The sequence below is a fragment of the Caballeronia sp. LZ029 genome, from assembly GCF_031451275.1.
In the GTDB taxonomy this organism is placed as follows: Bacteria; Pseudomonadota; Gammaproteobacteria; order Burkholderiales; family Burkholderiaceae; genus Caballeronia; species Caballeronia jiangsuensis.
Genome location: NZ_JARUXO010000093.1, coordinates 115,122 through 345,807, shown reverse-complemented (window position 1 = coordinate 345,807; position 230,686 = coordinate 115,122). Strand labels below are relative to the sequence as shown.

The following is a 230,686-nucleotide window of genomic DNA, read 5'->3' as shown; positions in this document are numbered from 1 at the left end:
CCGCGCTGATCTTCAAGTACGTTTTCTTCGAGCCGCAAGCGAAATTCAGGCCGTATATCGGCGTGGGCGTCACGCGCACCTCCTTCAGCGACGCGGAAATCACCAACACCGCGTTCGAAATGCGTGCGCTCGGCGGCACGACGACCGCCGACGCGGACTCGACCTGGGCGCCCATCTTCAACATCGGCTTCACCTACGCCGTCAACGAGCACTGGTTCGGCGTGATGTCGCTGTCCTACATTCCGCTGCATACGACCGGTCACTTCACGACCACGAGTCAAACGCCTCTCGGGCCCGTCACCCGGCGCTCCGAGGCCAAGCTCACGCTCGATCCCATCGTTTTCTCGCTGCGCGTCGGCTATCGGTTCTGACGCGAAAAGGCAGCCCCGCTTTTCAATCCGGGCACGCTCGCTTCGTCTTGTCGCCATGATCCGCCCGAAATAGCACGGACGGATGGCGTAGCATTCCTAACGTCTGTCGGGAGGACATGCTGCGTCTGTCACATAGTGAATCGGCGCGAGACACCGTGACACGTGTGCCTGCCCAATCGACGGGAGCTCGGCGATGACCAGTATCGTGGTACTTTCTGACGGCACCGGAAACAGCTCCGCCAAAGCGCAGAAGACCAACGTGTGGCGCATGTTCCAGGCGCTCGATCAATCGGCGAGCGATCAGATCGCGTTCTACGACGACGGCGTCGGCACATCGGCCAACAAGTATCTCGCGCTCGTCGGCGGTGCGTTCGGCTGGGGCCTCAAGCGCAACGTCATCGATCTCTACAAGTTCGTCTGCCGCAACTATCGGCCGGGCGACGACATCAGCGGTTTCGGCTTCAGCCGCGGCGCCTTCACGATCCGCGTGCTCGTCGGCCTGATCGACTCCGAAGGTCTGCTCGAAGCGGCCTCCGAGGAAGATCTCGATCGCGATGCCCGCAGGGCTTATCGTCACTACCGCTCCGCGCGCTTTCCGTCGAAGAGTCCGCTGGTCTGGGGACTGCGCGCATTGCGCGACGGTTTGCTGTGGGCATCGGACCGGGTGCGGCGGCGGCCGCTCTATGCAGAGGTCAATAAGCGGAAAGAGATACCGATTCGTTTCCTCGGTCTGTGGGACACGGTCTCCGCATACGGCGTGCCGATCCTGCCGCTCAAGCGCGCGATCGACGCAACCATCTGGCCGATGATGTTCGGCGATCTCAAGCTGTCGCCGCATGTGAAACGCGCGTGCCACGCGCTGTCGCTCGACGACGAGCGCTCGACCTTCCATCCGCTGCCGTGGGATGAAACCGGCGAACCGCAGACCGGCGACGCGCACGGCGGCATCGAGCCGGGACGCATCACGCAGGTCTGGTTTCCCGGCGTGCACTGCAACGTCGGCGGAGGCTATCCCGAAGATCAGCTTTCGCTCGTCTCGCTGCACTGGATCCTGAACGAGGCGATCGCCGTGGGGATTCGCGTGCTGCCTTCGGCGCTCTCCGATATCGTCGCGACACAGTCGCCCTTCGCGCGCGTCTACGATTCGCGCAAGGGGCTCGCGGGCGGCTATCCCTATCTGCCGAGGCTGGCGTTGCCCTGCGTGACGAAGGATGGAAAGCCGTTCTGGCCGATCGTGCACTGGAGCGTGCCGGTGCGCGTCGCATTCGGCACCGACCGCTATGCGCCCGTCGCGCTGCGCGAGAGCTTTCAGGTGCTCAAGCCCGATGGCACGCTCGAAGCGGTTCCCGCGAATCCGGGCATCGCCGCGCCGCCGTTGCTGCGTCCGGCGCAGGCCGCGACGCCGCCCGCAGGCGAAGCCGCCGCCAGGCTGAAGGAGAACGAAACGACGCTCCGTCAGGCTCTCGACTTGCTCAGTAAGCGTGACACAGCGGCGATGGGCCTCGCCTGGGACACGGTGTTCTGGCGCCGCGCCGCGTATCTCGCGACGCTCATCATATCGGCGCTGCTGATCCTCTTCCCTTGGTTCACGATCGGCATCGAATGGCTGGAGAAGTGGCACGGCGGCGCGCTGAGCGCTTCGAAGCCCGCGCAACTCGAAGACGACATGTTCAACACGGCGCTGACCTTCATCAAGGGCATGCTTCCGTCGTGGAGTTCTCCGTGGACGAGCGCATTCGGCGCGCATTCGAGCGTCTTCGTGCTGACGCTACTCGTGTGGCTGTGCTCGCTCCAGTTCGGCAGCGTGCTGAGAAAGCGCGTGCATGACCGCGCCTATCTCGCCTGGCACCCGGACCTTTGCCTCACCTATCTCGAATGGCGCCGGCTGTCCGAGGCAGGCAGCCGCAACATGACGCTGGCGGGCGCGGCGTTGTTCGCACTGCTCGCGGCCTTCGCGTGGGGCACGCTGAAGAACCAGCGCACCAGTTGGGAACTGACGGGGGCCGCCGTCGCGCTATGCGGCCTCGCGTTGTGGCGACAAGTGCGCGTGAGGCGGCTCGACCGGAACCATAGGGCCGTGAACCAGCGCGATGCCACGCCAGCGGCGATAGCGCAGGCCATGAAAGGCGGATTCGCGCTGAGTCTCGCGCGCAGGCTGCGTGACAACGGCGCATTCGGGTATGTCTGCAAGAAGATCGAATGCGTGATTCTGCCGGGCGTGTGCCTCGCGATTGTCGGGCTGCTCGGCATCGCCGTGGCGAACCGCGCGCTCTTCGACGGGCTGAGCGCGGTCGGCAAGGTTTGCGCAATCCAGAAGACCGTCGATTCGGCACCCGATCCAGCGAAGCCGGCCGGCGTCGCGTTCCACACGAAGGATCTGTGCTGGGATTCGGGCGTGACGCTTGCGAAGGACGCGCGCTACGAAATCAGGCTCGTGACCGACGGCGACTGGCTCGACCGGACCGAGCGCGCGGACGTGGGCGGTTTTCCGACCGACACGGTCGCTCACTTCGCCGCGGCCGGCCTCAAGCGCTGGTGGTTCGAAGACTGGTTCAAGCCGATCGCGCGGATCGGCGAAGGAGGGCACGACGAATATGTGCTCGAACCCGAAGCGCCGTTCGCATCGTATCGATATGCGAACAATCATCGCGCGAGCGGCGTGATTGCCGCGGGCTCGAAGCCGCCGCTGTGCGATGTCGGCGGCGGACATCTCGAACCGCTCGGCGCGCAGCAGGCCGCGTGCGTCGTGGGCGGCGATCCGACGCCCGCAGGCCGCAAGGTGCTCGTGTCGCAGATCACCGCGAAGACGGGCGGGCGGCTCTTTCTGTATGTCAACGACGCAGTCGCCCCGATAGTCTTCGACAAGGGCCGTTTCTACCCCAACAACCTCGGCTGCGCACAGGTGATCGTCTCGCAGGTGATGGACGACCGCGTCCGTAAGCTCGTCGGGCAGAGCCTGCCGTGCACGGCGGCGTTGCCGGCCGCGAACGCCATCGTGCAGAACACGCCGGTGTCGCGATAACGCGCGACGGCGTCTAGTCCGGCGTCGCGCATGTCGACAGCAACTGCCGCGCTTCTGTCACGAGCGCGCAGTCCTGCTCTTCGGCGAAGCTGGCGACGAGCGCTTCGAGACACTCGCTCGCTTCGTTGCCGCGCCCTTCGATGCGCAGCACGCCCGCAATCTCGATGCTGGCACGCAGTTCGAGCAGCCGCAGGTTCTGCGCGCGTGCGTCGGCCGCCGCCGCGCGCAGCAGCGTGAGCGCGAGACCCGGGTCGGCGCGCGGATCGGCTTTCTCGACGACACCCGCCGCGTAAGAGAGATCGACGAGGCCGGTGCGCTGGCCCGTGCGCAGGCAATCGGCGCGCGCGGCGGCGATGCACTGCCGCGCGTCGTCGTGGCGTCCGAGGTGCGTGAGCGCCTGCGCGCGCCACGCGTGCACATAGGCGAGGTCGTTGCGCCCGCCGTTGCCCGCGAGATGCTCGACCGCTTCCTCCAGCCGTGCGAGCGCGTTCGCGTGCTGTCCTTCGCGTGCCGATGCGACGCCCTCATATACCATCGCCCAGCCTTTCCAGAAAGGCAGACGCTGCGTATCGCACAGGTCGATGCAGCGGCGGCACAGCTCGCGCGCCGCGCCGATATCGCCGATCTCGACGAACGGCCGCGCGCCGACGGCCAGCGCCTGCGACAGCACGAACGGCTGCGCGAGCGCGTCGGCGTGATCGATCGCCATGCGCGCGAGCCAGCGGGCGCGTCCGAAGCGTCCCGCCGACAGCTCGCAATAGCCGAGCCAGCAGCACGCGGTCACCTTCGCGTCGTTGAAGCGCCCGTAGCCGGTGGAATGCGCGAGGTCGTAAGTATCGATCACATATTGCAAGAGCGTCGCGCAGCGCTCGAACTGGGCTTGTTGATAGAGAATCGGCCCGACCGCTGCATAGGCCACGATCTTGCTGTCGGTATCCTGCGTGCCGGACGCAAGCTCGATCAGCCGTTCCGAGGTCGCGACGCACTTGGGCGAATCCGCGGCGGCATAGGCGAAATTGTTGATGCCGACGAGCGCCAGCACGCGCAGCCGTTCCCGCGTCACGCCGTCGAGCAGCGCTTCGGCGCGGGTCCAAAGCGCGGCGCATTCCTCGCACGCGTAACCCTTGAGCGCCCAATGGCACGCCGCGCCCATCACCAGCAGCGCGACCTCGCAGTCGGCGCGCCGGGCCGGATTCGAATGCGCGACGAGCGCGAGCCCCGAATCGACATGCGCGAGCGCCTCGCGATGACGATACCGCGCCATCGCGACCCGCGTGGCCGCGATCCATTGGGCGAGCGCTTCGTCGGTCAGGCCCGCGCGCGTCAGGTGCAGCGCGAGCAGTTCGGGACTCACCTTGACGCGATCGGTGAACACGTCCGCGAGCGCCTTCGCAATGCGCGCATGGATGCGCACGCGCTGGCTCTTCAACAAGCTGTCGTAGGCGACATCGCCGACGAGCGCGTGCTTGAAGCGGTAGATCGCATCGTCGCCGCCGCCGCGCCGGAAGACCAGCCCGCTCGCTTCGAGCGACGCGAGCGCCTCGGCGAGCCGTGCATCGTCGACGGGCGCGATCGCGGCCAGAAGCGCGTGATCGAACTCGCGTCCGATGCACGCGCCGATCTGCGCGATGGTCTTGACCGGCGCGAGGTGATCGAGCCGCGCCATCAGCGAGTCGTGCAGCGTGAACGGAATCGCGAGCGGCGCGGCGGGCCCGTTCGTTTCCCAGTGATCGCCGGCGTCGCGCAGCAGCCCGGCTTCGAGCACGGTTTGCGTCAGTTCCTCGACGAAGAGCGGCACGCCGTCGGCGCGTTCGAGAATCTGTTCCAGGACGTCGGGCGGAAGCGGCTTGACGGCGGTCAGCTCCGCCGCGATCTGCGCACCCTGGCGCTTCGCGAGACGGTTCAGATGCAGGAGCGTCACATTGCCGTGCGCGGTCCACGCGGGCGTGAACTCGGGGCGGCAGGTGATCAGCATCAGGATCGGCCAGTGGCGGATTCGTTCGATGAAGCGCGCGATGGTTTCGAGCGTGTCGGCGTCGGCCCACTGCGCATCCTCGAAAATGATCAGGAGCGGCTGACCGCTCGACAGCCGGATAGGCTGCTCGACGAGCGCTTCGATGGTCACTTCGCGCAGACGCTGCGGGGAATCCATGCGCGGCGGATAGCGGTCGGTCGGCAGCGAGAGCAGCGCGGCGAACAGCGGCGCGACCTCGGCGCGCTCGCCGGGTTCGAGCCGCAGCGCCGCTTCCAGCTTGTCGAGGCGCGTATCGGGCGAGTCCTGGCGCTGGAAGCCGCTCGTTTCCGACAGATGCCCGATGATCGGATGAAACGACGAGCTGGTCTGAAACGGCGAGCACTGGTAGAGCAGGGTCAGATGCTGCTCGCCGCTCAGCCGTTCGCGCAGCACATGGGCGATGCGGCTCTTGCCGATGCCAGGCTCTCCCATGAGCAGCACGGCCTGGCCTTCGCCGTCGCGCGCGGTGCGCCAGCGCGAGACGAGCAGATTGACTTCGTGCTCCCGGCCGACGAACGGCGTCGCGCGATTCGGGCGGAACGCGCTGTAGCGGCTTTCGCGGTGCGCGAGGCTCGCGACGCGCGACAGGTTGACGGGCACGCTGATGCCCTTGAGTTCGTGCTCGCCGAGTTCTTCGAGTTCGAACGTGCTGCCGAGCAGGCGGCGCGTGCTGGGGGCGATCACGATTTCGTCGGGGCCGGCGTGGGCGCACAGGCGCGCGGCGAGGTTCGGCGTCGCGCCGACGGCGGTATCGAAAGGCGAGGATTCGTGGCCTTCCAGCTCGCCGACGACGACCGCACCCGTCGCCACGCCGATATGCACGCGCAGCGGCGCGCTGGCCGAAAGCCGCCCGACTTCGGCGACGATTTCGAGCGCGGCGCGCACCGCGCGCTCGGCGGCATCTTCGCGCGCCTGCGGGAATCCGAAATAAACGAGAACGCCGTCGCCGAGATATTGCGCGACGTGTCCCTCGTAGCGCGTGACGACCCGTGCGCAGGTCTCCTGATAGATCCGCATCACTTCGTGCAGTTCTTCGGCGTCCAGACGCTGCGCGAGTTCGGTCGAGCCGGCGAGATCGCAGAAAAGCACCGTGAGCTGACGCCGCTCGCCCGGCGCGCGATGACCACGGGAGGGCAACGGCGCCTGCCGCGCGGCTTCGCGCTGGGGTTGAGGGTGCGACAAGGCATCGAGCAGACGCCGGCGATGACCGAGCAGCATGCCCAGTTCGGCGAGATCGCGATCGGTCAGGAGCGGCAGCGATTCCAGGTCCACGCCATTGGCCTCGAAGACCGTCGCGTAACGTTCGAGGCCAAGTTCGCCAAGCCATGTCGAAAGCGGATCCATCGAGCGACTCCTCTGTGCCGACGTGCGCGCGCAACATCGGCACGCTGCGACTCGCGCGTGAACCGGCGACGGGTCGAATCGGCAGGACTACGTGAGGCCAGCGTTCCTCTGGCCTATTAGATTATCGTGGATATGGGCGCATTTAATTAGCCCTAAGTGGGCTGTATCGAAATGATTTGCGCAGGCGCGACAGACGACGATGAAGCGGACGCTACAAATGCGCCGATTGACGGTCCGACGACGCACCCTTCACGCGCGCGGCGAACGATCGGTCACGTCAGGGAGACGACGCGTGGGGCGTGTGCCGCGATCATCCGCGCCGCGCGTCTTCGAGGATCGCGTCGCTGGCTTTCTCGCTGATCATGTACACGGGCGTGACGATGAAGAATCCCGGAATGCGCGGAAACACGGACGCGTCCACCACTCTCAGGCCGGTCGTGCCGAACACGCGAAAGCGCGAATCGACGACCGCGGCCGGGTTGCCCGGCGCGCCCATTTTGTTCGTGCATGACGCATGATGGCCCCAGGTCTCGTTCATTACGAAGTCCCTGACATCGCTCTGCGACTGCACCGCGTCGCCCGGTTTCATTTCGCGGCGCACGACCGCGCGCGAGCGATGCATCACGCGGCGCGCGAACTCCACGCCTCTCACCACCGCATCGAGATCGGCTGCGCCGCCTGCGCCGTCGTCGAAGTATCGGAAGTTGATGTCCGGCGTGTCGCGCGGATTCGCCGATCGCAACTTCACGCTGCCGGTCGCGTTGGACGTGTGCGCCTTCAGAATCGCCCACGTGAAATAGTTCTTCTGGATCGCGAGGTCTTTCGAGTAGCCGGGGAAGTAGCCCGTGAAATAGCCCGGCAGGCCGAAAATGAAAAGGTCGGGGTCCGGCAGATCCGGACTGGAGCGCTTGATGATGCCGAGCACGACGCCGTTGGTCGCATAGATGCCCTGACGGTCGCGCTGCCATTCCTGATACGCGCGGTCGCCGGCGCCGGCGGAAAACGTCGCCGGCTTGAGCACACGGAGCGGACCCTGTAGTTCGTTGATGACGCCGACCTCGTACCGGTCCTGAAGGTTCTCGCCCACGCCCGCGAGTTCGACGCGCACATCGATGCCGAAGCGGCGCAGTTCATCGCCCGGACCGATGCCGGACAGTTTCAGAAGCTGCGGACTATTGAATGCACCGCCCGCGAGAACGACCTCGCGCCGGGCCCGCGCGAGCTTCGTTTGTTGCGCGCCGCCGTTGGTCGCGCCAGGGTCGGCGGCATACAGATGAGCGCCATGCAGATATTCGACCCCGGTCGCACGGTTCGACGCATCGAGGACGACGCGCGTCGCGAGGGCATCGGTCAGGATCGTGAGATTGCCGGGGCACTTCGACTGCGCATCCTGCAGACGCTCGCGCACGCCGTTGCGCTGGCCATCCCGGATCGCGACCGGCACCAGAAACAGTCCTTCGGGATTCTGCTGGCTGAAGCCCGCGTCGTTGGGATCGAAGCGGCGCAGCGCGACGCCGAGCGGATCGCCCACGCGCTCCCCCAGCGTTTCCTTCAACGCCGACAGCGCGATGCGTCTCAGTTGTCCGTCGCCGAGCGCGTCAGGCAGCGGAATCTGCTGATCGATTCTGCTGGTCGTGAGCCAGCCATCGAATCCATGTCCGTGCGCGTTGCCGCCCTCGACCGGCCGATGAACGTAGGTGCAGCGTTCGAGCCGCTGAAAGTAGCCGCGCATTTGTGGCGCGCGGAATGACGGATCGCCGGTGATATCGGCGATGTGGTTCCAGTCGCTATCGTGCGGCAGGATCGTGATCATCGCGTTGTGCGCCGTGCAGCCGCCGAGCGTGCCGGCCCGCGGATACCAGATGCCGCCTTGATCCGTCACATACTTCGGATCGCGACGCGCGCGCGATGCCGACGAATAGTGGCTCACGAAAAAGTCCCAGCGATAGTCGCGGTCTTCCGTCGAGAGCGGATGGAAAGCGGGGACGCGATAGTTGTCGTTCTCCTTGTCGCTGCCCGCTTCGAGAACGAGCACACGGTAACCCGCCTCGGCGAGATTGGCGGCGAGCGGTCCGCCGCCCGCGCCCGAGCCGACGACGACATAGTCGAACTCGTCGCCGCTCTCGACCGTCGTCCTTGCGCAGACGTTGCTCGTGCTCGTGCTTGCGTTCGCATTCGCGGCGGCCTCGTCGCTCTTGCCCGGCTCGGCGTTCATGCAGCCCGCGAGCGACATCGTCGCGGCGGAAGACATCTTCAGGAACGAACGGCGTCGTTGGTCCATGACATCTCTCCAGTTGTGCCTTAGAAAGCCGGCCGCTTTCGCTAGGGAAGACGAAGCAGCTCTTACAATTTGGAAGCGCTCTCGTGCTGTCGTGACGAACGTCGAAACATCGGGCATGGCTGCGCGAGTCGGTATAGCATGGATCGCATGTACCTACTGCTTATCGGACCGGCGGGACTGTTTCGCGACGGCGTTGCGGCGCTCCTGCGCGCGTTCGTGCCGGATGCCGACGTGCAGGGATGCGAGCGTCTCGGCGCCGAATGGCCGGGCGGTCGCAAGCCCGATTGCATCGTGATGGACGGCGACCTCATGAGCGAGTCGGGCGAGGCGCTCGATGTCGTGCGCGGCCATGCACGCACCACGCCCGTGATCGTGCTGCTCGCCCGGGCGAAGCGTGAACTTGTCGATGAACTGATCGCGGCGGGCGTCGCGGGATGCGTCGAGAAATCCGCGTCGGCGGAGCTGCTTACCGGTGCGCTGAGTCTCGTGCTCGCGGGCGGCGTGTCGCTGCCGCGTTCGCTTCTCGCGGCGGGGCGCGACGCGCCGCCCACGTCATCGGAAAGGACCGCGCCGCGCGCGGCGGCCGAGCCCGGTCCGGACCTGCATCTGACGCCGCGCCAGATCGAAGTGCTCGCGCTTCTCGCGCGCGGGCGCTCCAACAAGATGATCGCGCGCGAACTCGATTGCGCCGAAGCTACCGTCAAGACGCATCTGACGACGATCTTCAAGGCGCTGAACGTATCGAGTCGCGGCGAAGCGAGCGCGGTCGCGGCGCGCATGGAAAAGATCCGCGATACGCAGGTCAATCATGCGGTCAACGGCCTCTTGCCGGTCGCGCGGCTGCTCGGAAGGATGGAGAGCCAGCGGTTTCGCGCCGGCGAAGTGCTGTTTCGCAAAGGCGACCCGAGCGGCCAGATGTTCTATGTCGAGACGGGCGTCGTGCGGCTCTCGGAGCTCGGCATCGAACTGGGCGCGGGCACCGTGCTCGGCGAGATCGGGCTCTTCTCGCCGGAGCGCCGTCGCACGTCCACGGTGATCTGCAAGACCGACTGCGAAATGCGCACCGTTTCGGCCGCCGACGCGATTCGGCTCTACTATCAGGAGCCCGAATTCGCGCTCTATCTCGTGCAGCTCATCGCGGGCCGCCTGCAAGCCGACAAGGAACGCGGCGCATAGGCGTTTCGTGACCCGAAGCATCGCCGCGCTTCGTTCATTCGTGCGCTTCGAGTGCGAGCAGATTCAGCACGATCAGGATTGCGTCGCGATTTTCCGGCGTGATCTCGATGCCGAGCGTCTGCACCATCCATCGGCCGATTTTCGTCGCGGCGAAGCACGCTGGCGTCGCGTCCTTCTTCATCGTCACGCCGAGCTTGCGCGCGCGATAGTGATACGAAGGCACGTCGTATTGCTCGGCGACGCCCTTGAGGCCGCCCTTGCGTTCGCTGCTCGCGCCGAGGCTGCCCGCGAGGATCAGCCGATCCGGCGGGTCGCACATCGCGATGAACACCCGTGCGAATGCCCGCACACGCGCCTCGTTCAGCCCGAAGTCGGCGAGCGTGGCTTCGACTGGATCGTCGGGTGCATGTGCGCGGGAGTCGACTTCGTCCTGCACGCCATCGACTTCCAGCGACAGATTGCGCTGCAGGCTCGCGCTGCGCAGGCAATCGATCAGAAAGCGGCGAAAGTACGCGCACAGCGCATACGCGGTGGACGGCGCGCTCTCCGCCGACGCGTGCGACGGGCGCTGCTCCGAGTCGAGCCGCAACACGCGCGAGAAGAAGAACTGCGAGATCAGTTCTTCCTTGTCCTCGTGCAGGCCGCGCAGTTCGGGCGGGTAGTAGGACCGGAGCGTCGACAGCACCAGCCGGTAGATATGCCCGATCTCGATGTCCGAGAGGCTCGCGCGGCGATGCCAGAGGTCGGCGAGCGAATAACTCTCCCGCGCGAAGGCGCCGGCGTCCTGATGGGTCAGTGCGTCCATGACGGCACCGCATCGTGTGGAACCGGGGCGCGGCGCGCCGTGTGCATCGCCGTGAAGTCGAGTTTCTTGAACATGGCCCCTCCTGGGGAGACCGGTTCGCTGCCAGGCGAGTGGCCCGAGGCGCTTCGGCTTTGCAGCCGTGCCTGCGAGTCGGCGCTTACAAACTTAGTGGCAGGAGGGGGGACGCGAAATCAACCGGACGACCTACATCGAAAGTCGTAGAGGGGGCAATGCGGCTGCTGTAAGACCGGCCGGTTTCATCGGAGCAGGAGCGTGATGGCGACATCAACGCTCGTCACAGATAAGGACGATGGTGAACGCGGTATTTCGAACGCTTCACGACGCGTCGTCGGAGGATGCACGCCCTAGCGAAGCTGTTCGTCCCGCTTTTGCTTGCACAGCTCGATGAATCGCTGTACCGGAGCGGTCGCCGTGGCCCCGCGACGCGTCGCGATTCCATACGGCGCGCCGCGCCGCTCTATGCGGATCGGCAACACCGCCATCATTCCGTGCACCTGAAAGTACTGGGCGACTTTCAACGGCATCAGTGCGACGGTCCCATCGCTTGCTCGCAGCAGCGACAACGTGGCGAACGTCGAAGACGTTTCGATGGCGTAACGCGGAAAGGGCACCTCGGCGTCGTCGAAAAGCTGTTCGAGCAGGGAGCGCATCGGCAGGGCTGCCTGCGGCACGATCCAGGGATTGTCGGCAAGCTCCGCGAGCGTCATGCGCTGCACGCTCGCCAGCGGATCGGCGCCGTCCACCACCAGACACACTTCCTCCACTTCGAGCGGAATGAAGTCGTAAGCTTCCGGATGCACGCTGATGCTCGGCCGCCCGATCACGAGGTCCAGGAGACGCTGATCGAGCATCGATAACAAACGCGCGCTGTTGTCCTCCCAGACCTCGACGGACACGTCCGGCTGCACTTCGCGCAGCGAGCGCAGTATGGGCGCCAGCCATTCGGGCATCGAGCCCATCACGGCGCCGATGGCGAGCATGCCGCCGCCGCCGCGCATGATGGCCGCAAGCTCGTCGCGCAGCGCACCGATCTCGGATCGCACGGCGCGCGCATGACGGATCACGCAGCGTCCGAGTTCGTTCGGCACGATGCCGCGCGGCGAACGCGCGAACAGCTCCGTGCCGAACATCGACTCGATTTCGCGCAGCGACTTGGTCGTCGCGGGCTGCGAGAGCGACACCTGCTGCGCCGCCTTGCGCAACGAGCCGTGGTCGTCCAGCGCGATCAGCAGCGCGACATGATTGCCGCGCAGCCGCCTCAATATCGCATCGATACTGGTTATCACCGATATAACTCCAACGTCTCACCTGATCGGAAGGTTTCATTATCTGGCCGCGTCGATGCCTCTTTAAACTGGCCCGGTCGATGTTCGTCACGGCGCGGCGCCCGGCGGCGCGGCTCGATCATGCCGGAACACACGCGGCATGAGCAAGCGAACCAGAAATCACGCATCCACAGGAGAGAAGCAAATTGAAAAGAATCGGACTCGATGTCGGCGGCACCTTCACCGATGTCGTGATGGTGGACGATGAGACGGGGCGCATCTGGTCGACCAAGGTGCCGACGACGCCGAAGGATCGCGTCATCGGCACCATCGAAGGCTTCCGCAGGATTCTCGAACTGTCGGGCACCGACAGCGCGGACGTCTCGTTCCTCGGCCACGGCACGACGATGGCGACCAACATGGTCGTCGAAGGCACCGGCGCAAAGACCGCGCTCGTCACCACGCGCGGCTTTCGCGACATCCTCGAATTGAGGCGCGTGTCGCGTCACGATCGCGCCGATCTGTACGATCTGCTGTTCGACAACCCGCGTCCGCTCGTCGAGCGCCGCTGGCGGCTCGAAGTGAACGAGCGTCTGCGCCATGACGGCAGCATCGAAACGCCGCTCGATCACGCGCAGCTCGAAGCGCTCGCCGATCAGATCCGGGCGTCGGATATCGAAGCCGTCGCCGTGTGCTTTCTGCACGCGCATGTCAATCCGCGCCATGAACGCGAAGCCGCCGACACGCTGCGTCGCCTCTTGCCGGATCACTTCATCTGCGCATCGCACGAAGTGAATCCCGAATCGATGGAATACGAGCGCGCAAGCTCGACCGTCATCAACGCGATGCTCGGGCCGGTGTGCGGACGCTACATCGGCCGGCTCATCAGCGCGCTGGCGCAACACGGCTTCGCGGGCAAGTTCCTCTTCATGCAGTCGAACGGCGGTCTCGCGAGTCCGGCGATGGTCGCGGACAAGCCCATCGTGCTGCTCGAATCGGGGCCGGCGGGCGGCGTCTCGGCGGCGATCCGCAACTGCGAGAAGAGCGAACTCAGGAACGCGATCCTCGGCGACATGGGCGGCACGACCTTCGACGTCTCGCTGATCCGCGACTTCCGGCCCGAACTGCGCAACAAGAGCCTGCTGCATACCTATACCGTGCGCTCGCCCAGCATCGACATCGATTCGGTCGGCGCGGGCGGCGGCTCGATCGTGTGGATCGACGCGGGCGGCGGCGTGCGCATCGGGCCGGAGAGCGCGGGCGCCGATCCCGGTCCCGCGTGCTACGGACGCGGCGGCACGCGTCCGACCGTCACCGACTGCAATCTGGTGCTCGGCTATATCGATCCCGACAGCTTTCTCGGCGGCGAATTCAAGCTCGATGCGCAAGCGGCGTGGCGCGTCGTCGAAGAAGTCATCGCGAGGCCGCTCGGCGTCTCCGTGCCCGAAGCCGCGCAAGTCGTGCGCTCGGTCGCCAACGCGTTGATGGCTCAGGCCATCCGCATCATGACGGTCGAGCGCGGCTACGATCCGCGCGAGTTCTCCTACATCTGCTACGGCGGCGCGGGGCCGGTGCACGCGGTCGATCTGGCGCACGAAATGGGCATCCGCCGCGTGGTGATCCCGCCGCTGCCGGGTCTCTTCAGCGCGTTCGGCATGACGGTCGCGGACCAGCAATACGACTATCAGCGCCCGCTCGAAAGCGATCTCGCAAGAATCGACGACGCAACCCTGCACGCCGCGCTCGACGAACTGACCGCGCAAGGCATGGACGAGTTGCGGCGGCACGGCGTCGAAGCGCAGGGCGTGAAAGCCGTGCGCCTCGCCGATTGCCGCTACGCGGGCCAGCCCGACGTCATCACCGTCGAAGTGCAGGGCGAGGCGCAGGGCATCCGCGAGGCGCTCGTGCGCGCCTTCGAAGACGCACATCTGCGGCAATGGAATTTCATCAGCAAGGACAAGCCGGTGGTGGTCGCCAACGTGCGTCTGCAACTCGTGACGACGACCGGCTGGCGCGGCGGCGTCGCGAGCGCCGATGGCGGCGAACCGCCGAAGCCGGTACGCACCCGCGAGGTGTATTTCGATGGCGGCGTGCGCACATTGCCGGTGTTCGCGCGCACGCAGATTCCGGTCGGCGCGACCATCGAAGGGCCGGCGGTCATCGAGGAGCACAGCAGTTGCGCGGTGCTGAAGGCGTCGCATGTCGCGCGCGTCGATCCCGATCTCAATCTCGTCATCGAACTGGCAGCCTGAATAATGGACATCGTCACTTACGAAATCATCCGCAGCAGTCTCTTCGCGGTCGCGCGTGAAATGAAGATCGCGATGATGCGCACCGCCGGCAGCCCGCTCATGCACGCGAGCGGCGATTCGTCGGCCGCCATCTTCGACGCCGACATGCAACTCGTCGCGCAAGGCAACGACATTCCGACGATGCTCGGCTCGGCCGTCATCTCGACGCGCGTGTCGGTCGAAGCGGTCGGGCGCGAGAACCTGCGCCCCGGCGACGTCATCGTCAGCAACGACGCCTACGTGGGCGGCGGCAATCATCAGCCGGACGTGCAGTTCACGCGGCCCGTGTTCGCGGGCGGCAGGATCGTCGCGTTCGTGATGACGCGCGGCCACTGGACCGACATCGGCGGGCAGTCGCCGGGCAGCTACACCGTTACGACCTGGGACGTGTTCGCCGAAGGCATCCGCATTCCGCCGGTGTTTCTCTATCGCAACGACGAGCCGGTGCAGGACATGCTCAACCTGCTCACGCGCAACAGCCGCAACGCGCACGAACTGCTGCTCGACATTCAGGCGCAATACGCGGGCACCTTCGTGGGCGACCGCCGCATCGGGGAACTGGTGGCGAAGTACGGCGCCGATGCGCTGCGCGACGTGATGAGCCAGAGCCTCGATCACTCGGAAAAGCTGATCCGCGCGGAGATCGCGCGCATTCCCGATGGCGTCTATGAAGCGCAGGAGTATCTCGATCCGATCGAAGCGCCGGGCTGGAAACAGGAGCGCCCGCTGCTCAAGGTGAAGATCACCAAGACCGGCGACCAGATCACTTTCGATTACACCGGCACCGGCCCGCAGGCGCGCGGCGGCATCAACTGCCCGCTTTCGGTGACGTGCAACAGCACGTGGTTCACCGTGAAGGCGCTGACCGATCCCGGCATCCCGATCAACCAGGGCTGCTATCGGCCGGTGACGATCATCGCGCCCGAAGGCAGCGTGCTGAACTGCCGCTATCCCGCATCGGTCGTGTCGGGCAACACGGAAACCTCGCCGCGCGTGATCGACCTGCTGCTCAAGGCGCTCGCGCCGGCGGTGCCGGAGCGCATCACGGGACAAAGCAACTGCGCGTCGTGCGCGGGGATTTTCAGCGGACGCGATACCGATGTGGCGCGCGTCGCCCGCACCGGCCAGGAATTCGTCACCATGCACGATGTCCACGCGGGCGGCATGGGCGCGCGCGCGGGCAAGGACGGCGTGAGCGGCGTGCGCGTCTACGTGGGCAACGCGGGCAGTCAGTCGGTCGAGATGATCGAAGCGACTTCGCCGCTGCTGGTCGAGGAATGGTCGCTCGTCACCGACAGCGGCGGCGCGGGCCGCCGGCGTGGCGGGCTGACCTCGCGGCGCGTGTATCGCGTCGAGTATGACGAAGCCACCTTCACGGTCTCCGGCGAGCGCGGACGATCGGCGCCCGAAGGCCACTTCGGCGGCCAGCCCGGCACGCGTTTTCAGTGCGTTGTCGAGCGCGCGGACGGCAGCGAGCACAAGGTCGCGGCGAAGGGCGGGCAGACGGTCGTGTATCGCGGCGATCGCGTGACGGTGCAGCCTGCGGGCAGCGGTGGCTACGGCGATCCGGGCGAACGCGAGCAGACGCGTATCGACGCCGATGTCGCCGATGGCTACATCAGCGCGGACGCGGCGGCGCAACTCTACGGGCAGCGTCATCATGCGGCGCCGGAGCAGGCGGCCGACGCGCCGTTGGAAGTGGCGGCGCCATGAGCACGCACGAAACCATGGACCAGACACTGCCGCTCGCGGGCGTGTGCGTGATCGAGATCGGCCACAGTCTCGCCGCGCCGTACGCGGGCATGATCCTCGGTTCGCTGGGCGCGGAAGTGATCAAGATCGAGAGCGCGGAGCACGGCGACTACGCGCGCGACTGGGGCCCGCCCTTCGTCGATGGCGCGGCCGCGCTGTTTCATGCGGTGAACCACGGCAAGCAGAGCATCGCGATGTCGCTGTCGAATCCGGATGAAGCGCAGGCGTTGCGCGAACTGATCGCGCGTCGCGCCGATGTCGTCCTGCAGAACCTGAAGGCGGGCGGCACGGAGAAATACGGTCTCGGCGGCGAACAGATGGTGCGCATGAAGCCGTCGCTCGTCTATTGCAACCTCGGCGCGTTCGGCACGGCGGGGCCGCTGCGCGACAAACCCGGCTACGATCCGCTCGTGCAGGCGTTGTCCGGCCTGATGAGCTTTCTCGGCCAGCCGGGCGAACCGCTGTCGCGCATTCCGGTGTCGGTGAACGACATGGGCACGGGGCTGTGGGCCGCGATCGGCGTGCTCGCCGCGCTGTTCAGACGCCAGGCGACGGGCGCGGGCGAAGTCGTGTCGGTGTCGCTGTACGAGACCGCGATCAGTTGGGCGGGCATCCAGATCGCCGACTATCTCGCCTCGGGCGTGTTGCCCGGACGCTGGGGCTCGGGGACGGCCGCGATCGTGCCGCATCAGGCCTTCGAATGCGCGGACGGCACCATCATGGTCGCCGCCGGCAACGACCGCCTGTTCCGCCGCCTGTGCGACGTGCTCGCGATTCCCGCGATCGCCGACGACGCGCGCTTCGTCACCAACGGCGCGCGCGTGAGCAACCGCGTCGAGCTGATCGATCTGCTGCATGTCGAATTCCGTAAGCGCGGCACTGCGCACTGGCTCGATGCGCTCGATCGAGCCGGCATTCCGTGCGGACCGATCCAGACCATCGATCAGGTGGTGCAGCACGAGCAGACCAAGGCGCTCGACCTGCTGCGCACCACCGACGACGGCGCGGCCACGGTCGTCGGCGTGCCGATCTCGTTCGGCGGCGCGCGGCCCGCGCACACGGGCGTCACGCCGAAGCTCGGCGAACACAATCATCTGCTGGCGAAGACGCCACTGGAGACATCTTGAAACTTGCATCGCAACTGGCGGGCGCGCTCGACGCGCTGACGCTCGAAGAAATCGACGAACAGATTCTCATCGTCAAGCTGAACCGTCCGGAAGTCTCGAACGCGATCAGCACGGCGATGGGCGAGGAAATCATCCGCGTATTCGGTGCGCTCGAAGCGAACCCGGCGCTGTATCGCTGCGTGATCCTGACGGGCGCGGGCGAGCGCGCGTTCTGCGGCGGCGCGGACCTCAAGCAACGCGAAGGCATGACCGACGAGCAATTCAGCGTGCAGCACTATCTGTTCGAGCGCATGAACCGCGCGATCACGTATTGCCCGGTACCGATCATCTGCGCGGCCAACGGTTCGGCGGTCGCGGGCGGGCTGGAACTGCTGCTCGCCTGCGACTTCGCCTATGCAACGGCGAACGCGGCGTTCGGGTTCACCGAAGTGAAGCGCGGCATCATGCCGGGCGGCGGCGGCACGCAGCAATTGCCGCGGACCATCGGCGTGCGGCGAGCGAAGGAGCTGATCCTGCGCGGCGCGAAGTTCACGGCGCAGGAAGCGCTCGCGTGGGGCGTCGTCAACCGGCTGTGCGAACCGGGACGTGTGCTGGCCGATGCCATCGACGCGGCGCGCGACATCTGCACGAGCGCGCCGCTGTCGGTCGCGCAGGCGAAGAAGGCGATCGACCTCGGCATGCAGGGCGACCTGCGCACCGGGCTGTATCTGGAAATCGAAGCGTACAACCGGCTGATTCCGACCGAGGATCGTCTCGAAGGCATCAGCGCCTACAACGAGAAACGCTCAGCCCGATTCAAAGGCCGCTAGACCACAACGGCACGGCCGACCCGAAACCCGGATTCACCGGAGGAGACAGACATGACACCCGACATCGGCAGCTTCGAGAGGCCGGACGCCGAAGCGACCTACAGCAAGATCACGCGCAGGCTCATACCGTTCCTGTTCCTGTGCTACGTGTTCGCGTTTCTCGATCGCATCAATATCGGCATCGCGCAGCTCGACATGAAGCACGACGTGGGCTTCAGCGATCTCACCTACAGCATCGGCGCGGGCATCTTCTTTCTCGGCTACGTGCTGATGGAAGTGCCCAGCAATCTGCTGCTCGCGCGCATAGGCGTGAAGCGCACGTTCTCGCGCATCATGATCCTGTGGGGCTTGATCGCGGCGGGCACGGCGTTCGTCACGCTGCCTTCGCATCTCTACACCGTGCGCTTCTTTCTCGGGCTCGCGGAGGCGGGGCTTTATCCCGGCGTGATTTTCTATCTCACGCGCTGGTATCCGGTCGAGCGGCGCGCCAAGGTGATCGCCATCTTCACCTGCGCGACAGGCATCGCGGGTCTCTTCGGCGGGCCGCTGTCGGGCGCGCTGATGACCTACTTCAACGGCTACTTCGGCCTGCATGGCTGGCAGTGGATGTTCATCGTGCAGGGGTTGCCTGCGAGCGTGCTCGGCGTGGTCGCGTTCTTCTTTCTCGATGACGGTCCGCAGCAGGCGAAGTGGCTCACCGAGCGCGAGAAGGCCGTCGTGCTTCACGACATTCGCCGGAGTTCGAGCGTTTCGACGACCCACACGGAGCACACCTTCGGCCGCGCGCTTCGGGACTTTCGCGTCTACGTGATGGGCTTCGTGTGGTTCACGCAGATCGCCGGCGTGTTCGCGATCGGCTTCTGGCTGCCGACGCTCATCAAGAGCGCGGGCGTGTCGAGCGCATTGCAGATCGGCTGCTATTCGGCGATCCCGTATTTCGTGAGCTGGATCGCGCTCATCATGCTGAACCGTCATTCCGACCGCACCATGGAGCGGCGCTGGCATTGCGCCATCGCGATGGTGTTCGGCGCGGCAGGCCTCGTCGTCGCGGCGTTCACGACGGGCAACCTCGCGCTGTCGCTGGCTGCGCTGTCGGTGGCGACGGCGGGCATCCTCGCGCCCAATCCGCTCATCTGGGCGATCTCGACCGATTACATTCGCGGCAGCGGCGCGGCGGGCGGCGTCGCGGTGATCAATTGCGTCGGCCTGCTCGGCGGCTTCGTCAGTCCGATGATCATCGGCTCGATCAAGACCATGACCAACAGCATGGCGGGCGGTCTCGGCGCGATCGCGCTGCTGATGGTGCTCGGCGCGATCGCCGCCGTGGTGCTCGCGCCTGCGACATCGGCCGCTGCGGCTACCGCCGGACATACCGATGAAGGCAGCGATGCCGTCGCCGATGCGACGATCTGAACCGGAGCTCACATGAACGATAGAGAAGTGCAGATTCGCGAAGTCGGCTTGCGCGACGGCTTGCAGATGGTGCGCACCATCCTCACGAGCGAGCAGAAGCTCGAATGGTGCGCGCGCCTGGTCGATGCGGGCGTGACCGATATCGAAGTGACGTCCTTCGTGCCGCCGAAAGTCGTGCCGCAGTTCGCGGACGCGGTCGAGGTCGCGGCGGGCGCGCTTGCCATCGACGGCCTTCATGCCGCGGCGCTGGTGCCGAACCTGAAGGGCGCGCAGCGCGCATTCGACGTGGGCCTCGCCAAAGTGCACTACGTGCTGTCCGCGAGCAACGAGCACAATCTGAAGAACGTGCGGCGCAGCACGGCGGAGTCGGTGGACGACTTCGTGCGCATCGCGGCGGCGCGCGACGAGCTTAGCCGCGACATCGTGCTCGGCGCGGGCGTGGCGACCGCGTTCGGCTGCACGATCGCGGGCAAGGTGGACGAAAGCATCGTGCTGGGACTCGTCGAAACGCTCATCGAAGCCGGCGCGCAGGAGATCACCATCGCCGACACCGTCGGCTATGCGAATCCCGCGCAGGTGCGCGGGCTCATGCAGCGGGTGCTGGCGCTTGCGGGGCAGGTGCCCGTCGCCTGTCATTTTCACGACACGCGCGGTCTGGGCCTCGCCAACGTCATGGCCGCGCTCGATGCCGGCGTGCGTGCGTTCGATGCGTCGCTCGGCGGGCTGGGCGGCTGTCCGTTCGCGCCCAACGCGACGGGCAACATCAACACAGAAGACACGGTGTTCATGCTCGAAGCGCAAGGTCTGCGCACGGGCATTGATATAGACGAACTGCTGGCGATTCGCGAGACGATCGCAGCATGGCTGCCGGGCGAGCCGTTCACGGGCGCGATCGCCCGCGCGGGATTGCCGAAGACCTTCGTGCATCGGCAGGCGATCGCCGCGTGAGTCGCTCGAAGGCTTAGGACGCCGCCGCGAGCCGTTCGAGCAGATCGGCCAGCAGGACGGGCGCGAGTACCATCGCATCGTGGCCTGTGTCGATGCTCTCCCAGCCCCAGTCCGGCTGCCGCGACCGAACGTGTTCGCGCACGTGCGCCAGCGTGTCGTACGAAGGATTCGCGCAATGCACATAGGTGCAAGGCAGCGCATTGCCGGGCGGATGTTCGAGCAGAAGCGGCGTGGTATAGGTCGCGAGCGGATGCGGCGTGAGCCGCCGGAGAACCCAGCCGGCAAGCGGATGATCGTCCGGAATGCCGGTGCCCTTCAATCCGCTGACCGGCATGGCGAGTGACTGGCCGCTTGCCCTCACCGATTCACGACGCTCGTCGACGACGCTTGCGGGCAAAACATCGAACGCGCACTGTCCGCTTTCCACGAGCAGGCTGTCGAGGAATACGATGGTGCGCAGCGCGTGGGGAATACGATCGGCGACGCCCGATGCAACGAGACCGCCATAGCTATGACCCACGAGCACGACATCGTTCAGTTCTTCTGCTTCGATGACGTTGACGATATCGGCGATGTTCACATCGAGCGACGTTGCCGACGCGATCAAGTGATGGCGCTCGCCGAGACCGGTCATGGTCGGCGCCATCACGCGATGGCCGCGCCCGGTGAGTTCGTCCATGACGGATCGCCAGACCCAGCCGCCGTGCCAGGCGCCGTGGACCAGTACGAAGTTGAAGCGAGGCGGGGTATCGGGCGAGTCGTTCCGTGGGGTGTCGTTCAAGCCGGTCTCCTGATCGATGCATGCGTGCATGAAAGCACGGTGAATCGTCGCAGAGATAGAGCCGCTACGCAACCGATCGACCGGTGCTTCGAGCGTAGCCGGTTACTGGTTATCACCGATATAACCCGGGCGTCTCACCTGATCGGTACTTTTCATTATCTTCGCGCATCGATGTTTCTTAGACTGACCTGATTGCCGGATTCTCGAGCCGATCACATTAGCCCTAGCCGCAAGACATGGAGACAGCGAGTGAACCAGTCCGTTCTAGAGTCCGATCCGACATCAGCCGATTCTCTCGAGTCCGGCTCGAGCGCAAGCGCGCGTGAGCGCGCGCTCTATCTGCGAGTCACGCTTCGCATCGTGCCGCTGCTCTTCGTGTGTTACGTCGTCGCCTTCCTGGATCGCATCAATGTCGGCTTTGCGAAGCTGCAGATGCAGGACGCGCTCGGCTTCAGCGATAGCGTCTACGGCCTGGGCGCCGGCATCTTCTTTCTCTCGTACTGCCTGCTGGAAGTGCCGAGCGCAATGCTGCTCAGGCGCATGGGCGCGAAGAAGACCATCGCGCGCATCATGATCTGCTGGGGAATCGTCGGCGCGTGCTCCGCGTTCGTGACGAACGTCCCTCAGTTCTATGCCGTGCGTCTGCTCCTGGGCGTCTTCGAAGCGGGCTTCTTCCCCGGCGTGATCTTCTACCTGAGCTCATGGTTTCCGGAGAGAAGGCGCGGCGTGATCATCGCCTGCTTCATGGTCGGCTTCCCGGTCGCGGGGCTCGTCGGCGGACCGGTGTCGGGATGGGCGATGACGAGTCTCGCGCACGTCGCCAACCTCGCCGGATGGCAATGGCTCTACATCGTCGAGGCGTTGCCCGCGGTCGTGCTGGGTCTCGTCACGCTGTTCCTGCTGGACGACAACATCGACAAGGCAAGATGGCTCACCGAAGCGGAGAAGAGCGTGCTTCGTCAGGGCTTCGAAGTGGAGATGGAGCGAAAGCGCAGTGCCGGGCAGCATGGTCATGCGAAGCTCGCCGAGGCGCTTTCGGATCCGAAAGTCTATATGCTGGCGTTCATCGATTTCGCCTTTGTCTGCGGAACCTATTCGGTGACGTTCTGGCTCCCGACCGTCATGAAAGACGCGGGCATTTCGAACCTTTCCCTGCTCGGATGGCTTTCCGTCATACCGTACGGCATGGGCGCGATCGGCATGGTCGCGATAAGCCGAAGCTCGGACCGGATGCTCGAACGCCGGTGGCATGCGGCCATCGCGGGCTTCATAGGCGCCGTCGCGTTATTGCTCGTGTCGCATCCGACGAATTCCGCCGCGCTGACGGTCGGGCTGTTGACGGTTGCCTGCGTCGGCATCTTCGCCACGAACGTGCTCATCTGGTCGCTCGCGGCGGACTATCTGAATGGCTCGCCGGCAGCAGCGACGAGCATCGCTTTCGTCAACTGCATCGGCTTGCTCAGCGGCTTTTGCAGTCCTTTCGTCATCGGATGGCTCAAGACCGCGACGGGCACGCTGGTCAGCGGCCTTTACGTGATGACGGCAATACTCGTGGCGGGCATTCTCGTCATGTTGCTCGGCTTCAGAGGTCGGGGCGAAGCGCAGGCATGATCTGCAACGAGAGGACCGATGCGCAGGATGACGGACGTATCGGCCGAATTCGATTCGACAGGAACAGACTGAGACATATGCACAACATTGCCATTCTCGATGACTTCCAGAACACCGCGCTTCGATTCGGCGACTGGGACAGCTTGCGCGAACACGCCGACATCACCGTTTTCACGAACACGATCAGTGACGAGAACGATCTGGTCGAGCGTCTGCAACCCTACGACATTCTTTGCGTGATGCGCGAGCGCACCTGGTTCACGCAACGCATCCTGTCCAGGTTGCCGAATCTGAAGCTGCTGGCAAGCACGGGGCCGTGGAACGCAGCCATCGATATCGAAGCCGCGCATGAACTCGGCATCACGGTTTGCGGGACCGCATCGTCGCCGACGGCTGCGGCGGAACTCGCCTGGGCGCTCATCCTCGCGGCGACGCGGCACATCCCGAGCGAAGTCGCTTCGTTCAGGAACGGCGGCTGGCAAGTATCGGTGGGCGGCGACCTGCATGGCAGAACGATCGGACTCCTGGGCCTCGGCTACACCGGCGGCGCGACCGCGCGCGTGGCGCAGGCTTTCGGGATGCGCACGATCGCATGGAGCCAGAACATGACCCGGGAGTCGGCCGCGAAGCATGGCGCGCTTTACGTGCCGAAGGAGGAGTTGTTCGCCTCCAGCGATATCCTCTCGGTTCACGTTCGGCTATCGGACCGAACGCGGGATCTGATCGGCGCAGCCGAACTGGCCGCGATGCAAGCGCACGCCTTGCTGGTGAACACCGCACGCGGACCGATCGTCAACGAGCGAGCCCTGATCGATGCCTTGCGAGCGAAACGCATCGCGGGCGCGGCGCTCGACGTTTTCGATCAGGAGCCCTTGCCGGCAACGCACCCGTTCCGCTCTCTTGACAATGTGATAGCGACGTCGCACATCGGTTACGTCACCGATGAGTCTTATCGCATCTACTATGGCGAGTCGGTTGAAAACATTCGAGCCTGGATAGGCGGTACGCCCGTCCGCGTGCTTACGCCTGCGCAGCGCGAGATCAGCTACATCGCACAGAGTGCATAGACGCGCGTTTGCAGCCGACATGGCCGTTACCGGCTAGGCGGCGCCCGCTTCGCCGTTTCGCCGCCGCGCGGCTTTCGTTTTCCGTTGCAGCGACGGAGACCGTTCGGTCAGGCTGGTCGCCGTGTCCTTCTCCGCGATGCCCGCAGCCAGAAACCGACGCCGATACTCCGCCGGCGTCGTCTGCTTCGCGGCCTTGAACTGCCGATTGAAATTGGCGACATTCGCAAAGCCCGAGCGGGCAGCGATGACGGAAATGGGCAAGGACGTGTCGCCCAGCATCCGGCACGCATGGCCGATGCGAACGCGGGCGATATACCGTCCGACGCTCTCGCCGATATGCTGCACGAAATAGCGGGTCAGCGTGCGTTCCGACAGGCTGGCCGCTGCGCAAAGCTCCGCAAGCCGCAGCGGTTCGGCGAAGCGGGCATCGATCATCGAAAGGACGCGATTGATCCTCTCCGGTTCGTGACCAGACGGGCCCGCGTTCGTCTGATTGAAGGCGCTCGGCGACGCGAGCGGATGGCCGGGCGCTTCGCCGAGCGTGCACAGAATATCGAGCGCCGCGCTCAGGCGTTCGCGTGGCGCGTTCGAGAGCAAGGGCCCGAGGCGGCCGCGCATCCATTCCCCTACAGCCGGCTCGAAAGCGAGTCCGCACGCCGCACGCCGCAAGAGCTTGCGAAGCGGCTCGTATTCGCGGCAGCAATCCGCCATGCGTCGCGCCCACTCGCCATCGAACCAGATGACGATGGCGACTTGCGGCAAGCCGGAATCGATCGACCGGTTCGATGACCACGTATGCGGCAAATCAGGCGGCACGAGCACGAGATCCTCGGCCTGATAGTCGTTGACCGAATCGCCGATGTAGCGCTTGCCCTGGCTGTTCATCGTCAGCGTCAGCTCGTATTCCGGGTGGTGGTGCCACTCAAACGGAATGCGCGCAAGCCGCCGATGGTAAACCCGCACCGAACAATCCTTGCCGAACTCGACATGTTCGTACGCTGGTTTCATGGCCGAAAGTGCGAATGAATTGCCTGAATAGTATCACCCGCGCCTGCGCCGGCGTCATATGCTTTTCGCACAGAAATTTACGTGGAGACGATCATGGCGCTGAAAATCGATGACTTGTCGAGCGCGATCCGGCAGGCGAAAAAGGAACTGCGCGCGGAGCTGCCGAACTACCGGGAAGTGTTCGCCGAAGTCGAAGCATCGATCGGTGAAGAAGCGAAACGAATCGCCGCGCAACGCGATCGCGGAGAGAACGTCATTCCCGAGATCCGGTTCTCCGACATCGCCGGACAAAGTGTCAGCGCGGATGAAATCGCGCTCGTCAAATCGCGCGGCGCGTGCGTGATCCGCAATGTCTTTCCTCGCGAGCAGGTGCAAAGCTGGGACGACGATATCGCGCAGTATGTCGAGCGTAACCATCTCGACAAGCGCCTCGAGAACCGCGCCGAAGACAAATACTTCGGACAACTGGCATCGAGCAAGCCGCAGATTTACGGCGTGTACTGGTCGAAGCCGCAAGTGCTGGCGCGTCAGTCGGAGTCGCTCACGGCCGCGCGCGTCTTTCTCAACAAGCTCTGGCGCAACGAAAGCGAAGGACGCGTTCACTTCGATCCGGAACGCGTGCCCGTCTATGCGGACCGTCTGCGCCGCCGGCCGCCCGGTTCGGCGTCGCTCGGCCTGTCGGCGCATTGCGATGGCGGCTCGGTCGAACGCTGGATCGAAGGCAATTTCCGCAAGGTGTATCGGCATGTGTTCGCGGGCGACTGGCGCGATTACGATCCGTTCGATGCCGCCTTCCGCCCCGATGTCGAAGAGATCGCATCGCCTGCCGTCTGCTCGATGTTCCGCACGTTCCAGGGTTGGACCGCCTTGACGCCGCAAGGCCCCGGCGACGGCACGCTGCAACTCGTGCCCATCGCCAACGCGATGGTGTACATCCTCCTGCGCGCCCTTCAGGACGATGTCGCCGACGACGACCTGTGCGGCGCGATGCCGGGACGCGCGCTCTCGATCAAGCCGGAATTTCACGCGCCGCTGTTCGAAGCGCTGTCGTCCATTCCGAAGATGGAAGCGGGCGATACGGTGTTCTGGCACAGCGACGTTATCCATGCGGTCGAAGACGAGCACAAGGGCGCGGGTTACAGCAACGTGATGTATATCGCTTCCGCGCCTGCCTGCGCCAAGAACGATGCCTATCTCAAACGTCAGTCGCCGAGTTTCCTGAAAGGCGAAAGTCCGCCCGACTTCCCGGCCGATCATTTCGAAACCGATTTCACGGGCCGCGCAACCGTCGACGATCTGTCGCCGCTCGGACGTGCGCAGCTCGGGCTCGATCTGTAGCCGGCAAGGGAACGCGTCGCATCACTCATAAAGACAAAATCGGAGACTGCAATGAAATACTCACTGACGTCGGCGGCAGCGGCCGTCGCGCTCGTCATCGCCGGTACTCACGCGGCACGCGCAGCCGAACAGATTTCGGTCCTGCACTGGTGGACGTCCGGCGGTGAATCGAAAGCCATCCGCGTGCTCAAGGACGATATGAGCAAACAGGGCTACGAGTGGAAGGACTTCGCTGTCGCCGGTGGCTCGGGCACGGCAGCGATGACGGCGCTCAAGACGCAGGTCATTTCGGGCAACGCGCCATCGGCTGCGCAGATCAAGGGGCCGCTGATTCAGGACTGGGCCGACCAGGGCGTGCTGGTCACGATCGATCAGGCGGCATCGGACTGGAAAAGCCATACGCCCGAGCAGATCGACAAGGACGTGAAGGCGGGCGGGCACTATGTGGCGGCGCCTTTTTCGGTGCATCGGATCAACTGGCTATGGATCAACAAGGCGGACCTCGACAAGGTGGGCGGTGCGCCGCCCACGACGTGGCCGGAGTTCTTCGCGCTCGCGGACAAGTTTCGCGCGGCGGGCATCACGCCTGTCGCGCACGGCGGTCAGCCCTGGCAGGACATGACGATCTGGGAGACGGTCGTGTTGTCGCAGGGCACGGACTTCTATCGCAAGGCGCTCGTCGATCTCGATCAGAAAACGCTGACGTCGCCGCAGATGGTGCAGGTCTTCGAGACCGTGCAGAAGATCCGGACTTACTTCGACAAGGCCTATCACGGCCGCGACTGGAATCTCGCCACCGCGATGGTCATTTCCGGAACGGGCGGCATGCAGTTCATGGGCGATTGGGCAAAAGGAGAGTTCGCCAACGCGAACAAGAAGGCCGATGTCGATTTCATCTGCGCGCCCGCGCCGGGCACATCGAACGCCTACACGTACACGGCGGATGCATTCGTGTTCTTTCAGCAGAACGGCAAGAAGGACGCGACGCCGGGACAACTCGCGATGGCCAAGACAATCATGTCCCCCGAGTTTCAGGAGCAGTTCAGTCTCAACAAGGGTTCGATTCCCGTCAGGCTCGATGTGCCGATGGACAAGTTCGATAGCTGCGCGAAGAAATCGCGTGCGGACGAACAGGCGACGATCAAGTCGGGCGGGTTCTTTCCTTCACTGGCCTTCGGTGAACTTCAATCCCCGGTGACAGCCGGCGCAATCACCGATGTCGTGACGAATTTCATGAACTCGAACGAGGACGCGAAAGAGGGCGTGCGCAAGCTCGCGGCCGCGGCGAAGGTCAAGTAAAGAAATTCGATCAGAACCCGTACAGCGCCGCCGGATTTTCGACGAGTATCTTGCGGCGAGTCTCGTCCGTTTCCACGAGCCGCATCGCCCAGTCGATCATGCGCGCGTCGTCGGGGACGGGCTTGACGTTGGGGTGCGGCCAGTTCGATGCCCACACGCCGCGCTCGGGAAATCGTGTCGATAGCGTGCGAACGAGCCACGACACATCATCGAAAGCGGGCGCGCCGTCGCGCGAACTTTCATACGGCGCGGACAGCTTGATCCAGCAACGCGGCCCGTCGAGCAGGCGGCACAACGACGCGAACCCAGCGCTCTCCGGCGTGACCGGCGCGAGAAACTTGCCGAGATGATCGATCACGAGCTTCGACGGCAAGCGCGCGAGCATCGCTTCGTGCTGCGGCAGCGTGTGGCCGTCGAGCTGAAGATTCACGTTCCAGCCGAGCGGCGCGATGCGCGCCGACATATCCGCGAGCGCGTCCCATGGCAGAACGCCGCCCGGAAGCATCATGAATCGCACGCCGCGTATGCCCGCATCGTGCAGACGCTGGAGTTCGTCATCGCCGACATCGGGCGGCACGACCGCGATGCCGCGCGCGCCGTCGCCGAGCTGCGCGATGGCCGCGAGCGTGCAGCGGTTATCGAAACCGTATCCCGTCGGCTGCACGACGATCGCGCGCGAGAAGCCCAGCGCACGCTGCACGTCCCGATAGGCCGAGGCAGGCGCGGGCGGCGGCGTGAATGTCGCGCTCGCGGCCAGCGGATAAGCCTTCTCGTAGACGTGGATGTGGCAATCGCACGCGCCTTCGATGTTCATCGCGCGTCCGCCTGCAAGTGGAAACCCGAAAGGCGGAACGCGTGCGCCGCATTCACCGCGCCGGCCGGCACGCGGCCCTGAAACAGGGATTCGGTCTGCGCGACCGTTTCCATCGACTGATGCTCGATCGCGCCCGGCGTCAGTCCGCCGATATGCGGCGCGGCGATCACGCGCGGATGCGCCGCAAGCTTCGGCGCGGGCATCTGATCGGCGGCGCGGCCCACATCGAGCGCGCAGCCCGCCAGATGACCCCGCTCCAGCGCGGCGAGCAACGCGTCATCGTCGACGAGCTCGCCTCGCGCGGCATTGATGAAGTACGCGCCGGGTTTCATCGCGGCGAAGCTTTGCGCGTTCATGAGATTCGCGGTCTGCGCATTGGCGGGCGCGAGGCACACGACGAAGTCGGACTGCGCGAGCAAGTCGTCGAAACGCACGTGTTGCACGCGGGCATCATCGACTTTCGCGTACGGATCGGACACGAGCACGCGCATGCCGAATGCCAGCGCGAGATCGCACAGATAGCGCGCAATCTGCCCGTAACCGATCACGCCGAACGTGCTGCCGCGCAACTCGCGGCCCATCTTCGGCACGGGCGCTTCGTGACGGTGATACGCCTCGGCATAGGCGGTCGTGCCGCGTGCGAGATCGAGCATCGCGCCGATCACCCATTCGGATACGGACGGCACGAAGCCCGCGCTCGCCTGCGTGACGAGTACGCCCATTTCGCTGGCGGCATCGACATCGACGGTGCGGATATCCACCGCGCAGCGCACGAAGGCGGCGAGCTTCGGCAGCGCCTCGAACAATGCGCGCGGCGCGGGCGTTTGCCGGTACGCGATGATGACATCGGCATCGCGCGCGGCGTCGGCGAGTTCTTCGGTCGTCAGTTCGCGGTCTTCGGCGTTGTACGCGACGTCCGCAATCCGCGCGAGCGCAGCCGATGCGCGCGCGCCGAAGTAATGGTCCAGCATGTGCCGGGGATGACTCACGAAAACCTTGTTCATATCCTCGTCCTGAATTGCTTCGCGGGCCGCGCGACCGACTCGCGCTCGACCAGCGTGATATCCGTGAAAAGCGCCTGTTCCGATGCGGGCATCGGTTCGTCGTGCGGACGCATCGCGCGCTCGACCATCGCGGCGGCCATCGCGGGCACCGGAAGCTGGACGGTGGTCAGCGCCGGGTTCGAGATCGCCGCGAGGAAATGCCCGTCCATGCCGACGATCGACACGTCTTCGGGCACGCGCAGGCCGCATTCGCGCAGGCCCGCCATCAGGCCGAGCGCCATCAGATCGTTGACGGCGACGACGCCGGTCGGACGCGCATCGTCTTTGGCGAGCAGACGCGCGAGCGCGCGGCCGTTCTCGGCGATCATCGAATCGCCGTATTCGTTCACCGGGCCGCTGTCGAGCACGCGCGCTTCTTTCGACAGGCCCGCATCCGCCGCCGCCGAGAGAAAGCCGTCGATCTTGTCGCGGCGGCTCATCGTCATGCCGGTCAGCGTGGCGAAGGCAAGCCGCGTGTGACCGTGCGCGATCAGATGCCGCGTCGCGATTCTCGCCGCCTCGAAGTTGTCCGGCGTGACGTGCTCGACGCGCGTGGTCTCGCCTTCGGTCGCGCGGCGGTCGTAGCTGACGACGACCATGCCGCGCTCGACGGCGGTTTCCAGATGGCGCTCGTTCGCGAGCGACGAGATCACGATCACGCGCCGCACGCCTTGCGACAGCAGGTCTTCGAAGAACGACGCTTCCTTCGCCGGATCGCGATACGTATTGCCGATCATCACGCGATAGCCGTAGCGCTCCTGCGCGCAGGTTTCGACTTCGCGCGCGATATAGCCGTACATCGGATTGGCGATCGACGGCACCAGAAGTCCGATCAGCGGCGTCTGCCCCGTCTTCAACTGACGCGCGAGCGTGCTCGGCCGGTATTGCAGCGCGCTCATCGCGGCCTGCACGCGCGCGAGCGTTTCCTGGCGCATCTGGTCGGTGCGGCCGTTGAGCACGTTGGATACCGTGCTGACGGACACACCGGCCTCGCGGGCGACATCCTGAATGGTGCTCATAAGGTTTTGCTTCTGCCGGCTACAGGCCGAGCCGGGTCGGCAACCACAACGAAAACGACGGCACCAGAATCAGCACCACCAGTGCGACGCACAGCACCAGCAGGTATTTGAGCATAGGACGCGCCACCGCTTTCATTTCCGTGCCCGTGATCGCGCAGGTCGCGAACAGGCCGAGACCGACCGGCGGCGCGAAGAGGCCGAGGCCCATCGCGACGACGATCACCGTGCCGAAATGCAGCGGGTTGATGCCGAGCTGCGTCGCGATCGGCGTGAGCAGCGGCCCGAAGATGATGAGCGCGGGCGCGCCTTCCAGCACCGCGCCGAACACGATCATGATCAGCACGGACAGCAGCAGGAACATCGTCGGGCCGTATTGATGCGCGAAGGCGATCATCGAATCGGACACGAGCGCGGGAATCTGCTCGATGGTCAGCGCGAACGACACGCTCGACGCCGCCGCCACGATGAACAGAATGCTGCTCGCCATCGACGCCGAGCGCACGAACACGCGCGCGACCGATTTCGGCGTGAGTTCGCGAAACGCCAGCCAGCCGACGACGAGCGCATAGACCACGGCGAACGCGGACACTTCCGTCGATGTCGCGATGCCCGAGGTCACGCCCTTGCCGATCATCGTGATCATCACGAGCGCGACCAGCGCGCCGCCGGCGAGCGGCATCCACGCGCGTGGGTTGGTGAGTGCATCGGCGAGATTGATGCGGCGCCCGAAGATCACCGCGACGATCGCCAGCGCCACCGCCAGCACCGCAGCCGGCACGACGCCCGCGAGGAACAGCCCGGCGATGGAAATGTTCGCGACGAAGCCCATGATGATCATGTTCACGCACGGCGGAATGGTTTCCGCCATCACGGCGCTGCAGGCGAGCAACGCGGCGGCTTCGTTCGGGTCTTCCTTGCTCTGGCGCACGGCCGGCATCACGACACCGCCGACCGCCGCGATATCCGCGAGCTTCGAACCGGACACGCCCGAGAAGAACGCGGTCGCCATGATCGTGATGAGGCCGAGGCCGCCGCGCACGCGCCCGAACATCCGCAGCAGGAGTTCGATCAGGCGCGAGGACATGCCGTTGGTTTCCATCAGCAGGCCGGCCAGCACGAAGAACGGAATCGCGAGCAGCACGAAGTGGTCGGTGCCGGCCATCACCTGCTGCGAATAGACGAGCATCGGCAGGGACGGCTCCGCGAGGAAGTACAGCAGCGCCGAAAACGCGAGCACGAAGCCGATCGGCACGCCGAGCACCAGTCCGCCTATGAAGCCGGCCATCAGCAAGAAGCCGGGCCTGAGCGCGTGATCGGGCACGAACGCGTTCCACGCGAACACGGCTGCCGCGAGCAGCACGCAGCCGATCAGCGTGCCGAGCACGGTCTTGCGCGCGCCGTTGACGGCATTGGCGAGCGCGAACACCGTCATGAAGACGCTGCCGATCACGAGCGGATAGACGTTGATCCACGCGGGCAGGCCGCTCGGCGTCATCTGTCCGTAGGAATCGATCAGCAGCAGGCACGACGACACGCACAGATTTCCCGCGACGCCCGCGATCACCCAGTGTCCGACATGCACGAGCGGGTTCTGCCAGCGCCGGGGCAGCATGCCGCGAAACAGATCGACGCCGACGTGCTGGCTGCGCCCCAGCACCGTGGCGGCGCCGAAGAACACCAGCACGATCATCAGCGCGCCGGCGACTTCCTCGGCCCAGTCGAACGGATCGTGCAGAAAATAGCGGTAGATCACGGAGAGGAACACGACGATCACGTCGGCCGCCAGCACGGCCGCGCACAGATATTCGATCCAGTGCATGAGGCGCACGAGGCCGCGTGCGAGCACGGTCTCATGGCCGAAGCCCGGCGCGGCGAGTTGCGCTTCCGGTCCGGGCGTCGCGGAAAAAGTGGTCATGGTGTGCCTGCCTCGTTAGCCGCGCGTGGCGGCGATGGCGGTGAAGAGCGGCGCGGTCGCGGGATACTGCTTCGAGAAGCTCGCATACAACTGCGACTGCATCTCGCCGCGTGCGGTGTCGCGGTCGGCCTTCGACATCGGATAGAACGTCATGCCGCGCTTCTTCAGCTCCTGCTCGGCGCTGGCAGCCGTCTGGATGGCCGCGACGCGCTGTTTCGCGGTCGCGTCCTGCGCCGCCTTCTGAAACGCGGGGCGCAGGTTCTCGGGAATCTTCGCGAGCGCGCGGCGGCCCATCGCGACGACGAGCGGGCTGAAGACGTGCTGCGTCTGCCAGCACGACTTCACGACTTCGTCGTACTTGCTCGCGAGCACGGTCGCGCAGTCGTGCTCGAAGCCATCGACGACACCTGTTTGCGCCGCCATATACAGCTCGCCGATGGGAATCGGCGTCGGCACCGCGCCCATCAGCTTGAAGGTTTCCATGAAGGCGGGCGTGGGTAGCACGCGCAGCTTCACGCCCTTGATATCGGCGAGCGATTGCGTGGGCTTCTTCGTGAACACGTTGCGCGCGCCGAACGAATAGCCCCACGTGAGCACCGAGCAGCCCGCGCGCTGTTGCAGCATGGTGTCGAACGACTTGCCGACGGTGCCATCCATCGCGCGGCCGACATGGTCGAAATTGTCGAACACATAGCCGAGATCGAGCATGCCGAGTTCAGGCAGCACGGTCGCCCAGATCGACGAGCCGGTGACCATCATGTCGACCGCGCCGACCTTCACCTGCTGGACGACGTCGCTTTCCTTGCCGAGCTGGTTGTTCGGGAAATAGTCGATGCGAATCTGGTCGCCGACGCTCGCCTTCAGATTCGCGGCGAGGTTCTGATACCACACGTAGTGCGCGGCGTTTTCGTTCGGCGGCATCGATGACGAGAGCCGCAACGTGGCAGCGGGCTGGGCGCGCACGATCGCGGGAAAACCCACTCCCGCCGCCGCGAGCGAGGCCGCCGAGGCCGTTTGAAGGAATCGTCGCCGGGAAATCGAATGCATGGTGTTGTCTCCTGGATGCCGCTCCGAGCGCGGGCGGACGGGTTCAGTGCGACACCCCGGGGCGGCGCGACTGTATCGATTTAGTGTATCGATACAGTAAGTCATCGGATCGGGCGGTCAAATGGGCGTTTACCCGCAACCGGGGTTCATCGTCCGTTGTGACAAAACGAGGGAGCGTCGGTAGTAAAGTGAGCGCGTGTAGGAAAATCCGCTGGTGCGGATTTCGTGTCATGAAGATTCACAGCACGTACGGAGATATGAATGACCAAGGTAAAAGTGGCCGGCTTCAGCGTTTCACTCGATGGCTTCGCAGCGGGCACCGATCAGAGTCTGGACAATCCGCTGGGTGTGCGAGGCGCGGAGCTCTTTCAGTGGTTTTTCCCGACGCGGACGTTTCGCCAGATGCAGGGAAAAGACGATGGCGACACGGGCCTGGATGACAGCTTCGCGCGACGCGCAATGGATGGCTTCGGAGCGTTCATCCTCGGCCGCAACATGTTCGGACCCGTTCGCGGCGAATGGCCGGACGAGGAATGGAAAGGATGGTGGGGCGACAATCCGCCTTATCATGCGCCGACCTTCGTGCTGACTCATTACCCGCGTCCGCCGATCGAGATGCTGGGCGGCACGACATTTCATTTCGTCTCGGAAGGCATCGAGGTTGCGCTGCAAAAGGCGCGCGAAGCGGCGGGCGAAAAGGACATCAAGATTGGCGGCGGCGCCGAAACGGTGAGGCAATACATTCAGGCCGGCCACGTGGATGAAATTCACCTCGCGTTTGCGCCGGTGGCGCTCGGCCAGGGGGAATCGCTTTTCAGCGGGCTCGATCTACGCGCGCTGGGATATCGGACGATCGAGCATGTTCCGACTGAACGGGCCACGCACATCGTTCTCGCGAAGTAGGGCGTCGGACCGGACGGTTCTCGTTCGAGAACCGTCTCTTGTCCAGCAGGTTAAAGAATGCTGTCCAGCGCCTTGGCAAGCCTGTTCACGCTGCCTTCGACGTCATGCAGTTTGTCCAGCCCGAACAGTCCGATGCGGAAGGTCTTGAAATCCGCGGGCTCGTCGCATTGAAGGGGAACGCCGGCCGCGATCTGCAAGCCGGCATCCGCGAACTTCTTGCCGGACCGGATGCCGTCATCGTCCGTGTAGCAGACCACCACGCCCGGCGCCTCGAAGCCATCGGCTGCCACGCTCTTGAAACCTTTCTCGGCCAGCAGCGAGCGAACGCGCTTGCCGAGTTCGAGCTGCTCCGCTCTCACTTTGTCGAAGCCGTATGCTTCCGTCTCCTTCATGACGTCACGCAGAATCGTGAGGCCGTCCGTGGGCATCGTGGCGTGATAGGCGAACCCGTTGTTCTCGTAGGCTTCCATGATTTGGAGCCACTTGCGAAGGTCGCAAGCGAAGCTGGTGCTGGTCGTCGAATCGATTCTCTCGCGGGCGAGCGGGCCGAGCATGACCAGTGCGCAGCACGGTGACGCGCTCCATCCCTTTTGCGGCGCGCTGATCAGGATATCGACGCCACTCGCCTGCATATCGACCCATACCGTGCCGGAAGCGATGCAATCCAGCACGAACATTCCGCCGACTTCATGAACCGCGTCGGCCACCGCGCGCAGGTAGGCATCGGGCAGCATCATCCCGGATGCGGTTTCGACATGCGGCGCGAAGACCAGATCCGGCTTGTTTTCCCTGATCGCCGCGACCACTTCTTCGACCGGCGGCGGTGCATAAGCGGCCTGCCTCCCTTCCGCGACCGGACGCGCTTTCAGAACGATCGACTCCGCCGGAATGCCGCCCATGTCGAAAATCTGCGACCAGCGGAAACTGAACCAGCCATTGCGGATGACCAGACACTTCTTGTTCGTCGCGAACTGCCGGGCAACGGCTTCCATGCCAAAGGTCCCGCTGCCCGGCACGACAACGGCCGACTTCGCGTTGTAGACTTTTTTCAGGGCAGCGGAGATGTCGCGCATGACGCCTTGAAAGAGCTGCGACATGTGATTGATTGATCGGTCGGTGTAGACGACCGAATATTCGAGGAGCCCCTCGCGGTCCACATCGGGAAGTAACCCTGGCACGTTTGCCTCCTGTGATCGACGAATTCGACGTTCAGAAACAGATTCTAACGAAAGCGATCCGCGGCTGACGTGAGGAGCATTGTGCTGCCAAATCGTGGGCCGACGCTTGAGCGCTGCCACTTCGATGGGCACGCCCGTCAGCATGATGCAAAATACGCGCACGTCAATTGCGGGGGATGGTTTGTGGGCGTCAACTTCGACCTGAACGATTTGCAGGCGTTTCGAGCCGTCGTGGAGATGGGTAGCTTCCGCAAGGCAGCGGAGGCGGTCAACATCTCTCAACCGGCGCTCAGCCGGCGCATCGAGAAGCTCGAGGCGGCGCTCGGCGTGCGGCTCTTCGAGCGGACCACGCGCAGCGTGATGCTCACCACCGTGGGCCGCGTGTTCGCCCCCAGCGCGGAACAGCTTCTCGACGATCTCGATGTCGCGTTGCTCGGCATCCGCGACGTCTCCAGCAGCCGGCTCGGTCACGTGACCATCGCATGCGTGCCATCGGTTGCCTACTATTTTCTGCCGAGCGTCGTGGCCGCTTATCACAGCCGCTATCCGCGCATCCGGGTCAAGCTGCTCGATTCGAGCGCCAACGAAGTGCTCGGCTCCGTCATCAGCGGCGAAGCCGATTTCGGCGTCAGCTTCATGGGCAGCCAGGAAACCGAGGTCGAGTTCAAGGTCCTGCTGCAGGAAAGGTTCGTCGCCGCGTGCCGCCGCGATCATCCGCTGGCAAGAAAGACGCGCGTGTCCTGGAGCGAGCTTTATGAACACGAATACGTTTCCGTCGACAAGACTTCCGGCAATCGCCTGCTGCTGGATCAGGCGTTGACCAGCGTGTCGCCGGCCGCGCCGAGCGTGTGCGAGACTCGCCATGTCACCACCATGCTCGGCCTGATCGAAGCGGGACTGGGTGTGGCGGCCGTGCCTTCGATGGCGATGCCCATGCGCGACCATCCGATCCTCACGAGCGTGCCGCTGGTCGATCCGGTCGTGACGCGGCGAGTGGGCATCGTCAGGCGGCGGGGACGCCCGCTCGCGCCGGCCGCGCAACAGTTCTATCAGATGATCCTCGAAACGAAACGCAGCGGCGTGGCCCGTGCGGCGAAGAAGACTGCGAAGTGAACCTGCCAAGGCCCTTCAATCTGCTGTACGTTCAGGTTCTGCTCGGCATGGCGCTCGGCATGACCGTCGGGCACTTCTGGCCACAGTCCGGTGCGGCGCTCAAACCGCTCAGCGATGCATTCGTCGCGCTGGTGCGCATGATGATCGCGCCGATCGTCTTTTGCACGATCGTCACCGGTATCACGTCGCTGTCGAGCGGCTCGAAAATCGGCCGGACCATCCTGAAAGCGCTGGCGTTGTTCTACGTCCTCACCATCGCCGCGCTCCTTCTGGGCCTCGCGACGGCGTTCGCGCTGCAACCCGGCGCCGGACTGCATATCGACCCACGCCATCTCGACACGGCCGTTCTCGCGCAGTATTCGCCGCGCACGCAGCCGCGCGGGCTCGTCGAATTCGCGCTGCATGTGATTCCGGAGACGTTCGTCGGCGCTTTCGAGAAAGGCGAAGTGCTGCCGGTCCTGTTGCTCGCGCTTCTGTTCGGCTTCGCGTTGAACGCGAGCCAAAGCGCCGGCCAACGGGTACAGGCATTCATCGATGCCATCGCGCACGTGCTGTTTCGTATCCTCGCGCTGATCATGCGGCTCGCGCCCGCCGGCGCATTCGGCGCGATGGCGTTCACGGTAGGCCGCTTCGGCATCCGGTCGATAGGCTCGCTCGGCTTGCTGATGGTGTCGTTCTATGCGGCGTGCCTGGTGTTCGTCGTCTGCGTGCTCGGGCTGCTCGCGCGCCTGCATGGCTTCTCGCTCTGGCGGCTGCTGCGCTACATTCGCGAGGAACTCATCATCGTGCTCGCGACGTCATCGACGGAACCGGTGTTGCCGCGCCTTATCGTCAAGCTGGAAGCGCTCGGCTGCGACAAAGGGATCGTCGGTCTCGTGCTGCCCGCCGGCTACTCGTTCAACCTCGACGGCACGGCGATCTATCTGACGCTCGCTTCGATGTTCATCGCCCAAGCGTGCGACATCCACCTCTCGGTCGGCCAGATCGCGACGATGCTCGCGGTCATGCTGCTGACGTCGAAGGGCGCGGCGGGCGTATCGGGCAGCGGGCTGGTCGCGCTCGTCGCGACGCTCGCCGTCATCCCCGATCTGCCGCTCGCGGGTGTCGCGCTAATCGTCGGCATCGATCGCTTCATGTCCGAGGCGCGCGCCCTGACGAGCGTGATCAGCAACGCCTGCGCGGTGATCTTCGTATCGATGTGGGAGCGCGCCTGTGACCGGGCGCGCCTGAAAGAAGCGTTGAGCGTCGCGCGCGAGCCGCAAGAACCGCTCGATCAGCCCGCCGATCTGCCGGGCTGAATCGTTGCCGTCGTCTCAATGCGTGGCGACGGAATCGAGCCCGGTCGATGTCACCTCGGGCTGCACGGCGGGCGACGCGAGATAGTCGAGCAGCGCTTTCGCTTCCTTCGGATGCTGTGCGCCGACCGGTATGCCCGCCGCAAAGCGCGTGACGGATTGCACCGACTCCGGAATCTTGCCGACGTAGGCCGCGCCCTTCACCGGCAGCAACTCGCTCACCTGCTGGAAGCCGACTTCATAGTCGCCGGTCGCAACCACCGACGCCACCGGAATCTTCGGGATCATTTTCGCCTTGGTCTTCACCTGGTCCTCGATGCCGAGCCGCCTGAACAACTCGCGCTCGATATAGACGCCGCTCGCGCTGTCCGAATAGACGATCGACCGGGCATGCAGCAAAGTCTCCCTGAGCGCCGCCTCGGACCCGATGTCGGGCTTGGGCGCCCCGTCGCGCACGACCATGCCGATGCGCGAATCCGCGAGTTCGACGCGCGAGCCGGGAATGACCTTGCCCTGCTTGATCAGGTCGTCGAGCGCGTAGCCGACCATGATCACGACATCGGCGGGCTCGCCGCGTTGTAGACGATTCGGAATGGCTTCCGGCGACTTGCCCATCGACGGGCCGAGCGCGGTGTCGAGCGTATTGCCCGTCGATGCCGCGAATTTCGGGCCGAGCAATTTGTACGCCGCGGTGAAGCCGCCGGAGCTCATCACATGAAGATCGGCGGCCTGTACGTTTGCCGCCGCGACGGCACAGCCGAGCAGCGCGGCGGTGCAGCATTTCAGAAGGATGGATTTCATGTTCGAACCCAGGCGAAAGGTCAGGACGCCGCAGGCAGCGGAACCGGACGGCGCCGATACAGCGCCAGCGTCGCAACGAGCCCGCACACGGCGGCGAAGCTCATCCAGTAGCCGGGCGCGGCCTTGTCGCCGGTCATGTGGATCAGCGCCGTCGAGATGACGGGCGTGAAACCGCCGAAGATCGCCGTCGCGAGGCTGTAGGCGAGCGAGAATCCGGCGACGCGCACTTCGACCGGCATCACTTCGGTGAGCGCGACGACCATCGCGCCGTTGTACATGCCGTACATGAACGAGAGCCACAACAGCACGAGCAGCATGTTGACGAAGCTCGGCGCGTGGGCCAGCAGCGACAGCGCGGGATAGGCGGTCGCGATCGCCAGGATCGTCATCGCGAGGAGAAGCGGGCGGCGTCCGATACGGTCCGACAGCGCGCCGCCGATCGGCAGCCAGATGAAGTTGGAGATGCCCACGCACAGCGTGACGAGCAGGCTGTCGGCGGTGCTCAGATGCAGGACCGTCTTGCCGAAGGTCGGGGCGTACACCGTGATCAGATAGAAGCTCGTGGTCGTCATCGCGACGAGCAGGACGCCGGCGATCACGACGGTCCAGTTTTGCCCAAGCGTGGCGAAGACTTCCTTCATTGTCGGACGATGTTGGCGCTGCTTGAATTCCCGCGTTTCCTCGAGATTGCGCCGCAGAATGAAAATGAACGGCACGATCATGCAGCCGACGAAGAACGGCACGCGCCATCCCCATGCGGCGATCGTCGCGGTGTCGAGCCATTGGTTGAGCGCGAAGCCGAGGGCCGCCGCGACCACGATCGCCACTTGCTGGCTGGCGGATTGCCAGCTCGTGAAGAAGCCCTTGCGTCCGGGCGTCGCCATCTCGGCGAGATAGACCGATACGCCGCCGAGTTCCGCGCCCGCCGAGAAGCCTTGCAGCAGGCGGCCGATCAGGACCAGCGCCGGCGCGAAGAGTCCGATCGACGCGTAACCGGGGACGAAGGCGATCAGGATGGTGCCGGCCGCCATGATCGACAGGGTGACGATCAGCCCCTTGCGCCTGCCGACATCGTCGATATACGCGCCGAGGATGATCGCGCCCAGCGGCCGCATCAGAAAGCCGGCACCGAACACCGCGAAGGTCATCATCAGCGAAGCGAACTCGCTTCCCGCCGGGAAAAAGACGGTGGCTATCTGCGTGGCGTAGAAGCCGAACAGGAAGAAGTCGAACTGTTCGAGGAAGTTGCCTGCCGTCACGCGCAGCACGGCGGATGCCTTCGATTGCGCGGAAGCGAGGGGCGTAGGGGAAGCGTGCATCGAGGTGTCTCCAGATATTCTTGGCTTGCGGTGTTCGGGCGATTTATTGTTTGCCGAATACTCGCCCGAACACCGCGACACGATAAGTGCTATTTTTGGAACGATTGATGTGCGCCGGTTATCAATGCCGATCTGGCCTTCGTGCCTCAGTGCCCGCGAGGATGCGCAAGGAAAAAGCGCACCATCTCCGCGCTGGCGTTCGGTCCGGTGGGGTCCGTATAACTGCCGTTCGAGGAACCGCCCGACCACGCATGAGGCGCGCCGTGAATGATCCACAATTCCGCGGGTGTGCCTTCAGGCGATTTCATGCGCTGGACCGCGTGCTTGCGTGCTCCGGTATCGGTGGATGAGCGGTGTCCCGCTTCGGCTCCATTCGGCGTGAATCCGCGCAATAGTTCAGTCGCGTTGACGTGATGCACGGTCGCGTCGGCATCGCCGTGAAAGACGATCAGCGGGCAGCGGGATGTTGTCGTTGCGGCCTTCGGCATGGTCTTGCCCCCGCGCATGGCCGCGAGCGCGGACGGCAGATCGTGCGCGCATCCGACGGGCAGGCCCGAGTGGACGCCTGCCGCCGCGTACAGGTCGGGGTAGCGCTGCGCCATGACCGCCGCCATCGCGCCGCCGGCCGAAAGGCCCGCCACATACACACGCTTAGGGTCCACGTTGTGTTGCGTCATGATCTCGCGCGTGATGCCCGCTATCAGCGACGGCTCGCCCTGATCGCGTTGCTGATCCGACGGCTTGAACCAGTTCCAGCACCTGGACGGATTCGCGCCTTGCGGCTGAATCGGATACGCGACCATGAAGCCGTGGGTTTCGGCGAGCGCGTTCATCTGCGTGCCTGCCGCGAAATCGTCGGCGTCCTGCGTGCATCCGTGCAGCATGACGACGAGCGGCAGCGGCTCATCGCGATAGCTGCTCGGCACGTAAAGCTTGTAGCTGCGTTGACCCGCGCCGTTCGCATAGCGTCGGGTGCTGAAGTGCCCGCGATCCTGCACGTCGGCGTCTGTCCGAGCGGGCTGCGAGGGGCGCCGGGCGCGAAAGACATCGGTGAAGCGCGTTCGCGTCTTTTCGATACCGATATCGGCATCGTTGTGCGTGCGTGCGACGTTCGTCTGCTCGCCGTGCATGGCGCGCTTCACGATTTCAGCCGCCGCGGCGGGATCGTTCTTGCGAAAGAGGGCAAACGCCTCTTTCATCGAGTCGAGAAAGCCTTCGTTGAGTTTCATGTTTTCCATTGCCGAATATAGGGTGAGGCCGCTATCGGATGCGATCCGCCAGCGCAGCCTTGACTGCCGGTGATGCGTGCAACGCGCCGCGAACCAGGATCGAGTCGATGGTCGCCAGCGCGAGTTCGGGCGATACGTCGCTGGCGATGCTGGCGAGACCCAGCACCTGAATCTTGAGCCGCTGATTGGCCGCGCGCGCCGCTTCGAGGTCCAGCTTCGAAAAGTACTGGAGGCCCAGCACCAGTTCGCGTCGCGTCACGGTGTCCTTGACCACCGGCGCGTGAATGGACAACTGGTTGCGGATCGCCGTCCGGATGAGGTCCGTGCGGTTCGAGTAAAAACCTTCCTCCACGAGCAGATCGATCTGGCCCAGGTCGATCGGGCCCAGGTTGATCGTGATTTTTTCGGTATCGCTGCCTCGCGAGCGATCGACCGGTTCTTTTGCCATATAGTCCTCTTGCCTTCCGGATACCATCCATATGGATGGTTATAGGCTGATTTCAAGGAAGAGGCAACGAAGAATTTCGAATCGGCCCGTTTCCGGCGGAACAGGCCGCGCGCAGGTGTTCGGCCCGGAAGGATCGTGAGATGATTGATGAACGCGCGCCATCATCCATCGCTCGAACAGACCCGCTTTACAGCAAAGAGACGCGTGCACGTTCGAGCAGATCCAACCTTGCCACCAAACGACCATGAATAAGGGAAAGACGAAACTGACCCGTCAGGATGCCGAGCGCCTTTTCGAGGGGCTGCCCCCGTCGAATGCGAAAGTGTCGAGCCGGCCCGAGAATCCTTTCGGACCGGCGGCGTCCGACGTCGTCAAACGCGTCGAGGACGAATCCGCACTCTGGAAGGACAGCCTGATCACGCTCCCGATAGCCATCGAGTTGCCTGCGGGCTACGCGTCGGTGGCTCGCCTGCGCGAAGCGGTCACGCGAGCGTGGCGCGTGAAGTGGGTGAGGGAGACCAAAGACGAAGTCATCGCCGATTTTCCCGACGGATGGACCGCCGTTCGCCCGAAAAGCGGCCCCATCGAGTTGCGGGATCCGTCCGGCGTGGTCCGCGGCGTATTCGGCTGGGCCAAGGACGCCGAGCTCAGAATCCTGCCGCGCTATCTCATCGAGTCACAGGCAAATGGCTCGAACGGACTCGGCAGCGTGCTGATTCGCGATCGCGGGAACGGCCGGATTCTCGAACGCTCTTCGACCTGGTCGGCGCGTACGGGCGTCAACCATCCGGACTGGCACAAACTCGAAGCGTGGCTCGACCAACGCTATCCGGACCATCGTGACCCGCTTCGATACTGGGACGATTGCGAGGAAAATCTTCGAGGCTGAGCGCGTCCGGATTCAGGCATCCGCGACTATTTCCCGCCGCGCGTTTCTGCGCAGCACATCGGCGGGCACACCGTAGGTTCGAACGAACGCGCGACGCATACGCTCCCGGTCCGCGAAGCCCGTCTCCTGAGCCACGACGTTGATCGTATGCCGGCCTTGCTCGATCATGAATCTCGCCGCTTCCAGCCGAAGCTGTTCGACCGCCTTCGCCGGCGATTGACCGGTTTCGGCCAGAAACGCGCGGCTGAACTGCCGGGGGCTGAGGTTGGCCACATCGGCGAGTTCGTCGATGGTGAGCGGATTGCGCAGGTTGCGCCGTATGTGCGCCAGGACCAGTTCGATCCGATCTGACTTCGGTGTCATGTCGAGCAAAGCCGAGTGTTGCATCTGCCCGCCCAGCCGGCGCTGATTCATGACGAGGAGCCTCGCGACGAGCTTCGCGGCATCGGGACCGAGGTCGTTATCGAGCAGGGCCAGCGCAAGGTCGATACCGGCCGTCATGCCCGCCGAGGTCCAGATCGGACCATCGTTGATGAAGATGCGATCTTCTTCCGTGACGACATCGGGGAACCGTGCCCTGAACTCGGACGCATGAGCCCAGTGCATCGTCGCGCGCCGGCCGTTCAGAAGTCCCGCCTCCGCAAGCACGAATGCGCCGCTACAGATCGAGGCTATGCGTCTTGACGCCTTCGCGGCCTCCTTCACGAACGCGATCACGGCCGGATCGAATGGCGGAATCCGCATCTCGGTGATCGAGCCAACGATGACCGTATCGAATGCCGTCTCTTCGAATGCCGTGGTTTGCAGCGTCATTCCGCCGGACGATACGACGGGTCCGCCGTGTTCGGACAGCAGGCGAATGTCATAGCACGGCCCTCGCGGCGGCATGTTCGCAAGCTCGAACGTGGTGAGCGCGGCGAGACTCATCAGCTGGAATCTTGGCGGCACGATGAAGCCGATCCGATGCATATCCACTCCTGCATTTCGTGATCCGGACGCGGTTGCCAGCGAGCCCGATCGCGACTCGCGCCCACGCGACGGATGGCACGAATGGTGGCAACAACGACATACATGCTAATGGCTCGCGGCGCTAAGGTATAGGCACTTCTTCTACCGCCAAGGAACGACGTCATGTCGAAAATCATCCGGGCCGCAGCCGTGCAGATCGCCCCCGTCCTTTATAGCCGCGAAGGCACTGTCGCCAAGGTCGTCCAGAAAATTCTGGAACTCGGCCGGCAGGGCGTCCAGTTCGCGACCTTCCCCGAAACTGTCATCCCCTACTACCCGTATTTCTCGTTTATCGAATCTCCCTTCGCCATGGGCGCCGAGCATTACAAGCTGCTCGATCAGGCCGTGACGGTTCCGTCGGAGACGACCCGCGCGATCGGCGAAGCGGCGCGACAGGCGGGGATGGTGGTGTCGATCGGCGTCAACGAGCGCGACGGTCGCACGCTCTACAACACCCAGTTGCTGTTCGATGCCGATGGCACGCTGGTGCAGCGCCGTCGAAAGCTCTCGCCGACTTATCACGAGCGAATGGTCTGGGGGATGGGGGACGGTTCCGGCTTGCGCGCGGTCGATACCGCCGTCGGCCGCGTAGGCCAGCTCGCCTGCTGGGAACACTACAACCCGCTCGCGCGTTACTCGTTGATGGCGGATGGCGAGGAAATCCATTCGGCCATGTATCCCGGCTCATTCGCCGGCGATCTGTTCTCGGAGCAGATCTCCGTCAACATTCGCCAGCACGCGCTCGAAGCAGGCGCGTTCGTGGTCAACGCGACGGCATGGCTGACGCCCGAACAGCAACAGCAGATTCTGCTCGATACGAACACGTCGCAGATCGGCCCGATATCGAGCGGCTGTTTCACCGCGATCGTGTCGCCGGACGGCGAGTTCATGGGCGGCGCGCCGCTGCGCGAGGGAGAGGGCGAGATCGTCGCGGATCTGGACTTCTGGCAGATCGACAAGCGCAAACGCATGATGGATTCGCGCGGTCATTACAGCCGCCCCGACGTGCTCGGACTCGTGATCGACCGGGCGCCGAAGACGCACGTCATCGAACGTTCATTGCACGCGCCGGCAGAGGCGTCGCCCGTGGATCTGGAAGTCTCCGCCTGATGCGATACGCGCCCATGCGGGCGCGTATCGATGGCCGAAACGAAACCGACCGGGCGGCTTCGCCCGAACAACTAGGAGTGAGCAGAATGGACTTCAACGATGTCATGCTGGAGCGCAACGCCGAGTTCGCCGATACGGCTTTTTCGGCCGAACTCAAGATGATGCCGTCGACCGGAACCGTGATCGTCGGTTGCGTCGATCCTCGCGTCGATCCGGTGCACGTGCTGGGTTTGAAGCAGGGCGAAGCGGCGGTGATCCGCAATGTCGGTGGCCGGGTCAACAAGCCGTTGCTCGAAACGCTGGCCGTGCTCGCCGTCGTCGCGAAAGCGGCCGGACGTCCTGACGGCGCCCGCAATCTGGTGCTGCTCCAGCATACGGACTGCGGGATCATCGGTTGTCACAGGCATGCGCCGGCATTGCTTGCGAAGCATCTCGGCGTCGAAACGGACGCGCTCGACGCGCTTGCCATTACTCAGCCCTACGAAGCAGTCGCGCTCGACGTCGCAGCGCTCAGGGCGAACAAGGACTTGCCGGACAGCCTCATCGTGTCGGGGTTGGTCTACGATGTCAAGACCGGCCGTATCGAGACAGTCGTTCCTGCCGCGCCCTTGCGTGCGCCCGCAGCGTGAAGGGCTACGCCGGATCGGTCAGCGCGTGAACTCTTGCGCCGACATCAACTTCGCATACCCGAAACGCAGCGCCGCCATGAACGCCGCATGCACGTGCGCTGCCGGGACATGCACGCCATCGAATTCGAGATCGTGCGTCGCGCAGGCATCGTGGATCACGGTGGTCGCATAGCCGAGGTCCACCGAATGACGCGTGACCGCGTCGATGCACATGTGGCTCATGTTCCCGACGACGACAACGGTTTCGATACCATTCGCCTTCAACACGTGCTGAAGGTCGGTCTCGCGAAACGGATTCATGTGGTGTTTCAGGATCACTTGCTCGCCCGGAAGACTCGCCGCCTTCGGATGAAGCTGCGCGCCTTCGGTATCCGGCACGAAGAACGGCGCGTCCTTCGCCAGAGTCTCATGTCGGATATGAACGACGAGGTCGCCGTTCTTTCGCGCCTGCGCGAGCACGGCGGCTGCATTGTCGGCGGCAGCATCGACTCCGTTGAGAATCCACTTGCCTCCCGGAAAGTAGTCGTTCTGAATATCGACCGCGATAAGCGCCTGCTTTGTCATGCTTCCTTCTCCGCGTATGGGGATTGACGTCGCGCACCGCATGCTGCGACGCGATAGAAGGATCATGACCAATCCGACGGGATAGGGGAATAGCCCGATGGCGCAAACCACAATTCTCGCATCGAGAACAATGTGAAGGCGACAGCGCATGCGCGGTGCGATACATCGTCATCGCGATCGGCGATGGTGCCTTTCCAAAAGACCACGAACAACCGCGCTCGCCTGGTCCATGATGCTCGCAAACCACAACCGATTGCGAAAGCGCATACCCGCGCTTGCCGCAGCCGGCAGATCGATGGAGCGAGACGAAGCAATGCAACTCGACCAGGAAAAGCACGGTCCGCGAACGCTTTACGACAAGATCTGGGACAGTCACCGCGTGATGTCCCGCGACGATGGACAGGATCTGCTATTCATCGACCGGCATTTCATACACGACGTCACCGCGCAGTCGTTCGACCTGATGCGCCAGCGCGGGCTCAAACCTCGCTCGCCCGAGCGCATCTTCGGCACCGCCGACCACTACGTTTCGAGCACGGCAAACGACATCGCGGCCGTGGCCGATCCCGAACGGCGCGCCATGATCGAAGCGCTGCAGCGCGACTCGGCCGAGTCGCGCATCACCCTGTTCGATATGAACGATCCGCGACGCGGCATCGTGCATGTCGTCGGACCCGAGCAGGGGCTGAGCCTGCCGGGCATGACCGTCGTCTGCGCCGATAGCCACACGTCGACACACGGAGCAATGGGCGCGCTCGCGTTCGGCATCGGTGCGACGGAAGTGGCCCACGTGCTCGCCACGCAATGCCTGTGGCAGCGCAAGTCGCGGAACATGCGCGTCACGCTCGACGGCGAGCCGGGTCCGGGCGTCACCGCGAAAGACATGATCCTGGCCGTGATCGCGCGGATCGGCGTGGCCGGGGCGGTGGGACACGTGATCGAATATGCCGGCTCCGCGATCGCGGGCTTGTCGATGGAAGGGCGGCTCACGCTGTGCAACATGACCATCGAGGCCGGCGGTCGCGCGGGCATGATCGCGCCGGACGAGACCACGTTCGCCTATCTCGACGGGCGTCCCTACGCGCCTTCGGGCGACGAGTGGAACCGGGCAATGGCGCACTGGCGCAGCTTGTTCACCGACCCCGGCGCGACGTTCGATCGCGAGGTGCACATCGACGTGGGCGGCATCGCCCCGATGGTGACCTGGGGCACGACGCCCGAATATGCCTGCGCCATCGACCGCCGCGTGCCCGATCCCGCGATGCAGCCCGATCCCGATCTCCGCGCCGCGATGTCGCGGGCGCTCGACTACATGGGACTGGCCCCGGACGAAGCGCTGGAAGGCGTGGCGATCGACAGGGTGTTCATCGGCTCATGCACCAACGGGCGCATCGAGGATATGCGCAGCGCGGCGGCGGTCGCGCGTGGCCGCCACATCGCGCCCGGCGTCGAGGCGTGGGTGGTGCCGGGCTCGCACGAGGTGCGCACGCAGGCGGAGGCCGAAGGGCTCGACCGCGTGTTCAAGGACGCGGGCTTTCAGTGGCGCTTCCCCGGCTGTTCGATGTGCCTCGCGACCAACGGCGATATCGCCGCGCCCGGGCAGCGCTGCGCTTCCACGTCGAACCGCAATTTCGTGGGCCGTCAGGGGCCCGGCGTGCGCACGCATCTGATGAGCCCGGCGATGGCGGCTGCGGCCGCCGTGACCGGCCGCCTGACCGATGTGCGCCGCCTCCTGGGAGCCTGACATGGAAAGCCTCACGCACCTCGACGCAGTGGCGGCGCCGATCGTCGCCATCAACTGCGATACCGATCAGATCCTGCCCGCACGCTACCTGCAAAAACCCCGCTCCGACGATTTCGGCCAGTTCCTGTTTCGCGCGCTGCGCTTCGGCCCGGATGGCGCGGAACAGCCGGACTTCGTGCTCAACAGGACACCTTTTCGCGAGTCGCGCATCGTGGTCGCCAACCATAACTTCGGTTGCGGCTCGTCGCGCGAACACGCGGTGTGGGCGCTCTACGACTACGGTTTCCGCGCGGCGATCGCTCCGAGCTTCGGCGACATCTTTTTTATCAACTGCCTGAAGAACGGACTGCTGCCCATCGTGTTGCCGGAGGCCGTGGTCCTGCCGCTCTTGGAGACGCTGTCGGCCAGTCCCGGCAGCCGCATCGCCATCGATCTGCCCGCGCAGACCGCGACCTTGCCCGACGGTTCGTCCCATGCCTTCGACATGGAGCCCTTCGCAAAGGAGTGTCTGCTGCGCGGGATGGACGAGATCGACTACACGCTTTCGCATCGGGATCGCATCGATGCTTTCGAGCGCAATCGTGCCGGAGACTTTTGAAGGCGCGCGCTTCCTGAAATCGACCAAGGAGAAGTACAGATGAAGATTGCAGTCATGCCCGGTGATGGTATCGGTCCCGAAGTGGTGGCGCAGGCGCTCAAGGTGCTGCGGGTCGTGGCGCCTCAGGCCGAGACTCAGGAGGCGCCCATCGGCGAGGCGGGCATTCAGGCGCACGGCGTGCCGCTGCCCGAGCCCACGCTCGCGCTGGCGCGCAAGGCCGACGCCATCCTGTTCGGCGCGGTAGGCGTGGCCGATGAAGCCGCGATCGAGCGCGAACGCCGTCCCGGCACCGGCTTGCTGCAATTGCGCGAAGCGTTGACCCTTTACGCCAACTTCCGCCCGGCCTACATGTTCCCGGAGCTCATCGGCGCTTCGACCTTGCGGCCCGAAGTGGTCGACGGGTTGGACATCGTGATCGTGCGCGAGTTGAACGGCGACGCCTATTTCGGCCAGCCGCGCGGCTTCGAGATCAATAAGGCGGGCGAGCGGGTGGGTTTCAACACGATGCGCTATTCCGAATCGGAGGTCGAGCGGGTCGCGCATGCCGCGTTCCGGGCGGCGCGCCGTCGTCATCACAAGCTGTGCTCGGTGGACAAGGCGAACGTGCTGGAGGCGAGCCAGTTGTGGCGCGAGGTCGTCACGCGCGTCGGGCAGGATTACCCGGACGTCGAACTGAGCCATCTCTTCGTGGACGCCGCCGCGATGATGCTGATGCGCCGGCCCAAACAGTTCGACGTGATCGTCACGGGCAACCTGTTCGGCGATATTCTTTCGGACGCCGCCGCCATGCTGACCGGTTCGATCGGCATGCTGCCTTCGGCCTCGCTGGGTTACGAGCGCAAGGGGCTGTACGAGCCGGTGCACGGTTCGGCGCCGGACATCGCCGGCAAGGACGTGGCCAATCCGCTCGCCGCCATCCTATCGCTCGCGATGATGTTGCGCGAGAGCTTCGAGATGGATGATGCGGCGAGCCGCGTCGAACAGGCTGTACGCGCGGTGCTGGCCGCAGGCTACCGCACCGCCGATATCCGTCAGGACGGCACGCAATGCGTCGGCACCCGCGACATGGGCGATGCGGTGGTCGAGGCGCTTCACAGGCAGGCGGCCTAGTTCGGAAGCGCGTCAGGCGGACCGGGTTCGGCATGAGGCCCGGTCATCCCAGGCAGTTCGTTGCACCAGAAAATCCCGCGAAAGGGAGGAGACGATCATGAAGCTGAAACTTGGCATTGCGCTGTGCGCAGCGTTCGGGCTTGCCTTCGGTTCCGCCACGGCCGTGGCCAAGGATGTGCCCGAGAAGCCCGACCTGCACATCGCGGCGGCTTCGACAGGCATCACCTATCTGCCCATGCTCGTCGCCAAGACGCGCGGCTACTTCAAGGACGAAGGACTCGATGTGACCATCGCCGCCTTCTCCGGCGGCTCGAAGACGCTGGAGGCGCTTCTCGGCGGCAGCTCCGACATGGTGGCGGGCGCCTATTCGAACACCATCACGATGGCGACCAAGGGCCAGCATCTGGTGGTGGTGGCGGCGCAGGTCATCTGTCCCGGCTGGATCTTCGGCGTGTCCCAGAAACGGCAGGCCGAAGTCAAATCGCCGAAGGATCTGAAGGGCATGCGCATCGGTGTGAGCGCGCCAGGTTCTAGCACGCACATGGCGGTCAACTACATTCTGCACAAGGCGGGACTTCAGTCTTCGGACGTGTCGATCATCGGCGTGGGGCAGGCGGCGGGAGCGGTGGCGGCGGTGCGGGCGGGGCAGATCGATGCGCTGATCGTCAATGATCCGAGCGCCACGATCTTAGTCAAGGACGGCAGCCTCAAGCCCCTGGAGAACATGCGCACGGCGGACGGCAACATCAAGGTGTTCGGCTCCGACTACCCCGAATCGAGCCTGTTCGCGACGCAGGACTTCGTCAACAAGAACCCGAAGACGGTGCAGGCCGTCGCCAATGCGATCGTGCGGGCCGAGAAGTGGATCGCCAAGGCCACGCCGGAGCAGGTCGCGGACAACGTGCCTCCCGAGTTCCTGGGCGACAACAAGGCGCTCTATGCCGAGGCCTTCACGAACAGCCGCCGCTGTATCGCGCAGAACGGGGAGATCACGGCCAAGGGCGCGCAAACCGTGCGCGACGTGCTGGCGGCGTTCGATCCGACCGTGGCGTCGGCCAAGATCGACCTCGCCTCGACCTATGACAACCGGTTCGTCAGAAAGGCCGCGGAGATCCAGCCATGAGCACCGCGACCTGCACCATCCCGCTCGATAGCGGACAAGCCGCGCGGCGCGAAGCCCTGCGCTTCGACAACGTGACATGCACCTTCGCGGGCAATGGCAAGAACGCGCAGACCTACACCGCCATTGCCGGGGGGAATCTCACGATCGGCGATGGAGAGTTCGTCTCGATCGTCGGGCCCACGGGCTGCGGCAAGTCCACGCTGCTGAATGTGGCGGCCGGACTGACCCGGCCTTCGTCGGGCAGCCTGAGCGTGTTCGGCGAGAAATTGACGAACGGCCTGAACCGGCAGGCCGCCTATCTGTTCCAGGTGGACGCGCTCATGCCGTGGAAGACGGCGGAAGAAAACATCGCGATGGGTTTGATCTTTCGCGGCACGCCACGCGAAGAGGCGCTGAGCGTGGCGCACGACTGGCTGAAGCGCGTGGGCCTGCACGGGCACGGCAAGAAGTACCCGCACCAGCTCTCCGGGGGCATGCGCAAGCGTGCGGGCCTCGCGCAGGCGCTGGCGCTGAATCCTCGCATCATCCTGATGGACGAGCCATTCAGCGCACTCGATATCCAGACCCGGCATCTGATGGAAAACGAGCTGCTGCAACTGTGGTCCTACGATCGCAAGTCGGTGATGTTCGTGACGCACGATCTGGAAGAGGCGATCTCGTTGTCGGACCGCGTCATCGTGCTGTCGGCGGGGCCCGGTACGCGGCCTATCGCCGAGTTCGAGATCGATCTCGAACGTCCGCGCGAAATGTCGGAGATCCGCATGACGCAGCGTTTCCTGCAACTGCACACCCAGATCTGGGACGTGCTTCGAGGCGAGGTACTGAAAAGCTATGCGCGCAACCGTGTTTGACCCCAACAATCGATTCACGGTGTTGATCGCCCGGCTGGCCATCCTGTTCGGCGTCCTGTTCCTGTGGTGGCTCGGCACCGGTCAGAAATGGCTGTCGCCGTTTTTCTTCGGGGATCCGGTCGGCGTGGCGCTGCGCATCGTCGACTGGTTCGTGACGGGTTCGGTGTTTCGCCATCTCTACACGACGCTCGTCGAAACCATGCTGGCGTTCGCGATCGGCACGGCGTTCGGCCTGGCGTTCGGTCTGTGGCTGGCGCTCAACCCGTTTCTCGCGGTGGTGTTCGATCCGTTCATCAAGGCCATGAATTCGATGCCGCGCCTGATCTTCGCGCCGATCTTCGCGCTCTGGTTCGGCCTCGGCATCTGGTCGAAGGTGGCGCTCGGCGTCACGCTGGTGTTCTTCGTGGTGTTCTTCAACGTCTATCAGGGCGTGCGCGAGGTCAGCCCGACGGTGTTGTCCAACACCCGCATGCTGGGCGCCAATTCGCGCCAGCTATTGCGGCATGTGTATCTGCCTTCGGCGACGAGCTGGGTCTTTTCCAGCCTGCATAACGCGATCGGCATCGCCTTCGTGGGCAGCGCGGTCGGCGAGTACCTGGGATCGGAGAAGGGCGTCGGCTATCTGATTCTGCTGGCCGAAGGCGTCTTCGATATCAACTCGGTGATCGCGGGCATTCTGGTGCTGACCGTGTTCGCCCTTCTGCTCGATACGGCGGTGTCGATGGTCGAGGACCATCTGCTGCGCTGGCGCCCCGTCGCCGGTCAGACCGTGGCCGCGGGCGCCTGAACTTCGAGGACAACCATCTTGCAGACCAACGCGATCAATCTGAAGGACCGCGTCGCCGTCGTGACCGGCGGCGCACAAGGCATCGGCCTCGCGGTCGGCCAGCGGCTGCTGGCCTCCGGCGCGTGGCTCGCGATCTGGGACATCAATCCCGCGGGCATGGAGCAGGCCCGTGCCGAACTCGGCGGGCACGATGTCCACTTCGAGTGTGTCGATATCGCCGATTACGAGAGCGTGCAAGCCGCGGTCGCGGGGACGCTGAAAGCCTGCGGGCGTATCGATATCCTGATCAACAACGCGGCGATCGTCGGTCCGAATGCCACGTTGATCGACTATCCGATCGACGTGTGGAAGCAGGTGATCGATATCGACGTCAACGGCACGTTCCACTGCTGCCGCGCGGTGGTGCCTAGCATGATCGGCCAGAACTACGGCCGCATCGTCAATCTCGCCTCGGTCGCGGGCAAGGAGGGCAACCCGAATGCGGCGGCCTACAGTTCGGCCAAGGCTGCGGTCATCGCGATGACCAAGTCGCTCGGCAAGGAGCTGGCGAGCCACGATATCGCCGTCAACTGCGTCACGCCCGCCGTGGCGCGCACGCCCGGCGCGATGGAGCAGTCGCCCGAGCATATCCGCTACATGCTGGGCAAGATTCCGCGCGGCCGTTTCCTCGAACTCGACGAAGCGGCCGCGATGATCGCCTGGCTTGCCAGCGAAGAAAACTCGTTCACCACCGGCGCGGTCTTCGACCTGTCCGGCGGACGCGCGACCTACTGAGACGAGCCTCTGCATGAGGCCGGGAGACAAACCATCGTGAAAGCGCTTTGGCGTCTGGTGTTGCCGGTGCTGGCCACCTGCGCGGTCGTCGTGAATGCGTCGGCCGCCGGCGCCGCGCCTGTGCCGGAGAAACCGAAACTTCATCTGGCCGCAGCGGGCGTGGGATTCCCGTATCTGCCTTTCGTCATCGCGGACAGCCGCGGGTATTTCAAACAGGCGGGGCTGGACGTCGAGATCGGCGTGTTCAGCGGCGGCGCGAAGGCATTGCAGGCGTTGATGGGCGGCAGCGCCGATATCGTGGCGGGCGCCTATTCCAACACGATCACGATGGCCGCCAAAGGCCAGCAACTGGTTTCGTTCGTCACGCTGGCCTCCTGTCCCGGCTGGGTGTTCGGCGTGACTCGCGCGAGCCACGGCAAGGTCAAGACGTATGCCGATCTCAAGGGCATGCGCATCGGCGTGAGCTCGCCCGGATCGAGCTTTCACATGGGCGTGAACTATCTGCTGAGCAAGTCGGGCGTGAAGCCGGGCGATGTGTCGATCATCGGCGTGGGTTCGTCCGCCGGCGCGATTGCAGCGGCACGCAGCGGGCAGATCGATGCGTTGATGAGCAACGATCCGGTCGCGACCGTGCTTCAAAGTAGCGGCGATCTCTTCCCGCTGGCCGTGATGCGTGATCCGGCGGGCACCCGCGCCACGCTGGGCGGCGATTATCCGGAAGCGGCCATCTACACGACGAAAGCATTCGCCGCCAAAAATCCGAATACCGTGCAGGCGGTCACCGACGCGATACTCGAAGCCGAACGCTGGATGGCGCAGGCGACGCCCGAGCAGGTCGCGGCAGCCGTGCCGTCGCAATACGCACTGGCCGACAAGGATGTCTTCGCCCGGGCCTACGGCAACATGCGAAGCTGCATCTCGCGCGACGGCCTGATGACGGACGCCGCCGCGCATACCGTACACGATGTGCTGGCCGCCTTCGATCCCGACATCGGCAAGGCGTCGATCGATCTGAAGGCCACGTACGACAATCGCTTTGTCGAGAATGCCGGCAAGCACTGACTGGCGAGGGAGCGACGATGGAGAGCGGCATCCGCATTCTGGCTGAAGGCCTGAAATTTCCCGAGGGACCGGTGGCGATGCCCGACGGCTCCGTCGTGCTGGTCGAGATCGAACGCGAGACCATCAGCCGCGTGGCCGCCGACGGCACGGTGAGCGTCATCGCGCAGGTGAGCGGCGGGCCCAACGGTCTCGCGCTGGGACCGGAAGGCGTCTTCTACATCTGCAACAACGGAGGCTTTCTGTTTCGCACCGTCGCCGGGCTGAATCGCACGAGGGCGGGCGTGCATCCGGGTTATACCAGCGGACGCATCGAGCGTTTCGATCCGCGCACGGGCGCGCTGACGACGCTGTACGACCGCTGCGGCGACCATCCTCTATGCGGTCCCAACGACATCGTCTTCGATCACGACGGCGGCTTCTACTTCACCGACTTCGGCAAGAACCGGCTGCGCGATCGCGATCATGCGGGTCTCTATTACGGACGAGCGGATGGATCGATGATCGTCGAAGTCGCGTATCCGCTGACGACGGCCAACGGCGTGGGCCTGTCGCCGGACGACAGTGTCGTCTATGTGGCGGAGACCGAAACCGCGCGTCTGTGGGCGTTCGATCTGGAGGCGCCCGGCCGCGCGCGCAAGCATCCATATCCGTCGCCGCACGGCGGGCGTCTGGTGTGCGGCTTGCCGGGTTATCAGCGCTTCGACAGCCTGGCCGTGGACGCGGAGGGCAACATCTGCGTGGCGACGCTCGTCACCGGCTGCATCACGGTGGTCGCGCCCACGGGCGAGGTGCTGCGGCAGGTGATGGTGCCGGACGGCATGGTGACCAACATCTGCTTCGGCGGCGCCGACATGAAGACGGCGTATGTCACGCTCTCGGGCACGGGGCGGCTCGGAACGCTGCCCTGGCCGCAGGCCGGACTGAAGCTGGCTTACTCGTGATCGCCGGGCGTTGGGTGCGCATTCTGACTCGCGAGCAGATGCTTGAGAAAGAGCTGAACCGGCGCGGGAAGCGACTCCGCCTCGCGCACGCAGATCTTCCAGTGCCGCTCGGCCCAGGGTTCGTCGAGCGTCACGGCGACCAATGGCGCCGAGCTGACATAGCGCTCGGCATGATGCTCGGGCACGAGGCCGATACCGAGGCGCGCTTCCACCATGCTGCGCACCGGCTCGAAGCCGTTGACCCGGATCGACAGCTTGAGCGGATGATCGAGGTCCGCCGCCGCGCGCAACACCAGCGAGTTCAGATAGCTGCCTGCTTGCGGCCCCACCAGCGGGTACTTTGCCACTTCGCGGAACTTCACCCGACCGGCATGGCTGAGCGGATGGTCGGGCGGCATGATGACCACCAGCCGGTCGCTGCGATAGGGAAATACCTGTAGTCCGGTGGTCACGGTCGTGCCGCCGAACACGCCGATATCGGCCGTGTTTTCCGCCACCGCGCGGACCACAGCAGGGCTGAGACTCTCCTGAAGATCGATGCGCAGCCCCGGGTGCAGTTCGAGGAACTCGCGGATGTCGTTGGCGATGTACTGCACGATCGTCGAGAGGCTGGCATGCAGCCGGATCTGGCCGCGCACGCCTTCGGCATGATCGAGCAGTTCGCTTTCCATCTGCTGGATATCGCGCAGGAGCACGCGGGCATGTTGCAAGAGGGCGGCCGCCGCCGCGGTCAGTTCCAGCCCCTTGTTGCTGCGCACGAAGAGGGCGGTCTTGAGCGTGTCTTCGAGATGCGACATGCGCTTGCTGAGAGCCGAAGGCGCGATATTCTCGGCCTCCGCCGCGCGGGCAATGCTGCCCTGCTCGCAGACCGCGACGAACAATTTCAGCGATTGCAGATCGAAACGCATCGACTCTCCGGGAAGCCGTCTCCCAACGGCAGTGTTGCTTCGGTGCAGAGAGTATGCACGTGGGCAGTTGCAAGTGCAAAGCCACGGCAGCGGCACGACCGATACGCCGTTCCGCCTCGCGCGAGTGTCAGTCCTCGTCCTCGTCGATATCGTTGTCGCCCACGCCGATGGGATCTTCCTTCGCGGCTTCGGTGAACATCGTCGTGAACTGATCGAGGGTGGCGAGCGTGTCGCGGCCGGTTCGCGTGATGCGATAGAACGACAGCGGCACCTCGGGGCGCAACGCGTCGACGCGCACGTTGTAGCGGTAGCAGATATGTTCGCTGAAGGACGGCATGACCGCCGTGCCGAGCCCTTCCTGCGCCATCGCGATGGCCGTCTGAAGATGACCCACGACGATGCGGCGGCTGACCGTCACTTCCTCTTTCGAGAGCGTGGCCTCGATCAGCCTTTGCAGCGGATTGTCCTTCGGCAAGGTGATGAGCGGCTGATTCTCGAGCGCCGTCCAGCGGATGCCGGGCCCGCGCAGCGGCGTGCCGGCCTGCGCGGGCGACACCGCGACGAGACGCGTCGGGAAGATCGGCGTGCGGTCGATGCCGGAAAGCTGCGAGAAGAACACGCCGAACGCCGCATCGAGATGACCTTCCTCGACCATCTGCACGAGCTCGGTCGGATTGCGGTCGACGAGTTCGATCTGCGCATTCGGATACACGCTCGAAAAGCGCGCGAGCACCGAGGGCATCAGGCTCGCGGCGATCATCGGCGTGCAGCCGAGCAGCAGCGACGATTGCTTCTGACGCCCCAGCTCATTGAGCTCGATGACCGACTTCTCCAGCGACTCGACGATCGCCATTGCGGTGGGATAGAAAAGGCGGCCCGCTTCGGTCAGCGAGACCGTGCGCGTGGTGCGTTCCAGCAGCCGGCAATCGAGCTGCGTTTCCAGTTCCCGAATGATCGCGGAGAGCGCCGCCTGGCTCAGATGCATGCTCTGCGCGGTCTTCGTGAAGCTCGACGCGTTCGCGACACCAAGAAAAACCTTGAGTTGTTTGAGGGACAGGTTCATTGACGACAGCCGTTTCTTTTTCGCGCGTGGAGCCCGATTCTATCCCGTCCGTTGCAGCGGCTGCCGTACCCTGGAACTGCGGTGCGGCAGCCGCCGGGGCGTTACGCGAGGACGTAGCGGCCTTCTTCGTCCCGCGCGATCGCACGGCGTTGCGCCGTGTCTTCGAGCCAGCGCACGACTTCGCGGCCGTCGCGCGTGCCGGTCGCGGCCATCAGCTCGGAAAAGCGCTTCGGTCCGTCTTCGAGCGCCGCATCGAGCGAGTCGAAGCGCGCGCCGCGATACGCAGGCGGCGTCGGCACGCGATGTTCGAGATCGCGCTCCGCGCCCGGCGCGAGCAGCGGCAGCGTGAGATCGAAGCCGGCCTTCGCGGTTTTCGTCGCGCCAAGCAGCGACGGGTCGAGCGGCATCGCACGCAGGCTGTCCTGAAGCACCAGATCGCGGTCGGCCTGGAAGCGGGTGGCGAGCGCCCAGTCCATCTGCTCGTCGGAGAACACGTCGATGTCCGGATCGACCACGAACACGTGCTTCACGTTCGCGAGCGACGCGAACACCGCCGCAATCGCGTTGCGCGCCTCGCCCGGCACGCGCTGCTGCATGGCGACGCGCACGTTGAACATGCCGCCGGTGGCCGGGTTCGCATAGACGGCCTTCACTTCGCGCACGGCGGTTTCGAGCGCGCGCCACACCGTCACTTCGGTGCGCAGCGCGGCGAGCTGCGCGGTGTCGGTGCGTGCCATCGAGCGCCCGCCGATCGTGCAGGTCTGAAACACCGCGTCGCGCCGATGCGTGATCGCGGTCAGATGAAACAGCGGATTCGTCTTCACGCCGCCGTAGTAGCCGAGGAATTCGCCATACGGGCCTTCGGGTTCCGCGTGGCCGCGTTCGTCGAGATAGCCTTCGAGGATGAACTCGGCGTCGGCGGGCACGAGCAGGTCGTTCGTCACGCACTTCACCACGCCCATCGGCGCGCCGCGCAGTGCGGCGACGAGTTCGAGTTCATCGGCGGGAATGCGCATGGTCGCGCCGACGTGATCGATCGGATGCGTGCCCACCGCGAACGCGATCGGCGTGCGCTCGCCGCGCTTCGCATGGCCGATGGCGATCGCGCGCAGATCCGATGGCGCGACGAGATCGATACCGGCCGTGCGACGTCCGCGCAGCATCAGCCTGCGAATGCCGACGTTGGTCCAGCCCATGTCGGGATCGACCGCGAAGTCGATCGATGCCGAGATGTACGGCGCGCCATCCAGTTCGTGCTGGAGATGCACGGGCAGGGCGGTGAAATCGCAATCGTCGCCGGTCAGCACGACCTGCTGCACGGGCGCTTCCTCGCGGCTCACTTCGACGAGCCGGCCCTTCGCGCGCAGGCGTTCGCGCACGGTGTCGAGCAGGCGTTCAGGCGTCGTGTCGAAGGCTTTCGCGAGGCGCGAGCGGCTCGCGGCGACGCTGCCCGCGAGCGAGATCGCGCCGCCGGACGGACGGCTGAACCACACGGCGCGCGGATTGCCTTCCATGATGCCGGCGATGTCGGCGAGATCGACGCTCGCGTCATGGCGTTCGAGTTCGGTCTCGTCGAGCGATTCGAGAAAGCGCCGCAGGCGGAAGCGTTCGAGGTCGGGCGCGGGCGTACCGTCGAAGGTCGAGGGAATGGCGGTCTTGGGTCTCAATCTGGGTTCCTTGATGCGTGTCTTAGAAGCGCGCGGAAAGTGCTGTCGCCGCGAGATGGGCGGCGAAGCCGCTCGCGCCGCTCGCCGGCATTTCAGGCGCGAGATGCAGGAACTGCTTCACCGCGCGCAGCGTGACGGCGCTGCAGCCGAGCAGGGTTTCGACGAGCGCGTCCGCTTCGGCGTCGAGGCTCGCGGCCGGCACGACGCGGCTGACCAGACCCGCCTGGAGCGCTTCGCTCGCGGACAGCCGCACGCGGCTCAGCACCATATGCGCGACGGTCTTCACCGGCACGCGGCCGATCAGCGCCGACATCACGAGCGTCGGCGGAATGTCGCGTTCCATTTCGGGAATCTGGAACACGGCGTCGTCGGAGGCGAGCGCGATGTCGCACACGCCCGCGAGCGCGCAGCCGACGCCGAGCGCATCGCCGCGCACCACCGACAACACCGGCACACGCACCGCCTTGAGCGCGTCGTACAACGCGAGCGGCGGCGCGGCGACCACGCGGCGCAGCGTTTCGGCGGACGGCTTTGCATCCTTCGGCGGCATCGGCGAGAGGCGGCCCTTGCAGAAGTCCGGGCCGCTCGAAAGGATGCGCACGAGCTTCACTTCGTCGTCGAGCGTCGTGACGGCTTCGATGATCGTTTCGCTCATCGATGCATCGATCAGATTGCCGTTGCCGGGATGGTCGAGCACCACGTCCACGAGCGGGCCGTTGCGTCGAATCGCAACGTGAGGGCTGGTCATGCAGGTCTCCTTGTTGAGCGTATTCATGCGTCGCGGTGGATGAATTCCCACACGACTTTCGGCGTGGCGGGCATCGCGAGTTCGTCGGTGCCGTATTCCTTCAGGGCGTCGGCGAGCGCGTTGAAGATCGTCGCCGTGGCGGGCGTGATGCCGCTCTCGCCGCCGCCCTTCACGCGCAGCGGGTTGCCGTGCGTCGGGTCTTCGGTGAGTTCGAGATTGAGTCGTGGAATCACGCCGGCGCGCGGCATGCCGTAGTCCATGTACGAGCCGGTCAGCACCTGTCCCGTCTCGCGATCGAGATAGCAGGTCTCCGACAGCGCCTGCCCGATGCCCTGCGCGAGACCGCCATGCACCTGACCTTCGACGATCAGCGGATTGATCGGCTGGCCGACATCGTCGACGGACGTGTAGTTGACGAGCTTCACGACGCCCGTGTCCGGGTCCACTTCGAGCTCGCAGACGGCCGCGCCCGTGGGATGCGCCGGGACGCGCGTGTTCACTTCGGCTTCCGCGTAGAGCTTGCGCGTGGCGCGCTCGCCGGGCATGCCGTCGCGGGCGATGTGCGCGGCCACGTCGAAGAGGCCGATTTCGCGCGACGAAGCCGCATCGGCGAACACGCCGTTCGCGAAGCTCACGCGTTCCGGCGAGACATCGAACAACTCGGCGGCCACGCGCTTGCCCTGCGCGACGATCTGCGCGGCGGTATCGACGAGCAGCATGCCGCCGAGACGCATCGAGCGGTCCGAATGGCTGCCGCCGCCTACGCTCACGAAGGCCGTGTCGCCGGTGCGCAGCGCGATCGATGCGATCGGCACGCCCAGATGCTGCGCGATGACCTGCGCGAAGGTCGTTTCGTGGCCCTGACCGGTGGACTGCGTGCCGGACACGATATCGATGCGGCCTTCCGGCAGCACTGTCAGTTCGATGCGCTCGCGCGGCGCGCCCACCGGCGACTCGATGTAGTTGGCAAGCCCGATGCCGCGCAGCATGCCGTTCGCACGCGAAGCCGCGCGACGCGCCTCGAAACCGTCCCATTCGGCGAGTTCCAGCGCGCGCGCCATGTTGCGTGCGAATTCGCCGCTGTCGTAGGTGAGGCCCATCGGGCTGCGATACGGCAGCTTCTCGTGAGCGACCAGGTTGCGGCGGCGAATCTCCGCGCGCTCGATGCCCAGTTCTGCCGCCGCGAGATCGAGCATGCGTTCGATCACGTGCGTCGCTTCGGGCCGGCCCGCGCCGCGATACGGCGCGGTCGGCACCGTGTTGGTCAGCACGGCGCTGATGTGCACGGCGGCGAGCGGCACATCGTAGACGGTCGTCATGATGCGCGTGCCGTTCGACATCGGCACATAGGACACCGTATGCGCGCCGACATTGCCGATCCACGCGTTGTCGATGGCGAGAATGCGCCCGTCGCGCGAGAAGCCGAACGTGGCGCGCACGATCTGGTCACGGCCCTGATAGTCGGAGAGGAATGCTTCGCTGCGATCGCTCGTCCATTTCACCGGCCGGCCGATGCGCCGCGCGGCCCACACCACGGCAAGCTGCTCGACATAGATGAACGAACGCGGACCGAAGCCGCCGCCGGTATCGGGGCAGACCACGCGCACCTGCGCGGGCGGCACTTTCAGCGCGACGGCGAGGCAGAGCTTCTGCCGCACCGCGCCCTGGCTGCCCGAGATCAGCGTGTAGACGCCGCTTGCGCCGTCGAACACGCCGATCGCGCCGCGCGGCTCCATCTGGCAGTTCACGACGCGGCTGTGATGGAATTCGCGCGTGAGCACGAACGGCGCGTCGGCGATGATGCGGCGCGCTTCCTCGCGATCGCCGATCTGCGTCTGAAAGCACAGATTGTTCGCCGCGCCGTCCCACAGTTGCGGCGCGCCGTCCTGCATCGCGTCCGCCGCGTTGACGACGGCGTCGAGCTCGTCGTAGTCGACATCGATCATCTCCGTCGCGTTGCGCGCGGCGAGCGCGGTCTCGGCGATCACCATCGCGATCGGCTCACCGACGTATCGCACGCGGTCGATCGGCAGCGGAACATGCGGCTGGTTGAAGATCTCGCCGGTCAGCGAGCCAAGGAAGGCTTTCTTCGTGGCATCGACGGCGTCGATGGGATTCGGCACGTGATCGACGCCCTGAAAGCCGTCATCGAGATAATCCTGGCCGACGAGCACCGCGATCACGCCGGGCGCTTCGCGCGCAGCCGATACGTCGACCGAGCGCAGCGCGGCATGCGCGTGCGGCGAGCGGAGGAACGCGGCATGCACCTGGCCTTCGACGCGCAGATCGTCGGTGTACTGGCCGTTGCCGGTGACGAAGCGCCGGTCTTCGAGGCGCGGGAGGGGTTGGCCGATCATCGCGTGGCTTCCTCCGTCGCGGCGTCGCCGGGTGACGGATACATCTCGCGCGCCGCATGACGCACGGCCTCGATGATGTTCACGTAGCCCGTGCAACGGCAGATGTTGCCTTCGAGCGCGTGGCAGATGCTTTCTTCGTCGAGCGACGGCTGCTGGCGCAGATAGTAGCTCGACGCCATGATCATGCCCGGCGTGCAGAAGCCGCACTGCAAACCGTGACACTGCACGAACGCGTTCTGCACCGGATGCAGCGGCGCGTTGTCGTTTTCGCGCAGTCCTTCGACCGTCGTGACCGTGCCGCCGCTCGCCTGCGCGGCGAGCACCGTGCACGACTTCACCGATGCGTCGTCGAGATGCACCGTGCACGCGCCGCACTGGCTCGTGTCGCAGCCGACGTGCGTGCCCGTCAGGCGCAGCGTTTCGCGCAGGAACTCGACCAGCAGCGTCTGGTCCGGCACCTCGCGCTTCACGTCGACGCCGTTCACCCGTAGTTGGATTTCAGCCATGATTCACCTCGTTCGTCTTCCTGCGTGCTTACTGCGCGGCGGCGGCGCTGGCTTCCGCGCTCATCGTCGCGTTGAAGCGCGTGAAGAATTCCGCCGCGAGCTTGTTTGCGACCGACGTGACGAGGCGCGAGCCGATCTGCGCGAGCTTGCCGCCCACTTGCGCATCGGCGACGTAGGTGAGGAGCGTGCCGCCCTCGTCGGCGTCGGCGAGCGTGACCTTCGCGTTCATCTTGCCGAAGCCCGCGATGCCGCCTTCGCCCTGGCCCAGAATCCGGTAGCCGTTCGGGCCATCGCGATCCGAAATCACGAGCGTGCCTTTGAAGCGCGCCTTCACGGGGCCGACCTTGGCGACTACCACGGCCTTGTATTCGTCGTCGCTTTCGCCGATGAACTCCTCGCAGCCTGGCACGCATGCCTGCAGCACTGCGGCATCGTTCAAGCCTTTCCATACCTGTTCGCGCGTGGCGGCGATGGTCTGCGATCCGGTGAATTCCATTCTTTGTCTCCTGAAAACGGTTTAGGCAGGCTGGCGCAGCGGCTGCGTCAGCAGCGCCCGCAATGCGCGGCGCGTGTAGGTTTCGATCAGATGGGCGCGATAGGCGGACGAACCGTTGGCGTCGTCGGGCAGCGCGGCGGCGTCCATCTTCAGCGGGGCGAGCGCGGCTTCGGACAGATCGGCGGCCAGCGCGGCTTCGGCATCGAGCCAGCGGAACACCGACGCGCCCGCGCCCGTCACCGCGACGCGAATCGCATCTTCGAATTGCGCGATGAACACGCCGACGACGGCATAGCCCGACGCCGGCTGGCGGAACTTCGCATAGGCGGCGCGCAAGGGAAGCGGATACTCGAATCCCGTCACGAGTTCGCCGGGTTCGAGCGCGGTCTCGAAGGTATCGACGAAGAAATCATCCGCGCCGATGCGGCGTTGTGAAGTGAGCACGTGCGCGTTCAGCGCGAGCACCGCGCTCGGATAATCGGCGGCGGGATCGTTGTTCGCGACCGAGCCGCCCATCGTGCCGCGATTGCGCACCTGCGGATCGGCGATCACGTTCGCAAGCTGCGCGAGCGCGGGGATCGCCGTGGCGACCATCTTCGATGCGGCCACTTCCGCGTGTTTCGTCAGCGCGCCGACGCGCAGCACGCGGCCTTCGACGCTCACGCCGCGCATCGCCTCGATGCGCGTGAGGTCGATCAGATGCGACGGCGCGGCGAGCCGCTGCTTGAGCGTCGGAATCAGCGTCATGCCGCCCGAGAGCGGCCGGGCCTCCTCGTGTTCGCGCAGCAGGCCGAGCGCTTCGTCGAGCGAGGACGGGCGCAGGTATATGGTTTCGTACATGAAGTCTCCCGCGGCCAGTGGCCGTCAGGCCTGTTTCAGCCAGTTTTCGAGTGCTGTCGCGAGCGCGACCGGCACTTCGTACATCGGGTAATGTCCCGCGTTCGCGATCGTTTCGACGCTCGCGTGCGGATACCACGCGAGCCAGGTGCGTTTCATCACGTCGGCGGTGAGCGTCGGATCGTGTTCGCCGATGAAAAGCTTCACCGGCGTCGCGTTGCCCATCACCTCGGACGAGAAATCGCTCGCGGCCCAGTGCGGCAGATAGCCCGCGAAGGCATCGGCGCGCGCTTGCCGCTGCGATTCGCGCGCGAGATGCGCGGTGAAGCGCGGCGCGAGGCGATTGCCGGTCGAGAACGCGATGATCGCCGCGCGCCGCTCGATGTCGTCCACCGCCGCGCGAAATCCGGCGAGGCGCGTTTCATCCATGCGCGAACCGCACGCGGGCACGGCGCACACGCCCGCCATGCGATCGATGCGCCCGTGCGCGGCAAGCAGCACACGCTGGATCGCGACGCCGCCCATCGAATGGCCGATCAGACTGAAGGTGTCCCAGCCGAGATGATCGGCGAGCGCGAGCACGTCGCCGGCGGCTTCGTCGAAGGTGAAGGCGCCGTCGCGCTCGCGTGAGCGGCCGTATCCCCGATAGTCGAAGAACACGTAGGTGAAGGCATCGGTGTCGAGTGCGGGGACGAGCGGCTGCCAGTCGGCGGCGCTGCCGAACCAGCCGCTCATCGCGAGCACCTTGCGCGGACCGTGGCCGACCTGCACGTAGCCATTGAGCGTCTGCGTCATGCCGCCACTCCCGCTTCGCGCGACGCGAATGCGAACGCCGGCGCGATGCGGCCGCGGCATTCGCCGAAGCCGATCGATACCGCGCCCGCCTTCGACGCCCGCGCGCTCAGCACGATCTCGTCGCCGTCTTCGAGCGCGGTGCGGGTTTCGCCGTTCGGCAGGCGCAGCGGATCGCGGCCCGCATTCGTCAGCTCGGTGAGGCAGGCGCGCGCCGCGTCGTTCGCGCCGGAAATCGTGCCGCTGCCGAGCAGATCGCCGCTGCGCAGATTGCAGCCGTTGCTCGTGTGATGCGCGACCATCTGCGCGAAGGTCCAGTACAGGTTGTCCAGATGCGTGTGCGTGATGCGCACGGCGTCATGTCCGGCTTCGCGCAGTTGCCGCGTCGACAGATCGGCGTGCAGTTCCAGATGCAGCCCGCCTTCTTGCCGGTCGCGCGCGCCATGCAGATGCGCCATGAGCGGCGGATCGTCCGCGGCGCGCGCAACGGGCGCCTTGCGGAACGGCGCGAGCGCCTCGGACGTGACGATCCACGGCGACAGGCTCGAATGAAAGCTCTTGCCGAGAAACGGGCCGAGCACCTGTTCGAACCACTGAATGCTTTTCGCGGACCAGTCGTTGAGCAGCGAATAGCCGAAGATGTGCGTGTGCGCATCGTCGACGGAAATCGGTTGCGTGAGCGCATTGCCTTCGCCGATCCACGCCGCCAGTTCGAGCTCGAAATCGAGCGCGGGCGCGGGGCCGAACACGATCTGTCCGTTCGTATCGCGATACTGGCCGTGCGGACGACGCACGTTGCCGCCGCTCACGCGCAACGACGAAGCGCGGCCGTGATAGGCGATAGGCAGCGACTTGAACGCGGGCGGAAGCGGATCGGCGAGACCCTTGTAGCGCCCGTGCCGCTCGGTGTGATGCAGCGACGTGAGGAAATCCGTGTAGTCGCCGACTTCGCAGGGCAGGCGCAGTTCGAGCGTATCGATGCGCGGCAGCAGCGCGTCGGCTTGCGCCTCCATGCGCGCGCGCTGCGGCGCATCGCTCATCAGCAGATCGGACAGCGCGGCGCGCAGGGCGCTCGCATGGCGAGGCGGCATCCCCATCAGGCGGTTCAGCGTGCCGCCACGGGTGGCTTCGCAGGCGATCGCCGCATCGCTGCCCGCGTCGAGCAGGCCGCTGTCCGCGAGCGCGTGCAGGTCCACGGCATGTTCGCCGATGGCCACGACGGCGCGAGCGACGCCGTCGCGCACGAACGCGCCCAACGGCAGGTTCTGGATCGGGAACTCTGCTTCAGGCAGATTCGCCGAGTCGATCCAGCTACGCCGGGCCGGATCGTGAGTGGAGTTGAGCGCGCTCATGCGTGAGGCGTCTCCGCGATGGCGCTCTTGCCTTCGCCCGCCCACGCGTCGAGCGCGGGCCGCGCCTGTCGTCGATAGGCAGCGAGCGTTTCGAGCGACGCGACGGGCACGGTCAGTTCGAGCCGCAGGCCGTTCGGATCGAAGAAATAGATCGAGCGCACGAAGTGATGATCGACGACGCCCAGCACGTCGATGCCGTGATCGACGAGACGCTGCTTCATCGTTTCGAGCTCGTCGAGCGTGCCGAGCCGCAGCGCGATGTGGTTCACCCACGGCGGCGTGTTGGGCGAGGGTTCGGCGGCCGTGTCGTCGCCGAGATCGAAAAACGCGATGTTCGAGCCGTCCGCCATCTCGAAGAACAGATGCACGTAGGGGCAATGCTCGCCGGTGCTCGGCACGCGGTCGAGGCGGATCAGGTGAACCAGCGGCAGGCCGAGAATGTCCTCGTAGAAATGACGCGTTTCTTCGGCATTGCGGCAGCGCCAGGCGAAGTGATGCAGGCCGCGCACGGGCGGCAGATGGTCGGACATGCTGTGTCTCCTTGATGCGGCTTGATGAAGCGAGCTTTGCGCGCTCAGACTTCGATGGCGTCGACGTCGTATTCGAACAGCCAGTTGTAGCGTTCCTTCACGCGCTCTTCGCTCCACTCGCGATCGACGTATTCCGCCGCGCCTTCAGCATGCGCGAGCGCGGGGTTGTGAAAGCGCTGCGTGTTCGCCGCCGAGCCGCGCACGATGCGCGCCGTGCGTTCTACGCGCAGCGCCTCGTAACGTTCGAGCGCGCGCGGCAGATCGTTCGCGTGGCGCGCGAGGCAGCGCGCGATCAGATAACCGTCTTCGAGCGCCATGCCCGCGCCTTGCGCGAGGAACGGCAGCGTGGGGTGACAGGCGTCGCCGAGCAGCGTGGCGTTGCCCGACGTCCAGCGCGTCATGGGCTCGCGGATCATCAGCGCCCACTTGTACGGGATGTCGATGGCCGAGATCATCGTGCGCACATCTTCATGCCAGCCGTCGAAATCGGCGAGACATTCGTCGATGGTGCCGCGCTCCGACCACGATTCGACCTGCCAGCCATCGCGCTCCACCGCGCCGACGAAGTTGATGAGCTTGTGGCCGCGCAGCGGATAGTGGATCACGTGTGCGCCCGGACCGACCCAGTTGGTGCCGTAGGGCGTGCGCAGATGCTCGGGCAGCTTGGTGGCGTCGATCACGCCGCGCCAGGCCATCACGCCCGAATAGACCGGCTCGTCCGCGCCGAAGAGCGCACGGCGCACGCGCGAATGCACGCCATCCGCGCCGATCAGCAGGTCCGCTTCGAACGTCGCGCCCGAGACGGTCTGCACTTCGACGTGGTCATCGTGCTGAACGATCGACTCGACCTTGTGATCGAGCCTGATCGCATCGGGGCTGAACGCACGCACCGCATCGACGAGCGCTTCGTGGAGATCCGCGCGGTGCATGGTCAGATAGGGGAAGCCGTACACTTCGCGCGATGCCGCGCCGAGATCGAAGAGCGGCCAGGTCTGCCCCGTGTTCCAGAGGCGCACGCGCTTGCCGGGCGGTTCGCACGCGAGGCTTTCGAGGCGCTCGCCGACGCCGATTCCGTAAAGCACGCGCGTCGCGTTCGGACTCAGTTGCACGCCCGCGCCGATTTCCCCGAGGGCCTTGGCCTGTTCGAGAATGGTGACGTGAAAGCCCGCTTTCAATAATGCGGCTCCCGCCGTCAGGCCGCCGATACCGGCCCCTGCAATGACGATCTTCATTCGACCTCTTTCGTATTAACGCTGTCTCTTATCGAGAAGATTTATGATTCGATCGATAAATCTTTTAAATGGGGTTTCGTTCTGAAACAAAACCACTTTAAATGAACGGCAGCCGCTAAAGAAGCAAAAGAATTCGAACGAGTTATCAGTGAAAATTGATAATGCGAGAGAGCGCGCGCGTGAAACTCACATGCCCCAGCGATGCACCACGGAGGATTCGATGCCGAAGAGATCGAGCACGCGCCCGATGGTGTGATCGACCATTTCGTCGAGCGATTCGGGGTTCGCGTAGAATGCCGGCACCGGCGGATAGACGATTGCTCCGGCCTCGGTCACGCTCGTCATGCTGCGCAAGTGGCCCAGATGCAGCGGCGTTTCCCGAACCATCAGCACGAGCCGGCGGCGCTCCTTGAGCGTGACGTCGGCGGCGCGCGTGAGCAGCCCGCTCGTCACGCCCGTGGCGACTTCCGAGAGCGTGCGGATCGAGCACGGCGCGACGATCATGCCCATCACGGGAAACGAGCCGCTCGAAATCGCCGCGCCGATGTCCGTGTTCGGATACGTGACCGTGGCGAGCGCGCGAACGTCGGCCACGCTGTAGGGCGACTCGTGCGCGAGCGTGACCTGCGCGGAGCGGCTCATCACCAGATGCGATTCGATGTCGAGTTGCCTGAGCAATTGCAACAGGCGGACACCGTAGACGACGCCCGATGCGCCGCTGATGCCCACGATCATGCGTCTGGGCTGTACTGCGCTGAAATGCATCTGTGCTCTCCGTTTTATCGGTGATGAATTAAACGTCGCGGATGTTAGCACGGCGATTCAATCTGTCGATGAGGTTATCGGCATTTTTGGAATCGATGAGTAAATACCCTGAGCGAGTATTCGGGATGTTCGATTGATTGATAAATAACTCGTGATTCAAAAGCCGAATTGAAGTAGTTAAACTCGGTTCCGCATCGGGCAGAGCAGCACTGCGCGATGCAAGAAGCCGGCGCCGACGAGCGACCGGCCAACGATAAAAACATTGGAGACTTCGGTTGAGAACTTGTCTGCTGGTCGGCGGTTGCGCCGCGATCCTGGCTGGCCCCGCGTGGGCGCAGTCGTCTGTGACGCTGTATGGGAGCGTCGATGTTGGCGTCGATTTCGTATCGAACTCCCAGGGCAAGCGTCTGTATCAGGAATCGTCCGGTAAGCGCACGCCGGATCGCTGGGGCCTTTTGATCAAGGAAGATCTGGGCGGCGGCAATTCCGCGTTCGCGCGGCTGGAATCGGGCTTCCTGACCAACACCGGCGCGCAGATCAACCCGACGAGCTTCTTCAACCGAAATGCCTACGTCGGGCTCTCGAACGATACCTGGGGCTCGCTGAGCTTCGGCAACATCAACGACTACATCTACCAGTACGTCGGGCGGCTGAACAACTCGGTGCCGGGCATCTCGTCGTACTACACGCCCGGCAATCTCGACGGCCTCGCGAACACCCATGCGCTGAACAACGCCGTCAAGTACGAGACGATCAACTTCCACGGCTTCCAGGCCGGCGCGATGAACGCGTTCGGCAATCAGGCGGGCGACTTCAGCGCGGGACGCCAGTACAGCGTCGGCGCGCAGTATTCGAGCGACACCGTGAATTTCGGCGTCGCGTACACGATGTCGCATAACCGCACCGCCGACATCTTCGGCACCTTCAGCCTCAACTCGCTGCTCGGCCAGCCGTTGAGAGCGGGCACGATGTTCAATGCGAGCCGTTACAGCACGCTCGCCGCCGGGGCGTCGGTGAAATTCGGCATCTTCACGCCGCACGTGACCTACACCGGCGTGAAACTCCAGAACGCGCAGGGCTCGACCACGCTCAACAACTATCAGGCCGGCGTGAATACGGAACTGGTCGGCAATCTGGGCTTTTTCGTTCTCGGTCTGTCCGCGGATCACTCCCTGTTTCAGGGACTCACGATCAACCAGTACAACCTGTTCCTGACCGATTATCTGTCGAAGCGCACGCAGGTCTACGCCGGCGTGGGCCTGCAGCGCGCTTCGGGTCCCGGCGCACGCGCCGCGCAGTTCGGCTATCAGCCTTCGTCGAGCGGCAGCCAGACGGTCGCGCGCATCGGCGTCAACCATATGTTCTGAGGACACGGAGGGCAGCCATCGTGCGGTGAAACATAGTGCAAACGGGGTGCGAATGAGCGCGCGAGGCGGATTCATCACTTATTTCGATCGCATCATCGTTTCTTTTTGATTGAGCCGCGCGGGGCCGACTCTTATATTGTGGCTCGGGCCACGGCGCCGTCATGAGAGACATTCAGCAGCAGTGCAAGCGGGCGCGCCTTTGCGGTGCGTCCCTTGGCACGAGGTAAATGGGACATACATGCAAGCAGACCGGACTTTCAACATCGCGACATTGATAGAAGAGCAGAAGACGGGACGCTTCGCCGCCGGTCTGCTCTTCTGGTGTTTCCTGATCATGCTGATGGACGGCTACGACCAGACGGCCGTGTCGTTCGCGGCACCGGCCATCATCAAGGACTGGCACGTCGCGCGCGGCGGATTCGGCCCCGTCTTCGGCGCGGGCCTGTTCGGCACGCTGATCGGCTCGTTCATCTTCGGCTACCTGGGCGACCGGCTCGGCCGCAAGCGGGCGATCATCATCGGCAGTCTTTTCTTCGGCGCGCTGACCTACGCGTCGGTCTGGGTGACCTCGCTGCAGGAACTGATGCTGCTGCGCTTCCTGGCTGGCATCGGCATGGGCGGCGTGGTGCCGAACTCGGTCGCGCTGGTCGCGGAATATGCGCCGAAGCGTCTGCGCGCTACATGGGTCACGCTGATGTTTTCTGGCTTCTCGATCGGCGCGGGCTCGGGCGGTCTGGTGTCGTCGTCGCTGATTCACCGGTTCGGCTGGCCTGTCATGTTCGCGGTCGGCGGCGTCGGCTCCTTGCTCGTCGCGCTGCTGCTGATCTTCACGCTGCCCGAATCCGCGAAGCTGCTCGCCATCCGGCAACGCGATCCGCAGATGCTGCGCAAGCTCATCACCCGCCTGCGTCCCGATCTGAAGATTCCCGCCGATGCGCAGTTCGTCGCCGGCGAAGTGCGCGAAAAGCAGCGCTTCGTGCTCAAGCTGATTTTCTCCGACGGCCTCGCCGCGATCACGCCCTTGCTGTGGATCGTGTTCATCGCGAACTCGATGGCGCTCTATTTCCTTCAGAACTGGCTGCCGATCCTGATGGAAGGCATGGGCATCGATCCGCGCGGCGCGGGTCTCATCACGATGATGTTCTCAGTCGGCGGCGTGATCGGCGGACTCGTGCTGTGCCGCTTCGTCGATCGTCACGGCGTCGCGGCGATCATCTCGCTGCCCGTGATCGGGCTTCCCGTCGTGGCGGCGCTCGGTCACGGCTCATCGCAGGGCTGGCTCATGCTTGCTGTCTTCGCCACCGGCTTTTGCGTGGTGGGCGCGCAGTACGGCCTGTATGCCGTGGCGGGCATGATCTATCCGACGTCGTTCCGCTCGGCCGGCGTCGGCAGCGCGATCTCGGTGGGCAAGATCGGCTCGGTGTCGGGGCCGGTGATCGGCGGTCTTCTGCTTTCGATGCACCTGCCGATCACGCAGCTTTTCTACGCGGCGTCGGTGCTGTTCCTCATTGCCGCCGTGTTCTCGACGATCCTCGCGCTGCTGTATCGCAAGCGCTTCGGCGAAACGCCGGGCGTCGGGGCGGGCGCAGACGCGGGCCGGGGTTCGCTGGTGCAGGACGCGTAATTTCCACAGCGAGGCATGTCGTATCGATGCCGCGCTTTGAAAATCGATTCGGATACCGAAACATAAATGCATCGGCGAAAAAAATAAAGGAGACACGGATGGACCGAGACGGCGAGTTGCCGCGACACGAACCCCGCGGAGGATCACGATGATGAGCAACGTCGCCGCCCCGGAGACCACCATCAACGTTTCGGCGCTGATCGAGCGCCAGAAGCTCGGCGGCTTCGCGCTTTTCCTGATCATGTGGTGCTTCCTGATCGTGTTGATCGACGGTTACGATCAGGTCGCCGCCGCCTTCGCCGCGCCCGCGCTGATGCACGCCTGGCACACGAATGCAGCCGGCTTCGGACGCGTGTTCGGCGTGGGACTGTTCGGCGTGCTCGTCGGCTCGCTGTTGCTCGGCTTCAGCGGCGACCGCTACGGACGCCGCCTCACGATCATCTACGGCTCGCTCTGGTTCGGCATTCTGACCTTCATGTGCGGCTATGCGGACTCGCTCGGGCAACTCACGCTGCTGCGCTTTCTCGCGGGCATCGGCATGGGCGGGGTCGTGCCGAACACCGTCGCGCTCGTTTCCGAGTACGCCCCGAAAGCGCGCCGCGCGACATGGATCACGCTGATGTTTTCCGGTTTCTCGATCGGCGCGGGCGGTGGCGGAGCAGTCGCCTCGTGGCTGCTGCCGCGCTTCGGCTGGCCCGTGCTGTTCACGCTGGGCGGCGTTGCGGCGGTCGTGGTGGCGCTGGCGTCGTTCGCGCTGTTGCCCGAATCGATCCGCTTTCTCATCATGAACGGGCGCGACGTTCGCAGGATTCGACGCATCGCGGCGCGTCTCGGCGCAACCGCCGAGGGCGAAGGCGTGCGCTATGTCGTGGATGACGAAACCCGCGTGCGTGTGCGGCCGGCCGCGCTGTTCCAGCATGGCCTCGCCAAGGTGACGCCATTGCTCTGGGCGATCTTCATCCTCAATTCGCTGGCGCTGCACTTCCTCCAGAACTGGCTGCCGATCCTGTTCAGCATGAGCACGCTCGCGCCCGCCCGCGCGGCTCAGGCGGCGATGATGTTTCCGGTCGGCGGCACCGTCGGCGCTCTTGCGCTGAGCCGCTGCGTGGATCGCTATGGCGTGCGCGTGATTCTGCTGCTTGCGCTGGCCGGTTGTCCCATCGCCGCATTGCTCGGCATGCCGATGCCGACGGCGTGGCTCTTCGCGGCCGTGTTCGCGAGCGGCGTGTGCGTGATCGGCAGCCAGTTCGCGCTCTATGCGGTGTCGGGCATGGTGTATCCGACCACGCTGCGCTCGACCGGCGTCGGCACGGCGATCGGTATCGGCAAGCTCGGCTCGGTCGCGGGGTCGATGCTCGGCGGCGTGCTGTTGTCGATGCATCTGCCGGTCGCGCAACTGTTCTTCAATCTCGCCGCGGTGTTCGTGGTGATCGTGTTGCTGTCGGCGTGGCTCGGCGGCGTGCGGCGATACGAGCGTCGTATCGCAACGGAGCCATGCTGAGCCCGGGCATCGTCGCGTCGAAAAGTGTCTTTGATTCGGGCGTCGTGAGTGGCGCCCGTTTCTTCGTCGGCGATCTCGCGTGATCGGATAATTTGTCTAGACAAGACTCGACGATTCATAGAATTCGCAAGAATAGAACCGGCCGCGCACGCTCCGCGCGACCGTCGAGCATCGGTCCAGATACGCTTCTTCTCCATCCCGAACCGCTACCCGACGCGATAAAACCGGCCTAGGTGTTTGCCCGCATGGCTGTCACATCTTCTTGATGGAAAAGTCGAGCGGGTTTAGATTGCAAATCTTGTATATACAAGCGTGCGATCTGCCTAAGGCGCGCATTCGCTGGCGCGTCGCGGCATGCATCGAGCCCAAGGTCCCAAATCACTGGAGCGCAAATGTCTTCCGCCGAATATCTGCAAGGTGCGTGTGTGTGGAATGGCGTCGAAATGCGGGAGAATCAGCGATGGATCAAACAGATTCCTTCTGCCGTGCTCGACGAGATCGATGCTGCGGTCGCCAGAACAGCCGATACCGGCTGGCGTGACATCACGCGCGAGAACTTCCCGCTGCCCGGCGCCGCTGCATTCTTCGACGACGTGCGCGCAGAACTGGAAGACGGCTCCGGAATGGTCAAGATCCGTGGCCTCGATGTCAGCCGCTACGACGCGGAACAACTGCGCCGCATCTGGTACGCATTGGGCCGTCATCTCGGCACGCCGATGTTCCAGAACCGCCGCGGCGAACTGATGCGCGAGATCAGGGACGAAGGCGCGGGCGTCGGTGCGAAGCTCTATGGCTCGACGGTGGACGCATCGGGGAAGGAGTTTCTATCGTCGGGTGCGCGGACACTGTCGCCGGGCGAGTTGCGCTTCCATACGGACCGTTGCGATGTCGTCGGCTTGCTTTGTGTGCGGCAGGCGTCGGAGGGCGGCGTGAGCAAGCTCGCGAGCAGCGCGACGATCTACAACGAAATGCTCAGACGCCGCCCGGACCTGCATGCGCTGCTTTGCAGGCCCATTCCGCGAAGCCGCTTCGGCGAGGAAGCGGGCGGCGAGCACGTCGCCTACGATCTGCCGGTGTTCGGCGTACGCGACGGCAAGCTGACGAGCCACTTTTCGCTGACGTATATCGAGAACGCGCAACTGCTGCCCGGCGTGCGCAAACTGACCGATGCCGAGCACGAAGCGATTCGCCTGCTGCTGGAACTCGCACAGGAGCACTGCTTCGAGATGCGTTTCGCCCCCGGCGATATCCAGCTTCTCAACAACCACGTCATCTATCACGGACGCACGGCGTTCAAGGACGACGTGAGCACCGGCCAGGACAGGATGCTGATGCGTCTCTGGCTTTCGGTACCCAACTCGCGCGCGCTGCCTGAAGATCATGCGATCCTCTGGGGCGATGTGTCGGGCGGCATGCCTCATGGCGGCATCGCGCAACCGGCGACGCCGTGCATGAACTGAGCGTGTTGCCGGTAGAAGGCGTGCTTCATTCCACCAAGAGGAGACTAACGTGATGCAAAGCAGTATGCCTCGCGCAACAACAGGTGCACTCCGGCTTCAACGAGCGATCGTTTCCATCGCGATGAGCGCGTTCGCTATCGCGGCGAGCGCCGCGACGGACTATGGGAATTGCGAAGTCACCGGCGACAAGGGCTCCGTCAAACTGACGACCGTCACACCCGGCGCGCTTTCGGTGCGGCCGGTGCTCGGCGTGCCCGGCTGGTGGAACGGCGACTCGCTGGAGACCATCAAGGATGGCTTCGAGTACTGCATGGCCGCCAACATGGCTTATCGTGCGGGGCTCGATCGCGTCGTCCTGGTGAGCCGATCGTTTCAGCAGGTCCTCACGGGACAATCGCAGGGATTCGATATCGCGCTGAGCGAGATCACCATCACCGACGCGCGCAAGAAGGTGGTCAACTTCACCGAGCCTTACTTCAGTTCCGATCAGGGCGTGCTCGTGAAGGCGGGCACCAAGGTCGACAAGAGCAACCTGAGCAGCCTTCGCTATGCCGTCGAGCGCGGCACGACGGCCTACGATTACATCATGGAGAAGATCAAGCCCGCGGAGCAGCCCAAGGTGTTCAACGATCCTCCGTCGATGTACACCGCGCTCGCAGCCGGACAGGTGGACGCCGTGATCTACGACACGCCGAACGTGCTGTTGCGCGCGAAGAACTCGAACGGCGCACTGCAAGTGGTCGGACGCTTCGATACGGGCGAGAAGTGGGGCGGTGTGGTCAACAAGGACTCGCCGAATCTTGCGGCTTTCAACCAGTTGATCGAAGGTCTCAAGAAGGACGGCACGCTCGAACGGCTGAGCGCGAAATATCTGACGCCGGAGCTCGGCACCGATCCGACCAAAGTGCCCGTGCTGAACCCCTGAGCGAGCCCGAACCATGAGCAACGCAACGCGACACACGAGCGAGGTGGCGCCGTCACCGGCGCAGGCTCCGGTGACGAACGGCCGCCGCCTGAAGACGGGCGGCATGCCGTGCGTGCCGACGTCCCTGCTGAGCACATCGATCGTGACGGTGGTGGCCGTCGTCCTGGCAAGCTGGTACACGATTGCCTTGATGCGAAGCTCCCTGCTGGCCGCGCAGCTCGACAGCGCGGCGGTCAATGCGCTCGCTGTCGTGCTGGCGTTGCTCTCGCTTGCGATCGTCGTGCCGCTCGTCAGGGCGCTGCGTTTCGGCAATGCCATCCGCGATGCCGCCGCGCGCCGCGATCTGGCGAAGGCGCGCGGGGCCCGCTCGGCCACGAGGGATCAGTGCTTCATCGCGCTGGGTTATGCGCTCGCGCAACTGGTTCTGGTCATCGTATTGCAGTTCTTCCTGATCAATCATCAGGCGGTGGCCAAGACGTTCTTCGCGGTGCCATTGATGATCAAGACGTTTCCGCTGGTGCTCGCCGCCTTCTGGATGAACGTCAAGATTGCCGTCATCACGGAGATACTCGTCTTGATCTGGGGCTTGATCGTGGCCCTCGCGATGTTCGCGCCGGGCGCGGCGGGCAAGCCCGTGCGTCTCATCGCGACCGCTTATGTCGACATCTTCCGCGCCGTGCCCGCGGTGCTCGTGATCTATCTGGTCGGCTTCGGCATTCCGCTGACCGGCATCCCCGTGCTCAAGGACCTTTCGCTGACGATCTTCGTCATCGTCGCGCTGACGTTGACGGTGGGCGCGTACGTCGCGGAAATCTACCGCGCCGGGATTCTGAGCATCCACTGGAGTCAGAGCGCGGCCGCGCGCTCGCTCGGCCTGTCGCACTTCCAGACCCTGCGATTCGTGATCGTGCCGCAAGGCGTGCGGCAGATCATTCCGCCGCTGCTCAATTCGTTCATCTCCTTGCAGAAAGATACCGCGCTGGTGTCGGTGGTCGGCGTGATCGATTCGTTCAATCAGTCCATGCTGATCGCGTCGAACTACTACAACCTGTCCGCGGTCAGCACCGTGGCGCTGCTGTTCATCGTGATATCGATTCCGCAGACGCGCTTCGTCGAGCGGATGATGCGACGCGACCGGGCGCGCATGCGTGCCGGCGAAGCCTGAGGAGACGAGCCCATGTCGTTCATCGACATCCGAGACATATCGAAGTCGTATGGCAAGGTGCCCGTCATCCAGCGTCTCGCGATGACGGTCGAAGAGCACGAGGTCGTGTGCCTGATCGGGCCGTCCGGTTCGGGCAAATCGACGCTGCTGCGTTGTATCAACGGTCTGGAACTGATCGACGACGGCGAGATTCTGGTCCACGGCGATCCGATCACCGGCCCCGGCGTGGACGTGGATGCATTGCGCCGGGACATCGGCATCGTGTTTCAGGGCTATAACCTGTTCCCGCATATGAGCGTGCTGGAGAACGTGACGCTCGCGCCGATCCGCGTGCTCAGGCAATCCAGGGCCGAGGCCGAGGACCGTGCGATGGCGCTGCTCGGGCGCGTCGGTCTCGCGCACAAGGCGAAGGAATATCCCGACCGGCTCTCGGGCGGGCAGCAGCAGCGCGTGGCGATCGTCCGCGCGCTGGCGATGGACCCGATGGTGCTCCTGCTCGACGAAATCACTTCAGCACTGGACCCCGAGCTCGTCTCGGAAGTGCTCAACATCGTGCGCGATCTCGCGAGCGAAGGCATGACGATGCTGCTCGCCACACACGAAATGGGCTTCGCGCGGGAAGTATCGTCGAAGGTCTGTTTTCTGTGCGACGGCGCGGTGTATGAAGAGGGACCGCCGGAGCAGATTTTCGGCGACCCCGTGCGCGACAGAACCCGCGCGTTTCTCAGAAGCATTCGGGAAGCGAAGCGCATCTAGACGACGGCTTCCCGGCGATCACATCAACGCGGCGTCAATGCTTCCGCTGCGGCTTCGGACTTTGCATCGCGCGAGGCCGTCGCGGGGCCGGGATCGTTCGGTTCCTGCGCGCTCGTATCGTACAGGCGGTCGGGAATGAAGAACGCGCAGACGCCGCTCAGGAAGAACACCGCGCCGACCATCAGAAAGCTCACGCCGAACGTGAATTGCGTGGCGACATAGCCGATCACGACCGGCGCCGCGCCGGAACAGAAGCGGCCGACGTTATACGAACCGCCGACAGCCGTGCCGCGAATGCGCGTGGCGAAGCTCTCGGACATGAACGCGCCCATCGTTCCGAGCGGCACGCCATAGAGAAAGCCGAAGAACAGCATCAACCAGACGATGTTCTCGCGCGTGTGAAGAAACACGATGACCGGCAGAAACAAGGCCGCGCCGATGCAGCCGAGCACATACACGCCGCGCCGGCTCCACAGATCGCCGACCCAGCCCGCGACGATCTTGCCGACGAACGCAACGACGTACGTGCCGATCATATAGCCCGCCATCGAGCCGAAGCGCACGTGCAGTTCCTTCTCCAGATAGGTCGGCAGCCAGTTGTTCAGCCCATAGAAGCCCGACAGCGCAAACACGGATGCGAGCGCCCACAGGATGAATATCTTGCGCGCCTCGCGATCCGAGAAGATCAGGTAATAGCGGTTCTCGCGCCACGGTCGGCGCACGCGCGGCGCGCCTTGCCGCGTCGCCACGCTGGCGCGCCAGCCGGGCGGCTCGGGCACGAACCAGTGAATCGCCAGCGCCAGCACGACGGGAATCGTCGCGACGTAGAAGAGCATGCGCCAGCCGTAGAGCGGCAGAATCCAGTTGGCGAGCGAGATCACGACGATATAGCCCGCCGACACACCCGTCTGCAACATGCCGAGAATCAGCGAGCGCCGTTCGGTCGGAACATATTCGGCGACGAGCGTGCTCACGAGCACCATGCAGCCGATCCCGAGCGAACTGATGAAGCGCACGAGCGCGAATTGCGCGAAGGTGTGCGTGAGTCCGAGCAGGCCCGCGCCGAGCGAGAACAGCGCGAGCGCCCATACGACGACGCGCACGCGCCCGAGCGCATCGCTCGCCCAGCCGCCGAGGATGCCGCCCACCGCCATCCCGACGAGCGTGAGGCTACCCAGCGCGCCGGCCTCGACATTGGTGAGGCCGAATTCGCTTTTGATGCGGGTGAGCGTGAGGCCGTACATCATCACGTCGGCGCCATCGACGAGCAGCGCGAGATAGCCGAGCGCGAACACCATCAGCCAGCGCCCGGCTTCGGGAGAAGCGCGATTCATGAGCGCGGTTCCTCGTCGGCGAAGAGCGGCATGCGGGCGACCAGCGCGGGCGCGAGAAACGAGCCGAGCAGCACGCCTGTGTCTTCGTGCTCGCGCTTGTACCAGTGCTCGACGTGCGTGAGATTCATCGTGCCGATGCATTCGCCGTCATAGGCGATCGGGATGTTGAGGATCGAGCCGAGGCCCATGTTCGCCATCGTCATGTGATCGTCGAACGCGCGGCGGATGTCGTGCGCGGTCTCGCCGCGAAACGGCCGCAAATCATGGAGGATTTGCGTCGCCCACGCGGTGCCGCGCTTCTTCTTGCGGCCGCCGGTCGGATAGACCTCGGGCATGTTGGTGAAGACGCGCTCCACTTCGTGATTGCGCGCATCGTAGGCCATGATGGTGAATAGCCTGAAGCCGATGGTCTCGGCGGCGACCGCCGCGACCGCGTCGAAGAGCGTCGCGGGCTGGGCTCGCTCGCGCATCGCGTGTGCGAGCCGTTGCAGGTCGTTCAGTTGCAACGGGCGCGTGGTGTGTGCTTCTGTGTCGCGCATGATGTCGTTATCGGTGTAGGCGCTCAGCCGCGCAGATGAGTGGAGGCGAGACGGTCGCGCGCATCGTCCTCGATCGCGCCGTTGATCTCGATGTCTTCGAGCGAGCGATTGCGCGTCTCGATGCCGAGGAAGAACACGACGCACGCGCCCGCGAGCAGCACGGCGGTCGTCATCGCGAAGACGCCGAAGAAGCCGAACGACGGATACACGATGCCGACGAGAATCGGCGCGCTCACCGAGCCGATGCGCCCGAACGAGGACGACGATCCGGTGCCTGTGGTGCGCACGGCGGTCGGGAAAATTTCCGGCGTGTACGCATAGACGCCCGCGAACGCGCCGTTCATGAAGAACGACAGGCAGATGCCCGCCGCCATGATCTGCACGCCGGTATGCGAGAGCGACAGCATGATCGCCGCGATGCCGCCGAGCGTCATGTACGACGCCACCACGCCCTTGCGGCCGATCTTCTCGTTGAGCCACGCCGCCGAGAAATAGCCCGGAATCTGCGCGCCGTAGATGGCGATGGAAAAGCCGAAGCTCTTCGTGATCGTGAGCCCTTCCTTGACGAGCAGGCTCGGGATCCACGAGAAGAACGAGTAGTACGCGAAGGCCACGGCGAACCACATCAGCCAGCTGACGGCCGTCGTGCCCGCGAGGCGCTTCGACCACAGCGTCTTCACGTTCTGCCAGGCGCTGCCGCTGCTCTTCGCGGCCGACGGAATCGCGCCCACGGCGGACAGCGGCGCGAGCGCGATGCCGCGTTGCGCGTACCACGCCTCGATATCGTCTACGATGCTGCCTGCCTCGGCGACGCGGCCCTGGCTTTCCATCCAGCGCGGCGACTCGGGCAGCGTGCGCCGCCACCACAGCAGCATGACGACGGGCAGGGCGGTGATGACCGCGAGATAGCGCCAGCCGTCCGGAAAATTGCGCACGACGGTATAGCCGAGAATCGACGAGCTCAGATAGCCGAACGACATGAAGCCGACCAATGCGCCGCAGAACATGCCGCGATAGCGGCGCGGCACGAATTCGGCGAGAAACGGCGCGATCACGACGGTTTCCGCGCCCGAACCGAAGCCCGCGACGATGCGCAACGCGAAGAACGTATGCCAGTCGTTGGCGGTGGCGCTCGCGAGCGACGCGACGCAATAGATCGCGAGCGCGCTCATCATGATGCGGCGCCGGCCGATGATGTCCGCCAGCACGCCCGACAGGAACGCGCCGAAGAAATAGCCGATATACGTGCTGCTCGCGACGAGTCCTGTCTGCGCGCTCGTCAGGTTCCACAGCTTGCTGACGACCGGAAGCAGGAACGCGAGCGACGACGAATCGAGGCCGTCGAACATATAGCCCATTCCGCCGATGATCAGCAGCTTGCGATGAAAGCCGGATAGCGGCAGCCGTTCGAGGCGGGCGGCGACAGCGGACATGATCGATGTTCTCCGATGGATGCTGCGTCAGCGCCCGATGGCGTAAGCCTGCATCTGGCGCGGCGTGGCGGCGCCGCGCATCAGGCCGTGGCGGATGCCTACGGCGCACACGCGCCCGAGCGACCAGGGTTCGGCGACCGTGAGTTCGTGGCCGCGTGCGCGCAGTTCGTCGAGCGTGGCTTGCGGAAAGGTGCCTTCCGCCGACATCTTGCCGAGCTGAATGTCGCGCGGATAAAACGAGCCGGGGAAATGCGCGGTCTGGAACGAGGGCGAATCCACGGCGGCTTGCAGATTCAGGCCGAAGTGCACGTGCCGCAACAGCAGTTGCAGCGACCATTGATCCTGTTGATCGCCGCCCGGCGTGCCGAGCGCGGCATACGGCTTGCCGTCGCGCGTGACGAGCGTCGGCGAGAGTGTGGTGCGCGGACGGCGTCCCGGCCCGAGCGACGAGGGCAGTCCTTCTTCCATCCAGAACATCTGGCCGCGCGTGGTCACGTTGAAGCCCAGTCCGGGCACCGCGGGCGATGCCTGCAGCCAGCCGCCCGACGGCGTCGCCGACACCATGTTGCCCCAGCGATCGACGACATCTAGATGCACGGTGTCGCCGCGCAACTCGGGCAGCGGCGCGAAGGTGGGCTCGCCCTGACCGAAGCCGCCCGGTTGCTGGCGGCCCGCGTTGGCCAGAATCTTCGCGGCGCGCGCCTCGCTGTCGAGCAGATTGCCCGGACGGAATTCGAACGACGCGCGGCGCGGATCGATCTGCTGGCGGCGCGCGTCGTTGTAGGCGTCGCTCAGGAGCGTGTCCATCGGCACGTCGGAGAAGTTCGGGTCGCCGTAGAAGACATCGCGGTCCGCGAACGCGAGCTTCGCGCATTCGATGACCGTGTGAACGAAGTCCGGTCCCAGCGGGTCCATGCCCGCGAGATCGAAGCCCTTGAGCAAAGCCAGTTGCTGCAGGAACATCGGGCCCTGGCCCCACGGTCCCGTCTTGTGGACCATGAAGCCTTCGTATTCGTAGGAGACGGCGTCTTCGTAGGTCGCTTCCCAGCGCGCGAGATCGGATGCATCCAGCAGCCCGCGATTACGCTGGCCCGACGTATCGAGCACGTCGGTCGAGCGGAAGTACTGATCGATCGCATCCGCGACGAAGCCGCGATAGAACGCCAGGCGCGCGCGCTCGCACTGCTCCGCGCGGTCGCCGCGCGTGTTCGCTTCGCGCAGGATGCGCTTGTAGGTTTCCGCGATGGCCGGATTCGCGAACAGACGATTGGGACGCGGCGCTTCGCCGTCGCGCAGCCATTGCTCGGCGGACGTGCGCCATTCGCGCTTGAAGAAATCCTGGATCGCAAGGATCGACGACGCCATGCGCGGCAGCACCGGATAACCATGTTCCGCATAGCCGATGGCATAGCTCAGCACGTCTTCCAGCGGCAACTGCCCGTAGTCGCGCAGCAAGGTCATCCAGCCGCCGAACGCGCCCGGCACGACGGCGGGCAAGAGGCCCGTGCCGGGCATCACGGTGAGGCCCAGCTCCTTCATGCGTTCGATGGTCATGGCGGCGGGCGTCACGCCCTGGCCGCACAACACGCGCACGCGGTCTTCCTTCGCGCTGTAGAACACGGCGGGCAACTCGCCGCCCGGCCCGTTCAGATGCGGCTCGACGATCTGCAGCACGAAGCCGGCTGCCGCCGCCGCGTCGAACGCGTTGCCGCCTTTTTCGAGGACCGCCATCGCGGACGCGCTCGCCAGCCAGTGCGTCGACGCCACCATGCCGAAAGTGCCGATCAGTTCGGGTCGTGTCGTGAAGCTCATTACCGTTGTCCGTTGATTGAACCATTGTCGAGTGGTTCGCTTTTCCAGTATCGATGCGCGTATCGTGATGCGAAATGGAAAGCGCTTCGCGTAGCGTAAATCATCATAAAAAGTAAAGCAATCCGTGCGATTAGGTCGGCGATCTGCTAATCTGAACCAATGCACATTGGTTTAAATCAAGATCATGGAAAAGTCCACGCTCGACAGACTGCTCGACTACGTTGCGCAGCACAATCTGAAGGACGGCGACGCGTTGCCGTCGGAACGCAGCCTCGCCGAGGCGCTCGGCCTGAGCCGGCGCGAATTGCGCGGGGCGCTGGCATCGCTGGAAGCAGCGGGACGCGTGTGGCGCGGCGTCGGACGCGGCACGTATCTGGGCACGCGTCCGCTGAAGTTTTCGGCGTCGCTAAGCAGTCTGCGCGCGGGGTCGAGCCCGGCGGATATCGCGGAAATGCGGCTGGTGCTCGAACCGGCGTTCGTCGAACTGGCGACGAGCAAGGCGAGCCCGGACGATCTCGCGGAACTGGAGAAATGCGCGCGGCGCAACGCCACGGCGAAGGACGATGACGAGTGGCAGCAGTGGGATCACCGCTTTCACTTGCTGATCGCGCAGGCCACGCGCAATCCGGCGATCATCGCACTGATGGAAGTGGTGAACGGCATGCGCATGAAGCCCACCGCACGCGAAAAAACCGCCGATCAGGACACGCGGCGGCATTTCGCGGAGCAGCATCAGGCTGTCGTGAAGGCGATGATCAAGCGCGACGGCGCGACGGCCGCCGCGCGCATGCGCGACCATCTACTGAACGTGCAATGGCGGATACCGTCGCAAAAAGGATGAGTGCGCCCGGCAGCCTCAGAACGCGTGCCGCACGGCCACGCGCGCGATGAACTGCTCCGCATTCGACGACACGCCCTGCGCGCCCGGAATGTATGCCTGATCGAGCACCGAACCGGTCGATGCGCCGGCGATCTTCTGATAGGCGCCTTGCAGGTACACGTCGGTGCGTTTGGACAGGAAGTAATCCGCCATCAGACCGGCCGAATGGATACGCGGCTTTACGGTGCCGGCGGTCGAGTCGTAGGTTTCGATCGAATAGACATACTGCGCGCCGATGAAGAACGACGGCGTGAACTGATACTTGCCGTTCACTTCGAAGTTCTGATAGCGGAGATTCTTGAGCGTGTTGCCCGCCGACGCGAGCGGCACGCCGATATAGCCGTTCGTGACCGGATCGCGATAGCTGGAATTCGTGTACGCGAAGCCGACCGTGGTCTTGTCGAAGGTGTAGTTCACGCCCGCGCCGAAAATCTGCATGCGTTGCGCGATGAAGCTCGCATCGTTCGTCGCGATCGCGCCATTGGCGTTGAGGCCCGTGCCGTCGGCGCGCAGATAGGCGGCGCCGAGCAGCAGGCCGGCGTTCGCATACGACGCGCCGAAGCTGTACTGGCGGTTGTTGGCGAAGTTCGTGTCGTTGCTGAAGCTGTACGTGCCGCCGAACCGGAAGCCGCCGAGCGCAGGGCTCGTGTACTTCACCGTGTTGTTCACGCGAAACGAGTTGTCCGTGTTGTCGTTGTCGAACGGATGCGCGAACAGGTAGCCCGCGAAGTTGCCGTTGGCGGTGGTGGGCGCGAGATAGTCGACCACGGAATCGTACTGACGGCCGAGCTTGACCGAACCCAGGCGATCGTTCGCCACGCCGACATAGGCCTGCCGTCCGAACATGCGGCCGCCTTGTCCGGCCGCACCATTGCTGATGTTGACGCCGCTCTCCAACTGAAACACGGCCTGCGTTCCGCCGCCCAGATCTTCGACGCCGCGCAAGCCCCAGCGGCTGCCCGACGCATAGCCGCTGGTCAGTTCGTAGGCCCGGTTCGAGCCGACATTGCTGGTGAAATCGAATCCTTCGTCGAGGATGCCGTAGAGCGTGACGCTGCTTTGAGCATGCGCTGAAGTTGCGATGCACGCGAGTGCGGCCAACGAGATGGCTGTGATTCTCATGAAAGTCTCAAGTCTTTTAATTTTCGTGAAAAGTCCCGGCCACCAAGCGTCGCCGGGACCGCGAGGGACCGATTGTGCGGCACGCGAGCAAGCGCTGCCAAAGGATTAAGTTGAAGGCCAAACGTGAGTTTTTCGAATGTTTCGCCCGCGAATTCTTCGCTTGTCGCTGCACTGCGAAGCGCGAAAGAATGGGCCGCAAATACTCACGGGACACCGCTGCCAATGAAGCCAGAACGCAATTTTGTGAACGGGCGTTTCATCGCCCCTTTAAGCGATGACGTCGTCGCGATCCTGAATCCCGCGACCGAAGCGATCGCGGGTCACGTCCACAACGCGTCGCGCGATCAGGCGCTGCTGGCCGTCGAACAGGCCGCCGCCGCGCAACGCCTGTGGCGCGCGCTGCCCGCCGTCGAACGCGGCGCGCATATGCAGCGTCTCGCGGATGAGATCACCAGCGCGTCCGCCGAAATCGGCGCCGCGCTCGCGATGGAATCCGGCAAGAGCGTCGCCGATGCGAGTAACGAAGCCGTCTACGCCGCGCAGATCACGCGCTATCACGCGGAATGGGCGCGCCGCATCGAAGGCGAAGTCATTCCGAGCGACACGCCCGACGAGAACCTCGTGCTGCATCGCGAGCCGATCGGCGTGGTCGCGTGCCTGATCCCGTTCAACTTTCCGATCTACACGCTGATGCGCAAGATCGCGCCCGCGCTGATCGCGGGCAACACCGTGGTCGTGCGGCCGAGCAACAACACGCCGCTGTCGGCCTTCGCACTCGCACGCGCGGTCGAGCGCGCGCAGTTGCCCGCGGGCGTCGTCAATATCCTGGCGATGGATCACGCCACCGCCGAAGCCGTCTGCACGCATCCGAAGGTCGGCATGATCACGCTGACGGGCAGCGTCAACGCGGGCCGCAAGGTGCTGGACTATTGCAAGGCGAATATCGCGAAACCGTCGCTCGAACTCGGCGGCAAGACGCCCGCCATCGTCGAGCCGGACGCCGATTTGCAGAAGGCGGCGCGCGAACTGGTCGCGTCGAAGCTCACGCATTGCGGGCAGCTCTGCACGGCGATCGAGCGCGTCTATGTGCACGAAAGCATTCACGACGCGTTCGTCGGCATGCTGCGCGACGAGATGCGGGCGAAGCGCATCGGCGATCGCAGCGACGATGCGGGCTTCATGGGACCGCTCGTCAATGCGGCATCGCGCGACGGCATCCACGCGATGGTGCGCCGTGCGATCGAAGGCGGCGCCCGGCTCGAAACCGGCGGCGAAGTGCCGGATCGCAAGGGCTTTTTCTATCCGCCGACGCTGCTGTCGAACTGTCGTCAGGACATGGAGATCGTGCAGGAAGAGACCTTCGGTCCGGTGCTCGCGGTGCTGAAATACACGACGCTCGATGAAGCCATCGGGATGGCGAACGATCATCAGTTCGGTCTTTCCTCGGTGCTGTACACCGAGAACTATCGCAACGCGATGAAGGTCGCCAATTCGATCGAAGCGGGCGAGCTCTATATCAATCGCACGCCTGCCGATCCGTATCAGGGCTTTCACGCCGGCTGGAAGCGCTCCGGCATCGGCGGCGACGACGGCAAGCACGGCATGCTGGAGTTCACGCAGACGCGTCTCGTCGTCATGAAGTACTGAGTTTCGCGGCCGGTTGTCAAAACGCGACCGGCCGTTTCGCAGCAATCCATCCATCAATAAAAACATATCGAAGGCCAGCCGCGCGGCGTTCACATGCCGTGCGCCGCTGTCCTTCCAGGAGCACACCCGTGTCATCGAATCCCGCTCAATCCAGCCGGAGCGTCGCCGCGTCGCGCGAAGGCTCGCGCGCCGACCGCTATATCCAGCTCACTTTGCTCGTTCTGGCCGCCGGCGCCATTTATCCGATTCTGTATCTGCGGCAGGTTTATCAGCCGACGATGCTCGAAGTCTTTCACATCACCGAATCGCAACTCGGTTATCTGTATTCCGCACTCGGCACGATCTTTCTCGTCTGCTATCTGCCGAGCGGCTGGCTCGCGGACCGCATCGCGCCGCGCGTGCTCATCAGCTTCTCGCTGATCGCGACGGGCGCGCTCGGCCTGTGGTACTCCACCGCGCCGGCGTTCGGCTCGCTGATCGTGATCTTCGGCTGCTGGGGCCTGACGACGGGCCTCACGTTCTGGGCCGCGATCATCAAGCGCGTGCAGATGATCGCAGGCACCGACGAACAAGGCCGCTTCTTCGGCTTTCTCGATGGCGGGCGCGGTCTGATCGAAGCGCTGCTCGCGACCATCGCGATATCGCTGTTCGCGTGGGCCACGCAGACGCACGGCGAATCGACGGCGGCGGGCTTCCGGCTCGTCGTCTACATGTACGCGTTCCTGTGCATCGGGCTCGGCGTCGTGCTCGGTCTCGTGCGCGATCCGGCCGCTGTCGAGGCGAAGGAAACGAAGCGCCGCGACAGCAACGTCATGCGCGATCTCGCCGTGCTGCTGAAGAACCCGCAACTGTGGCTGCTCGCCGCGATCGTGTTCTGCGGCTATCAGGTGTTCTGGGCGACCTACAGCTTCTCCGCGTATCTGCATGAACAGGAAATCGGCTTGTCGGTGGTGGCGGCCGGCTTCATCACGACGCTCAAGCTGTGGATGCGCCCGATCGGCGGCATCGGCGGCGGCTTTCTCGGCGACCGCTTCTCGAAGACCTCGGTGCTCGTGTTCGCGCTGTTCGCGGCGGCCGCCGCGCTGCTCGTGCTGATGGCCGCGCCGTCCATCGGCAGCCATGCGGTCATCGCCGTGGTCGTGCTGTTCATCGGCGTGATGACTTACGCGATTCGCGGGCTCTACTGGTCGCTGCTCGATCAGTGCAAGGTGCCGCCCGAAACCACGGGCCTCGCCATCGGCCTCGTCTCCGTGATCGGCTATTCGCCGGATGCGGTGCTGCCGCTCATCAACGGCTATCTCACGCAGAACTATCCGGGCGTGCATGGCTATCAACTCTACTTCGGCTATATCGCCTGCATGTCCGTGCTGGGTGGTGTCGCCGGTCTCGTCTTCAAGCATCGTCTCGACAAGCAGGAAGCTCAAGCATGAAAATCGCCGCGCTGGAAACTCATATCGTCGCCGTGCCGCCGCCGCATGTGGGCGGCATGTACTGGATCTTCGTCAAGCTGCGTACCGATTGCGGCATCGAGGGCGTGGGCGAAATCTATTCCGCGACGTTCCATCCGAAAGCGATGACGCCGATCATCGAGGACGTGTTCGAACGCTATCTGCTCGGACACGATCCGCATCATGTCGAGCGCTTCTATCGCGAGTGCTATTCGAGCGGCTTCACGCAACGCCCCGATCTCACGATGATGGGCGTCGTCAGCGGCCTGGAAATGGCGTGCTGGGACATCATCGGCAAGGCGGCGAACAAGCCGGTGTACGAACTGCTCGGCGGCCGCGTGCATGAGCGTCTGCGTTCGTACACGTATCTCTATCCGAAGAACGCGCGCGGCGAATACGACTACGACGATCCCGATCTCGCCGCCGAATGCGCCGCGCATAACGTCGAGTTGGGCTTCACGGCCGTCAAGTTCGATCCTGCCGGCCCGTACACCGCGTATTCCGGACATCAGGTGTCGCTCGACGTGATGGACCGTTGCGAACTGTTCTGCCGCAAGGTGCGCGAGGCGGTCGGCAGCAAGGCCGATCTGCTGTTCGGCACTCACGGCCAGATGGTGCCGTCGTCGGCGATCCGTCTCGCGCAGCGTCTGGAGAAATTCGATCCGCTGTGGTTCGAAGAGCCGGTGCCGCCGGGACAGGAAGACGCGATGGCACAGGTCGCCGCGAAGACCAGCATCCCGATCGCGGCGGGCGAGCGGCTCACGACCAAGTACGAGTTCTTCAAGCTGCTCGAAGCGCGCGCGGCGTCGATTCTGCAGTTCAACGTCGGACGCGTGGGCGGTCTGCTCGAAGCGAAGAAGATCGCGAGTCTCGCCGAAGTCCATTACGCGCAGATCGCGCCGCACCTCTACAACGGCCCGGTCGGCGCGGCGGCGAGCATCCAGATCGCGGCGTGTTCGCCGAATTTCCTGATCCAGGAAAGCATCGGCACATGGGACGGCTTCCACGCCGACGTGCTCAAGTCGGGCATTCGCTGGGAAGACGGCTACATCATTCCGTCGAACGAGCCGGGTCTCGGCGTGGAACTGAACATGGACGTCGTGCGCGCGCACACGCCGTACACCGGCGAGCGGCTGCATCTGCAGATGGCTGCGAGGCCGTTCGACGTGAAGGACCTCGCGCCCGCAAGGGGCTGAACCGAAGGCACTGAAGGCGACAGAATCATGGAATTCGATTACATCATCGTGGGCGCCGGATCGGCGGGCTGCATTCTCGCGGACCGGCTCTCGGCGTCGGGACAGCATTCGGTTTTGCTGCTGGAAGCGGGCGGCGCGGACAGTTCATTCTGGTTCAGGGTTCCGGTCGGGTTCACCAAGACCTACTACAACCCGGAATACAACTGGATGTACTACAGCGAGCCGGAAGCGCAGCTCAACGGCCGTCAGCTTTATTGTCCGCGCGGCAAGGTGCAGGGCGGCTCCGGCTCGATCAACGCGATGATCTACGTGCGCGGCCAGCCCCACGACTTCGACGACTGGGCGCGCGCGGGCAACCCCGGCTGGAGCTTTCGCGACGTGCTGCCGTACTTCCGGCGCGTCGAATCGCACTGGGCGGGCAACACCGAATATCACGGCGCGGACGGCAAGATCGCCATTACGTCGATGAAGGAAGGCGCGCATGCGATCTGCGGCACGTTTCTGGAAGGCGCGCGTCAGGCGGGCTATCCGATTACCGGCGACATCAACGGCCCGGACTACGAAGGCGCCGCCATTTACGACATCAACGCGCGCAACGGCGAGCGCTCGTCGAGCAGCTTCGAGTATCTGCATCCCGCGTTGTCGCGCAAGAACCTGCGCGTCGAGCGCAATGTCACCGTGCGCCGCGTGATGTTCGACGGCAAGCGCGCGACGGGCATCGAGGCATCGCGCAAGGGCGAGCCGCTGACGTTCCGTGCGAAGCGGGAAGTCATTCTCGCGGCGGGCGCGGTCGATACGCCGAAGCTGTTGCAACTGTCCGGCGTCGGCGAACCGGCGCTGCTCGCGAAGCATGGCATTGCCGTGCAGCACGCGTTGCCTGCGGTGGGCCGGAATCTACAGGATCATTTGTGCGTGAGCTTCTACTATCGCGCGACGGTCAAGACGCTGAACGACGAACTCCGCTCGCTGGCGGGCAAGGCGAAGGCGGCGCTGCGCTATCTGATCTCGCGCAAGGGACCGCTGTCGATGAGCGTGAATCAGTCGGGCGGCTTCTTCAAGGGCGATGCGCAGGAAGCGGAACCGAACCTTCAGCTTTACTTCAATCCGCTGTCGTACCGCATTCCGAAGAGCAGCAAGGCGCAGCTCGAACCGGAACCGTATTCGGGCTTCCTGCTGTGCTTCAATCCGTGCCGTCCGACGAGCCGGGGAAGCATCGAAATCACGTCGAACCGCGTCGAAGATGCCGCGGCGATCCGCATCAACGCGCTGACGACCGAAAAGGATTTGCATGAAGCCGTGCAGGGCAGCAAGCTGATCCGCAAGATCATGAATTCGAAGGCGCTGCGCGGCATCACGGCCGAGGAGATTTCGCCGGGACCGGACGTGCAAAGCGAGGAAGCGCTGCTCCATTATTTTCGCGATCAGTCCGGCTCGATCTACCATCTGTGCGGATCGTGCGCGATGGGCGCGGATGCGGCCACATCCGTCGTCGATGCGCGGCTGCGCGTGCATGGCATCGACGGGCTGCGGATCGTCGATGCATCGGTGTTCCCGAATATCACGTCGGGCAACCTCAACGCCCCGACGATGATGGTCGCCGAAAAAGGCGCCGACATGATCCTCGAAGACGCGCACGCCGACCCGGCTCAGGCGTCCACGCCGGCGGAACTCGTGCCGGTCTGAACTTCACGGCGCGAGCAGGCGCGCCGAAGCTGCATAATTTGCCTCGATTCGTAAAATGCCGCTAAAGAACGGCATGCTCCGGTGCACTTGCGTATCGAATGCGCGTCGCGCGCCGGAGCCGCCTCCGGCGGCGAAAAGGAGATGGTCTTGAAGCGAAAGATGCCCGCCCTCAATGCGCTGAGGGCTTTCGAGGTGGCCGGACACACCGGCAACTTCACACGCGCCGCCGAAGTGCTGCACGTCACGCAAAGCGCGGTGAGCCGGCAGGTCCGCCAGCTCGAAACGCAACTCGGCGAGACGCTGCTGGTGCGCCGCCATCATCATCTCGAACTCTCCGCGACGGGGCGCCTGTTGTTGCAGGCGCTCAAGTTGTCGTTCGACCGCATCGAACTGACGGTACGCAGCATTCAGGAGAAGACGCACCTGAAGCGCCTGCGCGTCAATGTTCCGCCCACTTTTTGCAGCCGCTGGCTGATGCCGCGGCTGCAATCGCTGCGCGCGGCGGCGCCCGAGCTCGAATTCACCGTGACATCCAGCGTGAAGGACGATCTCGTCGAATCGGGCTCGCTCGACTGCGCGGTGCGTTTCGGCGACGGCGAGTGGGACGGCCTCGACAATCAGTTGCTGATGAACGAGCGGCATCTCGCCGTGTGTGCGCCGTCGCTGCTTGGCGGACGCACGGGCGCGGCGGAGAATTTCGGCGCGTTCACGCTGCTGCACGTTCTGGCGAGCAGCGATCAGCGTTATCTGACGTGGCAGCACTGGCTGAAGGCCGCGCGTATCGACGATGTCGATCTCGGCGGCGGCCACGAATTCGATCTGCTCGATCACGCGATCCGCGCGGCGGTGGACGGGCTCGGCGTCACGATGGCCGACCGTCACATGATTTCGTCCGAGTTGCGGCAGGGCACGCTGGTGCCGCTGAGCGACGTCGAAGTGGACGGACACCAGTCCTACTGGCTCGTGACGCGCACCGGCCAGGACGACGCGCCGCCGGTCGCCGCGTTCCGCGACTGGCTGCGTCGGGAGATCGAAGAGCAGGAGCGCGGCTGGCCGTTGCGCGCGAGAGAATAGGACAGGCGGCCGGAGCGCCGCCGCCAATAAAAGAACCAGGAGACAACCGTGCGCCGTCTGCCATCCCTGACCGCATTGCGCTTCTTCGAAGAAAGCGCGCGGCATATGAGCTTCAACAAATCGGCGGCCGCGCTGTGCGTGACGCCGGGCGCGGTCAGCCGGCAGATTCGCCTGCTCGAGGATGCGCTCGGCACGAAGCTGTTCGACCGCGATCACAAAGGCATTCGCCTGACGCGGCAAGGCGAGGAACTGCTTCAGTGCCTGGCGCAAGCGTTCGATTCGATCGAGCGCGTGACGCGATCGCTGTCCAGCGCGAAACCCGGCGAACGCAAGCGGCTGACCGTGACCGCGCCGCCGACCTTCGCGTCGCGCTGGCTGTCGCCGCGGCTCGGCGCGCTGATGGACGCCGTGCCCGATATCGACCTTTCCGTGCGCACCGATGCCACCGACGATCGTCATTGCAGCATTCGTTTTGGATACGAGGCGCGCGCGGATCATCGCTCGGAGTTGCTGTTCATCGAACGGCATGTGCTCGTCGGTGCGAAGAAGTATGTTGGGCAGCCGGTCGAAACGCTGCTCGAACGCACGCCGACGCTGCATGTGCTGCACAACGACGTGCGCTTGACGCTCTGGCCCAACTGGCTCGATGCGGCCGGTTTGCCGCGTGCTTATGCGGAGAACGGCATCGAATTTTCCACGCTCGATCAGGCGATCCATGCCGCGCGCGCGGGCTCGGGCCTCGCGGTGGTGGACCGCAACATGATCGTCGATGATTTGCATGACGGCGCGCTCGTGCAGTTGTCGCCGGTGGAATCGAGCGGGCCTTATGGCTACTGGCTGGATATCGCGCCGTCGCATGCGGGACTGGACAGCGTGCAGGCGTTTGCGGAATGGCTGCGCGGCGAGGGGGCGAAGGCCGCGCAGCTCTGAGCGGGCGATCAGGTGCCGCTTGCCTGATTCAAGCTCAGATGCGCGGAGCGGTCTTTAAGGCGTGACTGAGGCGAAGGCGCCTTGAAACAGGATGTATTCGCCCGAAACGTTCTTTACTTGCACGGACGATACCTGAGCCTCGATCGAGAGACAGATCGAGTGCGCATGATGCCAGGTATCCGGCTTGGCTATCGCAAGTGACTCGATATCCACCTCGGCATACGGCTGACCATTCACCGAGATTTCGGCGCGGCCCTTCTGGCCTGTGAACAGGAAGGTGAGATCTTTAACGTAGCATCCGGGCTCACATGCCCATTGCGCGAGCGACACACCGACCGGATACCAGAATGACGGCGGTTCGTCGAACGATGCCCACTTCGGCCAGAAAGGCGAGAAAAACCGGCGCTCGACTTTCTCGCTTCTTTCGCCGATGACGAAATCGAGCCACGATCGCGAGAACGGGAACGGCGGTACATCGGGAACGTTCGCCTGCATATATCCGAGCAGCGAGAACTCCTGATAACCGAAAGGTTCCATGTTGAGCATCTCGACATCGAATCCGTCCGCCACGAACGAATAATTACGCAGCGGCCTGCGCAACTGGCCATCGAAGTCATGAAAGCTGACGCCGCGCCCGGCCCGCGCAAGCATCGTTGTCGCGTCTGGAGCTTCCCAATCCCGGAGCATCGTACGGATCTTCGCATTGACCGAGCGTTGCCTTCCGATCGAATTGGCCATCGCGTCCGGCAGCCAGTTGTAGAACTGAAGTCCCGAAGTGTGCGAGTCGTAGGGAATCAGCCTGTTCGGCGACTCCATGACGAGCACCGATCCTCCGGTCGATACAACCCGGTTCACCACTCTCATAATGCTCGAGCGCTCGTCAAGTGTCAGGTGTTCGAGCACCGCGTAGAGAATGAGAACGTCGATGTGATCGGGGATGCCGTATGCCTTGCGGTTGTCCAGCACATCGGTGGCATTACCGGCAATGAACCGGATCGAATCCGAACCGTAGCGCCGGTTGCGTAATTCGGCCTGCGTGACTTGCTTGACGTTGATCTCGATCCCGATGTAAGTGCCGAATAATCCGCACAGCGAGATAGCCTTCGCGCCGGCACCGCTCCCGATTTCTACGGCTGTGAGTTCCTTTCCCGCGAGACCCTTTCTTTGAATGAGGGATCGTAGATAGAAACTCGCTGATGCGATGCGGTCCAGATCATAATCGTTTGCGCCGTCCTCACGCATGCCTGCGTAAAACTTGCGGAATCGCTCGGTAATGCCCTCGGCGTGGTCCGATCCCGACCACCGTACTCCTTGATAGATCGCGCTCGCGTCGAGCATTTCGATCTTGCTGTCTCTCATCGCCATGCCCGGTTCCCTTCTCCCCGTGGGAGGGATGCAGAACGATTTTCTTTTTTAATACGGATTCAATGTGAATCTTACCGTATCTTTCGAGCGGCCCAGGAGGTGTTCAGACATGACGTGCGTCGCAGCCGAGCGGCGTTGATGGTCTGACGGTCTGAGACATCGGTTTCCCGTCTGATAATCGCGGATCGACAGGCGGCAAACCCGCTTGGTTTGCCGTCCGTTTCTTAAACCCCTGCTGTTTAACGCGTTACGTCGCCTTGACCGCACTGATTCAACGTCAGATGCTTCGTCTCCGGCGCCCAGGCGATCGACACGATCATGCCGACCAGCAGCACCGCGGCCAGCGCGAGCATCGTCATCTGAATGCCGGCCTGCGCAATGCCGACAGGCAGCAGAAACGTCCCGACCGCCGATCCCAGCCGGCTGCACGCAATCGACAGCCCCACGCCGCAAGCACGCGCCTCGGTCGGAAAGCACTCCGGCGGAAACACGCCGACGAGATTCGAGAACGCCGACATCGTCAGCGTGAAGATGCCGAACGCGACGATCATCCCGAGATTCGCCGAAGCCGGCAGCATCGCCAGCGCAAGCAGCGACGCGCAGCACACCGCGAACGAACCGATCAAAAACGAGCGGCGCGACAGCCTGATGGTCAGCCAGATGCCGAGTAGCGCGCCGAGCACGAGAAACGCATTCAGCAAGAGATCGGCGCCCGAGCCTTCGGGCACGCGGATCGCCGTGAGAATGCTCGGCAGGAACGTGTAGATCGCGAAATACGGAATCACGAGACACACGAAGAATGCGCAGTTGAAGATCGTGCGACGGATCAGATCCGGTTTGAAGAGCCGCGCGAAACCGCCCGCAGGCGCGTCGTGCCCGCCGGTATTCGCGCCGAGCGTGACGTTCGGACCGAAGTGCTTGCGCACGATGCGCAACGCTTCGTCCTTGCGTCCCTGGCCGAGCAGCCAGCGCGGCGACTCCGGCGTGCCGATGCGCAGGATCAGCACGAGAAACGCCGGCACGCCAGCCGACGCGAGCAGCCAGCGCCACGCGTCCGGCGAGGCGTCGGCGTAATGCATGCCGAGCACGTTCGCGATCACATAGCCGATCGTCCAGATCACGCTGAACGATCCCAGCAACGTGCCGCGATGCTTGCGCGGCGAAAACTCCGCGAGAATCGCATGTCCGACCGCGAAGTCGCCGCCCATGCCGAAGCCGATCAACACGCGCAGGCCGACGAGCATCGCGGGCGTCGTCGCGTAGAACTGCGCGAAGGCGGCCGCCGTGATGATGACGAAGCTCAGCAGGAAGATCTTTTGCCGTCCGAGCTTGTCGGAAAGCCAGCCGAACACGAGACTGCCGATGAAAATGCCGATCAGCGCGGACGAGCCGAGCAGGCCCATCCAGAATGCATCGAGCGGAATCTGCCTGTTCAGCGATGTCAGCGCATAGCCGATCGTGCCGAGCGCATAGCCTTCCGTGAAGTGCGCGCCGAAGGTCAGACCCGCGATCTTGACGTGAAAGCGGTTCAGCGGAACATCGTCGAGCGCGACGCGATCGGGGGTGCCGGCGAAAGGCGCGGCGGCATGCGCAGCGAGCGCATCCGCGCTCATGCTTCGAGTATCCAAGAGTATCTCCTCCATTCGGAGTGCAGCGGCGCGGATCGCACCGCATGAAAACCGCGCACGCGATGGTTTTGTCGTTCGTGCGTGCGCGGCGGTTGATGCCTCAGCGACCGAGGCCGGCCATCATCATGTACTTGAGCTCCATGTATTCATCGAGCCCGTACTTCGATCCTTCGCGGCCCAGTCCCGACTCTTTCACGCCGCCGAAGGGCGCGACTTCCGTCGAGATGATGCCTTCGTTGATGCCGACCATGCCGCTCTCCAGCGCCTCGCCGACGCGCCATGCGCGGCCCAGATCGCGCGTGTAGAAATACGCGGACAGGCCGTAAGGCGTGTCGTTCGCCGCGGCGATGACTTCTTCTTCTGTGCTGAAGCGGAAGCACGCGGCCACCGGACCGAAAGTCTCTTCACCGGCGATCAGCATCGACGGCTTCGCGTCCGCGAGCACCGTCGGTTCGTAGAAAGTGCCGCCGAGCGCGTGCGGCTTGCCGCCGGTGAGAATCTTCGCGCCGTGGCTCACGGCATCGGCGACATGTGTCTGCACCTTCGCGAGCGCCGCTTCGTTGATGAGCGGACCCTGATCGAACTCGCCTGCCAGGCCGTTGCCGACGCGCAAGGCATGCACGGCGCGCGTGAGCGCCTGCGTGAACGCGTCGTAGACGCCGTCCTGCACGTAGAAGCGGTTCACGCAGACGCACGTCTGTCCGGTGTTGCGGAACTTCGACGCGATCGCGCCCTGCACGGCGGCGTCGATATCGGCGTCGTCGAAAACGATGAAGGGCGCATTGCCGCCGAGTTCCAGCGACAGCTTCTTGAGCGTATCCGACGACTGCTTCGCCAGCAGCTTGCCGACGCGCGTCGAGCCCGTGAACGACAGCTTGCGCACATCGCGAGATTCCGTCAGCGTCTGACCGATGGCGACGGCATCGCCCGACACGATATTGAACACGCCCGGCGGAATGCCCGCTTCCTCTGCGAGCACGCCGAGCGCGAACGCGGACAGCGGCGTCTCCTCCGACGGCTTCAGCACCATCGTGCAGCCCGCCGCGAGCGCCGGGCCGGCCTTGCGGGTGATCATCGCGAGCGGAAAATTCCACGGCGTGATCGCCGCGACGACGCCGACCGGCTCGCGCGTCACGATGATCTTCGAATTCGGCTTCGGGCTCGGAATCACGTCGCCGTAGCTGCGCTTGGCTTCTTCCGCGAACCATTCGAAGAAGCTCGCGGCATACGCGACTTCACCGAGCGCTTCGGCAAGCGGCTTGCCCTGCTCGCGCGTCAGCAGTTCGGCGAGCGTGTCGCGATTGGCGAGCATTAGTTCGCCCCAGCGCTTCACGCGCGCGCCGCGTTCCTTCGCGGTCAGCGCGCGCCAGGCCGGGAAGGCGCGCCGGGCGGCGTCGATCGCCTGGCGGGTTTCCGCGCTGCCGCCGCGCGCGACGTTCGCGATGACGTCGCCCGTCGCCGGATTGCGCACGGCATAGGTGCTCGCGCTCTCGCGCCACTGGCCGTCGATGTAGTGATTCGTCTGCAACAGGGTCTTCATGCTGCGCGCTCCAGTGTGTCGTCGAACACGCCTTGCGCGGCACGCGACTCGCGCGCGATGCGCCGTCCCGCCGTGTAGTCGTTGATGAGATCGCACGGCGTGTAGTTGCGCTCCAGCTCGTGCAGTTCGTCGGCGTCGAGGCGCGTGTCGAGCGCGGCGAGCGCGCTGTCGAACTGCGCAGCCGAGTCCGCTCCGACCAGCATGCTCGCGATGCCCGGACGGCTCAGCACCCACGCCTGCGCGATCTGCGCCGCCGATACGCCGCGCCGCGCCGCCACGCGCGCCACCGACGCCGAGACTTCCTGCGAGGCACGGTCGCCGTACATTTGCGCGGTGAAGAAGTCGGTCTGATTGCGGTTGGACTTCGCATCGCAGGTCAAAAGACCACGCGCGAGCGGGCTGAACACCGAGACGCCGACGCCCTGATCGATGCAGTACGGAATCATCTCGCGCTCTTCCTCGCGATACGCGAGATTGAGCTGCAACTGCATGTTGACCGGCTTGTGCCAGCCGTGGCGCTCACATGCCTGCATGATCTTGGCGAACTGCCAGGTGTACATCGTCGATACGCCGATGTAACGCGCCTTGCCCGCGCGCACGATGTCGTCGAGCGCGCACATGGTTTCCTCGACGGGCGTGTTCACGTCGAAGAAATGCAGCATGTAGACATCGACGTAATCCATGTCGAGACGTCTGAGCGACGCGTCGATGCCGTCCATGATGTGCTTGCGCGAATGGCCGCCCGCGTTCGCGTGGCTCGCCATGTCGTAGCCGACCTTCGTCGTGACGACGATTTCGTCGCGCTTCACGAGACGCTTCAGAATGCGGCCGACGACTTCTTCGCCGACGCCCGTCGAATAGAAATCGGCCAGATCGATGAAGTTCACGCCGTGATCGAGCGCGTGCTTCACGATCGGCTCGCTTTGCGCTTCATCGAAAATCCAGGGCTTCCATTGCGGCGTGCCCATGTTCATCGTGCCGAGGCACAGACGCGAAACCTTGAGGCCGGACTGGCCGAGACGCACGTATTCCATTTGCGATAACTCCTCAGCGCTTCTTCGGCGTATAGAACGGGTTCGACACTTCGCGCGCGGCCTTGAACACCGCTTCCTTGCGCGGCAGACCTTCCATCGCGGCGATGATCGCGTTCTTGCACGCGCGATAGTTGTTCTCGTAGACGGCGTCGAGATCGTCGGTCTTCGGGTTGACCCAGTTCGCCGACACGACGACCCAGTCGTTCTCCGCTTCCGGCGGCAGCGTGCCGTTTTCCAGCGATTCCGCGACCGCCTTCGCGATGCCCGCCTGCGATGCGCCCCACGTCGCGTTGCCGTGGAAATCGCCGTCGATCTGCGCCTTGTTGACATACAGCGTGAGCGGCTTGGTCGGCACGCCCGGCTGCGCGATCACGACGAACGGCGCGTGACCGGCCGAAGGTGTCGCGAGCGCGGTCGAGAATGCCTGACCGGCCGGGCCGTTGCGCGGTCCGACCAGCACGTTGATGTGGGCGAGGTTCACGCCCGGTCCTTCGAAGCCTTCGCCGATGAAGAGAGTCTTTTCCATTGTCTCGTTCCTGTTTTTCCGTCAGAGAGAATCGGTTGCGCCACCGCCGCGGTGGATGAAGGGCATTCTGCGGCGGCGCTCGCGCGAGCAGGAACCGACGATTTTTCAGGCCGGCGTTGAGGAAAGCTCAACTCGGGGTTGACCCGTAGGCACTGGGGCAACGGCATGAGTCGCGGGTCTCGAGTGAAAGAATCTGTAACTACGTGAATCTCGGCTGGCCCCGGCTCCGTATGCGCAGTGAGCGCGAGCATCCTGGAACCCCGGAGTCACGTCGAGGAGCAATACTCTGATGGTTAGAACTTCCGACCGTATCGTCGTACTGGGCCTTTCGGTGATCGGCGTATCGATCATCGGCTTGGTCGCGTTGCTTCAACATCATGAGCCGCATGCGGTCGAACCCGCCTGGTCGTCTCGGCAACAGCCATCCGTGGTGACGGGCGCCGTTGGTTATCGCGCGCCCACGGCGGTCGTCGATTCGGGTGAACAGGAAAATACCGACGCAGGTAAGTCGCCCACGCCTGAATCGGCGTCGAGCATCGTCGGGCCCGACGCCGGCGACGAGCTGGACGAACGCCCGCAGACATCGAGTGTCGAGAAGAGGGTGCTACCGCCGGCTACGACGCGCGCCGTGCCTGCGATCACGCAACAGCCGGGACGACATGCCGAGCGCAAGCGCGCAGCGCCGCAGAGCGATGTGCGCGCGACGAGCACACATGACACTTCCGTTTCTTCGGAGCCTCATGAAGGAGAGACCGGTCAAGCGGAAAGCCCGAGTCGTGACGCCATCGTTCCTGCGCAGCCTCCAATGTCGAATTCGGCGCCGTCGGCGTTGACGGAGGTTGGAACGATGCAAAGCCTGCCGGGTCCGCTCGACGCACTGCCTCTGGCGCCCGCGACGCCGCGACCGAAATCCCGGCAGGACGTGCAAGACGAACTTCGCAAGGCGCGGTCGAACGGGTCGCTTCCTCGATTCGGCAATCCGGACCCCTATGGTCCGGGCGGATCACCGAGCGCGGCTGACAGGTAGCGGGCAATTGCGCCAGGTTAAATGGGCGAAGTCGGACCAAATGTTGGGAATCCGCCTTTCGTTAATACGCGTGATGAGAACGGAAACGTTCGGCCAGATATCATTTTGACGGGGTTTCGTAAATTCGAAGGACAAATCGGTAATTCCGATTACGGGATAGACGCCATTGCGTTCGGACTCTCTTTTCATCAGCGTGAAAATCTCGGCGATCAGTTCGGTATTGCCAAAGCGCAATCGATCGAATGAATCCGCATAAAGCTCGACCTCATTAGGCACAACAGCGTAAGCGGTAAGGCTTGCGGAAACCGAGCCGGGAAGCTTTCAGACGGCGCCTCTAACCCTGCGCGCTCAGGGAATGTTTTCTTGAAAGACATGGCGATCTATCAAAAAAGCACTTCTCATAAATTTAATCGACTACCCAAAGCAGCGATTTATATTATCGGTCTAAGCGACGACTCTTCGCCAACGCGACTTGTCGGAAGTTTCTCTATTAGCGGCTGAGTTATCCGTTTGGGATTCAAAGCAATCCATACAATGCGGCGCAATTTCCGGGGATGCGTAGATGATTGCCGAATTGTTCAGGTCTCAGCCAGAGATTGCGTTGTTCGCGAGCCTTGCATTCGGCTATCTCATCGGTTCCTTCAAAATTGGCCCGATCCAGCTAGGCGGCGTGTGCGGCACGCTGATCGTTTCGCTGCTGCTCGGCCAGACAGGCGCGCGTCTGTCGCCCGATCTCAAGAACATCGCGTTCGCGCTCTTCATCTTCGCGCTCGGTTTCACCGGCGGCCCGCAGTTCTTCGCCAATGTCGGGCGCGGCTGGCGTTACGGGGTGCTGTCGATCGTCGAGATCGTCTCGGTGCTCACGCTCGTGATGATCGCCGTCGCCGTGCTGCATCTCGATCCCGGCACGGCAGCGGGACTGCTGGCGGGCGCGGCGACCGAATCGGCGGTGATCGGCACGGCGTCGGAAGCCGTCGCGAAGCTCGGCTTGCCCGACGCGGACACCTTGCGCCTGCAGGCGAATATCGTCACCGCGTACAGCGTCAGCTATCTGTTCGGACTTATCACCATCGTGCTCTTCACGAGTCAGTTCGCGGCGCTGCTATTGCGCGTGAATCTGCGTGAAGAAGCCGAGCGCCTGTGGCGCAAGCTCGGCGGCGGCGATTCGCTGGGCGAAGGCGAACGGCTCGCCGCGCCCGCGCTGGTGGGACGCGCGTTTCGCGTCGGCCGGGCGGCGGGCCTGAGCGTCGGCGCTTTCGAAGCGCAATACGGCCATAACCTGACCATCGAGCAGATCGAGCGTGGCGGCGCGGCGCTCGCCGTCGCGCCCGGCCTGACGCTCGCCGCGGACGATCTCGTGCTGGTCGGCGGGCGGCGCGAGGCGTTGATCGAGGCCGCGCCGGCGCTCGGCGAGGAGGTCGCGTCGGGCCATCATTTTTCGACGGCGCTCGCCGACATGGTCGATGTCGTGCTCACGCGCAAGGACGCGCACGGCGCGACGATCCGTCAACTGCGCGAGCGTGCGGACCCCGAGCAGGGACGCGGCATCTACATCGCGGCCGTGACGCGGCTGGAGAACCGCATACCCGCGCTTCCGGGCACCGAACTCAATCGCGGCGACGTGCTGACGCTGGTCGGCGCAAAGGCCGACGTGCTGCGCGGCGCGAAGCGGCTCGGCTACCTGCTGCCGGCCACCCTGAAAACCGACTTCGTGTATCTCGGGCTGGGCGTGCTCGTCGGCATGGCGATCGGCCGGCTGTCGGGCACGTTCGGCGGCGTCACGCTCGCGCTCGGCACGGGCGGCGGCTGTCTGCTGTCGGGGCTGCTGTTCGGCTGGCTGCGTTCGTTCCATCCGATCGTCGGTTCGCTGCCGCCAGCGGCGGCGCAAATTCTCAAGGACTTCGGACTCGCGACGTTCATCGCGGCCGTCGGGCTGTCGGCGGGGCCGGACGCGATCAAGCTCGTGCATCAGTACGGTCTCGCGCTGCCCGTCGCCGGGATTCTTCTGGTGCTGGTGCCGGGGCTGTTGTCGCTGTGGATCGGCCGGGCGTTTCTCAAGCTCGATCCGCCGATGCTGCTCGGCGCGATCGCCGGCCAGCAGTGCAGCACGCCCGCGATCAGCGCGCTCGTCGGCGTGACGGGCAACTCGACGCCCGTCATCGGCTACACGATCACCTACGCGCTGTCGAACATTCTGCTGCCGCTGATGGGGCCCGTGGTGGTCGGCCTCGCCGCGCAGTTCAAGGGCTGAAGAGCGCCATGAAGGCGCCGATTTGCGATCGGGCAAGGGAAGGTAGTGCCATGTCGTCCGCCGCGTTTCGTAGCGGACCCCAAGCGCGTTTTCAATGAGAGGGCACGATGGACTGGATACACAACATCTTTCACAAGTCACCCGAGATAGCGTTGTTCCTGTCGCTGGCCGTGGGGTATTTCATCGGCCAGATCAACTTCGGCAAGTTCCAGCTCGGGGGCGTCGGCGGCTCGCTGCTGGCGGCCGTCGTGATCAGCCAGGCGGGCGTGTCGATCGACAACGGCGTGAAAGCCGTGATGTTCGCCGTGTTCATCTACGCGGTCGGCTACGACTCGGGGCCGGGCTTCTTCAACTCGCTGAACCGCAAGACGCTGCGTGAAATCGCGATGGCGGTGTTTCTCGCGGTGTCGGCGCTCGTCACCGTCATCATCTGCGCGAAGATCTTCCATTTGAACAAGGGCCTGGCCGCCGGGCTCGCGGGCGGCGCGCTCACGCAATCGGCGATCATCGGCACGGCGGGCGATGCGATCGCGCGGCTCGGCCTGCCAGCCGAAGAAGTGAAGTCGCTGCAGTCGGACGTGGCCATTGCGTACGCGGTGACGTACGTGTTCGGCTCGCTCGGCGCGATCATCGTGTGCGTGAACATTTTGCCGAAGTTCATGGGACGCGATCTGCGCTCGGCCGCGCTCGACGCCGAAGCGAAGCTCGCGGGCGGCACGCCGTCGCGCGCGCCGGGGCAACTGGCGGCGCTGCCCGAACTGGTCGGGCGGGCGTTCAGGGTCGGGGCGGCGGCGGGGCGCAAGGTCTCCGAGATCGAAATGGCGGCGCAGGACTTCGTGTCGGTCGAGAAGATACGGCGCGCGGGCAAGGAGGTCGAGCCGGGGCCCGATGTCGTGCTCGCGGCCGATGACGTCGTGCTCGTGGTCGGACGACGCGAAGGCATGGTGCCCATCGCGCCGAAGATCGGCATCGAAGTGTCGGACGTGACGGATGTCAGCGCGGTCATGCAGACGCGCCAGGCCGTATTCACGGCGAAGGGCCTGAACCATACGACGATCCAGAAAGTGCGCGAGACCGTCGACCGCGACTTGCGTCACGGCGTCTTCCTCGAAAGCATCACGCGCGTCGGGCAGCCGGTGCCGATCCTGCCCGAAACCAAGCTCGAACACGGCGACGTGCTCACCTACTTCGGCTCCGCGAAAGACACGAAGCGCGCGGTGGCGGCGACAGGCTACGAGCTGCCTTACTCGATCAAGACCGACTTCATCTATATGGGCGTCGGCATGGTCGTGGGCCTGTTGATAGGGCTTGTCGTGGTCAACATTGGCGGCGTGCCGCTCACGCTCGGGTCGGGGGGCGGCTGCCTGCTCGCGGGCCTCGTGTTCGGCTGGATGCGCGGCAAGCATCCGATGTACGGCGTGATGCCGCCCGCCGCATCGCGCCTGTTGCAGGACTTCGGGCTGGCGGCGTTCGTCTCGGTGGTCGGTCTGAACTCGGGATTGCAGGCGGTGACGACGATCAAGGAACTCGGCGTCACGATCTTCCTGCTCGGCGTGGTCGTGACGATGCTGCCGCTGCTGCTCACGATGCTGTTCGGCCGCTACGTGCTGAAGTACGACAACGCGGCGATCCTGGCGGGCGCGCTGTCCGGCTCGCGCAGCGCGAACCCCGCGTTCGGCGGCGTGCTGGACAAGGCCGAAAGCGCCGTGCCGACCGTGCCGTTCGCGATCACCTATGCGATCGCGAACGTGCTGCTCACATTACTGGGGCCGCTCGTCGTCGGCCTGGTTTGAATCTTTCACTGGAGAACGCATCATGGCAAAGGCCAACAAGAGCAAGGATCAGGCAGCGCTGCAGGCATTGAGTCCGTTCGAACTGAAAGACGAGCTGATCAAGGCGGCGGGCGGCGGAGCAGTCGAACGTCCGGCCAACATCTCGATGCTCAACGCCGGGCGCGGCAATCCGAACTTTCTCGCGACGATCCCGCGCCACGGCTTCTGGCAACTCGGACTCTTCGCGATGCGCGAGTCGGAGCGCTCGTTCGCGTACATGCCCGAGGGCGTCGGCGGCTTTCCGAAGCGCGAAGGCCTGTCCGAGCGCTTCGAATTGTTCCTGCGCGAAAACAAGGGCGTGCCGGGCATCGCCTTTCTCGCGGGCGCCGTGTCGTATGTGCGCGATCAGCTCGGCCTGTCGGGCAACGATTTCCTCTATGAGATGTGCGAAGGCATTCTCGCGTCGAACTATCCGGTGCCGGACCGGATGCTGAAGCTCTCGGAGACCATCGTCGGGCAATATCTGCGGCGCGAGATGATCGGCAAGTATCCGTTCGTCGGCGAATTCGACATCTTCGCCGTCGAAGGCGGCACCGCCGCGATGACGTACATCTTCAACACGATGAAGCAGAACCATCTGATCAAGGCGGGCGACACCATCGCGCTCGGCCGTCCGATCTTCACGCCGTACATCGAGATTCCGACGCTCGGCGAGTACGACCTGAATGTCGTGAATCTGGATGCCGACGTCGAGAACAACTGGCAATACTCGAAGGCCGAACTCGACAAGCTGCGCGATCCGAAGGTGAAGGCGTTCTTCCTCGTGAATCCGAGCAATCCGCCTTCCGTGAGGATCAGCGACGAGAGCCTCGAATACATCGCGCAGATCGTCAAGGAACGCCCCGATCTGATCCTGCTGACGGACGACGTGTACGGCACCTTCGCCGACGACTTCGTGTCGCTGTTCGCGCTCGCGCCGAAGAACACGATTCTCGTGTACTCGTACTCGAAGTATTTCGGCGCGACGGGCTGGCGTCTGGGCACGATCGCGACGCACAAGGACAACATCCTCGACAAGCTGATTTCCGAGTTGCCGAAGGACACGAAGAAGATCCTGCATCATCGCTACGAGTCGATCACGACCGAGCCGGACAAGCTGAAATTCATCGACCGGCTGGTTGCGGACAGCCGCACCGTCGCGCTGAATCACACGGCGGGCCTGTCGACGCCTCAGCAAGTGCAGATGGTGCTGTTCTCGCTGTTCTCGCTGATGGACACGCCGGATGCCTACAAGGATGCGCTCAAGCGCCTGATCCGCAGCCGCAAGCGCGCGCTCTACGAAGAGATCGGCATTGCGTTCGACGAGAAGGACGCGAACCAGGTCGATTACTACTCGATCATCGACATGGAATATTTCGGGGAGCGCGCGTACGGGCGCGAGTTCGTCGACTGGCTGCTCAAGCACACGGAGGCGTCGGAGTTGCTGTTCCGTCTCGCCACCGATGCGCGTGTCGTGCTGCTGCCGGGCATGGGCTTCGGCACGAAGCATCCGTCGGGGCGCGTGTCGCTCGCGAATCTCAACGAGTCCGACTATCGGAAGATCGGACGCGCGATCCGCAAGCTCACCGACGAGTATGTCGAGCGCTACAACAAGGAGACCGGCAAGAACATCGAGAGAAAAGAAGTCAAGTGAGGGCCTCGCGGCCGCGTTAGTGACCCAAAGGACCGCTCGCCGCTCGCATCGCGCGAAGCGAGCGGGGTTTCCCTTACGTACAAACCCCTGAAGTCTCGGGCCTGAGCGGGCTGTATCACGGCACGCTCCCCCGTTCAGGGGATGGTTCCGAATTCCGTTCCCTTCGATCATTCACTTACCGGAAACGACACCGCCGCCAGCCGGCGATGTCCGCCCCTCTAACAGAATGAGACAAGGAGACACAGATGCGGGACGACCTCCAGGCCGCCGCGCCCTCGGCGTACGCCTATCCGTTGCTGATCAAGCAACTGCTGCACACGCCGTTCGTTCAGGCGCCCGACCAGGAGATCGTCTACCGGGGCCGGACGCGCATGACCTATACGGGCCTGCGCGAGCGCATCGCGCGACTCGCCGATGGCCTAAGCCGGCTCGGCGTACAGCACGGCAGCACCGTCGCCGTGATGGACTGGGACAGCCACCGCTATCTGGAATGCTACTTCGCGGTGCCGATGATGGGCGCCATCCTGCAGACCGTCAACGTGCGTCTCTCGAATGCGGAGATCGCGTACACGATCAATCACGCGGGCGCGGAAGTTCTGCTCGTCCATACCGATTTCCTCCCGGTGCTGGCGGCGATCGAGGATCAGCTCGAAACCGTGCGCACCTTCGTTCTGATCGACGAGCGGGACGGCGAGACCTGCGAGCACGCCCTGTCGTTCGCGACCGAATACGAGGCGATGCTCGCCGCCGCCGCCGATCACTACGATTTCCCCGACTTCGACGAAAACACGCGCGCCACGACCTTCTACACGACCGGCACGACGGGCCTGCCCAAGGGCGTCTACTTCTCGCATCGTCAGATCGTGTTGCACACCATCACCGTGATGGCCGCGCTGGCGAGCCCCGAATCGGGTCAGCGCTTTCATCGTGGCGACGTCTATATGCCGCTCACGCCGATGTTCCATGTGCACGCGTGGGGCATGCCCTACATCGCCACCATGCTGGGCGTGAAGCAGGTCTATCCGGGACGTTACGTGCCGGACCGGCTGGTGCGGCTGCTGCACGACGAAGGCGTGACGTTCTCGCATTGCGTCGGCACGATCCTGCATATGCTGCTCACCTGCGGCGAAGCGAAATCGGCCGACTTCAGCCGATGGAAGGTGGTCATCGGCGGCGGCGCGCTGACGCACGGGCTGGCGCGCGCCGCGCTCGATCGCGGCATCGATGTCTTCACGGGCTACGGCATGTCGGAGACGTGCCCGGTGCTGAGCCTCGCGCAACTGAAACCCGGCGACGAATCCCTCGATCTCGACGAGCAAGTGCGCCTGCGCTGCCGCAGCGGTTCGCCGATTCCGCTCGTCGATCTGCGCATCGTCGACGCGAACATGGGAGACGTCGCGCACGACGGCAAGGCGAACGGCGAAATCGTTGCCCGCGCGCCCTGGCTCACGCAAGGCTATCTGAACAACCCCGAGGCATCCGAACAGCTCTGGGACGGCGGCTATCTGCATACGCAGGACATCGCGAGCATCGGCGCGAACGGCAGCCTGCTGATCACGGATCGCATGAAGGATGTGATCAAGTCGGGTGGCGAATGGATCTCGTCGCTCGAAGTCGAGAGCCTGATCTCGATGCATCCCGGCGTCGCCGAAGTCGCCGTGATCGGCGTCAGCGACGAGAAGTGGGGCGAGCGGCCGGTCGCGCTCGTCGTGACCCGCGCGGACGCGGTCATCACCGAGGACGAGATCAAGCGTCACGTGCTGACGTTCAGCGCATCGGGACGCATCTCGAAGTACGCCGTGCCGCAAATCGTCAGGTTCGTCGATGGACTGGAGAAGACGAGCGTCGGCAAGGTGAACAAGAAGTGGCTGCGCGCCCAGTTCGTCTGATCGGTCATAAGGAGCCAGGCAATGTCGAGCATCAAGGAATACCGCGTCGCGTCGATCGAGGATTTCGTCGGTCGGGAGCTGGGCGTGTCGGACTGGACGGTCGTGGATCAGGCGCGCATCGATGACTTCGCGCGCTGCACCGGCGACACGCAGTGGATCCACGTCGATGTGGAACGCGCGAAGCGCGAGAGTCCGTTCGGCGGAACCATCGCGCATGGCTATCTGACGCTGTCGCTGTTGGCGCCGCTCGCGATGGATATCGGCGTCATTCCCGAGGACGCGTCCGCCGGTCTCAACTACGGACTCGACAAGGTGCGCTTCATGACGCCGGTGAAGGCCGGTGCGCGCGTGCGCAACCGCGTGAGCTTGTTGTCAGTGGAGCGAAAGAGCGGCGGCCGGGTCATCGTCAAGACGAAGAACGAGCTGGAGATAGAAGGTGAGGACAAGCCCGCGCTCATCGCGGAGACGCTGGCGATGCTGATCGCGTAAGCAAACATAACGAAGAACCTGAGAGCAAGTCGGAGGAGCATCAAAATGGCGGTAAGCACTAAAAGACTGGCGCGCGAAGCGGCAGCGAACGATCTCGTGCATTCGGCGACGGAAGGCATGTCGGGCCCGAATCCGTTCGTGGGATTGCGTCCTTGCGATGTCGTCGCGACCGCGCACCACATCGGCGCGCAGGCGTGGCGGCAACCCGCGCTGATCGTCGAACAGGAAGCCGCGCTGATCCGCGATCTGATCGCCGCGCTGAGCGGCGACGCGCCGGGCGCGCCGCAGAGCGACAAGCGTTTCGCCGATGTCGCGTGGCGCGACAACGCGCTCTATCGCATGACGATGCAGGGCTATTTCGCATGGCGCGACGCGCTCTCCGGCTTCGTCGATCGCTCCGCGCTCGACCCGAAGAGCAAGGAGCGCGCGCAGTTCGTGATGTCCCTCTTCACCGACGCGATGTCGCCGACCAATACCCTGCTCGGCAACCCGGCCGCGCTCAAGAAAGCCGTCGATTCGGGCGGCGCGAGCCTGATCGGCGGACTGAAGAACGCCGTGACGGACATGGTGAAGAATCAGGGCATGCCCGCCCAGGTCGACCGGACCGCATTCGAGGTCGGCAAGAATCTCGGCACGTCGAAGGGCGCTGTCGTGTTTCGCAACGAAGTGCTGGAGCTGATCCAGTACGCGCCGGCGACCGCGAACGTGCACAGCCGGCCGCAACTGATCGTGCCGCCGCAGATCAACAAGTTCTACGTGTTCGATCTTTCGCCGGGCAAGAGCATCGTCGAGCATCTGCTGAAGAGCGAGTTTCAGGTGTTCGTCGTGAGCTGGCGCAATCCGACCGCGGCGCAATCCCGCTGGGATCTCGACACCTACGTGACGGCGCTCCTCGAAGCGATCGCGGCGGTGCGCGACATCACCGGCAGCGACGATGTCAACCTGCACGGCGCGTGCTCGGGCGCCATGACCATCTCGGCTTTGCTCGGGCTTCTGGCAAGCCGTGGCGATAAATCCGTTCATGCCGCGACGCTGATGGTGGCCGTGCTCGACAACACGGCGGACTCGCAACTCGGTCTGTTCGCGACGCCCGAGGCCATCGCGGCGGCGAAGCATGCGAGCACATCGCGCGGGGTGCTCGCCGGCGAGGAGATGGGACGCGTGTTCGCATGGATGCGGCCCAACGATCTCGTCTGGAATTACTGGGTCAACAACTATCTGATGGGCAACACGCCGCCCGCGTTCGACATCCTTTACTGGAACAACGACACGACGCGTCTGCCGGCGAAGCTGCACGGCCAGTTGCTCGACATCTTCACGGACAACCTGTTCACGAAGCCCGGCGCGCTGAGCGTGCTGGGCACGTCGATCGACCTGAACGACGTGGCCTGCGACAAATACGTGGTGGCGGGCATCACGGACCACATCACGCCGTGGAAGGGCGTCTACGACACGGCGCGTCTCTTCGGCGGCGAGACGCGCTTCGTGCTGAGTTCGAGCGGTCACATTCAGAGCCTGATCAATCCTCCGGGCAACCCCAAGGCGAAGTTCTATCTCAACCCCGCTCTGTCCGCGAGCGCCGACGCATGGCTCGACGCCGCCGAGCCGACAACGGATTCGTGGTGGAACGACTGGAGCGTGTGGCTCGCCGCGCGCTCCGGCAAACGCCGCGCGGCGCCTGCCGCGCTAGGCAACGAACGGCATCCGTCGCTCGCGGCCGCGCCGGGCACTTACGTTCTGCAGGACTGACTTCGATGCGCCAGCCGCGTCGCGGCTGGCATCGACTTATTTTCATCGAAAGGAAAACGGATCATGGAATCGACCCAACAAAGCAGTTTCCTCGGCGGATGCCTCAAGTTCATCGAGCCTTTGCGCTTGCCCGGCTTCGATGCGAACGCCATTCTGGATTCGCGCCGCAAGGACATCGAGGCGCTCGCGACCGCCGGCGCCACCGCGCTGACGGGCATCCAGTCGCTCGGCCAGAAGCAGATGGAAATCCTCACCGGAACGATGACGCGGGTCCGCGCGCTGTCCGGCAAGCAGCCCGGCCAGGACGCGAGGCCGGCCGGCGCGAGCGAAGCGGTGCAGCAGGCGTTCTACACGACGCTTTCCGATGTGCGTGAACTCTTCGGCACGGCGTATCGCGCCCAGTCCGACAGCTACGCGGTGATTTCGAAGCGCGTCGCGGAGAACGTCGAGGAGTTGAGGACGCTGCTGCAACCGCGCAAGTAATGCGTCCCGCGCGTCGCATCAACGAGATCAGGTCTGGATGAGAGCAATGAATAACACTTCCGAGTCTGTCGGCATCATGGAAACCCAGACCGTCGATCTCGACGGTCAGCTCGTGCGCGTAGGCGTGCGGCATGGAAGCGACGCATCGCCGCCGCTTCTGATCTTCAACGGCATCGGCGCGAATCTGGAACTCGTCGAGCCGTTCGTCGAGGCGCTGGGGGATGTCGGCGTCATCATTTTCGATGTGCCCGGCGTCGGCGGTTCGCCCGTGCCGTTCGCGCCTTATCGCTTCTCCACGCTCTGCGTGTTGACCGACAAGCTCCTCGAGCGGCTGGGACACGACGGGCCCGTCGACGTGCTCGGCGTATCGTGGGGCGGCGCGCTCGCGCAGCAGTTCGCGCGGCAATATCCCGAGCGCTGCCGCCGACTGATTCTCGCATCGACATCGGCGGGCGTGCTCATGATACCGGCGCGGCTTTCCGTTCTGTCGAAGCTGATCGGGCCGCGCCGTTACACCGATCCGGCGTATCTTCAGCAAGTCGGCCCGGAAATCTACGGCGGCGCTTATCGGCGCGATCCGGAGCTTCTCAAGGAGCACAGCCGCCATATCCAGCCGCCGCGCGGCCGCGGATATCTCTATCAACTGATGGCCGCCTGGGGATGGACCAGCCTGCACTGGCTGTGCACGCTGCCGCAGACGACGCTCGTCATGCACGGCAACGACGATCCGATCGTGCCGCTATCCAACGCGAAGATTCTGGCTGCGCGCATCCGCCAGGCGGTGCTGTATGTGATCGACGATGGTCATCTGTTCCTGATCACGCGCGCGAAGGACGTCGCGCCGGTCGTGCGCAGGTTTCTGCGTCAGGAGCCGGGTTGAGCTTGCCGTTTCGCGGCGGACGAGGTGCGGCCGCGAACGCGTCCGCCGCGCCTCAAAGCGAGAATGAACGCCGGATGGCTCGTATGCGACGCGCGGCGACCGGTCTGCTCGGATGCATGGCCGTGCTGCTGTTCGTCTGCGTCGTTCTTGAGGAGCGGTATCCGTGGCTCGCGTGGCTGCGATCGTTCGCCGAAGCGGGAACCGTCGGCGCGATCGCGGACTGGTATGCGGTGGTCGCGCTCTTCCGGCATCCGTTCGCGTGGCCGTTGCCGCACACGGCGATCATCGCGCGGAATCAGCCGCGCATCGCGGAGAGTCTCGGCAGGTTCGTCGAAGAGAATTTTCTGACGCCCGAACTGATCGTCGCGAAGCTCGGCAGTCACAATGCCGCGAAAGCGCTGGCGCAATCGCTGTCGGATCGCGCGAACAGCGAGATCGTCGCGGCGGCGCTCGTCGAATCGCTCCCCGGCGTGCTGGACACCATCGACGAGAACGAAGCCGCGCGCTTCATCGAATGGATGCTGCTGCCGCGTCTGCGCAGCTTCGACGTGTCGCGTGCGGCCGGGCGCGTGCTGGGCATGCTCGCCGAGGGCGACCGGCATCGGCCGCTCGTGGAACACGGACTTCGCGCGCTCGAACGCTGGCTCGTGCGTCATGCGGGCCTGCTGAACGCGAAGTTCAGCGAGGCGTCGCGATACACGCCCGCGCGCTTCGACGCCTATGTCGTCGATCGTTTCGTTGCGGGCATCGTCGCACTGGTGCAGGAAGTGGCCGCCACGCCGGACCATGCGCTGCGCCGCGAGATCGACCGCGCCTTCCTGACTTTCATCGAGCAGTTGCAGACATCGGATACGCACCGCCGCTTCGGCAAGTCGTTGCTGCGCGACTGCATTCGTGAGGTGAGGCGAGTGGGTCATGCCCGCATCGTGCTGAGTACCATACGCCGCCATATCGCCGACGATGCCGCCCGCGAACGGTCCGTCACGCGCGCCATCGCGACATCCATGCTGGTCTCGCTCGGCGACGGCGTGTCGCGCTCGCCCGCGCTTCAGCACACGCTCAACGCGTGGTGGCTCGAAGTGGCGCGCACACTCGTCGTGCGCTATCGCAGCCGGTTGACGGAACTGATCACCGAGGTCGTCAAGGGCTGGGACGCGACCGAGGTCAGCCGGAAGATCGAAGCGGAAATCGGCCGCGATCTGCAGTTCGTGCGCGTCAACGGCACGCTGGTCGGCGGCATCGCGGGCGTGCTGCTTCACGCGGGCACGCTCGCCGTGGCGCATTACGCGATCTAGTCAGCCGTGGCGCACGAGCCCCAGAGCCTGCGCGCGCGCGACGGCGTGTGCGCGCTTGTCGACCGCCAGCTTCACGAAGATGTTCTTGACGTGGGACTTGATCGTCTCGGGCGTGACGCCGAGGTCGCGCGCAATCTCCTTGTTCGACAATCCCTGCGCGATCAGCTCGACGATGTTGCGCTCCCTCGCGCTCAGCGGTTCGCGTCCGGCGTCGCGGCGCGATGTGCCGTCGGGCTGGTACTGCGCGCGCCAGCCGTCGAGCAGACGGTCGATATAGCTCAGCGCCTCGCGCGTCTGCGCCGAGTTGCGCGCGTCGTCCCGAAGCGCCTGCAGCAACGGTCCGATCTGCTCGCCCTGATCGAGCAGCGACTGATGCAGCCCGGCGGGCGCGGCCATCCTCACGACTTCGCCGATGACCTCGACCGCATCGCCGCGCATGCCTGCGCTCATCCACGCGAGCGCCTGCATGGTGCGCAAGCGCAAGCCCAGGTAATGGTTGTGTCGGCGTTCGGCGCTTTGCCGCGCCTCGTCCAGCAGATCGACGGCTTCGCGGGTGCGGTTCTGGCTCACCGCGACGCAGGCCGCCGCGAGCGCGCGATAGTTGTCGATCTCCGCCGACGCCGGCGCGCCCGACTCGCCGCCGTGCGCGGCGAGCGCATCGAGCTGGGCCACGCATGCCGACGCTTCCATCGTTCTGCCTTCCCGCAGATGCAGCCGCGTGCGTTCGACGAGTCCCGCGGCCAGCAGACGCCGCCAGCCGCGCTTGTGCCCGAGCGTCTGCGCACGGTCGAGCAGCGCGTAGGCATGCGCCGGGTTCGAACGGGCGATCGCGATCCGGATCAGCACGCGATAGGCGATCAGCACGCTGTCCAGCATGTCCGCCAGATCGACGACGGGCATCAGGTCGAGGAGCAGCGCTTCGGCTTCGTCGAGGCGTCCCTGTTCGTAGCGCAACTGCGCGATCATCGGCACGCACAACGCCGCGGAGACGGACTGCGGGCCGGCGTAGCGCTGGGCCATGTGCATCGCCTCCGTGAAGTACTGCTCGGCCAGCGGGAAGTGCAATTGCTGCATTTCCGTATGGCCGAGCAGGCACAGCCGATAGACCGGCGTCACCACGTTGCGCTGATCGTCCTCGATGGCGCAGGGAATCCAGGGCGTCGCATAGAGCGCTTCGAGATTGCCGGCTCGCCAGTGCGCGAAACGCACGACGTTGGAGACGACGTTGACCGTCCAGAGATCGCTCGACGGCCGTTCGATACAGGTCTGCGCGAGTTCGAGCGCGCGCTGCGGGTCGTCCTGCAGGCCCGCCAGCACGGAGCGGATCGCCAGGCATTCCCGGCGCAGTTGCTCCGCCTCGGCGGCGACGGCGACGCCGCCGGCATCGCGCTCCAGGGCGTCGATCATCGCGAGGGCATCGTCGAAACGCAGCGCGAGCGCCATGCCCCACGCGATCGCCAGCCTCACCTGCAACTGCGCCTGCATCAGATTCGCCGGGAACTCGCGCTGCCAGCCGAGCAGCGTGAGCAGATCGCCTTTCATCACGAGCGTCATCGCGCAACGGCTCATCAGCGCGAGCGCCTCGTCGGTCGCACCCGCGGCGAGCGCGTGCCTGACGGCGTCGGTCCATTGCGTTTCGCGTGCGTACCATCGGCATGCGCGCAGATGCAGGTCGGCCACCTGATGGCGATACAGCGTGTCGAGCCGCTGGCGCAGGTAGTCGCGCATCAGATGGTGATAACGGAACGAGCGTCCTTCGAGGTCCATCGGTTCCAGCAGGAGCTGGCGCGCGGCGATCGTCTCCAGCATGCCCTGGCTGTCCGCGACGCCGGTGATCGCCTCGCACAGCGACGCGTTCAGCCCCTCGACGATCGACGTGCGCAACATGAACTCGACCACCTCGGCGGGCAGGCGCTTGAGCATCTCCTGAAGATAGGCCGCGAACGGCCGGGACGCGCCGGACGGCATGGGCGATTCCGCGTCCGTCCGGGATTCCTCCCGCGCCAGCACCGCCGCGGAAATGCGCAGCGCGGCGGCCCAGCCCTCGGTGTTGGCGAAGAGCGAGCGGAGCGTGGACGCGCTCAGCTTGCCCGGACATTCGCGCTCGACGAAGGAACGCGTTTCGTCGAAGTTGAAGCGCAATGCCGATGCGTCGATTTCCATCAGCTCGTTGCGCGCCCGCAGGCGTGCGAGCGGAAGCGTTGCGTCGTCGCGGGTGCAGATCACGACGTGGACATGCGACGGCGCATGCTCGATGAAAAACGCGACGACCTCGCGCACGACCGGCAGACCGATCAGATGATAGTCATCGAGAAAGAGATAAAGCTCGTCCTCGACTTCGATCAGCTCGTTGATCAGCGTCGCGACGATCGATTGCGCGGGCACGAGCGAGGCATCGGCGGTCAGCGCGATCGCGGACGCGCCGATGTTGCCGCACGCCTGCCGCAACGCCTGCGCGAGATGGTGAAGGAAGCGGGCGGGTTCGTCGTCGTCCGCGTCGATGGAAATCCACGCGACCAGCGCGCCGCGCTCCCGCAGCCAGCCGAGCCACGTGAGCGCAAGCGAAGTCTTGCCGAAGCCCGCGGGCGCCTTGATGACGGTGAGACGCCTGTTTTCGGCCTGCGCGGCCAGATCGACGAGCCGCGGCCGATCGATCAGCCCGGCGGGAAGGCGCGGCGGAAGGAGCTTCGTGGCGAGCAGAAGGGTGGGCCTGATCGGCTCGATGACTTCGGTCATATGCGTCGGCGGCTGCGGTCCTCGGGTGACGCCCGGCTGCCATCTCCCGCCTATGCGAATCGCGCTCCCCTGTACGGGGGATATCGCGCGGCACCACGCTGGGAGACCATGGATTCCCATAGGGGAGATCGGCGTGCAGCCTGGCAACGGCGCAGTGCGAGGCACTGCTCACCCGATGATACGCGAGTCTCGATCGCGTGCATCGCATTGCAACGCACAAAACGGTCTCCCCGGACGATACGACGCGATCCGCGTCCGCCGTATGTACCGAACTCATAACCGACAAACTTAGAGACAACCGATGAGCACTTACATTGCACCCGTGCGCGACATGCGCTTCGTGATGACCGAACTTGCGGACCTCGACGCGCTGTCGTCGCTGCCGGGCTTCGAAGAAGCCACACCAGAACTGGCCGACGCGGTACTCGAAGAAGCCGCGAGATTCGCCACCGAAGTGCTCGCGCCGCTCAACAAGACGGGCGATGCACAGGGCGCGCGTCTCACCGACGGCGGTGTGATCGCCGCCGATGGTTTTGCGCAGGCTTACCGGCAATTCGCGGAGGGTGGATGGACCGGCCTCGGCGGCGATCCCGAGTTCGGCGGACAGGGATTGCCGGAGCTGTTGCACGCGGCGGCGGTGGAGATGTGGAATTCGTCGAACATGGCCTTCGCGCTGTGTCCGCTGTTGAACGCGGGCGCCACCGAGGCATTGCGGCACCACGGTTCGGACGATCTCAAACAACGCTATCTGCCGAGGCTCGTCAGCGGCGCGTGGACCGGCACGATGAATCTCACCGAGCCGCAGGCCGGTTCCGACCTCGCCGCCGTGCGCACGAAGGCCGTGCCCGAGGGCGATCACTATCGGCTGCACGGTCAGAAGATCTTCATCACGTGGGGCGATCACGACATGACCGACAACGTGATCCATCTCGTGCTCGCGCGCACGCCGGATGCGCCCGAAGGCGTGCGCGGCATCTCGCTCTTTCTCGTGCCGAAGTTCCTGCCGAACGCCGATGGATCGCCGGGGCAACGCAACGACGTGCATTGCGTGTCGCTCGAACACAAGCTCGGCATTCACGCGAGCCCGACCTGCGTGATGAGCTTCGGCGACAAGGAAGGGGCGATCGGCTATCTCGTCGGACAGGAGAACAAGGGCCTCGCCCATATGTTCACGATGATGAACGAAGCGCGGCAGAAAGTCGGCATTCAGGGTCTCGCGATCGCGGAGCGCGCGTATCAGCAGGCCCGCGACTATGCGAAGGAGCGCGTGCAGGGACGACTTGCTGCGAGCCGCACGGGCGGAGCGGTCGCAATCATTCAGCATCCGGACGTGCGCCGCATGTTGCTGACGATGAAATCGCAGATCGAAGCGATGCGCGCGTTCGCCTACGTGATGGCCGCCGACATGGACCGCGCGCATCGGCATCCTGACGCCGCCGAACGCGCGCTGCGTCAGGCGCGGGTCGATCTGCTGATTCCGGTGGTGAAGGGATGGTGCACCGAACTGGGTGTCGACATCGCATCGCTGGGCGTGCAGGTGCATGGCGGGATGGGTTTTATCGAGGAAACCGGCGCGTGCCAGTATCTGCGGGATGCGCGCATCGCTCCGATCTACGAGGGCACGACGGGCATTCAGGCGGCGGATCTGGTGGGACGCAAGCTCGCATCGGACGGCGGCGCCGCCATGTCCGCGCTGCTCGCCGAGATGCGAAGCGTCGCGCAGGAACTGGAGCGCAACGCCGATGCGCGGCTCGCGCCGATGGCGCCCGCTTTCGCCGCGAGCGTGCAGGCGCTCGAAGACGTCACGAAGTGGATGTGCAGCGCCGCGAGCACGCACGTCGATGAAGCGCTCGCGAGTTCCGTCGACTTTCTGATGATGACGGGCTATGTCTGCGGCGGATGGCAGATGGCGCGCGCTGCGCTGGTTGCGTCGGCGCGCGAGGAAGCGGGAGAGGATCAGGCGTTTCACCGGACCAAGGTCGCTACCGCGCGTTTTTATATGGAGAAGATCCTGCCGAAGACGCACGCGCTTCGGGAGATGATTCTGCGTGGAGCAGCCGGAGCTATGGACATCGGGATCGAGCAGTTCTGAAAGCAGGCGCCACTGGTTGTGGCGCCGTTTTTGTTTAGTTAGACATACGTATCGATATCGCTTTGCCGATCTTCTCTCAATGTGCGTTTGCGTCTGGGCCCGGCATCACGGCGCTACTGCCGGTGCGTTCGTTGGCTTCTGTCCAGCCGCCTTCTGCTGGGCGTTCTGGAGATTCTGCGGATAGTTGGTCTGGTTTCCTCCCGGGTTGTACCCATTCTTTTCCAGCGTGCTCAGCTCGGCGTTCTTCTTTGCGCGCCGCGCTTTGCTTTCCGCTTTCTTTTGCGCCTTGAGTTCCTGCTTCGACATCGTAGCGCCGGACGTGTCCGCGTCGCTGGCGGCGGCGTGCGCCTGAAGCGCCGGGGTCAGGACGAGGCTCAACGCCATACCTGCCGAGCCAGCAAAAACGGACAGTTTCTTGAGGTTCATACGTATCTCCGCATAGGGTAGGTTGGCGACGGAAGACTGCTTCAACGCTAACTGGCTGGTTCCTGATTGGAACGCCCGAACCGTAAACGATGAGGCGTCGAAAGGGATACGGGGGTTAACCGCGAGGATAAACACAGCATACCGCTGAAGTGCTTTTGCGCGCGAGCTTAAAGCGGCACTTTCCCTGATTCCGCGAAAGAGATTCCCCCTTCTGCTCTTTGTTCGAGTGAATAGGGAAGATAGACTCGCCAAAAATACACAAGAGCAGTGCAGGAGACGACGACATACGGAAGTATCGTCGCCCACGCTCGATGAACGATAGACGGATGCGAAGGAAGCGAGCGTCAGCAGTTCACGCGTAAATGGCGGCACAAGTTAGCCCGTGATAACAAAGTATGTACGTAGCATAACTAAATGAATGGAGACGGATAATGAAGAAGATCTTGTTCAGCGTGTTCGCGTTGTCAGCCACGGCGACGGCCACGGCTCAGAGCAGCGTCACGCTATACGGCATCGTGGATAACGGTATCGTCTACGAGACAAATCAGCCGAAGGGTCATGTATTCGGAGCGCAGAGCGGAGGCTGGGCGCAATCCAGATTTGGCCTCAAGGGCGCAGAGGATCTCGGCGGCGGCACGCATGCGATCTTCCAGCTCGAGTCCCGGCTGAACACGATGAACGGCAGCGTTGCGAACGGGAGCTTCTTCGAAGGACAGGCGACTGTCGGCCTGCAAAACGACACGTGGGGGCAAATCAAGTTCGGAAACATGGGCTCGGCGGAGATTAGCCAGTATTCGGGCGATGTCGATCCGCAGCAGACGAAGAAGTACGCGATCGGAACACTGGTTCGCGGGCGCATCTTCTCGCAGGCAGCGAATGGCGTCGAGTATCTCTCACCGACAATCGCGGGCTTTACCTTGCAAGGCCAGTATGACCTGACCAACGCACCGACGTGGAATGCTGGCAATCCGGGCAGCGCGCCCGGTCAACTGGGCACGTCCACCGGGCTCGGAAGCGCTCAGGGACGTTCCGATGGCATCAAACTGTCGTACGCGAATCGCGGTCTCTTCTGGCAAGCGACCTACGACGAAGTCCGCGACCCGAATGGCCAGTTCAGCAACGTGTATCTGACGTCGCGCTCGATTCTCACGGGCTTGACCTATGCATTCGGTCCTGTGACGGCGTATCTCGGCTACCAGCACCTGAGTGCTCCCGATGCATCCAACGCGGGGTATTTCGGTGCGGCGGCGCCGTCGGCATTGCCATCGGGTACCGGTCTCCCGACGACGGTCAATCACGAATGGATCGGCGCGATATGGCAGACGACGCCTGCGCTGGCTATCACCGGTGCGGTGTATCACGCCAACGCGAACAAGGGGAACGGGAACGCAACGCTGTACACGCTGGGCGCAAACTACTCGCTCTCGAAACGAACGCTCCTCTACACTGAACTCGCCTACGTACGCAACAGCTCGACGTCCAACCTGGGCCTCGACGGCAGCCTGTACGGTGCGAATACCAATGACGATCCGGTCAACGGAAACCCGTCGAGCACTAACCCCAACTATGGGAAGAGCCAGTTCGGCGTGATTGCGGGGCTGGCGACGAGGTTCTGATGGCACGCTGACGAAGCGAGTTGCGAGCGGTCGAGTCAGTCGCGAAAGCGGCTGGCAATGTAATCCGGGATATTTTCCGGAGTGACGACAACGACCGAAGAAGAAGTCGCGACGGAGGATGCCGGCAGAAGCTTGTGATAGTGCATGATGTGATGACAGGCGGAACGCATGTCCTGTCGCAGGTCGTGATGCAGAATCGCCTGTATCCGTCCATCGCGCAGCAACTGCACGTTATCTCTGTCGAGGTCGTGACCGATGAAGAAGACCGGCGCTTGCTGTTGCGCCTCCAGCGCGCGAAGAATGGCGATGTTGCCGCCGCCCATCGAATAGACGGCTGTGACATGGGTATCGTCGCCGAGCGCGCTGCGGACTCGATCCGCTGTCGGCATATCGAGGCCATGTCCGCCGCTCGCATCGACCAGCTTCAGACGCGGATGATGTTTGCGCAATGCTCGACGAAAGCTTATTTCGCGCTCTTCCTCGCCCCGGAAGTGCTCGTCACTCATCGTTATCAACACGTTGGCGGGCTGCGTTCCCAGCAACAGGCCGAGAAGATACGCGGCCGTGGCCCCGGCGACGCGATTATCGAGCCCCGCATAAGCGATGCGCCCCGACATCGGTATGTCGGTGACGATCGTGACGACCGGAATGCCGTGGCGCTGAAGCTCCGCCACCGCCTCTGCAATCTCGGGAACGTCCCGGGCCTTCAGGAAAACACCGTGACTTCCGCGTCGAATGATCGACCGAAGCGCCTCCACGACTTCCGAGGTCGTCATCGTCTCCTGCAACATAAAGCGTGGTCGAACGACCGCGGGGTGCATCAGAGCGAGTTCGCCTTCGAGGGCATGCTTGATTTCATCGCTGAACCGCAAAGGCGCCTCGACTACAACGTCGACAATGAGTTTTCGTCCTGTGTTCGCGAGATTCAACTCCTGCTTCTCGAGCTCCTTGATGGCTTGCTCGACCCGTCGGCGAGTGTGCTCGCGGACATTGGCGCGACCGTTCAATACCCGGTCGACGGTCGCCACGCCAAGCCCCGCCTGAAGGGCGATTTCCTTGATCAAAAACCGGTGAGCCACTGCGACCCTCCACTGCAGATAGATTTTTGATGTACTTCCGAGACTTCAGAAAGGCCATCCCGGCCTATCCTACATCGAAAAAAGAAGGCATTGCGGTGTCTGAAATCACGGGTATTCCCTCATGCAACCGAGATAACCTTGCATCTGAACTGATAGATTATTGATGTGTTTTTGTAGCATCAAGATAGATTCGCCGCACTATGATGATGCATGCGCGATACCCAAATAATGATTCGACGAGATCGCGCGTGATCCCTCGTTCCATCGGAATGCGGGCGGAAACAAAAGGCGTGATGGCGCAAGGGCATGGACCAGTTCAAGGAACTTCAGTTATTCGTGGAAGTAGCCGAGTCGGGCAGCATCAGTCGCGCTGCCGAATCAGTCGACCTGTCCATTTCGGCGGCGAGCCGGTATCTGATCTCGCTGGAGGCGAGACTCGGAGTCCAACTGGTTCGCCGGACGACGCGTAACCTCTATCTGACCGAGGCGGGCGCCGAATTTCATCGACGTTGCAAATCCATACTGTCCGACCTCGGCGAAGCCGAAGCCGTCATCAAGGAAGCGGTCGTGCGTCCGAGCGGCGTGCTTCGAGTCACCGCTTCATTGTCCTTCTGCATGCTGCATATCGCGCCGATGCTTCCCGAGTTCACCGCGCGTTATCCGGACATCGCTGTCGATGTGGTCGCGGCCAACCGCTACTACGACATCATCGAGAACGGCATCGACGTCGCGATTCGAACCAAAGTGCTCGAACCGGATAGCAACATCACGATCAGACGGCTCGCATCGACACGCCGGATTCTCGCCGCTTCGCCCGGCTACATCGAGGCGAACGGGCGTCCCCGGTTCCCGGCTGAACTCGTGAAGCACAGGTTGCTGAACTATCAACTCGCCGACAATGCACGCGAGCTCTCATTCACCCGCGGCGGCGAAAACGTGGTGGTCAAAGTGAAGCCATTGGTCGAGTCGAACGACGGTCAGATACTCCGCGTCGCCGCACTCGACAACATGGGCATCCTTGTGCAGCCGAAGTACATCGTCTACGACGACCTCAAGGCCGGTCGTCTGGTCCCGGTGCTGGACGATTGGGACCTTCCCCGGTTGACGATGAACATCGCGTTTCAGACTCGCGCGCATCTGCCCGTGAAAGTGCGACTGTTCATCGATGCGCTTCTGGAGCGCTTCCAGCAGAACGACTACGAACGTCACTGGACGGCGTGAGCCCGGTTCGCGCTGCCCTCGAGGCGTATTCCCACTCAGCGCGAAAGACTTTCCCTTTCTAGCTCTGTTTTGCCAGCCAGGGCGAATATAGACTGGTCTCAAAGCTACACAAGAGATCGATGGAGACAAGTAATGCAAAGCGCATTCCCCGCAGTTCAGTCCACCTCGCCGTATTTCGATGAAGCACGCTCGGCAGACGTGGTCAACGCTCGCACGAGCGACGACGCCGACCCTCGTCTGAAGCAAGTGATGTCGGTATTGGTCAGGCATCTGCATGCTGCCATCAAAGAGATCGAACCGACTCACGAGGAATGGTTCGCTGCCATCCGCTTCCTGACCGAGACCGGTCAAATGTGCACCGACTGGCGGCAAGAGTACATCCTGCTTTCGGACATCCTCGGGGTTTCGATGCTGGTTGACGCGATCAATCACCGTCGTCCGAGCGGCGCCACGCCCAACACGATTCTCGGTCCCTTCTACGTCGCCGATGCACCCGAATATTCGAACGGCACGAACATCTGCCTTGATGGAAAGGGTGAGCCGATGGTCGTTGAAGGCCGCGTGACAGACATCGAGGGCAATCCGATTCCGAACGCGAAGCTCGAAGTGTGGCAGACCAACGATGACGGCTTCTACGATGTGCAGCAAAAGGGCGTGCAACCTGACTCGAATATGCGCGGCGTTTTCACGTCGGATGCAGAAGGCCGCTACTGGTTCAAGTCCGTCAAGCCGCGCCACTATCCGATTCCCTCGGATGGTCCGGTCGGCAAGCTCCTCGGCGCGATGGGTCGGCACCCCAACCGGGCCGCGCACCTGCACTTCATCGTGACTGCGCCCGGATTCGACCCGGTCATCACTCACATCTTTACGCCGGACTGCCCGTACTTGTCCGAGGATGCGGTCTTCGGCGTCAAGCGTGAGCTTATCGCTGAATTCAACAAGATCGACGACGCGGATGCGGCGAAGCGAGTCGGGTTCTCGTCGCCTTTCTGGTCTGTGTCGTGGGACTTCACGCTCGCGACATCCGGCAAGCCGCATCTGCAAAACACGTAATCGCTTGGCACGTCGGCACGTGCTGCATGAACACAGACGATATCGAGAGACATAGGAGTGCTACACATGAAAGCGAAGAAAGAATTGCTGGCAGCGTACTGGACCCTCGCAGGTGATGTCTATCCATGCGCAGCAAATGAAATCAGTCCGTTCCCGCTGCGCGACCGCTGCGAAGCGGCGATGCGCGCGGGCTGGAGCGGCGTCGGCCTCATCCTCGATGACCTCGAATACAGCATCGAGAAGTACGGCCTGTCGGGCGTCAAGAACATTCTGGAAGACACGGGCATGAAGTACTTCGAGCTCGAAATTCTGATGGACTGGTACTTCGACGGTGAGGCGCGTGCGAAGTCGGACCATTGTCGCCGCCGCTTCATCGAATTGGGCGCCGAACTCGGGATGCGCAATCTGAAAATCGGTGCGAGCCCGTTCGACAAGAATCCGCCCGACTTCCCCCGTATGACCGACGAGTTCGCAAAGCTTTGCCAGGACGTGGCGACGGTCGGCGCGACGGTCGCAATCGAGTTCATGCCTTTCTCTCCTATCCGAAACGTCGCAGAGGCGCTGAAGGTCGCGGAAGGGGCCGATCAACCCAACGGTGGACTGATGGTCGATCACTGGCACGTGGCCCGCGCCAATACGCCGTATAGCGAGGTCGCGCAAATCCCGGCGCGCTTCATCAAAGGCGTCGAGATGGACGACGTTGCCGCACACGTCAAGAGTTCGCTCTTCGACGACTCGACCTTCAACCGCCAGCTCTGCGGCGAAGGCGCCGGCGACTGCGTTGCGTTCGTCGATGCACTAGAGCAGGCAGGCTGCACTTTGCCTTACTACGGCGTCGAACTGATCTCCGAAGTTCATCGGAAATTCCCGCTCGACGAGATGGCGAAGCGCGCCTACGACACCACCGTCGCGCAGTTCTCGGCGAAGCCCGCCACTACCGCATAAGCGCTTCCAACCCTAAACGACAAAGTATTCTGGAGACTCACATGATTCGAATCGCCGTACTCGGTGCAGGCCGCATTGGCCGCATTCACGCTGGCAACGTCGCCGCGAGCCCCAACGCGAAACTCGTCGTGGTCGCGGACCCGATCGAAAGCGCGGCACAGTCGCTGGCGACCAAGCTCGGCTGCGAAGCGTCGACGGACCCGGCAGGCGTGCTTGAGCGCAACGACATCGACGCCGTGGTCATCGGCACGCCCACGGACACGCACATCACGTTCATGCTCGAAGCCGTGAAGCGCGGCAAGGCTGTGCTTTGCGAAAAACCCATCGACCTCGACATGGCAAAGTCGCTGGCCGCCGCGAACGAAGTCGAACGCCAGGGCGGCCGCGTCATGCTCGCTTTCAATCGCCGTTTCGATCCGACGTCCCAGGCGTTCCGCAAGGCGATCGATGCGGGTGATGTCGGCGAAGTGCGTCAGGTCATCATCTCGAGCCGCGACCCCGGCATGCCGCCGCGCGATTACGTCGAGCACTCGGGCGGCATCTTCCGCGACATGGTGATCCACGACCTGGACATGGCTCGCTGGCTGCTGGGCGAAGAACCGGTCGAAGTGATGGCCATGGCCAGCCGCCTCATCGACGAGTCGCTGGAAAAGCTGACCGACTTCGATACGGTGATGGTTCAGTTGCGCACCGCTTCGGGCAAGCAATGTCACATCAACTGCTGTCGTGAGGCTGTCTACGGATACGACCAGCGCATGGAAGTGTCCGGTTCCAAAGGCATGCTTCTGCAAGAGAATCTCCGGCCGTCGACGGTTCGTCGCTGGTCGAAGGATGTCACGGATGCACGCGAGCCGCTCCTCAACTTCTTCCTCGAACGCTACGTTGAAGCGTACAAGGCAGAACTCGAAGCCTTCGTCGATGCGCTGAACACGAAGTCCCCGTTGCCGACGTCGGTTCAGGACGGGCTGAAGGCGCTGCGCCTGGCGGATGCCGCACTCGAGTCCGCGCTGACGGGCAAAGCCGTCAAGGTGTAACCGAGAATCCGGAGGAGATACGTCATGACACGAAAGATTGGTCCCAACGAAACGCTCGGTGTGGCATGTCTTGGCATCACTCACCCGCATACGTCCGGGCGAGTCAAGGCGATTGCCCGCCGTTCCGACGCGAAGATGCTCGGCGCGTGGGATACGAGCCCGCTGCTCACGCCGTTCGTCGATGCGCTCGGCCTCGAAGCCCGCTCGAAGGAAGACATCCTGGCGGACAAGAATGTTCATGTCGTGCTGGTTCATTCGAAGAGCGAGAAGATGGCCGACCTGACCATCGAAGCACTCGAAGCCGGCAAGGCTGTGTTGTGCGAAAAGCCGGCCGGACGCAGCTCGGCGGATGCGAAGCGCATCGTCGACGCGGTCGAGCGTACCGGCGGTCTCGTGCAGGTCGGCTATTGCTGGCGCTTCGCGCCTTCCGTGGACGCCATGCAGGCGGCGCTCAAGAGCGGCCGCCTCGGGAAAGTCGTTCAGGTGCGCGCTCACGGCGGATGCTCGCACGACGAGGCGGGCACGCCGCATATGACCCAGCCCGGCGACATCGGCGGTGCCGTGTTCGTTATCGGTTGCCACCTCATCGACCGCATTCTTCTGCACTTCGGTTTGCCGCGCTCGGTGAACGCGCGCATCACGAAGTTCCCGAACTTCCACGGCGATGAATCGCGCGAAGACGCGGCAGGCGCGGTGCTGAACTACGAAGACAAGATCGTCAGCGTCGACTTCATGTCCTGGGACGTTCTGCCGTGGACGGAAAGCTGGGACATCACGGCCTACGGCACCGAAGGCATCATGTCGTCCCGCTCGCTGCCCTCTAGCTACAAGATTTACGACGCGGGCAAAGGCGACTATCCGGAAGGATGGACCGAATGGCAGGAGACGAGTTTCCCGGAAATCTGGGCGACCAAGAAAACGGAGTATTCGCCGGACATCGCTGAAATCGGCAATCCGGTGTACTTCGACCGCGAGTCGAACGCATTCGTCGATGCATTGCGCAATGGCACGCCTTCGGTCGTGCCGGCGACGCAGGCATACAACATCAGCCGAGTTATCGAGGCCATGTTCGCTTCCTCGAAAGAAGCCGGCGCAGAGGTCTTTATCCGATAACCGCTTGCAAGACTGACGCTCAATAGCGTCAGTCGAAGAATCCGTAGATCATAAATCGGGAACGTAAATTCGTATTCCTAATCAGGAGACAGTGTCATGAAAATTTTGAAGAGCGTCGTGGTGGTTCTTGCAGCATCCGCTGCTTTCGCAGCAGCCTCGGGCGCCGCTTTTGCAGAAGATAAGGGCGTCGTCGGCATCTCGCTGCCGGACAAGACGGAATCCCGCTGGATTACCGATGGGAAGAGCATGGTCGACGCGCTGAAGGCAAAGGGCTACGCGTCGGACCTTCAGTACGCGAATTACGATGTTCCGACGCAGGTCAACCAGGTCGAGAACATGCTCGCGAAGGGCGTCAAGGCGCTGGTCATCGCGCCCATCGACGGAAAGACGTTCTCTGATGCGTTGGCTCTCGCCCAGAAGAAGGGCATCAAGGTTATCTCCTACGACCGTCTGATCAGCCAGACGAAGGACGTCGATTATTATGCGACCTTCGACAACTATGGCGTGGGCGTTCTGCAGGCGCAGAGCATCGTCAGCGCATGGCAGAAAGCCGGCAGCAAGACGCCGTTCAACATCGAAGTGTTCGGCGGCTCAAGCGATGACAACAACGCTCATATGGTCTACGCGGGCGGCATGTCGGTTCTCAAGCCGTACATCGACAGCGGCAAGTTCGTGATTCGCAGCAAGCAGGTTGCCTTCGAGAAAGTCGCGACGCGCAACTGGGATGGTGCGACCGCGCAGTCCCGCATGGACAACCTGCTGAGCGCGTTTTACGGCAAGGACCATCTGGATGCGGTCTGGGCGCCGAACGACGCGCTGGCGATCGGCATCATCTCGTCTCTCAAAGGCGTGGGATACGGTTCGGCCCAGCAAGCAATGCCGATCATCACGGGACAGGATGCGGATGTTCAGAACGTGAAGAACATCGTTCGCGGCGACCAGACTTCGACGGTGTTCAAAGACACGCGCAAGCTCGCCGGCGTCGCAGCCGATATGGTCAACGACGCGCTCGCCGGCAAGCAGGTGCCCGTCAACGATACGAAGAGCTACAACAACGGCGCGAAGGTTGTTCCCACTTATCTCGTGAAGCCCGTTCTGGTCGACAAGGCCAACTATCAGTCGGAGCTGGTCACGAGCGGCTACTACACGCAGGCCCAGATCAAGTAAGGCGCCTGAACGTCAGCGTGGCGCGGAGTGTGGCAAGTCCCCGCCACGCGGGTACGCCTCGGAGCGTGACCAATCGGAGAAAGTTTGACCATGGATACCATTCTGGAGATGCGCGGCATTCAGAAAAGCTTTGGCCCCGTCAAAGCGCTGAATAACGTGAATATGAGGGTGCGCCAGGGCGAGATTCACGCCATTTGTGGAGAGAATGGCGCTGGAAAATCGACCCTGATGAAAATTCTCAGTGGCGTCTATCCGCACGGCTCGTACGGTGGCGACGTCCTTTACGACGGCCAGGAGCGAGCCTTCGCCGATATATCCGATAGCGAGGCGGTCGGCATCATCATCATTCATCAGGAACTCGCCCTCGTACCGATGCTATCGATTACCGAGAACATCTTTCTTGGTAACGAACAATCCAGGCGCGGGGTTATCGACTGGCAGATCTCGCGTGCGAAAGCCAGAGAACTGCTGGCGAAAGTGGGCCTCACGGATTCTCCCGACGCCGCAGTTGGCACGCTCGGGATCGGCAAGCAACAGCTTGTGGAAATCGCAAAGGCGCTTTCTAAAGAAGTCCGTCTGCTCATCCTCGACGAACCGACAGCGAGCTTGAACGAGAAAGACAGCGACACGCTTCTTACGCTGCTGCTCGAATTGAAGGCGAACGGCGTAACGTCGATCATCATCTCGCACAAGCTGAACGAAATCTCGCGTGTCGCGGACGGCATCACCGTGATTCGCGACGGATCGACGGTCGATGTTCTCGACTGCAGTACTGAAGCCGTGAGTGAAGACCGCATCATCAAAGCGATGGTAGGGCGCGAGATGTCCGACCGCTATCCGCCGCGTACGCCGGACATCGGCGACGTGATTTTTGAAGTGAAGGACTGGCGTGTAAAGCATCCCACGCAGCGAGACCGCGCCGTCCTCAAGGGCGTGAATCTGACGGCACGCAAGGGCGAAATCGTTGGTATCGCCGGCCTGATGGGTTCCGGGCGCACCGAGCTTGCCATGAGCGTTTTCGGCGGCACGTATGGTCAGGACATCACAGGCCAGGTGCTGATGCACGGAAAGCAGGTCGATACCTCGTCGGTGAAGAAGGCCATCAATGCGGGCATTGCCTACGTCACCGAGGACCGTAAAGGCAATGGCCTTTTGCTCGACGACAACATCAAGCGAAACATTACGCTGGCGAACCTTTCCGGTGTTTCAAAGCTCGGCGTCGTCGATGAGCATGAGGAGATCAAGGTCGCGACCGAGTTTCTCAAGAAGCTTCGAATTCGTGCGCAAGGCGTGACGCACGTCGTAGGAAACCTGTCAGGCGGAAATCAGCAGAAAGTCGTCATCAGCAAGTGGCTGTTTTCCGAACCCGAAGTGCTGATTCTCGACGAGCCCACGCGAGGCATCGACGTGGGCGCTAAGTACGAGATCTACAACATCATCAATCAGGCGGTTGCAGCGGGCAAATGCGTGGTCATGATTTCTTCGGAAATGCCCGAGCTACTCGGAATGTGCGACCGCATCTATGTCATGAACGAAGGCCGGTTCGTCGGCGAATTAACCGCGGAAGAAGCCTCGCAGGAAAGCATCATGCGAGCAATCATGCGAAATGGAGACATTCAAAATGCGTAAGGCACTCTCTCCGGTAGCCGCCGAAGGCGCCGAGGTCAAGCAAAGCGAAGTATTCGGAATGATCAAGCGTATCGGTAGCGAGTATGGGCTGCTGCTGTCGCTCGTCATCATCATGGTGTTTTTCCAGGTTGCGACGAACGGCGTGCTGATGCAGCCGCTCAATCTGACCAACCTTGTGCTGCAGAACAGCTATATCGTCATCATGGCGCTCGGCATGCTGATGGTGATCGTTTCGGGTCATATCGACCTCTCAGTCGGTTCGACGGCGGGGCTCGTGGGCGCGTTGGCCGCCGTATTGATGGTGCAGTATGAAGTGAACTACGTGTGGGCGACCATCATCTGTATCGCCGCCGGCGCACTTATTGGCGCTATGCAAGGCTACTGGATCGCTTTCTGGCGGATGCCCTCGTTCATCGTAACGCTGGCCGGCATGCTGGTGTTCCGCGGCATGACGAATCTCGTGCTCCAGGGACAGTCCATTGGGCCGTTCCCCGAAGGCTTTGGCACGGTGAGTTCGGGCTTTATCCCGGACGTCTTTCACGGTCAGGCGCTTCACATCACCTCGATCCTTCTCGGCGTGTTCGTCGGCGTGCTGTTCTTCGTGATCGAGCTTCGGCATCGCGCTGGTGCGGCGAAACATGGCGTCGAGAGCGGCTCGTTCGCAGTGTTCGTCACCAAGAATGTCGTGCTCACCGCGCTCATCGTGGGTTTCTGCTACCTGCTCGCGTCCTATCGCGGCTTGCCGACGGTGCTGGTCATCATGGGCGTGCTGATCGGCGTGTACACGTTCCTCATGAACCGCACGACCATTGGGCGTCGCATCTATGCGGTTGGCGGGAATGCGAAGGCTGCGCGTCTGTCGGGCGTCAGCGTGCCGGCAGTGAGCTTCCTGACGTTCGTGAACATGGGGATTCTCGCCGCGCTCGCGGGCCTGATCTTCGCCGCGCGTTTGAATAGCGGTACGCCCAAGGCCGGCACTGGATTCGAACTCGACGTCATTGCAGCTTGCTTTATCGGCGGCGCATCGGCCTCTGGCGGTGTCGGAAAGGTCGTCGGTGCTGTCGTGGGCGCCTTCATCATGGGCGTGATGAACAACGGCATGTCCATCATGGGTATCGGCGTGGACTATCAGCAGGTCATCAAGGGCATCGTGCTGCTCGCTGCCGTGTTCGTCGATGTCTACAACAAGAACAAGGCGTAAAGCCCAATTTCGACAGCAGACCAGATTTGGGCGTCGGCGGGACCGGTTGCGTGGTGAGGTTCCGCCGACATGCAGACTTGAATCACGAGATTGCATCTCGAACATTTGGCCTGTTTTTCAGCATCATCAATGGAAATGATTATGGTCAAGCATATCGTGATGTGGGACGTTCGCGGCAACACGCCCGAGCAGAAGAAGGAATCCGCGATGCTCGTGAAGTCCGCATTTGAAAGTCTCAGCGGAAAGATTCCCGGGCTTACCAGGCTCGAAGTCGGCCTCGATGTCAGCGCTGTCGACTACGCGTGCGATGTCGTCTTATACACCGAGTTCGAAACGCGGGAATTGCTCGACGCGTACGCCTCGCACCCGGAGCATCTGCGGGTGAAGGAAGTCGTCGGTGATGTGCGTATCGCTCGTCATCAGGTCGATTACATCTGAGCGAGTTTCACGATTGACGAGCGAGGAAGCCACTCTCATGTATGAATTCACCTATACCACGCCTTCAGCCCGAGTCGTTTTCGGTGCAGGGAGCATGAAGCTTATTCAACAGGAAGTCGAGGCTCTGGGCGCACGGCGCGCGCTGGTGCTATGTACGCCGGAGCAGAAGGCTCAGGCGGAAGTCGTTTCGTCGCTTCTCGGTCCTTCGAGCGCTGGGGTCTTCGCTGGCGCCCAGATGCATGTTCCGATTGAGAACGCTCGGCGTGCACGCGAACATGCGAAGGAAGTGGATGCCGACTGCGCGGTGGCCATCGGCGGAGGTTCGACGATCGGACTCGGGAAGGCGATCGCGCTGGAATCTTCGCTGCCGATCATCGCGATACCGACGACGTATGCCGGGTCGGAGATGACGCCCATCTTCGGGATAACCGAGAAGGGCCTGAAAAAGACAGGCCGCGACGCCAGGGTCATCCCGAAGACGGTTCTGTACGACCCGGAACTGACGATGGGGTTACCCATAAAGCTTTCTATCGTGAGCGGACTCAACGCAATCGCTCATGCCGCCGAAGGCTTGTATGCGAAGGATGGTAATCCCGTCATGTCGCTGATGGCGGAGGAGGGCATTCGCGCTCTTGCCACGGGCCTGCGTGGCGTGAAGAAAAGCGAGAAGGACAAAGCGGCGCGCAGCGAGTGTCTTTACGGCGCGTGGCTGTGCGGGATGGTGCTCGGCAATGTAGGCATGGCGCTTCATCATAAGCTTTGCCATACGCTGGGTGGCACGTTCAATCTTCCTCACGCCGAGACGCATGCGATCGTCCTGCCCCACGCGCTCGCGTACAACAGCGCAGTCGCGGGCGATGCTATGGAGCGGATTGCACGGGCTTTGAACGTAAGTTCAGCGCCCGACGGACTCTATCAACTCAACAAGGAACTTGATGTGCCGCAAGGTCTCCGCGAGATCGGGTTGAAAGAAGCCGATCTCGATCACGCCTGCGAGGTGGCGCTGTCGAACCCGTACTGGAACCCGAGGCCGATAGAGGGGAAGCCGCTTCGAGCACTGTTGCAGCGTGCGTGGGAGGGTGCGCGGCCTGCCGTGTAACGGTCGTTCGACCTGGTTCTCGACGACGTCGCCCGCTAGATAGCATCGGCTGCATCGCGCAAATCGTCGAGATCCCGGCCACGCGTCTCAGGCGTGTAGTACGTCGTCACGACACCGATCAGGCTCAGAATGGCGACATAACTGGCAAGCGGAATCCACGCGAGAACACGTCCTTCGCTGCCGCCCCAGTGCGCCGTCGCCCACGCGATGATCGACGCTCCGATCAGCGGCGCGACCCCGCCCGCGATCACCGCGGATACCTCGCGGCCCACGGCGACGCCCGCATAGCGATGCTGGGCGCCGAAGAGCTCGGGCAAGAGCGCGCCTTGCGTGGCGAACATGCCCCAGACGCCCGCGAGCGCGACGCACAGCATCGCAATGCTCGCCGCCGCGTTGCCCTGACTCAGTACCCACCACGTCGGATACGCGAGCAGCAACTGATACAGCGCAAAGGCGCGATAGACGGGCACGCGTCCGAAGCGATCGCTGAGTTTGCCGGTGAGCGGAATGATCACCGCGCCCGATACGCCGGCAAGGAGCAGCGCGATCGGTCCGATGGGCCCTTTGAGTCCCGTCGCGGTCGCCATGTAGCTGATCGCGAGCGACTGATAGATCGACGAGCCGCCGTTCTCAGCCATGCGCATGCCGATAACCTTGAGCAGCGTCGGCTTCGAATGTTTGATGAGATGTTTGAGCGGGCTGTCATTGATCTGATGACGCGCTTCGAGTTTCGCGAACGACGGCGATTCCTTGAGCTTCAGCCGGATCCAGATCGCCACCGCGATGATGAGCACGCTCAGCAGGAACGGCACGCGCCACAGCCAGCTCTGCGAGATGTCTTCGACGCGCACCAGCGCGAAGTAGATCGCGGCCGCCATCACCGTGCCGAGCAGCACGCCCATGAAGGGGAGCGCGGCGAAGTAGCCGCGTCTTTTCGCGGGCGCGTATTCGGCCATCAGCACGGCGGCGCCGGCCTGTTCCGCGCCCGCGCCGAGACCTTGCAGCAGGCGGCAGCCGACCAGCAGGATCGGCGCCCAGATGCCGGCGCTCGCATACGTCGGCAACACGCCGATGAGCGTGCTGGCGACGCCCATCAGCAGGATCGTCGCCATCAGCACGAACTTGCGGCCATAGCGGTCGCCGAGCGTGCCGAAGACGATGCCGCCCACCGGCCGGATCGCAAAGCCGAGGAAGTACGCGCCGAAGCTCGCGATCAGCCCGATGGCGGGATCGGCCGACGGAAAGAACAGCGGCCCGAAAATCAGCGCCGACGCGAGGTTGTAGAGCGCGAAGTCGTAGTATTCGAGCGCGCTGCCGAGCGATGCGGCCCACGCGGCGCGATACAGGTCGCCTGTCGTGACCTCGTCGCGGTTCGTGCCGGCGCTGGCGTTGCGCGCGAGTCCGCCGTCGGCGGCCGCGATGGTTGGCTGGTGTTTCATGGTGTCTCTCTCCGTTCCTGCGACTACTGGCAGCAGTTTCGTCCTCGTCTTTGCGCGAGATGCGGGACCGCCGGCTCTTCCTGATAAGCGAATGGGCGCTAGCCCACCCGGGCGATTTCGTCGAGCAGGGCGGCGCTCATCGCTTCGAGCGGCGCCTCCTTGCCCGTGTAAAGCTCGACCTGGCCGCAGAACTGATGCAGCAGCATGCGCGTGCCGTCGATCACCCGGCAGCCGAGCTCGGCGGCATCGCGGATCAGCTTCGTGCGAACCGGGATGAAGGCCGCATCCATCACGACGAGATGCGGCGCGAGCTGTCCCGCGCGCAATGGATTGACGTCCGGCGCGCGGAATCCGGCGGCGGTCGCGTTCACGACGACATCGAACGCGTGCGGATCGAAGTCGACGAGATCGCCGCCGTATATGAGGCCGAAGTCGTGCGCGAGCGCCTGTCCGCGCGACGCGGTGCGATTGAACACGGTGACCCGCGCGCCGGCGCGCCGCACGCCCCACGCGATCGCGCGGGCAGCGCCGCCCGCGCCCAGCAATGCGATGCGCCGTCCGTCGAGCGGCGTCGCCTCTTCGAGCGCACGCACGGCGCCGACGCAGTCCGTGTTGTAGCCCGTAAGATGCCCGTCGCGATTGTCGATGGTATTGACCGCGCCGATCTCGCGGGCGGTTTCGTCGAGCGCGTCGAGATGCGGTATCACCGCCTGCTTGTGCGGCATCGTCACGTTCAGTCCGCGGATGCCGAGCGTGCGCATCGCGTCGATCGCGCCGGCTGCGTCTTCCACACCGAAGCTCACGAACGTGTAGTCCACGCCGAGCGCACGATAAGCCGCGTTATGCACCTTGACGTTGAAGGTGAAGGGCTGGCCCGCGAGCGAGCCGCACAGGGAAGGAATCGAATGAGGCATGGTCGGAATGCTCGGTCAGTGCTTCGAGAGATCGAACGCGGCGACGGGCGCAACGCCATCGAGCGCGCGCAGCAGGTTGTCGGTGGCGAGCACGGCCATCGCGCGGCGCGTTTCGTGCGTCGCCGATCCGATATGCGGAAACGGCGTGACCTTCGGATGCGTGCGCAGCGGCGAATCCTGCGCGAGCGGTTCGACGGCGAACACGTCGAGCCCGGCAGCGCGCAAATGGCCGCTTTCGAGTGCGGCGAATAGCGCGTCCTCGCGCACGATCGCGCCACGCGAACCGTTCACGAAGATCGCGCCCGACTTCATCGCGGCGAACGCCCGCGCGTCCATCAGGCCGCGCGTGTCGTCGGAGAGCGGCAGCGTCAGCGCGACGATGTCCGCGCGTGCGAGCACCTCGTCGAACGATGCGCGCGTGGCATGCCCGGCGAGCATCGCGGGAACCGGCACATCGAAGGGATCGTGAAAGAGCACCGGCATGCCGAAGCCGAGCGCCGCGCGCCGCGCCACCGCCTGCCCGATACGGCCGAAACCGAGCACGCCGAGCGTCTTGCCGTGCACGTCCCAGCCGAACAGGTCTTCGCCGATGTTGCGCGTCCAGCGCCCGTCGCGCACATGATTCGACAGCTCGACCAGACGGCGCGAGCTCGCGATGATCAGCGCGAACACCGTGTCGGCGGTGGTTTCGGTCAGGACGCCGGGCGTGTGGCAGAGCGTGATGCCGCGTTGTTTCAGATGCGCGAGATCGTAATTGTCGACGCCGACGGAGATGCTCGAAATCACCTTCAGCCGCGGCGCGCGCGCGAGATCGTCCGCGCCGATTTTGAAGCTGGAGCCGATCAGGCCGTCGGCGTCGCCCAAGGCTTCGCGAAAGCGCGGCAGTTCATCGGCGCGTCGCGGGTCGGCGACGGTCACGTCGTGTCTCGTCTGAATCCGGTCGAGCAGATCGTCCGGCAGTTTTCGAAAGACGACCACGTTCCTGCGTTCGGCGCTGGGCGTACGCATGCTTCTCTCCTGTTGTTCGTTGCGTGAAAGACTGGCGCGTCAGCGCGGCGTGGTGCGCAGGGACGAAGGTCCGCCCGTCAGTGAAATGCGTTGTCCGGTGTCGCGCAGATGGCCGCCGTTCACGGCGTAGAAGGCGAGTTGCTTCTCGACGTTGAACTGCACGATCAGATGCTTGCTGTCGGCGGTGAAGACGATGCCCTGCGCCGCTTCGCCGCCCGGCGCTTCGGCGACCTTCACGGCCTGACCATCGCGGATCGCGAACAGCAGCACCTTGCCGCGCGCGTGGCGTCCGGGGTTGTCCGGCGTCAGGTTGGAGCCGTCCATCGCCTGCACGCCGATCCATTTGCCGTCGGGCGAGATCGCCACGCCCTCGGGCAGCGACGGCACCGTCACATGCTGAACCGCGCGAAACGGCGTGCGCGAGACGTCGATGAGCGTGACCGTATCGGCATCGCCCGCGAGCTTGCCCGGATAGCCGGGCAGCCCGGCCAGTCCGACATCGCTGACGACGGCCCACTTGCCGTCGCTCGATACGTCGATCGTGTAGGGCGCGACGCCGCTCGAAAGACGCGTGCCGCTGTCGGTCACGTGGCCGTTGGCGACGTCGAGCACGGCGACGCCCTGTTCGTCGCGCAGCGCGACGAGCGCATGTGCGCCGTCATGCGTGAAGCTCACGCCGGCAAGCCGCTTCTGCGCGATCTTCAGCGTGTCCAGGAGCGTCACGCGGTTGCCGTCGATGCCGAGCACCGCCACGCTGCCATCGACGCACGGGACGAGCGCAAGCGCGCCGCTCCGGTCGATGGCGATGCCCTGCGGATGGCTGCCGATATCGAGCCGGGTCACGGCGGGCGGCGTCGCCTGCAAATCGACGATCTGCACGAACGAATCCATCAGCAGTTTCTTCGCGGCGTAGTCGTAGCGCGTGGGCGCGCCGACCAGCGCAAGCCTCGCGTCGGGCGTGATCGCGACCGCCTGCGGCGGCCCCTGAATGCCGTTCTCGACTTCGACCTGCATCCTGACCCGCGGGGGAAAGACGCTCGCGTCCAGCAGCGTCAACGTGTCCGGCGCGGGGTTGTCCGGATACGTGTCGCGGCCTTCGACGCGCTGATACTTGCCGTCGTTGCCCGACACGATCCAGTCGGACGCATGCGCAGCGCACGCGGCGACGGCCATCGTCAGACCGGCGAGCGCCCGGACGCGGCGGCTTCGGTTTGCCAGTGAATCAAGCATCTTGTTGTCTCCTTTGGGCTCAGACCACGCTGGTCAATCCGCCATCGACGAAAAGCGTCTGGCCGTTTACGAAATCCGACGCCGCCGACGCGAGAAACACCGCCGCGCCGCACAGCTCCTCGACGCGGCCCCAGCGGCCCGCCGGCGTGCGCTTGCAGAGCCAGTCGGAGAATGCCGGATCGTCGACGAGCGCGCGATTGAGATCGGTCTCGAAGTAGCCGGGCGCGATGGCGTTGGCCTGAATGCCGTGGCGCGCCCATTCCGCGCACATGCCCTTGGTCAGCATGCGAACCGCGCCCTTGGTCGCGGCGTAGGGCGCGATGCCCGGCCGCGCCAGTTCGCTCTGCACCGAACCGATGTTGACGATCTTGCCGCGCCCGCGCGTCAGCATGTGCCGCGCGACGGCCTGCGAGACCTGGAACACGCCGTCGAGATTCACGCGCAGAAGGTCGTGCCAGTCGCGCTCGCTGAAGTCTTCGAGCGGCGCGCGGCGCTGGATGCCCGCGTTGTTGACGAGAATATCGATTGCGCCGATGTCCTTCTCGACGCGATCGATCGCCGCGACGACCTGCTCGCGCTCGGTCACGTCGAAGACCGCGTAGGCGGCGTCGAAACCTTCGTCGCGCAGGCTTGCGGCAACGCCGGCTGCTTTTTTCTCATTGCGATCGTTGATGACGATTGCGGCGCCCGCGCCCGCGAGCCCTCGCGCCAGCGCCAGCCCGATGCCGCGCCCGGAACCGGTGATCAGCGCGCGCCTGCCGTGCAGGCTGAAGAGTTTGAGTGTCTCGTCCATTTTTTAGCGCCCCATTCGTTGATGGATGCGGTTTGTCTCCGAATGCGCCTAGTTCACCCGAAGAACGGCCGTCGCGCCAATAGTCTTTCATGACGCTGTTATCATGAATCGTGATGACGGGCGCCGTACGCCCGCGAGCCGGGGGTTTTCATGGAGCTGAAGCATCTGCGCGCGTTCGTCGCGCTTGCCGAGGAACTGCATTTCGGCCGGGCTGCGCAGCGCCTGTGCATCGTGCAGCCGGCGCTGAGCATGCAGATCAAGGCGCTCGAAGAGGAACTCGACGTGCGCCTGTTCGAACGCGATCGTCACAAGGTCGTTCTGAACGCGACCGGCAGGCTTTTTCTGCCCGAGGCGCGCGCGACGCTGCATCAGGCGGGTCGCGCGGAGCAGATCGCGCGGCTTTCGGCGCGCGGCGAGATCGGCACGTTGCGTATTGCGTTCGTGTCGTCGGTGCTGCCGAAGCTGCTGCCGGCGCTCATCCGCGAAATGCACACGCGCTATCCGCTCATCACGCTCGAACTGAAGGATATGCCGACGCCGGATCAGATTGCTGCGCTCCGGGAAAATCAACTCGACTTCGGCCTGATCCGCCTGCCGGTGAGCGTCAGCGGCCTCGACATCCGCGTGGTGCTCGAAGAACCGTTCGTCGTCGCGCTTCCCGACGATCACGCGCTCGCCATGCAAACGACGATTCATCCGCCCGATCTCCGGGGTTTTCCGGCTTTCGTCCTGGCGCGCCGTTACGCACCGGGTTTTCACGACGACATGCTCGTGGCGCTCAAGCGCGAGGGCGTGGATCTGAACATCGCGCAGGAACTCGGCGAATTCTCGACGATGCTCGCGCTGGTTTCAGCAGGGCTCGGCATCGGCGTGATTCCGGCTGCCGCGGCGATGGCGCTGCCGCCGAAGGTCGTGGCCCGGCCGCTCGAACTGCGCGATCACACATCGGGTATCGGGCTTGCGTCGTGCGGCCCGGAAAATGCGATCAAGCGCGCCTTGCTCGATGTAATCGAGCTGTGCACCGACATTCGAAAGCAGGCGTGATTGGGTGCGGCCGAGGCCCGCAAAAGAAAACGCCCGCGCTGAACGCAGGCGTTTCCGTGGCCCCGCTACCGCGCCCCAATGAACGGTTTCTCGTTCGACTTTCTTCAGGGGCCGGCTGCCGCGCGGCTCACTTTCAGTATAGGCGATGCAGCGGGATATCCAAGCCGACGAATCATATTGCAGCGGTTAATTAACTGTCGCTGTTTCGATCGAGCGCTCACTGCTTCGTCAATGTAATTGGCAATCCAAAGCAATCGCGCGATATAACTGAGGCCAGCGCTGATTTGCTTTCTTCAAAGCATTCGTTGGCGATGAGCGCATCGAGCTTTAGCATCGGGCGCCAGAGATGATTTTCACGCTCCGGCGCTTTCCAGGAAAACTTCATGCGATACAAGGGATATGACGTGGCACCGTCCGCACATGCATTGCCGAGCGGCCTGTATGCGGCGAACCTGATTATCGAAAGCCCCACGGCGGCGAGCGGCGCATCCTTCACCTTCGATGCGCTCGACTACTTCTTCGAGCCCGATCACGCCATCGCGTATGCGGCGCGCTGGGCCCGGCTCTGGATCGATCAGCGCAGCAAGTCCGCGCGCGCCTAATGCCGATATGGCAATTCCTTATCGATAGAAATTGGATCGCCATGTGAGCGCCCGGCGTTAGCATGAGCATCCTTCCCACTCTGTCCATCGGTTCATTCAAGCGATGTCCAAATTTCCCCGCTTCGGCGTCTGGGCGCTCGTGCATGGCAGCCGCGCGGCGCTACAGGATCCCGAGGAGCCGTACGACGCCTCGTGGACGCGCAACAAGGCGCTCGTGCTGGAGGCCGAACGCCTCGGTTACGACTCCGTGCTCGTCGCGCAGCATACGATCAACCCGCACGATCCCTCGCTCGATCAGCTCGAAGCGTGGACGGCGTCGGCGGCACTGGCGGCGCTCACTTCGCGCATCGAGATCATCGCGGCCATCAAGCCTTATCTCTATCATCCGGTCGTGCTCGCGAAAATGGCGCAGCAGATCGAGCACATCAGCGGCGGGCGCTTCGCGATCAACCTCGTGAACGCGTGGAACCGTCCCGAGCTCGAACGCGCCGGCATCGGCTTTGCCGAGCATGACGAGCGTTATGCCTATGGCCGCGAGTGGATCGCGGTCGTCGAGGCGTTGCTGCGCGGCGAAGCCGTCACGCATCGCGGCGACCACTTCCGTATCGATGACTATCGACTGCGTCCCGCCGATCCGTTCCGCGCGCGTCCGCGCATCTATGTCGGCGGCGAATCGGAGCCGGCTCGCTCGCTCGTGGCGGCGCATGGCGACGTGTGGTTCATCAACGGCCAGCCGCACGACGACGTGGCAGCCCTGATCGCCGATGTCTCCGCCCGCGTGCGACCGGCCGGACGCGAGGCGTTGCGCTTCGGTTTGTCGGCGTTCGTGATCGCACGCGAGACGCAGGATGAAGCGCAGGCGCATCTCGAACATCTCTTCGCGCTGGCGGAACTCGACAAGCCGCTGCGCGAACGGCAGAAGGCCAATACCGATCCGAAAGCGGTGATGCACCAGACCTTCGCGCGCTCGGCGCGTGTCGGATCGAACGGCGGCACGGCGGCCGATCTCGTCGGCGATTACGATACGGTCGCGCGACGCATCGTCGATTTTCATCGAGCAGGCATCGAACTTTTCATGCTTCAGTTCCAGCCATTCGAGGCCGATATGGGCCGCTTCGCGCAGGAAGTGATGCCGCGCGTGCGCCGTCTGCTGGGCGGCTGAGCACGCGGGTCCGCTCGTCGCGTCAGGCCTTCGGCGGCGCGCGAGCGGACACGTCATGCACGATCAGAAGAACGCGCCCGTGGGCGGCAGTTGCCCGGTCAGCAGGTTCTGCCCGAGCAGACGTTCCTTGTAGAGCCGCGGGTTATGCGAGGCGATCACCTTGATGTTGCGCCAGTGCCGGTCCAGTGCGCCGATGCGCGAGACGACCGAGCCCGAGCCGAGATCGATCAGCCAGCTTGCGATCTGCGGAGCGAGATCGTCAATCACGACCTTGGCTTCGGAAGCCGCGAAGGTAGCGGCGAGCGTGGTCTCGTATTCGTCGCGCGTGCCCTGCGCATCCCATACGCGCTGCAAGGCGACGACCGCGCGGTCCGCGGTCGCCTCGACGCTCGCCGCGTACGCGCGAATACGGCCGAGCAGCGATTGCAGCGCGGGTTCGTCGACGGGATGCGCCGCTTCGCCGTGATAGAAATTGCGCCCGCGCGCGCGCAGCACGTCCACGGCGTCCAGCGCCACGCGCCGCACGATGCCCGCGATGCAGTTGGTCAGATAGACCTGATGGAAGGTATAGCCCCACGGCGCCGCTTCGTCGGACTTCGGCGGGTCCGTCGGATAGAGATGCGCGGCGGGCACCGTCACGTCGCGAAACCGCGCCGTGCCCGAGCCTGTCAGACGCTGGCCGAAACCTTGCCAGTCGTCGTCATCGCTAACGCCTTCGCCGCGATCCAGCACGTATTGCACGGTGCGGCCCGCGCGGCTCTCCACCGCGAGTCCGATGAATGCGTCGTTGTACAGATTGCCCGTCGCGTACACCTTGTCGCCCGAGCCGACGTAGACATCGCGGGACGCGTCCCATTCGAGCCGGCTCAGCACCTTCGTCGGGCGCGCGCCTGCCGCCGTCACGTCGCTATCGACGAAGCTCAGCCCGATGGTTTTCTTCTGCCCGGCGATTTCCAGCACGCGTGCATGAAAGGGATGCTCGCGCCTTCTGAGCGCGGCTTCCACTTGCCACAGATGATTGCGGAATGCATGGGCGATATTCGAATCCGCCGCGGCCACATCGCGCGCGACGACGAGCAATTCGCGCAGCGACACGCCGCGTCCGCCGGCATCGACGGGAAGACGCAGCGCGCCGAAGCCGAGCGCCTTGAGACTTGCGATCTCCTCGCGCGGAAGGCGATGATCGCGTTCACGCTCGGCGGCGCTCGCGGCGATGTCGTCGATGATCTGCGCGAAACCGAGGCTTGCCGACAGCGGCGATACGAGCGCGGGCCCGGCACTCGAAAGGTTGGTGAGTTCAGACATGATCTTGCATTTCCTCGAATCAGACCTTGATGCTGTAATCCGCGACCTTTATTCGCGAATTGATGATCTTGCGTTCCGCGAGCCAGTCGGCGGCGCGTTGAAATTGCGCGATGAAAGCGGCATCGTCGGGCTCGTGGAACTGATTCACTCGCTTGAGGCTCGCGAGATAGTCGCGCACCTGATCCGGATACTTGCCTTCGCGTTGCACGAGAAGCTCGGCGTCGGCGGAATGCGCGGACTGCCATGCGCCTTCTACGCGGTACGCGTCGATCACCGCGCGGATCAGCTCGGAGTTCTCTTCGGTGAACTTCCGGCGCGTCACGAGGGAGCTGTAGTCGATGAGGAAATCCAGATCGCGGCCTTCGTTGAAGATGTCCTTCGCGTCATTCGAGAAGCGCGAGATGTCCACGCCGGGCGACCACATCGACCATGCATCGACCTTGCCTTGCGCGAAAGCCGGCGCGGCGTCGGGCGGATTCAGATAGACGAACTGGACCTTGTCGCGATCGACGCGATGCTTTTCCAGCGCCGCGATGAGCAGGAATTCGCCGAGGCCCGAACGGTTGACGGCGACCTTGCGGCCCGCCAGATCGGCGACCGAATCGATGCCGCTCGACTTCTTCGCGATGATGGCCGTCGAGCGGGGCGAATAGATATCGAACGCGTTGAACACGATCGGCGATCCGGCGAGCATCGCGGCGAGCGCGGGTGTCGTCGATCCCCAGAAGCCGAAGTCGGCGCTGCCGCCGACCACGGCCTGAATCGAGGGCGCATGGTTCGGAAACGGGCCGATCCATTCGACCTTGATGCCTTTGGCGGCGAGTGTCTTTTCGAACACGCCGCGTTGCCTGGCGATGTCGGGCAGGCTGCCGTAGCCCCAGCCGATGCGCACAGTATCGGTATTGCGCGTGAGCTTGCGCGGCTCGGCGGCTCGCGCGGGGAAAAGTCCGCTGGTGGCGACGCCGGCCAGCAGGCCTCCTGCCGCGCGTAACAACTGGCGGCGGGTCAGCGAAGAATCAGTCATCCTTTGAGGTCCTTCTGGTTGTGCGGGAAAAGGTCAGTGAGAGGTCAGTGCGTTTGAACGCCCAGCTCCGCGAGCAGGATGGGCCGCAGCGCCAGCGGCGCGTGATCCTTGGGCTGGAACGCAGCGGCTATGCGTCCGGCGCGCATCACGAGAATCCTGTCGGCGAGCGTGAGCGCTTCGTCGACGTCATGCGTCACGATCAGCACGCCCGGCTGATGCAGCGCGACGAGTTCCTTGACGAGGCCGTGCATCCGGATGCGAGTGAGCGCATCGAGGGCCGCGAAGGGCTCGTCGAGCAACAGCAGCGCGGGGTCGTGTATGAGCGCGCGCGCCAGCGCCACCCGCTGCGCCTGACCGCCCGACAGATTGCGCGGCCAGTCGTCCTCACGTCCGGCGAGTCCGACTTCGGCCAACGCGCGCGCCGCGCCTTCGCGGCCGATCGTGTTCTCGTGACCGAGCGCGACGTTCTGCCATAACGTCGCCCAAGGGAGCAGCCGATGCTCCTGGAACACGACGGAAGGGCGCGCCGGCGCGCGTATGTTTCCAGCGTCGGGCAGATCGAGCCCCGCCAGCGCGCGCAGCAGTGTGGTCTTGCCGCATCCGCTTTCACCGAGCAGCGCGACGAATTCGCCTTTGCGGATGTCGAGGTCGAGTGCATCGATGACGACACGGCTGCCATAGCGCCGTTGCAGTCCGCGCACCGATACGGCCAGCGCCGATGCCGAACTCGCGCGCTCGCGGGACAACACGGTGCTCTGCGTCATGTGCGCGCTCCTTTGGCATAGTTCGCGTGCCACGAGAGGAAACGGCCTTCGAGCAGGCGCACGAGCGCATCCGCAACGACGCCGATGATCGCGTAGACGATCACGGTCAGCAGAATGACGTTGGTGTTCAGGAATTCGCGGGCGTCCATCGCGAGAAAGCCGATGCCTTTCGTCGTCGCGAGCGTCTCGGCGATGACGAGCGCGAGCCATGCATGCGCGAGCGCATAGCGCACGCCTGTCAGGATGGAAGGCATCGCGCCGGGAACAATGATTCGCCGCACGATCGCGATCCGGTCCATGCCGATCACGCGAGCGAGTTCCATCAGCTTCGGATCGATCTGCCGGATGCCGAGCATCGTGTTGATGTAGATGGGGAAGAGCACCGCGAGCGCGACCAGGAAGATCTTCGCGACTTCGCCGACGCCGAACCAGACGATCACGAGCGGGAGCATCGCCAGAAAGGGAATCGCGCGCACCATCTGGATCGAGCGATCGAAGAGCGCCAGCGCAAACGGCGAGAAGCCGACGGCGACGCCCAGCGCGAGCCCGATCGTCCCGCCTATGACGAAGCCTACCGCGGCACGCAACAGCGACACGCCGAGATGAACGAAAAGCTCGCCGTTCCTTGCGAGATTCACGGCGGTGTCGAAGACGCGGCTCGGGGCGGGAAGCACCTGAGGCGCGATCAGCCCGATGCGCGATGCCGCTTCCCACACGAGCACGACGATCGCGGGAATGGCCCACGAAAGCCATCGATAGAGCACGACTTTCGATATGCCCGCGCGCGGTGCATGCGAAGACACATAGCTGTTGCGGGTGGAAGTCAGGTCAGCCATTTCATTTCCGTATCAGCCATGAAGGATGGGCGCTGCGACAAAAGTTATCCGCGAGTCGAGAAGTTGAGCTGCTTATTAGAAGCCGCCGAATGGCGCGTCGACAAACGTTTTATTGTTCTTTGCTTTGCAGTGTTCATATCCGCCGATGCCGCTTTTGCCATTGCCAATCGCCTGAATTGCATTTCAGTTTTCATCGCAAGAGCTATGCATATTTCCTTCGTTCGCGCGCCTCGCATGCGGCGTGAGAATGCCTGAGCACCGCATGGCCGGTCGCGCTGTGCCCGACCATTTCCTTTTGCTGCTCTTCTCATTCCGATCCCATGAAGGCGTCCAATTCGCATCGCCGGCCATACGTTGCCGGAAAGCTCACTGTGGTGGCCTGCGCGGCTGCCGCGCTCGTTTTGCTGGGCGGCTGCAAGCCTCATGAAGAGCAGGCGCAATCGTCGGCGCCGTCGGTCGCGCAGGGCAGCCGGCAGGAAGTGACGTACTTCAAGTATCCCGATAACCCGGCGTTCGATCTCGTCTATCTCGCCGACAAGCTCGGCTATTTCGAAGGCACGAGCACGCGTCCGAAGTATGTCGGCAAGATATCCGCGCCGCAGATCATTCCGCTCGTCGGCACAGGGGAGATCGATTTCGGCACGCGCATGGTACCGCTCGTCATCTCCGCGATCGCGAGCGGCGCGGATATCAAGGTCGTCTCCGCGGGCGGCGAGACGCTGCCCGATGCTCCGCATATGAAGTACTTCACGCGCAAGGATTCCGGCATTCGCGGGCCGAAGGACTTCGAGGGCAAGACAGTGGCGTTCAACAGCTTCGGCGCGTGCGCGGAATTCGTGACGAAGAAGTATCTGTCGCAGCACGGCGTGGACGTGTCGAAGGTCAACTGGCTCGTCGTGCCCGACAACCAGTCGCAGCAGGCGCTCGTCACGAAGAACGTGGATATCGCCATCATTCATCCGCCTTTCTCCGGCGCTGCCGAGGCCGATCCGCAACTGCACAAGCTGTGGAGCGACTGGGACGAGGACGGCGGACTGGGCGGCATGGCGCCCTACAGCGTGAACGGCGCGTTCGCGCGCGCGCATCCGCAAGCGGTGAAGGATTTCGTGACGGCCATCGCAAAGGCCGGCAACTGGGTCAACGCGCATCCGGACGAAGCGCGCCAGCTCACGGCGGAGCGGCTCGGTATCGACGTGAAGCTGGTCGAGCGCTATGCCTATGTGAAGGATCTCGTGGTGACCGAACCGCCGATCCAGTACTACATCGATATCCTCGAACAGGCCGGCAAGATTCCGAAGGGCAAGGTGCAGGTGAAGGACGTCTACACGAACCAGTACAACCCATTGGCCGCGAAGCAGTCGCAGGCGAACGCGACGCCGGTCGCGAACGGCAGGCCATCATGAGCGCGACACGCACGGCACCCGACAAGATCGTCGTGCGCGATCTGTCGCTCGCTTACGTCAACGAGGCGACGGCGTCGAGCCATACCGTGCTCGAACACTTCGACCTGCGCGTGCGCGAGGGCGAGTTCCTCGCCGTGCTCGGTCCGAGCGGCTGCGGCAAGTCGACCCTGCTCAACCTTCTCGCGGGTTTGACCTTGCCGACCTCGGGCCGCATCAGCGTGGACGGCGAGCCTGTCGGCGCGGCGCGCAACAAGCTCGGCTTCGTGTTTCAGGGCTATGCGCTGTTCCCGTGGCGCACGGTGCGCAAGAACGTCGAAACAGGACTGGAGATTCGCGGCGTGAAGCGGGCGCAACGACGCAGCGAGGCCGAACGGTTCCTGCGTCTGGTCGGCCTGCTCGATTTCGCCGATCACTATCCGCATCAGCTTTCGGGCGGCATGCGGCAGCGCGTGGCGATCGCGCGGGTGCTCGCCTACGGTCCCGAAATCCTGCTGATGGACGAGCCCTTCGGCGCGCTCGATGCGCAGACGCGCGAGTCCTTGCAGCAGGAGTTGCTCGGCATCTGGGAGCAGAGCGCGAAGACGGTCGTGTTCGTCACGCACAGCATCGACGAGGCGATTTTTCTGGCGGATCGCGTGGCTATCGTCGGGCGCGGGCCGGGGCGCGTGAAGGAGATCATCGATGTGGATCTGCCGCGTCCGCGTCCCGCATCGATACGACACAGCGCCGGGTTCGTCGCGCTGCGGCAGCGCGCGTGGGCGAGCCTGAGCGATGAACTGGACGACGTTCGGAGCGCGCCGCGTGAGTTCGTCGCCGAAACACTGACGGGGGCATGAGAAGTGGCAGAGCAAGAGACCTTGAACAAGCTGCCCGTGTTGATCGGCGCGAAGCGGGCCGTGGCGCGCAAGGCAAAGCGCGGGCGTAGCATCAACGTTTCGTACGCGTTCGAGCGTTCGATCGCGCTGATCGTTTTTGCGTTGCTGTGGGAAGTGTTGCCGCGCTCGGGCATCGTGAGCCCGGCGTATCTGAGCCCGCCCTCGCAAGTGGCGCTCGCCATCGCGCGCCTGTTCGATAGCGGCGACGTGTGGAAGCATCTCGGCGCGAGCGCGCTGCGCTCTATCGTCGGTCTCCTGCTGGCCATCGCGGGCGGCGTGGTGTCGGGCTTCGCGCTGGGATGGTTTCGTCGGGCCGAACGCATCATCGATCCGCTCTATCAGTTGCTGCGCCAGGTGTCCGCGTTCGCGCTGTTCCCGGTGTTCATGCTGTTCCTCGGCATCGGCGAGTCGTCGAAGATCGCGATCATCGTGTGGGCCGCGTTCTGGCCGGTGCTGCTCAATACCATTTCGGGCGTCAAGCAGGTCGAGCGCGTGTTCATCGATTGCGCGCGCTCGATGGGCGCTTCGCAAGGCTTCATCTTCGCCAAGGTGGTGCTGCCCGCCGCGTTGCCCGAGATTCTCACCGGCATCCGGCTCGCGGGCGCGTACAGCATCACGGCGCTGGTGGCGGCGGAGATGATCGGCGCGCGCTCGGGTCTTGGCTTCTACACGCTCAATTCGCAGGAGACGTTCCAGATTCCAGACATGTACGCGGGCATCGTGCTGCTCGCGCTGTTCGGTTTGCTTATCAACAAGAGTCTTTCCTTGCTCGAACGGCGCTTGCTGCGCTGGCGCGTGGGGCTCGCGCAAAATGGCTAGGAGCGCGTTGGCAGCGCTTCCGGGTCACGGCAAACGGCTGCGCTGGCTTGCCCTTGCAGTCATGGCGATGGTCGCGCTCTCGTCGTTACCGCTGCGCGATATATGGCGCAATCTTCCGGACGATGACCGGCCCTTCGCCGCCGCGCTCGCACGCGGAACGTTGATCGTCGCGGTGCCGTCGCGGCCTGCGCCGACGCTCAATGTCGGCCGGGTCGATCATTCCGCGCGCGTGGCGGACGGCTTTGCCGCGGCGCTGGCCGAAGACATCGGACGGCGCGCGGGACTGCCCGTTACCCTGTTGCTTGCCGGACCGCGCGAAGCCGCCGACGCGCTGCGATCGGGCCACGCGGATGTCGCCGTCGCGGGCTTGGGCTTCGGCGCTGAAACGTCGATTGCCTATGCGCCGAGCGCCTATACGTCCGGGCGCGGCATGGCGCTCGTGCTTCGGCGCGGCGCGGTGCGCGAATGGAGCGATCTTGCGGGCGGCGTGATCTGCGCATCGCGCGGCAGTCCGTTCGCGCAGGCGGCCGCCCATCGCGCACAGGCAAACATACAAGCGTTCGACCGTCCGCTCGATGCGTTGCTGGCCTTTCAGGCGGGCGAATGCGCCGCGCTCGTCGACGACGAGTATGTGATCCGCCAGTTGCTGAAGCATCCCGACTGGGCCTACTACCGGAGTCTGCCCGGCACGGTTGCGCCTGCGCCTGCCTTCATCGCGACACGCACCGGCGATGTCGCGAGCACGGCGTTCATCGAACGGATCGTCGAAGGCTGGCGACGGCAACGCTGGCTCTCGACCGTGCGCGAAGATCAGGCGACGCGTCTCGCCTTCGACATGTTCAACGCCCAGAACGATCTGTATTGCCACTGAGCGGGCACGGCATAACCTGCACCGCACGCACAACGAGAAACCATCGGACATGACACAACGGAACGGACATCTGCATCTCGGCGCGTTTCTCTATCCCACGGGCCATCACATCGCCGCATGGCGGCATCCTCATGCGAGCGCCGATGCGGGCAGCAATTTCGCCCATTACGTTCAGCTCGCGCAGGCGGCGGAAGCGGCGAAGTTCGATCTGATCTTTCTCGCCGATGGCTCCGGTACGCGCGGCGACGATGCGCAATTCCTGAGCCGCACCGCCCACAGCTACGTCGCGCAGTTCGAACCAATCACGCTTCTTTCCGCGCTTGCGGCAATCACGCGGCGCATCGGTCTGGTCGGCACGGCATCGACCTCGTTCAACGAGCCGTATCACATCGCGCGCAAGTTCGCGTCGCTCGATCACATCAGCGGCGGACGCGCGGGCTGGAATCTGGTGACGTCATCGAGCGAGCATGAGGCGCGTAACTTCGGCTTCGACGAGCATCTCGCGCATGCAACGCGTTATGAGCGCGCGGACGAATTCGCGGATGTCGTGTCGGGCCTCTGGGATAGCTTCGACGAAGACGCGTTCCTGCGCGACAAGTCGTCAGGGCGATACTTCGATCCGGACAAGCGCCACGTGCTCGATCATCGCGGCGCGTTCTTCAACGTGCGTGGGCCATTGAACGTCTCGCGTTCGCCGCAGGGGCATCCGGTGACCGTGCAGGCGGGCTCGTCCGAGGCGGGCAAGGAACTCGCGGCCCGCACCGCGGAGGTGATCTTCACGGCGCAACAGACGCTCGACGACGCCGTCGCGTTCTACGCCGATGTCAAGGGCCGCATGGCGCGCCACGGCCGTCATCCGGACTCGCTCAAGATCATGCCCGGCGTCATGCCGATCGTCGGCCGAACGGAAGCCGAGGCGCGCGCGAAGTTCGACGAACTGCAGGCGCTCATCGATCCGGTTGTGGGTCTCGCGATGGTTTCGATGCTGACGGGCGGCTTCGACCTGTCGGCCTATCCGCTCGACGGGCCGATTCCCGAATTGCCCGAGACCAACGCAAGCAAGAGCCGTCAGACGCTGATGATCGAGCTTGCGCGCCGGGAAAATCTCACCATTCGCGAGCTTTATCGTCGTATTGCGGGCGCGCGCGGACACTGGCAGCTGGTCGGCACGCCTGCGCAGATCGCGGATGCGCTAGAAGAGCGTTTCGTGCATTACGGCGCGGACGGATTCAATGTGATGCCCGCGTTGCTGCCCGATTCGCTGAACGACTTTATCGAGCTGGTGATTCCGGAGTTGCGGCGTCGCGGACGCTTTCGCAGCGAATACGAAGGCCGCACGCTACGCGATCATCTCGGTCTCGCCAGGCCAGCGTCGCGTTATGCGAGCCGGGAAGATGGGAAGTTTGCCGCCAACCTTGGTTAGCCGTTCGCCGTCCACTGCGCGAATTTAAAGAATAACTTTATGATCGCGAGGGGTTAAGGGCGGTACATCCTCGCCGCCCTATGAGAGCCAGTAGTGAATGCTCGCAAAGGCCGATCTGGCGCGATGACGCTCGTACTGCGATCTTCGGCAGCCGGTCAGTCGCGGTCAGTTTCCCGTATTAGAAACGAGCTATTCGAATGGCTGAGAATAAGGCTCACATATCGGCGACAGACGAGCCTTCCACCTTTCCATCGACGATATCTTCACCGCGTTGACGAGCGGCGCGCCGAGCGATTCCGAAGTCCACAAACACATCTTGCCGATCGAGCTTGAATACGCGGCTCGTGCCAGCCTCGCCCGATATCTCCGGGCGACAGATGCGAACCGCGACATCGTAGCCTTCGTCGTAGCGAGAATGCCTGTCGAAGCGGCTGAATGCCCGCGAGAACACGAGAGGATGAAGTTCGAAGCCCTTGTAAAGAGGCGGGAATGCTGGCATGAACGTCTCCTCGAGAATGAAGGACCACTATACCCGCAAAGCCCGCAGGGAGCGAGGGACGAGCGGTCAGACAAATCGCTTCCGCGCCGCGGGCCGAAAGATCTTGACGGTTTTCGAGGCGAGGCGTACTTTTCTTAATGAAGTCTTCAAGAAGCGCGATTGCTGCTCATCATTGACCGCAGCCTGCGGTGTTCGTTGTCCTCTCCCTCCTTGATCCTTTGTTCCGGGACCCCTCTCGCGGTCCCATTTGTTCGTTCATCTTCAGGAGAGTTTCAATGGATACCGGCACCGTCAAGTGGTTCAACGACAGTAAGGGTTTTGGGTTTATCACGCCCGACAGCGGCGGTGATGACCTGTTCGCGCATTTCTCTGAGATTCGCGCCGAAGGGTTTAAGACGCTCGCGGAAAATCAGAAAGTCAGCTATGAAACGAAGAGCGGTCCCAAGGGTCTGCAGGCCGCGAACATCACGCCGATCTAAGTAGCCTTGCTGCCGGTTCCGGGTGCGGAACCGGCAGTTTTGTATCTGGGGTAATCAAAGTTCGTTCAGGTACTGCCGCCGCAATAAATAGCATGCCTGATCATTTCGATGCATTGAACGCATATGCCCGAGCCCCAGCGACACGAGCGCGGGTCGATCCTTCATCGCGTGGTACGATGGCTCACCACTACTGGAGTTCTCGATGTCACGCATGTTGAAAGTTGGAAACCATGAATTCCATGTTGTGGTTCAACCGCTTGCTGCCGGTGGCTTCACCTACGCATGTGTCGATGTAGATTTGAGTAGTTCGAACGTCAGCGAGATCCGCTACGACAGTCATCTTCGCTTCGAGACCGAGGACGAGGCCTATGAAGGCGGCTCGGCTCACGCGCGACGCCAGGCGGTGAGAATAAGGCGCTAGCCATCGCCGGCATCACGTCTCCGTCGTATCGCCATTGCGCGACAGTCAAAGGGCCGGACTTGCTTTTACAAATGATGTCTCGCAAGCGCACGAGACGACGCGTAACCTGTTTGCTTGCATCGACGACGCGGAGGTCGCCATGTGGAACTGCAAGCACTGCAAAGTCGATGTATCCCGGCACAATGCGCATCCAGCCATCGATAGCCTCGGAATTTATTTCGTATGCCCAGGCTGCTTCGAACGTAATCCGTTGACCGGATCGAAAAGAGGCGGGGTTCGTTTGCAGCAATCCACTGCTCCCGACGCTCTTTCTTTGAATCGTCCTTTCCTGCGTTCAGACGGCGATCTTTTCTTCTGTCAGACCATCCAGAACAGGCGCTTGCAAGTCCAGGTCACGCGCGAATGCCTTGACCGTGTTTTCGGTTCCGACGGGTCTGTGTCGCAGGACAGCGAAGTCCTGCGTGTGAACCTGAATCACATCGTCGGGATAGCGACTCAGAAACAGAGGGACGGCTCCCGCTCACCCATCAAAGTGCTTTGCGCCGACTTCGGGCTCGTCTGATACGTGTTCGACCGCCAGCCGTGCATGTCGCCGAAATAGTCAGAATTCCAAAGTAAATACGACGCCGCGATACCTCGTCGGAGTGAAACTTCGAGGCAATCTAGTCCGTCGGTGAGACATAGCGCCACTTCGCGGCGTTGACGTCGATGCGCGCATCGTTCTCAAGTCGCTTTTCTGCGCGGTCGGACTCTGCCTGCCGCAACGCTTCTACGCGAGCTTTTTGAGTTGCCGTCAGGTCCTGTTTTCGGAACGGTGCGGCGGTGTCGGTCGGGATTCGCTTCAGCATGTTGATGTCCGCAAAAAAGGAAGGTCGGTGAAGGGCAGCCACGGGAGCGTGCGCCGCATGGCGAAACAAAGCAAGAACAATCGTCAGACTTCGACAGGGCGATGCATCGGGAAATTCGCGGTCGCGCCTCTCGACGCTCGTCGTCGAGCCAATTAAATAGATCGCGACAGCAATTAAAAATGCGCTCAGAATAGGCTAATTAGCGGCCCATTCCGTGGCCGCCACTCAGGGGTGAGAAATGGCAAAGGGTCAAATGCGAAGTAATCGCGAGGCAAAGAAGCCCAAACAAGCCAAAAAATTGTCGACGCCAGTGGCCGATCCATTCAAGATCCCGGTTCCCAAGACTACCGGGTCAACCAGCGCCGCCAAAAAGAAATAACCGATTGCCGCCATGCATTGCATGGTCGTGTTCGTGAGTCAGTCTTACTTCATGCCTGGCTTTTCATTCGATGTTCGGATTATTTGACGCGCTTCCGAGTCTCGGTTGACTCATTCGCGCATTTCCGCGCGGATTAACCCTTTGGGAGCGAAATGGTGATCCAGTCTCGCCACGGCGTGCCGCAATGAGCGGCCCGCAACGTCTTACCGTGCGCCATCAAAGTGCATATCGCTATTCCGAGCCGGTGCGCTTCGGAGAGCATCGCATGATGTTCCGCCCGCGTGCGAGTCATGATCTGCGTCTTCTGAGTACGCAGTTGATGATCAGCCCGACGCCCGATCGCCTGCATTGGCTGCATGACGTATTCGACAATTCGGTCGCAATTGCGACGTTCTCGGGCGAGGCGTCCGAATTGATCTTCAGAAGCGAGGTGACGCTCGAACACTACGAAGCGCCATTGCCCGATTATTCGCTGGAAGGATATGCGTCGAAGTGGCCATTCGCTTACACCAGCGAGGAAGCGTCGAATCTCGTGAACGCGCGAAGCCGGCCGATTCTTACCGACGAAGTGGACGCATGGGCGCGACGTTTCATCGGACCGGGCGGTTCGACCGAAACGATGACCTTGCTGCGCAGCATGACGCTCGAGATCAAGAACAGCTTCACCTACGTGCGGCGAGTCGAGAAGGGCGTCAATCAACCCGCCGAGACGCTGCGGCTGGGAAGCGGCAGTTGCAGGGATTTCGCGGTGCTCATGATGGATGCGGTCCGCTCGCTGGGCCTGGCAGCCCGGTTCGTCAGCGGCTATATCTTCGTGCCGAACCACGACGCGACGCTGGGCGGCGGTGCGACGCACGCTTGGTTGCAGATCTATCTTCCCGGTGCCGGCTGGGTCGATTTCGATCCGACCAACAGCATCATCGGCAACCGGAATCTGATTCGTGTAGCCGTAGCCTGGAATTCCGATCAGGCGCTGCCGCTGTGGGGAACGTGGCACGGCGCGATGCATTCGTTCCGGAGCCTCGACGTAGACGTGAGCGTCACCGAAGACGACTGATGGAGACATCTTTGCGCCCCGCGCCCCATGACTTCTCAATGCAAGGATGATTCGATGAAACTCCGCGTGGGCTATGAACTGATCTACGAGTGTCCGCAGCCGACCCCGATGATGCTGATGTTGAACACGCACTTCTCCCGCGCGCAGGATGTGCTGTCCGGCGATCTGCTGGTGGTCGATCCACCCGTGCCGATCACGCAGTATCGCGACAGCTTCGGTAATCTGTGCAGTCGTATCGTCGCACCGGCGGGGCTGATATCCCTGTCCACCAGCGCATTGCTCGAAATCTCCGACCAGCCCGAGACGCGCGAACCGCTCGGGCATCAGCATCCCGTCGAGACGCTGCCGGATGAATGTCTGGTGTTTCTGCTCGGCAGCCGATATTGCGAAACCGATCTGTTGTCCGCCATCGCGTGGAAACTGTTCGCCGCGACTGCCCCGGGGCGTGACCGGGTGCAGGCGATCTGCGACTACGTGCATGGCCACATCAAGTTCGGATACGGGTTCGCTCGCCCGACCAAGACCGCGTTCGAGGCGTTCGAGGAAGGCGAGGGCGTTTGTCGCGACTTCGCTCATCTGGCCGTGGCGCTGTGCCGCGCGATGAATATTCCGGCGCGCTATTGCACCGGCTATATCAGCGATGTCGGCGTGCCGCCGCCCTATAGCGCGATGGATTTCGCGGCCTGGTTCGAAGCCTACGTGGGCGATTCATGGCAGACCTTCGACCCGCGCAACAACGTGCCGCGTACCGGCCGCGTGCTGATGGCGCGAGGTCGCGATGCCGCCGATGTCGCCATCAGCAATACCTTCGGTCCGACCGAGCTGATCAAGTTCGATATCCACTGCGCGCCTGTGTGAGTTCGAACGGGCAGAATCGAACGCAATGCAGCGCGCGCATCGGTTCCTTCACGACGCCCGGGCTGCACGCTTGCGGCCGGGCTGCTTGCCTCGGACGGCTCGCGTGGCGTCCTCTGCATCGATCGCATGCTCGCTTGATTCGCGGATGATGAGTTCCGGCACCGCGAAGAATTGCTTTGCCGGACCATCCGTGACAGCGCCTTCGACCAACCTCGAAAGAAGGGTCTCGCTCGCGAGCGCGCCGAGTTTGTCGGAGCCTGCCGAGAGCGTCGTCAGCGGTGGATTCGTATGTTCGGCCGCCACGATGTTGTCGCAACCCACAACCGCCAGGTCCTTGCCCGCACGTTTGCCCATCCGATCGAGTTCATGCAGCACGCCGATCGCGACCTGGTCGTTATAGCAGAGCACTGCCGTGGGACGGAGCGCCATGTCGAAGATCGCGCGCACCGCTTTCTGGCCGCCCTGTGGCGTGAGTTCGACGTCGATCGTCCACTCGTCGGCAACAGGAAGCGCGTGCTTCTTCATCGTCGAGAGATAGCCCTCGCGACGCTGACTAGCCACCGCGTAGCCTTTGCGATTCCCTGCGAACGCGATGCGCGTATGTCCCTGAGCGATCAGGTGCGCAGTGGCGAGCGCGAAGCCGAAAGCGTTATCGACGCCTACGGTATCGACGTCATCGCCCATCGGACGCATCACGAGCACGAGCGGGATGCCCCACGATCGAATCTCCGCCGGAAGCGCATCGTCCGTCCCGAGCGCGGGCGACATGATCAAGCCGGCGACATTCTGTTCCCGCATCGAGCGCAGCACGCGAGTTTGCGTGGCGACGCTTTCGGCCGTATGCGCCATCAACGTGGTGTAACCCGCCTCGGCGAGCACGCGTTCGATCGCCACCAGCAATTCAACGAAAAAGGGGTTCGTCAGGTCGTTGATGACCATGCCGATCGTCGCGCTGCGTCGACCGCGCAACGCCGCCGCGCCCCGGTTGTACACGTACCCGAGCTGGCGCGCGGCCTGTCGCACCTTTTCCGCGGTGTCTGCCGGGATGCGCGGATTCTCCTGCAACACCAGCGACACGGTCGATTTCGACACGCCCGCGGTTCTGGCGATGTCGAGGATGGTTGGATTGCTTTTCATGTGGGACGGGCTCGGGAACGGCTTGCTCACCGGAAGATTATCACCGTCGCTAGAACGTTCCACTGAATTTTTCAATAGTCGGATGTTTTGCGTGTTCGGTTATCGAAGGGATCAGGGTTCGTCTCTAGTTGACTCGCCAAGACCTGCGAACTACATTAAGTGGAACGATCCACCACAAAGAACGGCGCAAGACGCCGAATTTTTCAGCAGCTTAGTGGAACGATCCACCAACGGTCACGATGGCCAGGAACGCGGAAGCGCGTTTTCTTTTCCGCCGCTAGTGGAACGTTCTACTTGATCGATACTGGAGACAGACATGGCGGCACGTATTGGATGGGCGCTCGTTGGCGCCAGCACGATCGCAGACGAGTGGATGGTCGACGCCATCCGGGCCCAGGCTGACGCCACGATCGAAACCGTCGTCAGCGGCAATGCAGCGCGCGCACAAGAATTCGCCGCGAAGCACGACATCACCCGGCATTCCACCGATCTCGACGCCGTGCTCGCCGATCCGGCAGTCCATGCGGTGTACATCAGCAGCACCAACGAGAAACATCTCCCGCAAGTTCTGGCCGCGGCGCGCGCCGGCAAACACGTTCTCTGCGAGAAGCCGCTTGCGCTTTCCGAAGCGGACGCAGCCCGGATGATCGAGGCCTGCGCCGAGCACGGTGTCGTTCTCGGAACGAACCACCATCTCCGCAATGCCGCCACGCACCGCAAGCTGCGCGAACTCATCATCGAAGGCGCGATCGGAACGCCGCTCTTTGCCCGCGTCTTTCATGCGGTGTCGCTTCCGCCGCATCTCCGCGGATGGCGCATCGAACAGCAAGACGCTGGCGGCGGCGTCGTGCTCGACATCACCGTTCATGACGTCGACACGCTGCGCTTCGTGCTGAACGCGGAGCCCATCGAAGTCAGCGCAATGACGACCACCGGCACGATGAGCAACGCGGGTCTTACCGACGGCGTCATGGCGATCGTGCGTTTCGACAACGGCGTTCTCGCGCAACTCCACGACGCCTTCACCGTGCCATTCGCGGCGACCGGACTCGAAGTGCACGGTTCGGACGGTTCGCTGATCGCCAAGGACGTGATGACCCAGCGCGCAATCGGCGAGATCGAACTCCGCGACGCAAACGGCGTGCGATCGATCGAGGTGGAACACGCAAACCTCTACCACACCGGCGTTGCCCAGTTTCACCGAGCCATCCGCGAAGGCCAGAGCCCCGCCGCCAGCGGGGTGGATGGATATCGCTCGCTGATCACGGCCCTCGCGGTCGCGCAGGCTGCGCAAGCAGGCGGACATGTCGATGTGTCGCGTCGCTACGCCGAATAAATCAGCCAGAACCGCATTATCAGGAGACTCAACGTGAGTTCCAGCAAGGTCATCACCCTCGCACAAGCCGCCAGCCTCATCAACGATGACGATGTAGTCACCGTCAGTTCGTCGAGCGGCCTGGGCTGTCCGGACGCAATGCTCGCCGCGATCGGCGCGCGCTTTAACGCGCAAGCGCATCCGCGCAATCTGACGATGCTCCATCCTATCGCCGCCGGCGACATGTACGGGATCAAGGGCATCGATCACATCGCAAAGAAAGGGCTCATCAAAACGATCATAGCGGGCTCGTTCCCCAGCGGCCCGTCGAGCCTGCCGATGCCGGATATCTGGCATCTGATCGTCGATAACGAGATTCGTGCGTACAACCTGCCGAGCGGCGTGTTGTTCGATATGCACCGCGAGGCGGCGGCCAGGCGTCCCGGCGTATTGACCAAGGTCGGACTGGACACCTTTGTCGATCCGTCGCGGCAGGGCGGCGCAATGAACGCCAGCGCTGCCGAGCACCCCATCGTAGAGAAGGTGACGTTCGCCGGCGACGAGTGGCTGCACTATCGCAACTTCGTCCCGCGCGTTGCCATCGTTCGCGCCACGACCGCGGACGAGCGCGGCAACCTGTCCTTCGAACACGAAGGCGCGCTGCTGGGCGGACGCGATCAGGCGCTCGCGGTGCGCAACAACGGCGGCATCGTCATCGCGCAGGTCAAGCGTGTCGTGAAGGCGGGATCGCTGCACACGCAATCGGTGCACATTCCCTGCAATCTGGTCGATTACGTCGTGGTCGATCCGGCTCAAAAGCAGACCACGCAGATCGAATACGACCCCGAGATCAGCGGCGAAATCAAGCTGCCCGAGAGCGCGTTCGAGTTTGCGCAATGGCATCCGGACAAGATCATCGCCCGGCGTGCCGCGATCGAGCTGGCGCAGAACGACGCAGTGAATCTTGGCTTCGGGATCTCCGCGAATGTGCCGCGCATCTTGCTCGAAGAAGGCTATCCGAACGATGTGACTTGGGCCATCGAGCAAGGCGCGGTGGGCGGTGTGCCATTGCTGGGATTCGCATTCGGCTGCTCGGGCAATGCCGACGCCATCATGCCGTCGCCGTCCCAGTTCGTCTATTTCCAGGGCGGCGGTTTCGATGTGTCTCTGCTCTCGTTCATGCAGGTCGATCGCTTCGGCAATGTGAACGTATCGAGGCTCCCGAGCAAGCCGTATCTGACGGCGGGGTGCGGAGGCTTCATCGACATCACCACACATGCGAAGCGTCTTGTCTTCAGCGGCTACTTTACGGCTGGCGCGCAATTCGAAGTCGGCAACGGAAGACTTTCGATCGTCAAGGAAGGCAAGAAGAAGTTTGTCGCCGATGTCGATCACGTGACCTTCAGCGGTCGCATGGGACAAGCCCGCGATCAGGAAGTCCTGTACATCACCGAACGATGCGTGATCAGACTCGGCAAAGACGGGCTCGAAGTCGTCGAGATCGCTCCCGGTATCGATCTGCAGAAGGACGTGCTGGATCAGTGCGATATCGAGTTGAAGGTGTCGTCCTCGCTGAAGACGATGGACCCCGCGATCTTCACGGACGCGCCCTTCGGACTCAAGCTCAAGGAGGCGCGTCATGGCTGATCACGCGCTTATCCGCATCGAGAAACGCGGTCCGGTTGCAGTCGTCACGCTCGATCGGCCCGACAAGCTCAACTCGCTCACGCCGTCGATGCTTGGACAACTCGAAGACGCCGCCGCGCAACTCGAAACGGACGGCAGTCTGCGCGCCGTCGTGTTGACGGGCGCCGGCGAGCGTGCCTTCTGTGTCGGCGCGGATATCAATGAATGGTCCGCCCTTGCGCCGCTCGATATGTGGCGTGTCTGGGTCACGCGCGGACATCGCATCTTCGATCGTTGGGCTGCATTGCGCCTGCCCGTGATCGCCGCGATCAACGGTCACGCGTTCGGTGGCGGTCTGGAACTCGCCGCAGTCGCCGACGTTCGGGTGACCGATCCGGCCGCGACCTTCGCGCTGCCCGAAGCGAGCATCGCGACCTGTCCTGGCTGGTCCGGAACGCAGCGGCTCGTGTCCCTCATCGGACCCGGTCACGTGAAGTCGATGGCGCTCACCGCACGACGCATCGACGCGCAGCGCGCCTATGCAATCGGCCTCGTCGACGAAGTGTCCGAAGCGGGTAAATCGCTCGATGCGGCGATGGCCGTCGCCGGGCAAATCGCGACGCTTGCGCCCGTGTCCGCGCAACTCACGAAGCAACTGATCAACGCAGCCGCGGGCTTCAATACCGGCGCCACGCTGGAAGCGATGGCCGGCGCGCTGTCCGCCACGACGCAAGACGCCCGCGAGGGTATGGCCAGTTTCCGCGAACGCCGCAAGGCGCAATACGAGGGTCGATGAAATGACGAGTCAGATCGCTGTTCCCGCCGCAACGGCGCTGGTTGAGAATGCAAAGCCGCTGCAACACGAGGCGTTCGCCGGAAAGATGTTCATCGATGGCCGATGGAAGGAGGCCGCAAGCGGCGAGCGCTTCGAGCGCAGCAGCCCGGCTCACGGTCAAGTGGTGAGTTCATTTCCCGAAGCCACGGGCGAAGACGTCGAAGCCGCGATTCAGGCCGCCGACGTCGCTTTCAGGAAAGGCCCGTGGCCCCGGATGAAGGGTGTCGAGCGCGCCCGCGTGTTGCTCGCCGTGGCTGAAGGCATCAAGGCGCGGGTCGAAGAGATGTCCTTGCTCGAATCGCTGGAGACCGGCAAGCCCCTCACGCAGGCGCGCGGCGAAGTCTCGGGTTGCGTCGATCTCTGGCAATACGCCGCGAGCCTCGCCCGTACGACGAGCGGCGACGCTTACGACTCGCTCGGCGAAGACATGCTGGGGATCGTCCTGCGCCAGCCGATCGGCGTGGTCGGGCTCATCACGCCCTGGAATTTCCCTATCTGGATTCTTTCGCAGAAGCTTCCGTTCGCCCTTGCCGCAGGCTGCACGTGCGTCGTCAAGCCGAGCGAACTGACTTCGAGCACGACGGTCATCCTCGCGGAGATTCTCGAGCAAGCCGGCGTTCCGAAGGGCGTGGTCAACGTCGTCACCGGCAAGGGCCCGACGGTCGGCCAGCCGCTCGCAGAACACCCGGCCATCGGCATGCTGTCTTTCACCGGTTCGACGCGCGTCGGCGGACTGCTTGGCGGCATCGCGTCGAAGCAGTTGAAGAAGGTGGCGCTCGAACTCGGCGGCAAGAATCCGCAGATCGTCTTCCCCGACTGCGATTGGGACGCCATGGTCGATGCCGTTGTCTTCGGCGTCTATTTCAATGCGGGCGAATGCTGCAATAGCGGCAGCCGCGTTCTGGTTCACGAGTCGGTAGCGGAGAAGTTCGCGCAGGCTGTCGTCGAGCGCGCGCAACAGGTTCCGGTCGGCGATCCGCTGCACCCCGATACCAAGATCGGCGCCATCGTCAGCGAAACGCAGCTTCGGGAAATTCTCGCGAACATCGACAAGGGCGTAGCCGCTGGTGCACGCGTGCGTCTGGGCGGCAAGCGCTACGACGCCAAAGGTCTTTATCTCGAGCCGACCATCATCAGCGATGTCACGCCCGAGATGAGCATCGCGCGCGACGAGATCTTCGGTCCCGTTCTCTCGATCGTCACGTTCAAGGACATCGAAGAAGCTATCGAGATCGCCAACGACTCGGCGTATGGACTGTCGGCCGCCGTCTGGAGCAACGACATCAACACGTGCCTCACGGTCGCACGCGGCGTCGATGCCGGGACCGTATGGGTCAACACATTCCTCGACGGCTACCCGGAACTGCCCTTCGGCGGCTTCAAGTCCAGCGGCGTCGGCCGCGAACTCGGCAAGCAGGCGGTCGAGGACTACACCGAAACCAAAACGATCCAGTTGCACATCGGCGCACGCAAGAACTGGTGGCTGCCGCAGTCCACCAAGTGACAGTCATATACGAACGCTCCCGTCGCGGGGCGATCAACAAGGAGACGAAGATGTTCAAGAAGCGTATTGCCGCCGTCGCGGCTGGATTGTTCGCGTGCCACGCACTTTCGGCGATTGCCGCCGACAAGCAAGTGGAAGTGATGCACTGGTGGACCTCCGGCGGCGAGGCCAAAGCGCTGGGCGTTCTGAAAGACAACCTGAAGCAGCGAGGCTATGCGTGGAAAGACAGCCCGATCGCGGGCGGCGGCGGCGAAGCGGCGCGCACGGTGTTGCGCGCGCGCATAGCATCGAACAATCCGCCCGACGCAGTGCAGATGCTTGGGTTCAGCGTGCTGGATTACGCGGAGCAGGACTTGCTCACGAATCTCGACAGCATCGCCAAGAAGGGCGACTGGGACAAGCAGGTGCCCGCGCCGCTGCAGCGTTTTTCGAAGTCGGATGGACACTGGTATGGCGTGCCCATCGACGTGCATAGCGACAACTGGATCTGGGCCAACAAGAAGATCTTCGATGAACTCAAGCTCACGCCGCCGCAAACCTTCGAAGAGCTCGTCGCCGACGCGGACAAGATTCGGAAGGCGGGTTATATCCCGCTGGCTCACGGCGGACAGGCGTGGCAGGAAGCAACGATCTTCGACAGTGCAGTGATGTCGGCGGGCGGCCCCAAGTTCTATAACGATGCGTTGGTCAAGCTCGATCCCAAGGCGCTCGGCTCGAAGACCATGGAAAAGGCGTTCGACCAGTTGCGCGCGTTGCGTGGCATGGTCGACCCGAATTTCCCCGGCCGGGACTGGAATCTCGCTACCTCGATGGTCATCAATGGCAAGGCCGCCATTCAGATCATGGGCGACTGGGCCAAAGGGGAGTTCGCCAATGCGGGCAAGAAGCCGGGCGTGGACTACCTTTGCATGCGATACCCCGGCACGCAGGGCGACTTCATCTTCGTGACCGACCAGTTCGCCACCTTCAAGGCGGGCAGCGACCGGCAGGCCGGACAGTACGCGTTCGCGGAAGCCGTGATGGACCCCAAGGTTCAGGCCCAGTTCAATCAGATCAAGGGCGCGGTGCCGGCACGTCTCGATGTGCCCGCCGATGGCTTCGACGAGTGCGGTCAGAAGTCGATGGCCGACATGCGCACGGCGCTCAAGAACGGGACGATGGTCGGCAGCTTCGCCCACGGCCAGGCGATGCCCGAAGCATCGAAGACAGCGCTCTATGACGTCGTCACGCACTTCTTCAATTCGAATCAGTCGTCGGCCGATGCCGTGAAGGCGCTCGTCACGGCTATCCAGAATTCGAAGTGACGATCTGACCGCTCAGGCGGACGGCAAGCGTCCGCTGCGCTCTCGTGTTCGATGTTCTCGACGTGCAGGTGAAATCATGCTTCTACACTCTCGTGCCCAGTCCATAGACCCGGCAAAGTCCCCAGCCCGAGCGGAGAAAGTCGGGAAAAAGCGTTCTGCGCGCAACGCGTTCGAAGCGCTTCTCCCGAAGCTCGTGCTCAGCCCGACACTGATCATCACGCTGGTGTTCGTCTACGGCTTCATCGTCTGGACGACGGTGCTCTCGTTCACACGTTCCCGCGCATTCGCCACGTTCAAATGGGCTGGATTCACGCAGTTTGCACGCGTGTGGGAACACCCTCGCTGGCACGTCGCCGTGGAGAACCTCGGCATCTATGCGTCGCTGTATGTGGTCCTGTGCCTTGCAATCGGCCTCGCGCTCGCGATCCTTCTGGATCAGCGCATTCGGGCGGAAGGTTATCTGCGCGCGATCTTCCTGTACCCGATGGCGTTGTCGTTCATCGTCACCGGCACCGCGTGGAAGTGGATTCTCAATCCGGGGCTCGGCCTGACGAAGCTCTTCCACGACTGGGGATGGTCGAGCTTCCAGTTCGACTGGATCATCAGCGACGACATGGCGATCTATACCGTCGTCATCGCGGCGGTCTGGCAAGCGTCCGGCTTTGTCATGGCGATGTTCCTCGCGGGCTTGCGCGGCATCGACCAGGAGCAGATCAAGGCAGCGTCGATCGACGGCGCGCGGATGCCCTCGATCTATCGCCGCATCATCATTCCGCAATTGCGCCCGGTCTTCATCTCGGCACTCGTGATCCTGGTTCACCTGGCGGTGAAGAGCTACGAGCTGGTGATTGCCTTGACCGGTGCAGGCCCTGGTTACTCGACCGAACTCCCATCGACGTTCATGTACTCGTTCACGTTCACACGTAACGAGCTGGGTATGGGAGCCGCGAGCGCCGTGATGATGCTCTGCACCGTCGCCGCGATCATGGTGCCCTACCTCTACTCGGAAATGCGCCCCCGTCGTTCCGGCGGCGGTCACTGAAGCAATCCGTACCTATCCACGTAGCCTGAAGGAGACAAGCATGGCTGCCAAGACCTGGGACTCGCCACAAATGGTGGTGGGAAAGCATAACAACGTATCGCGCATCGTCATCTATTCGATGTTGTTGATCGTCGCGCTCGTATATCTCGTGCCGCTCGTCGTGATGTTGCTCACCTCTTTCAAACCGCTTCAGGAAGTGTATGCGGGCAATATTCTCGCGCTGCCGCACGAATGGACGCTCGCTGCATGGGAGAAGGCCTGGGGCTCGGCCTGTGTCGGTCTCGACTGTTCCGGCGTGAAAGGCTTCTTCTGGAACTCGTTTCGTATGGTCTTTTCAGCAGTGTTCCTTTCGACGCTGATCGGCGCGCTCAATGGCTATGTGTTGACGAAGTGGCGCTTCAAGGGCGACAACGTTCTGTTTGCGCTCGTCCTGTTCGGCTGCTTCATCCCGTTCCAGATCGTGCTGATCCCGATGGCGACGTTTCTCGGCAAGATCGGTCTCGCTCAATCTATCACCGGCCTCGTCTTCGTGCATGTGGTCTACGGGCTGTGCTTCACGACGCTGTACTTCCGCAACTACTACATCGCGTTTCCCGATGAACTCGTGAAGGCCGCGATGATCGACGGAGCGCGCTTCTTCCGCATCTTCTTTCGGATCCTCCTGCCGAACTCGGTGCCCATCATCACCGTCACCGTGATCTGGCAGTTCACGAACATCTGGAATGACTTCCTGTTCGGCGCATCGTTCACGACGGGCGCATCGGCGCCGATCACGGTAGCGCTCAACAACATCGTCAACACTTCTACCGGCGTCAAGGAATACAACGTGCAGATGGCCACCGCGATGATCGCGGCGCTTCCCACGCTGCTCGTCTACGTCGTCGGAGGTCGTTATTTCGTCCGCGGTTTGATGGCTGGTTCGGTCAAGGGGTAATCATCATGTCTTCTCTTCATGTCAGCAACGTGCGCAAGGCCTACGGCTCTACGGAAATTCTTCGCGAGATCAATATCGACGTGGACGATGGCGATTTCCTCGTGCTCGTCGGCCCGTCGGGTTGCGGCAAATCGACGTTGCTCTCGCTCATTGCCGGACTCGATACGCTATCGGGCGGCGAAATCCGCATCGGTGACGACAAGGTCAACGACCTGCATCCGAGCGAGCGCGATATCGCCATGGTCTTTCAAAGCTATGCGCTGTACCCGAACATGACCGTGGGGCAAAACATCAGCTTCGGGCTCGAGATGCGCAAAGTCTCGAAGGGCGATCGCGAGAAGGCGGTACAGGATGCGGCGCGTCTTCTTCAGATCGAACATCTGCTCGATCGCCGTCCGGGTCAGCTTTCGGGCGGCCAGCGCCAGCGCGTCGCGATGGGCCGTGCGCTCGTGCGTCATCCCAAGATCTTCCTGTTCGACGAGCCGCTCTCCAACCTCGACGCGAAGCTGCGCGTGGACATGCGCACGGAAATCAAGAAGCTGCACCAGCGGCTGGGCGCGACCATCGTCTACGTGACGCACGATCAGATCGAAGCGATGACGCTTGCAACCCGCATCGCGGTGATGAAAGGCGGCATTCTCCAGCAGCTCGGCACGCCGGCCGAGGTCTATAACACGCCTGCAAACACGTTCGTGGCGACGTTCATGGGGTCGCCGTCGATGAACCTCATTCCCGCGCGCATCGAGGGGAGGAACGGCTCGCTGCATCTGAAGATCGGTCAGGGCAATGACGCCCTGGATCTCGAACTTCCGCCGCAATCTCAAGCCGTCGATCGCTATGTCGGCAAGGAAGTTATCGCAGGTTTGCGACCGGAGGCGATTGGGGTAGAGAACGAACGCGCGGCGTCTGCTATTCGAACCGTGCCCGTCAGGATCAACGTGCTCGAGCCCACTGGACCGGACACGCTCGCTGTCCTCGATTTCGGCGGCATGGAAGTGTCCGCGCGGCTCGGGCCGGACATGCCGCACGCGTCGGGTGAACGTTGCGAACTGCGTGTCGATCTGTCGAAGCTGGTGCTGTTCGATAAAGACACGGAAGCACGCATTCATTGATCGAAGACTGGGACGGTGGACTTATGAGCAAGTCGAATGGACCATGCCCGACCGCGCTGGTTACCGGCGGACGCAGGGGAATCGGGCGATCGATCTGTGTCGAACTGGCGCGGCGCGGTTTCGATGTCGTGCTGACCGACGTGACCGATGACGAAGACGCGCAGGCGACGTGCGAACTTATCCGCAACGAGGGACAAGATGCGCTTTTCGTTCGCAGCGACCTGAGCGATATCGAATCGCACGCAGAGGTAGTGAACGCCGCGATCGGTTTCAAAGGCAGCTTGGAGTGCCTCGTGAATAACGCGGGCGTCGGCTCGCCAAGTCGTGGCGATCTCCTCGACGTTCGTTCAGACGCGTTCGACACCGTGCTCGGCATCAATCTTCGCGGCACGTTCTTCATGACGCAAGCTGTCGCGCGGCACATGATCGCGACGCCATCGAAATGTGCGCGCTCGATCGTGACTGTCTCGTCGGTGTCGGCGCAGATGGCCTCGACGGAGCGAGCGGAATACTGCCTGTCGAAATCCGCCTTGCCGATGCTTACGCAGCTTTTCGCGCTGCGATTGGCGAAGTCGAATATCAGCGTCTTCGAAGTGCGGCCCGGAATCATCCGCACGCCGATGACGGCAGGCGTCGCACAGAAGTACGAGGCCCGATTCGAGGAAGGGCTGGTCCCCGCGGCTCGTTGGGGCGAAAGCGACGAAGTGGCTCGCGCGGTCGCCACGCTCGCCGATGGATCTCTTCCGTTTTGCACTGGCAGCGTGTTGCACGTCGACGGCGGCCTTTCGATCCCTGCATTTTGAGCGTGACCGACATGAATACGACGACATATGACTACGTGATCGTGGGCGGCGGCTCGGCCGGATGCGTGCTCGCCAATCGGCTGAGCGCGGACCCCACGGTGAAAGTGCTTCTTCTGGAAGCGGGCGGTTCGGATCGTCACCCGTTCTTTGCGATGCCTGCCGGCTTCGCGAAGATGACCAAGGGCATCGGCTCGTGGGGCTGGCATACCGTGCCACAGAAGCATCTCAACAATCGCGTCCTGCGCTTCACGCAAGCGAAGGTTATCGGCGGCGGCTCGTCGATCAACGCGCAACTCTATACGCGAGGCGTGCCCGCCGACTATGACGAATGGGTCAGCAAGGCCGGAGCGACGGGTTGGTCCTATCGCGAGGTATTGCCGTATTTCAAGCGTTCGGAAAACAATCAGCGCTTCGCGAATGAGTTCCACGCCTACGGCGGTCCCCTGGGCGTCTCGAATCCGATCAGCCCGCTTCCTATCTGCGAAGCGTTCTTCCAGGCCGGGCAGGAGTTAGGCATTCCGTTCAACCCCGATTTCAACGGCGCTTCGCAAGAGGGCCTTGGGTACTATCAACTGACGCAACTTGACGCGCGTCGTTCGTCGGCAGCGACGAGCTTCATCAAGCCGGTGCTCGGACGGCGTAACCTCACCGTGCAAATGGCCACGCGCACGTTGCGCGTCATCGTCGAAGGCCATCGTGCAGTGGGTGTCGAGGTAGTCGTCGGCGACAGCCGCGATACGCAAATCATCAGGGCCGCGCGAGAAGTGATCGTCTCTTCCGGCGCTATCGGTTCACCCAAGCTGCTCCTGCAATCCGGTATCGGGCCCGCGTCGCATGTCCGGTCTGTCGGGATCAAACCCGTCCATGATCTGCGCGGCGTCGGCGAAAATCTTCAGGATCACCTCGATCTGTTCGTCATTTCTGAATGCACGGGCGATCACACCTACGACAAATACAACAAGCTGCATCACGCTGCGTGGGCCGCGTTGCAATACGTCGTGCTGAAAAAAGGCCCGGTGGCGTCGAGTCTCTTCGAAACTGGCGGGTTCTGGTACGCAGACCGTGACTCGCCCAACCGCGACCGCTCGCCCGATATCCAGTTCCATCTGGGGCTCGGTTCGGGAATCGAGGCGGGTATGGCCAAGCTGCAAAACGCGGGCGTGACGCTGAACACGGCTTATCTACGGCCACGGTCGCGCGGCACGGTTCGTCTCGCAAGCAGTAATCCGGCCGATGCGCCTCTGCTTGATCCCGACTACTGGTCGGACCCGCACGACAGGGACATGGCCATCAAGGGCTTGCGTTTGGCTCGCGACATCCTCAGCGCGCCCGCCATGCGCCGCTTCGTGCAGAACGAAGTTCTTCCCGGATCGCGGGCCAACAGCGATCAGGAGCTTTTCGAGTACGCGTGCGCGAATGCGAAGACCGACCATCACCCGGTCGGGACATGCCGCATGGGACAGGCAAGCGATCCGGACGCGGTGGTAACGCCCGACTTGCGGCTGATCGGTCTCGATGGCCTGCGCGTCGTCGATGCGTCCGTGATGCCTTTCGTGCCCTCCTGCAACACCAATGCGCCGACCATCATGATCGCCGAGAAAGCAGCGGACATGATCATTCAGTCCGCGTCTGCGAGCATCGCCGCGCCCACGGTTGCACCTGTCACGAATCTGTCCGACTTCGCCATTCCTTCCAGACACTGAGAGGTACAGCATGAACATCAATTTGCCACTGCAGGACGGGACTGTCCGGGCGTACTCGCTGCAAAATCTGGAAAACCAGCTTCCCGGATCGAGCGCCCCGACGTTCAACCGGATCGCGTATGCGGCCGCGCACGTCGTCGTCGATGCGCGTGCTGCTTACGAGCCGTCGGGTGATGCACCCGCTGTCGATTGGGACGCGACGCTGGCATTCCGCACGTACCTTTATAGTCTCGGATTCAAGGTCGCCGAGGCGATGGACACCGCCCAGCGCGGCATGGGCATCGGCTGGCCTGTCGCGGCCGAATTGATCCGACGCAGCATCGCTCACGCGAAGTCGATTCCCGGCGCCGATCTCGCCTGCGGTGCGGGCACTGATCATCTCGATAGCAAGAAAGCGCATTCTCTCGACGACATCGTTGCCGCTTACAACGAGCAGTTCGAGGTTGTCGAATCTGCGGGCGGCCGTCCGATCATGATGGCGAGCCGTGCGCTCTGCGCGGCTGCGCGCTCCGCCGATGACTACAAGTACGTCTACGAAAAAGTCATCTCCGCATCGCGCGAGAAAGTCGTGCTGCACTGGCTCGGCGATGCGTTCGATTCGGCGCTCGCCGGTTACTGGGGCAGCAGCGATGTCGATACCGCGATGGCCACAGTGCTCGACATCATCGGTCATCAGAAGGAGAAGATCGAAGGAATCAAGATCTCTCTGCTCAACGCGGAGTATGAACGGCAGTTGCGCTCGAAATTGCCAGAAGGTGTCGTCATGTTCACCGGCGACGACTACAACTATGGCGAACTCATCGCCGGTGACAACACAGGAAAGTCGCATGCATTGCTGGGCATCTTCGATCCGATCGCGCCGGTTGCGTCGAAGGCGCTGGCATCGCTGGCCCGAAACGACATCGACACCTATCACGCGCTGATGGCGCCGACGGTCACGCTGTCGCGCGAACTATTCGTCGCGCCGACGCAGTACTACAAGGCCGGCGTCGTATTCCTTGCGTGGCTCAACGGGCACCAGAACCATTTCTCGATGGCAGGCGGAATGCAGTCGGCGCGATCGGCGCTTCACTACGCGGACGTCTTTCGTAAAGCCGATGCTTCCGGCGTGCTGATCCGTCCGGAACTTGCAGTAAGGCGGATGAAGCAGTTCATGGAGCTGGTCGCCGGCATAGAGAACTGAGCGCTCGACGATTACCGGATGCTACTGGCCGCCCGAATAGAGGTGCTTCATGTCTTCGTCGGAGGCGGGGCGAACGACGGTGCGCGATCCGGACGTCGATGAGCCTGACGGCATGCCGCCATACTCCGTTGCGTGATCGGTCGCTACTCGTGCCTCAGCCGCCTGGATGTCGCCCGGATAACTGGCATCCGCGCTTTTGGCCGGATCGTAGCCGGCCTGTTCGAGCTGTTGCAGCTCTGCACGCACCTGGGCACGCGTCAATGCCGGATCCGTCTGGGAGAACGCAGCCAGAGGCAAGGAAAGCGCCGACGCTGCGGCGACCGCGATAACGACTGATTTCATGACAACCTCCTCGTAAATGCCAGCCGGAAAAACTCGGGTGCGAAGCGGCCGTTGCGAAACACAGGTCGAGTCTCGGCTCTCTGCACCGTCGTATCGATTGTCGGCCAGCGCCGACGCCCTCGACACCCACGTAGGTAGGCGAGCGCCCGAAATCGCGCCGCGAAGATGTAGGCATTGTTAAGCGGACGGATACATTCGTACCGCTACATTTGTATATCCGCATTCGAATGCGGTCCTGCTATTCTGTCTGGATGTCATGCTGCCGTATTCGCGGACGGCGACATTTCCGGATCGGGCATCGCGATGAGATCGTCAGACCTCTGGGTGCGCAGGTTCAGATCGGCGGCTCAGGAACGGGCGTTTCTGAGGGACTACGCGCAGCGCATGTCCGGCCAGCGAAGACTCGCCATCGCGATTTTCACCGCGTTGTGGATCGTTTTTTCGATCCGTGACTTCGGGCGGATCGACATACTCGATCCCGCCCATCTGCACCACCACGAAATAATCTTCGCGAGAAGCGCCGCGGCCATCGGCATGAGCGTGGCCGTCGTGCTGTGGACGCCGCGCGCACTCGATGAACGCTGGGCCGTCGGGCTCCTCTGCCTGTGGACGCTCAGTGCGTGGCTCGCCACCTTGAGACTGCTGCAGATCGTGGACCTGCCGTGGCACGAACACTATTCGATCCTGACGCTCACGCTGTTCACGATCTTCATGGCGTTCCGGCTACGCGTGGTTACCACAGCGTGGCTGGTCGGGCTGTGCATTGCAAGTTATCTGCTCATGCTGTTCCTCCAGCCTCCGGGCGAGAAGTTCGGTATGCACCTGTCGTCGGTGATTGCGCACGGCACGAGTCTGCCGCTGACGTATGCCATCGGTCTGCTCGTCAGTATTCCGCTGGAACGTTCGGCACGGCGCGAATTCATGTACCGGCGCACCTTGCGCGCGGCCAAGGCGCGCGTCGAAGCCACGTCGCGTGCGATCAACGAGCAGAACAAACGCATGCAGGAGCTCGTCAAGGAGAAGGAGCGGTTCTTTTCGTCGGCATATCACGACATCCAGCAGCCGCTCGCCGCGATCAACCTCTTCATTCGCAGCGCCCGGACGAGGATCAGGGACGGACACGCGGTGGATCGCGATCTCGATGTGATCGAAGAGACCGCGTCCGAAATCCTCGACATGTTCAAGGAGATCCAGGACTACAGCGAGCTGGGCTCGCATGTTCCCCGCCTTGTGCCGGTCAATACGTTCGACCTGCTGACCGAAGTCTTCCAGCAATATCGGGAGACGGCCGAGTTGCGGGGCATCGATCTGAGACTCGCGAGGCGTCGAGTCGAGCCGCCGTCCATCGAGACCGACCGGTCGCTCTTCAAGCGGGCCGTATCGAATCTCGTATCGAACGCGATCAAGAACACGTCGTCGGGCGGCGTCGTGCTCGGCTGGGTGCAGGTGGATGACCGGTTGAGAGTCGATGTATGGGACACGGGCATCGGCATTGCACCGGCCTATCGGGAAGCTATTTTCGCCGAGTACTACCAGATCAACAATCCGGGACGCGATCGTTCGAAAGGGCTGGGACTGGGGCTGTCGATCGTGCAGCGTGTGGTTCGCATTCTTCCGGGACACGCCATGAGTTTCGCTTCGGTCGAAGGGCGCGGATCGCGCTTTTCGCTCTACGCGAGCACTTCGGCATCGAAGCCGGCTGGCGCGACGACCCAGCATGGCGAGCGCCACCGCCCCGATCTCGATGGCACGTTCATGCTGCTGTGCGACGATGAACCGATGGTCCTCGAAGGCCTGCGACGCCTCTTTTCGAGCGCGGGCGCGCTCGTGCAGGCCGCCGAGTCGATGGCCGGGTTCGAGGCCATACTCGCCGATGACAGCCGCATTCCCGATCTCATCGTGACCGATATCCGGCTGCGCGATGGCGTCTCCGGCAAGGAAGTCGCAGACCGGATCAGGCGTCACTTCGCGTGGGCCGGCGTGATTCCCGTCGCTTTCATCACCGGCGAGTTGCTGTCGGTTCAGGTGCTGCGCGACTTCCCCGAGCCGTTCGTGCTGCTGCGCAAGTCGTCGGCGCCGGAGGACTTGCTGGCGGAGATCAGCCGCTTCGTTGCCGCCCATCGGCAGATGAATCCCGATCTCGCGACGGATCTGTCACCGGCAGCGTCCCGAGCTTGATGCCTTTGTCGGCCAGCATCACGATGAGTTCGGTGCGCCGCCGCAGATTGAAGTGCGCGAGCAGATGACTGATGTACTTGCGCACCGTGATGTCTTCGAGCCCCATCTTCGACGCGATGGCTTTGGACGGGAGGCCGCGCACGAGCCACGCGAGCGTTTCGTACTCGCGGGGCGTGAGTCCGAGATCCGGCGCGTCCCAACGTGCCGCGCCACCGTGCGGCGGCTGCGCATGTCCTGATTCGCGTGCCGGCGCCTCGGCCATGTCGATCGTGCGCCGCAGCCCGGCGATGCTCGCCGCGGGCAGATAGACGCCGCCCGAGAGCACGGCGACGATCGCGGCATGGAGCGCTTCGGGCGACGACGATTTCGGCACGTAGCCCATCGCGCGCAGTGCGAGGCATCGACTGACCGTCTCCATGCTCTCATCGGCCGATACCACCACCACGGGCAAGGACGGCCGCGCGTCTTTCAGGCGGACCAGCGCATCGCAACCGTGCCCGTCGGGAAGTTCGAGGTCCAGAAACACGATATCCGGATGATCGATCATCGCCGAATCGACGCCATGCGACAACGTGCTCGCATGAAGCAGTTCGACATGCGGAAAAAGCTCTTTGATGAGCAGTGCAAAACCGGCTCTGAAGAGTTCGTGATCATCGACGAGCAGCACGCGCATCGCATCGTCTCCCTGACGGTACTCGAATAATTCTATACGCGGTTTACAGTCGCGATGTGGTTATTCAATCCCTGTCGATCAAGATTCCCTACGACTTTCGATGTACACCGTCTAGCCGATAGGTTCGATATCCCGCCGCTTGTAGGCTCATGCAATCGCACGAGATTCGGCGTGGCACGCAGGCGGTGTCGCCTTGAACGAGGATGTGCGATATCGAGCGTGCTCGTCGATTGACCTCGATATTCGGCACGCGTAATCCACCAGCAATGAAGGAGCGAAGCATGGAAATGAAAGCGCACGATCCGTCCCCGGAACAAGCGGTCACTCATGAAGTGAGCGCCGACCATCACGGCGTCGTTCAGACTCATCTGGCCGGCACCATGACTGGCGTGGCGTATCGCTACGATGCGTGGCCCTCGCTGCACGGCGAGGTCGCCTTCGGGTTCAACGCAGGCCCGATCCAGGCGGGATCGCACGTGTTCGTGTCCGTCAGCGAATGCGATAACGGCGGCAACCGCTTCATGGGTTCCGCCATCTACACCGTGCAAAACATCGTGGTGAAGCCGGGCCGTACCGAGTTCCGCATCAATATCGGATGGAATTCGCCGCTTCGGGTATCGACGGATATTCTCGTCATCAATCCGTAAGCTTCGCCGCGCGGCCCGTCTCTTCATGCATCAAGTAGTTCGGATATCGAACTAATGTGCGAGGGACGGGCTTTTGCGCGAGGAGACCTGACGTACAGAGGGCGCAACAGAAAGCGCAGAAACAACCGAGCGCCGCGCCCCGATTCGCACTGCGTCCGAGCTTCAATCAGCCGAGACAGTCTCTCATCTTGCGCGGCACTTCCACTCGGCGGAAGGCGTCGCCACATGGAGTCGATCATGCCGTCCCAGCCTTCATCCATTCCGGTTCGCGGCAGCGAGCGCGCGGCGCTGCCTACGGCGCACGTCGTCGGTCCCGCAGCAAGCGACGAGCGACTGGAAGTGACATTGCGCGTGCGTCCGCGCGCGCAACTGCACGCATCAGCCTCCGAGGCGCAATCTCTTCGTCCGCCTGGCGAGCGTAGTTATCTGAGCCGCGAACAGCTCGCGTCGGCGCATGGCGCGGCGCCTGAGGACATCGCGAAGGTCGAGGCGTTCGCGCAGTCGCACGGCCTTCAGGTCGTGCTGACGAGCGCCGCGCGCCGCTGCGTCATCGTATCGGGCACGGTTGCGGCGCTGGAGTCGGCGTTCGCCGTGAAGCTGCAGCAGTACCGCTTCGACGGCGGCAGCTATCGCGGGCGCGTCGGCCCGGTGTTCGTATCGCCGGAGATCGGGGACATCGTCGAGGGCGTCTTCGGACTCGACGACCGTCCGCAGGCCATCGCACATTTCAAGCGCTCGGCGCATGCCGTGCGTGCGGAAGATGGAGGCGCGCCACACGCCGGCGGCGCTTCGTTCACGCCGCCGCAACTGGCGAAGCTATACAACTATCCCGGCGACACGGACGGCACGGGCCAGTGCATCGGCATCGTCGAGTTCGGCGGAGCGATCCGCGCGGCCGATATCCGCGCCTATTTCAAGGAACTCGGATTGCCCGCGCCGCACGTCAACACGGTGCTCGTCGATCACGCGCACATGCGTTCGGACGACGCGGACGCCGAGGTGATGCTCGATATCGAAGTTGCGGCCGCCATTGCGCCGAAAGCGCAGATCGTCGTGTACTTTGCGCCGAATACTTCGCAGGGTTTCATCGACGCGTTCACGCACGCCATTCACGACACGGTGCACAAGCCGTCCGTCATTTCGGTGAGCTGGGGCGGTCCGGAAAAGGACTGGTCGGCGCAGATCAAGACGCAGCTCGATCAGGTGTTCCAGGATGCGGCGGCGCTCGGTGTGACCATCTGCGCCGCGTCCGGCGATGCCGGTTCGAGCGACGAGAATCCCGACGCGCTCGCGAGCATCGGCCTTACGCCCGACGGCTTGTCGCACGCGGACTTCCCGGCTTCGAGCCCGTTCGCGCTCGCATGTGGCGGAACGAAGCTCGTGGCGTCGGCAAGTGCGATCACTAGCGAGACCGTGTGGAACGAAGATCCGGTGCGCAGCGCGACAGGCGGCGGCATCAGCGATTTCTTCGACGTTCCGGGCTATCAGGCCACAGCGAATATTCCTGTGTCCGCGAATCCCGGCGGCCGCAAGGGACGCGGCGTTCCCGACATCGCCGCGGACGCCGATCCGGCTACCGGCTATCTGGTGCGCGTTCATGGGCAGGATGCCGTGATCGGCGGCACGAGCGCCGTCGCGCCGCTGATGGCCGGTCTCGTCGCGCTGCTCAATCACAAGCTCGGGCATCCGGTCGGCTTCCTCAATCCGTTGCTGTATCGGACCGCCGGCATCACGCGCGATATCACGCAGGGCAATAACGGGGCGTATGCGGCCGGGAAGGGCTGGGACGCCTGCACCGGTCTCGGCGTTCCCGACGGCGCGAAACTGCTGGACGCGCTGATGTAACCGGTAAGCGCGAAGCGTCAGGCGCGGGCGGCGCCTTCGGGTGCCGCTCGATGGCGATGCGCCCGCGCGGGCGCGCGCCGTGGCCGGCTTCGCAGAGCAATCCAATCTGGTTGGGAGCAAGTCATGATTCAATCAATCCTCGACGCGCTGGACACCGATATCAGCTACCTGGTCGCCATGCTCCTGGTGCTCTTCTATGCCTGGAGCCGCTTCAATACGCCCCGGACAGTGCGCTCCGAGACGAGCCGTTTCCAGTTCTACGGCAGCGGCGTGGCCTATGTCATCTGCTGCGAAGCAATGCTGCTGATCATCACGTGGCTGGTGAAGGACAATCCGGACGCCATCAACTGGCTGCACATGGGCGCTGACGGAAGCGTCAGCAAGGAGGTTTCGGGATTCGATGCGCCGGCTATCGGCGCGCTCATGCTGACGACCCTGCTTCCGAGTTTTCCGTTTCTTCGGGATTTCGACGCAGGCATGCTCTCGTTCTTTCACGGCATGGGCGCCATTCCCGTCAATGCGATCCGCTGGGTGCAGCGGCTCGGCTCGGTTTCTTTCGTCATGACCGAGAGCGCGCTCGAAAGGGCGAGACAGTACGTCAGATGCCGGCCCGACCTGCAGGACGACCTTGCGCTGAAATTGGTCATCGACCCGGAAGGCGCCAGGATTCCCCATGCATTCACCGAAGTCGTGGTGCTCTATGTCGCCTACCGCGACCTTGAGATTCAACCCCGCTTCGTCAGTGCGTTCCCGGAAATAGATACGGAGTTCGAAGCGAAGATGGCGAACTTCTTCGCGCACAGTCTGGGCTACTTCGCGACGATCGACCAGTTGTCCGCGCAGAAACTCCAGCCCCCCGCGGATGCGACCGAGAATATCCGCAAGGTGATTCTCGCGAGCGCCGCCGATGTCAAACTGATGCTCGCAAGGGCGCTCCTCTACAGTTGCAACAACGATCTCGCGGTCGCCAATAAATTCCGGGCGATGGGTTTCGCCATCCCGCCGGCGAAGCGCATCCTCATACCAGCGAATCTGCTGTGTCTCGATCTGCTGGGCGTGATCGCGCTCTTCATCGTTTCGACGGTGCTTTCCGCCAACACCATGCCCATCGAGAAGGCGTTTTCGATCGGCGTGCTCGTCGCCTTCAATCACGTGATCGCGGCCATCGCCGCTCTCGTGCCGAAGCAGGCGTGGAAGTTCGCGGATATCGAGCAATCGAATGAACGGCCGTGGCTCGCCTATTTTCTCTCGACACTGGCCGCGCTATTGGTGGGATTGACGGCGTCGTATGCGTTCTATCTGTATCGCATCCACTTTTTCGATGCGAGCGGCCCGGTTCTGCCGTTCTCCGCGCAATGCAAGTGGCTGGTTCTGTCGACGGTGCTCGCGCTCGCACTGGCCTTCGAATGCGACAACTTTCGCAACGACGTTCCGCCACCCTTGCTCCGGTGGGCCGAAGGCGCCGGCCTCGGTGTTCTGATGGGAATGGTGGGCGCATTCGTCGTGTATTGGCTCCGTGTGGATCAGGCGCTGCTTCACGCGAACGACAAGCCGCCCAGCCTGTTGGTGCCGATATTGCTGAGCGCCGCGATCGGTGCGCTTTTCGGCTCGACGATCCCGCATTGGTATCGCACGTCCGTGTCGCGCGTCACGAAACCGCCACGGCCGGATAGCCTGGCGACGCCTGCGGCCATATAGCCGGGCGGGGCGTCGCGGCGCAGATTTCAAAGTCTGCTGCTACGTTTGTCTTATCGATGCGCGCGCACGTCATGTGCGCGCGCTTTTCGTTTAACCCGTGTCTGCTCCCACGCACGCCGGAACGGCTTAAACTACCTTCAGACCTACCCCAATTTCTTCGTCAGATGGAAAAAGATGGAAAACCCAGATCACGCCGCGGGCGACCGGACGGCAGCGCACCGCGCGACGCCTACGCTCGACTTTCCGGTTGTCGGCATCGGAGCATCGGCGGGCGGCATTCAGGCCCTGATCCGGTTCTTCGAACACATGCCACCGGATCCGGGCATGACCTTCGTGATCGTGCTTCATCTCTCGCCTTCGCACGAAAGTCAGGCTGACAACGTTCTGCGGCGCGTCACGCGCCTGCCGGTCTCGCAGGTGACCGAAGCCACGCCCATCGAAAAAAATCACGTCTATCTGATTTCTCCGGCGACCGCGCTATCGATGACCGATGGCTACTTGTCCGCAACGCCGGCAGAGCGCGGGCGCGGCCGGGGGCGAGGGCGGGCCGTCGCGATCGATCTGTTCTTCCGCAGCCTCGCCGAAGCGCACGGCGAGCGCGCGATCAGCGTCATTCTTTCAGGGTCGGGCAGCGACGGCGCGATAGGCATCGGCCGCATCAAGGAGTGCGGCGGCGTCACGCTGGCCCAGTCGCCGGAGGATGCCGAGTATGGGGAAATGCCCGCCAACGCGATGGCGACCGGTCAGGTCGACATCGTGCTGCCGGTGGTCGATATCCCGCAGAAGCTGATCGAATTGAATGAGAACGCTCGTTCGATCACGCTGCCGTCAGCCGACGTCGAGCCGGCAGCGGCGGAACTCGATCCGGCGGAGGACGGCGCGGTCTCGGCGGAACACGCGCTGCATCGCGTTCTGAATACGCTGCGCATTCGCACCGGTCATGACTTCCGGCACTACAAGCGCGCCACCGTTTTGAGGCGAATCGAACGCCGTTTGCAGGTCAACGGCCTGCCGAATCTGCTGGCCTATCAGCGCTTCGTCGAAACGCATCCGGAAGAAACGGGCGCGCTGCTCCGCGACATGCTGATTGGCGTAACGAACTTCTTTCGCGACCGTCAGGCGTTCGAGGCCGTCGAGCGCGAAATCGTGCCGGCCGTCATCGAGAGGAAGCTAGATGGCGATCCGATTCGCGTATGGGTCGCCGGATGTTCGACGGGTGAAGAGGCCTATTCGCTCGCCATGCTGTTCAGCGAGCGCAAGGCGACGGGCGCGGAGTTGCCGAGGCTTCAGATATTCGCAACGGACCTCGACCAGCAGGCGATAGAACTCGCGCGCACCGGCAGCTATCCGGAATCGATTCTGACCGACATTTCGCCCTCGCGCCTGCGGCGTTTCTTTACGTTCGAGCGCGGCCGCTATGTCATCAACAAGGCGCTGCGCGACAGCGTGCTGTTCGCGCCGCATAACGTGCTGCGCGATCCGCCGTTCTCGCATCTCGATCTCGTGTCGTGCCGCAACCTGCTGATCTATCTCGACCGGACCGTGCAGCGTCAGGTGCTCGAAACTTTCCATTTCGCGCTTCAGCCCGGCGGTTTGCTGTTTTTGGGAACGTCGGAGTCGGTGGACATCGCGGACGATCTCTTCAGCACGGTCGACAAGAAGAACCGGATCTATCGGGCGAGGATGCTGCCCACGAAAGTCCCCGTGATCTCGTCGCCGGCGGTGACCGGCAACCAGGCGGCCGCGCCGCGTGCGCTCGCGCCGGCGCCCATGCGCGACTCGGCGAGCGTGACTTTCGCGAGCCTTCATCGGCAGGCGATCGAACGCTATGCACCGCCGAGCGTGCTGGTGGACCGCAACGCGGAGATCCTGCACATGTCCGACGGAGTCGGGCGATTCCTGCGCTATGTCGGTGGCGAGCCCTCGCACAATCTGCTCACGCTCATCAACCCCGACCTCGGGCTCGAACTTCGCACCGCGCTCTTTCAGGCGCTGCAAAACGGCAGGAGCGTGGATGCGCAACAGGTGCGCTTCTCGCGCGGCGCCACGCATTCCTACGTGACCATGACGGTCCGTCCGTTCAACGACGCGACGGACTCGGCGGAGTTCTGCACGATTTTCTTCGATGAAGTCGATGAGACGACGCAGCCCGACGAAGAAGCGCAAGACGGCGCGGATCAGAATCCCTTCGTCGCGCATCTGGAGGGCGAACTGCATCGCACCAAGGAACTGCTGCGGCTGAGCATCGAGCAATCCAACGCATCGAACGAGGAACTGAAGGCTTCGAACGAAGAACTTCAGGCGATCAACGAAGAGATGCGCTCGGCGACAGAAGAACTCGAAACGAGCAAGGAAGAGCTGCAGTCGGTCAACGAGGAACTCGTCACCGTCAATAGCGCGCTTCAGCTCAAGGTCGAAGAAACGGCGAAGGCCAACGACGATTTGCAGAACCTTATCGCGTCGACGGGCATCGCCACGATTTTTGTCGACAGCGACATGCGCATCAAGCGATTCACGGCGCCCGCCGTCAGGTTGTTCAACCTGATCGAAACGGACATCGGACGTTCGCTATTCGACCTGACGCATCGCCTGATCTATCCGGAACTGGCCAGCGACGCGAGCGCCACTTTCCAGAGCCTGCAGATCACGCAGCGCGAAGTCGGCACGACGAGCGGCGAATGGTATCTGGTCCGGCTGTTGCCTTACCGTACCGCCGAAGACCGCATCGACGGCGCGGTGCTGACGCTCATCGACGTCACGGAGCGGCGCGTGGCCCAGCACGAGGTTCGCCTGGGTGAGGAACGGCTCAAGCTCGCCGCACTCGCGACAGACGACTACGCGATCATCGTGCAGGACCTGGACGGCAGGATCGTGAGCTGGAACAAGGGCGCGCAACGCGTGTTCGGTTACGACGAACCGGAGGTGCTGGGCAAGCCGGTCGATCTGATCTTCACGCCGGAGGATCGCGCGCAGGATGTCGCGCTCCGGGAACGCGAGACCGCGAAGGCGATCGGCCGGGCGGAAGATGAACGGTGGCATCAACGCAAGGATGGCCGGCGAATCTATTGCAGCGGCGTGACGACCACGATCACCAGCGAGGGCTTCAACGGACTGGCCAAGATCGTCCGCGACATGACCGACAGAAAGAGCGTGGAGAGTCAGCAGCAGTTGCAGCTCGAGATCGAGCGAGCGACGCGTGCTCAGGCCGAATCCGTCAATCGCCAGAAGGACGAGTTCTTCGCGGTGCTGTCACACGAACTCAAGAATCCATTGAATCTCATCCACGTGAAGGCCGAACTGCTCGGACGTGCGCCGGATGCAAGGAATATTCCGCTGGTTCAGAGTGCGGCCGAGGCCATTCAGCGCTCGGTGATCAGTCAGGCGAAGATCATCGACGATCTTCTCGACCTGTCCCGCGTGCGCACGGGAAAGCTCGCGCTGAATTTCGCCGATGTCGATCTCGCGGCTATCGTTCGCTCCGTAACGGAAGCCTGCGCCGGCGATGCGAGGAATAGCGGCATCGCCCTGAGCACGTCGCGGACCGACACCGCGCTTGTCATCCAGGCCGATTCCGTGCGCGTCGAACAAATGCTGTGGAATCTGCTTCGCAATGCGCTGAAATTCACGCCTCTCGGGGGCAGTATCGGGGTCGCGCTGTCCGAAGACAATCGCTTCGCCTGCATCGAAGTGACGGACTCGGGCAGGGGCATTGCGCCGGAGGTCCTGCCCAAGGTCTTCGACCTGTTCAGTCAGGCGCAAGGGAGCGTCAAACGGGACAGCAGCGGACTCGGCATCGGTCTGTCGCTCACGAAGCAACTGGCGGAAATGCATGGCGGAACGATCGAAGGGAAATCGGCGGGAGTCGGCCTGGGCGCCTGTTTCCGCTTGTGGTTGCCCAAGAATTCGCCTTTTGCCACGCGCGCGAAGTCGATTGGCATCGCCGACCCGAGCATCCTCAGGGGGCTGAGGGTCCTGCTGGTCGACGATTCGATCGAAGGCCTCGAAACGTTCGGCGCGCTGCTCGAACTCGAAGGCGCCGAGGTCACCGCCGAGTCGAGTGCGCGAAAAGCGCTTGCCCTGGCGATGGATCGCGAGTTCGATCTGATCCTGTCGGACATCGCCATGCCCGAAATGAGCGGGTATGAATTGATCGAAGCACTGCGCGAGCAAGCCAATACCGCGAAAGTTCCGGCCATAGCGCTGACGGGGTTCGGGCGCGATCAGGATGCCGCGCGTGCGTTGCGCGCCGGCTTCGATGCGCATATCGGAAAGCCAGTGACGTTGAACGCGTTACTGGCTGTCCTCGGGGCGAACATGCTGCGACGCTAGCAAGCCGGCGCGTGTGCGGAACTAGAAGCGGTCGCCTTCGAAACCGGGCAACGCCTGCGTCCCTTCGATCTCGACCGAATGCAGCCGCCTTGCATCGACGCCGAGAAGTCTCAGCATGGTCGGCGCGACCTGTGTCGTCACCACGCGGTCATCGACCGTGCGGCCCGCGTGCTTCACGCCCGGCGCGTACACAATCAGACCGAGGTGACCGTCGTCGGGCGCGTTGCCGCCGTGCTCTTCATCCTTCGATGCGCTCGACGTATAGATCACACCCGGATTCGGCTGCACGATGATGTCCGGCGTGCGCCCCTCGCGCGGATCGCCGAATGCGGCTGCGATGCGCGGACCGTAAAGCAGATAGGCATACGGCGCGTCCGCGCAGATGCCCGGCGCGTTACAGCTCAGATTGTCCTTGAGCGACTTCACGGCTTGCGCCAGTTGATGCTGATCGCGCAGCCAGATGAGACTGACATCGTCGCTTTGCACGAAGCCGGTGTCGACGAGGCCGCTGCCATCGTTCAGATTGCCGGTCTTCGTCGCGTTCTGGCCGTAGTTGCCCTTCGGATCGAGATAGTTGTTCGCCTGAAGGAGCGCCGCGACCGTATCGCCATTTTTGATGAGCTTGCTGTGATCGGTCGGCGACTGGCCGTGCTTGGCCGTCACGATGATCGCCGTGGACCGGTACAGCCCGCGCTGTTTCAGCTCCGACACGATGCGCCCGAGCGATGCATCGACATAAGCGATGGCCGCGCGCACCTGCGGCCCCGGCGTGAAGCTCGCGTCGAGATAGCCGCCGTTCGTTGCCACCGTGGCTTTCTGCGCGACGCTCAGCGTCTGGAAGTTCGCGCCGAAGATGGTCGGAACGCCGGGGGCGGGGTCGCCTGTCGAACTCTTGCCGTCGATCTGGTTGATGAGCGCCTGCACGTGGAGATCGTCGAAGACTTCGGTGTGCGTGTAGAGGTCGGTGTAGTTCGTGTTCGTCTTCGGGTCGATCGAGTTGATCTCGGTGCGCATGAGGTCGTCGACGCCCGCGCCCGACGGTCCGTTCAGCCAGTCGTAGCCCCACGCATGTTTGTCGGCCCACGCCGTGCGCGCTTGCGGCACGCGTGCCTTGATGACTTCGAAGACGGTGTTGGTCTTCACATAATCGTGCGGATAAACGGGCTTGCAGACGCCATCGACTTTCGCATGGGGAATCGCTTGCGGATTGAATGCATTGCCGCCGTCGAGATGCACGAGTGCGCCGCCATTCTGGGCATCGATGCCGGTGGTTTCGTCGAAGACCACATTCCAGCCCTGCGCGCCGCTGCAACTGGTATCGGACGGCGCGTACAGCGTGCGGTCGTACGACACGTCGTAAAAGAGTCCGGTCGTCTTGGGCGAACCGCCGGTCACGAGTGCAGCGAGACCGGGAAAGGAATCGGACAGCCCGGGCGTTTGAGCGTTCGTGTACGTGATGCCGTCTCTGGCGAGCAGCGCGATGTTGGGACACGCATTGGATGCCACGCAGCGCGCGACATCCTGTTCGTGCAGACCGTCGAAGCTGATGAGAATCACATGCTTCGCGGCGGCGCGGTCATCGTGATCCGGACGGCGATGATCGCGGTCGTCCGCCTTTGCGTGCGACGCGTTGAATGTAGCCGCCGCGAGAATCGCGGCGACGAGAGGGCTGTGCGCGAGGGTGCGTCTGTTCGTCTTCTTCATGTCTCACCTTGTTGTCGATTGATGAAGCTTTCGCGGAGGCCTATCAATGTGCGGTGCAATTGCGGCGTGTCCATGAACAAGGGCTTTCGATTGACTGTCTTCTGCGTACTTTATTTTTCGTCGGATGCAGTCGTTGTTAAGGATGTCATAAGGATCGGTGTGTTTCGCAGGGATATGAAACGGCCGCCCGGCGATTGCCCGGCGTTTGAAAATCGTCTGACTGAACCAATGCCAGATAACAGATTTGTAATTCAGCCGGCGTAAGGCGCGCGTAGAATTGCTTGCAGACGAACCGGAGCAAACGGGACTGCCAGAATGCGGGTACTCATTGTCGAAGACGAGCAGAAGGCGGGCGCCTATATAAAAAAGGGCCTGGAGGAAGCGGGTTACTTTGTCGATGTCGTCGGCGACGGCGCCGAGGGCCTCATTCTCGCGAAAGAAGAGAACTACGATGTGATCGTTCTCGACGTCATGCTGCCGTCGATGGACGGCTGGTCCATCGTCAAGAACCTGCGCGAGTCGAAGTCGACGCCCGTTCTCTTTCTGACCGCGCGCGATGACGTCGCCGACCGCGTGCGTGGCCTGGAGCTGGGCGCCGACGACTATCTTGTCAAGCCGTTCGCCTTTGTCGAACTGCTCGCCCGCGTGCGCTCACTTGCGCGTCGCGGTCCGCCTCGGGAGAGCGACCTCATCGTTCTCGGCGATCTGGAAATCGACATCACGCGGCGGCGCGTCAAGCGCGCGGGCAAGCGCATCGACCTCACGCCGCGCGAATTTGCGCTGCTTCAACTGCTCGCGAGAAGGCACGGCGAAGTATTGAGCCGCACGCAGATAGCGTCGTACGTCTGGGACATGAACTTCGACAGCGACACCAACGTGGTTGAAGTCGCGATACGAAGACTCCGCGCGAAGATCGACGACGAATTCGCCACCAAGCTGATTCAGACCGTTCGCGGTGTGGGTTACGTCATCGCGCTGGAAGACTCCGCGTGATCAGGCCACGTTCGTTGACCACCACGCTTGCTCTGGCGTTCGCGGCGACCACACTGGCGGTATTCGGGCTTGTCGGCACGTTCGTCTATCTTGCGCTGGAACAACAGGTCAAGGTTCAGGACGATCTCGATATCGTGCTCGCGGCGCGGCATACACGCCGCCTCGCCGACGAGTTGAGCGACTACGCCGATATTCTGCGGCATCGTGAACGACTCGAAAGCCAGGTGCTCGGCAACGAAGCACTATCGCTGCGAATCTCGGACGCGGCCGGAAAGACGCTCGTGCAACACAACGTCGATCCGGCGATCGGCACGCTCGAGATTCCCACCGTCGCGGTGCCCGCCAACGCCCAGATCACGGAGCGTTCCATCGCGCCGCTCGCCACCGCCGGCGGTGCGCCGATTCGCGCGCTCGCCGTCGATGCCGCGTTGCAGAACGGAACGATTGCGACCATCGTCGTCATGCGCGACATGCACGATCGCTGGCTGCTGCTGGATCGATACCGCGACAAGCTTCAACTGGCGGGCGTGCTCGGCGTTCTGCTGGCATTTAGCATCGGCTATTTTCTCGTGCGCCGCGCGATGCGGCCGGTGCGTGAAATGGCGGTCAACGCAGCCAGCATCACTTCGGACAAGCTCGATACCCGAATCGAAGTGTCGCGCGTCCCCACCGAACTCGAACCGCTCGTCGTCTCGTTGAACGGAATGCTTGCGCGACTGGAGAGCAGCTTTCAACGACTCTCGCAGTTCACCGCCGATCTCGCGCACGACATGCGCACGCCGCTTTCCAACATGCGCGGCGCGATGGAGGTGGCGCTTGCGCGGCCACGCCCGGTCGAGGAGTATCAGGCGACGTTGGAGTCCAGCCTCGAAGAATGCGAGCGGCTTTCGCGGATGATCGAGAACGTGCTGTTTCTCGCGCGCGCCGAGCATCCGCAGTTTTCGAAGAACATGCGCGTCATCGACGGCGGCAAGGAATTGCAGCATATCGCGGATTACTTCGAAGGATTGGCGGACGATGCCGGTGTTCGTATCGTCGCGTGCGGGTCCGCGATGTTGCGGGTCGATGTGGAACTCTTCAGGCGCGCGGTCAGCAACCTGCTTGCCAACGCGATGCGATTCACGCCGGCGCAAGGCATGATCACGCTGTCGATCCACAGCGCGGAAGACCGGGTCCGCGTATGCGTAGAGAACGAAGGCGCGCCTATTGATCCTTCCTTGCTCGAACGGATCTTCGATCGCTTCTATCGGGCGGATCCGTCGCGCGGCGCATCGGGGACGACGGCGGGATCGGCCGGGCTCGGACTTGCAATCGTTCGCACGATCATGGACCTGCATGGCGGCCGTGCGCACGCCGAGAGCGATGCGCGCAGCACGCGGTTCATACTGACCTTCCCGGTCGTGGAAGCGTCCGACCTGCCCGAAGGCGGCAGCGTTTCACGCACTCAGATTTCAAACTTGTAACGTCACCGTCAGACTTTCGGCAGTGCTCCGAATCCAGAATAGCTCCAACGTCGGCATTCATTGAAGCCGGTGTCGCGAGGGTAAATTGCACTCGGGCAAGACCCTCGTTTTCTATTTCGGAGAGGGAACACCATGAAAGCTATCACATGTGTGGTGCTTGCAGTATCGACGCTGCTGCCGTTCAGCGCTTTCGCGCAAACCACGGGCGGGCAGGTGACACGCGCAGAAGTGCGGGCCGATCTCGCGCGGCTGGAAGCGGTCGGATATCGGCCGAGCACGCATGACGCGGATTATCCCAATGCGCTCATGTCCGCCGAGTCGAAAGTCGCAGCGATGCAAGGCCACAACGCTGCGTACGGCGGCGATCAGGGCGGCGCGCAACAAGTGGGTAGCGCAGGCGCGCAATAACTTGTGAAGCGGCATCGCCGCGAAATTCATTCAATCGAATCACATTAGTCGAGTCATCGGCTTGTATTCACGCACTCCTTGAGGATTAAGATCATGAAACAGACTGTTTTGCTTCTTCTCGCTTCATTGGCTATCGGTGTGGCGGGGCAGGCGTCCGCGCAGACCAGCGGAATCACGCGCGCCGAAGTCAAGCAACAACTGGTTCAAGCCGAAGCACAAGGTCTGTTGCCTGCGAACGGCGTCGACTATCCGCCGAACGCGGCCGCCATCGCACGAAACAAGGCCGCCTTTCAGGCGCGAGAGCAAGCGCATGCTGCGGCAACGGGTTATGGCGGAGCAGCGGACGGTCAGACGTCGAACTGAACGCTGGCGCGTGTTATGTGCTTTTTTCTAAGAAATGCAGAATTTCTTGGGGAGAGCGCGTGACACGCTTCTGGATTTTCGCTGGATCCCGTATTCGTGTTGGTCTATTGGCGCTGCCCCTCCCCGGGGCGGGGGTCACTTTCTTTGCTGCTGCAAAGAAAGTAACCAAAGAAAGCAGCTTCTCACCGCCCGCAGTCACACGCAGTTTGGCCATGCTTGCCAGCCCCCGGTGGCACTCGCCTAAGTGTCGCCCCCAAAGGACCAACCGGGCTTGGCTCGCGCACGGTCTGCCACCCCAAATGTTTTAGCGCGCTGGTTCAGCACAAAAGAGCATCGGCACAGCGCTTCGCGCTGCCGTGGGGTTTGCGAGGGCAACCGTCGAAAAAGAAGCGCACGCGCACCCGCACCCGATTGACCCATCGGCCGCGAAGCGGGCCGGAGCTATTTGGTGCTGAACCAATTTGTTATGTGGTGCGATGAGTCAGACCGTGCGCGGTCCAAGCCCTTGTCTGCTTGTGGGGGCACTCGCTACTGCCGGGCCATTAGGCCAATCGTCTGTGCCGCGGCCGGTGTGAAGTGCTTAGGCTGGGGATAGCTGTTTCTTTGGTTACTTTCTTTGCAGCAGCAAAGAAAGTGACTGCCGCCCCGCACAGGGGCAGTGCTAATAGACCACTAAGAAATCGGGATCCAGCGAAAACCCCCTCATCAGGCCACATTGCCAAGCCCGATATCACTGATCTGCGCGCACCCGCCAGTCGCCGCCCAGCGCGACCAGCAAGCCCACCGAGGCGACGGCCCGGCGCGCATCGATCTGCTCGGCGGTGCGTTCATTGGTGAGCGCAATGGTCTGCGCGGTCACGACATCCAGATAACTCACCGCGCCGGCATCGAAACGATTCGTCACGAGCTTCAGCGAGAGCGCCGCCGCGTCCGACGCAAGCCGCTGGCTGCGTGCTTCGTCCGCGAGTGCGTTGAGGGCGGTGAGGTTGTCCTCGACTTGCTGGAACGACGTCAGCACGGTCTGCCGGTAATCCGCGACATAGCCGTCATAGCGGGCATGCGCGCTCGCAAGCGATGCCTTCCGGCGCCCGCCATCGAACAGGGTGCCCGCAAGCTGCGGACCGAGTGACCAGAAGAGACTCGGCGCGGTGAGCCAGGGCGCGAAGAAGCTCGACTCCAGACCCGCGCTCGCGCTCAGGATCAGATCGGGAAAGAACGCCGCACGCGCCTCGCCGATTTGCGCATTCGCTGCGAACACGCGGCGTTCCGCTGCGGCGATGTCCGGCCGGCGTTCGAGCAATTGCGAAGGCAGCGCCTGCGGAATCTCCGGCAACACGAAGGTTTGCTTGCGCGCGGGTATCGAGAAGGTCGAGGCCGGTTCGCCGATGAGCGTCGCAATCGCATGTTCGAGCATCGCGCGTTGCGAGGCGGCCTCGGTCGACTGCGTGCGCGTGCTTTCCAGTTGCGCCTGCGCCTGCGCCACCGCCGATGCATCGATCGCGCCGCTCGCGAGTTGCCGCTTCAGTAGTTGCAGGGCGGCGTCATAAGCGGTGACGGAATCGTCGAGAAGCTGCTTCTGGGTATCGAGCGAGCGCAGATTGAAGTAGTCCACCGCGAGTTGGCTCGACAGCGACAGACGCAGCGCTTCGACATCGGCGGCGCTCGCCTCGGCGCTGGCTTGCGCATCGAGTGTGGCATCGTGGATGCGGCCGAAAAGATCCGGTTCCCACGATGCCGATACGCCTGTCGAATAGTCGGAGATGGTCTGTCCCGCCAGCGATTTGCCGAGCAGATTCTGCGATGTGCGATAGCGGCTTTGCGCCACGCCGGCTGTTACCGTCGGGAAAAAGCCCGCGCGCTGATAGTCGACCATGGCGCGCGCTTCCTGCAACGAAGAGACGGCTTTCTTCAGCGACTGATTCGAGACGTTCACGCGCGCTTCGAGATCATCGAGTTGCGGGTCCTTGAATGCCATCCACCAGGGGCCGCGCGGTGTCGAATCGGCGGGTGCGGCGACGGACCATTGCGGCGAACCCGCGAAATGCGCCGGAACGGCGACCTCCGGTGTCTGATACGGCGGCACCGTCGAGCAAGCGGCGAGCGTCACGCAGACGAGGGCAGCGGCGCAACGGCGCAGCGCGATAGGGACACGTTTCATTCCGTCCTCCTTCACGATGCGCTCGCGGACTTGGCGATCTTCACCGCTTCGCCGCTCGTGATCGCGTCGCCGGGGTTGTCGATCACTTTATCGGACGACTGCACGCCGGTCATGATCTCGACATGCGTGCCGAAATCGCGGCCGAGCGTCACGGTCTTGAGACTGATCGTGTTCGATGCATCCACGGTCGCCACCGTCACGCCGTTCGGCCGGAAGAGCAGGGCGCTCACGGGGAGATCCAGTTTCGGCGTCTGACTGACGAGTTCGAGATGCGCTTGTGCGTAAGCGCCCGGCAATAGCGCGCCATCGCCGTTCGCCACGTCCAGCTCGACGCGCAAGGTGCGGGTCACCGGGTCCATCGCGCCGGCGTTGCGCGCGACCGTCGCGGGGAAGCGTCGTCCGGGATACTGCTGCGCGGTGAGATAAGCCTGGGTCGTCGAGGTCACGTAAGGCGCATCGCCTTGCGGCACATCGATGAATACGCGCAAGGTATCGCTCTGCACCACATGGAAGAGTTCGCCCGTGGTGCCACCGAGGCCGGGCGTGCCGCCCGCCGTGACGAGCGCGCCGACATCGACACGGCGCGCGCTGACCACGCCGTCGAACGGCGCGAGCACTTTCTCGTAGGACACGAGTTCCGTGAGGCGGCGCACGTTGGCCTGCGCGGATGACAACATGGCCTGCTTCGCAAGCATGTCGCCGGATTTTGTATCGGCATCCTGTTGCGACACCGACTGCGTCTTCAGCATGTCCTGCCAGCGTGCGGCCGTGTCCCTGGCATAGACGTAGTTCGCTCGCGCGGTGGCTTCGTCGGCGCGTGCCTGCTGCAATTGCGCATCGACTTCGGGTGTTTGAATCACCGCGAGCAATTGCCCTTGCTTCACGTGCGCGCCGATGTCGGCATACCAGTGCTGAACATAGCCGCTGGTGCGCGCATACACGGACGCGTCCGAGAACGCCGACACGGCGCCCGGCAACAACAGTTCTTGCGTGGCCGGCGCCTGACGCGGCGCGATGACCGATACGTTCATCACGCTCTGGACATCGGCCTGCGCGGCCAGCGCGCTTTGTGCGTGCAGGCGCGGAATGATGCCGGCGCCGAGCAGCGCGGCGGCGATCCCGAGAAGAATTAGCGCAGGGAGAAAGCGCCGCCTGGTCGTGTGTTCGTCTTGCTGGTTCATGATGGTCGCTATTAGGCGTCGATGGAAGGTTGTGCACTCGATGCGCCCCGCGCAGCCTGCCGTCGCGCGAGCCATGCATGCACGACGCCGAACACCACGGGCACGAAAAGCAGCGTGGACACCGTGCCGAGCATCAGGCCGCCGATCACCGCGCGTCCGAGCGGCGCGTTCTGTTCGCCGCCATCGCCCAGTCCGAGGGCCATCGGCAGCATGCCGATCAGCATCGCGAGCGCGGTCATCAGCACGGGGCGAAAGCGTGAGAAGCCCGCCTCGATGGCGGCCTGCACGGGCGGCATGCCATCGCGCAACAGTTCGCGCGCGGCGTTGATCACGAGGATGCTGTTCGCCGTCGCGATGCCGATGCAGAGAATCGTCCCGGTGAGCGCCGGCACGCTCAGCGTGGTGCCGGTCGCGAAGAGCATCCACGCGATGCCCGCAAGCGAAGCAGGCAATCCGCCGATGATGATGAGCGGATCGAGCCACGACTGAAAGTTCACGACCATCAGCAGATACACGAGCGCGATCGCGAAGACAAGTCCGAAGCCGAGGCCGCTGAACGACTGCGTCATCGACTGGACCTGCCCGCGCATGACGATGGTCGAGCCGCCCGGCAGATGCGCGCGGCTCTGCGCGATCAGGCGCGACACGTCCGCGGCGACGCCGCCGAGATCGCGACCCTGCACCGACGCGTAGATATCGATGACGGGCTGCACGTTGTAATGCGACACCACCGCCTGCTGCGAGCCGCGCTGCATGCTGCCGAGCGACGCCAGAATGCTCTGCGGCGCGCTCGATGCCGCGTGCTGGCTGAGCGGCAGATTGGCGAGCGTCTGCAGCGAGTGGATATCGTACTGAGGCACCTGCGCCATGAGCGGATAACTCACGCCGTTCTTCGGATCGAGCCAGAAATTCGGCGTGGTCTGCGAACTGCCCGAGAGCGAGATCAGCATGTCCTGCGCGATCTGCTTCTGCGTGAGGCCGGCGAGCATCGCCTTGGTGCGATCGACGCGGATGTTGATCGCCGGGGCATCGTCGGGTTGCTGGATGCGCGCATCGACGAGACCGTGCACGCCGCGCATCCTGGCGAGCAGATCGTCAGCCACGGCGCGATTGGCGACCAGATTCCTGCCGACGATCTGTATGTCGATCGGCGCGGGCTGGCCGAAGTTGAGAATCTGGCTCGTGATGTCGGCGGGCAGGAACGAGAACGTGGTGCCGGGGAACGAAGCGGCCAGCACGCCGCGCAGTTTCGCGACGTACGATGCGGTCGGCGCATGACCGGGCTCGAGGGCGATCATGATGTCGGCATCCTCCGAACCGATAGGCGCCGACGACGAATACGTGAGGTTGATGCCGCTCACCGGCAGGCCGATGTTATCGAGCAGCGACGCCTCTTCGGACTTCGGTATCACGGTGCGGATTTTCGCTTCCACCTGATCGGCGAGCCGCGCGGTTTCTTCGATGCGCGTGCCGGTCGGCGCGCGCATATGCAGGCGAATCTCGCCGGTATCGATACTCGGAAAGAAATCGCGTCCCGCAAATGGAATCAGCGCCATCGAAGCGGCGCAGAAGAGCGCGAAGATCAGGATGACCGTGCGCGGCCGGCCCGTGTTGTTCGTGAGCGCGGCCTTGTATCGCAGACGCAGGCGCTCGAAGCGATGTTCGAACGCCGCTTGCCCGCGCAAGAGAAACGCAAGCCGCCCGGCCGGCGCCTGCTTCGAGCGTGCCTTGAGCAGGTACATGGCGAGCGTCGGAATCAGCGTGCGCGAGAAGAAGTACGACGCGCACATCGCGAACACGACCGCTTCGGCCATCGGCACGAAGAGATAGCGCGCCACGCCCGACAGCATGAACATCGGCGCGAACACGATGCAGATGGAAAGCGTCGAAACGAAAGTGGGCACGGCGATCTCGCCGGAGCCGTTGAGAATGGCATCCGCGAGCGGCGCGCCGTTCTCCAGATGATGCGTGATGTTTTCGATCGCGACGGTCGCATCGTCCACCAGAATGCCGACGGCGAGCGCGAGACCGCCGAGCGTCATGATGTTGATGGTCTCGCCGAGCGCGGACAGCGCCAGCAGCGAGGTAATGACCGACAGCGGAATCGTCACCGCGATGATGAGCGTCGCGCGCCAGCTGCCGAGAAAGAGCAGGATCATCATCGCGGTCAGGCACGCGGCGATGAGCGCCTCGCGCACTACGCCGAGAATCGCGGACTTGACGAACACCGACTGATCCGCGAGCGGCACGATATGCAGCGCCTTGGGCAAGCCCGCCGAGATCGTGGGCAGCATCGACTTGATCTGCTGGATGATGGTGAGCGTGGACGTGCTGCCGGTTTTTTCGACCGTCAGCAGCGCGGCGCGCTTGCCATCGCTGCGTACGATGTTGGTCTGCGGCGCATAGCCGTCGCGCACTTGCGCCACGTCGCGCAGATACACCACGCCGCCGTTCACCGCTTCGATGGGCAGGTCGTTGAGCGCCGCGACGCTCTCCGTGCTGCCGTTCATCTGGACGTTGTATTCGCGCGTGCCGATCTTCGCGGTGCCGCCCGGCAGGATCAGGTTCTGCACGTTCACCGCGTTGACGATATCGCTCGGCGACAGATTGCGCGCCTGCAGCTTGCGTGGATCGATATCGATCATGATCTGGCGAATCTTGCCGCCATAAGGCAATGGCACGGCCGCGCCCTGCACGGTGGCGAGCTGCGTGCGCACAAAGCTGTTGCCGAGGTCGTATAGCGATTGTTCCGGCAGCGTCGCACTGGTCAGGCCCAGTTGCAGGATAGGCACCGTGGACGCGTTATACGTGATGATGTTGGGCGGCAGCGTGCCGGGCGGCAGCACGCGCAGGATCGACGCCGAGCTGGATGTCGCCTGCGCCACTGCACGATTGATATCCGCGCCGGGGTGAAAGAAGATCTTGATGATCGACACGCCATTGAGCGATTGCGACTCCACGTGCTCGATATTCTCGATATCCGACGTCAGCGCGCGCTCGTAGTTGGTCGTGATGCGCCGGGCCATGTCCTCGGCTGAAAAGCCGTTGTAGGACCAGACGATGCTGACCACCGGGATATTGATGTTGGGGAAGATATCGGTCGGCGTGCGCAGGATCGTCAGCGGGCCGATCATGAACAGTAGCAGCGCCAGAACGATGAAGGTATAGGGCCGCCGAAGGGCCAGGCGAACGATCCACACGAGCAGTATCCACGGTTGTTACCCGACGCCAGAAGGCGCCGAGTCTTGTGATTGCACAACGGGATGGAGTGTGCGGGCCGCCGCCTTACCTGATACTGTCCGTTAAATGACAAGCTTGTAATCTGCGTCGACGTGTGGCGACATCGTTCGCCCGGAGCCGGGCGTGCACCGGACCGTCTTCAGGCGAAGCGTCCGTGTTGTCGCGCCGTCTCGCTAAGTTCGATCCGCTCGAAGAATCGGCCCATCGACAGGGTTAGCAATGCGCCCAGCGAGACGGCGTAGACGGAGCCAATGATCAGTGTCAGCATGAAAATATCCTCGAGAGTGATTCGATTGATTGAGGCGCTCGCGAAGCGTTCTTTTTATAAAATCGACGTCGCGCCTTCACTCAAATTGCTACCGAATCCTTAGCCGCGTCTTAGTACGAGAATATCGTCCAGGGCCCGTCAGTCGGCCCAGTTGACCCAGCCGAAGTGCGCCGTCACCAGCACCGCGACGCCGAACGCGATCCGATACCACGCGAACGGCACGAAGTCATGCGTCGCCACATAGCGCAGCAGCCAGCGCACGCACACCCATGCGCTCAGGAACGAGAAGATCAATCCGACGGCGAACAAAGGCGCGTCGGTCGCCGCGAGCAGATGACGTTCCTTGAAGAGGCTGTACGCGCCCGCGCCGATGAGTGTGGGAATCGCGAGAAAGAAGCTGAACTCGGTCGCCGCGTTGCGGCTCAGTCCGACCAGCATTCCGCCGATGATGGTCGATCCCGAACGGCTGACGCCCGGAACAAGCGCGAGACATTGCAGGAGACCGACCTTGAGCGCATCGAACGGCGACATGTCGTCGACGGTGAAGACGCGCACCGTGCTCTTGGGGCGGCGCTCGGCCCACAGGATCACCAGCGCGCCGGCGATGAAGGACGTGGCCACGACCGTCGGAGTGAAGAGATGCGCCTTGACCGCCTTGCCCACGAGAAGACCGATCACCACCGCCGGCAAAAACGCGATCAGCACGTTCAGCACGAACCGCCGGGCGCGCGCTGAATCGCCGAGTGCGGCGGCGGTGTCCACGAGACGGCGCCAGTAGAACAGGATCACGGCGAAGATGGCGCCCGTCTGGATCGCGATGTCGAATACCTTGGCCTTCTCGCTGGTGAAGTCGAGCAGCGACCCGGCCAGGATCAGATGCCCGGTCGACGAGATCGGCAGAAACTCCGTCAACCCTTCGACGATGCCCATGATCGCGGCCTTGACGAGTAACAACATATCCATGTGCGTTCCGGTATGGTTTTTTTGATTGGTATGAGCTCGCTCGGGCTCACGCGTCGAGTCAGGCGGCACTCTGCCGGGGCTTACTTAGATGTTGCTTAGTGACCTCTGTTTACTTAGCGTAATCTTTCATTTCTGCTGTTTCGCCTTATGTGGCGGGGCATTTCGGCAAAAGCACGTCCGAAGACGTTTACACCTTTGTAAATAAACATTACAATCCGTCCCGTCAGTTATTGAGGATGATTCTCATTAACTGTCTCTAACGCGATTCGTCTCGCGCCCGTCCGCTCCATGCAACGTGGGGCTTCATCCTTCTTCACACTGTCACCATGCCCGCTCTGTTAAAGACGCGGACGCGTCTGCTCGCGTCCGTCGGTGCTCTTTATTGCGCAAGTTTTCTCGCTCCGTCTCAGGCCGTCGCGCAGTCCGTGTCGGCGCCAGTCTCGAACGACGCTTCGCCCCAGTCCTTGCCCGCGGTTCAGGTGAACGCGAGCACGGTGCAATCCGACCTGCAGACGAAGGAACTGCCTTCGTACAAATTCACCGCGCCGCTGCTGGACACGCCGCGCTCGATCACGGTCATTCCCGAAGAGCTCATCAAGGAAACCAACGCGACGACCTTCGCCGATGCGCTCAAGACCGTGCCGGGCATCACGTTCCTCGGCGGCGATGCGGCAGCGAATCCGTCGGCGGACCGGCCGGTGATCCGCGGTTTCGAATCGCGCAATTCGATTTTCGTCGATGGCATTCGCGACTCGGGCGTGCAGAACCGCGAGACGTTCGACATCGAGAGCATCACGGTGATCAAGGGTCCGGACTCGGTGTATGCGGGGCGCGGCGCGGTGGGCGGCTCGATCGACATCGAAACCAAGATGCCGAAGAACGAGAACTTCATCAACGGCAGCGTGGGCATCGGAACCGATGCGTACAAGCGCCTGACGCTCGATGTGAACCAGAAGTTCGCCGGCGACAACGCATTGCGCTTCAACGCGATGGGCTTCGATGCCAATCAGGCGGGCCGCAATAACGTCTATAGCAAGCGCTGGGGCATCGCGCCGTCCGTCGCATTCGGCCTGAACAGTCCGACGACGGTCACGCTCAGCTACTACCATCTGAATAGCTACGACATGCCGGATTTCAGCGTGCCGTTCCGCTCGACGGGCGGCGCGCCGATCAACAGCGATCGCGGCCAGTTCTACGGCCTCAATAACCGGGACTATCGCTATGGGCAGACGGACACGGGCGAGGTGCGCATCGAGCATCGCTTCAACGAAAACCTGAAGCTCAGAAACACGACGATGTTCGGCCGGTCCACGCTCGATTACATCGCGACGAATCCACAGTTGACGAGCCCGACGTCGAACATTCTCAGCTTGCAGGCGAAGAGCGGCAAGTACGCGACCAACAGCATCACGAACCAGACCGAACTGACCGGCAAGGCGACACTCCTCGGCATGCAGCACACGATGACGGGCGGCGTCGAGTTCAGTCACGAGCACAGCCTCTATGAAGGCTATCTCGTCTCGGATAGCGCCGGAAACAATATCCGGACCGGCGGTCCGTGTTCGGTGGCATACAACTGCACGCCGGTCAACGCGTGGAATCCGGACAATCCGTGGCTCGGCAGCGTTCTGCTCAACGGCGACAAGGGCTTTCCCGGCGCGGCGACGCATACGCAGACCAATACCGCATCCGCGTATCTCTTCGATAGCGTGAAGATCACGGACCGATGGATCTTCAACGCGGGCGTGCGCTTCGATCGCTTCGACGTCACCTCGACTCAGGCAGGCGCGCAAGACCTCTCCAACAACTCGAATCTCTTCAGCTATCAGCTCGGCCTCGTGTACAAGCTGATGCCGACAGTGAGCCTGTACACGTCGTACGGCACGTCCGCGAATCCGCCGGGCGCGAACGCGGGTCTCGGCGGCGGCACGGATCAGCTCACGGCCACGAATCAGGATCTGTCGCCGGAACGCAGCCGCAACATCGAAGTGGGCGCCAAGTGGGACGTGCTGGATCGTCTGTCGATGAACCTCGCGCTGTTCCAGACCGACAAGACCAACGCGCGCGTAAGCGACGGCCTCGGCGGAACGATCAACGCGGGCCATCAGCGCGTGCGCGGCGTCGAAGTCGGGACCGCGGGCAACATCACGGGCAAGTGGAGCGTCTTCGGCGGCTACTCGTATCTGGATGCGATCACGATCGACGCGGGCGCGGCCAGCGCGGCATCGTCCGGTCTGCCGATGGTGATGGTGCCCAAGCACAACTTCACGCTCTGGTCGTTCTATGACGTGCTGCCGAAGCTGAAGGTCGGCGCGGGCGCGACGATCGCGAGCAAGTCCTACGCGTCGGTTTCACCGACGGTGCTCAAGTGGACGCCCGGCTACGCGCGCTTCGATGCGGTGGCGACGTATCACGTCGCGAAGACCATCGATTTGCAGTTGAACGTGAACAACATCTTCGACCGCAAGTACTTTTCGAGCGCGTACCCGATCTATGCCACCTGGGCGCCGGGACGTTCCGCGATGCTGACGCTCAACTTCTATCAGTAACGTGGGCTGCGCGCGGCTCAACGCCCCTTCCACGGCACGAGCCGCCGTTCCAGCGCGCGCATCCCGAAGTCGAAGATCCACGCGATCGCGCCGATCAGCACGATGCCCATCACCACCACGTCGGTGCGCAGAAAGCTCGATGCGTTGAGCACCATCTGCCCGAGGCCCGCGGTGGCGGCGACCATCTCGGCGGCGACGAGCGTGGTCCACCCGAAGCCCACGGCGATGCGCAGGCCCGTGAGTATCTCGGGCAACGCGGCGGGCAGCACGACGTGCCACACGACCTGCCGGAAGTTCGCGCCGAGCGACCACGCCGCGTTCACCTGCTCGGCGGTCGCGCTCTTCACGCCGGCGCGCGCGGCCATCGCGATCGGCGCGAAGCACGCGAGCCAGATCACGACGATCTTCGCGGTCTCATCGATCCCGAAGTAGATCACGACGAGCGGCAGATACGCGAGCGGCGGCAGCGGCCGATAGAACTCCAGCGGCGGATCGAGCACGCCCCGCGCGATGCGGCTCACGCCCATCAGAATGCCGACCGGCACCGCCGTGACGACCGCCAGCGCGAATGCGCCGAACACGCGGATCGCGCTCCACAAAAGATGTTCGGAGAGCGGCAGGCCGCCCTGGAGCCGCCCATGCAGTGCATCGACGAATGCCTGCCAGACGGCCTCGGGCGAGGGCAGAAAGAGCGGTGGCAGCCAGTGAAAATGCGTGGCGGCCCACCATAGCAACGCGAGCGTCGCGACGCACAGCGCGCTGGGCAGCGCGGTCGGGCCCGCGCCCGGCATGCCGCGATAGCGCGTGCGTCGTTTCGTGCGGGCGGCGCGTCGTGGAGTCTGCGGCGTCGTGGCGGAGCGCGGCAGCGGGACTTCGTGTGCGGGATGAGTCACGCCACCTCCATATCGGTGCGATGCAGGCGGCGCGTCAGCCGCTCGCGCCACTCGATGAACGCGGGCGACGACTTCACGGCGCGGGCATCGCGGTTACGGATGTAGTCGCGCGAAAAGGGCAGCTCGTGCACTTCCTCGATGCGTCCGGGGCCGGGCGTCATCAGCACGAGGCGCGTCGCCAGAAAGAGCGCTTCCTCCACGCTGTGCGTGATGAAGAACACCGTCTTGCCGGTGCGCGCCCACACGTCGAGCACGAGTTCCTGCACGTTCTCGCGCGTGAGGGCGTCGAGCGCGCCCATCGGCTCGTCCATCAACAGCACTTCGGGATCGCTCGCGAGCGCCCGTGCAATCCCGACGCGCTGCTGCATGCCGCCCGAAAGCGCGTAGACCTTCGCCTGCTCATGCTGCGCGAGGCCGACGAGCGCGAGCGTGCGGCGCGCGATCTCGCGGCGCTCGTCGCGCTTCACGCCGCGAAAGCGCAGGCCGAGCGCGACGTTGTCGATGACATTGAGCCACGGCATCAGCGCATGCTTCTGGAACACGACGCCGCGCTCGGCGCCGGGCCCGACGATCGGCTCGCCGTTGAGCGATGCGTCGCCTTCGGTCGGTTCCAGAAAGCCGGCGAGGCAATTGAGCAATGTGGTCTTGCCGCAGCCCGATGCGCCGAGCGCCACGACGAACTCGCCGCTGCCGATCTGCAAATCGACGCCCTTCAAAGCGGGCGTGCTCGCGCCTTCGTAGGTGACGCCGAGATTGCGGATGGAAAGCGACGTCATGTCGCGGCGCCGGCGATCAGCGTGCGGCGATGGATAGCAGATTTCATGGCGCGGACGAAGTGATGTAGAGAAGCCTTCGACTATAGGCACTCTGCATGCCGCCGCTACGAATCAATCATGCATAGCAAATTACGCGTCGCGTGCTTCGCATATACGGCCGGCCGCACTTCGAACCGTTCGATGCGAGACGCTCACGAATAGAACGATGGCTTCGGAATCTTTCCGTTGAGCGCCCAGTCTCCCAGCTCACGCACCTTGTAGTCGATCGGATCGTGCAGCGTATGCACACGCACGTTGCGCCAGAAGCGGTCGAGGCGCAATGCCGCCGTGGTCGAGCGCGCGCCCGTCACTTCGAACATGCGATGCGCGACCTCCAGCCCCGCGCGCGCCGCCGCCACTTTCGATGCCGCCACGGCGACCGCCACTTCGCCACGCTCGTGTTCGGTCAATGCGAGGCCGCGCTGCCACGCGCGGTCGAATGCCTGCATCGCACGCTCGACGAAGAGGCGCGCGCCTTCGAGCGCGACCCAGAAGTCGCCGTAATGCGCGAGCACGTAGGGATCGTCGGCGGGACGCTCGGCGGCCGATGCGATCCACGGCCGTGTCTGCGCGAGCGTCGCGTCGCGCGCGGCCTGCAACGCACCTTCGCCGATGCCCATATAGATGTGGCTCAGGATCGACTGCGCAAGCAGCGGCCGTAGCGTGGCGAACGGGCTGGAGAGCGGTCCGGGCTGAAGCAGCAGTTCGTCCGTGGCGATGGGCACGCGCTCGAACACCACCGTGCCGCTGTCGGTCTGACGCTGCCCCATGTTGTCCCAGTCGTCGAGCACGGTGATGCCCGCGCGATTCGTCGGCGTCACGCCGATGAGCAAACGTCCGTCGCCGTCGAAAGCGGAGGCGAGCAACTGGTCCGAATCGCGCGCGCCGGAACAGAAGCTCTTGCGGCCGTCGAAGACATAGCCGCCGGCGTCATCGGGCAGGGCGCGCGTGCTCTTGTCGAGCGGATTGAGCGCATTGCCCCAGAACCACCCTTGCTCGACGGTCTCGGCGAGCCAGCGGCGAATCTGCGTGTCGCTGCCGAACAGACGGATCGTCGCCAGTTGCAGGTGATGGAACGCAAAGAGATGCGCGAGCGAACTGTCGACCTGCGCCATGCGCCGCACGACATCGAGAGTCGTCGACCAGTGCGCGCCGTCGCCGCCGAACTCCACCGGAATCGAAAGCCTGAGCAGGCCGCTCTCGCGCAGCAGATTGCGTTCGTGGAAGGCGGTGCCGCCCGACTTGTCGCGCGCGGCGGCCGTCTTCGCCCATTCCTCTAATACCGCGTTCAACGGCTCGATCCATGCGGCGTCTTCGGTACGACTCATTGCGCTATCTCCTGATTGTCACGGTTTCCTGGCTGATTCACTGCGTCGCGTCCATTGCAGACGCGCGAGCCACATGAAGGAGTTTCGCCGATTGCGAGCCAGCGCGCTGGTTGTCGCGTCGCGTTCGCTTCGTTCCCTGCGCATACGAAGTTCTTGTAGATGCCGCGCGACTGCAATTCGGGAATGACGAGATCGATGAAATCCTCGTAGCTTTCCGGCGACGATTATCAGCAACGACCGCGCCGACGCTAAACGACGAATCGTCAGAAGCAAAGGCGAAATCGTCGTGACACGGCGGCTTCGGGCATTCGAAATATTTCTCGATTGCCTGTGGCGTGCTGTCGTCGGAAGGTTCAGACTCATTGAGTCCGTGCCAACGCGTGGACGAGAGCATCCGTCACGGAGGAAAACATGCGCAAGCTGTTCTTCACAACAGGATCGCCCTTCGCGCGTGCCGTACGCATCGTGCTCGTCGAAAAAGGACTCGACTTCGAGCGTGAGGAAACCTACACGACGCCCAGCGCCGAAGAACGCGCGAAGGTGTCGCCCACTCTGCAGGTTCCTACCCTGGTCGATGGCGAGCGGACCTTATGGGATTCCGCCGTGATCATCGACTATCTCATGTCGAGTTATGCAGGAAGTCCCGCGCCACAAGGCATGGCACCGCTTGCGGCTGATTACGTGCGCGCGACGCAAGGCTGGCACGACAAGCTCGTCCTCGCCACGTTGCAAACCTTCGGCGTTTCGACGACGACGGTGTCGCAACTGCAATGGTCCGGAGTCCCGCACGAAGAGAACGGACATGCCGCACGATGCGCCATTCGCAATCAGCATCTTCTCGATTGGTTCGAGGCGCAGCTCGTCAGCGCCGACGACGGTTTCGTGCCCGGCGTGGTTTCCGCTCAGGACATCGTGCTCGCATGTTTGTGTCACTTCATCGAACGTCGGCCACTGCGATTATCGTGGCGGTCTCCAGCTCGGCCCAAGGTCGAGTCGTTGGTGACGCGAATGGAAGGACGACCGTCTTTCCGGCAGGAGGGCGCGCTCTGGTGGGAGCCGGGCGTGACGTATGCAACCGCCGCCGAAGTGGAGTGGGCGAGCCGTAAAACCATTTACGACGGGCCCGGCTTCAGCGACTGGTCCGCACAGTCCGCAGGTTCCAGACAGTAACCTCCCACGTTATTGAGCCTCGTTCGTTCGATTGCTGGCGAGGGCATGAATGAGTGCAGGCCGCCGGTTGCCCTGCCAGACACGTCCGACGATCGCGGGACTGAACAGCGATGACGGCGGCATCATCAGGTTGACGACCTTGAGAAACGCGGTCGCCAACGTGCTGTCCCGTGTCGCGGCGAGATGAAGCTTGCCGATGTACCAGTTGATGAAGCGCATCGCCGGCGGGCGCGCGCCCTCGACGTCCGGATGGCGAAGATCGTTGCCGACCGCGATGTCCCACGGAATATCGACGATCCTTGCAGCCGCCCCGAAGAATCGACGCGCAAGGCCGGACGATCCCGTGCGCAGGCACCGATGCAGCGCCAGCGCTTCCTCTGCCGCGACCGTCATGCCCTGTCCGTAGACAGGGTTGAAGCTGCATATGGCGTCGCCGAAAACCAGGTAATTGTCGGGGAAACGCGCGAGCCTTTCGTACCGCCGGCGCAGGCTTGAGACATGGCGATAGCGCCTGAAATCGGTCAGCGGCTCCGCTCTTGCGACGACGTCATGAATCTCCATGGTCGGCAGCGTCGCCAGATACGCGAGAAAGCCTGCGTCGTTGTCCGGTGCATCGTCGCCAAGATAACCCCCGGCGCTGACGATCCACGTTTCGTTTTCCTGTGCGAGCATGACGCCGTTGCGCCAGTTCGGCGCACTACCGGCGACGACGATACCGTGCTTGCCGTCGAGATCGCTCGGCCGGCGCCGATAGGTGCGGGTCATATAGCAGATGCCGATCTCGACCTTCTCATCGTCGGGAGAAGGGTAGCCGAGCGCTTCGAGCCACACGGGACTGGATGAGCCGCGACCGGTCGCATCGACGACGAGGTCCGCTTCGATCATCTCTTCCGGCTTGCCTTCTGCACATGCGCGCACGCCCGTCACGCGCTTGCGAGCGGGGTCGGTGACAAGCGCCCGCACTGCGCAATGTTCGATGGCATGCACGTTGGGCAACCCGAGAAGCTGTCGACGCAGATGACCTTCGAGCACCGGACGGCTCGCAAGCAGACCGATCAGGTCGCTTGCGCCGTTGGCAAGCCTGACGTTGCGGCCGATCCAGATCACATCGTTGGCTACATCGCCGATCAGACCGCCGCTTTGCGCGACGACGTCATCGTTGTAACCCGGGAAGAATTCCTCGAAGATCGCACTGCCGCGTGCAAGGAGCCCGTGCGTGTGACGACCCTGCGGCACGCCCTTGCGCGCGCTGTCCGTTGCCGGAAACGCATCGCGTTCGAGCACGGTGACGCTGGTATAGAAATCCGACAGGACGCGGGCGGCCAAAAGCCCGCCTACGCCGGCGCCGATCACGATCGCATGTTCGCCCAGTTTCTTCATGGCAATCCTCCAGTTCAGTCTGTCGCGATGAGCCCGGCGGCCATCGTCTACAGGCAGATGCTAGGATTGCGTCGTCCCCTGAGCGTCCCCCGGACGCCGTCGTCGAGAGCTTCCTTTATGGCTTTGTTCAGCGTGCGAACGCTTGGATTTCCGGAGATTCGTCGGGACGGCCGGCCGTGCCAACTGGCCTTGCGCAAGGGCATGGCTCTGCTGGTCTATCTGGCTGAAGCGAAGACGTCGATCGGGCGCGACGCCTTCGCGACGATGCTGTGGCCGGAAGGCGGCGAGGAAGTCGTGCGGGCGCGGCTGCGGCGTCTGTTGCATCGTCTCCAGCTTTCGCTCGGGGAGAACGTTCTGACCATCGACCGCTTGACGGTTCGATGGTCGGAGTCGATCGACCTGCAAGTGGATTCACGGCGATTCGAAGAGGCCTGCGACCGCGGCGAATTCGAGCGGGCGTGCCGTGAGTATTCCGGCGACTTTCTCGATGGTTTTTCGCCCGGCGACTGCCCGGAGTTCGACGAGTGGGCTTTCTTTCGTCGCGAGGCATTGCGGGGCCGGGCGATCCAGGCGCTCGAGCGCGTGGTGCAGGACAGGAACGCGGCCGGTGACTATGCTGCGGCGGCCGTGCACGCCGGCCGTCTTGTCGAACTCGATCCGCTCAGCGAAGTGTGCGGCCGTCATCTGATCCGCAACCTTCTGCTTGCCGGCGACAGGGCCACGGCCCAGCGGCACTTCGAGGCCCTGACGCGTCGCCTTCGCGACGAGCTTCGCGTGACGCCCGAAGCCGAGACGCGCGCGCTGCTGAGCGACAGCGCGACGTTGACCATCGACGATCCGCCGTCCACGCGCTACGTCGGCGGCGGCGGTGTCCATCTCGCGTTCCAGACCTACGGCGTCGGCGGGATCGATGTTCTTCTTCTGCCCGGTTTCGTCTCTCACGTCGAGCGGGTGTGGGAGGAGCCGCGTTGCCGGGCGTTCCTGTCCGCCCTCGCCAGAATGGGCCGTCTCATCCTGCTCGATCGTCGCGGTGTCGGGCTCTCGGATCGTGTCGGGTTCAATCCCGGCGTCGACGCAACCGCGCAGGACATCGGCACGGTGCTCGACGCCGCCCGCAGCCGTCGGGTCGTTCTGTTCGGCGCGTCGGAGGGCGGACCGGCGTGCATCAGGTTTGCCGTCGATCACCCCGATCGCGTCGCCGGCCTCATTCTGTTCGGCTCCCTGGCGAAAGGGACCGCGACGCATGACTATCCCCACGCGCTGCTGGCAGCTCAGTATGACGAGTGGCTGCGGCAACTCATTGCAAGCTGGGGCGGGCCTGCGGGTATCGAGACATTCGCGCCGAGCCTCTCCGGCGATCCTCAGGCCAGAGCCTGGTGGGCTGGGATGCTTCGGGCCGCGTCGAGCCCGGGAGCCATCAAGGGCGTGCTGGAGGCGTTGCGCGATATGGATGTGCGGCATCTGCTGGGCCGGATTGCCGTCCCGACGCTGGTGCTGCACCGTCGCGACGACCGCGCCGTTCGCATCGGCGCGGGCCGCCATCTCGCCAGCCATATCGCGCATGCGCGATTCGTCGAACTCGACGGCGCGGATCACTGGGTTTTCGCCGGAGATCAACGACCTGTCCTGGACAACGTCAGACGTTTCGTCGAGAGTCTTGCGGCATAAATGCGAACGGAGGGCGGACCAACCCGTTATGAAGACATTGTTGATCGTCTATCACACGATGACCGGCGGCACGCAACAAATGGCCGAGGCGGCCGCTGCCGCTGCGCGAGAACAATCCGATGTCTCGGTCAATTTGAAGCAGGCGGTCGAAACATGCCCGGAAGACGTTCTTTCGGCCGATGGTTACCTGTTCGCAACGCCGGAAAATCTCGCGACGATGTCGGGTCTGATGAAGGACTTCTTCGATCGCTGCTACTACCCGGCGCTCGATCGCCTGAACGGCCGTCCTTATGCGGCGATGATCTGCGCGGGTAGCGATGGACAAGGCGCGTTGCGACAGATCGAACGTATCGCTCTGGGATGGCGTCTCAACGCGGTGGCGCCGGGAATCATCGTCTGTACGCATGCGCAGACACCAGAGCGCATTCTGGCGCGCAAGGTCATCGGTAGCGCTGATCTTGCGCGCTGCGCGGAGCTTGGCGCGGGATTGGCGGCCGGTCTTTCGCTCGGCGTGTTCTAGCGTCGCATCGACTTTGAAGGCGCGACAATCCGGCGGTTCGATATGAGCGGTTCACGCCCTCTGCAAGATGTCCATTGCCGTTTCGGTATCCTCCAAGGAATCGACCGCGATATAGGCGATGAACTGTGAGCCAAGCACCGCGGCGGACACACCGCGAAGGTTGACGCCCCCATCGGCGAGTATTTGAGTGACTCGCGCGACGATTCCCAGTTGATCCATACCCATCACACGGACGGAGTGAAGGCTCGGAGTCACGCTGAATCCCGCCTGCGTAGCGGCACGGATCTCGCTTTCTCCCTGCAATGGTGCGACGAATACGACGCCCTTGCCCGATGCTTCAGGCGTGCGCCGTGCGACGACGAACTGCAGATCGACGCCAGCATCGCGCAATGCATTTAACACCTGTGCAAGGCCGCCCGGTTTGTCATCGATGGTGGCGGCCCAGACATCGACACGTTCGACGTGCAGTTCCATGGCAATTTCTCCCGACAATCGCATTGCAAATCAAAATCTAGTTCATCGAGCGCGTGCGAACAAGAAGGCGAGTTAAGCGACGCGCGAAGACTGGCGGTTGCGCACTGGGAGCCTGCGGCCTGTTGTGCGGTGTCGTCGTCTGTGGAATAAGCAAAAACTTATAGGTCGGCGATAAATACTAAATAGTGTAAATATTTTTGGGACCTTATATTTTTTGTCGACGTCAAACGAGCCGGCCCACGGCGACGTGCACGCATTCAACGATTCTGAGAGGCAAGCAATGGCAATCGACGCGATCGTAGCGAACATGGACCCCGTATGGACCAGCACTGTCGAAGACACGAAGCCGGCAGTGAGATACGAGCAGAGCGCCGCGCTCAAGCGCTTCCTGCAAAGCGTGCGTGACGACGGCTATCCGTTGCTGCTCATGAGCGAACTCAACGCGGAGACGCTGAACGACGCCATCAGCGAGACTCTCGGCGACGACGGCATCACGTACTTCTCATCGATCCTGTCATCGAGCGCATGCATCTCGCGCTATGAGGTGGCGCTTCATACGCTCGCGACGCCCGCGCACCGCGTGGTCGCGGTGGGTGTCGATGAACGTGAAATGGAAGAGGCGCGTAACTCGGGCATCACGCAGTGTGTGCCTTTGAGCGATGCATTGCGCCGCGGCGACGCGCGGTTTGGTCCGTCCGATCGCAACGAATCGGTGTAAAGCGCTCAGTCTTTTTCCGGGTAAGCAATGTAACGGATGATCTTCCAGCTACCGTCAGGCTGGCGGCCGAATACATCGAGGCCCGTCTCATCGTTGGACTCTTGCTTGCCGTTCTTGGTAACGATCGATCTCCATGTCAGGCGCACGATCGCGAGGTCGCCGGAGACGATGATCTCCTTGATCGTGAGGTCGTAACGAAGCGTTTGCGCAGGGTCGGCCAGCGCGTGGTGCAGACGGGCACATAGCATCGGGTAGGTCCGCTCGGGCGCGTCATAGAAATCGTAACGAAGATCGGGTGCGAAGAGGTCGCAGATATGCGCGGCACGCCGTGCGTTGAAATCTGCGCGCCACTGTGTCAGAGCGGAGCGGATGATGCTCGCGGGATCGTCGTTGACTGCCGCTGCGTTCAGCGCGCAAGAGAGTGCGGTCAGGACAACGCCGACCGTGGCGATGCGAAGTACCCGTCGAGTCATTTCCGGCTCCTCTTGTATGCGTGCGCGGGATCGTTAGGATTCCGCATGTAGTCGCAGGACACGGCGCTACTGTCGATGCAGAAACATGAAGTCCAGTTCGCTTGTCAAGGCACGCCGTTTCTGCAGTATCGAGCGAAGCCGGGCCGGTCGGAAAGACGTTCCAGATAGGCGGATACGGCGGGCAACGCCGGACGGTCGAACGGCGTTTCAAGCCAGCGATTCACGGAAAGCGCAATCGGAATATCGGCGAGGGAGAATCGCTCTCCTGCTACGAACGCTTCAGTTGCAGACAACTGTCCGTTCAGTATCGCCATGTTTCTGTTCCATGCAGCGATCGATTGGGCGGTTTCTTCCGCCGCGCGGTGTGTCGGCGACTGCCGAACCAGCGCAAGGAACGCATAGCTCCACGAGCGGTTCAAGTCTGTTGCTTGCCAGTCCATCCACTGGTCGACACGGGCGCGCATCTTCGGCTCCGCCGGATACAGGTGCAGACCGTCGTAGCGTGACGCAAGGTAACGGATGATGGCGTTCGACTCCCACAGAATGAAGTCATCGTCCTTCAGCACGGGCACCTGGCCGTTCGGATTCAACGCAAGAAAATCGGGCGTCAGCGTAGAGCGGAAGCCGCTGCCCCAATCCTCTTTCTCGAAAGGCAGACGCAACTCGGTGCAGGTCCATAGCACCTTGCGCACATTGATCGACGAAGCCTTACCCAGGATTTTGAGCATGGAGCGTCCTGAAAGCGGAGGGTTCGCGTCACTGTAGACCGCGTTTCGATGCGAGCGCAATGCACAGTTTTGCGCGATACCGCCGCTTCAGTCCGACCCGTGGGCGACCTGATGTAGTTCTCTAGTAAGGCCTGTTTTACGCATTCTTGCGGCGACTTGTCGCGGATTCGGGCCAACGGACCCACTATCATTTGCTTGATCAGGCAATCATTGCAGGGGCCAGAAATCCCCGATGCTGGATGACGGTCCCGGTACCCATCAGGGCCCGGCTCTTGATGAGATTCCATTCATGGCAAACCTTTGTCCTCGCGGCTCGCCGCACAGAAGTCATACAGGCGTCAGCACGCACTTCGTTTTGAGCCGGACTGCGCAGATTCTCGGCATGCACCCGATGATTATCGGGGTTCTCGGCACCGGCCTCGCACTCGGCCTCGTGAGCCTGATGCTCGATGCGGTACAACTGAGTCTCGGCGATGCAACGGTACTCGTGCTCGCCGTGGCGCTTGGTACTGTGGCTGTTTCCGCCTCCTGGCTCCTTGCGTTCATGCTTCGAGAGCAGGTCAGCAAGGAGACAAAGCTCAGGCGCTTATCGACGACCGATCCGCTTACCGGGCTTGCCAATCGCCGCAGCCTCGAATTGCATCTGGCTCAGGAGTGGTGCAAGGCGCGGGAACGCGGCTCGCCTCTTTCTGTTCTGTTCATCGACATCGACCACTTCAAGCGATTCAACGACACCCTCGGACACGCTGCCGGCGACGAGGTGCTCATCGCGGTTGCGCACTGTGTCCAGCGGGTGGCTCGCCGGTCCGTCGACTTTGTGAGCCGATACGGCGGTGAAGAGTTCGTGGTGGTCCTGCCCAAGGTGACGGCCGAAGCAGCAACAGTGATGGCCGATGCAATCAGAACCGAGGTGCAGCGCATGAAGCTTCCGCGCCTCACGGGCAAGGATCAATGCATCACGGTATCCATCGGTGCTGCGACATGCGATCCGGACGAGGACTTCGCGCCGACCCGCCTGGTCGAAGCGGCCGACGCGCAGATGTACGCCGCCAAGTTGGCTGGCCGCAATCGCGTATGCGCTATTGCATTGAGCAAGGCCGCTGTCACGACTTGAGCGTTGCTGTAGAAGGCAGCGTTTCAGGGCGACTCCTTTTCCCACCCAGGGCCGGGATCGAACGACTTCATCGCCTGCGCCTTTTTCGCACCGTCCGGGCCAAGATCGCGTTCATAGACCTGTCCGTCGTGACTGACCATAAAGCTCTTGATGCCCGTTTCCCCATAATGGGCGGGCCATGCGATCACGGCAAAGCCGCCGAACAGACGGCCGTTGACCATGTAGTCGTATGCGCCGCCCGGCGCGTGGGACCCTTGGGCGCGTAGCAGCTTGTAGTGGTAGCCGTAGTAGCCACTCGCCGATCTCGCGCGAGCACCAGCCGTCATGAAGGCCGGACCAAGGGGGCTCGGTTCTTCATCGGCGCTGGTAGGCCAATACAGCCCGTCATGCTTGCCGTCGCTGCTGGCGAACTTGTCCGCATAGACATAGACCTTGTTGCCGTCGTGATACTTCGATGCATAGTCACGCTGGGCATCGTAGATGGCGAGCATCGTCTGGATCACGGCAAGCTCGTTGCGTCCGATCTGCCGAAGACGCATCTCGTCGGCGCCTGCGCGCATGTCGAATTCCCAGCCTCGCTGCGTTTTCACGAGCGGAATGGGCAGCGTCCAGCCATCGTTGCCGACGACGATCCGGGCGTGGTCGCTGTCCGTCGTCTTGATCGCGTGGGAAGCCTGCCACGCGGTCAGGAACTTGCTCCGGAGCTCTGCGCCGACCGAAGGAATCACGTCGCGAAAGTCGGCGCCCAAAAGAGCCTTGAGTTCGCCTTCGTCGTTGTCGGCGATCGCGGTTCCGAATGCGTTCATCGCCGCATCGGGCGTCTGGAAGAACTTCTGCGCGCTCATCGCCGGAACCGGGATGACGGCGAGCGCGAACGCGACGATCATCGTGCTTCCGGCCACGGCGAGGAGCGCGCCAATCTCGGATAGTCTTTTCATGATCGCTCTCCTCATCGCCGTCCGCCGCCGCGCCCACCGCCGCCACCGCCACCACCACGCGCGCCGCCGCCACCGCCACCGCCACGATGGAAGTTCGACGACTGGACGCTCGACTGTCCACGGTTGAAATCGCGTTGCGCCGCACCACCGCCGCCGCCGACGCCCTGGAATGCGGTATCGCGTGCGCCGCCAGCATAGGCCGCTCGATTGCCCGGCTGCGCGCTCGCTGCGCCGCCACGGGCGGGTGATTGAGCGCGATCCGGCATTTGAGCCGCCCGATTGGCGGTCTGAGGACGATTGCCCGCTGCAGCCTGACGATTCGGCGGATTCGCTCGATTGCCCGCCGCCGGCTGACGATTGGGCGTATTCGCGCGATTGCCGGCGCCGGCGGTATTCGCGCCGGCGCGGTTGGCGACGTTCGCGTTGTTCGCGCGGCCCGTCCGGTTAGCGGCTCCCTGATTGCGTGCCGCCGAGCGATCCGCCGTGCTCGCGCGCTCGGGCGCAGTGCCGGTGCGTCCGCGATAGTCGCGTCGTGCATCGGCGCCTTGCACGCCGCGTGAGTACTTGACGCGCGTCGCGTTATCGCGATAGGCGACGCCCTGGCGATGCCCCGCGTCATGCTGCCACTTGCCGCCCTGGACCTTGGTGCGATCGAAGTTGCGGTCGATGTTCGTCGCCTTGTTGATGTTGACGTTGACGTCGTTGTTGTTCCAGTTGCAATTGCTGAAGATCGCGCCCGCCGCGGCGATGCCCAGACCCCACGCAAATCCGCTCGCGAGGGCGGCTCCGGGATAATAGGCCGGTGGAGGTGGCCAATACGTCGGCGGGTAGGCCGGGGCGGGCCAGGCGCCATACACGACGGTCGGATTGTAGGAGGGCACATAGATGACCTGCGGGTCGGCAGGTTCGATGCGCACGATATTCGGCGCGGGCGGCGCCTGACCCGGCTGGCCGCTCTGGCTCGCGGCGGGACGCGCTTCGACGCTCACCTTCTGCTGCGGGGTGGACTTCAGATGTCCGGAATCCTGCGCGCGAATCCTCAGGCGCTGCACGGCGGCGAGCACGTCGTTTGGCTGAGCGAGGAACGCATCCCCGAGTCGCTGAGTCCAGTCCAGCTTGTCGTTCATGGGTACGAGCACCTGCGGAAACGCCACCAGCGATTTGACGCTGACGTCCCAAGGCTGATTCTGGACGGCTTTTACCGCGGCGTCGCCCTTCACATCCGGATGGGCTTTTACCCAGCGGCCCGCGTGCACGATTTCCAGCGGATACGTCGAGGCCATCAGCACCTGCGACAACAGCGAATCGGGATAGAGCGCGATGGGCGCGACCAGCGCCTCCAGTTCCTCGGGCGGATATTGCTGAGCCGAAGGCTGGGTCGTCGAGGCGGGCAACGGAGGCAAGGCCGCAGCGGAGGCCGGGGCCACTGTCGAGGCCGGCGCCGCGACGGAGGCAGGTGCCGCTGCCGAAGCTGGAGCGGCCGCCGATGCGGACTGACTCTGAACGGGCTGATCCTGTTGCTTCGAGGGGCAGCCTGTCAGCAAGACGAGGAGGCTCGCGCTAAGGAGCCGTCCACTCCATGTCGTCATGACCACCCCCGTTCGGTCCGTTGTCGGCAATACGGTCGCTCAGTGAAGAATGGTCTGGCTCGTTGTGTCGGGTGAGCGGCCACACTATCAGCATAGGTCGGGTGGTCGTGTCTGTCAGGTTATCGCCGACACATCGTCTCGTTAGTACACGCACGCGTCCGGTTCCTTGAATTCACTCTGGCGTTCGCATACTGTGACCAAAGAAGCCGTCTGCTCTCTTGTAACGGGAGTGACGTGGCAGACCGCGATGACTTCCCTGAAGGAGATGAACGTGCGAGCTTCCGACATCATGACGACTTCGATCATCACGGCCAGCCCGGACATGTCCATACGGCACGCTGCGGGAATGATGGTATTCGCCGGCATCAGCGGGATGCCTGTGGTCGATGCGTCCGGCAGGTTGCTCGGCATGGTCACGGAGGGCGATCTGATGCGTCGCGCGGAGATCGGGACGGGCGTCAAGCAGCGCTCGTGGTGGCTCGAGCTTGCCGCGTCCACGACTGAACTTGCGAGCCAGTATGTGAAGGAACACGCGAGGAAGGTCGAGGATGTGATGAGTACCGACGTCTCGACGGTGACTGAAACATGTCCTGTCGCCGATATCGCCGAGCTGCTCGATCGTCGGCGTATCAAGCGCGTGCCGGTCATGCGCGACGGAAAGGTCGTGGGCGTGGTAAGCCGGGCCAACCTGATTCGCGCGCTCGTGACCATGGCGCCCGAGGTGCCCACGACGGCGGAGAGCGGCGATAACGCGATTCGCGAAGACGTGCTCGCGGCCATGAAGGATCATCCCTGGGCGCTCGCGCGGGAAAACGTCACCGTCGAAAACGGAACCGTGCATCTCTGGGGGCCGGTCGTTCGTTCTGAAGAAGGCAACGCGATTCGCGTGGCAGCCGAGAACGTGCCGGGCGTGAAAGACGTCAGGACGCATTTCGGGCTTCCGCCATCCGATTCGTCGTCGCGTTAGCGAGAGCGAACTTCTTTCGTAGCGTGGATCGCGCGAAACTGTCCACGACAGGTATGCGTACACACGGCAGACGCGGCGGCGCGCGAGCCGCACAAAAAACTAATGACAAACGATGAACAATCAACTATCTACTTTGGGAGACTGAAATAGTTGGCGTGGTCCGATATTGCTTTCGCGGTGCGCAGCAAACTATGTAATACGCAGGCAAGACAATTCGGCGCATTGAGGGCGATCAAATGAACGAGATCCATGCGATGCGTGTCTTCGTGCGCGTAGCGGATACGGAAAGTTTCCACAGTACCGCTCGACAACTGCGGGTCTCCAACGCGTTGATCAGTCGCGCGATCGCCTCGCTCGAGGCGCGTCTGAAAACCCGGTTGATCAATCGCACCACCCGCAAGGTATCACTGACTGAAGCTGGCGCGCGCTACCTCGAAGGATGTCGCACGTTTCTGGAGGAGCTGGATCATCTCGGGTCTACCATCGCGCGTACGGAAGATGGACTCAGCGGCGCGTTGCGCGTCGTCGCTTCGACTGCGGTTTCCCAGTTCACCTTGACTCAACTCGTCGACGGATTCCGCACGCTCTATCCGAGCGTAACGGTACGGCTGACGCTTGCCGAGCGGCATGTCCATTTCGTCGAAAATGGATTCGACGTTGGCATTGTCACGGAGCTGGCGGATGACGCGGCGGTCGTCAAGCGGACGGTCGGCGTCAATGCGTTTGTTCCTGTGGCTACGCCCGCCTTTCTGCGCGAGCATGGCTTGCCTGCCGCGCCGGGAGAGTTGCGCAACCTGGCTTCGGTCGGGTTGGAGGAGGACGTACGCAGTCAGACCTGGAATTTCCGTGACCGTCACGGCGTTGTGGATGAAGTCACGCTCGCACCGGCGTACTCGGTCGATAACTGGTTTCTAGCTCGTCTCGCGACGCTGCACAGCATCGGGTTTTCGATCCTGCCGAGAGGCGTGGTGCAGACGGATCTCGACGACGGCATGCTCGTTCGCCTGTTGCCGGACTATTCGATCGACGTGTCCGACAAGCATATCTTCATTGCCTATCCGGTGCGTCAGCATTTGCCTCGCAAGACATGCGTGTTCATCGAATATGCACTGGACTATCTGAGCCGGGAACTGGCAGTATCGACTCGGCGAACTGAAGACATCGACTCGTTGGCTCTGCAGCAGCCGCGATCGCTTCCTGATGCGGTTAGCGTCGCGGCGAATGCGATCTGACGGACAACGAAATAAATGAACAGTTATGCTCGATCGACTCAATGCTATGAACGGAGGCGGACATGAAGGCGAACCCACATGGTTTCCCAGGTCGCGTTCTTGCCGGACTGTTGTTGTCATGCACATGCGCCCATGCTGCGAACCTGAACTTCCTCAAGGACACGCCGATCAGCTATATGAAGCCCGCCGATCGCAAGGCGCTCAATCGCGCCGCTCAGGAAGCGCTCGACACGAAGAAGGACGGCGAAACGATCAAATGGAACAACGATGGCACGGGTAACACGGTGCATATCGAAGGCACGGTCACGCCGCGCGATACCGTGAAGCGCGACGGCGGGACGTGCCGCAAAGTTACGCTCGTCGCGGTGGCGAAGGGACAGACGCAGAGCTGGACGCCGACCGCGTGCAAGAAAGGCGAGGCAGAGTGGCGCATCGAAAAGCAATGACGCACGCGCGATCTTGAAGTCGCAAGGCGCCTTATCCCGGCTTTCCACTGAGTAAGGCTCAGGCGGGCTTCCTCAGAAAGCCCTGATTGCCGCCGTTCCGGTTGGGTGCGAAACCGTTGGCCTGAAGCGTCTCTTCCGCCGTCTCATAGAAAACGCCGATCTGCATGATCTCTCGTGCCTGCTCGGCCGTCGCGATGGGGCGACCGAATTCGCCGGCGATACGCACCAGTTGTCTGATCTGTTCGACGGAGCTCATCTTGCCCGTGCGAGTCTGATTCCACAGAACGTCTTCGATGCCGCATCGCACATGCAGGCCCAACGCTATCCCTATCATATTCACCGGCAACACGTTCAGAACCGAGCTTTCCACCGTTATGACTGCACCGTCGGGCGCGGCCCGCAGAAAGTTAGCCAGGTTATAGATATTCGCCTGATCCATCCCGCCGCTGATGGCGACCCAGTTCATGACCAGCGGCCCTTTGTAGACACCTCGGCGAATCATCCGCTCGATGGTTTCGAAGCTATTGATGTTGTAGCACTGAAACTCGCTCTGGATTCCGGATGCCGTCAGGCGTCGAATGTGCTCCTCGACCCAGCTAGGATTCGAAGGGACGATCATGTCCTTATAAGCTTCGTACAGATGCGGGAATCCGCGCGAAACGCCCTTGAAGTCATCCAGACCAGCATGCTCCGTCACATTCATTTGCGTGGTATTGACAGTCACCGTCACCTGGTCGGGCTTCGGATCGAGCTCGGCCAGCATGTGCCGCGTGTCGTCGCTCAACCATTTGGCTGCCTGTCCCTCCGACTCGGGAGCGAAGCTGATGGAGCCTCCAACCTGAATGATCATTTCGGGCACACGGGCGCGCACGCCGGCAATCAGCTCATTGAACATGGACAGCCGCTTGCTACCTTTGCCGTCGGGTTCGCGCACATGCAGATGCAGAACGGTGGCGCCGGCTTCGTAGCAATCGACTGCTTTCTGAATCTGCTCCTCCATCGTGACAGGGATATCTTCCGGGAAGTCGGAGGGAATCCAGCCCGGCGCGTAGGGCGCAGCCGTAATGATCAGGGGCTGCTGATTCTCAGGGTAAAGGTGACCGTCGAGAAAGTTCATGGTGATGGATGGATGAATTGAAAGTTTGACTACGAACGCATCGCGCCCGACGCTTCCGCCATGCTGAACCGCCTGCCGACGATGAACACGGCGAACGGAAGAATTGCCAGAAGCGGAAGGCAGTGCAAGGCGACTTTGAGGCCGACTGCGTCGGCAGCCGCGCCGGTCAGGAATGGGCCGGCTGCGAGACCCAGGATGTTATTGAAGAGCGTAAGCGTGGCAAATGCCGATCCATGAATCGCCGGTGACGTTGCGCCGGCGATGATCGGGCTGCATGTGCCAAACGAGCTTGCAAGAAAGAACACGGCGAACGCGAGCAGGACCAGTTGCAACGTGCCCTGTGGCACCTGGAACGCGATCGTCAAGAGCGTGCCGAGCGCGAGGCAGTAGGCGATCGCCATGTTCCATCGCTTGAGGGAAGAGCCTCCGCTGATCCGGTCGGTGATCACGCCGCACATGAGTTGCCCCAGGCCGCTGACGAGCACGAGACCTGCCGCCGTCAATGCCGACTGACTGACGGACATGCCCCAATATCGATTCAGATAGCTGGGCAGCCACACGAAAAGCGTTCCCTGGATGAATACCTGAAGCGCACATCCGAGGTAGGCGCAGAACACCGAGCGGCTGGGGAAGATGCCTGCAATGAGCGCGCGGAAACTCAGCCTCGCGGACCCATATGTGAACGGTGCGACGTCATCCGGATGCGCGCGTTCGAGCCTTTTCTCCGTCACGACGCAACAGTAGACGATGAGAAGCAGGAAGCCGAAGATCGCCATGACACCCATGGACCAGCGCCAGCCGAAGTGTGTCGCGACGACACCGGAAAGAGAGACACCGAGCACCGATCCGAACGCCGCAGCAGAAGTGAAGCCGCCGGCAATGCCGGAGCGCATGTGTTTCGGGAAGATGTTCACGAGAATGGCGATCCCGACGCTGCCATAAGCCGCCTCGCCGACGCCCACGAAGAAGCGCGCGACGAGCATTTCCTCGTAGTTGCTTGCAATCGCGCATCCCAGCGTGGCGACGCTCCACAGCGCGACCATCAGCGCGATGCTTTTCACGCGTCCCCAGCGATCGGCGAAGATGGAGAACGGCAGCGTCAGAATGCCGACCGTGAGCGGCACGACACCGCTGATCGAACCCAGATGGGTGTCGGACATTTGCCACTGGACTTTCAGAATCGGAAAGAGCGCATTCAGCGCCTGCCTTGACATGTAGTCGGAAAGCAGCAGGCAGAACATCAACGCGAAAACGACCCACGCGTAGGAGCGGGAGGAATCGCGGGTAGCAGCGGTTGAGGCCGGCACTTCATTGGTGGTTGACAGACTCACTGGTGTCTCCTCTTGTGACTGACGAACTTCTTCACCACGATGCAAGACTATCACCGCTTATAATTCATGTCGACATTAAACGAGTAGGGGTTAGACCTCATGCGTGTCGAGTGTCGAAAAGGGGGGATTCGACAGTCGACAGAGCCGGAACTGTTTTGGGAAGAAACAAACAGGAGGAGGGGAATTCATGCTCGCTGAGCAGCGAGCATGCAGGTGCGGCAAGACGCGTTTTGCCTAATCCGCGAGTTGAAAACGATGCAGGAAATGCTCTGGCGAGTTTAAGTCAGCGAGGCCTTCTGCGACTTCCCGGCACGTGCGACACGGCGCGTCGCTGATACTGGCGCGATCGCCTGAACCGCGGCATCCCGTGCTTCGTCGAGGCGCTGTGCAGCCAATGCAAGCAGCGTTTCATTGTCGCGGCCGACGATCACCTTATGCAACGCGCGCCATCGTTTGAGCGAAACGCGAATGGACTGCGGATCTGCCACCATGCTCAGCCTCAGATAACGAAGCGTTCGCAGCGAAATGGATTGCAGAATATCGACCAGAAGCCGGTTGCTGCAGAGATCGACCGTCGCGAAATTCAGCAGGAAGCTTTCCACTGCATAAGCGTCCGGAGATTCATCGGCCGCCTTGACGAGCCTCGGCAATCGTTCGGACATGAGCGCTTCCAGCTCGTCGGGGCTTTCGTTGGCGACCTGTTCCAGCATCGTCAGATAGAGCACGCTGCGCACGCGGAAGATATCCCGAAGCTCGCTTTCGTCAGGCGCGGTGACAATGGCGCCTCGTCTCGCCTGAAATTCGACCAGACGATCGCGTTCCAGGATGCGCAGCGCCTCGCGAACCGGCGCGCGGCTCACGTGAAGCACTTCGCTGATGTCCTTTTCGAGCAGACGTTGTCCCGCTTTGAGCAGATCGAGCGTAATGACCCCAGCCAGGCGCGCCGCGATCTGCTCGGCTATCGGTGTAGACGCATAAGCCGAGTCCTGTCCGCGGAGCACGGCGCGCTCGACGGCCAGCATCAGCGGATTTTTCGGCGTCAGAAGTGCGGAGAGGTCGGGAAGATTCTGCGTTTTGAGTCGAGCCATGACGATTCGGGGCGGTTTTTAACATATTGATTCTAGGACGCGACGTGTGTAATGTCGACAAAAATATCGCCGACACTAACCGGGCAGGCGCGACGGCTCGCCGAAGGCCATAGTGGTTATTCCGTGCAGACGGCGCGGCGTCTATCCTGTAGGTTTACCGGCTGAATTCGACGACCCCGCCATGGCTATCTTCGTTCGCAGCGCATCGCTGATCAAGTATTCCAGTATCGCCCGTGCCGCAGGCATCGATCCGGTCTGCAAGGTGCGCAAAGCCGGGCTGGATCCGGACTGTCTGAGCGCCCCCGATTTGCGCATCCCCGAGTCGGGGCTTGCGAGCGTGTTCGAGGAATCGGCGAGATCGTCGGAGCTTCGATCACTCGGCGTGCGCATCGGCGAAGCGTGGCGGCTGTCGGACTTCGGCGCGGTGAGTCTCTATCTCCAGCATCAGCCGACGCTGCGCCATGTGCTCGCGGAGATCGAGCAGTATCGTCACATGCTGAGCGATTCGGTTTCGATCCGCGTGGCGGACTTTGGCGACGTGTCGCTCGTGCATGTGGTGCTGGTCACCGGGCGGCCCGATCCCGGGCGCGATATCGTGGAGTTGACTGTCGGCGCGGTTTTCAATCTGATCCGCGGCATTCTCGGCGCGCAGTGGAAAGCGCGCGGCGTGTATTTTGCGCATGCCGCGCCTGAAAGCATGCGGTTTCATCGGCCATTTCTGGGGCCGAACGTCGAGTTCGATTCAGAGTTCGACGCCATCGCGCTCACGCGTGAGGAGCTGGATCGGCCCAATCCGCTCGGCGATGCCGTGCTCGCGCGCTATGCGAAAGAACTGCTCGATTTGCGGCTGCCATCGCGACCCGCATCGATAACGGACGAAGTGCGGCGCGCGATCCATATCCTGCTGCCGCAGGGGCACGGCGCCATCGAACGCGTTGGACAGCGCCTCGGCTTCGCGCCCCGCACGCTGCAACGGCAACTGGAGCAGGCGGGACAGAGTTTCTCCGCACTCGTCAACGAAGTGCGTGGCGAACTGGCGATGCGATATCTCGGCAATCGCCGCCATACGGTCTCGGACATCGCGATCCTCGTGGGCTTCTCCGAAGTCAGCGCGTTCTCGCGATGGTTCAGTTGCGAGTTCGGCAAGCCGCCTACGCGCTGGAGAACCGACTACTTTGCGGACGACGCGAACGAAACACACTGAAGCGTCGCGATGTTCCGCGCGGCAGTGCGATCGTTTGAAGCTCACACGATTCCATCCGCTTCGAGTTGCCTGATCTGCGCATCGCTCATTTCGAGCAGCGAGTGAAGCACTTCACGCGTGCCTTCGCCGAGCGGCGGCGGCGCGCGCCGAACGGGCGGGCGCGCACCGTCGAACCGATACGGCGGCGACAGCACCTGCATCTCGCCGGTTTCGGGATGCGGCACGTTCGTGACGAGACCGGAACCCGTTGCCCGTTCCGACGACAACGCCTCGTGCAGACCGAGCACTTCGCCGCACGGAATGTTCGCCTGCTTCAGACGTTCGAGCAAGACGGCGCGCGTGCGTCGCGCAAGCTCGCGATCGATCTCCGGCAATAACGTCGAGCGGTTTTCAGCCCGGGCGATGTTCGTGCGAAAGCGGTCATCTTCGGCGAGGTCGGGGCGATCGATCACGTCGCAGCAGAACCGGACGAACTGCGCATTGTTGCCGACAGTAATGACGAGCGCCCCGTCCTGCGCGTCGAAGACGCCATACGGCACGATCGACGGATGCGCATTGCCGTAGCGCAAGGGGTCTTTGCCCGTCATCAGCGCTTCGAGTCCGTAATACGACGTGATCATGAGGCCGCAATCGAACAGCGCCATTTCGATGTGCCGGCCGCGTCCCGTTCTCTGACGTTCGAACAATGCCGCGAGCACCGCCTGTGCCGCATACATGCCGGTGAACAGATCGACGGCGGCGATGCCGAATTTGAGCGGCGGCTGGCTGGCCTCGCCATTCAACGCCATCAGCCCGGCTTCGCCTTGCACGAGCAGGTCGTAGCCGGGACGTTCGGCTTCGGTTCCGGTCGGATCGTAGCCCGAGATCGAACAGTAGATGAGCGACTCGTGTTCCTGCTTCAGTTGCGCGTAGCCGAGTCCGAATTTGTCAGCGCCGCCTGGTTTGAAGTTTTGCACGACGACGTCGCACTGCCGCGCGAGCGCACGCGCAATGCGCTGTCCTTCGCTGGTTTGCAAGTCGATGGTGACCGAACGCTTGTTGCGATTCGCGCTGTTGAAATAGGACGTTCCCGACGAACCGGCGCGCAAGCCCCAGTCGCGCGTATCGTCGCCACGTTGCGGATGCTCCACCTTGATCACCTCCGCGCCGAGATCGCCGAGCACCATGCCGCACCACGGGCCTGCGAGCACGCGGGAAAGATCGAGAACGCGCACGCCGGCGAGCGGCAGCGAAGCAATATGATTCGACATCGGGGTTCCTGATGGTGTGAAGTAGGAAGCGGGACTTGCGTGAGTGCGCTCAACCGTCACTCGGTTTGCGGTTCAGGCACGCGATCTTCGGCGACGGCGGGCGCAACGTCCCGCTCGACCGCCGCGATACGCCCGACATCCCTGTCATAGCTGCGCATGGCGACGACGAAGAACACGGCCGCCAGCAGGCTGAACAGCGGCGTGAGTGCCAGTGCATGCTGCAGACCCCATCGATCGGACAGGATGCCCGCCAGAAGCGGACCGACGGCCAGTCCGAACATGTTCTGGAACAGGGACAGCACGGCGGCGCCCGTCGAGCGCATGCCGGGATGAATGACGTCCATCGCGACGCCCGCCACCACGCCCACCGTGCAGTTCATGAAGAATGCGCCCACGACGATCAATCTGAATTGCACATCGCCCGTGTAATGTCCGCCGAATGCCGTAATGAAGATCGCGGATGTCGTCACGCAAAGCACCGACAGCGCGGGCAGCTTGTTACGCGGCCTGCGTTGCGCCACGCGTCCCACGGCGATGCCCCAGAACGTGCAGCTCAACGCGCCGATCAGGACGACAGCCGCCGCCGCTCTGGACGCCGACTCGGCGTTCATCGCGTGATAACGATTGAGATAGCTCGGCAGCCACGACCAGATGGCGGACACTGTGATCAACTGCGCCGCCGCGCCTGCGCAGACGAACAGCAAGGTGGGCGTGCGCATCAACGTGCCGAAGATATGGCTGAGCGTTTCGCCTAGCCGCTGCGGGGCGCGGCTCGTATCCGATGTCAGCGGCACGGAGTCGTAGTCGCGCACGCGCAGATAGATGAGCGCCAGCACGAGCCCAGGCACGCCCACGACGCCGAACGCGGCCTTCCAGCCCCAATGCGCCGCGATGATGCCACCGAGGAACACGCCCAGCACCGAGCCCAGCGATGGCGCCGCGAAGAATGCGCCGAGCGTCGCGCTTCGCAGTCGCCGCGGAAACAACGTCGAGATGAGGGCCGCGCCTACCGAGCCGTAGCCCGTTTCCCCGAGGCCCACGACAGCGCGTGCGGCGAACAACTGTCCGTAGTTGCCGGTGAACATGCACGATATCGTCGCGAGGCTCCACGCGATCGCCATCACGATGATGCTTTTCACGCGCCCCTTTCGGTCGGCGATGAGCGCGACGGGAATGCCGCCTGCCGCCACGACGATCGAAACGATTGACACGAGCGAACCCAGTTGCTTGTCGCTGAGACCCCATTCGCTCTTGATGTGAGGAAAGAGCGAAACGATCACCTGGCGATCGATGAAGTCGAACAACATGAGCGCGAAGGTCATCGCGAAGGCAAACCACGCCTGCCGCCGGCCTGTGATGTAGCCGTCGTGATGGCTGGCCGAGGGCGCATCGGGAATCACGTTCATGCTTGCTTGTCTCCTGGAATTTCTTTTCGGTCGGCGCGTCATGACCCGGCCCATTCGACTCTGAGGTCTGTTCGACGGAACCGCTTTGCAACTCGCGACAACGACTTATCAGTCGATGTCAGTGTGCGTGACAGTCGGCTCTCAGAACGGCCGTTCTCCCCGTACGGTGGCGCGTTCCATGCGACGCGGCGCCGGCCAGTAATCGCTCACCGCGTAGTGCTGGGTCGCCATGTTGTCCCATATCGCGAGGCTGTTCGGTTCCCAGCGGAAGCGCACCTGATACTCCGGAATGGCCGCCTGACTGATCAGATAGTTGAGCAGCAGGCTCGCGCCCGGCGTCTTGTCCTGTCCGAAGCGCACGTTCTCTGGCGTGTGATAGTTGATGAAGTGAGTCGAGAACGGCCCCACGTACAGGACCTTTTCACCCGTCTCCGGATGCGTCCGGACCACCGGATGATCCACCAGCGGATTCTTTCTGACCAGTTCCTCGCGCTCCTCGGTCGTGAGAATCGCGCCGAACGAATGCTCGATGCCATGCTTGGCACGCAGGCCCGCGATCTTCATCTTGATCTCTTCCGGCAGGCTGTTGTACGCCTCCACCATGTTCACCCAGATGGTATCGCCGCCCACATCCGGACACGAGATGCAGCGCAATACGGCGGCCCTCGGCGGATTGGCGCGCCACGAGGCGTCGCTGTGGTACGTGTTTTCGAAGTGATCGCGCTTCTCGCTCTTGTAGATCTCGATCAGACCGGGATATCCCGGCACCGTATTGGCGACGGGATGATCTTCGAGATCGCCGAAGCAGCGCGCGAAGGCGACATGATCGGCGCGCGATATGTCCTGGTCGCGAAAGAACAGCACGCGATGCTTCAGCAGCAGCGCCTTGATCTCGGCGAACAATGATTCGCTTCGCGCGACATCCGCGACATTCACATTCGTGAGTTCCGCACCGATCGAGCATGTAAGCGGTTTGATTCGCATGGTGGCGCTTTCCTTGAAATCATGAGGTCGGTGAATTCGTTACGGCCTGATTGTCTTGACGACACGATTCGCGCGCTTGACTGATCGCGTCACGGTTTGGCATTCGGGATGCGGGGCGAAGGGCTTCGGCGTTTACCCGCAGTGTCAGCAAATGCCAAGTGCGTGGCTCGATTCGTCAAGTCGACTGTCCGGGACAAAACTAGACTGGCCCGGACGATTGCTTCATTCGGGAGCAGTGCGGATTTCAAGCGACGGCTGCAAATCTGCGCGCTTCGTAATTGATGTCGACATAAATATATTTGGCTGATAGACTGAATCCAGCGTGATGCTGCACGTCCTCGCCTTTCGATCCTCGACGCAGCCGGGGTCATGCGTGGGAATCGTGATTGAACAGTTCGAGCCGACCGAATCGATAAAGATTCGGTATGCAGAATAAACAAAGCGGAGACGAAATGAGGAAAGCACGACTCGCGATTTCTGTAATGGCACCATTGGCGTGCGCGCCCGCATTCGCGCAAAGTTCGGTCACGCTATACGGCATCGTCGATACGGGCGTCGAATATCTGACGCACGCGACGCCTACCGGCGGGTCGGTTGCCCGCATGCCGGTGATCGGCGGCGGCGACGTGCCTTCGCGGTGGGGCCTGAAGGGATCGGAAGATCTGGGCGGCGGACTTAAAGCGATTTTCACGCTGGAAAACGGCTTCTCCCTCTCGAACGGCGCGCTGCAGCAAGCAGGCCGTCTGTTCGGGCGTCAGGCCTATGTCGGCCTGAAGAATGGCTGGGGACAGCTTACCTTCGGGCGTCAGTACAGCATGCAGACATGGGCGATGACCGACGCGAACATCGTCGGTCCCGCCGGCATCGGCAGTCTGGGATCGCTGGATAGCGCGTTGCTCGCGGACCGATTCGATAACGCCGTCGCCTACATGGGCACGTTCTATGGATTCACCGTCGGTGCAACGTATTCGTTCGGCCGGGATGCATCGACGGCGGGCAATTGCGGCGGTCAGGTTGCAGGCGACTTCGTGGCCTGCCGCGGCTTGTCCGCCATGATCAAGTACGACGCGAGCAACTGGGGCGTCGCGACGTCCTTCGAGGAGCAGAGAGGCGGGCAGGGCTCAGCGCCGAATACGGTCGTGCCGGGTGCGCCCGGTGTCGCGTTCACGAACTCCGGCGATACCGACCGCCGCTATCAGGTCAACGGTCATCTCACGGTCGGGCCGGTCCGCCTGGGCATGGGCTGGATTCATCGTCTGCTTCACGGCGATGTGCGCTCGGTCAAGACCGATGTCGAATACCTCGGCGCATCCGTCCTCTATGGCGCGTGGCAGTTCGACGCCCAGCTTTCGCACATAGGCAATGCAGCCGATGACGCCGATGGCACGCTCGGCATGCTCAGGGCGAACTACTTCCTGAGCAAGCGCACATCGGTTTATGGCGTCGCGGGGTATATGAAGAATCACGGAAAGGGCGCGATCTACTCGGTATCGGCGGGCACCGCTGTTCCCGCCGCTCCGTTCGGAGGCTCGAATCAGATGGGCTTCGAAGTCGGCATTCGCCAGATGTTCTGATGCGATCCCGACATGATTACGCGATGTCCCGCAAGCGCGGCGCAACGAGCCGCGATAGTCGATCATTCACCAAGGAAAGTTGAACATGGCAAAAGCAATTCGCTTCGATGAAATCGGTGGCCCCGAAGTCCTCCGCCTCGAAACTGTTGCAGTCGGCGAACCCGGTCCCGGCGAGGCGCGTGTGCGTCATACGTTCGTGGCGGTCAATTTCATCGACATCTATTTCCGCACGGGGCAGTATCCGCTTGCGTTGCCCAATGGCCTCGGCTCCGATGCCGTAGGCGTGGTCGAAGCCATCGGCGAAGGCGTCGATGACATCAAGGTGGGCGATCGCGTCGGCTATCTGCTGGGCCCGCAGGGCGCCTATTCGGACGTCCGCGTGATGCCCGCCGATGTGCTCATTCCCTTGCCCGAGGGCATCAGCGACAAGACCGCTGCGACGCTGATCATGAAGGGCATGACCGCGCAGTACCTGTTTCGTCAGGTGTACCCGCTCAAAGGCCACGAAACCATCCTGTATCACGCTGCGGCGGGCGGGGTCGGCCTGATCGCCTGTCAATGGGCGCGCGCGCTGGGCGTCACGATGATCGGCACGGTCAGCTCCGACGCGAAGGCCGAAGTGGCGAAGGCGAATGGCTGTACGCACACCATCGTCACTTCGCGGGAAAACATCGCCGAACGAGTGCGCGAGCTCACCGATGGCAAGGGCGTCGAAGTGGTTTTCGACTCGGTTGGCAAGGACACGCTCGATGCGTCGCTGGACAGCTTGCAGGCGCGCGGAACGCTGGTGAGCAATGGCACGTCGTCCGGTCCCGTGCAGATCGATACGCGCGTACTGGCGCGCAAGGGATCGCTCTGGGTGACGCGGCCCGCGATGGTGCATTACGCGACGCCGCGTTCGCATATGTTGTCGATGGCTCGCGAGCTTTTCGATCTCGTGCTGGCCGGGAAGATCAAGAGCGAGCCCGGGCAGATGTTCGCGCTCGATGAAGCCGCCGACGCGCATCGCGCGCTCGAATCGCGCAAGACGGTGGGGTCCACGGTGCTCGTGCCGTAACGACGAAGATACGCGCGACCGCGCGTGCATGAGAGACGCTATGCGGCTTTCGACTTCACCCTCCGAACATCGAACACATGTCCAATTCGAACATCACATCCGCGACCGTGCTCATCGTTCCGGGCTTGCGCGAACACGTGGCGGACCATTGGCAGACGCTGCTCGCGCAGAAGCTGCCGCGCGTGCGAAGCGTCGCGCCGCTCGAACATGACAAGCTCAGTTGCGCTGCACGCGTCGATGCGATCGAGCGCGCGCTGGGTTCGATCGAAGGTCCGGTCATCGTCGTCGCGCACAGTGCGGGCGTGATGATGCTCGCGCATTGGGCGAGCCGCCACGCCTCGCGTGCGATTCACGGCGCGCTGCTTGCGGCGCCGGCCGATCTCGAAACGCCCATGCCACCCGGCTATCCGACGATCGACGCATTGAACGAGCATGGATGGTTGCCGATTCCGCGTGACGCCTTGCCATTTCCGAGCATCGTCGCGGCAAGCAGCAACGACCCTTTGACGCGGCTCGCGCGCGCCCGCGAATTTGCGCACGCGTGGGGAAGCCGCTTCGTCGAACTCGGCGATGTCGGTCATCTGAATCCGGCGTCGGGTCATGGCGAATGGCCCTTGGCCGAAGCATTCATCGGTGAACTCGCCATGCCGCGATAGCGTCGCGCGCTGTGCCGAATCGTCCACGTCCGCTCACGACGGCGGACGCAATCAATGCCTTTGCGCGCTGTCTGCCTGCCGCAAGGAAATCTGCCTCTCACCTGGAAATCGACATGAATTTTCTCGACGGTCATCTCTTTCCCGAGAACCAGCAACCGCTGATCATCACGGCTGCGCCCTATGCGCCCGGATGGCTGCCCGGCGACTTCCCCGAAGACATTCCGGTCACGATGGAAGACCAGATTCAGAAAGCGGTGGACTGCTATAACGCGGGCGCCACCGTGCTGCATCTGCACGTGCGCGAGCTGGATGGCAAGGGCAGCAAGCGCCTGTCGATGCTCAATCAATTGATTGCAGGCGTGCGCAAGCGGGTGCCGGACATGATCATCCAGGTCGGCGGTTCCATTTCGTTCGCGCCCGAGGATGAAGGGCAGGCCGCCAAATGGCTGTCGGACGATACGCGTCACATGCTGGCCGAACTCGAACCGAAGCCGGATCAGGTGACAGTGACGGTGAATACTTCGCAGATGAACGTCACCGATCAGGCGGAAGACGCGGACTTCAAGGGCACGTCGCGCGAGCAGCCCGCGCTGTTCAATGCCTACAAGGAAATGACCGTTCCCGCGCAGCCGGGATGGGTCGAGGAACACGTGCGGCGTCTGACGGCCAAGGGCATCCAGAGCGCCTTCCAGTGCTACAACCTCAACAGCTTCGAATCGGTCGAGCGGTTGATGCGGCGTGGCTTCTACAAAGGCCCGCTCGTGATGAACTGGGTCGCGATAGCCGGCGGCATGGACACGCCGAACGTCTACAGCCTCGCCAACTTCATTCGTGCCGTGCCGGACGGTGCGGTGGTCACGGTGGAAAGCAACGTGCGCAACGTGTTGCCCGTGAACATGTGGGGTATTTCAATGGGTCTGCATGTACGTTGCGGTACGGAAGACTGTCTGTGGAATCAGTCGCGCACCGAGAAGATGAGTACGGTCAGGCAGATCGAGCAACTGGTTCGCATGTCGCGCGAATTCGGACGCGAGATCGCGACCGCACAGCAGGCCCGCGAGATCTCGCGCATCGGGGTCTTTTACGATACGGTGGAGGAATCGCTACAGGCCAACGGCTTCGCGCCGAATCGCAACGGCGGCAATCAGGGTTTTCTGCGCAAGACTGCCTGAAGCGGCGAGCGAAGTAGAAAAGACACGGCCAGCGGTATCCGATGAATGAAACGGATACGCTGGCCGTGCTGCTGTTCAGGAAGCAACGCGCCGCGATGCTTCAATAAGGCTTGTCACCGATGATGCCCGCGCGTTCCATCTTGCGCGGCGCCGGCCAGTAGTCCATGACCGCGTAGTGCTGCGTGGAGCGATTGTCCCAGACGGCGATGCTGTTCGGTTTCCATCGGAAACGCACCTGATATTCCGGAATCAGCGCCTGGCTTTGCAGATAGTTGAGCAGGAGGCTTGCGCCCGGCGTCTTGTCGAGACCGTAACGGACGTTGTCCGGTGTATGGAAGTTGACGAAGTGCGTCGTGAAGCTTCCCACGTACAGGACCTTCTCGCCGGTCTCCGGGTGCGTGCGAACGACAGGATGTTCGACGTCCGGATTTTGCGCGGCGAGCTTGCGGCGTTCGTCGGGATCCATCGCCGCACCGAACGAATGCTCGATGCTGCTTTTCGCCCGAAGACCCGCGATGCGATGCTTGATCTCTTCCGGCAATTGCTTATAGGCCTCGACCATATTGACCCAGATCGTGTCCCCGCCCGTTTCGGGGCACTCGATGCAGCGGAGCACTGCGCCCATCGAAGGTTCCGGCCGCCACAACCCGTCGGTGTGAAAGTTGTTTTCGTACGGATTTTTCGCGTCCGATCGATAAATCCGCACGAGGCCCGGATGTTCCGGATCGCTTCCCGCGACCGGATGATCTTCCAGATCGCCGAACTTGCGCGCGAACGCGACATGCTCTTCCCGCGAGATGTTCTGATCGCGGAAAAAGAGCACGCGGTGCTGTAGCAGCAGTGCCTTGATTTCCGCAAACAAGGACGCATCGCGCGATGCGTCGCCCAGGTTGACGCCCGACAGTTCCGCGCCGATACAGGCGGTGAGCTTTTCAATCTTGATCATCAGCATGTCTCCTCATTCCATAGCCGGTCGTCTCCATCATAGTCGCTTGATTTATTCGTGTCGACATAAATAAATGTCGAGTCGAGCCGTCGTTTTATGCGCGACGGAAAGTTAGCCGGCGTCGCGATACGCATCGACTGCGCTGCCGATGGTCGGATGAAAGCACGCGTCGGGAAAGATCGACGTCAGCTCGAAGCGTCTGAGCTTGTCGCGGACGGGGTCTTTCATCTCGGCGAAATGCAGCTCGATGCCGCGTTCTCTCAACGCGCGATGCAGCTCGCGCAGCATGTCGGCGGACGTCACATCGACGCTCGTCACCGGCTCGGCGGTGACGAGGACGCGCTTCACCGGCGTCGGTGCTTCATTCACCGCTTCGATCACACGTTGCTGAAACAGCTCCGCGTTTGCGAAGAAGAGCGGCGCATCCCAGCGAAACAGCAGCAGTCCCGGAATCTGTTCCGCGTTCGGGTAGCGCTTCAGGTCGTGATAGCCGCGCAATCCTTCCACCCGGCCGAGCACCGCGAAATGCGGGCGCCAGCCGTCCCACAGGAATTCGATGACCGCGATCACCACGGCGATGCAGATGCCGGGTATCGCGCCGAACACGGCAACGCCAATGAAGCAGCACACGGAAAGCCAGAACTCCCACTGCTGGATGCGATAGATGCGCTTCAGGTCGCTGAATTCGAAGAGACCGATCGCCGCCGCGATCACGACGGCCGCGAGCGCGCTGCTGGGCAGATGCCGCAGAAGATTCGGCGCGGCGAGCAGCACGGCCGCGACGGCGAGCGCGCCGACGATGCCCGTCACCTGCGTGCGCGCGCCCGCCGCTTCGGCGACCGGCGTGCGCGACGAACTGCTGCTGATCGGAAAGCCCTGAAAGAGCCCGGTTGCGAGATTGGCGACGCCCAGCCCGATCATTTCCTGATTCGGATCGACGCGCATGTTGGCGCGTGCCGCGAAGGTGCGCGACAGCACGCTCGTGTCCGCGAACGCGATCATCGCCACGGCGCAACCGCCGAGCACGATCCGGACGATGTCTGCGCCGCTCGCCCACGGCAGCGACAACGCGGGCAATCCCTGAGGAATCGTCCCGAGCACCTTCACGCCTTGGCGGTCGAGATGAAACACCATGACGCACAGGGTCGCGAGCACGACCGCGATCAGAATGCCCGGCACCTTGTCGAAGCGCTTCAGCAGCAGGATGAGCAAGAGACTGCCTGCGCCCACGGCAAAGCTGGTCCAGTTGGATTGCCCGGCCGCGATGGCTTTGACAAGTTCAAACAGGTCGCGCAGCGGTCCGCGGTCCTCGATGGAAATCGCGAAGAGCTTGGGCAACTGGCTGATCAGCACCGTCAGCGCGATGCCGTTCATGTAGCCGTAGCGGATCGGCTTGGACAGCAACTCCGTGACGAAGCCGAGCTTGAGCATGCCGAAGACGATGCAGACGATGCCCGACACGATCGCCATCATGCCCGCGACGGCGATGGCGCGAGAAGGATCGCCCGACGCGCCGATCACGACGACCGCGAGGACGGGCGCGGCGAGCGCCGAGTCGGGACCGAGCACGAGAATCCGGCTCGGACCGAAGATCGCGTAAGCGAGCAGCGGCACGATCGTCGCGTACAGACCGCATACGCCGGGCACGCCCGACGCCTCCGCATATGCGATGCCGACCGGCACGAGCATCGTCGTCAGCACGAGGCCGGCGATGATGTCGTTCTTCAGCCACCCGGCGCGATAGCTCCTGAACATCGCGACAATCGGCAGATGGCGCATCCAGCGCTGAACCGCGCCGGTGACGACCTGTCGCGACCGGGGCGTGTGATCAGTCTGCATGGATCGGCATCGTCGAACGTTCAATGAAGAAAGCGCGCAAGCACGACGACGTATGCCGCCGTGATCGCGAGCTGACACAGCGTCACCGGAAGGCCATAGCGCAGGAAGCGGCCGAAGCTGATCGGCGCGCCTTCCTGCGTGCAGATTCCCGCAGCCACGACATTCGCCGCCGAACCGACGAGCGTCGCGTTACCTCCGAGCGTCGCGCCGTACATCATCGCGATGAAGACGGGAATGACCGGCGCGGGCCACTGCGTGAACTGGTCCGACAAGGCCGACTCCGGCACGAACTCCGCCGTGACGAGATAGCCCTTGACCATCAGGATGGACGCGGCCGCCACCGGCACGTTCGCGAGCAGCGAGGAAAGCAATCCGATCCCGCAGATCATCGCGAGCGCGACGAGCGTGAGGCGCGTGCCGAACACCTCATATAGCTTGAGCGACATGACCTGCAGCAGGCCCGTCTTCGCCATGCCCTGCACGAGACAGAAGATGCAGGTCAGGAAGAGCAGCGTCTTCCAGTCGACATCGCGCAGCACGCGATCGGTGGGCTCGACCTTGAACGCGTACGCGACGAGCAGCGCGAGTGCGCTGGCGATCACCGCGACCACGGGCGGCACGATGCGCGTGGGCAACTCCTCGCCGAGCACGAACAGCACCATCATGAGCGCGAGCACGAGGACCGCCAGCGCGGCGTAGACCGGCCGCTTCAGTTTGGCTCGAGGAGTGCGGGGCGGCAGGGGCTTGACGCTGCGCCAGATGCCGCGCATCAGAATGGGCAAGAGCGGAATCACCACGCCGATCGCGAGCAGGCCGCCGAGGCTCGCACGCCGCAGATACTCGCCGAAACTCATGCCGATCGAACTGCCGACGAGAAAGGTCGCCGGGTCGCCGACGAGCGTGAGCAGACCGGCGGCATTGCTGAGGAGGGCGGTGAGGATCATCGGCGGCACGATGTCGATATCGAGCGCGCGGGCGACGCGAATGATGATCGGAGCGAGCAGGATCACCGTCGTCGCATTGGGAAGCAGCGCGCACAGCGGGGCGACGATCACGATCAGCAGGAGCAGAAAGCGCTTGCCGCTGCCCGCCGTGGCCCTGAGATAGTAATCGCCGACGAGATCGAAGAGGCCCGTGGTCGCCAGTATGCGCGCGACGACCATGCCGCCGAACAGCAGGCTGAGCGGCCCCGCCGCGGTCCGCGCGGTCGCGAGCAGATCCTGTTCGTCGATGATGCCGAGCGCGATCAGCACGCTCGTGCCGACGAGCGCGGCCACGGCCATGTCGATCAGATCGAAGGCGATCACGAGGATCACCACCGAGAACACGCCGACGACGAGATAGATTTGCCAGTCGCTCATGATGGGCCCGCGCAGGCGTCATTGCATCGGCGGCGCGTACATCAGGCCGCCGCGTGTGTAGAGCTCGTTCAGGCCGCGATCGAGCTTGATCGGACTTCCGGTGCCGAGATTGCGGTTGAACATCTCGCCGTAGTTGCCGGCGCTCTTGAGCGCGCGAAGCGTCCAGCCAGGGCCGATGCCGAGCGTCGCGGTCACGCTCGCGTCCGGAACGAGCGCGCGCGCCACGAGCGGGTCTCTCACGCGCTCGGCCTGATTCTGACGGGTCACGCCGAGTTCTTCAGCGGCGATCAGCGTGAAGAGCACCCAGCGCACGATGACGAGCCATGCGTCGTCGTCGCCGCGCACGGCTGGCGCGTGCGGCTGCTTCGAGATTCGTTCCGACAGGATCGCCAGCGCCGATGCACCGCCGGGCGTGCGGCTGCGCAGCGTCGCGAGCAGGGATAGATCGGCCGTCATGGCGCGGCATCGCCCGGAGGTGAAGGCCTGTTCGAGTTCTGCCGCCGAGCCGAGCACCACCGGCTTCAGATCGAGCGCATTCGCATTCGAGTAGCCGACGAGATTGTCTTCGCTGGTCGTCTCACGTTGAACGCAGACGGTCACGCCCTTGAGGGATGCGAGCGTGCGAATGCCGCTCGCCGTCGAAACCATGAAGGCCTGCGCGTCATAGAACAGTACGCCCGCGAATTGAATTCCGAGCGTGCCTTCACGCAGGAGCGTCCAGGTCGTGTTGCGCGCGAGCAGATCGATGCGGCCCGTTCTGAGCGCCGGAAAGCGGGCGGACGCCCTGAGCGGGACGAAGGCGACCTTGTTCGCATCGCCGAGCGTCGCGGCGGCCACCGCGCGGCAGAAATCCACGTCGATGCCGGACCATTGTCCGGACGCATCCCGCTGGGAAAAGCCCGCGATGCCGTCGCTGACGCCGCATCGCAGGACACCTCGCGCTGCGACCTGCGCGAGCGTGGCCGATCCCGCCGCGAAGGCGGGGACCGGCGCTGCCGGCAGCGCGAGCAGCGCGGCGCCTACGATCGCGATGAGATTCGCCGCAGAATTGCGCATCGTCTTCTCGATATGAAGACTCATGTTCACGTCGTCTTGTCACGTGGTTCGCCGTCCGGCGGGACACGTGCCAGATTAGGTTGTAGACGAAAACTGGTCCAGTTCAAGCGTTCGTTTTGCTGAGGTCGCACGCGTTCGCTGCAACGAAGCAGGACGAGATCGCGATCCAGTGAAGCATGTGCCTACGGGCTCCACGACATCGGCGCACGCCCCGCGCGGAATCTGTCTGCTCGCGACAAACCTTGAACCCTTTACGTATATCACTATGCTGTAAGAAGGCCGAAACCCGATCCGCGCGTGAGCGGTCCCGGGTTTCCTGCGTTGTCCGCGCTCGATGATCCGAGCGCCTCATCGCGTCGAACAATCGCTTTCGTCAAGCGCGCCAGCCGCCGGTACAACGATGCAGATGCATCGACGCAAGTTTTCGTGTCTGCGTTGGTTGCGAGCCGGTTCAGGAGAACAACGCATGACAAAGCTGCTGATCGACGTGGTCATCTTTCTTGCGTCGGCGCTGATCACCGTGCCGCTGGCCGTTCGCTTCGGCTTCGGCGCGGTGCTCGGCTACCTGCTTGCGGGCGTCCTGATCGGCCCGTGGGTACTGCGGCTCGTGACCGATGTCGATGCGATCCTTCACTTCTCCGAGCTGGGCATCGTGCTGATGATGTTCGTGATCGGACTCGAAATGAAGATCGACGCGTTGTGGGCGATGCGTCGCACCATCTTCGGCTACGGGACCATGCAGATGACCGTTTGCGCCGCCGCGCTGCTGGGCGTTTTCATGATGCTGGGGCTGCCCTGGCGCATTGCATTGACGGGCGGCCTCGCGCTGTCGCTGTCATCGACGGCGATGGTCATGTCCGAGCTACAGGAGCGCAAGCTCATGGACATGCCGACGGGCCGCGCGGGATTCGGCATTCTGCTGTTCCAGGACATGGCGGCCATTCCGCTGATCGCGCTCCTGCCGCTGCTCGGACCGACGGTGCCCATGCCCGCCGCCGAACCGGGCTGGCTCGTCGCGCTGAAGGCGCTCGCCATGCTGGGCGCCATCGCGCTCGTCGGGCGCTATCTGCTGAACGCCGTGCTGCGGCTCATCACGAGCACGGGCGTCCCGGAGATCTTCACCGCATTCGCGCTGCTGTGGATCGTCGGCATCGCGCTTCTCATGCAGAGCGTGCATCTGTCGATGTCGCTGGGCGCGTTCGTCGCGGGCGTGCTGCTCGCCGATTCCGACTTTCGCCACGAAATCGAAGTCGATATGGCGCCTTTCAAGGGCTTGCTGCTCGGTCTGTTTTTCATCGCGGTAGGCATGTCGATGGATTTCAGCGTGCTCACGCGCGAGCCGGTGCGCGTAGCGGTGCTCGTCGTCGCGGTGGTCAGCGTGAAGGCGGTCGCGCAGTGGTTCCTCGCGCGCCGCTTCGACGTGCCGGCATCGCACCGGAGCTTCTTCGCCATTCTGCTGTCGCAAGGCGGCGAGTTCGCGTTCGTCGTGATGGCCGCGTCACTGGCGGCGGGTGTCATCGATCAGCGTCAGGCATCGCTCGTCACGCTGGTCGTCGCGCTCTCGATGGTCTCCACGCCCCTGTTGCTGCTCGTGCACCGCCGGCTGTTCGAAGCGACTACGCGGGCTCGGGCAGGGTAAGCGTGTTTCCGCGATCGCCGCAGTCATACGTGATCGCCGGCTTCATGCGCCGATTTGTTCTGGAAGTCATGCTGCCCGTCCCGTATTCGAACGGGTGAGCGCGAGGAGGCACGAAAATGCTATCGCCGATTTCTGAGCGCACGCTCTCCAGGGAACTGCTCGATGTCCTGATACGCGCCGGTCTCGTCGCCGTTCTGGCGGTCTTCTGTTTTCGGGTATTCGTGCCGTTCCTCGACCTGATGGTCTGGGCGCTGATTCTCGCGGTCACGCTGTACCCGCTTCAGGTCCGGCTCCGCGGCGCGTTTGGCGGCAAGGACGGTCTGA

General features: G+C 63.4%; 198 protein-coding genes and 1 pseudogene (2 of these 199 only partly in view). 115 read left to right on the top strand and 84 right to left on the bottom strand.

What is annotated here, in order from left to right:
* Positions 1–371: the 3' portion of an OmpW family outer membrane protein gene (locus QCE73_RS35660; protein WP_309885684.1), read on the top strand. Its footprint begins 337 nt before the window's first position; 371 of the gene's 708 nt are visible here — the last part of the coding sequence; its start codon lies off the left edge, out of view; the stop codon is at positions 369–371.
* A gap of 193 nt (positions 372–564) precedes the next feature.
* Entirely contained in the window at positions 565–3,393 is a 2,829-nt protein-coding gene (locus tag QCE73_RS35655; RefSeq protein WP_309885584.1) for a DUF2235 domain-containing protein, read from the top strand.
* A gap of 13 nt (positions 3,394–3,406) precedes the next feature.
* Here QCE73_RS35655 and QCE73_RS35650 read toward each other — a convergent pair whose 3' ends face one another.
* Entirely contained in the window at positions 3,407–6,751 is a 3,345-nt protein-coding gene (locus QCE73_RS35650) for an AAA family ATPase (protein ID WP_309885583.1), read from the bottom strand.
* Positions 6,752–7,061: 310 nt separating this feature from the next.
* Positions 7,062–9,032, bottom strand: a complete 1,971-nt coding sequence (locus QCE73_RS35645) for a GMC oxidoreductase (protein WP_309885582.1) — start codon at positions 9,030–9,032, stop codon at positions 7,062–7,064.
* Between the two features lie 147 nt (positions 9,033–9,179).
* Between QCE73_RS35645 and QCE73_RS35640 the strand changes: the two genes are divergently transcribed.
* Positions 9,180–10,208 (top strand): LuxR C-terminal-related transcriptional regulator, encoded by a 1,029-nt coding sequence (locus tag QCE73_RS35640; protein ID WP_309885581.1) that lies wholly within the window; start codon positions 9,180–9,182, stop codon positions 10,206–10,208.
* A gap of 34 nt (positions 10,209–10,242) precedes the next feature.
* Here the strand turns inward: QCE73_RS35640 and QCE73_RS35635 are convergent, their stop codons facing one another.
* A complete protein-coding gene (locus QCE73_RS35635) occupies positions 10,243–11,013 on the bottom strand; it encodes a hypothetical protein (RefSeq protein ID WP_309885580.1) in 771 nt (256 codons plus the stop codon).
* Between the two features lie 365 nt (positions 11,014–11,378).
* The gene (locus tag QCE73_RS35630; RefSeq protein ID WP_035499938.1) at positions 11,379–12,320 is read right to left on the bottom strand and encodes a LysR family transcriptional regulator; all 942 of its coding nucleotides are present in this window, start codon (positions 12,318–12,320) and stop codon (positions 11,379–11,381) included.
* Positions 12,321–12,505: 185 nt separating this feature from the next.
* Between QCE73_RS35630 and QCE73_RS35625 the strand changes: the two genes are divergently transcribed.
* From QCE73_RS35625 to QCE73_RS35600, 6 genes are read left to right on the top strand one after another with little or no spacing between them, the layout of a single operon-like run.
* On the top strand, positions 12,506–14,551 hold the full coding sequence (locus QCE73_RS35625; RefSeq protein WP_309885579.1) for a hydantoinase/oxoprolinase family protein: 2,046 nt from the start codon (positions 12,506–12,508) through the stop codon (positions 14,549–14,551).
* Positions 14,552–14,554: 3 nt separating this feature from the next.
* The gene (locus QCE73_RS35620) at positions 14,555–16,303 is read left to right on the top strand and encodes a hydantoinase B/oxoprolinase family protein (protein ID WP_309885578.1); all 1,749 of its coding nucleotides are present in this window, start codon (positions 14,555–14,557) and stop codon (positions 16,301–16,303) included.
* Positions 16,300–17,469, top strand: coding sequence for a CoA transferase (locus QCE73_RS35615; protein WP_309885577.1), 1,170 nt, complete (start codon positions 16,300–16,302; stop codon positions 17,467–17,469). Before QCE73_RS35620 ends, QCE73_RS35615 begins: the two co-directional genes overlap by 4 nt.
* Positions 17,466–18,278, top strand: coding sequence for an enoyl-CoA hydratase-related protein (locus QCE73_RS35610; RefSeq protein WP_309885576.1), 813 nt, complete (start codon positions 17,466–17,468; stop codon positions 18,276–18,278). The genes QCE73_RS35615 and QCE73_RS35610 overlap by 4 nt, the downstream gene beginning before the upstream one ends.
* Before the next feature lie 51 nt (positions 18,279–18,329).
* Complete coding sequence (locus QCE73_RS35605) at positions 18,330–19,691, top strand: MFS transporter (protein ID WP_309885575.1); 1,362 nt, start codon at positions 18,330–18,332, stop codon at positions 19,689–19,691.
* Positions 19,692–19,703: 12 nt separating this feature from the next.
* On the top strand, positions 19,704–20,639 hold the full coding sequence (locus tag QCE73_RS35600) for a hydroxymethylglutaryl-CoA lyase (protein WP_309885574.1): 936 nt from the start codon (positions 19,704–19,706) through the stop codon (positions 20,637–20,639).
* Positions 20,640–20,652: 13 nt separating this feature from the next.
* On the opposite strand, the gene QCE73_RS35595 is transcribed toward QCE73_RS35600, so the two are convergent.
* On the bottom strand, positions 20,653–21,420 hold the full coding sequence (locus tag QCE73_RS35595; RefSeq protein WP_309885573.1) for an alpha/beta hydrolase: 768 nt from the start codon (positions 21,418–21,420) through the stop codon (positions 20,653–20,655).
* Between the two features lie 249 nt (positions 21,421–21,669).
* On the opposite strand from QCE73_RS35595, the gene QCE73_RS35590 reads away from it, so the two are divergent.
* Both QCE73_RS35590 and QCE73_RS35585 read left to right on the top strand, forming a co-directional pair.
* Entirely contained in the window at positions 21,670–23,031 is a 1,362-nt protein-coding gene (locus tag QCE73_RS35590; RefSeq protein ID WP_238286737.1) for an MFS transporter, read from the top strand.
* Between the two features lie 77 nt (positions 23,032–23,108).
* Complete coding sequence (locus QCE73_RS35585; RefSeq protein ID WP_309885572.1) at positions 23,109–24,098, top strand: D-2-hydroxyacid dehydrogenase family protein; 990 nt, start codon at positions 23,109–23,111, stop codon at positions 24,096–24,098.
* A 33-nt stretch (positions 24,099–24,131) separates the two neighbouring features.
* Here QCE73_RS35585 and QCE73_RS35580 read toward each other — a convergent pair whose 3' ends face one another.
* A complete protein-coding gene (locus QCE73_RS35580; protein WP_309885571.1) occupies positions 24,132–25,106 on the bottom strand; it encodes a helix-turn-helix domain-containing protein in 975 nt (324 codons plus the stop codon).
* A gap of 93 nt (positions 25,107–25,199) precedes the next feature.
* On the opposite strand from QCE73_RS35580, the gene QCE73_RS35575 reads away from it, so the two are divergent.
* Both QCE73_RS35575 and QCE73_RS35570 read left to right on the top strand, forming a co-directional pair.
* A complete protein-coding gene (locus QCE73_RS35575; RefSeq protein WP_309885570.1) occupies positions 25,200–26,444 on the top strand; it encodes a DUF1479 domain-containing protein in 1,245 nt (414 codons plus the stop codon).
* A 51-nt stretch (positions 26,445–26,495) separates the two neighbouring features.
* Positions 26,496–27,743: an ABC transporter substrate-binding protein gene (locus QCE73_RS35570; RefSeq protein ID WP_309885569.1), complete on the top strand. Its 1,248-nt coding sequence runs from the start codon at positions 26,496–26,498 to the stop codon at positions 27,741–27,743.
* Between the two features lie 10 nt (positions 27,744–27,753).
* Here QCE73_RS35570 and QCE73_RS35565 read toward each other — a convergent pair whose 3' ends face one another.
* The 5 genes from QCE73_RS35565 to QCE73_RS35545 are packed head-to-tail and all read right to left on the bottom strand — an operon-like array spanning position 27,754 to position 33,581.
* On the bottom strand, positions 27,754–28,557 hold the full coding sequence (locus tag QCE73_RS35565) for an amidohydrolase family protein (RefSeq protein WP_309885568.1): 804 nt from the start codon (positions 28,555–28,557) through the stop codon (positions 27,754–27,756).
* Positions 28,554–29,561, bottom strand: a complete 1,008-nt coding sequence (locus QCE73_RS35560) for a hydroxyacid dehydrogenase (RefSeq protein ID WP_309885567.1) — start codon at positions 29,559–29,561, stop codon at positions 28,554–28,556. The genes QCE73_RS35565 and QCE73_RS35560 overlap by 4 nt, the downstream gene beginning before the upstream one ends.
* Positions 29,558–30,619, bottom strand: a complete 1,062-nt coding sequence (locus QCE73_RS35555; protein WP_309885566.1) for a LacI family DNA-binding transcriptional regulator — start codon at positions 30,617–30,619, stop codon at positions 29,558–29,560. The genes QCE73_RS35560 and QCE73_RS35555 overlap by 4 nt, the downstream gene beginning before the upstream one ends.
* 19 nt (positions 30,620–30,638) lie before the next feature.
* Positions 30,639–32,534, bottom strand: coding sequence for a TRAP transporter large permease subunit (locus tag QCE73_RS35550; protein WP_035499952.1), 1,896 nt, complete (start codon positions 32,532–32,534; stop codon positions 30,639–30,641).
* Between the two features lie 15 nt (positions 32,535–32,549).
* On the bottom strand, positions 32,550–33,581 hold the full coding sequence (locus QCE73_RS35545; protein WP_309885565.1) for a TRAP transporter substrate-binding protein: 1,032 nt from the start codon (positions 33,579–33,581) through the stop codon (positions 32,550–32,552).
* Between the two features lie 261 nt (positions 33,582–33,842).
* On the opposite strand from QCE73_RS35545, the gene QCE73_RS35540 reads away from it, so the two are divergent.
* Complete coding sequence (locus QCE73_RS35540; protein ID WP_309885564.1) at positions 33,843–34,484, top strand: dihydrofolate reductase family protein; 642 nt, start codon at positions 33,843–33,845, stop codon at positions 34,482–34,484.
* 50 nt (positions 34,485–34,534) lie between these two features.
* On the opposite strand, the gene QCE73_RS35535 is transcribed toward QCE73_RS35540, so the two are convergent.
* Positions 34,535–35,662 carry an aminotransferase class V-fold PLP-dependent enzyme gene (locus QCE73_RS35535; RefSeq protein WP_309885683.1) on the bottom strand — a complete coding sequence of 376 codons (1,128 nt, stop codon included), beginning with the start codon at positions 35,660–35,662 and terminating at the stop codon, positions 34,535–34,537.
* Between the two features lie 183 nt (positions 35,663–35,845).
* On the opposite strand from QCE73_RS35535, the gene QCE73_RS35530 reads away from it, so the two are divergent.
* Positions 35,846–36,775, top strand: coding sequence for a LysR family transcriptional regulator (locus tag QCE73_RS35530; RefSeq protein ID WP_035499955.1), 930 nt, complete (start codon positions 35,846–35,848; stop codon positions 36,773–36,775).
* Positions 36,772–38,073 (top strand): C4-dicarboxylate transporter DctA, encoded by a 1,302-nt coding sequence (dctA, locus tag QCE73_RS35525; protein ID WP_309885563.1) that lies wholly within the window; start codon positions 36,772–36,774, stop codon positions 38,071–38,073. Before QCE73_RS35530 ends, dctA begins: the two co-directional genes overlap by 4 nt.
* 15 nt (positions 38,074–38,088) lie before the next feature.
* On the opposite strand, the gene QCE73_RS35520 is transcribed toward dctA, so the two are convergent.
* From QCE73_RS35520 to QCE73_RS35505, 4 genes are all read right to left on the bottom strand, one after another.
* A complete protein-coding gene (locus tag QCE73_RS35520) occupies positions 38,089–38,871 on the bottom strand; it encodes a substrate-binding domain-containing protein (protein ID WP_309885562.1) in 783 nt (260 codons plus the stop codon).
* 20 nt (positions 38,872–38,891) lie between these two features.
* On the bottom strand, positions 38,892–40,190 hold the full coding sequence (locus QCE73_RS35515; RefSeq protein ID WP_309885561.1) for an MFS transporter: 1,299 nt from the start codon (positions 40,188–40,190) through the stop codon (positions 38,892–38,894).
* Positions 40,191–40,336: 146 nt separating this feature from the next.
* Positions 40,337–41,419: a PHB depolymerase family esterase gene (locus QCE73_RS35510; RefSeq protein ID WP_309885560.1), complete on the bottom strand. Its 1,083-nt coding sequence runs from the start codon at positions 41,417–41,419 to the stop codon at positions 40,337–40,339.
* Positions 41,420–41,450: 31 nt separating this feature from the next.
* Positions 41,451–41,867, bottom strand: coding sequence for a CopG family transcriptional regulator (locus QCE73_RS35505; RefSeq protein ID WP_309885559.1), 417 nt, complete (start codon positions 41,865–41,867; stop codon positions 41,451–41,453).
* Positions 41,868–42,111: 244 nt separating this feature from the next.
* Here QCE73_RS35505 and QCE73_RS35500 point away from each other — a divergent pair, with 244 nt between their 5' ends.
* Complete coding sequence (locus QCE73_RS35500) at positions 42,112–42,756, top strand: hypothetical protein (protein WP_309885558.1); 645 nt, start codon at positions 42,112–42,114, stop codon at positions 42,754–42,756.
* A 12-nt stretch (positions 42,757–42,768) separates the two neighbouring features.
* Here the strand turns inward: QCE73_RS35500 and QCE73_RS35495 are convergent, their stop codons facing one another.
* A complete protein-coding gene (locus QCE73_RS35495) occupies positions 42,769–43,725 on the bottom strand; it encodes a helix-turn-helix domain-containing protein (RefSeq protein WP_309885557.1) in 957 nt (318 codons plus the stop codon).
* A gap of 162 nt (positions 43,726–43,887) precedes the next feature.
* On the opposite strand from QCE73_RS35495, the gene QCE73_RS35490 reads away from it, so the two are divergent.
* Together QCE73_RS35490 and QCE73_RS35485 are read left to right on the top strand one after the other, a co-directional pair.
* Positions 43,888–44,874 carry a nitrilase-related carbon-nitrogen hydrolase gene (locus QCE73_RS35490; protein ID WP_309885556.1) on the top strand — a complete coding sequence of 329 codons (987 nt, stop codon included), beginning with the start codon at positions 43,888–43,890 and terminating at the stop codon, positions 44,872–44,874.
* A gap of 86 nt (positions 44,875–44,960) precedes the next feature.
* Complete coding sequence (locus QCE73_RS35485) at positions 44,961–45,503, top strand: carbonic anhydrase (protein ID WP_309885555.1); 543 nt, start codon at positions 44,961–44,963, stop codon at positions 45,501–45,503.
* 18 nt (positions 45,504–45,521) lie between these two features.
* On the opposite strand, the gene QCE73_RS35480 is transcribed toward QCE73_RS35485, so the two are convergent.
* Complete coding sequence (locus tag QCE73_RS35480) at positions 45,522–46,067, bottom strand: cysteine hydrolase family protein (protein WP_309885554.1); 546 nt, start codon at positions 46,065–46,067, stop codon at positions 45,522–45,524.
* 313 nt (positions 46,068–46,380) lie between these two features.
* On the opposite strand from QCE73_RS35480, the gene leuC reads away from it, so the two are divergent.
* From leuC to QCE73_RS35435, 9 genes are all read left to right on the top strand, one after another.
* Positions 46,381–47,811 carry a 3-isopropylmalate dehydratase large subunit gene (gene leuC, locus QCE73_RS35475; protein ID WP_309885553.1) on the top strand — a complete coding sequence of 477 codons (1,431 nt, stop codon included), beginning with the start codon at positions 46,381–46,383 and terminating at the stop codon, positions 47,809–47,811.
* 1 nt (position 47,812) lies between these two features.
* The gene (gene leuD, locus QCE73_RS35470) at positions 47,813–48,409 is read left to right on the top strand and encodes a 3-isopropylmalate dehydratase small subunit (protein WP_309885552.1); all 597 of its coding nucleotides are present in this window, start codon (positions 47,813–47,815) and stop codon (positions 48,407–48,409) included.
* 39 nt (positions 48,410–48,448) lie between these two features.
* The gene (gene leuB / locus QCE73_RS35465) at positions 48,449–49,519 is read left to right on the top strand and encodes a 3-isopropylmalate dehydrogenase (protein ID WP_309885551.1); all 1,071 of its coding nucleotides are present in this window, start codon (positions 48,449–48,451) and stop codon (positions 49,517–49,519) included.
* Positions 49,520–49,616: 97 nt separating this feature from the next.
* Entirely contained in the window at positions 49,617–50,642 is a 1,026-nt protein-coding gene (locus QCE73_RS35460) for an ABC transporter substrate-binding protein (protein ID WP_035499969.1), read from the top strand.
* A complete protein-coding gene (locus QCE73_RS35455) occupies positions 50,639–51,493 on the top strand; it encodes an ABC transporter ATP-binding protein (RefSeq protein WP_309885550.1) in 855 nt (284 codons plus the stop codon). The genes QCE73_RS35460 and QCE73_RS35455 overlap by 4 nt, the downstream gene beginning before the upstream one ends.
* Positions 51,474–52,280, top strand: coding sequence for an ABC transporter permease (locus QCE73_RS35450; RefSeq protein ID WP_309885549.1), 807 nt, complete (start codon positions 51,474–51,476; stop codon positions 52,278–52,280). The genes QCE73_RS35455 and QCE73_RS35450 overlap by 20 nt, the downstream gene beginning before the upstream one ends.
* A gap of 18 nt (positions 52,281–52,298) precedes the next feature.
* Entirely contained in the window at positions 52,299–53,054 is a 756-nt protein-coding gene (locus QCE73_RS35445) for an SDR family NAD(P)-dependent oxidoreductase (RefSeq protein WP_309885548.1), read from the top strand.
* Between the two features lie 36 nt (positions 53,055–53,090).
* Positions 53,091–54,116, top strand: coding sequence for an ABC transporter substrate-binding protein (locus tag QCE73_RS35440; RefSeq protein WP_309885547.1), 1,026 nt, complete (start codon positions 53,091–53,093; stop codon positions 54,114–54,116).
* A 17-nt stretch (positions 54,117–54,133) separates the two neighbouring features.
* Entirely contained in the window at positions 54,134–55,057 is a 924-nt protein-coding gene (locus QCE73_RS35435; RefSeq protein ID WP_309885546.1) for an SMP-30/gluconolactonase/LRE family protein, read from the top strand.
* On the opposite strand, the gene QCE73_RS35430 is transcribed toward QCE73_RS35435, so the two are convergent.
* The 13 genes from QCE73_RS35430 to QCE73_RS35370 all read right to left on the bottom strand — a co-directional run bounded on the left by QCE73_RS35430 (position 55,048) and on the right by QCE73_RS35370 (position 68,310).
* Positions 55,048–55,965, bottom strand: coding sequence for a LysR family transcriptional regulator (locus tag QCE73_RS35430; protein ID WP_309885545.1), 918 nt, complete (start codon positions 55,963–55,965; stop codon positions 55,048–55,050). The two genes, QCE73_RS35435 and QCE73_RS35430, sit on opposite strands and share 10 nt — an antisense overlap.
* A gap of 127 nt (positions 55,966–56,092) precedes the next feature.
* Positions 56,093–57,028, bottom strand: a complete 936-nt coding sequence (locus tag QCE73_RS35425) for a LysR family transcriptional regulator (RefSeq protein WP_035499977.1) — start codon at positions 57,026–57,028, stop codon at positions 56,093–56,095.
* A 101-nt stretch (positions 57,029–57,129) separates the two neighbouring features.
* Positions 57,130–58,695 carry a UbiD family decarboxylase gene (locus tag QCE73_RS35420; protein ID WP_309885544.1) on the bottom strand — a complete coding sequence of 522 codons (1,566 nt, stop codon included), beginning with the start codon at positions 58,693–58,695 and terminating at the stop codon, positions 57,130–57,132.
* Between the two features lie 22 nt (positions 58,696–58,717).
* Positions 58,718–59,443: an enoyl-CoA hydratase/isomerase family protein gene (locus QCE73_RS35415; protein ID WP_250486795.1), complete on the bottom strand. Its 726-nt coding sequence runs from the start codon at positions 59,441–59,443 to the stop codon at positions 58,718–58,720.
* Positions 59,444–59,466: 23 nt separating this feature from the next.
* Positions 59,467–61,800: a xanthine dehydrogenase family protein molybdopterin-binding subunit gene (locus QCE73_RS35410; RefSeq protein WP_309885543.1), complete on the bottom strand. Its 2,334-nt coding sequence runs from the start codon at positions 61,798–61,800 to the stop codon at positions 59,467–59,469.
* Entirely contained in the window at positions 61,797–62,306 is a 510-nt protein-coding gene (locus tag QCE73_RS35405) for a 2Fe-2S iron-sulfur cluster-binding protein (RefSeq protein WP_309885542.1), read from the bottom strand. Before QCE73_RS35405 ends, QCE73_RS35410 begins: the two co-directional genes overlap by 4 nt.
* Before the next feature lie 28 nt (positions 62,307–62,334).
* Positions 62,335–62,802, bottom strand: coding sequence for a carbon monoxide dehydrogenase subunit G (locus QCE73_RS35400; protein ID WP_309885541.1), 468 nt, complete (start codon positions 62,800–62,802; stop codon positions 62,335–62,337).
* A 21-nt stretch (positions 62,803–62,823) separates the two neighbouring features.
* Positions 62,824–63,642: a xanthine dehydrogenase family protein subunit M gene (locus QCE73_RS35395; RefSeq protein WP_309885540.1), complete on the bottom strand. Its 819-nt coding sequence runs from the start codon at positions 63,640–63,642 to the stop codon at positions 62,824–62,826.
* A 24-nt stretch (positions 63,643–63,666) separates the two neighbouring features.
* Positions 63,667–64,434, bottom strand: coding sequence for an alpha/beta hydrolase (locus QCE73_RS35390; protein WP_309885539.1), 768 nt, complete (start codon positions 64,432–64,434; stop codon positions 63,667–63,669).
* Entirely contained in the window at positions 64,431–65,783 is a 1,353-nt protein-coding gene (fahA, locus tag QCE73_RS35385; RefSeq protein WP_309885538.1) for a fumarylacetoacetase, read from the bottom strand. The genes QCE73_RS35390 and fahA overlap by 4 nt, the downstream gene beginning before the upstream one ends.
* On the bottom strand, positions 65,780–66,313 hold the full coding sequence (locus QCE73_RS35380) for a VOC family protein (protein ID WP_035499984.1): 534 nt from the start codon (positions 66,311–66,313) through the stop codon (positions 65,780–65,782). Before QCE73_RS35380 ends, fahA begins: the two co-directional genes overlap by 4 nt.
* A gap of 44 nt (positions 66,314–66,357) precedes the next feature.
* Positions 66,358–67,545: an FAD-dependent monooxygenase gene (locus tag QCE73_RS35375; RefSeq protein ID WP_035499985.1), complete on the bottom strand. Its 1,188-nt coding sequence runs from the start codon at positions 67,543–67,545 to the stop codon at positions 66,358–66,360.
* Between the two features lie 186 nt (positions 67,546–67,731).
* Positions 67,732–68,310, bottom strand: a complete 579-nt coding sequence (locus QCE73_RS35370) for a UbiX family flavin prenyltransferase (protein WP_035499986.1) — start codon at positions 68,308–68,310, stop codon at positions 67,732–67,734.
* A gap of 275 nt (positions 68,311–68,585) precedes the next feature.
* On the opposite strand from QCE73_RS35370, the gene QCE73_RS35365 reads away from it, so the two are divergent.
* The 7 genes from QCE73_RS35365 to QCE73_RS35335 all read left to right on the top strand — a co-directional run bounded on the left by QCE73_RS35365 (position 68,586) and on the right by QCE73_RS35335 (position 77,108).
* Positions 68,586–69,677 (top strand): porin, encoded by a 1,092-nt coding sequence (locus tag QCE73_RS35365; RefSeq protein ID WP_035499987.1) that lies wholly within the window; start codon positions 68,586–68,588, stop codon positions 69,675–69,677.
* A gap of 238 nt (positions 69,678–69,915) precedes the next feature.
* The gene (locus QCE73_RS35360; protein WP_309885537.1) at positions 69,916–71,301 is read left to right on the top strand and encodes an MFS transporter; all 1,386 of its coding nucleotides are present in this window, start codon (positions 69,916–69,918) and stop codon (positions 71,299–71,301) included.
* 151 nt (positions 71,302–71,452) lie between these two features.
* Positions 71,453–72,802 (top strand): MFS transporter, encoded by a 1,350-nt coding sequence (locus tag QCE73_RS35355; RefSeq protein ID WP_309885682.1) that lies wholly within the window; start codon positions 71,453–71,455, stop codon positions 72,800–72,802.
* A 392-nt stretch (positions 72,803–73,194) separates the two neighbouring features.
* Positions 73,195–74,262 (top strand): TauD/TfdA family dioxygenase, encoded by a 1,068-nt coding sequence (locus QCE73_RS35350; protein WP_309885536.1) that lies wholly within the window; start codon positions 73,195–73,197, stop codon positions 74,260–74,262.
* A gap of 121 nt (positions 74,263–74,383) precedes the next feature.
* Positions 74,384–75,187, top strand: a complete 804-nt coding sequence (locus tag QCE73_RS35345) for an ABC transporter substrate-binding protein (protein WP_309885535.1) — start codon at positions 74,384–74,386, stop codon at positions 75,185–75,187.
* 13 nt (positions 75,188–75,200) lie between these two features.
* A complete protein-coding gene (locus QCE73_RS35340; RefSeq protein WP_309885534.1) occupies positions 75,201–76,352 on the top strand; it encodes an amino acid ABC transporter permease in 1,152 nt (383 codons plus the stop codon).
* Between the two features lie 12 nt (positions 76,353–76,364).
* Positions 76,365–77,108 carry an amino acid ABC transporter ATP-binding protein gene (locus tag QCE73_RS35335; protein WP_309885533.1) on the top strand — a complete coding sequence of 248 codons (744 nt, stop codon included), beginning with the start codon at positions 76,365–76,367 and terminating at the stop codon, positions 77,106–77,108.
* Between the two features lie 23 nt (positions 77,109–77,131).
* Here the strand turns inward: QCE73_RS35335 and QCE73_RS35330 are convergent, their stop codons facing one another.
* Genes QCE73_RS35330 through QCE73_RS35315 form a run of 4 tightly spaced genes read right to left on the bottom strand, consistent with a single transcriptional unit; the run spans position 77,132 to position 82,226 of the window.
* Positions 77,132–78,442: an MFS transporter gene (locus QCE73_RS35330; RefSeq protein WP_309885532.1), complete on the bottom strand. Its 1,311-nt coding sequence runs from the start codon at positions 78,440–78,442 to the stop codon at positions 77,132–77,134.
* Complete coding sequence (locus QCE73_RS35325; protein WP_035499998.1) at positions 78,439–78,981, bottom strand: GAF domain-containing protein; 543 nt, start codon at positions 78,979–78,981, stop codon at positions 78,439–78,441. Before QCE73_RS35325 ends, QCE73_RS35330 begins: the two co-directional genes overlap by 4 nt.
* A gap of 23 nt (positions 78,982–79,004) precedes the next feature.
* The gene (locus QCE73_RS35320; RefSeq protein WP_250486806.1) at positions 79,005–80,414 is read right to left on the bottom strand and encodes an MFS transporter; all 1,410 of its coding nucleotides are present in this window, start codon (positions 80,412–80,414) and stop codon (positions 79,005–79,007) included.
* Positions 80,415–80,441: 27 nt separating this feature from the next.
* Positions 80,442–82,226 carry a gamma-glutamyltransferase family protein gene (locus tag QCE73_RS35315; protein WP_309885531.1) on the bottom strand — a complete coding sequence of 595 codons (1,785 nt, stop codon included), beginning with the start codon at positions 82,224–82,226 and terminating at the stop codon, positions 80,442–80,444.
* Between the two features lie 184 nt (positions 82,227–82,410).
* Here QCE73_RS35315 and QCE73_RS35310 point away from each other — a divergent pair, with 184 nt between their 5' ends.
* Positions 82,411–83,067 carry an FCD domain-containing protein gene (locus QCE73_RS35310; protein WP_309885530.1) on the top strand — a complete coding sequence of 219 codons (657 nt, stop codon included), beginning with the start codon at positions 82,411–82,413 and terminating at the stop codon, positions 83,065–83,067.
* Between the two features lie 15 nt (positions 83,068–83,082).
* Here QCE73_RS35310 and QCE73_RS35305 read toward each other — a convergent pair whose 3' ends face one another.
* Positions 83,083–84,228, bottom strand: a complete 1,146-nt coding sequence (locus QCE73_RS35305; RefSeq protein WP_309885529.1) for a porin — start codon at positions 84,226–84,228, stop codon at positions 83,083–83,085.
* A gap of 222 nt (positions 84,229–84,450) precedes the next feature.
* Here QCE73_RS35305 and aldA point away from each other — a divergent pair, with 222 nt between their 5' ends.
* The 6 genes from aldA to QCE73_RS35275 all read left to right on the top strand — a co-directional run bounded on the left by aldA (position 84,451) and on the right by QCE73_RS35275 (position 92,206).
* Positions 84,451–85,875, top strand: a complete 1,425-nt coding sequence (aldA, locus tag QCE73_RS35300; protein WP_309885528.1) for an aldehyde dehydrogenase — start codon at positions 84,451–84,453, stop codon at positions 85,873–85,875.
* 128 nt (positions 85,876–86,003) lie between these two features.
* Positions 86,004–87,305, top strand: a complete 1,302-nt coding sequence (locus QCE73_RS35295; RefSeq protein ID WP_309885527.1) for an MFS transporter — start codon at positions 86,004–86,006, stop codon at positions 87,303–87,305.
* Positions 87,302–88,519: a mandelate racemase/muconate lactonizing enzyme family protein gene (locus QCE73_RS35290; protein WP_035500006.1), complete on the top strand. Its 1,218-nt coding sequence runs from the start codon at positions 87,302–87,304 to the stop codon at positions 88,517–88,519. The genes QCE73_RS35295 and QCE73_RS35290 overlap by 4 nt, the downstream gene beginning before the upstream one ends.
* Before the next feature lie 27 nt (positions 88,520–88,546).
* Entirely contained in the window at positions 88,547–90,202 is a 1,656-nt protein-coding gene (locus QCE73_RS35285; protein ID WP_309885526.1) for a GMC family oxidoreductase N-terminal domain-containing protein, read from the top strand.
* A gap of 159 nt (positions 90,203–90,361) precedes the next feature.
* Positions 90,362–91,276 (top strand): LysR substrate-binding domain-containing protein, encoded by a 915-nt coding sequence (locus tag QCE73_RS35280; RefSeq protein WP_309885681.1) that lies wholly within the window; start codon positions 90,362–90,364, stop codon positions 91,274–91,276.
* Between the two features lie 48 nt (positions 91,277–91,324).
* Entirely contained in the window at positions 91,325–92,206 is an 882-nt protein-coding gene (locus QCE73_RS35275) for a LysR substrate-binding domain-containing protein (protein WP_309885525.1), read from the top strand.
* A 54-nt stretch (positions 92,207–92,260) separates the two neighbouring features.
* Here QCE73_RS35275 and QCE73_RS35270 read toward each other — a convergent pair whose 3' ends face one another.
* The 5 genes from QCE73_RS35270 to fae form a co-directional block, all read right to left on the bottom strand.
* Entirely contained in the window at positions 92,261–93,571 is a 1,311-nt protein-coding gene (locus QCE73_RS35270) for a methyltransferase domain-containing protein (RefSeq protein ID WP_309885524.1), read from the bottom strand.
* 239 nt (positions 93,572–93,810) lie between these two features.
* Complete coding sequence (locus QCE73_RS35265; protein ID WP_309885680.1) at positions 93,811–95,184, bottom strand: MFS transporter; 1,374 nt, start codon at positions 95,182–95,184, stop codon at positions 93,811–93,813.
* A gap of 115 nt (positions 95,185–95,299) precedes the next feature.
* The gene (locus tag QCE73_RS35260; RefSeq protein WP_309885523.1) at positions 95,300–96,739 is read right to left on the bottom strand and encodes an NAD-dependent succinate-semialdehyde dehydrogenase; all 1,440 of its coding nucleotides are present in this window, start codon (positions 96,737–96,739) and stop codon (positions 95,300–95,302) included.
* On the bottom strand, positions 96,736–97,773 hold the full coding sequence (locus QCE73_RS35255; protein ID WP_309885522.1) for an aldo/keto reductase: 1,038 nt from the start codon (positions 97,771–97,773) through the stop codon (positions 96,736–96,738). The genes QCE73_RS35260 and QCE73_RS35255 overlap by 4 nt, the downstream gene beginning before the upstream one ends.
* 13 nt (positions 97,774–97,786) lie before the next feature.
* Complete coding sequence (gene fae, locus QCE73_RS35250; RefSeq protein WP_035500012.1) at positions 97,787–98,299, bottom strand: formaldehyde-activating enzyme; 513 nt, start codon at positions 98,297–98,299, stop codon at positions 97,787–97,789.
* 331 nt (positions 98,300–98,630) lie between these two features.
* Between fae and QCE73_RS35245 the strand changes: the two genes are divergently transcribed.
* The 11 genes from QCE73_RS35245 (at position 98,631) to QCE73_RS35195 (ending at position 111,827) form a co-directional block, all read left to right on the top strand.
* Entirely contained in the window at positions 98,631–99,326 is a 696-nt protein-coding gene (locus QCE73_RS35245; RefSeq protein WP_309885521.1) for a hypothetical protein, read from the top strand.
* 21 nt (positions 99,327–99,347) lie between these two features.
* Complete coding sequence (locus QCE73_RS35240; protein WP_309885520.1) at positions 99,348–99,572, top strand: hypothetical protein; 225 nt, start codon at positions 99,348–99,350, stop codon at positions 99,570–99,572.
* 316 nt (positions 99,573–99,888) lie between these two features.
* On the top strand, positions 99,889–101,577 hold the full coding sequence (gene aspT, locus QCE73_RS35235) for an aspartate-alanine antiporter (protein ID WP_309885519.1): 1,689 nt from the start codon (positions 99,889–99,891) through the stop codon (positions 101,575–101,577).
* A 107-nt stretch (positions 101,578–101,684) separates the two neighbouring features.
* On the top strand, positions 101,685–103,370 hold the full coding sequence (gene aspT / locus QCE73_RS35230; protein ID WP_309885518.1) for an aspartate-alanine antiporter: 1,686 nt from the start codon (positions 101,685–101,687) through the stop codon (positions 103,368–103,370).
* 22 nt (positions 103,371–103,392) lie between these two features.
* Positions 103,393–105,042 (top strand): bifunctional aspartate transaminase/aspartate 4-decarboxylase, encoded by a 1,650-nt coding sequence (locus tag QCE73_RS35225; RefSeq protein WP_035500017.1) that lies wholly within the window; start codon positions 103,393–103,395, stop codon positions 105,040–105,042.
* Positions 105,043–105,287: 245 nt separating this feature from the next.
* Positions 105,288–106,931 carry a fatty acid--CoA ligase gene (locus QCE73_RS35220; protein ID WP_309885517.1) on the top strand — a complete coding sequence of 548 codons (1,644 nt, stop codon included), beginning with the start codon at positions 105,288–105,290 and terminating at the stop codon, positions 106,929–106,931.
* A gap of 21 nt (positions 106,932–106,952) precedes the next feature.
* Positions 106,953–107,420 (top strand): MaoC family dehydratase, encoded by a 468-nt coding sequence (locus tag QCE73_RS35215; RefSeq protein WP_035500019.1) that lies wholly within the window; start codon positions 106,953–106,955, stop codon positions 107,418–107,420.
* Between the two features lie 45 nt (positions 107,421–107,465).
* Positions 107,466–109,169 (top strand): alpha/beta fold hydrolase, encoded by a 1,704-nt coding sequence (locus QCE73_RS35210; protein WP_035500021.1) that lies wholly within the window; start codon positions 107,466–107,468, stop codon positions 109,167–109,169.
* A 63-nt stretch (positions 109,170–109,232) separates the two neighbouring features.
* On the top strand, positions 109,233–109,652 hold the full coding sequence (locus QCE73_RS35205; RefSeq protein WP_309885516.1) for a phasin family protein: 420 nt from the start codon (positions 109,233–109,235) through the stop codon (positions 109,650–109,652).
* Between the two features lie 46 nt (positions 109,653–109,698).
* Positions 109,699–110,532, top strand: coding sequence for a poly(3-hydroxyalkanoate) depolymerase (gene phaZ / locus QCE73_RS35200; protein WP_309885515.1), 834 nt, complete (start codon positions 109,699–109,701; stop codon positions 110,530–110,532).
* 74 nt (positions 110,533–110,606) lie between these two features.
* A complete protein-coding gene (locus QCE73_RS35195) occupies positions 110,607–111,827 on the top strand; it encodes a DUF445 domain-containing protein (protein ID WP_309885514.1) in 1,221 nt (406 codons plus the stop codon).
* Here the strand turns inward: QCE73_RS35195 and QCE73_RS35190 are convergent, their stop codons facing one another.
* Entirely contained in the window at positions 111,828–114,563 is a 2,736-nt protein-coding gene (locus QCE73_RS35190) for a LuxR C-terminal-related transcriptional regulator (protein WP_309885513.1), read from the bottom strand. It lies immediately after the preceding gene.
* Between the two features lie 301 nt (positions 114,564–114,864).
* Between QCE73_RS35190 and QCE73_RS35185 the strand changes: the two genes are divergently transcribed.
* Complete coding sequence (locus tag QCE73_RS35185; RefSeq protein WP_309885512.1) at positions 114,865–116,655, top strand: acyl-CoA dehydrogenase; 1,791 nt, start codon at positions 114,865–114,867, stop codon at positions 116,653–116,655.
* A gap of 105 nt (positions 116,656–116,760) precedes the next feature.
* Here QCE73_RS35185 and QCE73_RS35180 read toward each other — a convergent pair whose 3' ends face one another.
* Complete coding sequence (locus tag QCE73_RS35180; RefSeq protein ID WP_309885511.1) at positions 116,761–117,081, bottom strand: DUF4148 domain-containing protein; 321 nt, start codon at positions 117,079–117,081, stop codon at positions 116,761–116,763.
* 431 nt (positions 117,082–117,512) lie between these two features.
* On the opposite strand from QCE73_RS35180, the gene QCE73_RS35175 reads away from it, so the two are divergent.
* Positions 117,513–118,697, top strand: a complete 1,185-nt coding sequence (locus tag QCE73_RS35175) for a porin (RefSeq protein ID WP_309885510.1) — start codon at positions 117,513–117,515, stop codon at positions 118,695–118,697.
* 35 nt (positions 118,698–118,732) lie between these two features.
* Here QCE73_RS35175 and QCE73_RS35170 read toward each other — a convergent pair whose 3' ends face one another.
* Positions 118,733–119,776, bottom strand: coding sequence for a LacI family DNA-binding transcriptional regulator (locus tag QCE73_RS35170; protein WP_035500034.1), 1,044 nt, complete (start codon positions 119,774–119,776; stop codon positions 118,733–118,735).
* A 306-nt stretch (positions 119,777–120,082) separates the two neighbouring features.
* Between QCE73_RS35170 and QCE73_RS35165 the strand changes: the two genes are divergently transcribed.
* The 10 genes from QCE73_RS35165 to QCE73_RS35120 all read left to right on the top strand — a co-directional run bounded on the left by QCE73_RS35165 (position 120,083) and on the right by QCE73_RS35120 (position 130,676).
* Complete coding sequence (locus tag QCE73_RS35165; protein ID WP_309885509.1) at positions 120,083–120,997, top strand: LysR family transcriptional regulator; 915 nt, start codon at positions 120,083–120,085, stop codon at positions 120,995–120,997.
* A 132-nt stretch (positions 120,998–121,129) separates the two neighbouring features.
* Positions 121,130–122,050: an intradiol ring-cleavage dioxygenase gene (locus QCE73_RS35160; RefSeq protein ID WP_404989862.1), complete on the top strand. Its 921-nt coding sequence runs from the start codon at positions 121,130–121,132 to the stop codon at positions 122,048–122,050.
* A gap of 66 nt (positions 122,051–122,116) precedes the next feature.
* A complete protein-coding gene (locus QCE73_RS35155) occupies positions 122,117–122,995 on the top strand; it encodes a TIM barrel protein (RefSeq protein WP_309885507.1) in 879 nt (292 codons plus the stop codon).
* Between the two features lie 41 nt (positions 122,996–123,036).
* On the top strand, positions 123,037–124,029 hold the full coding sequence (iolG, locus tag QCE73_RS35150; protein ID WP_035500042.1) for an inositol 2-dehydrogenase: 993 nt from the start codon (positions 123,037–123,039) through the stop codon (positions 124,027–124,029).
* Positions 124,030–124,053: 24 nt separating this feature from the next.
* Entirely contained in the window at positions 124,054–125,142 is a 1,089-nt protein-coding gene (locus QCE73_RS35145; RefSeq protein ID WP_250486929.1) for a Gfo/Idh/MocA family protein, read from the top strand.
* A 96-nt stretch (positions 125,143–125,238) separates the two neighbouring features.
* Positions 125,239–126,309: a multiple monosaccharide ABC transporter substrate-binding protein gene (gene chvE, locus QCE73_RS35140; protein ID WP_309885506.1), complete on the top strand. Its 1,071-nt coding sequence runs from the start codon at positions 125,239–125,241 to the stop codon at positions 126,307–126,309.
* A 90-nt stretch (positions 126,310–126,399) separates the two neighbouring features.
* Positions 126,400–127,938, top strand: coding sequence for a multiple monosaccharide ABC transporter ATP-binding protein (gene mmsA, locus QCE73_RS35135; protein ID WP_309885505.1), 1,539 nt, complete (start codon positions 126,400–126,402; stop codon positions 127,936–127,938).
* Positions 127,916–129,139: a multiple monosaccharide ABC transporter permease gene (gene mmsB, locus QCE73_RS35130; protein WP_081818150.1), complete on the top strand. Its 1,224-nt coding sequence runs from the start codon at positions 127,916–127,918 to the stop codon at positions 129,137–129,139. The genes mmsA and mmsB overlap by 23 nt, the downstream gene beginning before the upstream one ends.
* Positions 129,140–129,280: 141 nt before the next feature.
* The gene (locus QCE73_RS35125; RefSeq protein ID WP_035500050.1) at positions 129,281–129,577 is read left to right on the top strand and encodes a Dabb family protein; all 297 of its coding nucleotides are present in this window, start codon (positions 129,281–129,283) and stop codon (positions 129,575–129,577) included.
* A 37-nt stretch (positions 129,578–129,614) separates the two neighbouring features.
* Positions 129,615–130,676: a maleylacetate reductase gene (locus tag QCE73_RS35120; protein ID WP_309885504.1), complete on the top strand. Its 1,062-nt coding sequence runs from the start codon at positions 129,615–129,617 to the stop codon at positions 130,674–130,676.
* Between the two features lie 35 nt (positions 130,677–130,711).
* On the opposite strand, the gene QCE73_RS35115 is transcribed toward QCE73_RS35120, so the two are convergent.
* The 5 genes from QCE73_RS35115 to QCE73_RS35095 all read right to left on the bottom strand — a co-directional run bounded on the left by QCE73_RS35115 (position 130,712) and on the right by QCE73_RS35095 (position 136,060).
* On the bottom strand, positions 130,712–132,115 hold the full coding sequence (locus QCE73_RS35115) for an MFS transporter (RefSeq protein ID WP_309885503.1): 1,404 nt from the start codon (positions 132,113–132,115) through the stop codon (positions 130,712–130,714).
* Positions 132,116–132,213: 98 nt separating this feature from the next.
* A complete protein-coding gene (gene aroE / locus QCE73_RS35110) occupies positions 132,214–133,029 on the bottom strand; it encodes a shikimate dehydrogenase (RefSeq protein WP_309885502.1) in 816 nt (271 codons plus the stop codon).
* Between the two features lie 15 nt (positions 133,030–133,044).
* A complete protein-coding gene (locus QCE73_RS35105; protein WP_309885501.1) occupies positions 133,045–134,037 on the bottom strand; it encodes a D-glycerate dehydrogenase in 993 nt (330 codons plus the stop codon).
* Between the two features lie 39 nt (positions 134,038–134,076).
* Entirely contained in the window at positions 134,077–135,267 is a 1,191-nt protein-coding gene (locus tag QCE73_RS35100) for a YncE family protein (RefSeq protein WP_309885500.1), read from the bottom strand.
* A gap of 19 nt (positions 135,268–135,286) precedes the next feature.
* Complete coding sequence (locus tag QCE73_RS35095; protein WP_309885499.1) at positions 135,287–136,060, bottom strand: glucose 1-dehydrogenase; 774 nt, start codon at positions 136,058–136,060, stop codon at positions 135,287–135,289.
* Between the two features lie 150 nt (positions 136,061–136,210).
* On the opposite strand from QCE73_RS35095, the gene QCE73_RS35090 reads away from it, so the two are divergent.
* From QCE73_RS35090 to QCE73_RS35080, 3 genes are all read left to right on the top strand, one after another.
* The gene (locus tag QCE73_RS35090) at positions 136,211–137,104 is read left to right on the top strand and encodes a LysR substrate-binding domain-containing protein (protein ID WP_309885498.1); all 894 of its coding nucleotides are present in this window, start codon (positions 136,211–136,213) and stop codon (positions 137,102–137,104) included.
* A gap of 383 nt (positions 137,105–137,487) precedes the next feature.
* Positions 137,488–137,706, top strand: coding sequence for a hypothetical protein (locus tag QCE73_RS35085; RefSeq protein WP_238212936.1), 219 nt, complete (start codon positions 137,488–137,490; stop codon positions 137,704–137,706).
* Positions 137,707–137,809: 103 nt separating this feature from the next.
* Entirely contained in the window at positions 137,810–138,868 is a 1,059-nt protein-coding gene (locus tag QCE73_RS35080; protein WP_309885497.1) for an LLM class flavin-dependent oxidoreductase, read from the top strand.
* A gap of 63 nt (positions 138,869–138,931) precedes the next feature.
* On the opposite strand, the gene QCE73_RS35075 is transcribed toward QCE73_RS35080, so the two are convergent.
* The 4 genes from QCE73_RS35075 to QCE73_RS35060 are packed head-to-tail and all read right to left on the bottom strand — an operon-like array spanning position 138,932 to position 142,797.
* Positions 138,932–140,173 carry an acyl-CoA dehydrogenase family protein gene (locus tag QCE73_RS35075; protein WP_309885496.1) on the bottom strand — a complete coding sequence of 414 codons (1,242 nt, stop codon included), beginning with the start codon at positions 140,171–140,173 and terminating at the stop codon, positions 138,932–138,934.
* Between the two features lie 19 nt (positions 140,174–140,192).
* Complete coding sequence (locus QCE73_RS35070; RefSeq protein WP_309885495.1) at positions 140,193–141,197, bottom strand: NrtA/SsuA/CpmA family ABC transporter substrate-binding protein; 1,005 nt, start codon at positions 141,195–141,197, stop codon at positions 140,193–140,195.
* Positions 141,198–141,241: 44 nt separating this feature from the next.
* Entirely contained in the window at positions 141,242–141,961 is a 720-nt protein-coding gene (locus tag QCE73_RS35065) for an ABC transporter ATP-binding protein (RefSeq protein ID WP_309885494.1), read from the bottom strand.
* Positions 141,958–142,797: an ABC transporter permease subunit gene (locus QCE73_RS35060; protein WP_309885493.1), complete on the bottom strand. Its 840-nt coding sequence runs from the start codon at positions 142,795–142,797 to the stop codon at positions 141,958–141,960. The genes QCE73_RS35065 and QCE73_RS35060 overlap by 4 nt, the downstream gene beginning before the upstream one ends.
* Before the next feature lie 18 nt (positions 142,798–142,815).
* On the opposite strand from QCE73_RS35060, the gene QCE73_RS35055 reads away from it, so the two are divergent.
* The 6 genes from QCE73_RS35055 to QCE73_RS35030 all read left to right on the top strand — a co-directional run bounded on the left by QCE73_RS35055 (position 142,816) and on the right by QCE73_RS35030 (position 148,188).
* On the top strand, positions 142,816–143,052 hold the full coding sequence (locus QCE73_RS35055) for a hypothetical protein (RefSeq protein WP_309885492.1): 237 nt from the start codon (positions 142,816–142,818) through the stop codon (positions 143,050–143,052).
* A 65-nt stretch (positions 143,053–143,117) separates the two neighbouring features.
* Positions 143,118–144,200 (top strand): ABC transporter substrate-binding protein, encoded by a 1,083-nt coding sequence (locus QCE73_RS35050; protein WP_309885491.1) that lies wholly within the window; start codon positions 143,118–143,120, stop codon positions 144,198–144,200.
* Positions 144,197–145,036, top strand: a complete 840-nt coding sequence (locus QCE73_RS35045) for an ABC transporter ATP-binding protein (protein WP_309885490.1) — start codon at positions 144,197–144,199, stop codon at positions 145,034–145,036. Before QCE73_RS35050 ends, QCE73_RS35045 begins: the two co-directional genes overlap by 4 nt.
* Before the next feature lie 90 nt (positions 145,037–145,126).
* Positions 145,127–145,894 (top strand): ABC transporter permease, encoded by a 768-nt coding sequence (locus tag QCE73_RS35040; protein ID WP_035500146.1) that lies wholly within the window; start codon positions 145,127–145,129, stop codon positions 145,892–145,894.
* 7 nt (positions 145,895–145,901) lie between these two features.
* Positions 145,902–146,765: a transporter substrate-binding domain-containing protein gene (locus QCE73_RS35035; RefSeq protein WP_309885489.1), complete on the top strand. Its 864-nt coding sequence runs from the start codon at positions 145,902–145,904 to the stop codon at positions 146,763–146,765.
* A gap of 49 nt (positions 146,766–146,814) precedes the next feature.
* Complete coding sequence (locus QCE73_RS35030; protein ID WP_309885488.1) at positions 146,815–148,188, top strand: LLM class flavin-dependent oxidoreductase; 1,374 nt, start codon at positions 146,815–146,817, stop codon at positions 148,186–148,188.
* 214 nt (positions 148,189–148,402) lie between these two features.
* Here QCE73_RS35030 and QCE73_RS35025 read toward each other — a convergent pair whose 3' ends face one another.
* Positions 148,403–148,687 carry a hypothetical protein gene (locus QCE73_RS35025; protein ID WP_309885487.1) on the bottom strand — a complete coding sequence of 95 codons (285 nt, stop codon included), beginning with the start codon at positions 148,685–148,687 and terminating at the stop codon, positions 148,403–148,405.
* Between the two features lie 275 nt (positions 148,688–148,962).
* On the opposite strand from QCE73_RS35025, the gene QCE73_RS35020 reads away from it, so the two are divergent.
* The 3 genes from QCE73_RS35020 (at position 148,963) to QCE73_RS35010 (ending at position 150,149) form a co-directional block, all read left to right on the top strand.
* Positions 148,963–149,166, top strand: a complete 204-nt coding sequence (locus tag QCE73_RS35020; protein WP_035500078.1) for a cold-shock protein — start codon at positions 148,963–148,965, stop codon at positions 149,164–149,166.
* A gap of 202 nt (positions 149,167–149,368) precedes the next feature.
* The gene (locus QCE73_RS35015) at positions 149,369–149,587 is read left to right on the top strand and encodes a hypothetical protein (protein ID WP_309885486.1); all 219 of its coding nucleotides are present in this window, start codon (positions 149,369–149,371) and stop codon (positions 149,585–149,587) included.
* A 139-nt stretch (positions 149,588–149,726) separates the two neighbouring features.
* Positions 149,727–150,149 carry a hypothetical protein gene (locus QCE73_RS35010; protein ID WP_309885485.1) on the top strand — a complete coding sequence of 141 codons (423 nt, stop codon included), beginning with the start codon at positions 149,727–149,729 and terminating at the stop codon, positions 150,147–150,149.
* 100 nt (positions 150,150–150,249) lie between these two features.
* Here the strand turns inward: QCE73_RS35010 and QCE73_RS35005 are convergent, their stop codons facing one another.
* Entirely contained in the window at positions 150,250–150,435 is a 186-nt protein-coding gene (locus QCE73_RS35005; RefSeq protein WP_035500083.1) for a hypothetical protein, read from the bottom strand.
* 563 nt (positions 150,436–150,998) lie between these two features.
* Between QCE73_RS35005 and QCE73_RS35000 the strand changes: the two genes are divergently transcribed.
* Together QCE73_RS35000 and QCE73_RS34995 are read left to right on the top strand one after the other, a co-directional pair.
* Positions 150,999–151,871 (top strand): transglutaminase family protein, encoded by an 873-nt coding sequence (locus tag QCE73_RS35000; RefSeq protein WP_309885484.1) that lies wholly within the window; start codon positions 150,999–151,001, stop codon positions 151,869–151,871.
* 54 nt (positions 151,872–151,925) lie between these two features.
* Positions 151,926–152,729 (top strand): transglutaminase family protein, encoded by an 804-nt coding sequence (locus tag QCE73_RS34995; protein WP_035500150.1) that lies wholly within the window; start codon positions 151,926–151,928, stop codon positions 152,727–152,729.
* Between the two features lie 48 nt (positions 152,730–152,777).
* Here QCE73_RS34995 and QCE73_RS34990 read toward each other — a convergent pair whose 3' ends face one another.
* On the bottom strand, positions 152,778–153,866 hold the full coding sequence (locus QCE73_RS34990; protein ID WP_309885483.1) for a LacI family DNA-binding transcriptional regulator: 1,089 nt from the start codon (positions 153,864–153,866) through the stop codon (positions 152,778–152,780).
* A gap of 316 nt (positions 153,867–154,182) precedes the next feature.
* On the opposite strand from QCE73_RS34990, the gene QCE73_RS34985 reads away from it, so the two are divergent.
* From QCE73_RS34985 to QCE73_RS34935, 11 genes are all read left to right on the top strand, one after another.
* Complete coding sequence (locus QCE73_RS34985) at positions 154,183–155,202, top strand: Gfo/Idh/MocA family oxidoreductase (RefSeq protein ID WP_309885482.1); 1,020 nt, start codon at positions 154,183–154,185, stop codon at positions 155,200–155,202.
* A 33-nt stretch (positions 155,203–155,235) separates the two neighbouring features.
* Positions 155,236–156,828: an acyl CoA:acetate/3-ketoacid CoA transferase gene (locus QCE73_RS34980; protein ID WP_309885481.1), complete on the top strand. Its 1,593-nt coding sequence runs from the start codon at positions 155,236–155,238 to the stop codon at positions 156,826–156,828.
* Positions 156,821–157,603, top strand: a complete 783-nt coding sequence (locus tag QCE73_RS34975) for an enoyl-CoA hydratase/isomerase family protein (RefSeq protein WP_309885480.1) — start codon at positions 156,821–156,823, stop codon at positions 157,601–157,603. The genes QCE73_RS34980 and QCE73_RS34975 overlap by 8 nt, the downstream gene beginning before the upstream one ends.
* 1 nt (position 157,604) lies before the next feature.
* Positions 157,605–159,146 carry an aldehyde dehydrogenase family protein gene (locus QCE73_RS34970; RefSeq protein ID WP_309885479.1) on the top strand — a complete coding sequence of 514 codons (1,542 nt, stop codon included), beginning with the start codon at positions 157,605–157,607 and terminating at the stop codon, positions 159,144–159,146.
* A 50-nt stretch (positions 159,147–159,196) separates the two neighbouring features.
* A complete protein-coding gene (locus QCE73_RS34965; protein WP_309885478.1) occupies positions 159,197–160,450 on the top strand; it encodes an ABC transporter substrate-binding protein in 1,254 nt (417 codons plus the stop codon).
* Between the two features lie 76 nt (positions 160,451–160,526).
* The gene (locus QCE73_RS34960; RefSeq protein ID WP_035500100.1) at positions 160,527–161,492 is read left to right on the top strand and encodes a carbohydrate ABC transporter permease; all 966 of its coding nucleotides are present in this window, start codon (positions 160,527–160,529) and stop codon (positions 161,490–161,492) included.
* 40 nt (positions 161,493–161,532) lie between these two features.
* Positions 161,533–162,426, top strand: a complete 894-nt coding sequence (locus QCE73_RS34955) for a carbohydrate ABC transporter permease (protein WP_404978582.1) — start codon at positions 161,533–161,535, stop codon at positions 162,424–162,426.
* Between the two features lie 5 nt (positions 162,427–162,431).
* Positions 162,432–163,538, top strand: coding sequence for a sn-glycerol-3-phosphate ABC transporter ATP-binding protein UgpC (locus tag QCE73_RS34950; protein WP_309885477.1), 1,107 nt, complete (start codon positions 162,432–162,434; stop codon positions 163,536–163,538).
* 23 nt (positions 163,539–163,561) lie between these two features.
* Positions 163,562–164,341 carry a 3-ketoacyl-ACP reductase gene (locus tag QCE73_RS34945; protein ID WP_309885476.1) on the top strand — a complete coding sequence of 260 codons (780 nt, stop codon included), beginning with the start codon at positions 163,562–163,564 and terminating at the stop codon, positions 164,339–164,341.
* Between the two features lie 11 nt (positions 164,342–164,352).
* Positions 164,353–166,044 (top strand): GMC family oxidoreductase N-terminal domain-containing protein, encoded by a 1,692-nt coding sequence (locus QCE73_RS34940; RefSeq protein WP_309885475.1) that lies wholly within the window; start codon positions 164,353–164,355, stop codon positions 166,042–166,044.
* Between the two features lie 10 nt (positions 166,045–166,054).
* A complete protein-coding gene (locus QCE73_RS34935) occupies positions 166,055–167,227 on the top strand; it encodes a dihydrodipicolinate synthase family protein (RefSeq protein ID WP_309885474.1) in 1,173 nt (390 codons plus the stop codon).
* A 21-nt stretch (positions 167,228–167,248) separates the two neighbouring features.
* Here QCE73_RS34935 and QCE73_RS34930 read toward each other — a convergent pair whose 3' ends face one another.
* The gene (locus QCE73_RS34930) at positions 167,249–167,569 is read right to left on the bottom strand and encodes a DUF4148 domain-containing protein (protein WP_309885473.1); all 321 of its coding nucleotides are present in this window, start codon (positions 167,567–167,569) and stop codon (positions 167,249–167,251) included.
* A 303-nt stretch (positions 167,570–167,872) separates the two neighbouring features.
* On the opposite strand from QCE73_RS34930, the gene QCE73_RS34925 reads away from it, so the two are divergent.
* Positions 167,873–169,747: a hybrid sensor histidine kinase/response regulator gene (locus tag QCE73_RS34925; protein WP_309885472.1), complete on the top strand. Its 1,875-nt coding sequence runs from the start codon at positions 167,873–167,875 to the stop codon at positions 169,745–169,747.
* Here the strand turns inward: QCE73_RS34925 and QCE73_RS34920 are convergent.
* Positions 169,668–170,420: a response regulator transcription factor gene (locus QCE73_RS34920; protein WP_035500107.1), complete on the bottom strand. Its 753-nt coding sequence runs from the start codon at positions 170,418–170,420 to the stop codon at positions 169,668–169,670. The genes QCE73_RS34925 and QCE73_RS34920 overlap by 80 nt on opposite strands.
* A gap of 281 nt (positions 170,421–170,701) precedes the next feature.
* Between QCE73_RS34920 and QCE73_RS34915 the strand changes: the two genes are divergently transcribed.
* The 4 genes from QCE73_RS34915 (at position 170,702) to QCE73_RS34900 (ending at position 178,939) form a co-directional block, all read left to right on the top strand.
* Entirely contained in the window at positions 170,702–171,067 is a 366-nt protein-coding gene (locus QCE73_RS34915) for a hypothetical protein (RefSeq protein WP_035500108.1), read from the top strand.
* A gap of 237 nt (positions 171,068–171,304) precedes the next feature.
* Positions 171,305–172,912, top strand: coding sequence for a S53 family peptidase (locus tag QCE73_RS34910; protein ID WP_309885471.1), 1,608 nt, complete (start codon positions 171,305–171,307; stop codon positions 172,910–172,912).
* 123 nt (positions 172,913–173,035) lie between these two features.
* The gene (locus QCE73_RS34905) at positions 173,036–174,610 is read left to right on the top strand and encodes a hypothetical protein (protein WP_309885470.1); all 1,575 of its coding nucleotides are present in this window, start codon (positions 173,036–173,038) and stop codon (positions 174,608–174,610) included.
* Positions 174,611–174,784: 174 nt separating this feature from the next.
* Positions 174,785–178,939: a CheR family methyltransferase gene (locus tag QCE73_RS34900; protein WP_309885469.1), complete on the top strand. Its 4,155-nt coding sequence runs from the start codon at positions 174,785–174,787 to the stop codon at positions 178,937–178,939.
* Positions 178,940–178,960: 21 nt separating this feature from the next.
* Here the strand turns inward: QCE73_RS34900 and QCE73_RS34895 are convergent, their stop codons facing one another.
* Positions 178,961–180,643 carry an alkaline phosphatase family protein gene (locus QCE73_RS34895; RefSeq protein WP_309885468.1) on the bottom strand — a complete coding sequence of 561 codons (1,683 nt, stop codon included), beginning with the start codon at positions 180,641–180,643 and terminating at the stop codon, positions 178,961–178,963.
* 315 nt (positions 180,644–180,958) lie between these two features.
* On the opposite strand from QCE73_RS34895, the gene QCE73_RS34890 reads away from it, so the two are divergent.
* The 4 genes from QCE73_RS34890 (at position 180,959) to QCE73_RS34875 (ending at position 183,870) form a co-directional block, all read left to right on the top strand.
* Positions 180,959–181,636: a heavy metal response regulator transcription factor gene (locus QCE73_RS34890; protein ID WP_035500116.1), complete on the top strand. Its 678-nt coding sequence runs from the start codon at positions 180,959–180,961 to the stop codon at positions 181,634–181,636.
* Positions 181,636–183,099, top strand: a complete 1,464-nt coding sequence (locus QCE73_RS34885) for a heavy metal sensor histidine kinase (RefSeq protein ID WP_309885679.1) — start codon at positions 181,636–181,638, stop codon at positions 183,097–183,099. The genes QCE73_RS34890 and QCE73_RS34885 overlap by 1 nt, the downstream gene beginning before the upstream one ends.
* 132 nt (positions 183,100–183,231) lie before the next feature.
* Positions 183,232–183,507 (top strand): DUF4148 domain-containing protein, encoded by a 276-nt coding sequence (locus QCE73_RS34880; RefSeq protein ID WP_309885467.1) that lies wholly within the window; start codon positions 183,232–183,234, stop codon positions 183,505–183,507.
* 93 nt (positions 183,508–183,600) lie between these two features.
* Positions 183,601–183,870, top strand: a complete 270-nt coding sequence (locus tag QCE73_RS34875) for a DUF4148 domain-containing protein (protein ID WP_309885466.1) — start codon at positions 183,601–183,603, stop codon at positions 183,868–183,870.
* Positions 183,871–184,600: 730 nt separating this feature from the next.
* Here QCE73_RS34875 and QCE73_RS34870 read toward each other — a convergent pair.
* The 5 genes from QCE73_RS34870 to QCE73_RS34850 form a co-directional block, all read right to left on the bottom strand.
* Positions 184,601–186,028, bottom strand: coding sequence for an efflux transporter outer membrane subunit (locus QCE73_RS34870; RefSeq protein ID WP_309885465.1), 1,428 nt, complete (start codon positions 186,026–186,028; stop codon positions 184,601–184,603).
* Between the two features lie 11 nt (positions 186,029–186,039).
* A complete protein-coding gene (locus QCE73_RS34865; RefSeq protein ID WP_309885464.1) occupies positions 186,040–187,209 on the bottom strand; it encodes an efflux RND transporter periplasmic adaptor subunit in 1,170 nt (389 codons plus the stop codon).
* Positions 187,210–187,220: 11 nt separating this feature from the next.
* Entirely contained in the window at positions 187,221–190,409 is a 3,189-nt protein-coding gene (locus tag QCE73_RS34860; RefSeq protein ID WP_309885463.1) for an efflux RND transporter permease subunit, read from the bottom strand.
* 179 nt (positions 190,410–190,588) lie between these two features.
* Positions 190,589–190,717, bottom strand: a complete 129-nt coding sequence (locus tag QCE73_RS34855) for a hypothetical protein (protein WP_309885462.1) — start codon at positions 190,715–190,717, stop codon at positions 190,589–190,591.
* Between the two features lie 138 nt (positions 190,718–190,855).
* On the bottom strand, positions 190,856–191,680 hold the full coding sequence (locus QCE73_RS34850; protein WP_035508021.1) for an undecaprenyl-diphosphate phosphatase: 825 nt from the start codon (positions 191,678–191,680) through the stop codon (positions 190,856–190,858).
* A gap of 326 nt (positions 191,681–192,006) precedes the next feature.
* Between QCE73_RS34850 and QCE73_RS34845 the strand changes: the two genes are divergently transcribed.
* Positions 192,007–194,229 (top strand): TonB-dependent siderophore receptor, encoded by a 2,223-nt coding sequence (locus tag QCE73_RS34845; RefSeq protein WP_309885461.1) that lies wholly within the window; start codon positions 192,007–192,009, stop codon positions 194,227–194,229.
* A gap of 17 nt (positions 194,230–194,246) precedes the next feature.
* On the opposite strand, the gene QCE73_RS34840 is transcribed toward QCE73_RS34845, so the two are convergent.
* From QCE73_RS34840 to QCE73_RS34825, 4 genes and pseudogenes are all read right to left on the bottom strand, one after another.
* The gene (locus QCE73_RS34840) at positions 194,247–195,095 is read right to left on the bottom strand and encodes an ABC transporter permease subunit (RefSeq protein WP_309885678.1); all 849 of its coding nucleotides are present in this window, start codon (positions 195,093–195,095) and stop codon (positions 194,247–194,249) included.
* Positions 195,096–195,118: 23 nt separating this feature from the next.
* Complete coding sequence (locus QCE73_RS34835; protein WP_309885460.1) at positions 195,119–195,898, bottom strand: ATP-binding cassette domain-containing protein; 780 nt, start codon at positions 195,896–195,898, stop codon at positions 195,119–195,121.
* A 191-nt stretch (positions 195,899–196,089) separates the two neighbouring features.
* On the bottom strand, positions 196,090–197,265 hold the full coding sequence (locus tag QCE73_RS34830; protein WP_309885459.1) for an acyl-CoA dehydrogenase family protein: 1,176 nt from the start codon (positions 197,263–197,265) through the stop codon (positions 196,090–196,092).
* A gap of 37 nt (positions 197,266–197,302) precedes the next feature.
* Positions 197,303–197,483: pseudogene (locus tag QCE73_RS34825) on the bottom strand (hypothetical protein); the annotation flags it as partial.
* 193 nt (positions 197,484–197,676) lie between these two features.
* On the opposite strand from QCE73_RS34825, the gene QCE73_RS34820 reads away from it, so the two are divergent.
* Positions 197,677–198,435, top strand: a complete 759-nt coding sequence (locus tag QCE73_RS34820) for a glutathione S-transferase (RefSeq protein WP_309885458.1) — start codon at positions 197,677–197,679, stop codon at positions 198,433–198,435.
* A gap of 9 nt (positions 198,436–198,444) precedes the next feature.
* On the opposite strand, the gene QCE73_RS34815 is transcribed toward QCE73_RS34820, so the two are convergent.
* Complete coding sequence (locus tag QCE73_RS34815; RefSeq protein ID WP_309885457.1) at positions 198,445–199,815, bottom strand: NAD(P)-binding protein; 1,371 nt, start codon at positions 199,813–199,815, stop codon at positions 198,445–198,447.
* 117 nt (positions 199,816–199,932) lie between these two features.
* Between QCE73_RS34815 and QCE73_RS34810 the strand changes: the two genes are divergently transcribed.
* Positions 199,933–201,483, top strand: a complete 1,551-nt coding sequence (locus tag QCE73_RS34810) for an alpha/beta fold hydrolase (protein ID WP_309885456.1) — start codon at positions 199,933–199,935, stop codon at positions 201,481–201,483.
* 28 nt (positions 201,484–201,511) lie between these two features.
* Positions 201,512–202,003: an NAD(P)H-dependent oxidoreductase gene (locus QCE73_RS34805; RefSeq protein WP_309885455.1), complete on the top strand. Its 492-nt coding sequence runs from the start codon at positions 201,512–201,514 to the stop codon at positions 202,001–202,003.
* Positions 202,004–202,054: 51 nt separating this feature from the next.
* Here QCE73_RS34805 and QCE73_RS34800 read toward each other — a convergent pair whose 3' ends face one another.
* Positions 202,055–202,477 (bottom strand): ACT domain-containing protein, encoded by a 423-nt coding sequence (locus QCE73_RS34800; RefSeq protein ID WP_309885454.1) that lies wholly within the window; start codon positions 202,475–202,477, stop codon positions 202,055–202,057.
* A 280-nt stretch (positions 202,478–202,757) separates the two neighbouring features.
* On the opposite strand from QCE73_RS34800, the gene QCE73_RS34795 reads away from it, so the two are divergent.
* Positions 202,758–203,195 (top strand): hypothetical protein, encoded by a 438-nt coding sequence (locus QCE73_RS34795; RefSeq protein WP_309885453.1) that lies wholly within the window; start codon positions 202,758–202,760, stop codon positions 203,193–203,195.
* A 5-nt stretch (positions 203,196–203,200) separates the two neighbouring features.
* On the opposite strand, the gene QCE73_RS34790 is transcribed toward QCE73_RS34795, so the two are convergent.
* Positions 203,201–203,668 carry a nuclear transport factor 2 family protein gene (locus tag QCE73_RS34790; RefSeq protein ID WP_309885452.1) on the bottom strand — a complete coding sequence of 156 codons (468 nt, stop codon included), beginning with the start codon at positions 203,666–203,668 and terminating at the stop codon, positions 203,201–203,203.
* 104 nt (positions 203,669–203,772) lie between these two features.
* Positions 203,773–204,396 (bottom strand): glutathione S-transferase, encoded by a 624-nt coding sequence (locus QCE73_RS34785; protein ID WP_309885451.1) that lies wholly within the window; start codon positions 204,394–204,396, stop codon positions 203,773–203,775.
* Positions 204,397–204,778: 382 nt separating this feature from the next.
* Here QCE73_RS34785 and QCE73_RS34780 point away from each other — a divergent pair, with 382 nt between their 5' ends.
* Entirely contained in the window at positions 204,779–205,510 is a 732-nt protein-coding gene (locus QCE73_RS34780) for a GGDEF domain-containing protein (RefSeq protein ID WP_309885450.1), read from the top strand.
* Positions 205,511–205,533: 23 nt separating this feature from the next.
* Here the strand turns inward: QCE73_RS34780 and QCE73_RS34775 are convergent, their stop codons facing one another.
* Positions 205,534–206,448: a DUF2950 domain-containing protein gene (locus QCE73_RS34775; RefSeq protein WP_404989854.1), complete on the bottom strand. Its 915-nt coding sequence runs from the start codon at positions 206,446–206,448 to the stop codon at positions 205,534–205,536.
* A gap of 11 nt (positions 206,449–206,459) precedes the next feature.
* Complete coding sequence (locus tag QCE73_RS34770) at positions 206,460–208,037, bottom strand: DUF3300 domain-containing protein (RefSeq protein WP_404989853.1); 1,578 nt, start codon at positions 208,035–208,037, stop codon at positions 206,460–206,462.
* Between the two features lie 271 nt (positions 208,038–208,308).
* On the opposite strand from QCE73_RS34770, the gene QCE73_RS34765 reads away from it, so the two are divergent.
* From QCE73_RS34765 to QCE73_RS34755, 3 genes are all read left to right on the top strand, one after another.
* Positions 208,309–209,004, top strand: a complete 696-nt coding sequence (locus QCE73_RS34765; protein ID WP_309885448.1) for a CBS domain-containing protein — start codon at positions 208,309–208,311, stop codon at positions 209,002–209,004.
* Positions 209,005–209,240: 236 nt separating this feature from the next.
* On the top strand, positions 209,241–210,236 hold the full coding sequence (locus QCE73_RS34760) for a LysR family transcriptional regulator (protein WP_309885447.1): 996 nt from the start codon (positions 209,241–209,243) through the stop codon (positions 210,234–210,236).
* 62 nt (positions 210,237–210,298) lie between these two features.
* Positions 210,299–210,682, top strand: coding sequence for an RT0821/Lpp0805 family surface protein (locus tag QCE73_RS34755; RefSeq protein WP_309885446.1), 384 nt, complete (start codon positions 210,299–210,301; stop codon positions 210,680–210,682).
* Between the two features lie 58 nt (positions 210,683–210,740).
* Here QCE73_RS34755 and QCE73_RS34750 read toward each other — a convergent pair whose 3' ends face one another.
* From QCE73_RS34750 to QCE73_RS34740, 3 genes are all read right to left on the bottom strand, one after another.
* On the bottom strand, positions 210,741–211,799 hold the full coding sequence (locus QCE73_RS34750) for a 3-keto-5-aminohexanoate cleavage protein (protein WP_035508051.1): 1,059 nt from the start codon (positions 211,797–211,799) through the stop codon (positions 210,741–210,743).
* 29 nt (positions 211,800–211,828) lie between these two features.
* Positions 211,829–213,130 (bottom strand): MFS transporter, encoded by a 1,302-nt coding sequence (locus QCE73_RS34745; protein WP_309885445.1) that lies wholly within the window; start codon positions 213,128–213,130, stop codon positions 211,829–211,831.
* 278 nt (positions 213,131–213,408) lie between these two features.
* Entirely contained in the window at positions 213,409–214,218 is an 810-nt protein-coding gene (locus QCE73_RS34740; protein WP_309885444.1) for a GntR family transcriptional regulator, read from the bottom strand.
* A 181-nt stretch (positions 214,219–214,399) separates the two neighbouring features.
* Here QCE73_RS34740 and QCE73_RS34735 point away from each other — a divergent pair, with 181 nt between their 5' ends.
* Complete coding sequence (locus tag QCE73_RS34735) at positions 214,400–215,422, top strand: AraC family transcriptional regulator (RefSeq protein ID WP_309885443.1); 1,023 nt, start codon at positions 214,400–214,402, stop codon at positions 215,420–215,422.
* A 41-nt stretch (positions 215,423–215,463) separates the two neighbouring features.
* On the opposite strand, the gene QCE73_RS34730 is transcribed toward QCE73_RS34735, so the two are convergent.
* From QCE73_RS34730 to QCE73_RS34720, 3 genes are all read right to left on the bottom strand, one after another.
* Positions 215,464–216,672 (bottom strand): CaiB/BaiF CoA-transferase family protein, encoded by a 1,209-nt coding sequence (locus QCE73_RS34730; RefSeq protein ID WP_309885442.1) that lies wholly within the window; start codon positions 216,670–216,672, stop codon positions 215,464–215,466.
* Positions 216,673–216,728: 56 nt separating this feature from the next.
* The gene (locus QCE73_RS34725) at positions 216,729–218,078 is read right to left on the bottom strand and encodes an MFS transporter (protein WP_309885441.1); all 1,350 of its coding nucleotides are present in this window, start codon (positions 218,076–218,078) and stop codon (positions 216,729–216,731) included.
* Positions 218,079–218,219: 141 nt separating this feature from the next.
* Complete coding sequence (locus tag QCE73_RS34720) at positions 218,220–219,062, bottom strand: TauD/TfdA family dioxygenase (protein ID WP_309885440.1); 843 nt, start codon at positions 219,060–219,062, stop codon at positions 218,220–218,222.
* Positions 219,063–219,514: 452 nt separating this feature from the next.
* Here QCE73_RS34720 and QCE73_RS34715 point away from each other — a divergent pair, with 452 nt between their 5' ends.
* From QCE73_RS34715 to QCE73_RS34700, 4 genes are all read left to right on the top strand, one after another.
* The gene (locus QCE73_RS34715; protein WP_404989852.1) at positions 219,515–220,636 is read left to right on the top strand and encodes a porin; all 1,122 of its coding nucleotides are present in this window, start codon (positions 219,515–219,517) and stop codon (positions 220,634–220,636) included.
* A gap of 85 nt (positions 220,637–220,721) precedes the next feature.
* Complete coding sequence (locus tag QCE73_RS34710) at positions 220,722–221,693, top strand: quinone oxidoreductase (RefSeq protein ID WP_309885438.1); 972 nt, start codon at positions 220,722–220,724, stop codon at positions 221,691–221,693.
* A 77-nt stretch (positions 221,694–221,770) separates the two neighbouring features.
* Complete coding sequence (locus QCE73_RS34705; protein ID WP_309885437.1) at positions 221,771–222,349, top strand: alpha/beta hydrolase; 579 nt, start codon at positions 221,771–221,773, stop codon at positions 222,347–222,349.
* A 113-nt stretch (positions 222,350–222,462) separates the two neighbouring features.
* The gene (locus tag QCE73_RS34700) at positions 222,463–223,521 is read left to right on the top strand and encodes a 3-keto-5-aminohexanoate cleavage protein (RefSeq protein ID WP_309885436.1); all 1,059 of its coding nucleotides are present in this window, start codon (positions 222,463–222,465) and stop codon (positions 223,519–223,521) included.
* A 100-nt stretch (positions 223,522–223,621) separates the two neighbouring features.
* Here the strand turns inward: QCE73_RS34700 and QCE73_RS34695 are convergent, their stop codons facing one another.
* From QCE73_RS34695 to QCE73_RS34680, 4 genes are all read right to left on the bottom strand, one after another.
* Entirely contained in the window at positions 223,622–224,464 is an 843-nt protein-coding gene (locus QCE73_RS34695) for a TauD/TfdA family dioxygenase (protein ID WP_309885676.1), read from the bottom strand.
* Between the two features lie 114 nt (positions 224,465–224,578).
* A complete protein-coding gene (locus QCE73_RS34690) occupies positions 224,579–226,306 on the bottom strand; it encodes a sulfate permease (protein ID WP_309885435.1) in 1,728 nt (575 codons plus the stop codon).
* A 20-nt stretch (positions 226,307–226,326) separates the two neighbouring features.
* Positions 226,327–227,667 (bottom strand): SLC13 family permease, encoded by a 1,341-nt coding sequence (locus QCE73_RS34685; RefSeq protein ID WP_309885434.1) that lies wholly within the window; start codon positions 227,665–227,667, stop codon positions 226,327–226,329.
* An 18-nt stretch (positions 227,668–227,685) separates the two neighbouring features.
* Entirely contained in the window at positions 227,686–228,747 is a 1,062-nt protein-coding gene (locus QCE73_RS34680; RefSeq protein ID WP_309885433.1) for an amino acid ABC transporter substrate-binding protein, read from the bottom strand.
* Between the two features lie 442 nt (positions 228,748–229,189).
* On the opposite strand from QCE73_RS34680, the gene QCE73_RS34675 reads away from it, so the two are divergent.
* A complete protein-coding gene (locus QCE73_RS34675; RefSeq protein ID WP_309885432.1) occupies positions 229,190–230,362 on the top strand; it encodes a monovalent cation:proton antiporter-2 (CPA2) family protein in 1,173 nt (390 codons plus the stop codon).
* A 116-nt stretch (positions 230,363–230,478) separates the two neighbouring features.
* Positions 230,479–230,686, top strand: partial view of an AI-2E family transporter gene (locus tag QCE73_RS34670; protein WP_309885431.1) — the 5' end (the start) only. 893 nt of this gene lie beyond the right edge of the window; the window shows 208 of its 1,101 coding nt (coding positions 1–208); it begins with the start codon at positions 230,479–230,481; the stop codon falls past the right edge of the window.

What these genes read in the sequence shown, in the direction of transcription:
- QCE73_RS35515 (WP_309885561.1), bottom strand. Translation starts at nt 40,190, where the DNA reads ATGCACGCTTCCCCTACGCCCCTCGCTTCCGCGCAATCGAAGGCATCC.
- QCE73_RS35205 (WP_309885516.1), top strand. Translation starts at nt 109,233, where the DNA reads ATGGAATCGACCCAACAAAGCAGTTTCCTCGGCGGATGCCTCAAGTTC.
- chvE (WP_309885506.1), top strand. Translation starts at nt 125,239, where the DNA reads ATGAAAATTTTGAAGAGCGTCGTGGTGGTTCTTGCAGCATCCGCTGCT.
- fae (WP_035500012.1), bottom strand. Translation starts at nt 98,299, where the DNA reads ATGGAAAAGACTCTCTTCATCGGCGAAGGCTTCGAAGGACCGGGCGTG.
- QCE73_RS34870 (WP_309885465.1), bottom strand. Translation starts at nt 186,028, where the DNA reads ATGAAACGTGTCCCTATCGCGCTGCGCCGTTGCGCCGCTGCCCTCGTC.
- QCE73_RS35650 (WP_309885583.1), bottom strand. Translation starts at nt 6,751, where the DNA reads ATGGATCCGCTTTCGACATGGCTTGGCGAACTTGGCCTCGAACGTTAC.
- QCE73_RS35360 (WP_309885537.1), top strand. Translation starts at nt 69,916, where the DNA reads ATGCAAGCAGACCGGACTTTCAACATCGCGACATTGATAGAAGAGCAG.
- QCE73_RS34835 (WP_309885460.1), bottom strand. Translation starts at nt 195,898, where the DNA reads ATGACGTCGCTTTCCATCCGCAATCTCGGCGTCACCTACGAAGGCGCG.
- QCE73_RS34930 (WP_309885473.1), bottom strand. Translation starts at nt 167,569, where the DNA reads ATGAAATCAGTCGTTATCGCGGTCGCCGCAGCGTCGGCGCTTTCCTTG.
- QCE73_RS35545 (WP_309885565.1), bottom strand. Translation starts at nt 33,581, where the DNA reads ATGCATTCGATTTCCCGGCGACGATTCCTTCAAACGGCCTCGGCGGCC.
- QCE73_RS35185 (WP_309885512.1), top strand. Translation starts at nt 114,865, where the DNA reads ATGAGCACTTACATTGCACCCGTGCGCGACATGCGCTTCGTGATGACC.
- QCE73_RS35000 (WP_309885484.1), top strand. Translation starts at nt 150,999, where the DNA reads ATGAGCGGCCCGCAACGTCTTACCGTGCGCCATCAAAGTGCATATCGC.
- QCE73_RS35485 (WP_309885555.1), top strand. Translation starts at nt 44,961, where the DNA reads ATGGACTTCAACGATGTCATGCTGGAGCGCAACGCCGAGTTCGCCGAT.
- QCE73_RS35180 (WP_309885511.1), bottom strand. Translation starts at nt 117,081, where the DNA reads ATGAACCTCAAGAAACTGTCCGTTTTTGCTGGCTCGGCAGGTATGGCG.
- QCE73_RS35600 (WP_309885574.1), top strand. Translation starts at nt 19,704, where the DNA reads ATGAACGATAGAGAAGTGCAGATTCGCGAAGTCGGCTTGCGCGACGGC.
- QCE73_RS35330 (WP_309885532.1), bottom strand. Translation starts at nt 78,442, where the DNA reads ATGAATCGCGCTTCTCCCGAAGCCGGGCGCTGGCTGATGGTGTTCGCG.
- QCE73_RS34735 (WP_309885443.1), top strand. Translation starts at nt 214,400, where the DNA reads ATGGCTATCTTCGTTCGCAGCGCATCGCTGATCAAGTATTCCAGTATC.
- QCE73_RS35210 (WP_035500021.1), top strand. Translation starts at nt 107,466, where the DNA reads ATGGCGGTAAGCACTAAAAGACTGGCGCGCGAAGCGGCAGCGAACGAT.
- QCE73_RS35255 (WP_309885522.1), bottom strand. Translation starts at nt 97,773, where the DNA reads ATGGAATACGTGCGTCTCGGCCAGTCCGGCCTCAAGGTTTCGCGTCTG.
- QCE73_RS35520 (WP_309885562.1), bottom strand. Translation starts at nt 38,871, where the DNA reads ATGAAATCCATCCTTCTGAAATGCTGCACCGCCGCGCTGCTCGGCTGT.
- QCE73_RS35350 (WP_309885536.1), top strand. Translation starts at nt 73,195, where the DNA reads ATGTCTTCCGCCGAATATCTGCAAGGTGCGTGTGTGTGGAATGGCGTC.
- QCE73_RS35075 (WP_309885496.1), bottom strand. Translation starts at nt 140,173, where the DNA reads ATGTCTGAACTCACCAACCTTTCGAGTGCCGGGCCCGCGCTCGTATCG.
- QCE73_RS35090 (WP_309885498.1), top strand. Translation starts at nt 136,211, where the DNA reads ATGGAGCTGAAGCATCTGCGCGCGTTCGTCGCGCTTGCCGAGGAACTG.
- QCE73_RS35555 (WP_309885566.1), bottom strand. Translation starts at nt 30,619, where the DNA reads ATGAGCACCATTCAGGATGTCGCCCGCGAGGCCGGTGTGTCCGTCAGC.
- QCE73_RS35405 (WP_309885542.1), bottom strand. Translation starts at nt 62,306, where the DNA reads ATGGCTGAAATCCAACTACGGGTGAACGGCGTCGACGTGAAGCGCGAG.
- QCE73_RS35495 (WP_309885557.1), bottom strand. Translation starts at nt 43,725, where the DNA reads ATGCATCGGATCGGCTTCATCGTGCCGCCAAGATTCCAGCTGATGAGT.
- QCE73_RS35480 (WP_309885554.1), bottom strand. Translation starts at nt 46,067, where the DNA reads ATGACAAAGCAGGCGCTTATCGCGGTCGATATTCAGAACGACTACTTT.
- QCE73_RS35010 (WP_309885485.1), top strand. Translation starts at nt 149,727, where the DNA reads ATGTGGAACTGCAAGCACTGCAAAGTCGATGTATCCCGGCACAATGCG.
- QCE73_RS35145 (WP_250486929.1), top strand. Translation starts at nt 124,054, where the DNA reads ATGACACGAAAGATTGGTCCCAACGAAACGCTCGGTGTGGCATGTCTT.
- QCE73_RS34720 (WP_309885440.1), bottom strand. Translation starts at nt 219,062, where the DNA reads ATGCGAATCAAACCGCTTACATGCTCGATCGGTGCGGAACTCACGAAT.
- QCE73_RS35490 (WP_309885556.1), top strand. Translation starts at nt 43,888, where the DNA reads ATGTCGAAAATCATCCGGGCCGCAGCCGTGCAGATCGCCCCCGTCCTT.
- QCE73_RS35355 (WP_309885682.1), top strand. Translation starts at nt 71,453, where the DNA reads ATGAGCAACGTCGCCGCCCCGGAGACCACCATCAACGTTTCGGCGCTG.
- QCE73_RS34770 (WP_404989853.1), bottom strand. Translation starts at nt 208,037, where the DNA reads ATGACGACATGGAGTGGACGGCTCCTTAGCGCGAGCCTCCTCGTCTTG.
- QCE73_RS35320 (WP_250486806.1), bottom strand. Translation starts at nt 80,414, where the DNA reads ATGTCCGCTGTCGCCGCCCGCCTCGAACGGCTGCCGCTATCCGGCTTT.
- QCE73_RS34780 (WP_309885450.1), top strand. Translation starts at nt 204,779, where the DNA reads ATGCACCCGATGATTATCGGGGTTCTCGGCACCGGCCTCGCACTCGGC.
- QCE73_RS34685 (WP_309885434.1), bottom strand. Translation starts at nt 227,667, where the DNA reads ATGAGCGACTGGCAAATCTATCTCGTCGTCGGCGTGTTCTCGGTGGTG.
- QCE73_RS35310 (WP_309885530.1), top strand. Translation starts at nt 82,411, where the DNA reads ATGGAAAAGTCCACGCTCGACAGACTGCTCGACTACGTTGCGCAGCAC.
- QCE73_RS35115 (WP_309885503.1), bottom strand. Translation starts at nt 132,115, where the DNA reads ATGAAACACCAGCCAACCATCGCGGCCGCCGACGGCGGACTCGCGCGC.
- leuB (WP_309885551.1), top strand. Translation starts at nt 48,449, where the DNA reads ATGAAGATTGCAGTCATGCCCGGTGATGGTATCGGTCCCGAAGTGGTG.
- QCE73_RS35315 (WP_309885531.1), bottom strand. Translation starts at nt 82,226, where the DNA reads ATGAGCTTCACGACACGACCCGAACTGATCGGCACTTTCGGCATGGTG.
- QCE73_RS34795 (WP_309885453.1), top strand. Translation starts at nt 202,758, where the DNA reads ATGGCAATCGACGCGATCGTAGCGAACATGGACCCCGTATGGACCAGC.
- QCE73_RS34925 (WP_309885472.1), top strand. Translation starts at nt 167,873, where the DNA reads ATGAGATCGTCAGACCTCTGGGTGCGCAGGTTCAGATCGGCGGCTCAG.
- QCE73_RS35435 (WP_309885546.1), top strand. Translation starts at nt 54,134, where the DNA reads ATGGAGAGCGGCATCCGCATTCTGGCTGAAGGCCTGAAATTTCCCGAG.
- QCE73_RS35340 (WP_309885534.1), top strand. Translation starts at nt 75,201, where the DNA reads ATGAGCAACGCAACGCGACACACGAGCGAGGTGGCGCCGTCACCGGCG.
- QCE73_RS35065 (WP_309885494.1), bottom strand. Translation starts at nt 141,961, where the DNA reads ATGACGCAGAGCACCGTGTTGTCCCGCGAGCGCGCGAGTTCGGCATCG.
- QCE73_RS34915 (WP_035500108.1), top strand. Translation starts at nt 170,702, where the DNA reads ATGGAAATGAAAGCGCACGATCCGTCCCCGGAACAAGCGGTCACTCAT.
- QCE73_RS35620 (WP_309885578.1), top strand. Translation starts at nt 14,555, where the DNA reads ATGGACATCGTCACTTACGAAATCATCCGCAGCAGTCTCTTCGCGGTC.
- QCE73_RS34680 (WP_309885433.1), bottom strand. Translation starts at nt 228,747, where the DNA reads ATGAGTCTTCATATCGAGAAGACGATGCGCAATTCTGCGGCGAATCTC.
- QCE73_RS35025 (WP_309885487.1), bottom strand. Translation starts at nt 148,687, where the DNA reads ATGCCAGCATTCCCGCCTCTTTACAAGGGCTTCGAACTTCATCCTCTC.
- QCE73_RS34875 (WP_309885466.1), top strand. Translation starts at nt 183,601, where the DNA reads ATGAAACAGACTGTTTTGCTTCTTCTCGCTTCATTGGCTATCGGTGTG.
- QCE73_RS35030 (WP_309885488.1), top strand. Translation starts at nt 146,815, where the DNA reads ATGACACAACGGAACGGACATCTGCATCTCGGCGCGTTTCTCTATCCC.
- mmsA (WP_309885505.1), top strand. Translation starts at nt 126,400, where the DNA reads ATGGATACCATTCTGGAGATGCGCGGCATTCAGAAAAGCTTTGGCCCC.
- QCE73_RS35655 (WP_309885584.1), top strand. Translation starts at nt 565, where the DNA reads ATGACCAGTATCGTGGTACTTTCTGACGGCACCGGAAACAGCTCCGCC.
- QCE73_RS35060 (WP_309885493.1), bottom strand. Translation starts at nt 142,797, where the DNA reads ATGGCTGACCTGACTTCCACCCGCAACAGCTATGTGTCTTCGCATGCA.
- QCE73_RS35425 (WP_035499977.1), bottom strand. Translation starts at nt 57,028, where the DNA reads ATGAACCTGTCCCTCAAACAACTCAAGGTTTTTCTTGGTGTCGCGAAC.
- QCE73_RS35175 (WP_309885510.1), top strand. Translation starts at nt 117,513, where the DNA reads ATGAAGAAGATCTTGTTCAGCGTGTTCGCGTTGTCAGCCACGGCGACG.
- leuD (WP_309885552.1), top strand. Translation starts at nt 47,813, where the DNA reads ATGGAAAGCCTCACGCACCTCGACGCAGTGGCGGCGCCGATCGTCGCC.
- QCE73_RS35005 (WP_035500083.1), bottom strand. Translation starts at nt 150,435, where the DNA reads ATGCTGAAGCGAATCCCGACCGACACCGCCGCACCGTTCCGAAAACAG.
- QCE73_RS35055 (WP_309885492.1), top strand. Translation starts at nt 142,816, where the DNA reads ATGAAGGATGGGCGCTGCGACAAAAGTTATCCGCGAGTCGAGAAGTTG.
- QCE73_RS35270 (WP_309885524.1), bottom strand. Translation starts at nt 93,571, where the DNA reads ATGGCGATGAGAGACAGCAAGATCGAAATGCTCGACGCGAGCGCGATC.
- QCE73_RS34845 (WP_309885461.1), top strand. Translation starts at nt 192,007, where the DNA reads ATGCCCGCTCTGTTAAAGACGCGGACGCGTCTGCTCGCGTCCGTCGGT.
- QCE73_RS35240 (WP_309885520.1), top strand. Translation starts at nt 99,348, where the DNA reads ATGGGCGAAGTCGGACCAAATGTTGGGAATCCGCCTTTCGTTAATACG.
- QCE73_RS34730 (WP_309885442.1), bottom strand. Translation starts at nt 216,672, where the DNA reads ATGTCGAATCATATTGCTTCGCTGCCGCTCGCCGGCGTGCGCGTTCTC.
- QCE73_RS35455 (WP_309885550.1), top strand. Translation starts at nt 50,639, where the DNA reads ATGAGCACCGCGACCTGCACCATCCCGCTCGATAGCGGACAAGCCGCG.
- QCE73_RS34805 (WP_309885455.1), top strand. Translation starts at nt 201,512, where the DNA reads ATGAAGACATTGTTGATCGTCTATCACACGATGACCGGCGGCACGCAA.
- QCE73_RS35070 (WP_309885495.1), bottom strand. Translation starts at nt 141,197, where the DNA reads ATGACTGATTCTTCGCTGACCCGCCGCCAGTTGTTACGCGCGGCAGGA.
- QCE73_RS35215 (WP_035500019.1), top strand. Translation starts at nt 106,953, where the DNA reads ATGTCGAGCATCAAGGAATACCGCGTCGCGTCGATCGAGGATTTCGTC.
- QCE73_RS34900 (WP_309885469.1), top strand. Translation starts at nt 174,785, where the DNA reads ATGGAAAACCCAGATCACGCCGCGGGCGACCGGACGGCAGCGCACCGC.
- QCE73_RS34950 (WP_309885477.1), top strand. Translation starts at nt 162,432, where the DNA reads ATGTCTTCTCTTCATGTCAGCAACGTGCGCAAGGCCTACGGCTCTACG.
- QCE73_RS34800 (WP_309885454.1), bottom strand. Translation starts at nt 202,477, where the DNA reads ATGGAACTGCACGTCGAACGTGTCGATGTCTGGGCCGCCACCATCGAT.
- QCE73_RS34865 (WP_309885464.1), bottom strand. Translation starts at nt 187,209, where the DNA reads ATGAACCAGCAAGACGAACACACGACCAGGCGGCGCTTTCTCCCTGCG.
- QCE73_RS34790 (WP_309885452.1), bottom strand. Translation starts at nt 203,668, where the DNA reads ATGACTCGACGGGTACTTCGCATCGCCACGGTCGGCGTTGTCCTGACC.
- QCE73_RS35220 (WP_309885517.1), top strand. Translation starts at nt 105,288, where the DNA reads ATGCGGGACGACCTCCAGGCCGCCGCGCCCTCGGCGTACGCCTATCCG.
- QCE73_RS35415 (WP_250486795.1), bottom strand. Translation starts at nt 59,443, where the DNA reads ATGACCAGCCCTCACGTTGCGATTCGACGCAACGGCCCGCTCGTGGAC.
- QCE73_RS35020 (WP_035500078.1), top strand. Translation starts at nt 148,963, where the DNA reads ATGGATACCGGCACCGTCAAGTGGTTCAACGACAGTAAGGGTTTTGGG.
- QCE73_RS35195 (WP_309885514.1), top strand. Translation starts at nt 110,607, where the DNA reads ATGGCTCGTATGCGACGCGCGGCGACCGGTCTGCTCGGATGCATGGCC.
- QCE73_RS34970 (WP_309885479.1), top strand. Translation starts at nt 157,605, where the DNA reads ATGACGAGTCAGATCGCTGTTCCCGCCGCAACGGCGCTGGTTGAGAAT.
- aspT (WP_309885518.1), top strand. Translation starts at nt 101,685, where the DNA reads ATGGACTGGATACACAACATCTTTCACAAGTCACCCGAGATAGCGTTG.
- QCE73_RS34740 (WP_309885444.1), bottom strand. Translation starts at nt 214,218, where the DNA reads ATGGCTCGACTCAAAACGCAGAATCTTCCCGACCTCTCCGCACTTCTG.
- QCE73_RS35370 (WP_035499986.1), bottom strand. Translation starts at nt 68,310, where the DNA reads ATGCATTTCAGCGCAGTACAGCCCAGACGCATGATCGTGGGCATCAGC.
- QCE73_RS35120 (WP_309885504.1), top strand. Translation starts at nt 129,615, where the DNA reads ATGTATGAATTCACCTATACCACGCCTTCAGCCCGAGTCGTTTTCGGT.
- QCE73_RS34955 (WP_404978582.1), top strand. Translation starts at nt 161,533, where the DNA reads ATGGCTGCCAAGACCTGGGACTCGCCACAAATGGTGGTGGGAAAGCAT.
- QCE73_RS35505 (WP_309885559.1), bottom strand. Translation starts at nt 41,867, where the DNA reads ATGGCAAAAGAACCGGTCGATCGCTCGCGAGGCAGCGATACCGAAAAA.
- QCE73_RS34935 (WP_309885474.1), top strand. Translation starts at nt 166,055, where the DNA reads ATGAACATCAATTTGCCACTGCAGGACGGGACTGTCCGGGCGTACTCG.
- iolG (WP_035500042.1), top strand. Translation starts at nt 123,037, where the DNA reads ATGATTCGAATCGCCGTACTCGGTGCAGGCCGCATTGGCCGCATTCAC.
- QCE73_RS34880 (WP_309885467.1), top strand. Translation starts at nt 183,232, where the DNA reads ATGAAAGCTATCACATGTGTGGTGCTTGCAGTATCGACGCTGCTGCCG.
- QCE73_RS35045 (WP_309885490.1), top strand. Translation starts at nt 144,197, where the DNA reads ATGAGCGCGACACGCACGGCACCCGACAAGATCGTCGTGCGCGATCTG.
- QCE73_RS35105 (WP_309885501.1), bottom strand. Translation starts at nt 134,037, where the DNA reads ATGCGTACGCCCAGCGCCGAACGCAGGAACGTGGTCGTCTTTCGAAAA.
- QCE73_RS34965 (WP_309885478.1), top strand. Translation starts at nt 159,197, where the DNA reads ATGTTCAAGAAGCGTATTGCCGCCGTCGCGGCTGGATTGTTCGCGTGC.
- QCE73_RS34775 (WP_404989854.1), bottom strand. Translation starts at nt 206,448, where the DNA reads ATGAAAAGACTATCCGAGATTGGCGCGCTCCTCGCCGTGGCCGGAAGC.
- QCE73_RS35570 (WP_309885569.1), top strand. Translation starts at nt 26,496, where the DNA reads ATGAAATACTCACTGACGTCGGCGGCAGCGGCCGTCGCGCTCGTCATC.
- QCE73_RS35190 (WP_309885513.1), bottom strand. Translation starts at nt 114,563, where the DNA reads ATGACCGAAGTCATCGAGCCGATCAGGCCCACCCTTCTGCTCGCCACG.
- QCE73_RS35325 (WP_035499998.1), bottom strand. Translation starts at nt 78,981, where the DNA reads ATGCGCGACACAGAAGCACACACCACGCGCCCGTTGCAACTGAACGAC.
- QCE73_RS35450 (WP_309885549.1), top strand. Translation starts at nt 51,474, where the DNA reads ATGCGCGCAACCGTGTTTGACCCCAACAATCGATTCACGGTGTTGATC.
- leuC (WP_309885553.1), top strand. Translation starts at nt 46,381, where the DNA reads ATGCAACTCGACCAGGAAAAGCACGGTCCGCGAACGCTTTACGACAAG.
- QCE73_RS35345 (WP_309885535.1), top strand. Translation starts at nt 74,384, where the DNA reads ATGAGCGCGTTCGCTATCGCGGCGAGCGCCGCGACGGACTATGGGAAT.
- QCE73_RS35395 (WP_309885540.1), bottom strand. Translation starts at nt 63,642, where the DNA reads ATGTACGAAACCATATACCTGCGCCCGTCCTCGCTCGACGAAGCGCTC.
- QCE73_RS35390 (WP_309885539.1), bottom strand. Translation starts at nt 64,434, where the DNA reads ATGACGCAGACGCTCAATGGCTACGTGCAGGTCGGCCACGGTCCGCGC.
- QCE73_RS35410 (WP_309885543.1), bottom strand. Translation starts at nt 61,800, where the DNA reads ATGATCGGCCAACCCCTCCCGCGCCTCGAAGACCGGCGCTTCGTCACC.
- QCE73_RS35225 (WP_035500017.1), top strand. Translation starts at nt 103,393, where the DNA reads ATGGCAAAGGCCAACAAGAGCAAGGATCAGGCAGCGCTGCAGGCATTG.
- QCE73_RS35165 (WP_309885509.1), top strand. Translation starts at nt 120,083, where the DNA reads ATGGACCAGTTCAAGGAACTTCAGTTATTCGTGGAAGTAGCCGAGTCG.
- QCE73_RS34960 (WP_035500100.1), top strand. Translation starts at nt 160,527, where the DNA reads ATGCTTCTACACTCTCGTGCCCAGTCCATAGACCCGGCAAAGTCCCCA.
- QCE73_RS35260 (WP_309885523.1), bottom strand. Translation starts at nt 96,739, where the DNA reads ATGAAGACCCTGTTGCAGACGAATCACTACATCGACGGCCAGTGGCGC.
- QCE73_RS34895 (WP_309885468.1), bottom strand. Translation starts at nt 180,643, where the DNA reads ATGAAGAAGACGAACAGACGCACCCTCGCGCACAGCCCTCTCGTCGCC.
- QCE73_RS35380 (WP_035499984.1), bottom strand. Translation starts at nt 66,313, where the DNA reads ATGTCCGACCATCTGCCGCCCGTGCGCGGCCTGCATCACTTCGCCTGG.
- QCE73_RS34710 (WP_309885438.1), top strand. Translation starts at nt 220,722, where the DNA reads ATGGCAAAAGCAATTCGCTTCGATGAAATCGGTGGCCCCGAAGTCCTC.
- QCE73_RS35580 (WP_309885571.1), bottom strand. Translation starts at nt 25,106, where the DNA reads ATGAAACCAGCGTACGAACATGTCGAGTTCGGCAAGGATTGTTCGGTG.
- QCE73_RS34830 (WP_309885459.1), bottom strand. Translation starts at nt 197,265, where the DNA reads ATGAGTCGTACCGAAGACGCCGCATGGATCGAGCCGTTGAACGCGGTA.
- mmsB (WP_081818150.1), top strand. Translation starts at nt 127,916, where the DNA reads ATGGAGACATTCAAAATGCGTAAGGCACTCTCTCCGGTAGCCGCCGAA.
- QCE73_RS34760 (WP_309885447.1), top strand. Translation starts at nt 209,241, where the DNA reads ATGAACGAGATCCATGCGATGCGTGTCTTCGTGCGCGTAGCGGATACG.
- QCE73_RS34890 (WP_035500116.1), top strand. Translation starts at nt 180,959, where the DNA reads ATGCGGGTACTCATTGTCGAAGACGAGCAGAAGGCGGGCGCCTATATA.
- QCE73_RS34725 (WP_309885441.1), bottom strand. Translation starts at nt 218,078, where the DNA reads ATGAACGTGATTCCCGATGCGCCCTCGGCCAGCCATCACGACGGCTAC.
- QCE73_RS35285 (WP_309885526.1), top strand. Translation starts at nt 88,547, where the DNA reads ATGGAATTCGATTACATCATCGTGGGCGCCGGATCGGCGGGCTGCATT.
- QCE73_RS35280 (WP_309885681.1), top strand. Translation starts at nt 90,362, where the DNA reads ATGCCCGCCCTCAATGCGCTGAGGGCTTTCGAGGTGGCCGGACACACC.
- QCE73_RS34990 (WP_309885483.1), bottom strand. Translation starts at nt 153,866, where the DNA reads ATGAAAAGCAATCCAACCATCCTCGACATCGCCAGAACCGCGGGCGTG.
- QCE73_RS34820 (WP_309885458.1), top strand. Translation starts at nt 197,677, where the DNA reads ATGCGCAAGCTGTTCTTCACAACAGGATCGCCCTTCGCGCGTGCCGTA.
- QCE73_RS35615 (WP_309885577.1), top strand. Translation starts at nt 16,300, where the DNA reads ATGAGCACGCACGAAACCATGGACCAGACACTGCCGCTCGCGGGCGTG.
- QCE73_RS35540 (WP_309885564.1), top strand. Translation starts at nt 33,843, where the DNA reads ATGACCAAGGTAAAAGTGGCCGGCTTCAGCGTTTCACTCGATGGCTTC.
- QCE73_RS35160 (WP_404989862.1), top strand. Translation starts at nt 121,130, where the DNA reads ATGCAAAGCGCATTCCCCGCAGTTCAGTCCACCTCGCCGTATTTCGAT.
- QCE73_RS35015 (WP_309885486.1), top strand. Translation starts at nt 149,369, where the DNA reads ATGTCACGCATGTTGAAAGTTGGAAACCATGAATTCCATGTTGTGGTT.
- QCE73_RS34690 (WP_309885435.1), bottom strand. Translation starts at nt 226,306, where the DNA reads ATGCAGACTGATCACACGCCCCGGTCGCGACAGGTCGTCACCGGCGCG.
- QCE73_RS34945 (WP_309885476.1), top strand. Translation starts at nt 163,562, where the DNA reads ATGAGCAAGTCGAATGGACCATGCCCGACCGCGCTGGTTACCGGCGGA.
- QCE73_RS35560 (WP_309885567.1), bottom strand. Translation starts at nt 29,561, where the DNA reads ATGAACAAGGTTTTCGTGAGTCATCCCCGGCACATGCTGGACCATTAC.
- QCE73_RS34985 (WP_309885482.1), top strand. Translation starts at nt 154,183, where the DNA reads ATGGCGGCACGTATTGGATGGGCGCTCGTTGGCGCCAGCACGATCGCA.
- QCE73_RS34815 (WP_309885457.1), bottom strand. Translation starts at nt 199,815, where the DNA reads ATGAAGAAACTGGGCGAACATGCGATCGTGATCGGCGCCGGCGTAGGC.
- QCE73_RS34700 (WP_309885436.1), top strand. Translation starts at nt 222,463, where the DNA reads ATGAATTTTCTCGACGGTCATCTCTTTCCCGAGAACCAGCAACCGCTG.
- QCE73_RS35100 (WP_309885500.1), bottom strand. Translation starts at nt 135,267, where the DNA reads ATGCTTGATTCACTGGCAAACCGAAGCCGCCGCGTCCGGGCGCTCGCC.
- QCE73_RS35050 (WP_309885491.1), top strand. Translation starts at nt 143,118, where the DNA reads ATGAAGGCGTCCAATTCGCATCGCCGGCCATACGTTGCCGGAAAGCTC.
- QCE73_RS35095 (WP_309885499.1), bottom strand. Translation starts at nt 136,060, where the DNA reads ATGGACGAGACACTCAAACTCTTCAGCCTGCACGGCAGGCGCGCGCTG.
- QCE73_RS35290 (WP_035500006.1), top strand. Translation starts at nt 87,302, where the DNA reads ATGAAAATCGCCGCGCTGGAAACTCATATCGTCGCCGTGCCGCCGCCG.
- QCE73_RS35635 (WP_309885580.1), bottom strand. Translation starts at nt 11,013, where the DNA reads ATGGACGCACTGACCCATCAGGACGCCGGCGCCTTCGCGCGGGAGAGT.
- QCE73_RS35400 (WP_309885541.1), bottom strand. Translation starts at nt 62,802, where the DNA reads ATGGAATTCACCGGATCGCAGACCATCGCCGCCACGCGCGAACAGGTA.
- QCE73_RS35500 (WP_309885558.1), top strand. Translation starts at nt 42,112, where the DNA reads ATGAATAAGGGAAAGACGAAACTGACCCGTCAGGATGCCGAGCGCCTT.
- QCE73_RS35550 (WP_035499952.1), bottom strand. Translation starts at nt 32,534, where the DNA reads ATGACCACTTTTTCCGCGACGCCCGGACCGGAAGCGCAACTCGCCGCG.
- QCE73_RS34940 (WP_309885475.1), top strand. Translation starts at nt 164,353, where the DNA reads ATGAATACGACGACATATGACTACGTGATCGTGGGCGGCGGCTCGGCC.
- QCE73_RS35375 (WP_035499985.1), bottom strand. Translation starts at nt 67,545, where the DNA reads ATGAAGATCGTCATTGCAGGGGCCGGTATCGGCGGCCTGACGGCGGGA.
- phaZ (WP_309885515.1), top strand. Translation starts at nt 109,699, where the DNA reads ATGAATAACACTTCCGAGTCTGTCGGCATCATGGAAACCCAGACCGTC.
- QCE73_RS35585 (WP_309885572.1), top strand. Translation starts at nt 23,109, where the DNA reads ATGCACAACATTGCCATTCTCGATGACTTCCAGAACACCGCGCTTCGA.
- aspT (WP_309885519.1), top strand. Translation starts at nt 99,889, where the DNA reads ATGATTGCCGAATTGTTCAGGTCTCAGCCAGAGATTGCGTTGTTCGCG.
- QCE73_RS35575 (WP_309885570.1), top strand. Translation starts at nt 25,200, where the DNA reads ATGGCGCTGAAAATCGATGACTTGTCGAGCGCGATCCGGCAGGCGAAA.
- QCE73_RS34750 (WP_035508051.1), bottom strand. Translation starts at nt 211,799, where the DNA reads ATGAACTTTCTCGACGGTCACCTTTACCCTGAGAATCAGCAGCCCCTG.
- QCE73_RS35265 (WP_309885680.1), bottom strand. Translation starts at nt 95,184, where the DNA reads ATGAGCGCGGATGCGCTCGCTGCGCATGCCGCCGCGCCTTTCGCCGGC.
- QCE73_RS34855 (WP_309885462.1), bottom strand. Translation starts at nt 190,717, where the DNA reads ATGCTGACACTGATCATTGGCTCCGTCTACGCCGTCTCGCTGGGCGCA.
- QCE73_RS35565 (WP_309885568.1), bottom strand. Translation starts at nt 28,557, where the DNA reads ATGAACATCGAAGGCGCGTGCGATTGCCACATCCACGTCTACGAGAAG.
- QCE73_RS34755 (WP_309885446.1), top strand. Translation starts at nt 210,299, where the DNA reads ATGAAGGCGAACCCACATGGTTTCCCAGGTCGCGTTCTTGCCGGACTG.
- QCE73_RS34675 (WP_309885432.1), top strand. Translation starts at nt 229,190, where the DNA reads ATGACAAAGCTGCTGATCGACGTGGTCATCTTTCTTGCGTCGGCGCTG.
- QCE73_RS34715 (WP_404989852.1), top strand. Translation starts at nt 219,515, where the DNA reads ATGAGGAAAGCACGACTCGCGATTTCTGTAATGGCACCATTGGCGTGC.
- QCE73_RS35080 (WP_309885497.1), top strand. Translation starts at nt 137,810, where the DNA reads ATGTCCAAATTTCCCCGCTTCGGCGTCTGGGCGCTCGTGCATGGCAGC.
- QCE73_RS34910 (WP_309885471.1), top strand. Translation starts at nt 171,305, where the DNA reads ATGCCGTCCCAGCCTTCATCCATTCCGGTTCGCGGCAGCGAGCGCGCG.
- QCE73_RS35460 (WP_035499969.1), top strand. Translation starts at nt 49,617, where the DNA reads ATGAAGCTGAAACTTGGCATTGCGCTGTGCGCAGCGTTCGGGCTTGCC.
- QCE73_RS34975 (WP_309885480.1), top strand. Translation starts at nt 156,821, where the DNA reads ATGGCTGATCACGCGCTTATCCGCATCGAGAAACGCGGTCCGGTTGCA.
- QCE73_RS34850 (WP_035508021.1), bottom strand. Translation starts at nt 191,680, where the DNA reads ATGGATATGTTGTTACTCGTCAAGGCCGCGATCATGGGCATCGTCGAA.
- QCE73_RS35430 (WP_309885545.1), bottom strand. Translation starts at nt 55,965, where the DNA reads ATGCGTTTCGATCTGCAATCGCTGAAATTGTTCGTCGCGGTCTGCGAG.
- QCE73_RS35510 (WP_309885560.1), bottom strand. Translation starts at nt 41,419, where the DNA reads ATGAAACTCAACGAAGGCTTTCTCGACTCGATGAAAGAGGCGTTTGCC.
- QCE73_RS34785 (WP_309885451.1), bottom strand. Translation starts at nt 204,396, where the DNA reads ATGCTCAAAATCCTGGGTAAGGCTTCGTCGATCAATGTGCGCAAGGTG.
- QCE73_RS35640 (WP_309885581.1), top strand. Translation starts at nt 9,180, where the DNA reads ATGTACCTACTGCTTATCGGACCGGCGGGACTGTTTCGCGACGGCGTT.
- QCE73_RS35155 (WP_309885507.1), top strand. Translation starts at nt 122,117, where the DNA reads ATGAAAGCGAAGAAAGAATTGCTGGCAGCGTACTGGACCCTCGCAGGT.
- aroE (WP_309885502.1), bottom strand. Translation starts at nt 133,029, where the DNA reads ATGCCTCATTCGATTCCTTCCCTGTGCGGCTCGCTCGCGGGCCAGCCC.
- QCE73_RS34920 (WP_035500107.1), bottom strand. Translation starts at nt 170,420, where the DNA reads ATGCGCGTGCTGCTCGTCGATGATCACGAACTCTTCAGAGCCGGTTTT.
- QCE73_RS35125 (WP_035500050.1), top strand. Translation starts at nt 129,281, where the DNA reads ATGGTCAAGCATATCGTGATGTGGGACGTTCGCGGCAACACGCCCGAG.
- aldA (WP_309885528.1), top strand. Translation starts at nt 84,451, where the DNA reads ATGAAGCCAGAACGCAATTTTGTGAACGGGCGTTTCATCGCCCCTTTA.
- QCE73_RS35085 (WP_238212936.1), top strand. Translation starts at nt 137,488, where the DNA reads ATGCGATACAAGGGATATGACGTGGCACCGTCCGCACATGCATTGCCG.
- QCE73_RS34705 (WP_309885437.1), top strand. Translation starts at nt 221,771, where the DNA reads ATGTCCAATTCGAACATCACATCCGCGACCGTGCTCATCGTTCCGGGC.
- QCE73_RS34905 (WP_309885470.1), top strand. Translation starts at nt 173,036, where the DNA reads ATGATTCAATCAATCCTCGACGCGCTGGACACCGATATCAGCTACCTG.
- QCE73_RS35335 (WP_309885533.1), top strand. Translation starts at nt 76,365, where the DNA reads ATGTCGTTCATCGACATCCGAGACATATCGAAGTCGTATGGCAAGGTG.
- QCE73_RS35305 (WP_309885529.1), bottom strand. Translation starts at nt 84,228, where the DNA reads ATGAGAATCACAGCCATCTCGTTGGCCGCACTCGCGTGCATCGCAACT.
- fahA (WP_309885538.1), bottom strand. Translation starts at nt 65,783, where the DNA reads ATGAGCGCGCTCAACTCCACTCACGATCCGGCCCGGCGTAGCTGGATC.
- QCE73_RS34810 (WP_309885456.1), top strand. Translation starts at nt 199,933, where the DNA reads ATGGCTTTGTTCAGCGTGCGAACGCTTGGATTTCCGGAGATTCGTCGG.
- QCE73_RS34995 (WP_035500150.1), top strand. Translation starts at nt 151,926, where the DNA reads ATGAAACTCCGCGTGGGCTATGAACTGATCTACGAGTGTCCGCAGCCG.
- QCE73_RS35645 (WP_309885582.1), bottom strand. Translation starts at nt 9,032, where the DNA reads ATGGACCAACGACGCCGTTCGTTCCTGAAGATGTCTTCCGCCGCGACG.
- QCE73_RS35605 (WP_309885575.1), top strand. Translation starts at nt 18,330, where the DNA reads ATGACACCCGACATCGGCAGCTTCGAGAGGCCGGACGCCGAAGCGACC.